This is a genomic window from Exiguobacterium sp. s189 (assembly GCF_018617615.1).
GTDB classification, from domain to species: domain Bacteria; phylum Bacillota; class Bacilli; order Exiguobacteriales; family Exiguobacteriaceae; genus Exiguobacterium; species Exiguobacterium aestuarii_A.
Genome location: NZ_JACSKM010000002.1, coordinates 171,837 through 363,283 on the forward strand (window position 1 = coordinate 171,837; position 191,447 = coordinate 363,283).

198 protein-coding genes, 1 riboswitch and 1 other annotated feature (1 of these 200 only partly in view) are annotated in these 191,447 nt (G+C 48.1%); of the genes, 11 read left to right on the forward strand and 187 right to left on the reverse strand.

The genetic code is table 11. From position 1 onward, the window contains the following. The 22 genes from KNO99_RS03675 to prsW form a co-directional block, all read right to left on the reverse strand. Positions 1 to 483: the 5' portion of a QcrA and Rieske domain-containing protein gene (locus tag KNO99_RS03675; protein ID WP_214691882.1), read on the reverse strand. It extends 21 nt beyond the left edge of the window; only the first 483 of its 504 coding nucleotides appear in the window; its start codon is at positions 481 to 483; the stop codon falls past the left edge of the window. A gap of 110 nt (positions 484 to 593) precedes the next feature. Then, positions 594 to 1,034, reverse strand: coding sequence for a DUF2487 family protein (locus KNO99_RS03680; protein ID WP_214745368.1), 441 nt, complete (start codon positions 1,032 to 1,034; stop codon positions 594 to 596). Between the two features lie 160 nt (positions 1,035 to 1,194). Then, the gene (locus tag KNO99_RS03685) at positions 1,195 to 1,728 is read right to left on the reverse strand and encodes a ReoY family proteolytic degradation factor (protein WP_214691878.1); all 534 of its coding nucleotides are present in this window, start codon (positions 1,726 to 1,728) and stop codon (positions 1,195 to 1,197) included. 23 nt (positions 1,729 to 1,751) lie between these two features. Beyond that, the gene (locus KNO99_RS03690; RefSeq protein ID WP_214745370.1) at positions 1,752 to 3,026 is read right to left on the reverse strand and encodes a tetratricopeptide repeat protein; all 1,275 of its coding nucleotides are present in this window, start codon (positions 3,024 to 3,026) and stop codon (positions 1,752 to 1,754) included. Between the two features lie 29 nt (positions 3,027 to 3,055). Next, positions 3,056 to 4,309 carry a 3-phosphoshikimate 1-carboxyvinyltransferase gene (aroA, locus tag KNO99_RS03695; RefSeq protein WP_371743038.1) on the reverse strand — a complete coding sequence of 418 codons (1,254 nt, stop codon included), beginning with the start codon at positions 4,307 to 4,309 and terminating at the stop codon, positions 3,056 to 3,058. Then, complete coding sequence (locus tag KNO99_RS03700) at positions 4,306 to 5,358, reverse strand: 3-dehydroquinate synthase (RefSeq protein ID WP_214745372.1); 1,053 nt, start codon at positions 5,356 to 5,358, stop codon at positions 4,306 to 4,308. Before KNO99_RS03700 ends, aroA begins: the two co-directional genes overlap by 4 nt. Then, on the reverse strand, positions 5,352 to 6,515 hold the full coding sequence (aroC, locus tag KNO99_RS03705; protein ID WP_214745374.1) for a chorismate synthase: 1,164 nt from the start codon (positions 6,513 to 6,515) through the stop codon (positions 5,352 to 5,354). The genes KNO99_RS03700 and aroC overlap by 7 nt, the downstream gene beginning before the upstream one ends. Positions 6,516 to 6,524: 9 nt before the next feature. Continuing rightward, entirely contained in the window at positions 6,525 to 7,304 is a 780-nt protein-coding gene (locus KNO99_RS03710; protein WP_214745376.1) for a CheR family methyltransferase, read from the reverse strand. Positions 7,305 to 7,407: 103 nt separating this feature from the next. Continuing rightward, positions 7,408 to 7,827, reverse strand: a complete 420-nt coding sequence (gene ndk / locus KNO99_RS03715) for a nucleoside-diphosphate kinase (protein ID WP_214691868.1) — start codon at positions 7,825 to 7,827, stop codon at positions 7,408 to 7,410. A gap of 91 nt (positions 7,828 to 7,918) precedes the next feature. Further along, complete coding sequence (locus KNO99_RS03720) at positions 7,919 to 8,881, reverse strand: polyprenyl synthetase family protein (RefSeq protein WP_214745378.1); 963 nt, start codon at positions 8,879 to 8,881, stop codon at positions 7,919 to 7,921. Between the two features lie 3 nt (positions 8,882 to 8,884). Further along, positions 8,885 to 9,586, reverse strand: coding sequence for a demethylmenaquinone methyltransferase (locus tag KNO99_RS03725; RefSeq protein ID WP_214745380.1), 702 nt, complete (start codon positions 9,584 to 9,586; stop codon positions 8,885 to 8,887). 20 nt (positions 9,587 to 9,606) lie between these two features. Continuing rightward, positions 9,607 to 10,179 (reverse strand): heptaprenyl diphosphate synthase component 1, encoded by a 573-nt coding sequence (locus KNO99_RS03730; protein ID WP_214745382.1) that lies wholly within the window; start codon positions 10,177 to 10,179, stop codon positions 9,607 to 9,609. A 125-nt stretch (positions 10,180 to 10,304) separates the two neighbouring features. Continuing rightward, positions 10,305 to 10,577 carry an HU family DNA-binding protein gene (locus tag KNO99_RS03735; RefSeq protein ID WP_074034634.1) on the reverse strand — a complete coding sequence of 91 codons (273 nt, stop codon included), beginning with the start codon at positions 10,575 to 10,577 and terminating at the stop codon, positions 10,305 to 10,307. A gap of 109 nt (positions 10,578 to 10,686) precedes the next feature. Next, positions 10,687 to 11,397 carry a hypothetical protein gene (locus KNO99_RS03740; RefSeq protein ID WP_214745384.1) on the reverse strand — a complete coding sequence of 237 codons (711 nt, stop codon included), beginning with the start codon at positions 11,395 to 11,397 and terminating at the stop codon, positions 10,687 to 10,689. 3 nt (positions 11,398 to 11,400) lie between these two features. After that, entirely contained in the window at positions 11,401 to 11,601 is a 201-nt protein-coding gene (locus KNO99_RS03745) for a DUF2768 family protein (RefSeq protein WP_074034636.1), read from the reverse strand. Positions 11,602 to 11,695: 94 nt separating this feature from the next. Further along, complete coding sequence (locus KNO99_RS03750; RefSeq protein WP_214745386.1) at positions 11,696 to 12,721, reverse strand: NAD(P)H-dependent glycerol-3-phosphate dehydrogenase; 1,026 nt, start codon at positions 12,719 to 12,721, stop codon at positions 11,696 to 11,698. Between the two features lie 17 nt (positions 12,722 to 12,738). Next, positions 12,739 to 14,049, reverse strand: a complete 1,311-nt coding sequence (gene der, locus KNO99_RS03755) for a ribosome biogenesis GTPase Der (protein ID WP_214691863.1) — start codon at positions 14,047 to 14,049, stop codon at positions 12,739 to 12,741. 138 nt (positions 14,050 to 14,187) lie between these two features. Then, the gene (rpsA, locus tag KNO99_RS03760) at positions 14,188 to 15,336 is read right to left on the reverse strand and encodes a 30S ribosomal protein S1 (protein WP_214691862.1); all 1,149 of its coding nucleotides are present in this window, start codon (positions 15,334 to 15,336) and stop codon (positions 14,188 to 14,190) included. A gap of 155 nt (positions 15,337 to 15,491) precedes the next feature. After that, positions 15,492 to 16,115, reverse strand: a complete 624-nt coding sequence (locus KNO99_RS03765; protein WP_251130938.1) for a lysophospholipid acyltransferase family protein — start codon at positions 16,113 to 16,115, stop codon at positions 15,492 to 15,494. Then, positions 16,112 to 16,786, reverse strand: coding sequence for a (d)CMP kinase (gene cmk, locus KNO99_RS03770; protein WP_214691861.1), 675 nt, complete (start codon positions 16,784 to 16,786; stop codon positions 16,112 to 16,114). Before cmk ends, KNO99_RS03765 begins: the two co-directional genes overlap by 4 nt. A 74-nt stretch (positions 16,787 to 16,860) precedes the next feature. Next, the gene (locus tag KNO99_RS03775) at positions 16,861 to 17,526 is read right to left on the reverse strand and encodes a flagellar brake protein (protein ID WP_214745388.1); all 666 of its coding nucleotides are present in this window, start codon (positions 17,524 to 17,526) and stop codon (positions 16,861 to 16,863) included. A gap of 14 nt (positions 17,527 to 17,540) precedes the next feature. Continuing rightward, entirely contained in the window at positions 17,541 to 18,197 is a 657-nt protein-coding gene (gene prsW, locus KNO99_RS03780) for a glutamic-type intramembrane protease PrsW (RefSeq protein WP_074034642.1), read from the reverse strand. Positions 18,198 to 18,304: 107 nt separating this feature from the next. Between prsW and KNO99_RS03785 the strand changes: the two genes are divergently transcribed. Continuing rightward, on the forward strand, positions 18,305 to 19,276 hold the full coding sequence (locus KNO99_RS03785) for an asparaginase (RefSeq protein ID WP_214745390.1): 972 nt from the start codon (positions 18,305 to 18,307) through the stop codon (positions 19,274 to 19,276). A gap of 51 nt (positions 19,277 to 19,327) precedes the next feature. Beyond that, complete coding sequence (locus KNO99_RS03790; protein ID WP_214745391.1) at positions 19,328 to 20,308, forward strand: YpdA family putative bacillithiol disulfide reductase; 981 nt, start codon at positions 19,328 to 19,330, stop codon at positions 20,306 to 20,308. Between the two features lie 38 nt (positions 20,309 to 20,346). Here the strand turns inward: KNO99_RS03790 and KNO99_RS03795 are convergent, their stop codons facing one another. The 6 genes from KNO99_RS03795 to KNO99_RS03820 all read right to left on the reverse strand — a co-directional run bounded on the left by KNO99_RS03795 (position 20,347) and on the right by KNO99_RS03820 (position 27,090). Further along, a complete protein-coding gene (locus KNO99_RS03795; protein ID WP_015881453.1) occupies positions 20,347 to 21,615 on the reverse strand; it encodes a Glu/Leu/Phe/Val family dehydrogenase in 1,269 nt (422 codons plus the stop codon). Positions 21,616 to 21,761: 146 nt separating this feature from the next. Continuing rightward, positions 21,762 to 22,688, reverse strand: coding sequence for a D-alanine--D-alanine ligase (locus KNO99_RS03800; RefSeq protein ID WP_214745394.1), 927 nt, complete (start codon positions 22,686 to 22,688; stop codon positions 21,762 to 21,764). A gap of 96 nt (positions 22,689 to 22,784) precedes the next feature. Further along, positions 22,785 to 23,363 (reverse strand): adaptor protein MecA, encoded by a 579-nt coding sequence (locus tag KNO99_RS03805; RefSeq protein WP_074034646.1) that lies wholly within the window; start codon positions 23,361 to 23,363, stop codon positions 22,785 to 22,787. Positions 23,364 to 23,423: 60 nt separating this feature from the next. Then, positions 23,424 to 24,287, reverse strand: coding sequence for a MerR family transcriptional regulator (locus KNO99_RS03810; protein WP_214745396.1), 864 nt, complete (start codon positions 24,285 to 24,287; stop codon positions 23,424 to 23,426). Positions 24,288 to 24,656: 369 nt separating this feature from the next. Continuing rightward, positions 24,657 to 26,084 carry a RecQ family ATP-dependent DNA helicase gene (locus KNO99_RS03815; RefSeq protein ID WP_339962320.1) on the reverse strand — a complete coding sequence of 476 codons (1,428 nt, stop codon included), beginning with the start codon at positions 26,082 to 26,084 and terminating at the stop codon, positions 24,657 to 24,659. Beyond that, positions 26,068 to 27,090, reverse strand: coding sequence for a YpbB family protein (locus tag KNO99_RS03820; protein WP_214745398.1), 1,023 nt, complete (start codon positions 27,088 to 27,090; stop codon positions 26,068 to 26,070). Before KNO99_RS03820 ends, KNO99_RS03815 begins: the two co-directional genes overlap by 17 nt. 142 nt (positions 27,091 to 27,232) lie before the next feature. Between KNO99_RS03820 and KNO99_RS03825 the strand changes: the two genes are divergently transcribed. Beyond that, positions 27,233 to 27,481, forward strand: a complete 249-nt coding sequence (locus tag KNO99_RS03825; protein WP_074034651.1) for a ferredoxin — start codon at positions 27,233 to 27,235, stop codon at positions 27,479 to 27,481. Between the two features lie 160 nt (positions 27,482 to 27,641). Here KNO99_RS03825 and KNO99_RS03830 read toward each other — a convergent pair whose 3' ends face one another. The 84 genes from KNO99_RS03830 to smc all read right to left on the reverse strand — a co-directional run bounded on the left by KNO99_RS03830 (position 27,642) and on the right by smc (position 112,006). After that, entirely contained in the window at positions 27,642 to 28,601 is a 960-nt protein-coding gene (locus KNO99_RS03830) for an ABC transporter permease (protein WP_214745401.1), read from the reverse strand. Beyond that, entirely contained in the window at positions 28,598 to 29,662 is a 1,065-nt protein-coding gene (locus KNO99_RS03835; RefSeq protein ID WP_214745404.1) for an ABC transporter permease, read from the reverse strand. The genes KNO99_RS03830 and KNO99_RS03835 overlap by 4 nt, the downstream gene beginning before the upstream one ends. Beyond that, complete coding sequence (locus tag KNO99_RS03840; protein WP_214745406.1) at positions 29,659 to 31,185, reverse strand: ABC transporter ATP-binding protein; 1,527 nt, start codon at positions 31,183 to 31,185, stop codon at positions 29,659 to 29,661. Before KNO99_RS03840 ends, KNO99_RS03835 begins: the two co-directional genes overlap by 4 nt. A 63-nt stretch (positions 31,186 to 31,248) precedes the next feature. Next, positions 31,249 to 32,337 carry a BMP family lipoprotein gene (locus KNO99_RS03845; protein ID WP_214745675.1) on the reverse strand — a complete coding sequence of 363 codons (1,089 nt, stop codon included), beginning with the start codon at positions 32,335 to 32,337 and terminating at the stop codon, positions 31,249 to 31,251. 130 nt (positions 32,338 to 32,467) lie between these two features. Next, positions 32,468 to 33,187: a GntR family transcriptional regulator gene (locus tag KNO99_RS03850; RefSeq protein WP_074034655.1), complete on the reverse strand. Its 720-nt coding sequence runs from the start codon at positions 33,185 to 33,187 to the stop codon at positions 32,468 to 32,470. 400 nt (positions 33,188 to 33,587) lie between these two features. Further along, on the reverse strand, positions 33,588 to 35,792 hold the full coding sequence (locus tag KNO99_RS03855) for an FtsK/SpoIIIE family DNA translocase (RefSeq protein WP_214745408.1): 2,205 nt from the start codon (positions 35,790 to 35,792) through the stop codon (positions 33,588 to 33,590). A gap of 62 nt (positions 35,793 to 35,854) precedes the next feature. Beyond that, positions 35,855 to 37,522 carry a ribonuclease J gene (locus tag KNO99_RS03860; protein WP_214745410.1) on the reverse strand — a complete coding sequence of 556 codons (1,668 nt, stop codon included), beginning with the start codon at positions 37,520 to 37,522 and terminating at the stop codon, positions 35,855 to 35,857. Between the two features lie 94 nt (positions 37,523 to 37,616). Further along, positions 37,617 to 38,255 (reverse strand): M15 family metallopeptidase, encoded by a 639-nt coding sequence (locus tag KNO99_RS03865; protein ID WP_371743039.1) that lies wholly within the window; start codon positions 38,253 to 38,255, stop codon positions 37,617 to 37,619. Between the two features lie 11 nt (positions 38,256 to 38,266). Continuing rightward, positions 38,267 to 39,520 carry a lipid II:glycine glycyltransferase FemX gene (locus tag KNO99_RS03870; RefSeq protein WP_214745413.1) on the reverse strand — a complete coding sequence of 418 codons (1,254 nt, stop codon included), beginning with the start codon at positions 39,518 to 39,520 and terminating at the stop codon, positions 38,267 to 38,269. A gap of 3 nt (positions 39,521 to 39,523) precedes the next feature. Beyond that, positions 39,524 to 40,984, reverse strand: coding sequence for a UDP-N-acetylmuramoyl-L-alanyl-D-glutamate--2,6-diaminopimelate ligase (locus KNO99_RS03875; RefSeq protein WP_251130939.1), 1,461 nt, complete (start codon positions 40,982 to 40,984; stop codon positions 39,524 to 39,526). Between the two features lie 84 nt (positions 40,985 to 41,068). Beyond that, positions 41,069 to 42,286: a M16 family metallopeptidase gene (locus KNO99_RS03880; protein ID WP_214745415.1), complete on the reverse strand. Its 1,218-nt coding sequence runs from the start codon at positions 42,284 to 42,286 to the stop codon at positions 41,069 to 41,071. 51 nt (positions 42,287 to 42,337) lie between these two features. Further along, on the reverse strand, positions 42,338 to 44,554 hold the full coding sequence (pnp, locus tag KNO99_RS03885; RefSeq protein WP_214691847.1) for a polyribonucleotide nucleotidyltransferase: 2,217 nt from the start codon (positions 44,552 to 44,554) through the stop codon (positions 42,338 to 42,340). Between the two features lie 130 nt (positions 44,555 to 44,684). Next, positions 44,685 to 44,954, reverse strand: a complete 270-nt coding sequence (gene rpsO, locus KNO99_RS03890) for a 30S ribosomal protein S15 (protein ID WP_074034662.1) — start codon at positions 44,952 to 44,954, stop codon at positions 44,685 to 44,687. 124 nt (positions 44,955 to 45,078) lie between these two features. Next, positions 45,079 to 46,005, reverse strand: a complete 927-nt coding sequence (locus KNO99_RS03895; RefSeq protein ID WP_214745417.1) for a bifunctional riboflavin kinase/FAD synthetase — start codon at positions 46,003 to 46,005, stop codon at positions 45,079 to 45,081. Positions 46,006 to 46,021: 16 nt separating this feature from the next. After that, positions 46,022 to 46,936 (reverse strand): tRNA pseudouridine(55) synthase TruB, encoded by a 915-nt coding sequence (gene truB, locus KNO99_RS03900; protein ID WP_251130940.1) that lies wholly within the window; start codon positions 46,934 to 46,936, stop codon positions 46,022 to 46,024. 42 nt (positions 46,937 to 46,978) lie between these two features. Continuing rightward, positions 46,979 to 47,326, reverse strand: a complete 348-nt coding sequence (gene rbfA, locus KNO99_RS03905) for a 30S ribosome-binding factor RbfA (RefSeq protein WP_015881430.1) — start codon at positions 47,324 to 47,326, stop codon at positions 46,979 to 46,981. A gap of 18 nt (positions 47,327 to 47,344) precedes the next feature. After that, entirely contained in the window at positions 47,345 to 49,546 is a 2,202-nt protein-coding gene (gene infB / locus KNO99_RS03910) for a translation initiation factor IF-2 (RefSeq protein ID WP_214745421.1), read from the reverse strand. 21 nt (positions 49,547 to 49,567) lie between these two features. Continuing rightward, positions 49,568 to 49,864, reverse strand: a complete 297-nt coding sequence (locus KNO99_RS03915; protein WP_015881428.1) for a YlxQ family RNA-binding protein — start codon at positions 49,862 to 49,864, stop codon at positions 49,568 to 49,570. Further along, the gene (gene rnpM, locus KNO99_RS03920) at positions 49,861 to 50,136 is read right to left on the reverse strand and encodes an RNase P modulator RnpM (protein ID WP_198930016.1); all 276 of its coding nucleotides are present in this window, start codon (positions 50,134 to 50,136) and stop codon (positions 49,861 to 49,863) included. The genes KNO99_RS03915 and rnpM overlap by 4 nt, the downstream gene beginning before the upstream one ends. Continuing rightward, positions 50,133 to 51,296, reverse strand: a complete 1,164-nt coding sequence (nusA, locus tag KNO99_RS03925; RefSeq protein WP_214745422.1) for a transcription termination factor NusA — start codon at positions 51,294 to 51,296, stop codon at positions 50,133 to 50,135. Before nusA ends, rnpM begins: the two co-directional genes overlap by 4 nt. Positions 51,297 to 51,310: 14 nt before the next feature. Continuing rightward, positions 51,311 to 51,781, reverse strand: coding sequence for a ribosome maturation factor RimP (rimP, locus tag KNO99_RS03930; RefSeq protein WP_015881425.1), 471 nt, complete (start codon positions 51,779 to 51,781; stop codon positions 51,311 to 51,313). Positions 51,782 to 51,900: 119 nt separating this feature from the next. Further along, on the reverse strand, positions 51,901 to 56,193 hold the full coding sequence (locus KNO99_RS03935) for a PolC-type DNA polymerase III (RefSeq protein WP_214745424.1): 4,293 nt from the start codon (positions 56,191 to 56,193) through the stop codon (positions 51,901 to 51,903). Between the two features lie 74 nt (positions 56,194 to 56,267). After that, positions 56,268 to 57,968: a proline--tRNA ligase gene (locus KNO99_RS03940; RefSeq protein ID WP_214745427.1), complete on the reverse strand. Its 1,701-nt coding sequence runs from the start codon at positions 57,966 to 57,968 to the stop codon at positions 56,268 to 56,270. 32 nt (positions 57,969 to 58,000) lie between these two features. Then, positions 58,001 to 59,251: an RIP metalloprotease RseP gene (gene rseP, locus KNO99_RS03945; RefSeq protein ID WP_214745429.1), complete on the reverse strand. Its 1,251-nt coding sequence runs from the start codon at positions 59,249 to 59,251 to the stop codon at positions 58,001 to 58,003. A 3-nt stretch (positions 59,252 to 59,254) separates the two neighbouring features. Continuing rightward, on the reverse strand, positions 59,255 to 60,412 hold the full coding sequence (dxr, locus tag KNO99_RS03950) for a 1-deoxy-D-xylulose-5-phosphate reductoisomerase (protein ID WP_214745431.1): 1,158 nt from the start codon (positions 60,410 to 60,412) through the stop codon (positions 59,255 to 59,257). Between the two features lie 14 nt (positions 60,413 to 60,426). Continuing rightward, a complete protein-coding gene (locus tag KNO99_RS03955; RefSeq protein WP_214745433.1) occupies positions 60,427 to 61,224 on the reverse strand; it encodes a phosphatidate cytidylyltransferase in 798 nt (265 codons plus the stop codon). 1 nt (position 61,225) lies between these two features. Then, positions 61,226 to 61,963, reverse strand: coding sequence for an undecaprenyl pyrophosphate synthase (locus KNO99_RS03960; protein WP_214745435.1), 738 nt, complete (start codon positions 61,961 to 61,963; stop codon positions 61,226 to 61,228). 84 nt (positions 61,964 to 62,047) lie between these two features. Beyond that, the gene (gene frr / locus KNO99_RS03965; RefSeq protein WP_074034674.1) at positions 62,048 to 62,608 is read right to left on the reverse strand and encodes a ribosome recycling factor; all 561 of its coding nucleotides are present in this window, start codon (positions 62,606 to 62,608) and stop codon (positions 62,048 to 62,050) included. After that, positions 62,605 to 63,330, reverse strand: coding sequence for a UMP kinase (pyrH, locus tag KNO99_RS03970; RefSeq protein WP_074034675.1), 726 nt, complete (start codon positions 63,328 to 63,330; stop codon positions 62,605 to 62,607). Before pyrH ends, frr begins: the two co-directional genes overlap by 4 nt. A 110-nt stretch (positions 63,331 to 63,440) precedes the next feature. Next, on the reverse strand, positions 63,441 to 64,322 hold the full coding sequence (tsf, locus tag KNO99_RS03975) for a translation elongation factor Ts (RefSeq protein WP_074034676.1): 882 nt from the start codon (positions 64,320 to 64,322) through the stop codon (positions 63,441 to 63,443). 117 nt (positions 64,323 to 64,439) lie between these two features. Then, entirely contained in the window at positions 64,440 to 65,180 is a 741-nt protein-coding gene (gene rpsB / locus KNO99_RS03980; RefSeq protein WP_015881415.1) for a 30S ribosomal protein S2, read from the reverse strand. A gap of 152 nt (positions 65,181 to 65,332) precedes the next feature. After that, complete coding sequence (locus KNO99_RS03985; RefSeq protein ID WP_214745437.1) at positions 65,333 to 65,719, reverse strand: hypothetical protein; 387 nt, start codon at positions 65,717 to 65,719, stop codon at positions 65,333 to 65,335. A gap of 12 nt (positions 65,720 to 65,731) precedes the next feature. After that, on the reverse strand, positions 65,732 to 66,502 hold the full coding sequence (locus KNO99_RS03990; protein WP_214745439.1) for a FliA/WhiG family RNA polymerase sigma factor: 771 nt from the start codon (positions 66,500 to 66,502) through the stop codon (positions 65,732 to 65,734). A gap of 12 nt (positions 66,503 to 66,514) precedes the next feature. Beyond that, a complete protein-coding gene (locus KNO99_RS03995; protein WP_074034679.1) occupies positions 66,515 to 67,000 on the reverse strand; it encodes a chemotaxis protein CheD in 486 nt (161 codons plus the stop codon). Beyond that, entirely contained in the window at positions 66,993 to 67,592 is a 600-nt protein-coding gene (locus KNO99_RS04000) for a chemotaxis protein CheC (RefSeq protein WP_214691834.1), read from the reverse strand. The genes KNO99_RS03995 and KNO99_RS04000 overlap by 8 nt, the downstream gene beginning before the upstream one ends. Then, positions 67,582 to 68,013, reverse strand: coding sequence for a chemotaxis protein CheW (locus KNO99_RS04005; protein WP_074034681.1), 432 nt, complete (start codon positions 68,011 to 68,013; stop codon positions 67,582 to 67,584). The genes KNO99_RS04000 and KNO99_RS04005 overlap by 11 nt, the downstream gene beginning before the upstream one ends. Before the next feature lie 12 nt (positions 68,014 to 68,025). Next, the gene (locus KNO99_RS04010; protein WP_214745441.1) at positions 68,026 to 70,023 is read right to left on the reverse strand and encodes a chemotaxis protein CheA; all 1,998 of its coding nucleotides are present in this window, start codon (positions 70,021 to 70,023) and stop codon (positions 68,026 to 68,028) included. Positions 70,024 to 70,042: 19 nt separating this feature from the next. Next, a complete protein-coding gene (locus KNO99_RS04015; protein ID WP_214745442.1) occupies positions 70,043 to 70,882 on the reverse strand; it encodes a MinD/ParA family protein in 840 nt (279 codons plus the stop codon). Continuing rightward, complete coding sequence (locus KNO99_RS04020; protein ID WP_214745443.1) at positions 70,861 to 71,934, reverse strand: flagellar biosynthesis protein FlhF; 1,074 nt, start codon at positions 71,932 to 71,934, stop codon at positions 70,861 to 70,863. The genes KNO99_RS04015 and KNO99_RS04020 overlap by 22 nt, the downstream gene beginning before the upstream one ends. Beyond that, positions 71,935 to 73,956 (reverse strand): flagellar biosynthesis protein FlhA, encoded by a 2,022-nt coding sequence (gene flhA, locus KNO99_RS04025; RefSeq protein WP_256441161.1) that lies wholly within the window; start codon positions 73,954 to 73,956, stop codon positions 71,935 to 71,937. 13 nt (positions 73,957 to 73,969) lie between these two features. Next, positions 73,970 to 75,064, reverse strand: coding sequence for a flagellar biosynthesis protein FlhB (gene flhB / locus KNO99_RS04030; protein WP_214745445.1), 1,095 nt, complete (start codon positions 75,062 to 75,064; stop codon positions 73,970 to 73,972). Further along, positions 75,061 to 75,831 (reverse strand): flagellar biosynthetic protein FliR, encoded by a 771-nt coding sequence (fliR, locus tag KNO99_RS04035; protein ID WP_214745446.1) that lies wholly within the window; start codon positions 75,829 to 75,831, stop codon positions 75,061 to 75,063. The genes flhB and fliR overlap by 4 nt, the downstream gene beginning before the upstream one ends. After that, on the reverse strand, positions 75,828 to 76,100 hold the full coding sequence (gene fliQ, locus KNO99_RS04040) for a flagellar biosynthesis protein FliQ (RefSeq protein WP_015881403.1): 273 nt from the start codon (positions 76,098 to 76,100) through the stop codon (positions 75,828 to 75,830). The genes fliR and fliQ overlap by 4 nt, the downstream gene beginning before the upstream one ends. Positions 76,101 to 76,111: 11 nt before the next feature. Beyond that, a complete protein-coding gene (gene fliP, locus KNO99_RS04045) occupies positions 76,112 to 76,777 on the reverse strand; it encodes a flagellar type III secretion system pore protein FliP (protein WP_074034688.1) in 666 nt (221 codons plus the stop codon). Further along, on the reverse strand, positions 76,774 to 77,268 hold the full coding sequence (locus KNO99_RS04050) for a flagellar biosynthetic protein FliO (protein WP_074034689.1): 495 nt from the start codon (positions 77,266 to 77,268) through the stop codon (positions 76,774 to 76,776). The genes fliP and KNO99_RS04050 overlap by 4 nt, the downstream gene beginning before the upstream one ends. After that, positions 77,265 to 77,630 carry a response regulator gene (locus tag KNO99_RS04055; RefSeq protein WP_074034690.1) on the reverse strand — a complete coding sequence of 122 codons (366 nt, stop codon included), beginning with the start codon at positions 77,628 to 77,630 and terminating at the stop codon, positions 77,265 to 77,267. Before KNO99_RS04055 ends, KNO99_RS04050 begins: the two co-directional genes overlap by 4 nt. A 13-nt stretch (positions 77,631 to 77,643) precedes the next feature. Then, the gene (fliY, locus tag KNO99_RS04060; RefSeq protein WP_214745447.1) at positions 77,644 to 78,780 is read right to left on the reverse strand and encodes a flagellar motor switch phosphatase FliY; all 1,137 of its coding nucleotides are present in this window, start codon (positions 78,778 to 78,780) and stop codon (positions 77,644 to 77,646) included. After that, positions 78,777 to 79,766: a flagellar motor switch protein FliM gene (gene fliM, locus KNO99_RS04065; RefSeq protein WP_074034699.1), complete on the reverse strand. Its 990-nt coding sequence runs from the start codon at positions 79,764 to 79,766 to the stop codon at positions 78,777 to 78,779. Before fliM ends, fliY begins: the two co-directional genes overlap by 4 nt. 9 nt (positions 79,767 to 79,775) lie before the next feature. Continuing rightward, the gene (locus KNO99_RS04070; RefSeq protein WP_074034701.1) at positions 79,776 to 80,228 is read right to left on the reverse strand and encodes a flagellar basal body-associated FliL family protein; all 453 of its coding nucleotides are present in this window, start codon (positions 80,226 to 80,228) and stop codon (positions 79,776 to 79,778) included. Beyond that, positions 80,221 to 80,439, reverse strand: coding sequence for a flagellar FlbD family protein (locus KNO99_RS04075; RefSeq protein ID WP_031421671.1), 219 nt, complete (start codon positions 80,437 to 80,439; stop codon positions 80,221 to 80,223). Before KNO99_RS04075 ends, KNO99_RS04070 begins: the two co-directional genes overlap by 8 nt. After that, positions 80,439 to 81,308, reverse strand: a complete 870-nt coding sequence (gene flgG, locus KNO99_RS04080) for a flagellar basal body rod protein FlgG (protein ID WP_214745448.1) — start codon at positions 81,306 to 81,308, stop codon at positions 80,439 to 80,441. The genes KNO99_RS04075 and flgG overlap by 1 nt, the downstream gene beginning before the upstream one ends. An 18-nt stretch (positions 81,309 to 81,326) precedes the next feature. Continuing rightward, complete coding sequence (locus KNO99_RS04085) at positions 81,327 to 81,755, reverse strand: flagellar hook capping FlgD N-terminal domain-containing protein (RefSeq protein ID WP_214745449.1); 429 nt, start codon at positions 81,753 to 81,755, stop codon at positions 81,327 to 81,329. Then, on the reverse strand, positions 81,727 to 82,791 hold the full coding sequence (locus tag KNO99_RS04090; RefSeq protein WP_214745451.1) for a flagellar hook-length control protein FliK: 1,065 nt from the start codon (positions 82,789 to 82,791) through the stop codon (positions 81,727 to 81,729). Before KNO99_RS04090 ends, KNO99_RS04085 begins: the two co-directional genes overlap by 29 nt. A 22-nt stretch (positions 82,792 to 82,813) precedes the next feature. Beyond that, a complete protein-coding gene (locus KNO99_RS04095) occupies positions 82,814 to 83,383 on the reverse strand; it encodes a MotE family protein (protein WP_214745452.1) in 570 nt (189 codons plus the stop codon). 1 nt (position 83,384) lies between these two features. Beyond that, on the reverse strand, positions 83,385 to 83,819 hold the full coding sequence (locus KNO99_RS04100; RefSeq protein ID WP_214745454.1) for a flagellar FliJ family protein: 435 nt from the start codon (positions 83,817 to 83,819) through the stop codon (positions 83,385 to 83,387). Continuing rightward, positions 83,816 to 85,135 carry a flagellar protein export ATPase FliI gene (fliI, locus tag KNO99_RS04105; RefSeq protein ID WP_214691818.1) on the reverse strand — a complete coding sequence of 440 codons (1,320 nt, stop codon included), beginning with the start codon at positions 85,133 to 85,135 and terminating at the stop codon, positions 83,816 to 83,818. The genes KNO99_RS04100 and fliI overlap by 4 nt, the downstream gene beginning before the upstream one ends. After that, positions 85,122 to 85,847 (reverse strand): FliH/SctL family protein, encoded by a 726-nt coding sequence (locus KNO99_RS04110; RefSeq protein ID WP_214745455.1) that lies wholly within the window; start codon positions 85,845 to 85,847, stop codon positions 85,122 to 85,124. Before KNO99_RS04110 ends, fliI begins: the two co-directional genes overlap by 14 nt. Continuing rightward, the gene (gene fliG, locus KNO99_RS04115; RefSeq protein ID WP_031421657.1) at positions 85,831 to 86,838 is read right to left on the reverse strand and encodes a flagellar motor switch protein FliG; all 1,008 of its coding nucleotides are present in this window, start codon (positions 86,836 to 86,838) and stop codon (positions 85,831 to 85,833) included. Before fliG ends, KNO99_RS04110 begins: the two co-directional genes overlap by 17 nt. 5 nt (positions 86,839 to 86,843) lie before the next feature. Beyond that, complete coding sequence (gene fliF / locus KNO99_RS04120; protein WP_214745457.1) at positions 86,844 to 88,415, reverse strand: flagellar basal-body MS-ring/collar protein FliF; 1,572 nt, start codon at positions 88,413 to 88,415, stop codon at positions 86,844 to 86,846. Between the two features lie 22 nt (positions 88,416 to 88,437). After that, on the reverse strand, positions 88,438 to 88,719 hold the full coding sequence (fliE, locus tag KNO99_RS04125; protein ID WP_074034728.1) for a flagellar hook-basal body complex protein FliE: 282 nt from the start codon (positions 88,717 to 88,719) through the stop codon (positions 88,438 to 88,440). Positions 88,720 to 88,732: 13 nt separating this feature from the next. Further along, on the reverse strand, positions 88,733 to 89,161 hold the full coding sequence (gene flgC, locus KNO99_RS04130) for a flagellar basal body rod protein FlgC (RefSeq protein WP_074034731.1): 429 nt from the start codon (positions 89,159 to 89,161) through the stop codon (positions 88,733 to 88,735). 3 nt (positions 89,162 to 89,164) lie between these two features. Beyond that, entirely contained in the window at positions 89,165 to 89,533 is a 369-nt protein-coding gene (flgB, locus tag KNO99_RS04135) for a flagellar basal body rod protein FlgB (protein ID WP_214745459.1), read from the reverse strand. A gap of 273 nt (positions 89,534 to 89,806) precedes the next feature. Continuing rightward, the gene (gene codY, locus KNO99_RS04140) at positions 89,807 to 90,586 is read right to left on the reverse strand and encodes a GTP-sensing pleiotropic transcriptional regulator CodY (protein ID WP_214745461.1); all 780 of its coding nucleotides are present in this window, start codon (positions 90,584 to 90,586) and stop codon (positions 89,807 to 89,809) included. A 36-nt stretch (positions 90,587 to 90,622) separates the two neighbouring features. Beyond that, a complete protein-coding gene (hslU, locus tag KNO99_RS04145) occupies positions 90,623 to 91,993 on the reverse strand; it encodes an ATP-dependent protease ATPase subunit HslU (protein ID WP_214745463.1) in 1,371 nt (456 codons plus the stop codon). Continuing rightward, positions 91,990 to 92,538 (reverse strand): ATP-dependent protease subunit HslV, encoded by a 549-nt coding sequence (gene hslV / locus KNO99_RS04150; protein ID WP_074034743.1) that lies wholly within the window; start codon positions 92,536 to 92,538, stop codon positions 91,990 to 91,992. Before hslV ends, hslU begins: the two co-directional genes overlap by 4 nt. Before the next feature lie 11 nt (positions 92,539 to 92,549). Next, positions 92,550 to 93,431: a tyrosine-type recombinase/integrase gene (locus tag KNO99_RS04155; protein ID WP_214745465.1), complete on the reverse strand. Its 882-nt coding sequence runs from the start codon at positions 93,429 to 93,431 to the stop codon at positions 92,550 to 92,552. 184 nt (positions 93,432 to 93,615) lie between these two features. Beyond that, positions 93,616 to 94,926, reverse strand: coding sequence for an FADH(2)-oxidizing methylenetetrahydrofolate--tRNA-(uracil(54)-C(5))-methyltransferase TrmFO (gene trmFO, locus KNO99_RS04160; RefSeq protein WP_214745681.1), 1,311 nt, complete (start codon positions 94,924 to 94,926; stop codon positions 93,616 to 93,618). Beyond that, positions 94,926 to 97,022, reverse strand: coding sequence for a type I DNA topoisomerase (gene topA / locus KNO99_RS04165; RefSeq protein ID WP_214745468.1), 2,097 nt, complete (start codon positions 97,020 to 97,022; stop codon positions 94,926 to 94,928). The genes trmFO and topA overlap by 1 nt, the downstream gene beginning before the upstream one ends. A gap of 65 nt (positions 97,023 to 97,087) precedes the next feature. Further along, complete coding sequence (gene dprA / locus KNO99_RS04170) at positions 97,088 to 97,882, reverse strand: DNA-processing protein DprA (RefSeq protein ID WP_214745471.1); 795 nt, start codon at positions 97,880 to 97,882, stop codon at positions 97,088 to 97,090. Between the two features lie 50 nt (positions 97,883 to 97,932). Then, complete coding sequence (sucD, locus tag KNO99_RS04175) at positions 97,933 to 98,850, reverse strand: succinate--CoA ligase subunit alpha (RefSeq protein WP_026826262.1); 918 nt, start codon at positions 98,848 to 98,850, stop codon at positions 97,933 to 97,935. Positions 98,851 to 98,862: 12 nt separating this feature from the next. Next, positions 98,863 to 100,023 carry an ADP-forming succinate--CoA ligase subunit beta gene (gene sucC, locus KNO99_RS04180; protein ID WP_214745474.1) on the reverse strand — a complete coding sequence of 387 codons (1,161 nt, stop codon included), beginning with the start codon at positions 100,021 to 100,023 and terminating at the stop codon, positions 98,863 to 98,865. A 120-nt stretch (positions 100,024 to 100,143) separates the two neighbouring features. Further along, complete coding sequence (locus KNO99_RS04185) at positions 100,144 to 100,404, reverse strand: EscU/YscU/HrcU family type III secretion system export apparatus switch protein (RefSeq protein WP_074034763.1); 261 nt, start codon at positions 100,402 to 100,404, stop codon at positions 100,144 to 100,146. Beyond that, positions 100,401 to 101,246 (reverse strand): hypothetical protein, encoded by an 846-nt coding sequence (locus KNO99_RS04190; RefSeq protein WP_214745477.1) that lies wholly within the window; start codon positions 101,244 to 101,246, stop codon positions 100,401 to 100,403. Before KNO99_RS04190 ends, KNO99_RS04185 begins: the two co-directional genes overlap by 4 nt. Positions 101,247 to 101,260: 14 nt before the next feature. Further along, the gene (locus KNO99_RS04195) at positions 101,261 to 102,013 is read right to left on the reverse strand and encodes a ribonuclease HII (RefSeq protein WP_214745480.1); all 753 of its coding nucleotides are present in this window, start codon (positions 102,011 to 102,013) and stop codon (positions 101,261 to 101,263) included. Positions 102,014 to 102,054: 41 nt separating this feature from the next. Further along, positions 102,055 to 102,915 carry a ribosome biogenesis GTPase YlqF gene (gene ylqF, locus KNO99_RS04200; RefSeq protein ID WP_214745483.1) on the reverse strand — a complete coding sequence of 287 codons (861 nt, stop codon included), beginning with the start codon at positions 102,913 to 102,915 and terminating at the stop codon, positions 102,055 to 102,057. Positions 102,916 to 102,927: 12 nt separating this feature from the next. Next, positions 102,928 to 103,470 (reverse strand): signal peptidase I, encoded by a 543-nt coding sequence (gene lepB, locus KNO99_RS04205; protein ID WP_074034770.1) that lies wholly within the window; start codon positions 103,468 to 103,470, stop codon positions 102,928 to 102,930. 82 nt (positions 103,471 to 103,552) lie between these two features. After that, positions 103,553 to 103,906, reverse strand: coding sequence for a 50S ribosomal protein L19 (gene rplS, locus KNO99_RS04210; protein ID WP_015881369.1), 354 nt, complete (start codon positions 103,904 to 103,906; stop codon positions 103,553 to 103,555). A gap of 114 nt (positions 103,907 to 104,020) precedes the next feature. Next, positions 104,021 to 104,737 (reverse strand): tRNA (guanosine(37)-N1)-methyltransferase TrmD, encoded by a 717-nt coding sequence (gene trmD, locus KNO99_RS04215; protein ID WP_214745486.1) that lies wholly within the window; start codon positions 104,735 to 104,737, stop codon positions 104,021 to 104,023. Further along, a complete protein-coding gene (rimM, locus tag KNO99_RS04220; protein WP_214745489.1) occupies positions 104,727 to 105,242 on the reverse strand; it encodes a ribosome maturation factor RimM in 516 nt (171 codons plus the stop codon). Before rimM ends, trmD begins: the two co-directional genes overlap by 11 nt. 54 nt (positions 105,243 to 105,296) lie before the next feature. Then, positions 105,297 to 105,572, reverse strand: coding sequence for a 30S ribosomal protein S16 (rpsP, locus tag KNO99_RS04225; RefSeq protein ID WP_015881366.1), 276 nt, complete (start codon positions 105,570 to 105,572; stop codon positions 105,297 to 105,299). Positions 105,573 to 105,654: 82 nt separating this feature from the next. After that, positions 105,655 to 106,995: a signal recognition particle protein gene (gene ffh / locus KNO99_RS04230; RefSeq protein ID WP_214745492.1), complete on the reverse strand. Its 1,341-nt coding sequence runs from the start codon at positions 106,993 to 106,995 to the stop codon at positions 105,655 to 105,657. A gap of 11 nt (positions 106,996 to 107,006) precedes the next feature. Next, positions 107,007 to 107,330: a putative DNA-binding protein gene (locus KNO99_RS04235; RefSeq protein ID WP_074034780.1), complete on the reverse strand. Its 324-nt coding sequence runs from the start codon at positions 107,328 to 107,330 to the stop codon at positions 107,007 to 107,009. 96 nt (positions 107,331 to 107,426) lie between these two features. Beyond that, positions 107,427 to 108,452 (reverse strand): signal recognition particle-docking protein FtsY, encoded by a 1,026-nt coding sequence (gene ftsY, locus KNO99_RS04240; protein WP_074034782.1) that lies wholly within the window; start codon positions 108,450 to 108,452, stop codon positions 107,427 to 107,429. After that, on the reverse strand, positions 108,449 to 112,006 hold the full coding sequence (gene smc, locus KNO99_RS04245; RefSeq protein WP_214745495.1) for a chromosome segregation protein SMC: 3,558 nt from the start codon (positions 112,004 to 112,006) through the stop codon (positions 108,449 to 108,451). Before smc ends, ftsY begins: the two co-directional genes overlap by 4 nt. 114 nt (positions 112,007 to 112,120) lie before the next feature. On the opposite strand from smc, the gene KNO99_RS04250 reads away from it, so the two are divergent. After that, positions 112,121 to 112,315: a DUF1128 family protein gene (locus tag KNO99_RS04250; RefSeq protein ID WP_015881361.1), complete on the forward strand. Its 195-nt coding sequence runs from the start codon at positions 112,121 to 112,123 to the stop codon at positions 112,313 to 112,315. A 41-nt stretch (positions 112,316 to 112,356) separates the two neighbouring features. On the opposite strand, the gene rnc is transcribed toward KNO99_RS04250, so the two are convergent. The 11 genes from rnc to KNO99_RS04305 all read right to left on the reverse strand — a co-directional run bounded on the left by rnc (position 112,357) and on the right by KNO99_RS04305 (position 122,515). Continuing rightward, positions 112,357 to 113,073, reverse strand: a complete 717-nt coding sequence (gene rnc, locus KNO99_RS04255; RefSeq protein ID WP_214693956.1) for a ribonuclease III — start codon at positions 113,071 to 113,073, stop codon at positions 112,357 to 112,359. A 123-nt stretch (positions 113,074 to 113,196) separates the two neighbouring features. Beyond that, positions 113,197 to 113,436 (reverse strand): acyl carrier protein, encoded by a 240-nt coding sequence (gene acpP / locus KNO99_RS04260; RefSeq protein ID WP_074034794.1) that lies wholly within the window; start codon positions 113,434 to 113,436, stop codon positions 113,197 to 113,199. A 58-nt stretch (positions 113,437 to 113,494) separates the two neighbouring features. Then, a complete protein-coding gene (gene fabG, locus KNO99_RS04265; protein WP_214745498.1) occupies positions 113,495 to 114,235 on the reverse strand; it encodes a 3-oxoacyl-[acyl-carrier-protein] reductase in 741 nt (246 codons plus the stop codon). Further along, positions 114,228 to 115,148, reverse strand: coding sequence for an ACP S-malonyltransferase (gene fabD, locus KNO99_RS04270; protein WP_214745501.1), 921 nt, complete (start codon positions 115,146 to 115,148; stop codon positions 114,228 to 114,230). Before fabD ends, fabG begins: the two co-directional genes overlap by 8 nt. An 18-nt stretch (positions 115,149 to 115,166) precedes the next feature. After that, positions 115,167 to 116,156, reverse strand: coding sequence for a phosphate acyltransferase PlsX (plsX, locus tag KNO99_RS04275; RefSeq protein WP_214745504.1), 990 nt, complete (start codon positions 116,154 to 116,156; stop codon positions 115,167 to 115,169). Beyond that, entirely contained in the window at positions 116,153 to 116,722 is a 570-nt protein-coding gene (fapR, locus tag KNO99_RS04280) for a transcription factor FapR (protein WP_074034802.1), read from the reverse strand. The genes plsX and fapR overlap by 4 nt, the downstream gene beginning before the upstream one ends. Before the next feature lie 85 nt (positions 116,723 to 116,807). Beyond that, on the reverse strand, positions 116,808 to 118,838 hold the full coding sequence (gene recG, locus KNO99_RS04285; protein ID WP_214745507.1) for an ATP-dependent DNA helicase RecG: 2,031 nt from the start codon (positions 118,836 to 118,838) through the stop codon (positions 116,808 to 116,810). Beyond that, on the reverse strand, positions 118,825 to 119,712 hold the full coding sequence (gene sdaAA / locus KNO99_RS04290; protein WP_214745510.1) for an L-serine ammonia-lyase, iron-sulfur-dependent, subunit alpha: 888 nt from the start codon (positions 119,710 to 119,712) through the stop codon (positions 118,825 to 118,827). Before sdaAA ends, recG begins: the two co-directional genes overlap by 14 nt. 12 nt (positions 119,713 to 119,724) lie before the next feature. Then, on the reverse strand, positions 119,725 to 120,387 hold the full coding sequence (gene sdaAB / locus KNO99_RS04295) for an L-serine ammonia-lyase, iron-sulfur-dependent subunit beta (RefSeq protein ID WP_074034808.1): 663 nt from the start codon (positions 120,385 to 120,387) through the stop codon (positions 119,725 to 119,727). A gap of 63 nt (positions 120,388 to 120,450) precedes the next feature. After that, the gene (locus KNO99_RS04300) at positions 120,451 to 122,130 is read right to left on the reverse strand and encodes a DAK2 domain-containing protein (protein WP_214745513.1); all 1,680 of its coding nucleotides are present in this window, start codon (positions 122,128 to 122,130) and stop codon (positions 120,451 to 120,453) included. Between the two features lie 22 nt (positions 122,131 to 122,152). Then, positions 122,153 to 122,515: an Asp23/Gls24 family envelope stress response protein gene (locus tag KNO99_RS04305; RefSeq protein WP_015881350.1), complete on the reverse strand. Its 363-nt coding sequence runs from the start codon at positions 122,513 to 122,515 to the stop codon at positions 122,153 to 122,155. A gap of 252 nt (positions 122,516 to 122,767) precedes the next feature. Here KNO99_RS04305 and rpmB point away from each other — a divergent pair, with 252 nt between their 5' ends. Beyond that, on the forward strand, positions 122,768 to 122,956 hold the full coding sequence (gene rpmB / locus KNO99_RS04310; RefSeq protein WP_015881349.1) for a 50S ribosomal protein L28: 189 nt from the start codon (positions 122,768 to 122,770) through the stop codon (positions 122,954 to 122,956). 56 nt (positions 122,957 to 123,012) lie between these two features. Here rpmB and KNO99_RS04315 read toward each other — a convergent pair whose 3' ends face one another. The 13 genes from KNO99_RS04315 to gmk all read right to left on the reverse strand — a co-directional run bounded on the left by KNO99_RS04315 (position 123,013) and on the right by gmk (position 136,901). After that, positions 123,013 to 123,600, reverse strand: a complete 588-nt coding sequence (locus tag KNO99_RS04315; RefSeq protein ID WP_214745516.1) for a thiamine diphosphokinase — start codon at positions 123,598 to 123,600, stop codon at positions 123,013 to 123,015. Continuing rightward, positions 123,597 to 124,172: an energy-coupled thiamine transporter ThiT gene (gene thiT / locus KNO99_RS04320; RefSeq protein ID WP_074034820.1), complete on the reverse strand. Its 576-nt coding sequence runs from the start codon at positions 124,170 to 124,172 to the stop codon at positions 123,597 to 123,599. The genes KNO99_RS04315 and thiT overlap by 4 nt, the downstream gene beginning before the upstream one ends. 73 nt (positions 124,173 to 124,245) lie before the next feature. After that, positions 124,246 to 124,346: riboswitch (TPP riboswitch) on the reverse strand. Positions 124,347 to 124,366: 20 nt separating this feature from the next. Continuing rightward, positions 124,367 to 125,023 carry a ribulose-phosphate 3-epimerase gene (rpe, locus tag KNO99_RS04325; protein WP_214745519.1) on the reverse strand — a complete coding sequence of 219 codons (657 nt, stop codon included), beginning with the start codon at positions 125,021 to 125,023 and terminating at the stop codon, positions 124,367 to 124,369. 3 nt (positions 125,024 to 125,026) lie between these two features. After that, positions 125,027 to 125,914 carry a ribosome small subunit-dependent GTPase A gene (rsgA, locus tag KNO99_RS04330; RefSeq protein WP_214693954.1) on the reverse strand — a complete coding sequence of 296 codons (888 nt, stop codon included), beginning with the start codon at positions 125,912 to 125,914 and terminating at the stop codon, positions 125,027 to 125,029. 42 nt (positions 125,915 to 125,956) lie between these two features. Next, positions 125,957 to 127,906 (reverse strand): Stk1 family PASTA domain-containing Ser/Thr kinase, encoded by a 1,950-nt coding sequence (gene pknB, locus KNO99_RS04335; protein ID WP_214745522.1) that lies wholly within the window; start codon positions 127,904 to 127,906, stop codon positions 125,957 to 125,959. A gap of 5 nt (positions 127,907 to 127,911) precedes the next feature. Then, the gene (locus tag KNO99_RS04340) at positions 127,912 to 128,646 is read right to left on the reverse strand and encodes a Stp1/IreP family PP2C-type Ser/Thr phosphatase (RefSeq protein WP_214745525.1); all 735 of its coding nucleotides are present in this window, start codon (positions 128,644 to 128,646) and stop codon (positions 127,912 to 127,914) included. 8 nt (positions 128,647 to 128,654) lie between these two features. Continuing rightward, entirely contained in the window at positions 128,655 to 129,740 is a 1,086-nt protein-coding gene (gene rlmN, locus KNO99_RS04345) for a dual-specificity RNA methyltransferase RlmN (RefSeq protein ID WP_214691788.1), read from the reverse strand. 4 nt (positions 129,741 to 129,744) lie between these two features. Next, a complete protein-coding gene (rsmB, locus tag KNO99_RS04350) occupies positions 129,745 to 131,076 on the reverse strand; it encodes a 16S rRNA (cytosine(967)-C(5))-methyltransferase RsmB (protein WP_214691787.1) in 1,332 nt (443 codons plus the stop codon). Beyond that, entirely contained in the window at positions 131,063 to 132,463 is a 1,401-nt protein-coding gene (gene fmt / locus KNO99_RS04355) for a methionyl-tRNA formyltransferase (protein ID WP_214745528.1), read from the reverse strand. Before fmt ends, rsmB begins: the two co-directional genes overlap by 14 nt. A gap of 11 nt (positions 132,464 to 132,474) precedes the next feature. Then, positions 132,475 to 134,799: a primosomal protein N' gene (gene priA, locus KNO99_RS04360; RefSeq protein WP_214745531.1), complete on the reverse strand. Its 2,325-nt coding sequence runs from the start codon at positions 134,797 to 134,799 to the stop codon at positions 132,475 to 132,477. Then, on the reverse strand, positions 134,796 to 135,986 hold the full coding sequence (coaBC, locus tag KNO99_RS04365) for a bifunctional phosphopantothenoylcysteine decarboxylase/phosphopantothenate--cysteine ligase CoaBC (RefSeq protein WP_214745534.1): 1,191 nt from the start codon (positions 135,984 to 135,986) through the stop codon (positions 134,796 to 134,798). The genes priA and coaBC overlap by 4 nt, the downstream gene beginning before the upstream one ends. A 58-nt stretch (positions 135,987 to 136,044) precedes the next feature. After that, positions 136,045 to 136,254 (reverse strand): DNA-directed RNA polymerase subunit omega, encoded by a 210-nt coding sequence (gene rpoZ, locus KNO99_RS04370; protein WP_015881337.1) that lies wholly within the window; start codon positions 136,252 to 136,254, stop codon positions 136,045 to 136,047. After that, positions 136,254 to 136,901, reverse strand: coding sequence for a guanylate kinase (gene gmk / locus KNO99_RS04375; protein WP_031421596.1), 648 nt, complete (start codon positions 136,899 to 136,901; stop codon positions 136,254 to 136,256). Before gmk ends, rpoZ begins: the two co-directional genes overlap by 1 nt. Before the next feature lie 131 nt (positions 136,902 to 137,032). On the opposite strand from gmk, the gene KNO99_RS04380 reads away from it, so the two are divergent. Continuing rightward, positions 137,033 to 138,724 carry an Rqc2 family fibronectin-binding protein gene (locus KNO99_RS04380; RefSeq protein WP_214745537.1) on the forward strand — a complete coding sequence of 564 codons (1,692 nt, stop codon included), beginning with the start codon at positions 137,033 to 137,035 and terminating at the stop codon, positions 138,722 to 138,724. 629 nt (positions 138,725 to 139,353) lie between these two features. Here KNO99_RS04380 and KNO99_RS04385 read toward each other — a convergent pair. From KNO99_RS04385 to KNO99_RS04560, 36 genes are all read right to left on the reverse strand, one after another. Continuing rightward, positions 139,354 to 140,292 carry an FUSC family protein gene (locus KNO99_RS04385; RefSeq protein WP_214745540.1) on the reverse strand — a complete coding sequence of 313 codons (939 nt, stop codon included), beginning with the start codon at positions 140,290 to 140,292 and terminating at the stop codon, positions 139,354 to 139,356. After that, the gene (locus KNO99_RS04390) at positions 140,289 to 141,119 is read right to left on the reverse strand and encodes a hypothetical protein (RefSeq protein ID WP_214745542.1); all 831 of its coding nucleotides are present in this window, start codon (positions 141,117 to 141,119) and stop codon (positions 140,289 to 140,291) included. Before KNO99_RS04390 ends, KNO99_RS04385 begins: the two co-directional genes overlap by 4 nt. An 89-nt stretch (positions 141,120 to 141,208) precedes the next feature. Continuing rightward, entirely contained in the window at positions 141,209 to 141,835 is a 627-nt protein-coding gene (pyrE, locus tag KNO99_RS04395) for an orotate phosphoribosyltransferase (protein WP_214745545.1), read from the reverse strand. Further along, positions 141,819 to 142,523 (reverse strand): orotidine-5'-phosphate decarboxylase, encoded by a 705-nt coding sequence (pyrF, locus tag KNO99_RS04400; protein ID WP_214745547.1) that lies wholly within the window; start codon positions 142,521 to 142,523, stop codon positions 141,819 to 141,821. The genes pyrE and pyrF overlap by 17 nt, the downstream gene beginning before the upstream one ends. Further along, positions 142,498 to 143,424 carry a dihydroorotate dehydrogenase gene (locus KNO99_RS04405; RefSeq protein WP_074034850.1) on the reverse strand — a complete coding sequence of 309 codons (927 nt, stop codon included), beginning with the start codon at positions 143,422 to 143,424 and terminating at the stop codon, positions 142,498 to 142,500. The genes pyrF and KNO99_RS04405 overlap by 26 nt, the downstream gene beginning before the upstream one ends. Beyond that, positions 143,421 to 144,140, reverse strand: coding sequence for a dihydroorotate dehydrogenase electron transfer subunit (locus KNO99_RS04410; protein ID WP_214745550.1), 720 nt, complete (start codon positions 144,138 to 144,140; stop codon positions 143,421 to 143,423). The genes KNO99_RS04405 and KNO99_RS04410 overlap by 4 nt, the downstream gene beginning before the upstream one ends. Then, positions 144,137 to 147,340 carry a carbamoyl-phosphate synthase large subunit gene (gene carB / locus KNO99_RS04415; RefSeq protein ID WP_214745553.1) on the reverse strand — a complete coding sequence of 1,068 codons (3,204 nt, stop codon included), beginning with the start codon at positions 147,338 to 147,340 and terminating at the stop codon, positions 144,137 to 144,139. Before carB ends, KNO99_RS04410 begins: the two co-directional genes overlap by 4 nt. 1 nt (position 147,341) lies before the next feature. Next, positions 147,342 to 148,424, reverse strand: coding sequence for a carbamoyl phosphate synthase small subunit (locus KNO99_RS04420; protein ID WP_214745556.1), 1,083 nt, complete (start codon positions 148,422 to 148,424; stop codon positions 147,342 to 147,344). Continuing rightward, a complete protein-coding gene (locus tag KNO99_RS04425) occupies positions 148,402 to 149,682 on the reverse strand; it encodes a dihydroorotase (protein ID WP_214745559.1) in 1,281 nt (426 codons plus the stop codon). Before KNO99_RS04425 ends, KNO99_RS04420 begins: the two co-directional genes overlap by 23 nt. After that, a complete protein-coding gene (locus KNO99_RS04430; protein ID WP_214745562.1) occupies positions 149,679 to 150,593 on the reverse strand; it encodes an aspartate carbamoyltransferase catalytic subunit in 915 nt (304 codons plus the stop codon). Before KNO99_RS04430 ends, KNO99_RS04425 begins: the two co-directional genes overlap by 4 nt. Positions 150,594 to 150,722: 129 nt before the next feature. Continuing rightward, the gene (locus tag KNO99_RS04435) at positions 150,723 to 152,027 is read right to left on the reverse strand and encodes a uracil-xanthine permease family protein (RefSeq protein ID WP_214745565.1); all 1,305 of its coding nucleotides are present in this window, start codon (positions 152,025 to 152,027) and stop codon (positions 150,723 to 150,725) included. Positions 152,028 to 152,077: 50 nt separating this feature from the next. Continuing rightward, positions 152,078 to 152,611 carry a bifunctional pyr operon transcriptional regulator/uracil phosphoribosyltransferase PyrR gene (pyrR, locus tag KNO99_RS04440; RefSeq protein ID WP_214745568.1) on the reverse strand — a complete coding sequence of 178 codons (534 nt, stop codon included), beginning with the start codon at positions 152,609 to 152,611 and terminating at the stop codon, positions 152,078 to 152,080. 201 nt (positions 152,612 to 152,812) lie between these two features. Continuing rightward, a complete protein-coding gene (locus KNO99_RS04445; protein WP_214745571.1) occupies positions 152,813 to 153,724 on the reverse strand; it encodes an RluA family pseudouridine synthase in 912 nt (303 codons plus the stop codon). Then, positions 153,724 to 154,197 carry a signal peptidase II gene (gene lspA, locus KNO99_RS04450; RefSeq protein ID WP_214745574.1) on the reverse strand — a complete coding sequence of 158 codons (474 nt, stop codon included), beginning with the start codon at positions 154,195 to 154,197 and terminating at the stop codon, positions 153,724 to 153,726. The genes KNO99_RS04445 and lspA overlap by 1 nt, the downstream gene beginning before the upstream one ends. 57 nt (positions 154,198 to 154,254) lie before the next feature. Further along, complete coding sequence (gene ileS, locus KNO99_RS04455) at positions 154,255 to 156,981, reverse strand: isoleucine--tRNA ligase (protein WP_214745577.1); 2,727 nt, start codon at positions 156,979 to 156,981, stop codon at positions 154,255 to 154,257. A gap of 53 nt (positions 156,982 to 157,034) precedes the next feature. Further along, positions 157,035 to 157,254: a binding site (T-box leader), on the reverse strand. Between the two features lie 3 nt (positions 157,255 to 157,257). Continuing rightward, positions 157,258 to 157,806 carry a DivIVA domain-containing protein gene (locus KNO99_RS04460; protein ID WP_074034869.1) on the reverse strand — a complete coding sequence of 183 codons (549 nt, stop codon included), beginning with the start codon at positions 157,804 to 157,806 and terminating at the stop codon, positions 157,258 to 157,260. A 19-nt stretch (positions 157,807 to 157,825) separates the two neighbouring features. After that, on the reverse strand, positions 157,826 to 158,596 hold the full coding sequence (locus tag KNO99_RS04465; RefSeq protein WP_214745580.1) for a YlmH family RNA-binding protein: 771 nt from the start codon (positions 158,594 to 158,596) through the stop codon (positions 157,826 to 157,828). A 3-nt stretch (positions 158,597 to 158,599) separates the two neighbouring features. After that, complete coding sequence (locus tag KNO99_RS04470; protein ID WP_214745583.1) at positions 158,600 to 158,869, reverse strand: YggT family protein; 270 nt, start codon at positions 158,867 to 158,869, stop codon at positions 158,600 to 158,602. A 4-nt stretch (positions 158,870 to 158,873) separates the two neighbouring features. Next, a complete protein-coding gene (locus KNO99_RS04475; protein WP_214691768.1) occupies positions 158,874 to 159,344 on the reverse strand; it encodes a cell division protein SepF in 471 nt (156 codons plus the stop codon). Positions 159,345 to 159,367: 23 nt separating this feature from the next. Then, positions 159,368 to 160,021 (reverse strand): YggS family pyridoxal phosphate-dependent enzyme, encoded by a 654-nt coding sequence (locus tag KNO99_RS04480; RefSeq protein ID WP_214745586.1) that lies wholly within the window; start codon positions 160,019 to 160,021, stop codon positions 159,368 to 159,370. Then, positions 160,018 to 160,779, reverse strand: coding sequence for a peptidoglycan editing factor PgeF (pgeF, locus tag KNO99_RS04485; protein ID WP_214745589.1), 762 nt, complete (start codon positions 160,777 to 160,779; stop codon positions 160,018 to 160,020). The genes KNO99_RS04480 and pgeF overlap by 4 nt, the downstream gene beginning before the upstream one ends. A 53-nt stretch (positions 160,780 to 160,832) precedes the next feature. Next, positions 160,833 to 161,975, reverse strand: coding sequence for a cell division protein FtsZ (gene ftsZ, locus KNO99_RS04490; protein ID WP_214691765.1), 1,143 nt, complete (start codon positions 161,973 to 161,975; stop codon positions 160,833 to 160,835). Positions 161,976 to 162,021: 46 nt separating this feature from the next. Continuing rightward, on the reverse strand, positions 162,022 to 163,308 hold the full coding sequence (gene ftsA / locus KNO99_RS04495; protein WP_214691764.1) for a cell division protein FtsA: 1,287 nt from the start codon (positions 163,306 to 163,308) through the stop codon (positions 162,022 to 162,024). 228 nt (positions 163,309 to 163,536) lie between these two features. After that, entirely contained in the window at positions 163,537 to 164,307 is a 771-nt protein-coding gene (locus tag KNO99_RS04500) for a cell division protein FtsQ/DivIB (RefSeq protein WP_214745592.1), read from the reverse strand. Positions 164,308 to 164,321: 14 nt separating this feature from the next. Beyond that, positions 164,322 to 165,398, reverse strand: coding sequence for an undecaprenyldiphospho-muramoylpentapeptide beta-N-acetylglucosaminyltransferase (murG, locus tag KNO99_RS04505; RefSeq protein WP_214745595.1), 1,077 nt, complete (start codon positions 165,396 to 165,398; stop codon positions 164,322 to 164,324). Continuing rightward, a complete protein-coding gene (gene murD, locus KNO99_RS04510; RefSeq protein WP_214745598.1) occupies positions 165,395 to 166,732 on the reverse strand; it encodes a UDP-N-acetylmuramoyl-L-alanine--D-glutamate ligase in 1,338 nt (445 codons plus the stop codon). Before murD ends, murG begins: the two co-directional genes overlap by 4 nt. Positions 166,733 to 166,745: 13 nt before the next feature. After that, entirely contained in the window at positions 166,746 to 167,705 is a 960-nt protein-coding gene (gene mraY, locus KNO99_RS04515; protein WP_214745601.1) for a phospho-N-acetylmuramoyl-pentapeptide-transferase, read from the reverse strand. A gap of 21 nt (positions 167,706 to 167,726) precedes the next feature. Next, positions 167,727 to 169,031: a UDP-N-acetylmuramoyl-tripeptide--D-alanyl-D-alanine ligase gene (locus tag KNO99_RS04520; protein WP_214745604.1), complete on the reverse strand. Its 1,305-nt coding sequence runs from the start codon at positions 169,029 to 169,031 to the stop codon at positions 167,727 to 167,729. Between the two features lie 57 nt (positions 169,032 to 169,088). Continuing rightward, on the reverse strand, positions 169,089 to 171,236 hold the full coding sequence (locus KNO99_RS04525; protein ID WP_214745607.1) for a penicillin-binding protein: 2,148 nt from the start codon (positions 171,234 to 171,236) through the stop codon (positions 169,089 to 169,091). Beyond that, a complete protein-coding gene (gene ftsL / locus KNO99_RS04530) occupies positions 171,236 to 171,598 on the reverse strand; it encodes a cell division protein FtsL (protein ID WP_214691757.1) in 363 nt (120 codons plus the stop codon). The genes KNO99_RS04525 and ftsL overlap by 1 nt, the downstream gene beginning before the upstream one ends. A 23-nt stretch (positions 171,599 to 171,621) precedes the next feature. After that, entirely contained in the window at positions 171,622 to 172,554 is a 933-nt protein-coding gene (gene rsmH, locus KNO99_RS04535) for a 16S rRNA (cytosine(1402)-N(4))-methyltransferase RsmH (RefSeq protein WP_214745610.1), read from the reverse strand. 159 nt (positions 172,555 to 172,713) lie between these two features. Further along, complete coding sequence (bshC, locus tag KNO99_RS04540; RefSeq protein ID WP_371743041.1) at positions 172,714 to 174,270, reverse strand: bacillithiol biosynthesis cysteine-adding enzyme BshC; 1,557 nt, start codon at positions 174,268 to 174,270, stop codon at positions 172,714 to 172,716. 24 nt (positions 174,271 to 174,294) lie between these two features. After that, a complete protein-coding gene (locus KNO99_RS04545; protein WP_214691755.1) occupies positions 174,295 to 174,654 on the reverse strand; it encodes a DUF3397 domain-containing protein in 360 nt (119 codons plus the stop codon). Beyond that, positions 174,648 to 175,487: a 2-dehydropantoate 2-reductase gene (locus KNO99_RS04550; RefSeq protein WP_214745613.1), complete on the reverse strand. Its 840-nt coding sequence runs from the start codon at positions 175,485 to 175,487 to the stop codon at positions 174,648 to 174,650. Before KNO99_RS04550 ends, KNO99_RS04545 begins: the two co-directional genes overlap by 7 nt. 121 nt (positions 175,488 to 175,608) lie before the next feature. Further along, complete coding sequence (rpmF, locus tag KNO99_RS04555) at positions 175,609 to 175,782, reverse strand: 50S ribosomal protein L32 (RefSeq protein ID WP_015881300.1); 174 nt, start codon at positions 175,780 to 175,782, stop codon at positions 175,609 to 175,611. Between the two features lie 22 nt (positions 175,783 to 175,804). After that, on the reverse strand, positions 175,805 to 176,332 hold the full coding sequence (locus KNO99_RS04560) for a YceD family protein (protein WP_074034907.1): 528 nt from the start codon (positions 176,330 to 176,332) through the stop codon (positions 175,805 to 175,807). 156 nt (positions 176,333 to 176,488) lie between these two features. Here KNO99_RS04560 and KNO99_RS04565 point away from each other — a divergent pair, with 156 nt between their 5' ends. Further along, a complete protein-coding gene (locus KNO99_RS04565) occupies positions 176,489 to 177,619 on the forward strand; it encodes a tRNA(Met) cytidine acetate ligase (protein WP_214745616.1) in 1,131 nt (376 codons plus the stop codon). Here the strand turns inward: KNO99_RS04565 and KNO99_RS04570 are convergent. Genes KNO99_RS04570 through KNO99_RS04590 form a run of 5 tightly spaced genes read right to left on the reverse strand, consistent with a single transcriptional unit; the run spans position 177,598 to position 180,393 of the window. Continuing rightward, entirely contained in the window at positions 177,598 to 178,590 is a 993-nt protein-coding gene (locus KNO99_RS04570; RefSeq protein ID WP_214745619.1) for a SepM family pheromone-processing serine protease, read from the reverse strand. The two genes, KNO99_RS04565 and KNO99_RS04570, sit on opposite strands and share 22 nt — an antisense overlap. Then, a complete protein-coding gene (gene coaD, locus KNO99_RS04575; protein ID WP_214745622.1) occupies positions 178,587 to 179,081 on the reverse strand; it encodes a pantetheine-phosphate adenylyltransferase in 495 nt (164 codons plus the stop codon). Before coaD ends, KNO99_RS04570 begins: the two co-directional genes overlap by 4 nt. Positions 179,082 to 179,086: 5 nt before the next feature. Continuing rightward, positions 179,087 to 179,653 carry a 16S rRNA (guanine(966)-N(2))-methyltransferase RsmD gene (gene rsmD, locus KNO99_RS04580; protein ID WP_214745625.1) on the reverse strand — a complete coding sequence of 189 codons (567 nt, stop codon included), beginning with the start codon at positions 179,651 to 179,653 and terminating at the stop codon, positions 179,087 to 179,089. Between the two features lie 52 nt (positions 179,654 to 179,705). Next, positions 179,706 to 179,990, reverse strand: a complete 285-nt coding sequence (locus KNO99_RS04585) for a YlbG family protein (protein ID WP_243834772.1) — start codon at positions 179,988 to 179,990, stop codon at positions 179,706 to 179,708. Beyond that, positions 179,944 to 180,393, reverse strand: coding sequence for a YlbF/YmcA family competence regulator (locus KNO99_RS04590; RefSeq protein WP_015881293.1), 450 nt, complete (start codon positions 180,391 to 180,393; stop codon positions 179,944 to 179,946). The genes KNO99_RS04585 and KNO99_RS04590 overlap by 47 nt, the downstream gene beginning before the upstream one ends. A 153-nt stretch (positions 180,394 to 180,546) precedes the next feature. Between KNO99_RS04590 and KNO99_RS04595 the strand changes: the two genes are divergently transcribed. The 3 genes from KNO99_RS04595 (at position 180,547) to KNO99_RS04605 (ending at position 182,142) form a co-directional block, all read left to right on the forward strand. Then, positions 180,547 to 181,281: an ATP-grasp domain-containing protein gene (locus KNO99_RS04595; protein ID WP_251130942.1), complete on the forward strand. Its 735-nt coding sequence runs from the start codon at positions 180,547 to 180,549 to the stop codon at positions 181,279 to 181,281. A 104-nt stretch (positions 181,282 to 181,385) separates the two neighbouring features. Next, the gene (locus KNO99_RS04600) at positions 181,386 to 181,748 is read left to right on the forward strand and encodes a YugN family protein (RefSeq protein ID WP_015881291.1); all 363 of its coding nucleotides are present in this window, start codon (positions 181,386 to 181,388) and stop codon (positions 181,746 to 181,748) included. 40 nt (positions 181,749 to 181,788) lie between these two features. Further along, complete coding sequence (locus tag KNO99_RS04605; RefSeq protein ID WP_214745631.1) at positions 181,789 to 182,142, forward strand: hypothetical protein; 354 nt, start codon at positions 181,789 to 181,791, stop codon at positions 182,140 to 182,142. Positions 182,143 to 182,198: 56 nt separating this feature from the next. Here KNO99_RS04605 and KNO99_RS04610 read toward each other — a convergent pair whose 3' ends face one another. The 9 genes from KNO99_RS04610 to cyoE all read right to left on the reverse strand — a co-directional run bounded on the left by KNO99_RS04610 (position 182,199) and on the right by cyoE (position 189,522). Then, positions 182,199 to 182,474 carry a hypothetical protein gene (locus KNO99_RS04610; protein WP_214745634.1) on the reverse strand — a complete coding sequence of 92 codons (276 nt, stop codon included), beginning with the start codon at positions 182,472 to 182,474 and terminating at the stop codon, positions 182,199 to 182,201. A gap of 5 nt (positions 182,475 to 182,479) precedes the next feature. Beyond that, positions 182,480 to 183,094: an SCO family protein gene (locus KNO99_RS04615; RefSeq protein ID WP_214745637.1), complete on the reverse strand. Its 615-nt coding sequence runs from the start codon at positions 183,092 to 183,094 to the stop codon at positions 182,480 to 182,482. Positions 183,095 to 183,115: 21 nt separating this feature from the next. Beyond that, the gene (locus KNO99_RS04620) at positions 183,116 to 183,577 is read right to left on the reverse strand and encodes a DUF420 domain-containing protein (protein ID WP_214691745.1); all 462 of its coding nucleotides are present in this window, start codon (positions 183,575 to 183,577) and stop codon (positions 183,116 to 183,118) included. A 23-nt stretch (positions 183,578 to 183,600) separates the two neighbouring features. Beyond that, complete coding sequence (locus KNO99_RS04625) at positions 183,601 to 184,524, reverse strand: cytochrome c oxidase assembly protein (RefSeq protein WP_214691744.1); 924 nt, start codon at positions 184,522 to 184,524, stop codon at positions 183,601 to 183,603. A gap of 134 nt (positions 184,525 to 184,658) precedes the next feature. Beyond that, positions 184,659 to 184,988, reverse strand: coding sequence for a cytochrome C oxidase subunit IV family protein (locus KNO99_RS04630; RefSeq protein ID WP_214745640.1), 330 nt, complete (start codon positions 184,986 to 184,988; stop codon positions 184,659 to 184,661). A gap of 1 nt (position 184,989) precedes the next feature. Then, positions 184,990 to 185,616, reverse strand: coding sequence for a cytochrome (ubi)quinol oxidase subunit III (locus tag KNO99_RS04635; protein ID WP_015881284.1), 627 nt, complete (start codon positions 185,614 to 185,616; stop codon positions 184,990 to 184,992). Next, a complete protein-coding gene (gene ctaD / locus KNO99_RS04640; protein WP_214745686.1) occupies positions 185,617 to 187,485 on the reverse strand; it encodes a cytochrome c oxidase subunit I in 1,869 nt (622 codons plus the stop codon). Between the two features lie 38 nt (positions 187,486 to 187,523). Beyond that, positions 187,524 to 188,501 carry a cytochrome c oxidase subunit II gene (coxB, locus tag KNO99_RS04645; RefSeq protein WP_214745689.1) on the reverse strand — a complete coding sequence of 326 codons (978 nt, stop codon included), beginning with the start codon at positions 188,499 to 188,501 and terminating at the stop codon, positions 187,524 to 187,526. A gap of 97 nt (positions 188,502 to 188,598) precedes the next feature. Then, positions 188,599 to 189,522 carry a heme o synthase gene (gene cyoE / locus KNO99_RS04650; protein WP_214745644.1) on the reverse strand — a complete coding sequence of 308 codons (924 nt, stop codon included), beginning with the start codon at positions 189,520 to 189,522 and terminating at the stop codon, positions 188,599 to 188,601. Positions 189,523 to 189,855: 333 nt separating this feature from the next. Here cyoE and KNO99_RS04655 point away from each other — a divergent pair, with 333 nt between their 5' ends. Then, on the forward strand, positions 189,856 to 190,761 hold the full coding sequence (locus KNO99_RS04655; protein WP_214745646.1) for a COX15/CtaA family protein: 906 nt from the start codon (positions 189,856 to 189,858) through the stop codon (positions 190,759 to 190,761). Positions 190,762 to 190,921: 160 nt separating this feature from the next. On the opposite strand, the gene KNO99_RS04660 is transcribed toward KNO99_RS04655, so the two are convergent. Continuing rightward, positions 190,922 to 191,447: RNA-guided endonuclease TnpB family protein (locus tag KNO99_RS04660; protein WP_214745649.1), on the reverse strand; the 526-nt coding region annotated here is incomplete at its 5' end.

A 191,447-nucleotide genomic window follows, 5' to 3' on the forward strand; every position in this document is an offset into this window, starting at 1 on the left:
ACCTAGGTATAGGAAGCCATCTTTTTCTTCTTTTTCATAACGTGCAAGTGGTGCTGTTGGTGGTGTACCCGGGATGTTCGTTCCATCTTTTTCGTAACGTCCTAAGTGACACGGACAGAAAAATTCTTGTGGACGAGTCGGATCACCCGCAAAAGCTACCTGACAGCCGAGGTGTGTACAAATCGGAGAGAGTGCGATGATTTCGCCACTTTCTGTTTTGTATACCCATGCTGAGAGCGTTTCTTCAAATTCGTACCAAGCATCTTGTGTTTGTTTCTTAAAGTCGACACGTTGCGGCTCAGTCGTGATGTCATCAAGACTCATTACTTTTACTTTGTCGCCTGCTCCAGATTTTTTCAAAACCGGATCAATCGCAAAGTTGACCATCGGACTGATCAATGTTGCCGCCATAAAGCCACCTACTCCAGTCAGTGTGTACGTTAAGAACTGACGGCGCGTGACTTTTGACCCATTTTGAGCCATTTCGTTCCCCCCTCATTCGTGTGCATAACCCCATAATTCTTTATGCATTCTTCACAAAAATTTCTCACTCAACAAAATAGTATATCAATAAAACCTCTACGTCAACCGCTTCATGTCGCCATCCAACGGCTCGAAAGTTCCGTGATAACTTGTGTCGCAAAATTTTGAACCATCGTGTGCGCCTGATCGCTCGACATCGCTCCTAGCGCAAGCGGTGGTACGAACAAAATCGGCAAATCATATGGCTTGAAACGGACGTCTGACGCAATAAACAAAACGTGAGAAAAACCGGATGATTCCGCTTTTGCCACCACATCTTTCGCTAGTTCCACACCAGCTTCCACATCGGTGTAACTGAGCGTTGGGCTGAGCATCGTCCGACCAGATAATTGACGTTCTGTCTCAACCGTGACGGCATGAATCACTTCATAGCTTTCGGCTTTACGAACCATATCCTCACCAAACGCCAATTCTGCGAGCGGAACGATGAGCGTATCGACGTATTGTCGTTCGGCAATCGAGCGCAGTGCCCCTTGACTATCGAACCTCATCTTTTCCCTCCTCTCCAACTTATCTCATCATGTCTATTGTATCGTACATGACTTCGTTCACGTTTCAAACTTATGAACGAACTGTGAAATAATTGTGTATTCCTACGTTATTAATATACCAAAAAACAAGCGCCAACCGGAACGGAAGCGCTTGTTTTTTTCAAAATAATTTAGATTCACGTACTTGGTGGAGTTGACTCGTCAAATTGCGGAATAAGTTCTCGTCCCGACGGTCGAGTGCTTTATCGATTTCAATCAATAAACGCTCTTCTTCGAATTGGGCAACGGAAGCTTGAATGACCGTCTGAGCAGAAGACGATACTTCATCTTTCACTTCCGCCACCGGTTCAAACGGATTTTGCTCCACGATGTCGATCCAATTCTCATCAATCATCATGCCTTGAAAATTCAATTCCACATAAATTGGCCCATCGTGCAGACGGATGTCATGATAAGCCTTTTCAGGATTCATGGTCACAAGGTCTCCCCGTCGATATCGAAACGGTTCACCGTCAAATCCGTACGCCGTCATCACAAGACTTCGTGGCGAGACCGAGGCGTTTGTTACGAAATGAACGTTGCCAAGCTTATCCGGATGTCTCAACCAGTAGTCAAGAATCCATTTCGCTTCACGTTTCCGAAGTGTATGATGAGCGACAAATCGCTTCAAAAAATTCCGTTTCCGCTCGACCATCTGACCTCATTCCCTTCCCTTTATCATTCTACGTCATCAGACAATTGTTCGAGCTGGTCTTCGAGCACTTGGCGATCTTCAAGATCGACCACTAGTGCAAGCGATTGCTCGACCACACGTCTCGCGTCTTGTCTACGACCTTCCTCTATCAACAGTGTAGCCCATTCTGTCACAAATGACACGTCCTCTTTCATCATCGGCTCAATCGAGGCATATAAACTGACAGCTTCGTCATATTCCTCGAGCTCATATTTCGCCTTCGCCTTGTACCAAGTCATCAGCGGGGACGTCGTATGATCTTCGAGTGCATCTATTGTTTCGAGGACGTCATCGATTTCTCCTGCTTCGAATAAAATCGATAAGATCAATTCTGTCGCTTGTAGTGATTCCGGATTCAAGACGAGTGCTTCTCGAAGCTCTTTAACGGCCCCATCGCGATTACCGAGTTTGAGGAGCAATTTCGCTTTGACGTGACGAAGTTCGTCATTATAGTCGTCGCGCGTGATTCCTTGATCGACGATTTCAAGCGCTTCTTCCGTCTGTCCATTCGCGTCCAATGCTTCGGTGTAAGGAAGGTAGAGCGAGGTAAAGTCCGGGTCCATCGCCTGAAGCTCTTTAAACTGCTTGATGGCAACTTCCTCCCGACCGATTCGATGTGCTGTCATCGCATGTCCGAAGACGGTATTTAAATTACGATGTGTTGCTTTTTCATACTCGTCGAGCGCTTCTTCGAACGACCCAACCATTGTGAGTGCTTCCGCATAGTCCGCTTGATAATCGATCTCGGACGGCAAATTCATTTTAGGTAAACGTGCATAGAGCGGGATGGCCTGCTCGAACGACCCGGTCGATGCGTACAATTCCGCCAACCCATAGATGAGTAATGGTTCGTCTGGATTCTTTTCAAGAGCTTCCATCAATTTTTTCACGGCCACCTCATCGAGCCCCTGAGATTGATACAAATCAGCTAATAAGACGAGACTTCTCACTTGCGTCTCCGCGTCATCTGACTTGACCTTCTCTAAAACAGCAATCGCCTCTTCTTCACGGTCACTGTCTAAATATGCCTCTGCAAGTGAAAGGGCGACGTTTGGGTCACCTTCGTAATCCACGTACAATTTTGAAAGGACTTCTGTCGCTCGGTCGGCAAGACCAAGCTCTAAATACAAATCAGCAATCGCTAAGCGATCATCATCCGACCCGTCTTTCTCAAGTTCTTCTATATGCGCAAGAGCATGTTCAGTCTCTCCTGATTCAAGCATCTCGATAATATGTGTTAATGCTGCTTCATCTAGCATGTTTCGTCCTCCTGGCCTTCGGTTTGTCGTTATTCTATCTCACGTTGAATCTGTTGTAAATCTTGACGGAAGCCGGGATAGCTGACATCGGACGCATCAATGCCTTCAATCTGGATCGTTTCATCCGTGACGAGTGTAGCGACTTGTAACATCATCGACAGACGATGGTCACCATGAGCCGAGACGTTTCCGCCATGAAGACGACTCGGTTTTACGATAAATCCATCCTCTTTTCCAACGATGTCCACCCCCAATTTTCGCAACTCCGAGACGACCACATCAATCCGGTCCGTCTCCTTCACTCTCAGTTCTGCTGCGTCTTTCACGATTGACGGAGAATTTGCCTGTGAAGCGACGAGTGCGAATAACGGCAACTCATCGATTTGTGACGGAATCATATCTCCTTCTACGACCGTGCCAGACAGTTCACTTGTCGTCACCGTGACGTCACCGACCAATTCCTCCCCGATGGTTCGTTCATTGGAGATGATGACGTGTGCCCCCATCCGTTCGAGCGTCCGCAAAAATCCGATTCGCGTCTCATTCAAACAGACGTCCGTCGTCGTGACGGAGCTATTCGGCACGATGGCCGCCCCTGCCCAGAAGAAGGCAGCCGACGAAGGGTCTGCCGGTACATCGACCGTCGCGCCACTTAGTCGAGAAGGTTCGACACGAATGATTCGTTCCCCTTTTTCCGCATCAACAGTGAGCTGCGCCCCAAAGAGCGGCAACATTCGCTCGGTATGGTCTCTAGACAATATCGGCTCACGAACAATCGTCGTCCCTTCCGCACGTAACCCGGCAAGGAGGACAGCCGATTTCACTTGGGCGCTCGCTACCGGTAACGTATAGTCGATGGATTGTAGCGTTTTTCCTTCAATCACGATCGGCGCCAGATCACCTTTCACGTCCGCTCCCATTTCACGGAGTGGTGCGTTGACACGTCGCATCGGACGTTTTGACAATGACTCATCTCCCACGAGTTCAAATGACCCATCATACCCCGATAAGAGTCCAATCAACAAGCGCATCGTCGTCCCTGAGTTCCCGCAGTCTAATCGTGCCGAACGCGGTGACTCGATCCCCGTGATGAGGAGTTCGTCTTGTTTTTCAATCACTTCTGCTCCGAGTGATCGAATGATGTCAAGCGTAGAGCGACAATCGGCCCCGAGAAGTGGATGCACGACGCGCGTCGTCCCAGTCGCCATCATGCCGAATAAAAGCGCACGATGAGTGATCGACTTATCACTCGGCACACGGATTGAACCGTTTAAACTCATCATTCCCACCATCCTTTCATCTGTTCAAATGTATGTTCAAGGTGCTCGAGCGGCACAGATTCAACGACAATCGTGTCACGGAGCAAGACGAACCGAATTTCGCCATGACGATTCTTTTTATCCCGAACCATTTTTTCGACATATTGCTCGAACGGTTTCCAGTCAATCGGTGTGACATCGTTCAGACGAATCCAATCAAACAATCGTTTCGCCCGTGTCTCGTCTCCCGATAGTAAAAAGGCAAACACCATCCCGTGTAACACCGCTTCTCCGTGAGGGATACGGTACGCTTCGACGGACTCAAGCGCATGACCGAACGTATGCCCGAAGTTCAGCCAAGCGCGAATACCTTGCTCTTGCTCATCTTTCTCGACAACTGCTCGTTTCACTTCAATGCCACGAGCTAGCCATGTGATCCAATTCAATTCGTCATGTTCAGAAAGAGCGGAAAACAAGTCGTCCTCGAAAGAGGATTCGAGGACGTAACGTGATAAATACGCATGTTTCAATAGTTCACCGAGACCGCTCCGAACTTCCTGAACCGGTAAGGTATGAAGACGAGAAACATTATAATAGACACCGATTGGTTGATAGAATGAACCGATCGCGTTTTTCGCAAACGGATGATTGACGGCCACTTTACCACCGACAGCCGAATCATGTGCCAAAATCGTTGTCGGGACTTGTATGTAAGGAACACCACGCATGTAGACACTCGCTAAAAAACCAGCCAAATCACCGATCATCCCGCCACCGAAAGCGACAATCAGAGTATGACGGTCGCATCCGTGTCTCAATCCTTCTGTGACGAGCTGTTCGAGTTGCGATAACGACTTCGACGCATCACCCGCCTTGACGACAGATGAGACGACGCATGGGTGAACTTGCTCCAACTTTGCAAGGAACGATTCCCCGTAAAGTGCGTCGACCCGTTCATCCGTGACGACCCAGAGCATCGGGTAACGTGACCAATCATTTGTTTCCATCCAGCGGTCTTGATTGTCGACGACAACCTGATACGGGGTCGATGCCGCGATTGGAATGGTCACCATACTCGTAACTCCTCTCGATACTCATCGATTCGGTGTTTTATTCGGTCCATCGTATCGTGACCGAACGTCTCACATACTTCCTTCGCCATTTCAAACGCAATGACCGCCTCGACGACGAGTGATGCTGCAGGAACAGCACACGAATCGCTCCGTTCGATTTGAGCGAGGAATGCCTCTTTCGTATCAATATCGACTGATTGAAGAGGCTTATAAAGTGTCGGGATTGGTTTCATGACGGCTGAACAGATAATCGGCATACCCGTTGTCATCCCACCTTCAAAGCCACCGAGATGATTACTGAGTCGGGTATATCCTTCGTCTCCATATGCAATCGGGTCCATCACTTCAGAACCGGGACGGTATGCCATTTCAAAACCATCTCCAAACTCCACGCCTTTAAATGCGTTGACACTCAACACCGCCTGCGCAATTTTCGCATCCAATTTTCGGTCGTACTGCACATATGAACCTAGACCAGGTACGACACCGTGCACTTCCGTACAGACGATGCCGCCAATCGAGTCTCCATTCGCCTTGGCTTCATCGATGCGACGCATCATCCGCTCAGCAGCTGCTTCGTCAAGCGTCCGAACGGGTGAGGCGTCAATCACTTCTTTTGCTTCTTGGAGCGATTCAAATGTACGTATCTCTGCCCGTTCTCCACCAATCACTTTGACGTAACTGAAGAGCGACACCCCGACTTGTTGAAGCAATTGTTTACAAAAGGCACCGACCGCGACGCGTGCCGCCGTCTCCCTTGCGCTCGAGCGTTCCAAAACATCCCGCAAATCGCGATGGTCATACTTCATCCCACCGACCAAGTCGGCATGCCCTGGTCTCGGTCGCGAGACTCGGCGCTTGATTTCGACATCATCTTCGATTGGCTCGGCTTGCATGACGTGCTTCCAATGGGTATGGTCTTTGTTCTCAATCCAGAATGTGATTGGTGCGCCTGTCGTTTTACCGTGACGTATACCAGAACGAACATCTACTTGGTCTGACTCGATTTGCATGCGACGTCCTCGGCCATATCCCGACTGACGTTTTTTCAACTCTAGGTTTATTTGATCTAAATCTATAGCGAGACCGGCAGGGGCACCTTCAATGATGACCGTCAGTCCCGGACCGTGTGATTCACCAGCTGTCAAATAGCGCATCTGTTCACCTCATCCATCTATTTTTTCGTAAAAGAAGCTTTGTTTCATCGCATAGCCGTAACGCTTCGGCTGGAAGATTTGTTCGGTTCCACCGACAAACAAGATTCCTCCTGGACGAAGGGCACGTTGAAACGACGTATATACTTTTTCTTTCGCTTCTTCCGTAAAGTAAATCAATACGTTTCGACAGACAATCAAATCAAAGTTCCGTTCATACACGTCCGCTAGTAGATTGTGTTTTTTAAACGTCACGAGTTGTTTGATTTCATCCGAAATGAAATAGTCGTCTCCACGACGCGTAAAGTATCGGTTTTTAAACTCATCTGGCAAGTCGATCAGTGCACGTTCGTGATACTTCCCTTGTTTCGCCTTTTCAATGACGAGATCATCTAAATCAGTGGCCATAATGGAAAATTGAGAAGGTGCCAGATGTTTAGACAACAGCATGGCGAGTGAATAAGGTTCTTCTCCTGTCGAGCACGCTGCACTCCACACGCGGAGCTTCCCTTGACTCGAACGAATCAAGTGAGGCAGGATATCTTCTTCAAGCTGTTGCCAACGTATCGGATTGCGATAAAACTCACTCACGTTAATCGTCATTCTGTCAAGGAACTCTTCATAGAGCTGGCGATCTGTATCCATCGCCTTTAAGTATTCAAGGAACGACGCGTATCCCTTCTTTTCGCGTAAGGCGACCATCCGACGCTTCATCTGCGCCTCTTTATATAAATTCAAGTCAATTCCAGACTTGATATAAAACTTTTTTACGAAGATGGCATAATCATTCATCACCAATTTCAACCTCAATTCTTTCTCATTTCCTCTTTCTTCTGACCACATGCTTTTAAAAGGGAATCAAAAAAAGGACAGGTTTCCCCGTCCCTTCGAAAAGTCATGAAACGTGTGAGGCAACTCCTGCGAACCAAAGTGCCAATTCGCGCTCCGCGCTGTCCACACTATCAGAACCATGAATTACGTTTTGTGACATCGTCGATGCAAAATCACCACGAATCGTTCCAGGTTGTGCATCAAGCGGCTTTGTCTTCCCGATCATGAGACGAGAGACGGCTACGATGTCTTCCCCTTCCCATTCCATCGCGACGACCGGACCAGAAGTCAAAAACTCAACCAATTCACCAAAGAACGGCTTTTCTTTATGCTCTGCATAGTGTGCCTCTGCGACCTCAACTGACGGTGTCACCATTTCGAGACGGTTCAATGTATATCCTTTGTTTTCAAAGCGTGAGATGATTTCCCCAATCAATCCACGTTTTACCCCATCCGGTTTAACCATTAAAAATGTCTTTTCCATTCCCCAAATCCCCCTAAGTCAATAAATGTGTACGTTGTACGTATTTAGTGTACACGCTCCTGCACATTTTTGAAAGGGGTTACATGGGCATTTACCATTTACGCTTCCCGATATATTGAGCGATTTCAATCAAAGATCGTTTGTCAGGCACATCTGGCAACCCATCGAGTCGTCGGATGGCGCGTTCAACGTATCGGTCAATCGTGCGTTGGCTTCGTTCTAACGTTCCATTTCGTTGCACTTCACGAACAAGTGATTTCGTCTTCTCCATGTCTGTCGATGCACTCACTTGACGGAGACGCTCGTAAAAGGTCGGGTCCTCCGATGAATAGAGCAGCGGCAATGTCTTATGCCCATGCCTTAAATCTTCTCCGACCGGTTTCCCGAGTTGGAAACTCTTTGCCGTGAAATCGAGTAAGTCATCGGTCATTTGGAATGCCATCCCAATGTCGTATCCGAATAGGCTTAGCTGTTTGACGACTTGAGGTGACGCCCCTGAAATAACAGCACCTGCCGCACAACTCGTCTCAATCAAAAGGGCTGTCTTTCGTGCAATTCGATCTAAATATCGCTTAGGTGATTGACCCCAGTCATATTGATCTTGGATTTGATTGATTTCGCCGACACAAATTCGTTCCATCGTGTCCGCCATGATTCGCATCACTTCCGGGGAATCGATTTCGGATACGAGACGAATCGCCTCTCCAAATAACGTATTTCCGGTATACATCGCAACGGTCTCATCATAACGCTCCATGACGGTCGGTTTCCCCCGACGCAGCATCGCATCATCGATGACATCGTCATGAACGAGCGATGCCATATGAATCAACTCAAGACTTGAGGCAACTTTCGTCAAACGGATATCTTTCGTCTCACCGAATCCCGCGCTCAATAAAACGAAAGCTGGTCGGATGCGTTTACCACCAGCATCGAGTAGTTGGCGAGATGCCGATTCAATAACAGGGTGGTCCGTCCTGACTCGAGTTGATAAAAATTGATCGATTTGATCAATCTCTCGGTTCATGTGACGGTAAAGTCGCTTCAAAGACATGTTTCACCACTTCTTTCCTAGATGCATGGCACATGCACCTCCGGAGAATGTCTTCACTTCGACTTGTTCGAACCCGGCATCTTCAAACATGCGTTTAAGCGCCAGACGGTCAGGAAACTGATCGGTCGATTCTTGTAACCATTTGTATTGGTCGTATGATCCGGCGAATACTTTTCCGAACAGAGGCATGACGGTCCCAAAGTAGAATCGATACAATTCTTTAAAGACGGGTGCCGTCGGTTGACTCGTTTCAAGACAGACGACCGTCCCACCCGGTTTTAAGACGCGATGCATTTCACGCAAAACCGTCATATAATCCGGAACGTTCCGCAGTCCAAATCCGATTGTGACGTAATCGAACGAATGATCCCCAAACGGTAGCGCCATCGCATTTCCGTGTAGTAATTCAATCGTCGGCATTGATTTTACTTTTTCCTCTCCCACTTTCAACATATTCTCTGAAAAGTCGAGACCTTTGACGACCCCCGTATTCCCTGCAGCTTCAGCCAATTGAATCGTCCAGTCGGCTGTGCCACAACAAACATCTAAACATTTAGCCCCCGGAAAGACGTTCATTTTCTTCATCGTTGTCCGACGCCACCATTTGTGAAGTCGGAAGCTGATAATCGAGTTCATCGTATCGTAGCTCGGAGAAATGGACTGAAATACTTCGTATACTTTTTGCTCTTTTTCTATCGGTTGCAACGCGTAACATCCTTTCCGTTCTAAGCGACCGCGTGCGCGAGCAACGTGTGAAGCTGCTCCTTTTGGTCCTGTCTGAGCGCTGTCGCTTTCTTATCAATCATTCGTTTCCCACTTGTTGTCAAATAAGGTTGTTCAATCAGTTCGGAAAGTGTTTGAATCAATCCGACGTTCGCTTCGATCCAAATGTTCATCGAGACGTTTTTATCGAGCAGTAATGTACATTTTGCAGCATTGACACGTTGTACAGACTGTCCGAATCGATCGCTATACGACGCTGGGAAAGCCGTCAAGATTTTATAAAACTGAGCCGAGGCAAAATCGCCCGCGAGCACTTTTAATTGGCGCTCTAGCGACCCTTTCGGACTACTGTTCACTTGATCATGTAATTCGAGCGCCTGATGAGCGAAATAAGTTGCCATCACGAGTTGTCGATGCTCAATCGATTCCAAATCAATCATCTCGACCATCCAACGAAGCAACAGCATGTCGACCGCTGGTACAACCTCGTGTTTCGTCAAATAGGGATGATTCATACGTTGTTGGATTTGACGAGCAAGGTCTGTGACAACGAATTCATTTGTCAACTGTTCCATGCTATCCCCCCTCGTCCACTTCATTGTCATTCTGACATAGTATAGCACATTTTTGTCACATTCACGTCATTCGAACTCGCAAACGAAACAAAAAAGCCGCCTTTCGGCGACTTATGTATTGCAGATTACTTGACCGCATCTTTGAGCGCTTTACCTGCTTTAAATGCAGGAACTTTGCTCGCTGGGATTTCGATATCTTCTTTTGTACGTGGGTTACGACCTTTACGGGCAGCACGTTCACGAACTTCAAAAGTACCAAAACCGATCAATTGAATTTTTTCACCGTTTTGGAGTGCTTCAGTGATAGATTCGAAAGTAGCTTCTACAACTACTGTAGCTTCTTTTTTCGAAACATTTGCTTTCTCCGCTACTGCTTGGATCAATTCAGTTTTGTTCATCACGATTCACCTCCTCTCACTAGGAGTTTACGGGATTAATCATATCGTACAAACGTTGATATGACAACATTTTTTGCGTGAATTCACGACATTCACCATCAAAACAAGCTCAGTTGTTTAAAAAAACAACTTCTCCTTGTTCATCTATTGTATAGCCTTGTGAATAAGCAGGGGCGAATGGAGCGTCTTCATACAGCAAATAACGAATGTCTTCGCCGATTTCTGGCGACTCATCCGTATTTCGAAGCGCTTCTTTCACGTCTTCTCGATAGTCCACAAATAGTTGTCCGGTACCGTCTACGTAGATTGGAAGTTCACGATCCGAGAACGGACTTGGGATGACCGGCTCTTCTGTGACAAATATTTTGTCGTAATCGAGCGTGAACTGGTTTTTTCCGAGCGAGCCATCGAACGGAAACTTCCCTTCTTTTGCCCGAAACGCATTAATGTTTGTCTGAAGCTGTTGAAGACGCTCCGATACACGCAAATCAATCAATTTGACGGTCGGTTCCGTTTCGACATCGACGAGAATATACTGGAACAACCCACCGCCCTCAAAGCTATTCCCTGGAGGGTCTGCTAAATATCCCGGTACGAGACGGGCAAACTCGATTGGATAACGCTCCATGAGCGGCGTTTCCGCTGGTTTTGTTTTAATGGGCAAGACGCCAGATTGTTCACGATATGCATCGACCGCACTTTGTACGGTATTCAATTGGTCTTCATACGGAATATTGTTAGCTCGTTCCGAGTCCGGAAACATGCATCCTGCCAACAAAGTCGTTAACAGTACGCTAACAGCGATAATGCTCTTTTTCATGGTCTATCCTCCCGTCGGTCCTGAGACGACGACAAAAATCATAATAACTGTCCCAAATAAGAAAATGATGAACGCAATCAGGCGCACAAGTGTCGCAAACCATCCGGTCAGTTTCGTGTGACTGATGGCGACCATCAGTGCAGCGATGGCAAAAGCACCAATCCCCGCAAATGAAATCCACATTTTGATGAGTGACGGTGTCACGTCTATCCCCCTACTTTCTCTATGTTCTCCAGACTTCAAGTGTAGCAAAAAAAAGCGAGGAACTGAACGAAAACGTCAGCTCCTCTCCAAAGTATTATTCTTCAAAATGAAATACTTGTTCCATCTCATGCTTTTGTGGGCGTCTCATAAGTTTTTTCACTTCATCATGAGGACTCTTTTCTTCAAATAGCACGTTATAGAGCGCTTCCGTGATCGGCATTTCGACGCCCGCTTCTTTCGCGAGCGAGTGTGCTGCCTCACAGGCACGGACACCCTCGACGACCATTCCCATGTTTCCAAGAACGTCTTCAAGCTTTTCGCCGCGTCCGATCGCATTGCCGGCCCGCCAGTTTCGGCTATGTTGCGACGTCGCTGTCACAATCAAATCCCCGATTCCTGTCAATCCAGAGAAAGAGGCCGGATTTGCTCCGAGCTTCACTCCAAGTCGAGCAATTTCCACAATCCCACGTGTCATGAGGGCAGCTTTTGCATTGTCCCCATAACCAAGTCCGTCGGTCATACCTGCAGCAAGAGCGATAATATTTTTAAGCGCCCCGCCATACTCGGCACCGACGACATCCGAGTTCAAGTAGACACGGAATTGATCGTTTGTAAGCAGCTCCTGCACTTCGTCAGCGACATCGAGGTCCTCACAAGCAATCGTGATTGTCGTCGGTTTCCGCACTGCAACTTCTTCAGCGTGAGTCGGCCCAGTCAAGACACCGATAGCCCGACGTTTCGACGGGTCGATTTCTTCCGCAATGATCTCCGAAAGGCGTTTGTGCGTTTTCGGTTCAATCCCTTTTGCGGCATGAACGATGGTGACCGGTTCCTTCAACATGGTGTTCAACTGTTTCGAGACAGGACGAATCGCCGAGCTTGGGACGACAAGGAAGACGATGTTGCGTCCGTCGAGCGCTTCCTTCAAATCTGTCGTGGCCCGAATCGATTCCGGTAACGGTGCGTCTTTCAAATAAAACGAGTTTGTATGAGACGAATTGATCTCGTCCACATGCTCTTGTTCACGTCCGTAGAGCAGGACGTCATGACCATTATCCGCTAATACGAGCGAGATGGCCGTTCCCCAACTTCCCGCTCCAATGACAGCTACATTTGCCATAAGTGGCACCCCCGTTATTAGTTTTTCTGACGAGCCACGATATGAATCGGCGTCCCGGTGAAGTCAAATGCTTTACGGATTTGATTATCTAGATAACGTTTATACGAGAAATGCAACAATTCAGGATCGTTGACGAACAAGACGAACGTCGGCGGCTCGATGGCAACTTGAGTCGCGTAGTTGATCTTCAAACGTTGTCCTTTATCTGTCGGTGTCGGGTTCATCGCGACCGCATCGACGATGACATCGTTCAATACGCTCGTCGAGATCCGACGACGATGTGTTTCTGCCACTTGCTTGATGACAGGCAACAATGTTTGCAACCGTTTCGACGTAAGTGCCGACAAGAAGACAATCGGTGCATAATCAAGGAACAAGAATTCTTTGCGAATTTCCTCTTCCATCTTCTTCATCGTCTTATCATCTTTTTCGACTGCATCCCACTTGTTGACGACGATGACAATCGCTTTCCCGGCTTCATGGGCGAGACCAGCAACACGTTTGTCTTGTTCGATGATTCCTTCTTCACCATCGAGGACGACGAGGACGACGTTCGAGCGTTCAATCGCCTTTTGCGCGCGCATGACGCTGTAACGTTCTGTCGATTCGTATACTTTTCCGCGTTTGCGCATACCAGCCGTATCGATGATGACGTACTCTTGTCCGTCACGTGTGAACGGTGTATCGATCGCATCGCGAGTCGTTCCAGCGATGTTTGACACGATGACACGATCTTCACCAAGGATCGAGTTCGTCAAACTAGACTTCCCGACGTTTGGACGACCAATCAACGAGAACTGAATGACGTCTTCGTTGTATTCAAATTCATCCTTTTCAGGAGCAAGTTCGAACACTTGGTCCAACAAGTCACCAAGTCCTAACCCGTGTGTACCCGAAATCGGGAACGGATCGCCGAATCCTAGTGAATAGAACTCATACATGAGATCTCTCATTTCAAAGTTATCCACTTTGTTGACGGCAAGGACAATCGGTTTATTCGAACGGAACAACAAGTTCGCTACTTCTTCATCGGCTGCTGTGATACCTTCGCGACCGTTCACCATGAAGATAATGACATCCGCCTCATCGATGGCAAGTTCAGCCTGATGACGCATTTGTACGAGCAATGGCTCGTCTCCTACTTCGATCCCACCTGTATCAATCAAATGGAACTTACGGTTGAGCCACTCTCCTGTACCATAAATACGATCACGTGTGACACCTGGTTTATCATCGACGATTGAGACACGATCTCCGATGATGCGGTTAAAAATTGTGGATTTCCCGATATTCGGGCGGCCAACGATGGCCACTGCTGGAATTCCCATAACAACACCTCACTAATCTTTCTATCAAAATTTCATCATTTCAACATTTCGAAACGCAACTTACCTATCATATCACAGGCAAAATTAAGTGACCATACAAAAAGAAGCGGGAGCCTGACTCCCGCTTGAACGATCATCTTATTTAGAGTCGTCCGAAGATTCATCACCTGTCAGTTCAGAGACAGAGAATCCTCCTTGGTCGCTGTATTCGTCGAGTAATGCTTGATCATCATCTTGACGAGTCGGTTCAGATGATTCGAGTGCACGCATCGACAATGAGATTTTCTTATCATCGAGATGAACATCTAATACTTTGACTTTCACTTCTTGGCCTTCTGATAACACTTCAGATGGCGTTGCGATGTGACGGTTCGCGATTTGCGAGATATGAAGGAGTCCTTCCACTTGTGGTGCGACCTCAACAAAAGCACCGAACGTCACAAGACGTTTGACAGTTCCTTCGATCACATCACCCGGTTGAATTTTCCCTTCAATCGTTTCCCACGGACCTGGTTGTGTCTCTTTAATCGAGAGTTTCACTTTTTCATTATCCAAGTCGAGACCAAGGACTTTCACTTTGACGCGGTCGCCTTCTGTTACGACATCGCTCGGCTTCTCAACACGGCTGTGCGCCATTTCTGAGATATGGACGAGACCGTCCACACCGCCGATATCAACGAACGCACCGAAGTCCGTCAAACGTTGAACCGTTCCTTCGATCACTTGACCGACTTCGAGCGATTCAAGCGTCTCTGATTTCTTGGCACTCATTTCTGCTTCGACAACTGCTTTATGTGACAAGATGACGCGATTTTTTTCGCGATCAATCTCGACGACTTTTACGGTAATTGGTTTGTTTAAATAAGACGAGAAGTCTTCGACAAAGTGACTTTCGACAAGAGATGCCGGGATAAATCCACGGATTCCGATATCGACGACTAGGCCACCTTTGACCTTATCTTTCACCATCACTTCAAACACTTCGCCCGATTCGAATTTCTCGACAATTCGATCCCATGCTGCTTCAGCATCGACGTCTTTTTTCGAAACGACCACTTCTTCGTCCGTGACTTTTTTAACTTTGACACGAATCTCGTCGTTCACTTGGAGTGATTCGTTTAAATCGTCTAGATGCATGCTTGATACTTCGCTAATTGGCAAAATCGCTTCGGTTTTATAACCGATATCGATCAGCGCTTGCTTGTCCTCGATTTTGACAACTGTTCCTGTCACAATTTGACCACGATTAATTTCAAAATCAGGCATATCTTTCATTTCTTCGACCATTCCAACACTACCCCCTCACGATGAGTACAAAAAGGAGCGCCCTGAGGCGCTTACACCTAGTATAAATCTCTTATAATTCCGAGAATTTGTCAAGGCGTTATGAAGATTGTACCTCTATTGAAAGAAGTTTAAACCTCAATTCCTCAAACCTATAATTACTTCGTGAATGAATGTTTCAAATAGAGGTCGGCAATTGTATCCATGATTAAGTCAGCCGCCTCTTGTGCGTTTGCCTTACGTTCCTTCAAAGGAGTCAAATCAATCGGCTTTCCAATGACAACACGCAATTTCGCACGAAACTTATATCTACCGATGATGGCAATCGGTAAAATGTGCGCGTCTGAACGCATCGCAAAGAAACCAACCCCGGCTTGCGCCTTTCCTAACGTCCCATCTTTTGAACGTGTACCCTCAGGGAAAATCGAGATGACCTCATCTTCTTTTAGCTTTTGAAGAACAACTCGTAGCGCCTGACGGTCACCTTCCCCACGCGATACAGGAATTTGTCCCGCACGATTCAAAATATGCTTCAATACAGGAACGCTGAAAAGTTCTTTTTTCGCAAAGAATCGTAATGGACGTTCTTTCGGAATCGCACATGCGAGAAGGACCGGGTCCCAGTTTGACTGGTGGTTCGAACAGACGAGGATCGACCCATCTTTTGGGACATGTTCGCGTCCGATGAATTCGACGCGAAACGATGCGCGTTGAATGATGTTCACGACGGCCCTAGCCATCCGATACATTCCAAACGGACCATTGTTCAACGGTTTACTCATGCTTTCACCTCTTCAATTAATCGTTCAATCGCCGAGACGACCCCATCAATCGACAACGTCGTCGTATCGAGATAATGAGCATCTTCAGCTTGACGGAGAGGCGCGACCTCGCGCTCTGAATCACGTTTGTCACGAAGAGCGATTTCTTCCTTCAACCGCTCGTAATCACTCGGGATTCCTTTTGACACATTTTCCTCATGACGACGGCGTGCTCGTTCTTCGACTGACGCGGTCATGAACACTTTCAAGTCTGCGTTTGGCAACACGTGCGTGCCGATATCGCGCCCATCCATGACGACACCGCCATGCTTCGCCAAATCACGCTGTAAATCCATCAAAGCATCCCGTACTTCCGATTGACGGGCGACAAAACTCACATTATTCGTCACTTCACTAGAGCGAATGACATCTGTCACTTCTTGTTCGCCATCGAATACACGTTGCCCTTCTTCAGATGGCACGAGACGAATCGACATGTTCTCGATCATCTTTGCAAGTGCGGGACCATCTTCAAGATTAATCTCTTCGTTTAAAGCACGATATGTGACTGCTCGATAAATCGCACCTGTGTCTATATAGACATAGCCCAATTGTTTCGCCAACGACTTGGCGATTGTACTTTTCCCGGCACCAGCCGGTCCATCTAAAGCAATTTGTAACGATTTTTTCATACAAAACGGGTATCGAGTGTGCCCGATACCCTCCTCCTCTCGGTCTATAATCCCGAGAACATCATAACAGTTTTTTATCTTGAAGAAAATACAGACCCTGTCCGCTTACGCGCTTCTAGTTGAACGCGGAAACAGTATCGTAAAATCGTCTCCTGATCGCGAGGCGTCAAATCTTCGAATGCCATAGAAAGCTCTTGTTTCACTTCTTGTTTATGTATACGTACTAAACGACTCTTCACACGAAAGAGTTGCGGCGTACCCTGCTCATCTTCAATTCGGAACACGACGATGAGTGATTCATTTATATCAACAGGCGCACGGTTCGCAATAATTTTCATGCCGCCAGCCGATACATCAAGCGACGTCGTTTCAAACGACTCGAAGTCTGCCCCATCCGCCGCAACAACTGTCACGTCAATCATTTCAGGGACGCGCAAATATTCACGTCGTTGAATTCGTTTGATTTTCTTTTCATCCGGCATCTTGAAAGCATAGCGAATTGTCATCTGCGCATCACTGATTCGCTTCGCAACTTTCGTATCAAATGCGAACAATTGGTTATCCCCTTTGAAAAAGTAAACACGCATCTCTTCTTCTTCATGTAAGAAGAAGGTTTTGAGCGTCGTCATGTCACTTGGTGATTCAATCCATACGATTTGATCCACAATGGCCGCAATCTTTGTTTTCCCCTCATTCCGTCCTTCTAATTCGATTCGTAATTCTTGTCCTTCTTTCAGCATACGCATGTTCCCCTTTATTTAAATTGACGACGATTGGACAGATTGGCTGCTCTTACAAGCAGAAGTGCAACCATCCATAAAATGACGATATAGAGCACGGCCGGCAACTTATGATTCGGTTCTAAAATCAAGATCAAATCAAACGTCCCGTGGATAACCGTTGCAGAAAAGACTGCCATAAACAGCCACACCCGCTCACGTGCCGAATGTTTGGCACGCCCCAAGCAATAGCCCATGACAACCGCAAACAATGCATGGCCGCTCACAGGTAAAATGGCGCGCCAAATCGCGATTTCTAATGAATCATACACCCATAAGTATAAAAAATTCTCTAACGTCGCAAAGCCTAATGAGCAGGCGACCGCATAGAGAATCCCGTCGTAGTAATCATCAAAGACTTTATGTATATATATTGTATAATAAATCATAAACCACTTAAAAAACTCTTCGAGTAAGGCAGTGGTGACATATGCCTGCCAAAACGGACCAGTCAGCACCCCTTCTTCAACGAACGCATATTGGATAAACATGATCGGGAAAACGAGAACGGCCCCGGCCACGAAAGAACGAATCACATATCCGAGCGGTTCTGCTTCCAATTCATGCCGAAGATAGAAGTAGGAAAGAAGGGCAAGCCCTGGTGCAACCGCAGACAAGGCGATTGCGATCATGACGCATCTCTCCTTTCTCTCATTAGCATACACTGAATTGTCTGAAAGAAAAAGTGTGTAACGCCTAGAAAATGGAAATATCCATAAAAATAATGAGGAGGTCATTTATGAATCATTTATTACTTATTCACACAGGCGGTACAATCGCCATGTCTCAATCCGGTACAGGACACGTCGAACCGAGCGATGTGAACCCAATCGACGCTACACTTCCGAAGGCGACGGACATCGCCCACATTACGACGAAGCATTTCTCAAATATCCCATCTCCACATATGACACCCGACAAAATGCTTGAACTAGCCCAATTCATTCAACATGAGTTGACACAGGACACGTATGACGGAGTCGTGATCACACATGGAACAGATACGCTTGAAGAAACGGCTTACTTCTTGCAGATTACGCTCGGTGCGCCTGTACCAATCGTCTTGACAGGAGCGATGCGTTCCTCGAATGAAGTCGGTTCAGACGGTGAATTCAATTTAATTACCGCTCTTCGGGTCGCAAAGAGTGAATCGGCTCGCGGAAAAGGCGTACTCGTCGTATTTAACGGAGAGATACACTCGGCCTTCAACGTCACAAAAACACATACGTCATCCGTCGATACGTTTAAGTCGGTTCATTTCGGAAACGTGGGTATGGTCACAAAGGATCACGTACTCATCTATAGTCAACCGGCAACGAGACAGCCTAAAATGATTCCGTCCATCTCAAAACGGGTAGCTGTGTTAAAAGTCGTTGCGGGAATGGAACCTGATTTGCTCGAATCGGTGATGGAACTTGGATACGACGGACTCGTCCTCGAAGTGTTAGGGCAAGGAAACGTCCCACCGACACTATTGCCGGCACTTGAACGTTTGGTCGAGGAAATTCCCGTCGTGATTGTCAGCCGTTGCTTTAACGGAATCGTCCAAGACGTATACGGGTATGCAGGTGGTGGGAAACAATTGAAAGAGATGGGGATCATTTTCTCGAACGGGCTAAATTCGCAAAAAGCTCGCCTGCGTTTACTCGTGGAACTCGAATCCGGCTCTTCTCAATCCGTGATGGAGCATAGCTTTAGTTTCCAGCAATAACCTTGCGCTTCCGCAGTCCCTTCCCTACAATGAGCAAAGAGGTGATTTTCAGTGAATAAACAAGCGATTATTGTGGGTGCTGGACCATGTGGTCTATCAGCGGCCATCGAGTTAGAGAAGATTGGGGTTTCTTGTACGGTAATTGAACGAGGAAATATCGTTGATGCAATCTATCGATATCCGACCCATCAAACGTTCTTTTCATCTGCAAACCTGTTAGAGATCGGGGACATCCCGTTTATCTGCAAAGATTTGAAGCCACGGCGACAAGATGCACTCGTCTACTATCGGGAAGTCGTCACCCGTACGGGATTGAACGTCCATCCGTTCGAGACCGTCGAATCAGTCGAGAAAATCGACAAACGATTTGTCGTGACGTCAAGACATGAGCGTCGTGGGGAGATCGTTCGTGAGGCAGATTATGTGATTTTAGCCACAGGATATTATGGACGTCCTCGTATGCTCGACGTACCTGGTGAAGAGTTACAACATGTCCATCATTATTTCCACGAGGCCCATCCGTACTATCGACAACACGTCACTATCATCGGTGGAAAGAACTCTGCAGTCGATGCGGCAATCGAACTCGAAAAGGCTGGAGCATATGTAACAGTGCTTTATCGCGGTGACTCCTATAGTCCTTCCGTGAAGCCATGGGTTCTGCCTAACTTCGATTCACTCGTTCGACATGAGAAAGTTCGAATGGAATTTGAAGCGACAATCGATCACATTACCGAAGACGGCGTCTATTATCATCAACACGGGGAAGAGAAGCACGTGTATGCCGATCACGTCCTCGCGATGACGGGGTATCAACCAGATCATCATCTTTTTGAAAATGCGGGAATCACAATCGATGAGGAGAGCGGTGTTCCGACGTTTGATGAGGAATCGTTCGAAACGAATGTCGAGCATTTGTTCATCGCTGGTGTTGTCGCTGCCGGCAACGATGCGAATAAGATTTTTATCGAAAACGGTCGCTTTCATGGGAAAGCCATCGCAGACACGATCGCGAATCGTATTCAAGTATAAAAAAGTTCGGTCAACGCATGTTGACCGAACTTTTTTATTTAAACCCAACCACGGAAACGTGACGCTTCCGCCATCTTACGTACGCCGACCATATAGGCAGCGAGACGCATATCGACTTTGCGGGCTGAAGATGTGTTGTAAACAGTGTTGAACGAATGAACGAGTACTTTTTCAAGTTTTTCCTCGACTTCTTCTTCCGTCCAGTAATAACCTTGGTTGTTTTGTACCCATTCGAAGTAAGAGACCGTGACCCCGCCACTTGATGCCAATACGTCCGGAACGAGGAGAATCCCGCGCTCTGTCAAGATTTTCGTCGCTTCGTTCGTCGTCGGTCCGTTCGCCGCTTCCACTACGATGGAAGCTTTAATGGCATCGGCATTATCTTCCGTGATTTGATTCTCGATAGCAGCTGGCACGAGAATGTCACAGTCGAGTTCTAACATCTCTTTATTCGAAATCGTGTTTTTGAAGAGCGTCGAAATCGTACCGAATGAATCACGACGGTCTAACAAGTAAGGGATATCTAAGCCATTCTCGTCATGGATCGCGCCATACGCGTCACTGACCGCAATCACTTTTGCTCCGGCATCGTACATGAATTTCGAAAGGAAGCTACCCGCGTTCCCGAATCCTTGAACAACGACACGGGCACCCTTCAGTTCGATGCCACGGCGGAGTGCCGCCTCTCGAATCATGATGGCTACACCTTTCGCAGTCGCAGTTTCACGACCGTGCGAACCGCCAAGTACAAGCGGTTTACCTGTAATAAAACCTGGTGAGTTGAATTCATCGATTCGGCTATACTCATCCATCATCCATGCCATGATTTGCGAGTTCGTGAACACGTCCGGAGCAGGGATATCTTTTGTCGGTCCTACGATTTGGCTGATGGCACGCACATAACCGCGGCTCAATCGTTCGATTTCACGGAAACTCATTTCACGTGGGTCACAGACGATTCCGCCTTTCCCCCCACCATATGGCAAGTCAACAATCCCCGCCTTTAAACTCATCCATACAGATAATGCTTTGACTTCTACTTCAGTTACGCTCGGGTGGAACCGAATTCCTCCTTTTGTCGGTCCGACCGCATCGTTATGTTGAGCGCGATAACCCGTAAAGATTTTTGTCGAGCCATCATCCATGCGAACTGGGATCCGAACGGTCAGCATGCGAAGCGGTTCTTTTAACAACTCGTACATCTCATCTGGATAGCCGAGTTTATCTAAAGCTTCGTGAATTACCTCTTGTGTCGATTCCAAGATGTTTTTTCGTTTTTGATGACCTTTTTCTTGATCCGTAATCATGAAGGTTTCCTCCCCTAAATTGTCAATTCTCCCCCAAGAATTAACCTCGTATTCGTTTAAAAGTATAGCTGATACACGCTCAATTTGAAAGGGTTTTACAAAAATAATGAAAGCGTTTTCTTGAAGTGTGGAATGATCCAGATAACTTACTTCGACTCGCGTTCGAGTGCTAGCTCCATAAAGCGTTCTAAAAGCTCGCCATACGAAATTCCGACTGTTTTCGCACTGTCCGGGAAAAGACTCAACGGCGTCATTCCAGGCAGCGTGTTCGTTTCTAAAATATACGCTTCTCCCGTTTCCGATACGAGGAAATCAGAACGTGAGTACCCTGAGCAACCGAGGGCACGGTGAGCCATGATAGCCGCTTGTTGCACTTCCATCGTCAACTCATCCGAAATTTCGGCTGGACAAACATGAATCGAACCACCCTCTGTATACTTCGACTCATAGTCGTAAAACTCATTTTTTGGAATGATTTCAATGACAGGAAGTGCTTCTTCTTTCCCGAAGTTCCCGATGACCGGTACCGTCAGTTCTTTTCCTTTAATGTACTGCTCGACTAATACCGCTGAATCACATGCAAATGCTCGATCAATTCCCGCACGTAACATCGACTCGTCCATCGCAATCGTCAAACCGTTCGAAGAACCTTCTTGTGCAGGCTTGACGACACACGGAAACTCATTTCCCCACTCAGCTACTTTCGCATCAATCGAATCCACAGATTCAATTAACACGTCGCGCGCCACTCGGATGCCTGATGCTGCGAAGATGATTTTCGCTCGTGCCTTATCCATCGCAAGAGCAGATGCCAAGACACCTGACCCTGTGTACGGGATTCCCGCCATTTCTAACAATGATTGGACGCGACCATCTTCGCCATACTTCCCGTGTAATGCGCTGACGACGACATCGACATCTAACGTCAATAACTCGTTCGCGCGTTCTGGATGAAAATCGATTGCCGTGACCTCATGGCCACGCTCCGTCAATGCCTCAATCATCCCTTGTCCACTTGTGAGGGATACCTCACGTTCTCCTGACACTCCACCATACAATACAGCGACCTTCATTCCAATCTCTCCTTCAACTAACTACTGAAAATTCATGTCTAATCATAACACGGACATGTCAAAAACAATAGAAACAGAAAAGTAAAAAAGCCGTACTTATGCGAATGCATCGTACAGCTCTTTCACAGCCTGTTCAGTTTGAATCGTTTTTCCATATTCCATCATGACGTACGGACTGACCGTGGTCGTCTTTCCATATTCGGATAAAATGGCAGCGAGACGCTCTTCCACTTTCTCAGGTAGCACTTCCACGAAGTGAAGATAGTACCGTCCCTCATAGTGATAAAGTGCTCCGCCCTGCTCAGTCTCATGTATATGTGGAAACAGTTGAATCGACGCGTTAATCACATCTTCAATATCATCAAACTGATAAATCAAATGATGGATGACATCAATTGTGAGTCGAATCTCAACTTGCTCGACATCAAGCTCTGCTATGGCCTCACCTTTTTGAACATCGATGACGAGACCATCACGAGGAAACATCGTCACATTCAAATCGACCGCTCCTTGTGGAGAGAATCCGTATTCACTCTCTGCTGTTTCAAGTAATTCTTTCCACAGCTGTTGACCGTTTTCCCCCACGATCGTATCGATAGCGATCCCACGTAACGAAAGCTCATTCGCAGTCACATATACACGAAGATGTTCTTTTGTTTGTTTTTCAAATCTCAATCGAAAACCTCCAGTGAATATTCAATCCTACTAATAAGCTACTCCCGTTTTAATCCCGTGTCAAATAGTTGATAACCATTTCGTCCACTCTTCTGGCGTATCACCAAGAAATGCATCATCGAACCGACTCCGTTCGAGGCTGACCGCATATCCTCCCGCCCCAATCTTTAATGTAGGGTGCTCTTCTTGAATATAATGCATCGCCTCTAACAAGTTCGGGATATGGTCCGTTAACGTGCATGCGAAAATAAGGCAAGATGTGTCGATGTCGTGCAGCGCCTTGCTTAAATCTTCTTTCGGGAAGCCCGCTCCTAAAAAGATGACGTCGTACCCATGTTGGCGCAAATAAAGTGTGACAAACAACAATCCGATTTCATGCATCTCACCCGGTGCACAGACACAAGTGACTCGTGGAAGAAATGGGTTCATCGGCATTTGAAGTGACAACGTAGAGAGACGTGCCCGTAAAAACGCCGTGGCGAAGTGCTCATGGGCAATCGTAATCGTTCCTTGCTCCCACTTTGAACCTATATCCATCAGTAACGGTCCAATGATATCTTTTGTGACCTTTTCAAAACTGAACGTATTGAACGCACGATTGATTAGATCATGCGCGGTCCGCTCATCAAAAGAAAGCAATGCCTGAAGCAGAGCATCCTTTAACTCTTCATCGTAAAGCTTCGCAGACGTCGGTTCTGGTTCAGGAGCTTGGTGGAGTTGTTGGATTGCTTGTGAGACCGTCAACCCTTCTTTTTGCTTGTCTACCACCCATTTAATTTTCTCGACATCTTGATCTGAATACAGGCGGTGACCTGATTCGGTCCGGCTCGGTACGATAAATTGATATCGCCGTTCCCAAGCTCGAATGGTCGTTGGATTGACACCGGTCAACGTCGCCACAGTTTTAATGGAGTATTTCGGCATCTCCGCCCTCCTCTCCTATTCGTTCTATGATATAAGTATATCCTCAATTAAAGAGGTTTACCCCTTTTATTGTGCAATCGAGTATTTTCCCAAAATAAAAAAGGCACGGACCATGTCCGCACCCTTCTTAAAAAATGGCATCTCGCCCGATATATATGAAAATGAGAATAATCGCTAACATGGCGAAGGTTAGAGTCATCGCCAACGGGCGCTTCATTAAGTTATCATTCAACTTCCTCTTCCGTTCATGCTCTTGCCTCTCCGATCGAGACGGCAGCGTGTCCGCCAACTGCTCGCGTAAAGAATCTGCCTGATTCCGATGTCGCAACGTATGCCCTCCTTTACCTTTTTTATCATTTTACTATGATATTATTCAAAGGAAAAGATTTGCGTCAACCGTATTTTCCATTCTGTCACATTTTTTCGAACAATTTGCGGTGTCTCAGGAAACTCAATTGTCCCACACACATCACAACATTCCTCTTGGTCGATTGTCGGCTCCGAAAAATAACGGAGTAAATAATCACGTCGGCACGTTCGGATAAGTGCATAATCCATCATCTGTCCGAGCTGACGATAGCGATCACGTTTTCTTTCTTTTACCCAATCGAGCGCCTCTTGAAGCGAACGTTCAGACAGCATCTGCTTTAAAAGAAGGAATTTCGGGTCTTCTTCGTTCATCCTCAATAAGCGGGGTAATTGCGAAAGTGTCGTGCCATTTTCACACTCAAAGTATGCTAAGCGAATCTCTTCGTCTTTTGGATATTGACCATCAATCAAAAATTGTTGAATGCGTTCATCTCCATCCGCATAGAGGAGGACAGCAAACGCCGGCTCTCCATCACGACCCGCTCGTCCAATCTCCTGCATATACGCTTCCACCGTTGCAGGGATTTGATAGTGAATGACAGAACGAACGTTGTCTTTGTTCACGCCCATCCCGAATGCACTCGTACACACCATGACCGACACTTCATTACGTAAAAATTGAGATTGGACGAGTCGTCGGTCTTCCGTTGACATGCCGCCGTGATAAAATAACGCGTCGTCTAGTTCAAATGCCAACGCTTCCGCTTCTCGACGCGTCGCCGTATAGACGACTGCCGGTTTTGGAACGTCTCTCACCAATTCTTTTAGCCGTTCAAGTTTCTTTTCTTTTTCAAGTCGTTCGACCATCAAGCGAATTTCTGGTCGATTCGCGGAATGCACGAACTGCTCCGGTGAAAAGAGTGCCAACTTCTCAATGATATCTTGCTTCACGCTCTCAGGAGCCGTCGCTGTGACGGCCATGCATTGAGGACTCCCGATTTGTTTGCGTAGTTCGCCTAAGCGCGCATATTCTGGTCTAAACTCATGACCCCATTGTGAGATACAGTGCGCCTCGTCAATGACGAGCATTTGAATCTTCACATTTGAGAGTGCGCGTGTAACGTACGGAACGGCCAACTGTTCGGGGGAGAGATATAAAAATCGATAACGTTTCAAATGATTGATAATTTCTTGTTTTTCTTCAGAAGACTCCATCGACGTCAAACGTGCGACACCACGTTCTCCCCGCTCTCGGATATGGAGCATTTGGTCTTCTATTAAAGAGAGGAGAGGTGAGACGATGACCGTCAATCCCCCATTTTTGATGTACGAAGGGAGTTGAAACGTCAAGGATTTCCCTGCCCCTGTCGGCATGACGGCTAATACATCTTGCCCTTCGACAACGGAATGGATGATTTCATGTTGCCCAGGACGAAACGAATCATATCCGAACACGCGTTTCAATGTCGATTCATACAAATGTCTCACCTCGTTTCAACCTTGCGAACACAAGGCGTATTTGAAAGTAACTCACGTTGCCCATCTTTTCGAAGATAGGTTTCAAAGCCCAGCTCTCCGGGTCTCGCAATTTCTCGATTGTGACGATATCGTCGCTCGGCACAAATTGATCAAGGGGAAAGGTGTTTAAATACATTGCCATCTCCACCACATGATCCTCGATCGTACTCGTTCGTAGTCGTCGGCGAGACTGAACTTGTTGAAACGAATAGCCTTTGAGAAAGAGATCATACGATTCACGCGCCGAAAAGGTCATTCGCTCAGTCGACAACCCATACGTGAAACCACGAAGCTTCGCCTCTTTCGGCAACACAGTTAACAGTTCATTCCATCCTGCTAAAAAATAAAGGCGAGCCGCCTCCGAATCGACATCAAGGAGACTGGCGATTTGTTCATAGGTCAGACCGGTCTCAAAGGCTCCCGTAAATCGATAGACGACCGCTGTCGCATATGGATCTCCAATGATGTCAAGCGCGGCCTCGATCTCATGATGGAATGTTTGCATAAGCACCTTCCAATCTCGATCGATCTGTAACAACTGTTTGACCCACTGTTCCGCGGGTCGATCGGCTTGAACGGGATAAAACGTCCTCTCATGTTCTCTAGACATGAATGTCTGGACAAAGAGACTCAAACGTTTCCACGTCGTCACATTATAATCACGGCGCTCTCCCCCTAAACGATTGAATAAATCTTTAACCGTTTCAGGTGAAGACAATAGGTTTCCCGCTTCTGTCAGTTTAAATTGTTTGCGGTCCAACCATCCCCGCTTTTCAAATCCTTTTAATAAAGACTCATATGAGTACGTCGTTTGAGGAAATTGCCCAAAAACAGGCTCTAGCTCATAAAAGAACGCGTCTTGTAACGTCGTGGCCGAGCGCTTTCCGTTCAAGACATGGAACAGGCTACGTTCACTCCGTTCCCCGTTTAATCGCTTAATGGCCAGCAGTAAAACTCCATCTGCTAAATGAACCAAGTCGTCACATCCTTAAAAAAATCATTATCCTACCAAAAAGACACTCGTTTCCTCATTGAAATAATTGGGTATGTAGACTACAATTACTCGTAGACAGTAGATTGATTTCTAAGAGAAACGAACCGTTTGGAGGGTTATTATCATGGCAAAATTTACTATCGTCGATAAAGATACATGTATCGCATGCGGAGCTTGTGGCGCAGCAGCACCAGATATTTACGATTACGATGATGAAGGTCTCGCATTCAACTTGATGGATGACAACACAGGTACTGTGGAAATCCCTGACGAGTTGTACGAAGACATGATGGATGCATTCGAAGGGTGCCCGACCGATTCAATCAAAGTGGCAGACGAATCGTTCGATGGCGATGCATTGAAGTACGAATAAACTTGGAAAGACATATTGGTCAGATGACCGATATGTCTTTTTTTGATCCGCTTCTCCGTTCCATTCTAATCATGACAGCTCTAGCCAAGTATAACAAAAAAGGTTGTTCGGCTTAAGCACCAAACAACCTTTTCATAATGGACATATGTCCTATTCCGAATTAACGTTTTCCTTTAATATATGGAATACCGACCGACTTCGGTGCATCCGCACGACCGACGAGTCCAGCGAGCGCTAGAATCGTGAGGGCATAAGGTGCAATCAAAAGTAATAGTTGCGGCACGTTATTGATGACAGGCAAGTTGCTTCCGATAATCGATAGCGCTTGGGCGAACCCAAAGAATAATCCAGCGCCGAGCGCTCCGAGTGGATTCCACTTCCCGAAGATCATTGCGGCAATCGCCAAGAATCCTTGACCAACGATTGTCGTTCCACTGAAGTTCGTCGTAACCGTGACGGCGTATACCGCTCCGGCAAGACCACCAAACGCACCAGAAAGCATGACGCCCATGAAGCGCATTTTTGTGACGTTGATTCCCATCGTGTCAGCGGCCATCGGGTGTTCTCCGACTGAGCGAAGACGTAGTCCGAACGGCGTCTTGAAGATAACGAACCAGACGACAAACGCTAAAGCGATGGCAACGAATGACGTGTATTGCACGTTAATGAAGAACATTTTTAATACAGGAATATCTGATAAAAATGGTACGTTCTCCTTCGCAATACGGTACTCAATAAAGTCAGTTTGACCTTTGTTGTAAAGCACACGCACAACGAAGATGGCGAGACCGATCGCAAGCATGTTGATCGCTACTCCAAGAACCGTTTGGTCTGCACGCCATAGGATGGCCGGAACAGCCAAGAAGAGCGAGAAGAGCGCACCGACTACCATCGCAACGAGCAAGGAGATCCATGGGCTAAATGCACCGGCTCCTAAGTCTGTTAACGTAAGCGTCGTGATGATCCCTGTTGCGGCACCGATAATCATAATACCTTCAAGGGCAATGTTAACGACACCAGAGCGCTCACTGAAGATTCCACCGAGTGCTGCAATAATGAGTGGAGTCGCATAGGCAAGTGCAACCGGTACGACGATATAGAGGACTTCTAAGAAGCTCATTTTTTCTCCACTCCTTTCTTACGATTTCCTTTAAGTTTCTCAACGACATAATTAATGGCGTAACCAGATGCCACAAAGATGACGATTGCTGCGATGATGACTTTGACAAGTTCAGACGGTACGTTCGCACCGAGCTGCATCGCCAATCCACCGATGTTTAATCCAGCAAATAGAATCGCTGCGAGAATGACACCGATCGCTGTGTTGGCACCAAGAAGAGCTACTGCGATCCCGTCAAACCCGACACCTGTGAACGATGCGGAAAGTGTCATACTACCGAACGTCCCGAGACCTTCCATCGCACCTGCGAGACCTGCGAACATCCCTGAGATGACAAACGAAAGGACGATGTTACGGTCAACGCTCATCCCCGCATATTGAGAGGCATGTTTGTTGAAACCGACTGCACGCAACTCATAACCGAGTGTCGTACGCTGAAGGATATAGTAGTACACAATCGCTGCGAGCACCGCAACGAGGACACCCCAGTGAAGACGTGAGTACGTCGTCAACTCTTGCAACCACGGTGACGCAAGCGATGCCGATTCGTTGATTGAATCTGTACGTTCGTTCGTCACACCGATGACGTTACGCAAAATCGCGTTTGTCGTATAAAGCGCGATATAGTTCATCATGATAGATGTGATGACTTCATGGACGTAAAACTTCGCTTTCAAGAATCCAGGAACGAAAGCCCAAAGTGCTGCTGCGACCATCGCTGCGAGAAGTGCAAGCGGTAAATGGATGAACATCGGCAAATCGAAGTTGATCCCTACATATACAGCTGCTACCCATCCGATCAATACTTGACCTTCTACCCCGATGTTGAATAGCCCGGTCCGGAATGCGAAGGCAACCGCGAGACCTGAGAAGATAAGTGGTGCTGCTGCTCGTAACGTTTCTCCGACGGCATATGGGCTTCCAAACATCCCTTCAAACAAGGAGATAAAGCCTTGAATCGGGTCGTATCCACCAATCAACATGACGATGGCTCCGACGAGAAGTCCTAAAATGATGGATAGGAATGGAATGAGAAGTTGATTTAAACTTAATTTTTTCATTCTTTGTCGTCCCCTCTCTGACCGCCGGCCATCAAGAAGCCAAGCTCTTGTTCCGTCGTCTCTTTCGGATCACGAATTCCTACGATTTTTCCTTCATAAAGAACGGCAATCCGGTCGGATACGTGTAAAATCTCATCAAGTTCGAACGAAATAAGCAAGACGGCACGGCCTTTTTCACGTTCTTTAACGAGTTGTTCGTGAATGAATTCAATCGCACCGACATCAAGACCACGCGTCGGCTGTGCTGCGATGAGTAAATCAGGTGAACGATCGACCTCACGGGCAATGATTGCTTTCTGTTGGTTACCACCAGAAAGGGCACGCGCCGGAACGTCGATGGATGGAGTTCGGACGTCAAACTTCTCAATCAACGCCTTCGCTTTCTCTGCCACTGCTTTATAATTCATGAGTCCTCGTTTCGAGAACGGTTCTTTGTAGTACGTTTGAAGCACCATGTTGTCACGAATCGAGTAGTCAAGGACGAGACCATGTTTATGACGGTCCTGTGGAATGTGTCCGATGCCAGCTTCCGTCATTTTACGTGGCGTGTGCCCCGTCACATCTTTTCCGTTGAGCAAAACTTTACCCGATTCCGGTTTTTTGAGCCCAGAAATCGCTTCAATCAGTTCTGTCTGACCGTTGCCGTCGATTCCGGCAATCCCGAGTACTTCTCCAGCACGAATCTGAAGGTCTAATCCTTCGACGACTTTCAAACCACGACTGTCTTTAACGACAAGTCCTTGAACGTCGAGAACGACTTGTTGCGGGTCGGCTTTCGAATACTCTGCATCAAAATTGACTTCTCGTCCGACCATCATTTCAGCAAGACTATCTTCGTTAACCGTCTCATCCACTTCAACGGTACCGATGTAACGTCCACGGCGAATGACCGTGCAACGATCTGCGACTTGCATAATTTCCTTCAGCTTGTGCGTGATCAAGATGATCGACTTACCTTCAGCAATCAGACGTTTCATAATTTGGATAAGTTCTTGAATCTCTTGTGGTGTCAACACTGCCGTCGGTTCATCGAAGATCAAAATATCCGCCCCACGATAGAGCGTCTTCAAGATTTCTACACGTTGTTGCATGCCGACTGAAATATCTTCAATCTTGGCATCTGGATCAATCTTAAGTCCATACTGTTCTGAAATATCCATGACCTTTTTACGGGCTGTCGCACGGTCAATCGTCACACCGCTCTTTGGCTCAAGTCCAAGGATGATGTTCTCAGTGACTGTGAATTTTTCAACTAGCATAAAGTGTTGGTGGACCATCCCGATCCCAAGTTCGTTGGCGATGTTCGGGTTTTCAATATCCACTTTCTTTCCGTGCACACGAATCTCTCCGCCTTCAGGCTGATAGAGACCGAATAACACGTTCATGAGCGTCGACTTCCCCGCCCCGTTCTCTCCGAGAAGCGCATGGATTTCTCCTTTGCGCAATTGGAGTGTGATATTGTCGTTCGCAACGAACGTACCGAACTCTTTGCGAATATTTAGCATTTCAATTACATATTCCAAGGAAGTTCACCCCTAACTTTAAGTAAAGGGAGACCACATGGGTCCCCCCTTCACTCAAATGAATTATTTTACGTTTTTCATGAACTCTTCGAACTCAGCGTCAGTTGCTGGTGCAGTGAGTTCTCCGTCAACCAATTGTTGGCGGTACTCTTCAACTTTATCGAGAATCTCTTGTGAAACGTGCTTGTCAGAAGTTTCTGCGATTCCGACACCGTCATCTTTCAAACCGAACTCGATGATTTCGCCGCCTGGGAATTCTCCGTCCATCGTCTGTTTCGATACATCATAAGTAGCTGTATCTACACGTTTAACCATTGAAGTCAACGTAACGTCTTCTGGAAGACCTTCTTCGTACTGGTCACGGTCAACCCCGATTACCCAAACTTCTTCGCCGTTCTTCTTACGGTTTTTCGCTTCTGTGAATACCCCTACACCTGTACCACCAGCTGCGTGATAGATGATGTCCGATCCAGAACCGTACATACCTGAAGCGATTGCTGTTCCTTTTTCAGCCGAGTTGAAGTCTTCTGCATACTTCACGTCGATTGTTGCTTCTGGGTTAACAGCCATGACACCCGCTTTAAATCCATTTTCAAACTTCTTGATCAAGTCTGATTCTACTCCACCGATGAAACCGACTTTATCAGTTGTCGTTGTGAGACCGGCAATGACACCAACGAGGAATGAACCTTCTTGCTCTTTGAACGTGATTGAAGCAACGTTTGGCTTATCAACAACCATATCAACGATTGCGAAGTTGTTGTCTGGGAACTGCTCAGCAACTTTTTGTACGTCTTCAGCCATCAAGAAGCCGATACCGTAGATCAAGTTGAAGTTGTCACGAGCCAATTGTTGCAAGTTTGGCTGGTAGTCCGCTTGTTTAGCTGATTGAAGGTATTTGTATCCTTCGTTTTCAGTCAAGTTGTTGTCTTCACCGAATTTCGTGAGACCTTCCCAAGCAGATTGGTTGAATGATTTGTCATCAACACCGCCAGTATCTGTAACCATTGCTACTTTGAAGTCGCCGCCCTCGCCGCCTTCGCCGTTTGAAGATGAGCCGCCTTCGTTGTCATCTCCACCGCATGCTGCGAGTACTGTAGAGAGTGTGAGTCCTGCTGCTAAAGCTGAGAGAATCGTTTTCTTTTTGTTCATCATCGTCGTGTTTCCCCTTTCGGTTCATAACAAATTTTGTTGTCATGTTATCAGTAGTCTTTACACCGGTATAAGAAAGCGCTTTCACGCTGTTCCCCAAAAATAACTCTTCCGTCAAAAAACTGTTCGGTTACACTCGTTTACGTACGACGTGGAAGTCGAATCGATCAGCTCGGAAAAAGTTGGCCGAATCGAGCAATGGTAAATCACTCTCATCGTAATGCAATTGTTTTAAAGCGAGTAACGGTTGGTCCGTCTGAAGTTGTGACGAAATTTCAGAGCTGACACTCGGTTCGATGTGCGTGATCGCGTATGCGACTCGACGTCCTACCTCTTTTTCGAGAGAGTCAAACAAAGACTTTCCTTCAGTCAATGCCTCAGGATTTGAGACGAGATGGGCCGGCACTTTGTCGACACAATAAACGACCGGTGTGTCATCCGCATATCGAATTCGAACAATCCGATAAATCGGTGAGTTCGGCTCAATCTTGAGACGCTCGGCTTCTCTCTCTGTTGCCAACACTTTCTCGGCCACCAATACTTTCGTTCCTGGTGTCATTTTTGCGCGTGTGATCATATCAGTGACACTGAACAACTCTTCAATCCCTGACGTGAATGGCGGTTTAGAACTAATAAATGTCCCTACTCCATGTTTTCGCACGACAAATTTCTCATCTTCGAGAATTCTTAACGCTTCACGAAGTGTCGCTCGACTTACTCCGAGTTGCTTCGAAAGCTCGAACTCTGAAGGTAACTTCTCACCTTCACGATAGACACCAGCGTCGATATCTTGCTTAATTTTCTCAATCACTCGAAGATAGAGCAATCGATGATCGAGCTTAATCGACATTGGCCTCACCACCTTTAATTTACTTACCAGTGCTCAGACATCTGACGTATGAATGTCCTTGCCAATATTAAGTATAGGGATTCGAGAATTAGAACGCAATAGTTTTTGTTCGGAATCAAGGAAATATTTTAAAAAACCATCTCGAACCGTACCTCTGAGTCCATTTTACCCATTTAGATTCAGTTTGAAAAACTTTTGTAAAATGTAAACGTTATTAAAAAATGTAAGCGTTTCAGTCATTTTTAAAAGTATGTACTAATAAACGTTATAGGACATATGTGCTATATTACATTTATATTATAGCGAACCTCTCTGATTTGCGCGAATATTTCCATATCGTATAAAAAGGAACAAAAAACGAACGATTGTATATCAATATATACAATCGTTCGTTTTAAAATCATTCATCTTGTTCATGAATTAATACTTTTCGTGGTTTCGAACCTTCTGACGGACCTACATATCCCGCCTCTTCAAGCGAGTCAATCAAACGCGCTGCCCGATTATAACCAATTCTAAATCTTCGTTGAATCATTGAGGTCGAAGCCGTTTCCTGGGTAACGATGAATTGAATGACTTCTCCGAACAATGAATCGTCCGAGTCAATCGTCGTCACCTCTTCTTCTTTCGGCATCATCGCTTCTACGTACTGCGCACGTTGCTGTGCGATGACGTGATTGACGACCGTTTCGACCTCTTGATCGGAGACGAACGCTCCTTGGACACGTACTGGCTTGTTCATCCCATTAGCAAGCATGAGCATGTCGCCACGCCCAAGTAGTTTTTCTGCTCCTCCTCCGTCCAAGATTGTACGGGAATCGGTTTGTGATGAGACCGCAAATGCGATGCGAGACGGGATGTTTGCTTTAATGACCCCTGTAATGACGTCAACCGACGGACGTTGTGTCGCCAGTACCATATGAATCCCTGCGGCCCGCGCCATTTGCGCGAGTCGCATGATGGCGTCCTCAACGTCATTTGAAGCAACCATCATCAAATCTGCCAACTCATCGACAATGACGACGATGAAAGGTAGACGTTTTGCATCCTCATCATCGGACTTGTCTACTAGTTCATTGTATCCTTCAATATTGCGGACACCATATCGACTGAACAGCTCATATCGTCTTTCCATCTCGGCAACAACTTGTTTCAGTGCCTGGGCCGCTTTTTTCGGATCTGTGACAACCGGCGTCAACAGATGCGGCACACCATTATAAACATTGAGTTCGACCATTTTTGGATCAATCATCATGAGACGGACCTCATCTGGTCGAGAACGCATCAAGATGGATACAATCATCCCGTTGATACAGACTGATTTACCGGAACCTGTCGATCCTGCTACGAGTAAATGCGGCATTTTATTTAGTGAGATGCCGACAGTCTCCCCACTAATGCTTCGTCCGAGTGCAACGAGCAGTTTCGAATCGTCTTGTTTCACTGGGTCTGCTTCAAGCACTTCTCGTAAACAGACTGGAGCGACTTCCTGGTTCGGTACCTCGATACCAATCGCCGCCTTGCCTGGAATCGGTGCTTCGATTCGAATATCTTTCGCGGCAAGCGCAAGTGCGAGATCATCGCTAAGCGAAGTGATGCGACTGACCTTCACACCAATGTCCGGCTGTAACTCATACTTTGTGACCGTCGGACCAAGGTGAATTTTCAATACTTTCACCCCTACACCAAACGACTTTAGCGTCTTCACTAACTTAGCTGCATTCTCTTTCAGACGCGCATTTTCCCCAGATAAATCGGTGATCACCGGTTCCTTCAGATTGGTGAACGGCGGGAGCTCATACGTATCTGAGACGTCTTGCGCCGCGGTCATCATCATCTCCTCGGTCGAGATCGATTCATCCGTTTCCGTAGACGACTCCTTTTTAGGCTCCTCTTTTTTCTCCGCGACAACTTTCTCACTGAATCCGACGATTGGGATGTCATTCATCGTGACCACATCTGATTCTGACTCCACCTCTAAATCGGCTTCTGCCAGCATCGGCTCAGGCGATGGTTTTCGCGACCGCTTCGGTTCTTGATTTTGCTTATTGTCTTGTTTTTTTTCTGTTTTCGGTCTCGATTGCCATTCTTTTTTCACGGCCATTACGGATTCCTCTAGGCGATGATAGATGGTTCCCCAAATCGTTGGGACATAGAGGGAAACACCGAGGATAAAACAGACGATGCCTAAAAAGATGAGACCAAAATCAGAAAATAAGTATTGGTTTAACCCATAAAGTGCACCGTTGACCCCACCGCGCTCATCTCCCCAAAGTAAATCTCCAAATAGTAGAAATGAGGCGGTCATACTGAGCAGTCCTGCTCGCTCCATCGGTTTCATCGGTTTTAATGCAATCCATAACAGGATGGCAATCATCAAATAGGTGAGCGCACCCCAGCCACCAAACAGGTATTCGGACAAATCAGATAGTTGCCGACCAATCCATCCAAAATCGAATAAGGCAAATACGAATGCGACGATGGAAAGAACGAAAATTCCCCATCCATATGTACGTGGCGCAATCGGCTGTTTTTTCCGTTTTCTCGTGTTGCGCGTTGCTGGTCGCTTCCGCTTCACGGGTGTTTTTCTTGTTTTTTGAGCCACTTTTAGTTCCTCCTAAAAAAAGAAGGCAAAAGTCAGATGACTTTTGCCTCACTCTCATTCCATTAAATCTCCATGATGATCGGCAAGATCATCGGACGACGTTTCGTCTGCTCGAATAAGAAGACGCTAAGTCGCTCGCGGATATTTGATTTCAATTCGGTCCAATCACTGCCAGCTTGCAGACTCTTTTCAATCTGTTTCGTGACAATACGGTTTGCCTCTGAAATCATTTCTTCCGACTCGCGCATATACACAAATCCACGTGAGATGAGTTCAGGTCCTGAAATCAATTTCTTCTGTTTCCGATTCAATGTGACCACGCAAAGCACGACCCCATCTTGTGATAACAAACGACGGTCTCGTAAGACGATGTTCCCGACGTCACCGACGCCAATCCCATCAATCAAAACGTTACCCGCAGGAACTTTTCGGCTCATCCGGGCTTTTCGACCTGTGAACTCGACGACATCTCCTTTTTCGACGATGAAGATGTTGTTCGGTTTGACACCTACTTGTTCAGCGAGTTTCGAGTGCGCCATTTGCATCCGGTATTCCCCGTGAATCGGTAAGAAGTATTTCGGTTTGACGAGGTTGAGCATCAACTTCAACTCTTCTGCCGAACCGTGTCCGGATACGTGAACTTTACGTTGGTTGTAAATGACGTTTGCCCCAGAACGGAACAATAAGTCAATCGTTTTCGAAACCGACTTTTCATTCCCTGGAATCGGTGTCGCCGCAATGACGACTGTGTCGTTCAAACGAATGTTCACTTGCTTATGCGCGTTACGTGCCATACGCGTCAACGCAGCCATCGGCTCTCCTTGAGATCCCGTCGTCAAGATGACGACTTTGTTATCAGGAAGACGATTTACTTGCGACAACTCGACAAGTGTCTTCGCTTTGAAACGTAAGTAGTTTAATTTTTGTGCGACTTCGACGATGTTGACCATACTGCGGCCAACAACCGCTACTTTACGATCATTCGCTTCTGCAGCTGCGAAAACTTGTTGTAAACGATGGACGTTCGACGCGAATGACGCTACGATGACACGACCTTCGGCTTGATAAATCACATCGTTCAATTCAGCACCGACAATCGATTCTGAACCAGTTTGACCCGGACGCTCTGCGTTTGTCGAATCAGAAAGTAACGCAAGTACACCGCGCTGTCCAATCGCTGCTAATTTATTGAAATCGGATTGTTTCCCATCGACTGGCGTATAATCAAACTTGAAATCTCCGGTATGGACGATTGCACCTTGAGATGTTTGAATACAAACACCGACACAGTCGGGAATCGAGTGATTGACGCGGAAGAACGTGACGAGATGATCAGCGATAGTCAATTTCGTTTTGGCATCAATCATGCGAAGGTCGACTTCTTTCAACAAACCGGCCTCTTTTAATTTCAGTTCAATTAACCCGAGAGTCAATTTTGTCCCATATACCGGAACGTGTTTTAAATCGCGTAAGACGTAGCTGAGTCCACCAATGTGGTCTTCGTGACCGTGTGTGATGAAAATCGCTCGGACGCAATCCTTGTTTTCTTTTAAATAAGTGATGTCTGGGATGACGATATCAATCCCGAGCATCTCATCGCCTGGAAACATGAGACCGGCATCGATGACGAAGATGTCGTCGTCTAGCTCCACGACGTACATGTTCTTTCCGATTTCGCCTACGCCTCCAAGCGCAAAGACGCTAATATTCTCTGTCTTCTTTTTTGACACTAACAAAAACCTCCTAAATGTTTCATATTCTGTTTCGTCCCTTATCGCTACTGAATATTGTATCGGAAAACGGCTTCATTGCCAACATTTCCGTTCAATCTAGTAGAGGTTTTAGAGTATCGGCAAGCGGTGCGACCGCTTCTTTGTCCGGGCGTTTCCCTGCGTCAAGTTGTCGGATGGACAAGTCAAAGTCCATTTGGAGATGTGGATAGTCAGGGAATGAGTTCCAGTCGCCTCCCCATTCAAAACCAAGCGCCTTTCCTAATTCTCCGAGCTCTTGCCAGTCTGGTATATCGTTACGATTGCGGTCCGTACTTAAGTCATAATCCGTTTTATTGTCATGGATGATGACAAAGTCGACTGCAAGTCCATAATTATGATAGCTCTGACCTGCTTTTGCGTTCGTCACGACTTGTCCAGGTTCAGACCGACCTTGCGCATATAATGCGTTCTGTTCTTTTGCTGAACGATACCCTGACGTCAATCGAACTTCGAGATCGAGACAAGAATGTGCCAAGCGCACAAAGATTGCTCCCCGTTCCGCAACTTGCGGATGAAGTCGGTCGAAATCAATATTGGTTCTTGCCAAAATTGTATTTTCTGCCTCTATGTCCCGCACACACATGTTCGCTTCAAACGTCGGCTCATCCACCCAAGGTACAGGTTGGGGCTGCATATAAAAATAAGCCAGCACAATCCCAATCAAGAAGGCGACCATCGCAAGTGATAACACGCCGGTCCACCTCATCTTCTTAACCGTTTACGCAGTCCTTTAAGGATTGGTAATCCTTTTTCGAGTGCCAGATATAGAGGACGGTTTAAAACGAGGTCGAACTCTCCGACTTTCTCAATCATGTCACTTCCCCATCCGGACTTGAAGGCATAGAGACCCGCATATTCATCATCTGGGTCTGTGCTGCCTGAGACGCCGCCGAAGTCATATCGTTCAGCTCCGCTCTCTTTCGCCGCTTGCATCATCGTCCACTGCATCAAATGGTTCGGCATGAACTCACGGAACTCATTCGATGAGGCACCATATAAGTAATACGAACGTCGTCCTGCAAGTGTCAATAGCCCACCTGACAACACGAGTCCATCCGGATAAGTCTTGTTCAGTTCGATGAGCTCAGGTAACGCCTGCTCAGCTTTTTGAATTTGAGCCCCTGTCTGTTCTTTACGGTTAAGAAGGCTTGTCCGTTTCTTTTCGACCGTCTCCTTCTCTAAACCACGTTCAATCTTTTCCAACTCTTTTTTTGCTTTTTCAAGCGTCGCTTGTTGCTGATCGAGCGCAATTTTCGGTTCGAGCTTTGTCAAAAAGAGTCGTGCATCGTTCGGTTGGAGACAATCATATAGATTCTCAAAATAATCGAGACCTCGAATGGCAAATCCATCACGTTCTCCCGTCACTTTCATGAGGTCGGCAAACGTTTTTAACCCGTCTCGCCCGACTTCTTTACAGACGATGCCTTTCTTCTCCGCTAACCGGACGTTATAACGGAATTTATGATGGAATTTCGCAAAGATTTCTTTTTCACTCGGTCGTAAATCTGTCTCCATCGTGAAACGAGGTTGCGCATAGTCAAAGCCACCCCCGTACCCTTTATGATGAAATCCGACGGCTTCCATTTCCGTTAAGAGGCCCGGGATCTCATCACGGTCGATGTTTGGATCGATTTTGACGACAATCGCCTTGTGATTTGCAGCGACTCGCTTCGTCTCTTTTACAAGTGCCTGGAGAGACGCCACGTCATCATAATCCACTACAAATCCGCGTGGGGCATAACATAACGTATACGGTAATTTCGGCACGCGCTTAAATAACAGTAACGCCGCACCGGTCGTTAAGCCGTCACGGGCAACCGCAACGCGCTCCGACGTCCATCCGTTCTGTCGTTTTACATCTCCCCAACTTGATAGTTGTAATAAATCACCACGATCATGTGCTTTGACGAAGTCGTCATGTTCTTTTTCTGTCAACGTAATTGGTTGTACTGCCATAAATCATGCTTCCTCCGTATTCAAAATGGTCGCTCGGGCAATCGCCTCTTCGTCGAGTGGCAATTTCTCGTTTCCGATAATTTGATATTTTTCATGCCCTTTTCCTGCTAACACGATGATATTATCTGGTTTGGCTAAACTTGCCGCGTAACGGACTGCTTCTTCCCGGTCGCCGATTTCCACATAGTTGTCATGTGTCATTCCGGCCGCAATTCCTTTTGTAATGGATTCATATGCTTCGAAACGCGGGTCGTCCGTTGTAATAATGACTGTCCCAGCGTAAGTCGATGCCATCTCACCCATTGCCGGACGTTTTGTCACGTCACGGTTTCCGCCTGTACCGATTAAAAAGACAATCTTCTCTTTTGGTACACCGACGAGCGATTTCAAACATTGTTCGATGCCGTCGGGTGTATGGGCATAGTCTGCGTATACGTTATACCCAGGCACGTCTAGGCGCTGCATGCGTCCTTTGGCTGGATGAATCATTTCAAGCGCTCTAGCGATTTGTTCTAATGAGTATCCTGCTGCGAGGAGGCAACCTGTCGCAAGCAACAAATTATACACGTTGAAACGACCGATAAACTGTACGGTCACCGGTAGGCGTTTGCCTTGATAGTTCAACACAAAGCTCGTTTGAGACAACGTCTGTTCAATCTCTGACGCCATTAAATCGGCCGTTGTGTCGATTCCGTATGTCAACACTTTAGCACCTGTCATCGTCTCATAGAGAGCGCTCTGTGCATCATCCGCATTCAAGACGGCAACCTTCCCACGTGATGCCATTTGACCAAGTTGAGCGAACAACAATCCCTTTGCACGGGCGTAATTTTCAAACGTTCCATGAAAATCGAGATGATCGTGCGTCAAATTCGTAAATCCGACGATATCAAAATCCGTACCGATGACACGACCGAGTTCAAGACCGTGTGAAGAGACTTCCATCATGACGTCCGTCACACCTTCATCACGCATTTGTGCCAGTAGTTGTTGCAGTTCTGAGCTTTGCGGTGTCGTATTCTTGCTCGGTACGACCTTGTCATTGATTCGTACCTCGACAGTGCCGATCAGGCCAGTCGAGTGTCCGAGAACGTCTAGGACATCTCGTAAAATCGTGGTCGTCGTCGTTTTACCATTCGTTCCAGTGATTCCAAACAGTCGCATCTGTTCAGAAGGATACGCATAAAACGCCGAAGCCAAAAGTCCGACCGAGCGAGAACTGTCACGCACAATCAAGTTTGGAACCGATAGTTCGAGCGGTCGTTCACTAACAACTGCCACTGCCCCTCGTTCCACTGCTTGAGTCGCATATTCATGTCCATCGACCGTATAGCCTTTGATGGCGACAAACAACGTTCCTGGGACTACTTCCCGAGAATCGGTTGTCACGTGAGTCACCACGATGCCTTCAAGATTTGGTTGGTTAATGAGTTGTATCGTCTTCACTAAGTCCGTTAAGTTCAAGTCTTTCCCTTCTTTCACCTGTATCCTATCCAAACTAAAGAATACCTCTTAATCAGTGTAGAGAACTTACAATTCGGTTTCAAGTCACGCTTCGTTTGGGAGGACGTATGACTTCGCTGGCTGATGTGTCAACACTTCACGAATCAACGCATTGACCTCATCACGCTTGATTTTCTCCACTTTTTGAATCACTTGTTCAATCGGCTCCACTTCATCAAGTAGTAACAAGTTCCGACCATTCCGATTCATCCGAGCGCTCGAGCTTTCATTCCCGAGAACGAGCGAACCTTTCAATTGGCGTTTCCCTTTATCGACTTCTTCATCCGTCAATCCTTCTTCGAACAAACGCTTCAATTCTCTTTCTAAAATGACTTCGACTTGATTCAACGTGTCTGAAGATGTTCCGACATAGATTGTAAACGTCCCATGATCGGCGAACGTCGTATAGTACGAATAAATCGAATAGGCCAGACCTTCTTCTTCACGAATCGATTGAAATAACCGTGAGGACATCGTTGCACCGATGGCGTTGTTCATCAGTGCCAAGTGCGGTAAACGATCATCCGTTGCCGAGATGGCCTCATAGTTCCAACAGAGATGTGCTTGCTCTGTCTCCTTACGTTTCGTCAACGTATCATGGAACAGTTCTGGTTGATTGAGTTCTTTCGACGATTCCCTAGAAGGGATGTTGGCAAACCTACGCTTCACTGCCTCCATCAACTCTTCAGAAACATGTCCTGCGATGGAGACGACGATTTCTTCTGCCACATACCGTTCTTGTAAATAATCGACGAGTTGGTCGCGTGTCAATCGATTGACGCTCTCCTCCGTTCCAAGGATTGGTTGTGCGAGAATATCGTCACGGTATGCTGCAACTGCCAATAGCTCATGTACGAGATCTTCAGGCGTATCCTCATACATTTTGATTTCTTCCACGACGACACGTTTCTCTTTTTCGAGTTCTGTCTCATCGAGTACCGAATCAAATAACATGTCCGTCAAGACGTCGAGCGCCATGACCGCATGCTCGTCGAGCGTCTTCACGTAAAAACAAGTATGGTCTTTTGAGGTGAAGGCATTGACGCTTCCACCAAGTTCATCGAAAAAGGAAGCGATTTCTTTCGCGTTTTTCGTCGATGTTCCTTTAAATAACATATGTTCAATCAAATGACTGATTCCGATGTTTTCAAATGACTCTGTTCGTGTCCCAGCTTTAATAAAGACACCTGTTGACGTACTGCGAGAACCTTCAATCGGTTCGATGATGACGCGGATACCATTTTGTAGTGTCATCCATTCCATATTCTCACTCCTATGAAAAAGGCCATCGCACCAAGACGATGGCCAGAATAATTAATTTGTCGAGCGCGGTGGACGACGGTCCCCGTCACGACGTGGCGGACGGCCTTCACGAGGTGGACGGCTTTCACGTGCAGCCTTCCGTTTCGCTTCATACGCTTCACGCTCTTCAGGAGATAAGCCTTCTAAGATGAGCGCTTTATGCGACGCGTTGACACGACCTTTATCATCGATTTCCGTGACTTTGACTTGAATCGTATCACCGAGCTTCACAACGTCTTCAACGTTTGCGACACGCTCGAGACTGAATTCTGAAACGTGTACGAGTGCATCTTTTCCTTTGAAGAGTTCGACGAACGCGCCGAACTTCTCGATGCGGCGTACCGTTGCATCAAATACTTCACCGACGACGACTTCGCGAACGATGTCCCCAATCATCTTCATGGCAAGATCAATGCCTTCTTGGTCTGTCGAGGCGATGAACACCGTACCATCTTGTTCGATGTCAATCTTGACACCTGTTTGGTCGATGATGCTGTTGATCATCTTACCACCTGGTCCAATCACATCACGGATCTTATCCGGATTGATTGTCATCGTCACGATTTTCGGTGCATATTTCGACAATTGTGTACGTGGTGTGTCTAATGTTTCAAGCATATGGTCAAGGATGTGTAGACGACCGACACGTGCCTGCTCAAGCGCTTCTTCTAAGATTTCACGCGTGATTCCAGCAATCTTGATATCCATTTGAAGGGCTGTAATCCCATCTTTCGTTCCGGCAACTTTGAAGTCCATGTCACCGAGGTGGTCTTCGAGACCTTGAATATCTGTCAAGACCGTGTAGTGCTCCCCTTCCATGATGAGGCCCATGGCAATCCCAGCGACCGGCGCTTTGATTGGTACACCTGCATCCATCAAGGCAAGCGTCGAGCCACAGATTGAAGCTTGTGAACTTGAACCGTTTGATTCAAGTACTTCCGAGACGAGACGAATCGTATACGGGAAGTCTGCTTCTTTTGGAATGATTGGCAAGAGTGCGCGCTCACCGAGTGCCCCGTGACCAATCTCACGACGACCTGGTGCACGGACCGGACGTGCTTCACCGACCGAGAACGGTGGGAAGTTATAGTGGTGCATGAAGCGCTTGTTCTCTTCTAAGCCGATTCCGTCGATGATTTGCGCATCACCGATGACACCGAGTGTTGCAACCGACATGACTTGTGTTTGACCACGTGTGAAGAGACCGACACCGTGTGCGCGTGGAAGCAATCCGACTTCTGATGCGAGCGGACGGATGACATCCGGGCGACGACCGTCTGGACGGACTTTGTCGACCGTGATCAAGCGACGGACTTCATCTTTGACGAATTTGTTCAAGATGCCCGAAACTTCACCAAGTTTCGACGGTTCATCAGCAAGGCGCTCTTCATACATCGCCACGTATTTCGCAATCACTTCGTTGATCGCTTCATCGCGGGCATGTTTCTCTTCCACTTGAACCGCTTCAACGATTTCAGGACGAGCTGCTTCAAGCTCTGCTGTGAGTGCCTCATCGTATTTCGAGACCGTATATTCAAACTTCGGTTTGCCGACTGCATCAACAATCTCTTGTTGGAACGCAATCAAACGTTTGATTTCTTCATGCCCAAACAAGATCGACTCAAGCATGACATCTTCTGGCACTTCATTCGCGCCAGCTTCAACCATGTTGATGGCAGTCGATGTACCTGCAACTTGAAGTTCAAGATCCGTTTTCTCCATTTGAGCTGTCGTTGGGTTGACGACGAATTCACCGTCAACACGTCCGACCGTCACACCTGCGATTGGACCATCGAATGGTACATCTGAAATCGAGAGTGCGATTGACGTTCCGAGCATTCCCGCCATCTCCGCCGAGCAGTCTGGATCGTTCGACATGACATAAATCATGACTTGAATGTCATGACGGAATCCATCTGGGAAGAGTGGACGAATCGGACGGTCGATGAGACGTGATGTCAAAATCGCATTTTCCCCTGGACGTCCTTCACGGCGAAGGAATCCTCCTGGAATTTTACCTACCGAGTATAGTTTTTCCTCATAGTTGACCGTCAATGGGAAAAAGTCTAAATCTTTTGGTGCTTTCGAAGCCGTTACTGTCGCAAGGACGACCGTGTCACCATAGCGAACGAGCGCCGATCCATTTGCTTGCTTCGCAAGTTGACCGACCTCTACAGACAATGGGCGTCCGCCCCACTCTGTAGAGAATACTTGTTTCGTACCTAACATGTACATTCTCCTCTCAAACCTTATCTAGTTTATTATGTAACTCTATCTTACGAATGTCTAATCATTTTCCTCTTAACAAACAAGAAACGGACTAGGACGTTGTCCCAGCCCGTTAAACAGTCTCGATCGATTAACGACGGAGACCGAGGCGTTGAATCAATTCACGGTAGCGCGTAACGTCCTTGTTACGAAGGTACGTAAGCAAGTTACGACGACGTCCAACCATTTTCAAGAGACCGCGACGTGAGTGGTGGTCTTTCTTGTGTGTACGAAGGTGAGCGTTCAATGTGTTGATTTGTTCAGTCAACACTGCCACTTGTACTTCCGGTGAACCAGTGTCACCTTGTTTAGTCGCGTATTCCGCGATAATTTCGTTTTTACGTTCTTTTGAGAGTGCCATTGCCTCTCCACCTCCATTTAATTAAAAATTGCCGCGTTGCCGAGCCGGCGTTGGTGAATCGACCAGCCAAGCGAAACGGTGTACTTTGCGTACTTGACAAGGATAGCGTAACCGCAACCGAAAGTCAAGATAGGATTGAGCGTGCCGATACCTCATCCTGTTTCAGTTGAGCGACCAATGCATCTAATCCATCGAACGCTCGCTCGTTACGAATATACTGAACCCACTCGATCTCGATCACTTGCCCGTACAAATCCTCCGAGAAGTCAAAGAGATGACTTTCGACAGAGACCGCTCCCGTCTCATAAAACGTCGGGCGACGCCCGACATTCGTCATTGCCTCGAACGTCCGACCATCAGGGAGCGTGACACGTGTCGCATATACGCCGAGCCGTGGCATGACATATGAGGCGTCCATCAACACGTTTGCTGTCGGGAACCCGATTGTACGACCTCTCGCGTCTCCGTGAATGACTTCACCGCAGATGACATATGGGGCACCAAGTAACTCTTGAGCTGCATCAACGTGGCCTTCAGCCAATAGCTTACGAATTCGCGTCGATGATACCTTCTCTCCATCTATCGTCTGTTCTGTAACAATGGACGTCGTGAACTGATCGCGAGAATGGTATGGGAGAGTCTCCATCGTCCCTTCACCGAACTTGCCGTACGAGTAATCAAATCCTGCCGTCACGTGTACGGCTCCAGCAGCAATCAAATAATCGTCGACAAACTGTTGAGGAGATAATCCAGCCAACTCTTTCGTAAACGTCAAGACGAGACATCGCTCGACCCCGAGCGCTTCGATTCGTTTTAATTTTCGGGATAGCGGTGTGATATAACGGACCGCGTCTGGTTTGTTTGAGAGTACTTGTTTCGGGTGTGGGTCGAACGTGACGACCGTCACCGGAAGGTTATGCTCCGCCGCGACACGCTTCGCATGATTGATCACGGCTTGATGCCCTTTATGAACACCGTCAAAAAAACCGAGTACCATGACCGATGGATACAGGTCAGGCGTTTCTGGATAGGTGAGATGTCTTGTTTCCATACTGTCAATTTCCCCCTTAGTCGATGGCCAGCATGACCTCGACTGTAGCGTCTGTCGTTCCATCTTGTCTTCGATATAAAGCAAGAGGGATTCCTTCTTCATTATAGACAGTAAATAACTCAAATTCGAGCGAAACGCCGTTCAGCTTGCCACCATTCCGAATATACCGCTCTCGATTCTTTGGAATCGTGATGGCTGGCCAACGTTTGATGACCTCTTCGAGTGGGATGACATGCGCCAATCGTTCTTCGACCGTCTCGAGTGCCTGTAGCGTTTCAAGCGATACGGCATGTGCCTCCTCGAATGACCCAGAACTCGTCCGTCTGAGTTCGCTCATATGAGCAGGGTAACCGAGTTTCTCCCCGATTTGTACGGCGAGGGTACGAATGTACGTTCCTTTTCCGCAATCGATTTCCATTTGGAAACGACATACTCCTTCTTCAAACGTTAACTCGCTCGTCCGCTTCAGACGGTGAATCTCGACCATCCGACGGGGGCGTTCCACGGTTTGGCCTTTGCGGGCGTACTCATACAGTTTCTTCCCATTGACCTTGACCGCTGAATAATAAGGTGGAATCTGTTCAATCTTTCCGACCAATTGCCGCATCGCTTCATCAATCTGTGACTCGTCCAACTTATTCGGTGTGACCGTCTTCTGTTCTACGACCTCGCCATGAGCGTCCTCGGTCATAGTGGCCGTCCCGATTGTCACCTCGGCCACGTAACGCTTGCCCTCATCCGTGATAAAACGAGATAACTTCGTGGCACGTCCTAAACAGATTGGTAATACGCCTGTCACTTCCGGGTCAAGCGTGCCCGTATGACCCACTTTTTTCGTTTGAAACAACTTTCGTAACTTGAACACGCAGTCATGACTCGTCATGCCTCGGTCCTTATCGAGTACAAGCACTCCGTTCGGTTCCAACTTCATCCCTCCATACAAAAAAGGGAGAACGATGTCTCCCCTTTCAAATTATTGGTCTTTGTTCAAATCACGAATCAATGAATCGATATGGCTACCATATGCGACCGAAGAATCGTATTCAAACGAGATTTCTGGTGTTTTACGAAGACGGATGCGGTTCCCGATTTCGCGACGGATAAATCCTTTCGCTTTGTCGAGACCTGCTTGCGTTTCTGCTTTCACATCTTCCTCATCACCGAGCACCGTATAGTAGACCGTTGCTTGTTGTAAGTCCCCTGTCACATCAACGCTCGTGATTGTAGCGTTCTTTGTACGTGGGTCACTCACTTCCCGTAACAAGACATCTGTAATCTCTTTACGCATTTGCTCGGCAACACGTTGGGCACGAATTTTCATACGTGATCCCTCCTCACATTATTTACGTTCGACTTCTTTCATGACGAACGCTTCAATAACATCTTCTACTTTGATGTCATCAAATTTCTCTACTTTAATCCCACATTCATAACCAGTCGCAACTTCTTTTACGTCATCTTTGAAGCGGCGAAGCGTATCGAGCTTGCCTTCATATACGACGATTCCGTTACGAATGACACGGACACCCGCGTCACGTGTGATTTTACCTTCAGTCACATAACAACCTGCAATCGTACCGACTTTCGATACTTTGAAGACGTCACGGACTTCGACTTGACCAGTGATTTCTTCGACGAACTCAGGGTCAAGCATCCCTTTCATCGCGCTCTCAATTTCTTCGATCGCGTTGTAGATGATGCGGTGGAGACGCATTTCAACATTTTCTTGTTCAGCCATTGAACGGGCGTTACCGTCAGGACGAACGTTGAAACCGATGATGACAGCGTTCGCCGCTGAAGCGAGGATGACGTCACCTTCTGTGATGGCACCGACACCTTGGTGAACGATGTTAACTTTGACGCCTTCGACATCAATCTTGCGGAGTGAACCAGCCAATGCTTCAGCTGAACCTTGTACGTCTGCTTTAATGATGACGTTCAAGTCTTTCACTTCACCTTCTTGAATACGGCTGAACAAGTCGTCAAGGCTGACTTTCGCTGATTCACGACGTTGTGACTCGAGGTAACGTTGGTAACGTTTTTCCCCGATTGCACGTGCTTTCTTCTCATCTTCAAACACGATGAACTGATCACCGGCTTGTGGAACATCGTTCAAACCTGTGATTTCAATCGGTGTAGATGGACCGACTTGTTTCACACGACGACCGATGTCGTTGACCATTGCACGGACGCGACCGAACGTGCTACCGACAACGATTGGGTCACCGATACGAAGCGTACCGTGTTGAACGAGAAGCGTTGCAACAGGTCCACGACCTTTGTCGAGTTTTGCTTCGATGACTGATCCACGAGCTGGCATGTCTGGCGTCGATTTGTATTCTTCGACTTCAGATACGAGAAGAATCATCTCGAGCAACTCATCGATTCCTTCACCTTTAATCGCAGAGATCGGAACGAAAATCGTTTCGCCGCCCCACTCTTCCGGAATGAGACCGAACTCTGTCAATTCTTGTTTAACACGGTCAGGGTTTGCCCCTTCTTTGTCCATTTTGTTGACCGCAACGATGATTGGAACGTTCGCTGCTTTCGCATGCGAGATCGCTTCCTCTGTTTGTGGCATGACGCCATCGTCAGCCGCAACGACGATAATGGCGATATCTGTCACTTCCGCACCACGTGCACGCATCGTTGTGAACGCCGCGTGACCTGGCGTATCGAGGAATGTGATTTTCTTGTCGTTTACAGACACTTGGTACGCACCGATATGCTGCGTGATCCCACCAGCTTCTCCTGCAACGACTTTCGTGTTACGAATCGAGTCAAGGAGTGTCGTTTTACCGTGGTCAACGTGACCCATGATTGTAACGACCGCTGGGCGCTCTTCAAGGTCATATTGTGAGAAATCAATCTCAACTGTTTCGAAGTCTGTCTCATCGACGACGACTTCTTTTTCTACTTCAAAACCAAACTCTGAAGCGAGCAATTCGATTGTTTCGTCATCGAGTGTCTGGTTGATTGTCGCCATCACACCAAGACCCATCAACTTCATGATGATTTCGTTTGGCTTTTTGTTCATTTTCTCTGCGAGGGCAGAGACGCTGAGTACATCCTCATACTTGATGACGTTCCCCATCTCTGCTTCTTGAGCGAGACGAGCCGCTTTACGCTGACTTGTCTTCGAATTTGGATCGGCTTCTTGTGGCACGGCCGCTTTTACCGGCTTGCCTTTACCTTTCCCTTTTCCGCGCTTTTTATTGCGCGGATCGTTGTTGCGGTTGTCGTTACGATTTTGACCACCGCGATTGTTTTGACCGCCACGGTTTTGTTGCGCCGCTTGCGGACGTGACTGTTCTTTTTTCTCTTGTTTCGGCTCGTTTGAAGTTGAAGTCGCTTTCGCTTCAGCTTGCTTCTCAGCGCGATATTTTTCTGGATTGAACACACGGTCCAACTGTTTGACTGTCTCATCATCGAGGACGGCCATGTGGTTTTTCACCGGTTTGTTCAATTTTTCTAGTTGAGTAATGACTTGCTTACTCGTTACATTCTGTTCTTTTGCAAATTCATAGACGCGTTTTCCCAAAGCATCCACCTCCGTTAATAGTTAAGAGAGAAGTTGCTTAAGCTTGTTCGCAAATCCGGATTCTGTCACCGATACGACGACACGCATATCTTTCCCAAGTGCAGCACCGATCGTATAGCGATCGCTCACTTCAATCAGCGGCACTTGATAAGATGCACACTTGTCGGTGACTCGTTTTTTCGTCGAGGCACCTGCATCTCCGGCTAGAATGACGAGCTTGGCACGACCCGCTCGCACATCCTTTAATACAAACTCTTCTCCCATCGTTACTTTCCTTGCTCGAGCGGCAAGGCCTAACAATGATTCCCACTGACTCATGATTCGTCACCTGCGACAGCTTTCAACTGCTCATACAAGTCATCGCTCGTTTTCACTTTCAAATGATGATCGAGCGTCCGTTTTTTCTCTGCTTGACGAACAACATCGATATCTTTTGATAAGTAGGCACCGCGACCGTTCACTTTACCCGTCTGATCGATGACCACGTCACCTTCAGGCGTTCGAACGACACGAATCAATTCTTTCTTCGGGAGCATTTCTTGTGTGACCACACACTTACGCAAAGGAAGTTTCTTTTGCTTCATGGTCATTCCTCTTCTTTCACCACAGCTGTTTCAACTGAAGCATCTGATAAGTCTTGTTCAACTTCATTTTGAACAATTTCTGGTTCTGATTCAACTTTTTCAGCGAACGTATCGAACAAATCGAGTGCTTCCGCATCTGTCTCGCTCTTAATGTCGATTTTCCAACCAGTCAATTTCGCTGCGAGACGAGCGTTTTGACCACGTTTTCCAATCGCGAGTGATAATTGGTAGTCCGGTACGACGACTGTCGTCGACTTCGCAGGCTCATTGACATAGACGGCAACGACTTGTGCCGGGCTGAGTGCGTTTCGAACGAACTCTTTCGGGTCTTCAGACCAACGAACGATATCGATTTTCTCACCGTTCAACTCATCGACGATCGTTTGGACACGTTGCCCTTTCGGTCCGACACATGCGCCGACCGGGTCAACGATATCCGAGTGCACAGCAATTTTCGAACGGTCACCTGCTTCACGCGATACAGACATGACATCGACTGTTCCGTTTGAAATCTCAGGTACTTCAAGTTCGAACAAACGGCGTAAAAGTCCCGGATGCGTACGCGACACTTGAATCGCAGCACCTGAACCTTTCGTCGTCGAATCAACTTTTGTCACGTATACCTTGATACGGTCATGAATTTGATACGACTCGTTCGGCATTTGTTCGTTCGGAGTGAGGACCGCTTCAATGTTGTTCTCAAGACCGATATACAAGTTGCGCGGGTCAAAGCGCTCCACAATCCCTGTCATGATCTCGTCTTCTTTGTCTGCGAAGTGATTGTAGATGCGTTCACGCTCCGCTTCACGCATTTTCTGCGTCACGACTTGTTTCGCCGTCATCGCTGCGACACGTCCGAAATCACTTGGTGTGACTTCTTCTTTATGGAAGTCACCAAGTTCATAGTTCGGGTCGATTTCATGTGCTTCCTCAAGCGAGAGCTGTTGGTCTGGTTGTGTGAGACGTTCGACGACTTCTAAAAGTGCGTAGACACGAATGTCTCCTGTCACCTGGTCGAATTCGACTTTCACATGCTCGTTCGGGTTCGCGACGTTTCGGCGATATGCAGAAATGAGCGCTTGTTCGAGAGCGTCGATAATAATATTTTTGTCAATTCCTTTTTCTTTGGCAATCTGTTCGATTGTAGTGAGTAATTGTGGACCCATCTTCTTCCCTCTCCTTAACTAAACGTGACCGCTAAGCGGGCTTGTGCAATTTTGTCTACCGGTAGCGATACCGCTTTTTTTCTCGTCTTGATGCGTGTCTCGATCACGACCGTTTCCCCATCATATGCCGTCAAAATTCCTTCAAACTCTTTGGCACCATCGATCGGAGCGAACGTTTTCATGTAGACGTTTTTGCCTACAGCACGTTCGAAATCACTCGGCTTTTTAAGCGGACGCTCCGCACCAGGACTCGAGACATCAAGATAATAAGCCTGTTCAATCGGATCGGTTTCGTTCAGTTTTTCCGAGAGTTGTTCATTGATATTGACGCAATCGTCTAAATCGACGCCCCCTGGTTTATCGATATAAACGCGCAAGAACCAGTCTGGACCTTCTTTTACGAATTCCACATCGACCAATTCCATGTTTTCTCGTTCGACGATTGGCAACGCAATCGATTCAACGACTTCTGTTATTTTGGACACTCTCATCCCTCCTTCTGGCTTTTACATACAAGAAAGGAGTAGGGTTCCCTACTCCTTTCCGTCGTAGTATCCAACTTTGTTCGATACCAATATATCATATTTTCCCGACAAATCGCAACTTACACCCCAAAATCAAAGAATGAGAGTTGGTTCTCATCAGGCAAGCCTTCAAGACATTTCATCGTATCAAGTGTCTCGATGACGGTTTTCGACAACTTCGCTCGTTTGCGTAAATCTTCTTTCGAAAGGAATTGCCCTTCCTCCCTCGCTTCGACAATCGCTTTTGCCGCATTCGTTCCGAGCCCATCGACCGCATTGAATGGAGGAATCAACGTATTATCCTCAATCAAGAACTCTGTCGCGCTTGAACGATACAAGTCGATGTTTTGGAACTTCATGCCCCGCTCAAGCATTTCGAGGGCAAGTTCGAGGACCGTATGCAATCCTTTATCTTTCGCTGTCGCGTCGAAGCCTTTTTCACGGATATCCGACATCGCTTTACGGACGGCTTGAGGACCTTTGATCATCGCAGATAAGTCAAAGTCCCCGGCGCGCACGGTGAAGTAGGTCGCATAGTACAGGATAGGATGATGCACTTTGAAATACGCGATTCGAACGGCCATCAAGACGTATGCCGTCGCGTGCGCTTTCGGGAACATGTATTTGATCTTCTTACAAGAAGAAATATACCATTCCGGCACGTCGTTCTCCCGCATCTCTGACTCCATCTCGTCTGTGAGACCTTTTCCTTTACGGACGGACTCCATGATTTTGAAGGCGAACGATGGTTCGAGCCCTGCGTAAATCAAATAGACCATGATGTCATCACGACAACCGATAACGTCTTTTAGTTCACACGTTCCGTTATAAATCAGTTCGTTCGCGTTCCCAAGCCACACATCCGTTCCGTGAGACAGACCTGAAATCTGAACGAGCTCCGAGAACGTGGACGGTTTCGTCTCTTCAAGCATCTGACGGACGAACTTCGTCCCAAACTCAGGAATCCCGAGTGTGCCGGTCTTCGACTCAATCTGTTCCGGTGTCACTCCGAGTACTTCTGGCGAGGAGAAAATTTTCATGACGGTCGGATCATCTGTCGGAATCGTTTTCGGATCGATCCCGGATAAGTCTTGGAGCATCCGAATGACGGTCGGGTCATCGTGCCCGAGAATGTCGAGCTTCAATAAGTTGTCATGGATGGAATGGAAGTCGAAGTGTGTCGTCTTCCATTCAGACGAATTGTCATCCGCCGGATATTGAATCGGTGAGATGTCCGCGATGTCCATATAGTCAGGGACAACGATGATTCCACCCGGGTGCTGCCCCGTCGTCCGTTTCACGCCGGTGACCCCGGAGACGAGACGATCGACCTCCGCGTTTCGATAAATCTTGTCGTTCTCGGTCGCATATCCTTTCACGTACCCATATGCCGTCTTATCGGCAATCGTTCCGATCGTACCGGCACGATATACATATTCTTCTCCGAACAACACTTTTGTATAGGCGTGGGCATGTGGTTGATATTCACCCGAGAAGTTCAAATCGATATCTGGTACTTTGTCCCCTTTGAATCCAAGGAACGTTTCGAACGGAATATCATGTCCATCTTTTGTATACCATGTGCCACATTCCGGACACTCTTTGTCCGGTAAGTCATATCCTGAACCGACAGACCCGTCATTGAAGAAGTGCGAATGCTGACAGTTTGGACATACATAGTGCGGCGGTAGCGGGTTGACCTCGGTGATCTCTGTCATCGTAGCGACGAGACTCGATCCGACCGATCCACGCGACCCGACCAAATACCCGTCGTCTAGAGATTTCTTAACAAGTTTATGTGAGATCAAGTAAATGACCGCGAATCCATGACCGATGATCGATTTCAATTCTTTTTCTAGACGTGCCTCCACAATCTCAGGAAGCTCGTCCCCATAAATCGAACGGGCCATATCGTAGCTCATATTCCGAACCTCGTCATCCGCGCCTTCAATTTTCGGCGTATATAAGTCATCCGGGATGATTTGGATTGATTCGATTTGATCGGCGATCGCATTCGGGTTCGTGATGACGATTTCACGTGCTAAGTCGTCACCTAGAAACTTGAATTCTTCCATCATTTCCTTCGTCGTCCGGAAGTGGGCATGTGGCAACTCTTTACGTGTATTGATGAAGTTCGCCCCACCTTGGGTACGAATCAAGATCTCACGATACGAACGGTCGGACCGGTCCAGATAGTGCACATTTCCTGTCGCACATACCGGCAACTCGGCTTTCTCCGCGACACGGATGATTCGTTTGATGATCTCACGGAGCTCCATCTCATTCGCGACAATCTCTTTATCAATCAAATGATGATAGAGCGCTGGTGGGTGAATCTCGATAAAGTCATAAAACGACATCATCTTCTCGAGCTCATCATCCGACTTGTTCAAAGCAGCGTCAAAAATCTCACCATTGTCACAAGCCGAACCAATCAATAGTCCTTCACGACGCTTCACGAGCTCTGACCGCGGCATCCGTGCCATCCGATACAAATAATCGATATGAGAGAGTGAAATGAGTTCATATAGGTGGCGAAGTCCCGGCTTTTTATTTTTCGCATAAATCGTCGCATGGAACGGACGAATCTTCGACACGTCACTCCCGACTTTGGCGTTCAACGAGCGATGCGTCGTCATCTCAAACATCTGTTTGGCGAGGTCGAGAAGTTTCATCAATAAATACGCTGTCGCTTCCGCGTCATAAATCGCACGGTGATGCTGAGTCAATTCGATATCGAATCGCTTCGCAAGGGTGTTCAGTCGGTGATTCTTCAAGGTCGGCATCAACGTACGAGCCAGCTCGAGTGTATCGATGACCGGGTAATCATCCGGTTCATGACCTCCGCTCCGAAGTGTCGCCTCGAGGAAGCCCATGTCGAACGATGCGTTATGGGCGACGAGGATACTGTCACCACACCATTCGACGAACTGTTTCGTGATGACTTCTGGGTCAGGTTGTCCTTGCACCATGTCATCCGTGATTCCCGTCAACTCGATTGTCGTCGCCGACAACGCATGTTTCGGGTCAGCGAACGCCTCAAAGCGGTCGATAATCTCTCCGTCCTTGATTTTGACACCTGCGAGCTCGATGATTTTATTGTAGACGGCAGAAAGTCCCGTCGTCTCGACGTCAAAGACGACGTATGTTGCATCATCTAATGACACATCACTTGGATGATATGCGACCGGGACGCCATCATTGACGACGTTCGCCTCGACTCCGTACAACACTTTGATGTCATTTTTCTTCCCGGCATAATACGCTTCTGGGAACGCTTGGACACCAGCATGGTCGGTAATCGCAATCGCACGATGTCCCCACTTCGCGGCACGCGCGACGAGAGCGGACACGTTCGTGACTGCGTCCATTTGACTCATCTGTGTATGTGCGTGGAGTTCGACCCGCTTCTCACCTTCCCACTCATCTCGGGGTGGCTCGACTTTCACTTCTTGGAGTTGCGACGCCATCATGCATAGTTCACGCATGAATGAATCATCCTCGACTCGTCCTGCCGTTTGAATCCACATGCCCTTCTTGACGGCACTGAGCATCCGGTCGTCATCGTCATCGCGCGCAAACACTTTCACGATGAGCGAATCGGTGTAGTCGGTCATTTTGAAAGTGAATAGCTTTTTCCCACTCTTCAGCTCTTTTCGCTCCGCAGAGAAGACGAGACCACGGATGGCGACACGGCGCTCTTCTTCGATGATTGTCTTGATTGGGACAATCTCATCTTTGATGAGCGCACCCATCCGAATCTCTGTGATTGGCTCATCATTCGTTTCCGTCGCTTTAGCGAACTGTGCCGCAAGCGCCATTTTCGCTTGCTCGATATCTTCTTGTACCACTTGTTCACGTAAAGCCTGACTGGCTTCGGCGTCTTCAGAAAAGTGTGCCTGACACGGTTTTTTCGTGAACCCATAAGCGCTATAGAGCGCTTGGACTTCTTGACAGAGCTCTTTGTCCACATAGCTCGCCTCAGGTCCAGAGCGTACCGGGATCAACAATTTATTCTGTTCAAATCGCGGTGAGACCGATCCGAAATAGCTTCGCATCGCTCCGGACACTTGACTCAATTCACTGACGATTCGTGGCCAGTAGTCGATATAGTCCTGCTCGCTCCCACCTTTTGCTGTCGAGAACCGCGCGTACACTTCGTCAGCGAACGTCGCGTACCGATTTTCTAACCGACTCATGAACAATTGATGGACGTCGTACGGTAAGACTGTCGGAAATGTAAAATAAAACGTCCACGTGCGTCGTTTTTTATTGACGACGAGTCGTGAGAGTTCCGCTTCATCGAACAGGTCTGTCTCAGTCGTGATCCCAAGATCACTTAATAATAGTTGCATCTTTTGATTTGCTTCCACGGGTCCGTCTTTCCCCCTTTATGCCAATTCGACAAATGAAGGTGACCGCTTACGCTGTCACCTTCATCCATTAATTAATGAACTTCGCTAAATTTTGAAGTGATGACTTGTTTCAATTCGTCGATTGAAGTTTCAATCACTTCGCCTGTGGCACGTACTTTTACTTCAACGATTCCTTCACCGGCTTTTTTCCCGACGTTGACGCGAATCGGAAGACCAATCAAGTCTGCATCGGCAAATTTGACGCCCGCTCGTTCTTTTCGATCATCGAACAAGACATCGTACGTTTGGCCGAGCTCTTCATAAAGACGATTTGCAAGTTCAACTTGCGCCTCATCTTTCGTGTTGATTGCGATCAAATGAAGATCGAACGGCGCCACGTTTCGTGGCCAGATGATTCCACGATCATCATGATGCTGTTCGACGATGGCAGAAAGTGTCCGTGACACACCGATTCCATAGCAACCCATGATGAGTGGTTCAGCACGACCTTCTTCGTTTAAGAATGTCGCTCCCATCGCCTCTGAATAACGTGTCCCAAGTTTGAAGACTTGTCCGACTTCGATTCCGCGAGCGAAACGAACAGGACCCGACTCGTCAGGTGCTAAGTCGCCTTCGACGACGAAACGTAAATCATGATAAGTCAATTCTCCTAAGTCACGCTCGGCATTTACGCCTGTGTAGTGCGTGTTCGCTTCGTTCGCTCCACAAACAGCGTCTACGAGATACTTGACCGCATAATCGGCAACGACTTTAACTGGCGCATGGATTGGCCCGAGCGTACCTGGTGCACACTTGAACAACTCAACGATTTTAGCCTCATCTTCGAGTTGAATATCGAGTCCACCGAGTGCATTCTTCACTTTGACCTCGTTCGCTTCATGGTCGCCACGAACGATTGCCATCACCGTCTCTCCATCCACATTGAATAGGACAGATTTGATGGTCGTCTTCGGATCGACGTTCAAGAATTTCGCTACGTCTTCAATCGTGCGATTTTCTTCCGTGTCCACTTTCTCGAGAGGGCGTACGTCAGCTTGTTGCATCTCATAACGGTCGAGTGTTTCTGCCATTTCAATGTTCGCCGCATAGTTCGATGAATCGGTATAAACGATCGTGTCTTCACCGATATCAGCGAGCGCTTGGAATTCGTGCGTATCTTTCCCGCCGATTGCTCCAGAGTCTGCGACGACCGGACGATACTTAAGACCTGTACGGTCGAAGATGCGTGAGTACGCGTTATACATGTTTGTATATTCTTCATCTAAGCCTTCTTGTGTCGCGTGGAATGAGTATGCATCTTTCATCAAGAACTCACGTCCGCGAAGCAATCCAAAGCGCGGACGACGCTCATCGCGATACTTCGTTTGAATCTGATACAAGTTCATCGGAAGTTTTTTATACGAGTTGAGCTCGTCTCGGACGATTGACGTGATCAATTCTTCGTGTGTCGCACCGAGTGCGAAACGACGGTCATGACGGTCAGTCAAGCGCATCAACTCAGGACCATAAATGCCCCATCGTCCTGTCTCTTCCCAAAGTTCTGCCGGTTGGATGGCCGGCATCAATAACTCTTGTGCACCCGCACGATTCATCTCTTCACGGATGATTGTTTGGATGTTGTGTAACACTTTATGTCCGAGTGGAAGATAAGAATAGATTCCTGCCGCATTTTGACGGATGAATCCTCCACGGACGAGAAGTTGGTGGCTGACCGCTTCCGCGTCAGCCGGTACTTCTCTCAATGTAGGCATGAGCAATCTAGATTGTTTCATACAGTTCAACGTTTCCCTTCTCTACAAACAGCTTATTTAAAGAATGATTGAATGTCGTTCCAAGTGACAATCAACATTAAGATCATCAATAAGGCAAATCCGATAAAGTGGACGAATCCTTCCTTTTTCGGATCAATCGGACGCCCTCGCACCGCTTCGAATAAGAGGAAGATCAAACGTCCTCCATCCAAAGCCGGAAGTGGGAGCAAGTTGAAGATAGCGAGGTTGACGGAAAGGAGCGCTGTCCAGTTCAACAACATGATCAAACCGCTCGCTGCCACTTCATCTGTCATCCGAACGATTCCAACAGGTCCTGCCAATTGATCGACACCAACTTGTCCCGTCACTAAATCACCGACGGCTGAGAAGATGAGGGTGGACATCGTCCAAGTCGTCTCAGCACCTGTCGTCACGGCTTTGACCGGTGAACGCTCTAATGCGTTCGTGACACCTAGAATCCCGACCGTTTCGCCATTTTGTTCAACCGCTTGTGGTGTGACGGTGACGGTCTCCTCCTCACCATCACGGACGTACGTGACATCCGTTGGCGTATCGGCGCGGTCAGCTAGAGCCGTGCGCAAGTCGAGCCAATCCGTGACTGGTTCGCCTTCAATCGAAACAATTTCATCTCCACTCATCAACCCTGCCTCATCAGCGGCTGAATCAGGTTGAACGGTACCGATTCGACCATCGTTCGTCGGCGTTCCTTGAACGAGACCAACGATAATGAGCAAGATGAACGCTAACACGAAATTCATCGCTGGACCGGCTGCAATCGCCAAGACCCGTTTCCATACCGATTGGGCACCGAACGTGCGATCATACGGTGCGATTTGAATTTCCATCCCTTGGTCGACAAGAAGTGTATCCCGTTCTAACGAATAGACACGTACTTCCTCATCGATGAGGAGCTGTACTTTTAATTCATGCGTCGCATCAAATTTATCGACGGTACCGACGACTTGAACATCCGTAGCGGTGTCCGGCTGAAAATAGACCCGATCCACTGTGCCTTGTTCGGTTAAACGAAGTCCAACGTGCTGCCCTGCACGTACTTCAATCGGTTCGAAATCTTCCCCAGCCATTTTGACATAGCCACCGATTGGTAAGAGACGGATGGTATAGAGCGTTTCATTTTTACGGAATGAAACAATTTTCGGACCGAATCCGATTGCAAACTCGTGACAGAGAATGCCTGCCCGTTTCGCCATGACGAGGTGTCCCCACTCGTGTACAGAAATGAGAACCCCGAACATCAGGACGATGGCGATAAAAGTCGTCATGATTTATTCCCCACCTTCAATTCCTTGCTGAATCTGTTGACGTACTGCTTGGTCCACTTCTAGAATTTGTGCGAGCGTCGGTTCGGCAATCACTTCATGTTGAGCCATCGCCTCTTCAACGAGTCGTTCAATTTCTAAGAACGTGATCTGACCGTTTAGGAACAGGTCCACTGCCATTTCATTGGCCGCATTCAGGACTGTCGGCATCGAGCCGCCAATTCTTCCTGCTTCAAACGCTAACCGAAGTGCCGGATAACGGTTGAAATCAGCCTCTTGAAAATGTAGCTTACCGATTTCTTTCAAGTTTAACCGCTTATTCCCCTCAATTTCAAGCCGCTTCGGTTCCGAAAGCGCATAGAGAATCGGTCCCCGCATATCCGGGTTTCCGAGTTGTGCCATCACAGCCGCATCTTTAAATTCGACCATCGAGTGAATAATCGATTCCCGATGCAAGATGACTTCAATATCATTATAGTCGATATCGAACAGCCAGTGTGCCTCGATCACCTCGAGCCCTTTATTAAACATCGTCGCAGAGTCGATTGTGATCTTCGCCCCCATCGACCAGTTCGGATGATTCAATGCATCTTCAACCGTCACGTCGGCTAGTTCTTCCCGTGAACGGTCACGAAAACTTCCGCCAGACGCAGTTAAAATAATTTTTGAAACATCTTCTCTTCGTTCCCCGTTCAAACATTGGTAGATGGCAGAATGCTCGCTATCGACCGGTAAAAGTTTAACCCCATGTTCTTTCACGGCCGCCTTGACGAGATGCCCTGCCGTAACGAGTGTTTCTTTGTTGGCGAGTGCAATATCTTTTCCTGCTTGAATCGCAGCAAGCGTCGGCTCGAGACCGACCGCTCCCACGACTGCTGTCACGACGATATCCGCGCGTTCTGCCGTCGCACACTCTTTGAGACCTTCAGGACCGATGAAATATAGAGGTTCATATGTAAGGCGCGGCTTCAATTGTTCGAGTACTTCGATACTTGTCGCCGACACATATTTTGGTCTAAGTCGATTGATCCATTCCGTGGCAACATCGACGTTCGTGCCGAACGCATACGCCTCTAATTCAAACAGGTCGGGGTGCTGTTCGATGACGTCACATGTCTGCACGCCAATCGAACCTGTCGCCCCAATTAAGCTAATTCGCTTCATCTCGACACTCCTTCTTATAGCAGATTAAACACCCAAATGACGGTAAAAACCGCAATCATACTGTCGAACCGGTCAAGGATTCCTCCGTGGCCAGGTAAGAGATGACCCGAATCTTTTACTCCGAACTGACGTTTATAAGCGGATTGTACCAAATCACCGAGCTGTCCGACGACAGCAACGACAATGGCTAAAATAATCACTTCTAATACGGGTAAGATCGGATCGATCCAGACGAAGATGATGCCGAGTACAATGGCCGATACAATTCCGCCGATTGCCCCTTCAATCGTCTTATTCGGGCTGATCGATGGCCATAATTTTGCCTTCCCGAACGCTTTCCCAGTGAAATAGGCTCCAGAATCCGTCGCCCAAATCATGAACAAAATAAGCAACACTTTCGACAACCCATCGTCAGATAGGCGTACGAGCGCGAAACTTGAGAAACCGACGACCAAGTAGACAGCGGATACGAAATAGAATCCTGCATCTTCATATGTGAATCGATTTTTTGTGACAACCGTCCAAAACAGTAATAACACAAGCCCTAATACGAGCCACTGTTCAATCGTGAACGGCATCTCGTCCGTGACGATTCGCGTTTCCAGTAACAACAAGACAAACGGGAAAGCAACGAGGAGCGATGTCACTAAAAATGGGAATGCCAACAGTTTATGTTTACGCATCAACGTAAACTCGCTCAATCCAATGAGGGCGAGAATCCCCATTAAAGAAACAAAGGCGTTACCACCAAGTGCAATGACGGTAATAAAGATTGCGCCCGCCCAAAGTCCTGTAATAATTCGTGTCTTCATGTTACACCCCACCAAAACGTCGCGTGCGCGCGTTGTAAGATTCAATCGCTTCTACAAAATGCTCACGCTTAAATTCTGGCCACAATACTTCTGTAAAGTGGAGTTCAGCATATGCGCTTTGCCAAAGTAAAAAGTTTGAGAGTCGTTGTTCACCGCTTGTACGTATGATGAGGTCCACATCTTGAACGTGAGTCATGAGACGTTCACCGATTAACTGATCATCCACGGCGTCTGACATTAGCATACCAGACTGTACATCCTCGGCAATGCTACGCATCGCTTGGACGAGCTCATCCCGACCACCATAGTTGAGTGCGAAAACGAGTTTCAAGCCTGTATTTGTGGCAGTCCGTTCTCTCGCCTGATCGACAGCCTCCCGCGTCTCGCGTGGAAGCTTCGTCGTGTCCCCAGCGACAAGCACCTGGACGTTCTGTTCATGAAGTTCCTTCAAATCGGTCTCTAAAAACTGTTTCGGCAACTTCATCAAGAATGAGACTTCCTCTTCCGGACGAGTCCAGTTCTCCGTAGAGAACGCGTAAAGCGTCAGTGATTGAATCCCGAGTTCTTGCGCTGTCCGAACCGCTTCACGGATTGACTTCATCCCTTCTCGGTGACCCATGATGCGAGGGAGACCACGTTTTTTGGCCCAACGTCCATTTCCATCCATGATGATGGCTACGTGCTCAGGAACACTTAATTCTGCCTCGATTTTTGTTTTAGGATTCACCCATTTAAACATTCTGTTATCCTCCTGATTGTATGAAAGAAGGACCCTCTCAGAAAAAGGGTCCCCACACAGCTTTTTGGTATACCACTTCCGTGATTACACTTCCATGATTTCTTTTTCTTTCGTTGCTGCAGATTCATCAATCTTCTTGATATACGAATCCGTCAACGTTTGAACGTCATCTGCATATCCGCGGAGATCGTCTTCTGTTAACTCGCCATCTTTTTCGAGTTTTTTCAAGTTTTCGTTAGCATCACGGCGAACGTTACGGACAGCGACTTTCGCCTCTTCCGCATATTTCTTCGTGATTTTAACCAATTCTTTACGACGTTCTTCCGTCAAGGCAGGAATCGCCAAACGGATGACTGTTCCGTCAGAAGATGGAGACAAGCCGAGGTCTGCCTTTTGAATCGCTTTTTCTACTTCAGAAACCATTGATTTATCCCATGGTTGAATCAAGAGCAAGCGCGCTTCTGGTGTATTGATGTTTGCTACTTGATTGAGTGGTGTTGGAACACCATAGTAATCAACTTGAACAGGATCCAAAATCGATGCGCTGGCACGGCCAGTGCGAAGCGTACCAAAATCACGTTTCAGTGACGTGTGCGCTTTTTCCATTTTTTCTTCAGCTGTTTGCAATACTTCTTTGACACTCATGAATTGACTCCTCCTACTACCGTCCCGATATGTTCCCCGAGTACGACACGTTTAATGTTACCTTCTTCAAGCAATGAGAATACAATCAATGGAATGTGATTGTCCATACAGAGTGATGTTGCCGTTGAGTCCATGACTTGAAGCCCGTCTTTTAAGACATCAAGGTATGACAACGATTCATATTTCACTGCAGTGGCATCCAATTTCGGATCGGCAGAGTAGACGCCGTCCACATTGTTTTTACCCATTAAAATGACATCGGCTTCGATTTCAGCAGCGCGAAGTGCAGCTGTCGTATCCGTTGAGAAATATGGGTTTCCTGTACCCGCTGCAAAGATGACGACGCGACCTTTTTCAAGGTGACGCATTGCCCGGCGACGAATGTATGGCTCAGCAACTTGTCGCATTTCAATTGATGTTTGGACACGCGTTTGGACACCGTACGTTTCAAGGCTGTCTTGAAGGGCAAGTGAGTTTAAGACAGTGGCGAGCATTCCCATGTAGTCTGCGTTTGCCCGGTCCATCCCAAGTTCACTACCCGTCTTTCCACGCCAAATGTTTCCGGCACCAACAACCACGGCCACTTCTACACCCATCTCGATCAATTCTTTAATTTGATTTGAGATTGAGTTTACAATGTTAGGGTCAATCCCATAACCTTGATCTCCAGCGAGCGCTTCTCCACTCAATTTTAACACAATTCGTTTATATTTCGGTTCCATAACTTTGCCTCCTCTTGCTTGAAAAAAGGGAACACGCTCCCTTAACGAACTAACTCAAGGTTATAAAGACGTGTTCCCAATTTTGAATGCATCATATACGATGACGCAGATTATTTTTTAAGTTGGTTCATAACTTCTTCAGCAAAGTTCTCTTCACGTTTCTCCATACCTTCTCCTACTTCGAAGCGTACGAATGAGTTGACTTTCCCGCCTTTAGATTCTACATACTTACCAACTTTGAAGTCGCCGTCTTTTACGAACGTTTGGTCTACGAGGCAGATTTCCTCGAAGTACTTGTTCATGCGACCAGCAATCATCTTCTCAACGATGTTAGCAGGTTTGCCTTCGTTAAGAGCTTGCTCAGTCAAGACTTTCTTCTCACGGTCGATTTCTTCAGCTGATACTTCATCGCGTGTCGCGTAAAGTGGACGTGCTGCTGCAACGTGCATTGCAACGTCTTTTGCAACTGTTTCGTCAGACGTGCCGTCGATTACGACTACAGAACCGATGCGACCACCCATGTGGAGGTACGTACCGAATACAGCGTCGTCAGCTTTTTCAAGAACAGCCACACGGCGGAGTGAGATTTTCTCTCCGATTGTAGAAGCTTCTTCTTGGATGTACGTTTCAAGCGTTTTGCCTGCTTCGTAATCAGCTGCGAGTGCTGCTTCTGCAGTTGTTGCGCCTGAAGCGAGTACTGCTTTTGCTACGTTGTTGACGAGTGTTTGGAACTTCTCGTTCTTCGCAACGAAGTCTGTTTCTGAGTTGATTTCGACGAGCACAGCTTTGTTGCCTTCAACTGCTACTGCTGTCAAACCTTCAGCGGCGATACGATCACCTTTTGCTGCTGCTTTAGCGATTCCTTTTTCGCGAAGGAAGTCGATTGCTGCTTGCATGTCACCGTCTGTTTCAACGAGTGCTTTTTTGCAATCGAGCATTCCTGCTCCTGTTTTTTCACGAAGTTCTTTTACCATTGCTGCTGTAACTGCCATCGGAAATTCCTCCTTGTAAAACTTACGAATTTTAAGAAAAAGCACGAGGCTTTTTGAATACTTGTCCTAAAAAAAGGTGATAAAAGGCTTTCCCTTTATCACCTATTGTCTCACTGATTACTCAGCTTCTGTAGCTTCAGCTTCTGTCGCTACAGCTTCTTCAGCAACTTCTTCTTCACCTTGCTTCGCTTCGATGATCGCATCTGCCATTTTCGAAGTGAGCAACTTAACTGCACGAATTGCATCGTCGTTCGCTGGGATAACGTAGTCGATTTCATCTGGGTCACAGTTTGTGTCGACAATCGCAACGATTGGGATGTTCAATTTGTGAGCTTCCGCGATTGCGATACGCTCTTTACGTGGGTCAACGATGAAGAGTGCGTCAGGCACACCAGGCATATCCTTGATTCCGCCGAGGAACTTCTCAAGACGAGTCATTTCTTTTTTCAAGATGATGACTTCTTTCTTAGGAAGCACTTCGAACGTGCCGTCTTCTTCCATTTTTTCGAGTTGCTTCAAGCGGTTAATACGCTTTTTGATTGTTGAGAAGTTAGTGAGTGTTCCACCCAACCAACGCTCGTTAATGAAGAACATACCAGAACGGATTGCTTCTTCTTTGATTGTATCTTGAGCTTGTTTTTTCGTACCAACGAAGAGGACGTTTCCGCCTTCTGCCGCGAGTTCACGAACAAAGTTGTAAGCTTCGTCTACTTTTTTGACCGTTTTTTGAAGGTCGATGATGTAGATCCCGTTACGCTCTGTGAAGATGTATTTCGCCATTTTTGGGTTCCAACGGCGTGTTTGGTGACCGAAGTGTACACCAGCTTCAAGCAATTGCTTCATTGAAATTACTGCCATGATAAATTTCCTCCTTGTGGTTTAAAAAAGTCCTCCGCCTCGTTCATTGTTGTATTCCGACCTTTCGGCACCGAGGAATATCATCCCGAGACGTGTGTGATGTGTTTAACACCGAGAACTACTATAGCATATGTCACGAAATCCGGCAACTCTCACTTTTTGCGAAGTTTCGCATATAGCGCGAGTTCACCTTCCCCTTTTCCGAGGATGCGGGCCGCGTCTCGAACCGAGTGGCGCAGTAACACATCGTCTACGTCAACCGACGTTGTTGAGTTCTCTTCATTCAACTCATCGGACACGGACTCAATGTTTGCTTCAACAAGTATCGAGTCTTCCTGATGAACGTCCGCTTTACGCTCTACCGGTTCCTTCGTGACAAGGTCGTTCATCGACTCCATGAACGAGAGAAGCAATGTCTCCGTTTCCTGCTTCTCCCGTTCGAGTCGTTCGATCCGTTCTTGTAACGTCTGGACTTGACGGTATCCGAATAAAAAACCGTAAGCAACCAAACAAGCCGTTACTACATACACAATATACACTTGTTCATCTCCTCACGATGTCTTTTCTTCTAAATAGGACCGTCCAAGCGCTTGTTTCAACGTCTTCAAGGCCTTTGAATGAATTTGAGAAATGCGGGAAGTCGATAGTTCGAGCACTTCCCCAATCTCAGTCAATGTCAATTCATCAAAATAAAATAACGATACGACGAGCCGTTCTTTTTCCGATAGATGGTCCACTTCTGTCGCGAGCACGTCAATCAATTCTCGTTGAAGGAGTGTGTCTTCTGGTTTTTCGGAGTCTGGATCGAAGTACGTGACAGACATCACTTTGCCTTCTTCTTGTAACGTCACAGCCTCATCAATCGATAACATATTGGCAAAATATCCTTCTGCCATCGTCCGTTCAATCTCAGAAACAGGAAGGTCACAGGCGACTGCCAACTCATTCTTCGTCGGAGCGCGATGAAGTGATTGTTCAAGTTGTTCTGCTACCTGATCGATTTTTTTTACTTTCTCACGAACCGAACGAGGTAACCAGTCTACTTTGCGCAATCCATCGATAATAGCTCCTCGAATTCGAAACGCAGCGTACGTATCAAATTTATTGTTATGCTCTGGATCATATTTCATAAGGGCATCGTACAATCCCATGTAACCCAAACTTTTCAATTCGTCGCGTTCGACGCTCTTTGGAAGCGTCACGATCATCCGTTGTACGTGGTAGTGGATGAGAAACTCGTAATGTGCTAGTAGTTCGTTTGCTGTATCCATATCACGGTCCGTATTCCAGCGATCCCACAACTGTGTAAGATGAGTCGTCATGTCGATCCCCCCTTATAGTTCTTTCGTACCTACGCTCACCGTCCGAATCGATAAGACCGATGTCGCAACATCGAACTCAATCGTCCGTCCGTTATGACCGCCACAATCTTCGGCCACGAGCGGAATCCGATGAACCTTTAATGCTTGACGAATCGCCTCGGCGTTTCGTTCACCGATTCGCATCGCTTCATTCTCATATTTAAATTGAAACATTTGTGCCCCACCAGCCATTTTCGCTTGTAGCCGCGTCGCTCCCTCTCGTTTGAGAGAACGGACGAGCGTATCGATGGCTGTGTCCGCATATTTTCCTACTTCAATCGCTTGATTCTTCCGCGCAATGGTCGAGTCAGGTAACATGACATGCGCCATTGCCGCCAATTGGAGACGAGTGTCATATAAGATGACGCCTACACACGAACCAAGTCCGGCTGTCCGTAACCGATTCGGTGCCGTCGTTTGCTTCCACTCGGCGATGCCAATTTTTAAAACGTCAGCCATGACCAATCAACCGTTCTTGAATGCGTTTGAGTGAACCATGTGTTGGTAGGAACAACACATGTCCTGCACTTACTTTTTGATCAATCATAAAGGTCGTATCGATATACAATGCGGCGTCTTCCTCCGGTTGAACCGATGTGACGACAAACTCGACGATCGATCCCGCCATATCGATGGCGGTTGCCGGTACTTGGATCATGATTGGAGTCTGCAACCAATCCCCTAGTGCACGTGCGTACGCACCACTCATAATATTCCCGACCTCTTCCCAGGCCGACTGTCCGAGTTCATCACCAGATTGGAATGAGAACGGCATGCCGATCAGTGTCGACACCATCTGCTCGGCGTCCTCAACGGCAAATAAAATAAGAATCATGCCGCGAATCTCACCATCTAACTCGAGTAGCACCGAAGCGACGTGTCGCTCCGGACCACCCACTCGATCAGGTAAATACGAGATCGGCTCCATTTCAGCCGAGGAGACCGTGATATTCACCGGTTTGGCTAACATGGCGGATAACGCAGTAGCCGCATGACCAGACCCTATATTTCCCAGTTCCTTTAACAAGTCTTGCTCAAACTCACTCAGCATATTGTTCCTCAAACAACGCATTCGCATCGAGAAGCGAGAAGAGTTTGTCTTCCCCTTTAGCGATTGCTGTCAAGTGTGCTGAAATCATGTCGCGACTCGATTCAGGAATCGGTTCAATCCGCACTTCATCACTCTCGACAACTTCATTTGCCCGGTCAACGATAAAGCCCGCGTCCCCTTGATTCAATGATGCGATTAAAATACGTGTCTCATCCGTCGGTTCGATTTCTTCATAACCGAGGCGTAAACGAAGATCGATGACCGGTGTGACGACACCTCGAAGATTAATGACCCCTTTCACGTGTGACGGGGCATTCGGAACGCGTGTGATTGGCTGAAGTCGCTCGATTGAGCGGACCGATTGCACATCGATCCCGTACGTATTTTCTTCAAGTGAAAAGACTACCCATTTCTGTTCCATCTATATTCCTCCTTAAAAGAGATCGTTACTATCTACGATAAGGGCGACGCGACCGTCACCGAGAATGGTCGCACCTGAGATAGCAGGAATCCCTTCAAGATACGTACCGAGCGGTTTCATGACAATTTCTTGTTGGCCAATCAACTCGTTGACGACGACACCAACGAGTTTGTTACCTTTTCGAACGACGACGACCGGGAATTGGGACTTCGTTTCTGATTCGATTCCGAACATTTCTTTTAAGTAGACGAGTGGAACCAATTGCCCACGGAAATCAAAGACGCGCTCACGATGCGCCGTCAAAATGTCCGCTTCATCAAGTAAGGTTGTCTCAAGAATCGATGACAACGGAATCGCATACGATTCCTCACCGACTTGTACGAGCATGGCCGAGATGATGGAGAGGGTGAGTGGCAAGCTGACCTGGAATTTTGTTCCTTGTCCTGCGACCGTCTCTAATGAAACGACACCACCAAGCGACTCGATTTTATTTTTGACGACATCGAGTCCGACACCACGACCTGAAAGGTCCGTTACCACATCTGCTGTCGAGAAGCCTGGGGCGAAGATCAGCATCGCCAGCTCGTTCTCAGACATCATGGTCGCCTCTTCATCCGAAATGACGCCACGTTCTAATGCTTTCGAGCGAACTTTGTCGACGTTGATGCCGGCACCATCATCCTCAATCTCAATGAAGACGCGGTTACCGCCATGATAAGCGCGGAGGGCTAGCATGCCTTGTTCCGGCTTGCCTGCTTTCACGCGAACTTCAGGGCGTTCGATTCCATGGTCGATTGCATTCCGAATCAAGTGAACGAGCGGGTCGCCAATTTCATCGATGACCGTCCGATCAAGTTCTGTCTCCGCACCCGAAATATCCAATTGAACTTTCTTATGAATTTCTTTCGCGACCGAGCGAACCATGCGTGGGAAGCGATTGAACACTTGCTCAATCGGCATCATGCGAAGTGTCAAGACGAGAGATTGCAGTTCGTTCGTACCCCGCTTGATTTTTTCAACCGTTTCATTCAATTCTGGTTGCCCCACCTCGTCAGCGAGTCGTTCCAAACGCCCACGATCGATGATGAATTCTTCGAACAAGTTCATGAGACGATCAATTCGTTCCAAGTTGACACGAATCGTCTTCGCTTGTGCCTGGGCCGCAACTTGTTCTTTCGTATCTTTCGTTTCTTTTTCTTCCTGGTCTGGAGCTGTCTGCACCACTGGTTCTGGGACTACCACTTCGGCTGTGACTGCGACTTCTGGTTCGCTTTCTGACGCCCCTGTGAACACATTGACTTCGACACGCTCCACTTCCGACACCTGGGCGATGGCGTGTTCGATGACTTCCGCTGTCTCTTGTGAGAGGAACAAGACGTCAAACGACAAGTCGAATTGCTCTTGTTCAATTTCTTCTGTTTCCGGATGTGTCCGTACCACTTCACCGAGTTCTTGAAGGCGATCAAACACCATGTAAGCCCGAGCCGCTTTTAAGACGACAGCGTCTGATAGTTTTACAGTGATTTGATACGCTTCAAACCCAGTTTGTTTCGCCTGGTCGATTACTGAATTCGTATAAAGGTCGACTTCGAATGTATTTGACTCTTTTACCTCAGTAACCACAACCTCTTTTCCACCGATAAACGATTGGAAGGCAGCGACCGTTTCAGAAACGTCCACGTTCGCACCTCGTCCGCCGTTCTCAATGTCAGCAATCATGTCCTCCATCTGTTCCATAGCGATGAACATCGTGTCCAACAAAAGTTGGTTGCTTTCTTTTTTACCGCCACGCACAAGGTCGAGTGCACTTTCCATCTCATGCGTCAAATTGGCCACGTGTTCGTACCCCATCGTCGAGGACATCCCTTTTAACGTATGTGCAGACCGGAAAATCTCTTGAACGACATCCGCCCCACCCGACTGTTCTAACTTAAGTAACTGTGTGTTGATCGATTGGATATGTTCTTGGGATTCATCTAAAAACAACCCTAAGTATTCGTTCACGTCCATCTTTATTGCCTCCCTGTCGTTATACTCGGTTCCATTGTTTCCGTAAGTTCCCCATCAAACGGTCCATCAAGTGACGTGGTTTTGGAGGCGTTCCCGTAAGCGTTGTCAAAATTCGTTCGAGCCGCCAGCTAATATCACTTTTTCGATTGTATTGATAAAACGGGACTTGTGCGATGACTGCCTTTCTTACTGAAGGGTCATCCGGTAAAAATCCGAGGAATCGAATCGTCTTGTTTAAAAACTGCTTGCATGCGACTTCCATCCGTTCGAAACATTGCAGTGCTTCCTCTCCAGACTGAGCTCGGTTCACAATGACGCCGAGTGGTAAGTCGGGATATTGATGATGCACTAGTTTTGTATATGCGTACCCGTCCATGAGCGAAGTCGGTTCCGGTGTTAAAATTAAAAACATTTCGTCACACCCCGCAATAAATTGCAGGGAGGTGTCCGTCGCCCCGGCGCCCATATCGAAAAGGACGTAATCATATGCGGTCAGTACTTCGAGTTCTCGCATGAGAAATTGCATGTCATCATCTGAGAGATGGACGAGTTGGTCTTGTCCACTCCCTCCATGTAATATATCGACACCATGCACATTTTTCTGAACAGCTGAAGCCAATGGAATACGAGCTTTTACAGACTCAATCATCGTTCTCGACTTCATTGCGTTCATCAAGATATGGACGTTGGCCATGCCGATATCAAAGTCGACGATCAACACCCGTTTCCCGAGTTCCGAAAGGGCGATGGCCGTGTTGACGCAAACGTTCGTCTTTCCAACGCCGCCTTTTCCGCTTGCAAAAGCGATGGTCGTCGGATGGACATCATTGATTGCTCTTAAACGCCTTGCTTGGTCCATCTGGCCCACCCTTCTTTCTCGAACAGTCGTTTCGTCAATGCTTCCGCATCTCCTCGAATCAAATCATCTGGCACCTCTTGACCGTCTGTCATCCATGCGACAGGCAAGCTGCTCTTTTTCACCATTCGATACATCGCGTGAATGTCACTCGTCTCATCCGCTTTGGTGAAGATGAGCGAACTGAGGGGGAGGGATTCGAACTGGGAATAAATCATATCCATATCTTTCATTTTGGAAGTCAAACTCAATACAAGCGATAGACTCGTTTCGGTGAAGTCATGATGTTCGTGAAATTGTTCCACGTAGGCTGGGTCTCGGAAGTTTCGACCTGCCGTATCGATCAATACAATATCTTTTCGCGCAAATAATTGCTTGGCCCGTTTGAAGTCGTGAAAATCATATGCGACCTCTACCGGGATACTCATGATTTCGGCGTACGTCTTCAACTGTTCGATAGCCGCGATTCGATACGTATCTGTCGTAATCAGCCCGACCGTTTTTCCTTCTGTCAATTTGAAATGTGCAGCTAGCTTGGCAAGCGTCGTCGTTTTCCCGACACCCGTCGGTCCAACGAGCATGACATATCGTTTCGCTTCAGGCGGGTCGATAAAGGATGACTTGACTTGCTCATACACGAATCGTTCGGCTACTTCCACAGATTTCGTCGTATAGTAAAGCTCATTTAACGTCTCTTCCCATGACTCTTCTGCGAACGACTCCGTCGAAAGTAACGCATCGATGTGCTGTAGTGACGAGTGGAGCCTTGGTGCTGTCCCTCCTACCATACGAGGTGTTGACGGTACTTGAGGTGATGGTGTTGGTGCAGGTGCTGTTGTCGGCTCTTGTCGAACCGATTCTGTTCGCCTTGGCTTCGTGACCGCCTTCTCTTTTTCGAGTGCGGCGATGACTTCCACTTGTTTCGAAGCGAATAAACCAAACCATCCGGTTTTCACTTGCCGCGAATTGAGGATGACCGCTTCATCACCTAGCTCTTGCTTCACTTTCGTCATCGCCTCAGCCATCGTTTTCGCTGTAAATTTTTTAATTTGCATTTAAATCACCCCAATACTTTTCACTTCGACGGAACTGAGTAACTCGTTATAGGCCAAAACAGGCACATCTGGATAGTATCGTTCAAGCAATTGTCGGACGAACAATCGAATCGTTGGTGAACATAAAATCACCGCTGACGCACCGTAGCGTTCAAACATTGACAATTGTTCTCCTGTACGCTCGATGATCTCACGTGCTTGCTCCGGATCGAGCGCCAAATAGTTCCCAAACTCGGTCTTCTGTACGGCATCTTGAACGGTCTGTTCCGTCTGACCACCTAACGTAACCACATACAATGGACCTTCTGGTGGCTTGACTTGATCGGTCAGCTGACGTGACAATCCTTGGCGACAATATTCCCCGAGGATTTCTGCATCTTTCGTTACCTTTCCGTAGTCTGCCATTGTCTCGAACAAGAGAGGCAAGTTTCGAATCGATACGTTCTCTTGTAATAAGTGACGTAGCACTTTTTGAATCTCACCGATTGAAAGGACTGAAGGCGTGACATCTTCTACAAGAACCGGATGAGTTTCCTTCAAGTGCTCGACAAGTTGTTTCGTTTCTTCACGACCGAGTAAATCAGCGGCATGTTTTTTCAGCGTTTCGGTCAAATGTGTCGCGACAACGGATGGTGGGTCTACGACAGTGTACCCACTCATTTCAGCTCGCGTCCGTGTCTCCTCATCAATCCAAAGGGCAGGGAGCCCGAATGCCGGTTCCGTCGTTTCAATCCCATATACTTCTGGGTCTTCAATCCCTGGGCTCATCGCCAAATAGTGGTCGAGTAACAACTCTCCTTCTGCGACGACGTTTCCTTTCACTTTGATGCGATACGCGTTCGGCGAGAGTTGTAGGTGGTCGCGAATGCGAACCGTCGGCAAGATGAAGCCGAGTTCGAGTGCAAGCTGACGACGAATCATGACGACACGATCTAACAAGTCACCGCCTTGTGACTCATCCGCAAGGGGGATCAAGCCGTATCCGAACTCGAATTCAATCGAATCGATTTGTAAGAGCGAGACGACAGATTCTGTCGGAGCCGTCGAAGGTTCTTCTTCCATGATCGGTTCCTCCGTCGCCTGCCGGATGTTTCGTCGCATCGTATACGCTCCGAAGAACGCCGTACCTGCGATGATCATCGTCACCGGAATAAGTGGAGGTGACACGAAACCGAGCAAAAAGACGACGCCTCCTGCGATATAGAGAAGCGATGGGTTTTGACCGAGCTGGTCGATGACATCCTCCCCTAAATTGCCGTCTGAGACGGCACGGGTCACGATGATCCCGGTCGCCGTCGAAATCAAGAGTGCCGGGATTTGACTGACGAGTCCGTCCCCGATCGTCATGAGCGAGAATGTTTTAAACGCCTCCCCGACCGGTAATCCCATTTGAACGACACCGATAATGATTCCGAAGATCAAGTTAATCGTCACAATGATGATTCCGGCGATGGCGTCCCCTTTGACGAACTTGGATGCCCCATCCATCGAACCGTAGAAGTCGGCCTCGCTTTGAATTTTACGGCGACGCATCTGCGCTTCCTTGTCATCAATTAATCCGGAGTTCAAGTCAGCATCGATGGCCATCTGTTTCCCTGGCATCGCATCGAGTGTGAAGCGGGCAGATACCTCAGATACACGCTCGGCACCTTTCGTGATGACGACGAACTGAATGATGACGAGGATTAGGAAGACAACGAATCCGACAAGGACATTTCCTCCGATGACGAAGTCACCAAACGTTGCAATGACTTCCCCTCCATACCCGTTCGAGAGGATTGAACGGGTCGTCGATACGTTCAAACCAAGACGAAACAACGTCACAATCAATAAGAGAGAAGGGAATACGGAGAAGTCAAGCGCTTCTCTGGCGTTCATCGCCACAAGTAAGATCATGAGGGCGATTAAAATATTTACGATGATTAAAAAGTCTAATAAAAAGCCCGGTAACGGGATGATCAGCATGATGACAATCATCAAGACACCAATCAAAACTGCAAAGTCTTTCGCTTTTACTGCCAACACATACTCCTCCTCAAGACGGTTGCTTCATTTGATAGACGAACGCGAGCACTTCCGCGATTGCTTGATAGAATGATTCGTCCACCACTTCTCCAATATCGATTTGTGCGTAAAGCGCACGTGCGAGCGGCTTGTTCTCGACAATCGCCACATCGTGCTCTTTTGCGACATCTCGAATATGAAAGGCGACTCGGTCGACCCCTTTTGCGACAACGAGCGGCGCAAAATCTTTCGTGTCATCGTAGCGGATGACGACCGCGTAATGGGTCGGGTTTGTGATGACGACGTCGGCATTCGGAATTTCTTGCATCATCCGTCGCATCGCCATTTCTCGTTGTTGCTGCTTAATCTTGGATTTGATGAGTGGGTCACCTTCCGAGTTTTTATACTCGTCTTTAATGTCTTGCTTTGACATTCGAATCGATTTTTCGAAATCAAATCGTTGATAAAAAAAGTCAAGCAATGCGAGTGCGAGCAAGGCGACACTTACCCAGAGCCCAAGCTCAATCGTGATACCCGCAAGCGCGACGATGGATTCTCGAATCTGCTCGACGGCCATACGGGACAATTCTTTTTGGTTTTGCCAAAGGACAGCGACAGCGGTTGTCAGGATAATCAAAAATTTGAATAAGGACTTTAAAAATTCGACGACCGCTTTCATGCTGACAATCCGTTTCACCCCTTTAATCGGGTCGATCCGTTCGAGCTTTGGCTGGATTGCTTCCAAAGAAAAGAGCGTTCCAACTTGTAAATAGTTGATGAGAATCCCGAACACGACAGCGACGATGAAGAATGGAGCCAAAATCAATCCGACTCGAAGCATCAAGTCGATGACCATACCCGACATGCCCTCAGATACATTGAAGAGTAGATATTGCGGGCTAAGTAAATCTCCGATGAGTGATAGCAGCTGTTGCCCAATCATCGGTCCGAAGAAAGATAGCATGAGAAACATGGCAAAGAGTGCAAATGCCCCCGTCAAATCCGCTGATTTGGCGACTTGCCCTTTCTTTCGTGAATCCTCTCGTTTACGCGGTGTCGCTTTTTCTGTTTTTTCACCTGCAAAAAACTGCAAGTTGACCGATAAAGGATATAGAGGCTTCTTCATGAGGCATCTCCTAGTATGAGCATAAAGTCGTGCATCACATCTTGTAATAGCGGAATGAACTGACTAATACCCGTCAATGTCAATCCCATTAACAACACCATGACGGCAAATCCGGCAATGAGTTTAAACGAAAAGCCGATGGCAAAGATATTGAACTGCGGCGCCGATTTTGCTAAAAAACCAAGTGCCAAATCGACCAGCAGTAATGATGCCATCATCGGCAAAGCCAATTGTAAGGCGACCATCATCGTCATCGTAACGACTTTCACTGCCATCATGAGTGAAGCTTCCGTGAAGTTAATCATCGGTTGACCAGGTGGATAGATTTGAAAACTGTAATATATACCGTCAATCAGGAGTAAATGTAAATTACTCGTCAATAAAATGAACAGCGTAAAAATATAATAAAATCGTCCAATTAGTGGCGACTGTCCGCCAAACATCGGATCATATGCGGAAGCCATCGCCAAACCGAGTTGAAGATCGATGACTCCACCGGCAATCTGCGGAGCAAAAAAGAGAATATTAATCAATAGACCGAGTAACAGTCCAATCATGACTTCATAGACAACTTGCAGGACGAACGCATTCGTCATCACGATTGGCTCAGTCAATGTGAACATTGCGTAATACGCTAAAAACGCGCTGAATCCGACGCGATGCATAACCGGCAACTGCCTCGTCGAGAACAGAGGGACACTGACAAAAAAGCCAGAAAGTCGCGCAAACGTAAGACCGTACATACTGATGAAGTCGACCGCATTCATTTCGACGCAACCTCGACCATCAGCTCAAAAATCAGTCGCGTAAATCCTTCAATTTGTTGAAGCATCCATGGTCCGAAGATGACGAGACCGATGAAGACCGAAATGATTTTTGGAACGAACGAAAGCGTCTGTTCTTGAATTTGAGTCGTGGCCTGTAAAATCGAGATCACGAGACCGACAATCAGTGAAATGAGTAGCAATGGCATTGAAATTTTTAATAATGTCCACACACTCTCTGTTGCCAAGTAAATGACCATTTCTTGTGTCATGTCCGTTCCCCCTACATACTTCTAAGCAATGATTCCACAATTAAGTGCCAGCCATCGACCAATACAAATAACAATAATTTAAACGGCAATGCGATCATGACCGGTGGTAACATCATCATCCCCATCGACATGAGGACACTCGCGACGACCATATCGATAATTAAAAATGGCAAGAAAATCATGAATCCGATTTGAAAGGCTGTCTTCAATTCACTAATCGCATAAGCCGGGACAAGCGCGAGAAGTGGTACATCATCAAGTGATTCAGGTTGCTCATAGTTCCCATACTTCAAAAAGAGTTGCAAATCTTCCTGTCTTGTATATTTCGACATGAATTCTTTCATCGTCCCGCTCGCTTCATCAAACGCCTCATCTTGTGAGATTTTGTCATCGAGATAAGGTTTCAACGCGTTCTCATTCAAATCAGAAAGAACGGGAGACATGACGAACAATGTAATGAACAAGGCCAATCCGACAATCAACTGGTTTGGCGGTGTTTGCTGTGTACCGAGCGCCGGTCGAATGAAAGATAGGACGACGACGACACGTGTGAAGCACGTCATCAAAATTAAAAAAGATGGTGCAAGTGTCAATAACGTCAGTAAAATCAAGAGTTTGATCGAGGTAGATGTACTGTCTGGTGTCTCTAAATTGATTAATTGCTCAAACGTTGTCATGACTTCTTCCTCACTTCTTCTAGTTGAGCAAGTTGTTTCTTAAAGGTATCCAAAAATGCATTCGAATTCGCCGTTCGGAGTGACAAAGGTTCCGACTGCTCCTCGTCCATCGTTTCCGCATCGAGTCGATCAATCAATTGAATCGATTCTCCGACGCCGAGGACATAGACTTGATCTCCAAGTTTCACGAGTTGGACGGAACGGTCTTTTCCGAGTGGGACGCCTCCGAGATGTTTCATATGCTGAGTCGCTTTCACACCTTGTGTTTTGGAACCGAGCCAACGCATCAAGACGATGAAACCGCCGACCACGACTACGAGACTCAACACGACTTTCACGCCATTCCCAATCGTTGACGCTGTCGTTGGAACGTTACTTTCCAATTCTTCTGTCTGTTTTTGCTCGAATTGTTGGTCTACGGTGGCGGCCTCAACCGTGGTCGGAATATAAAGACCGACCACGAGAAGAATAATCAACCACCATTTCTTCATTGTGCGACCGTTTTAGAAACCGCTTCGATGACGCGCTCTGCGTTGAACGGTTTGACGATGAAGTCTTTCGCACCTGCTTGAATCGCATCGATGACCATCGCTTGTTGTCCCATCGCTGAACACATGATAACTTTTGCGTTCGAGTCGAAACTACGAATCTCTTTCAATGCTGCAAGTCCGTCCATCTCTGGCATCGTGATATCAAGTGTGACGAGGTCCGGTGTGAGCTCACGATATTTTACGACCGCGTCAGCTCCGTTTTCCGCCTCACCTACTACGTCATATCCGTTCTTTGTCAAAATATCCTTGATCATCATACGCATGAAAGCTGCGTCGTCTACTACTAATACTTTTGCACTCATTCTAATTTCCTCCTTAAACGATTCCGATCCGCTCATGCGGTTGAATAATTTCTGTTACACGTACCCCAAAGTTTTCTTCAATGACGACTACTTCTCCTCTAGCAATCCGTTGTTGGTTGACGTAAATATCAACCGGTTCGCCTGCTAGCTTGTCGAGTTCGATGATGGAGCCCTGTGATAACTCAAGTACTTCCCGAACGGATTTTTTCGTTCTTCCTAACTCTACTGTCACGTTTAACGGGACATCGTATAACAACCCAAGATTCGCCGGGACCGCTTCTTGCGATGCCGGTGATTGGAGCGGCATGAATTCTGCTTGGCTTACTGCGACCTCTGGCATCGATTTTTGCTTTTCCGGTTGTGGTTGCGGTTGTGCCTGTGGTTGTGCCTGTGGTTGCGCCTGTGGTTGAGGTTTCGGTGCCTCGGCTTTCGGTTGTTCTTTTACAGGCTCTACTGCCGTTTGTGCCTCACCGGTCGCTTTCATCAATTCGTCGACCAACTGTTTTCCAAATTGAATTGGTGCAATTTGAACAATTGTCGAGTCAATCAATGTACCGACTTTGAGATTGAACTCAATGAGCACCATCGTCTCCCAAAGTTCGAGGCGGTCGATAATGGTTTGATTTTTCGTCGCATCAAACACCTCGACAAGTGGTGGAGAAATGTCAATCTTCTTCGAGAACACCGTCGATAAAGATGTCGCGGCAGCACCCATCATCTGGTTCATCGCTTCTTGAACGGCCGATAAGCGAATCTCATCAAGGCTTTCAGGATCGACGTTCTCTCCCGTTCCACCTAACATGAGATCAGAGATGATGGCCGCATCTTCGCGAGTCAAGACGAGGACGTTTTCCCCCTTTATCCCTTCCGTGTACCCGACACGTAATGCCACATGAGGCGTCGGATAACGTTCACGCAACTCTTCGATTCTCACTTCACTGACAACCGGTGTCGTAATTTCTACTTTTTGTTGTAGCAACGTCGACAATGCCGTTGCTGAATTCCCAAACGAAATGTTTCCGATTTCCCCAAGAGCATCGCTTTCCATCGAATCTAAGTGCTCTTCTTTTTCCGCCTTTGGCGTCGGCGTACTGTCGCTTGTCCCACGCAGTAACGCGTCAATTTCATCTTGTGACAGCATTTCACTCATTGCTCTTCCTCCTTCACACGGTGAAGCACCTGAACCGCCATCCGCTTCCCGCTCACACCGACTTGCCCTTTAAATACTTTATTCTCCCCTACCATGATGGATAGAGGTTCTTTTGCTACTTGATCGAGTGCCAAACAGTCCCCAACTTCAAGGTGCAACAGATCACCAAACGTGATTGTCGTTTCTCCTAGTAACGAGACGACCTCGACCGTCGAGTTCATCAACTGGGCTTTGAGTGGTTCTTTGCTCGACTCACTCGCATTACGACGATTCGCCTCCTGCATCCAGTAATGACTCGACAACTTCGACAAGACCGGTTCGATTGTCACGAATGGAAGACAAACGTTGATCGTTCCGCTCACTTCGCCGATCGTCACCCCGATCGAGATAAGGACGACCGTCTCGTTTGGTGAAACGAGTTGGAGAAACTGCGGATTCACTTCCACTGCAGACATTTCCGCCTTAATTTCCGCAATCGATTCCCACGCGTCCCCATACGTTGAGAAGGCACGCTTATACAATTGCGTCAAAATGCGCATCTCGATTTCGGTGAACGATTCAATTTTGTCCATCTCGACACCTGGTCCGCCGAGTAGGCGATCGAGCATCGCATAAGAAATGTTCGGATTGACCTCGATGATGAATCGTCCGTTTAACGGTGGCGCTTCAATCAAGTTGATCATCGTCATACTCGGAATAGAATGAATAAATTCATCGTACGGTAATTGTTCGACCGAGTTGACGGAAAACTGAACATATGTGCGAAGTTGGGCCGAGAAGAACGTCGTTAACATGCGAGTGAAGTGCTCGTGAATTCGAGTCAAACTGCGAATCTGATCTTTTGAAAATCGGACGGCTCGCTTGAAGTCGTATTGCCGAACTTTCTTTTCTTCCTCTTGTGCAAGAAAGGAATCCGCTTCGACATCCCCACTGCTTAGTGCAGATAGTAAGGCATCAATTTCTTGTTGAGACAGTACTTCTCCCATGATGCCACCTCACTGAATAATTTTCTTCGTCATATAGACGCGTTGGACTTCACCTTCTTCAAGCAGTCCATTAAGTTGTTCTCGTAGTGTCTGTTCAAACTTTTGCATATCTTCTTTTGTTGCCAACTGTGTTTTTGTCATTCCAGCCAAATCCCCGAGAATGACGTTGTGTACTTGGAATTTACGTAACTCTAGATTCTCCTTTGTTTCCAAAGAATCTGTGACAATCGTGAATTGAACGTTGATGAAACGCTCATCTTGAATGTTCGTCGTCATGTCATCGGTCGTAAAGCTTCGTTCCGCCAATTCTTCGGCAGTGACCGGCTTCGTTTTAGCGGTGACGTTATCTCCGAACACGTATTTATATGTCATGAAACCGGCTCCACCCATGACGAGTAGGACAACTAGTAAGATGATGACAACCTTCAGTCCGCCACCCTTTTTCTTCTCTTCTTCACTCATCTTCTTCACCTCTTGTGAACATCGTTCCGACTAAACCGATTGAGCGGTAAAAGGCTTCAGTTCGTTCAATGATTTGATCTTTCGTTTCTTTCACGAGATACGTTTTACCATTAAATAATTGGATAATCGTGTCCGGCTCTGCTTTCACCGTTTCGATGAGCAAAGCGTTGAGCACGAATTCCTCACCCCGAAATGCTGTGACGCGAATCATCAGCGTTTCAAGTTGACGAGTTCTTGAAGAATCTCGTCTGACGTTGTAATAATTCGTGTGTTCGCCTGGAAACCACGTTGTGCCACAATCATTTCCGTAAACTCTTCAGAAAGGTCGACGTTCGACATTTCAAGAGCACCTGAAACGAGGTTACCTCGTCCTAAATCACCGGCTGCCCCGATGAGTGGGTCGCCTGAGTTTTGAGATTGTAAGAAGTTGTTGGCACCGACTTTCGATAAACCAGCATTGTTGCTGAAGTTTGCCGTCACAATATAGCCTGCTGTCTGAAGTGCACCGGCTGCGTCGACATAACTGACTTGGCCATCTTTTCCAATCGACAGTGAACGCGCGTCTGTCGGAATTGAGATTTTACCGTAAGCAGGGGAGTTCTCCACTACGTTCGGAATGTCTCCAGTCAAGTTCGGGGCTGGAAGGTTATCTGTAGGTTTTTCACCTGTTCCTAATAAGTACGTTCCTTCACCTGTTACCAAGTCACCGTTATTGTCCGTATAAAAGTTACCAGCACGCGTGTACTGCGCTTGTCCGTTGACGATTGTGACGAAGAAGCCTTCACCCGATATACCGACGTCTAACGCACGTCCCGTATTTTGCATCGCTCCTTGGTTGTAAACGTTATCGACCGTTGCCATCGTGCCACCAAGACCGACCTCTTTCGGGTTAATCCCTCCGGCCGTCGCTCCGTTCCCGCCTGAAGCACTACCGACTTGTTGACTGACGAGGTCTTTAAACGTGACACGACCCTTTTTGTAACCGAACGTGTTGACGTTTGCGATGTTGTTCCCGACGACGTCTAGCTTAGATTGAAAGTTCTTCAGACCACTGATCCCTGAGTACATTGCTCTTAACATAATAAATTCCCCCTATGCTTATTTGATGGAAGTGATATCGTACACGCTGACCGATGTGCCGTCTTCAAGGTCGGCCATATATCCAGTTAAATCAGATCGTGAAATCGAGACGACACGGCCTGAGCCTTTTGTCGTTTCTTCACCCGATTCCGAACTGTAGTCAATCGTTTTACCGATCATGCTACTGAATTCAGAAATCGAGGCCATATGACGGTCAACCAATACCGAATCGAGTTGTTTCGAAATCGTTTGCATTTGTTCTAGTGAAGAAAATTGCGCCATCTGAGCGATGAACTCACGGTCTTCCATCGGTGACATCGGGTCCTGGTTCGCGATTTGAGCAAGCAGCAACTTCATAAACATGTCCTTGTCATATTGATTCGTCGCTTTCGGAAGCGACTGGTCTGGCAAAGTAAAATCATTCGTCTTCGGCTGGATGCTCGTCATCCTCAGATCCTCCTTTTGGTTGTTCCTGCGGTTGCTCCTGTTCCGGTTGCTCGGAACCGTCTGGCATCGTCGACTTTGCATCGAGTGCTTGTTGTGTCAAGTTGACCTCGACGCGAACGTTTTGGGAATGAGGCGTTAACGTTTGTTGCAACTGCTGAACTTGTGACTGAAGCAATTGTTTCGCTTCTTGATTACTTGCGAACAATTTGACTACAAGTTCCCCGTTATGTCGTTCAAGCTTGACGACGAGCTCCCCTAGCTGTTCTGGATATAGACGTACCGTAAACACTTTCGAACCGTCCGCTCCGCTCGAAAACGGTGCTTTTTGAAGTGCGGACTCAATTCTTGCCTGTAAGTTTTCAGGCAATGATCCTTTTGAGGCGTACATGACGGTTTCTACATCAATTTGTGGTCGTGACCAGTTCATGCCTTTCGGTAACCAATCTACGCTACTTGATTGAGGGAGCGTTTTCGCCACTTTCACGGTTTCAACTTGTGGTAGAACGGGAACTTCCTTCATATTGCCGGCGGGTCCATTAAACTGTGTGATCACCCGTTGAATCGTTTGGATCTGCTTTCCAAGTTCTTGATTCGGGACAGCCTGTGTCAACCCTGTTTTTGAAGACAAATCCGTCTTTTGGACGATGTCACTACTTGTTGCAACCGCCTGAGCAACGATTGGGAGAGCTGAATCAATATTTCCAGATGACGTAGACAGTTGTCCGAGTACACCTACATATGCATCCATAAACGTCCGATATGCATCTTGCGGAAGTGATTTGAGCCATTTCAAAGTTTCAGGTTTTTGAAACCATGTCTCAAGTTCCTGCGCCACTTTTTCGAGGTCGACGAGTTCTTCAGATAATGCGCCTTCTTCAAGTTGAGGAAGCCCTGTTTGTTCCCCGGAGCCTTGCATTGGGGCAAGCATGGCGGATAAGAGGCTTAAAAAACCGCCTGCCCCCTGTGATTCGCCTTCCGTTACTCCCGTACGAGTCGTTGAACCTTGAATGGCTTGAGTTAGTAACGCAATATTCAATGTGGGTCCTCCCTTCTCATGTTCATTGGAGAAGCTGCGTCACAACCGCAGCTTGTTGCGCATTCATCCGACCTAAAATATCAGCTTGTTGCTTCGGTGATAGTTCTTTCAACAGTTCGGCCACTTGCGGACTCTCTAGTTCTCCCATGATGGCCGCCGCCTGTTTGGCAGACATCTCTTCATACACACTGGAAATGTCAGATGAATTTTCCTCTTCCGTTGTGGCCGCTGCAAGTTCGGAGACGAGACGGTCACGTTCTCGAATTAAATCGGTGATCTCTTCTTGTCTCGCTTTCACTTCATTCGTCAGTTCCACATTTTCATTTCGCAGTTTTTCAATCTCACTATTTGCGGCTTTCAACCGGTTCGTGGCGTCACTGTCGATGCCCGTCACGTTCACTTTCGCCTCAGACGACTCAGGCGTTTCTGATGAGCTTTCTTCCTCGCTAACTGGTAGGAACGGTACAGATAGAAGTGGACGATCCATCGCATAGTTCATGACGACCATTCCGCCGACTAAAATGAAGATTGCCGGGATGAGGACTAACGCCACAATCATTTGTTTGCCTCGTTTATTGTTCTCTTTTGCCATGCTACTTCCCTTTCCCATGATGAATCACAGCGAGTTCGTCCATCATTAATTGCTCTGTGAGTTTTGCCGCTGTCATCTCTTGTAAACTAACCTTTTCATGTAGCGTCACATATTTCTTTTCTTCCACTACTTTCCCAAGCAGTCTTTCTTGCGAGGCGTGATAACGATTGCGGGCTTGTTGAACGACGAGCTGTTGCGTTTCGATTTGACGCTTCACTTGCTCACGCGTTTTTTCTCGGTACTGAGACATGAGTAAATCAATATGTCCTTGCTGTTCATCTTGATGCTTAATCAATGACTCGTACATGAGGAGAAGGTCATATAACGCTTCCATTTCCGTTTCGAGTTTCGCCTTGAAGCCTCTAACTTCTGAAGCTGCATCTTCCTTCTCATGTTCAGCAATTGGCATGATTCGTTCTAGAATAAGTCTGTTCATGATTCACCTCGCGCGATATGTGACAAATGAGTCATCGTTTGTTGGAATGCGGCGTCTTCTTCAATCGATTGCTTTAAAAATGTCAATAGGTATGGATACTTCTCGATTGCGGTGTCAATCGCTGGATTCGATCCTTTTTTATATGCGCCGATGTTAATCAAATCCTCGGCATCAATATACGTTGCCAGCCAACTTCGAAACGTTTGTGCCGCTTCACGATGTGATGGCGAGGCAATCTGGTTCATGACCCGACTGATTGACTTCAACACATGAATGGCAGGAAACTGTCCACGGTTTGCAAGCGCGCGGTCCATGACAAAGTGTCCATCTAATATTCCACGCACCGCATCGGCAATCGGCTCGTTCATATCATCACCATCGACGAGGACCGTATAAAATGCTGTGATCGACCCAGTCGCTGCCGTCCCGCTTCGCTCTAACAATTGCGGGAGCATCGCAAAAACAGACGGTGTATATCCTTTCGATGTCGGTGGTTCTCCCGTCGCGAGACCGATCTCTCGTTGGGCCATTGCAAAACGCGTCACCGAGTCCATCATAAGCACGACTTCTTTGCCTTGGTCACGAAAGTATTCGGCGATTGCGGTTGCGGTATAGGCTCCTTTCAATCGGACGAGCGGGGGTTGGTCGCTCGTCGCCACAATGACGACAGATCGGGCCATTCCTTCTGGACCGAGCTCTTTTTCAATGAACTCCTTTACTTCCCGACCACGTTCCCCAATCAAAGCAATTACATTAATATCTGCTGAAGAGCGTTTGGCAATCATGCCGAGTAACGTGGATTTCCCCACCCCAGAACCGGCAAACAAACCGACACGTTGCCCTTTTCCTACAGTCAGGAGACCATCGATCATACGAACACCCGTCGACAACGTATCTAAAATCCGAGGACGATTCAACGGGTTTGGCGGTTTGCGTTGGACATCATACCGCTTACCTGTTGCAAGTCTCTCACCTGACAAAGGCCGTCCTAGACCGTCGAGCACTTGTCCAATCAGTTCCTCACCGACCGGGACTTGGAGCATCTTCCCGGTCCCTTTCACTAAACAACCCGGTGCAATCTGTGTCGTTTCACCGTATGGCATGAGAAGGACGCGCTCTTCATTAAAGCCCACCACTTCCGCTTCGACCGACTCATTTGAAGGGAGCATGATGAAACATCGCTCCCCAACAAACGCACTCGGTCCATTTGACTCGATCATCAACCCTACGACCCGACAAACTCGCCCGATTTTGCGAGTGAACTCGCCATCTGTAGACTGTTTGATCGTATCGATGACCTGCTCAATAAGCGCCATCCGCTAAAACCTCCTCGATTTTGACTTGAATTCGTTCAAAACTGTAGGATAAATCTATTTCACTTCCTCGATGTGGGGACTCAATGCGTACGGACGTTTCATCTAAAGAGCTGTCTCCCCGATACTTCAAAGGAGGTGTCTCTTCATCACGCCACAACGATTCAAATCGCTGAATCGAAGCAAGACGTGTGGGATGAACGAAGATCGTTAACGCTTCCACATCAATGAGTTGCGCCATCTGTTCTTGAATCATCGCCGCGAACAGCGCCTCATCTTTTCGAACAAGGTCCGTCGTCACTTGCGCACTTATTGCAATCGCAAGGTCAATGAGTTGTATTTCCGCCTGTTTCCATTTTTCTTGGAACAGTTGTTCGAGTTCAGTGGAGACCGAGTTCAGGCGTGTCGTGACGTCTTCAAACTCGGCATATCCATCTTGTCTTCCTTGGAGTAGACCCGCTTCATAACCTTCTAATCGAGCCTGTTCATACGCTTCTTGTTTGAATCGTTCGAGTTGCTCGATTTCTGTCTGTTGAAACTGTTGGAACGCTTCTTCATCCTGTCTTAATTTCTCATAACGCGACTCGATGACTTGATGATGGTCGATGCCATCAGTCGGGTCAGGAATGGATGTTTCCAATCGTTTTGATTCGATTCGCTGAGGAATATGCGATGTCGCGCGTTGACGTTTGATCACATTAGACAACGATGTCATCTCCTCCACCTCGACTGATCACGATCTCACCGACGTCTTCTAGGCGACGAATGATTCCGACGATTCGGCTCTGTGCTTCTTCGACGTCACGCAATCGAACAGGTCCCATAAATTCCATATCTTCTTTGAACGTTTCGACCATCCGTTGAGACATATTCTTGAATATGATTTGTTTCACTTCTTCTGACGACACTTTGAGTGCTAGCAACAAGTCGTCGTTCGCCACTTCGCGAATGATTCGTTGAATCGCACGTGAATCGAGTGTGACGATGTCCTCGAAGACAAACATACGCTTCTTGATTTCTTCTGCGAGTTCAGGATCTTCAATCTCGAGAGCGTCAAGAATGGTACGTTCTGTCGTACGATCGACCCCATTCAACACTTCGACGACCGCCTCGATTCCACCCGACTGGGCATAATCTTGCATATCCGTCTGCGAGAGGTTCTTTTCAAGGATTTGTTCGACTTCATGAATGACATCCGGATTGAGTCGGTCCATCGTCGCAATCCGTTTCGCAACTTCTGATTGAATCTCAGGAGGAAGTTCCGATAAGATTTGACCAGATTTGACCGGCTCCAAGTGAGCTAAAATTAGAGCAATCGTCTGTGGATGTTCGTTTTGAATAAAGTTCAGCAACTGTTTCGGGTCAGCTTTTCGAGCAAACTCGAACGGCCGAACTTGTAAAGTCGACGTCAACCGATGAATCAATGCCATCGCCTTATCTTCACCGACCGCTTTTTCAAGAACTGTTTTGGCAAAACCAATCCCACCCTGGGTAATGTAGCTCTGAGCCATCGCAAGTTCGTGGAACTCACCGAGAATGCTCTCTTTTTCTTCTGGAGACACCTTTTTAAGTGCTGAGATTTGAAGCGTCAACTGCTCCATCTCTTCTTCCGAAAGATGTTTATAAACATTCGCTGCCACTTCTGGACCTAATGAGATCATGAGCATTGCTGCTTTTTCTCGATTCGATTGTTTGGCATAGTTCACGTTACTCACTCCTCAGACATCCAAGTACGAAGTAGTTTAGCAAACTCTTCTGGATTACTTTCAGCTAATTTTTCTAACTGTTTCTTCTTCACAGCCCCTTCGCCTCGTTCCTCGAGGTCTAGGTCAGGTACTTCATCTTCGTATGGAACTTCCCACTCGTTCGTCTCTTCCACCACTTCTTGTTTGCGTCTACGCATTGCGAAGAAAATTAAAGCAAGTAGGACGACTGCTCCAGCTGCTGAAGCGTACATCCACCATGGTGTAGGCTGTTCTATCGTTGCCACCTCTTCTGCTTCAGCGAACGGTCTCGATACAACGACTACTTTTTGTTCAAGCTCCGCATCTGTAATGGCTTCATCCGTTTTCGCTAGTGATGTTCGAATGATGGAGTACATCATCGTCTCCAGGTCACCTTCAAGCTGTGGGTCAATACTCGTCGCACCATCTGGTGGTTCCACAATCAATTGCACCCCAAGGTCGCGGATGGTATACGGTGCGTTTTGAATCTGTTTCGTAATGCGATTCACTTCATAGTTGATGATTTCGTGATTTTTTTCACTTTCTTCTGTGCTGTCACCTGTAGCAGCAGGGAAGTTGATCGTGTCATTCTCACCGGTCCCAGTCGCTTCTGTCGCCGTTCCCGTACCGCCCGTATACGCCTCTGCAATTCGTTCAGCCGACGTCACGATACCTTCCATGTTTTCTTCATTGACTGGCTTAACAAGGTTTTGTTCTTCGGCCGTCTGAGTCGTATCAATATCTGCTGTGACAGAGACAAGAACGCTTCGTTCACCAAGAAGAACAGACAACATCTGCTGAATTTGTTGACGGACGTCTTTTTCAACTTGACGTTTCAGTGCCAACGGATCAGCGGAAGATCCACCAGCCACAACGGTTTGATCAAGGTCATAATACGTAAAGTATTGGTCCATGATTGAGATGTTCTCAGGTTTTAAGTTTGGGACACTTTTACTGATCAAATGGTAAAGACCTTTGACCGTGTTTGGTTCTAGATTCGTTCCTGCTCCGATATTTAACACGATCGAGGCTGTCGGCTCACCTTGGTCTTCCGCTAAAAAGACTGACTTCTCAGGAAGCGAGATGATGACTTTCGCTTGATTGATTCCTTCGATTTGAGTAATGAGCCGCTCGAGTTCCGTCTGCATCGCACTTCGTTCAATGACCGCCATTTCTCGGTCTGTTGTTCCGAAACCAGCATTTTCACTGAAGAAACTATAGTCAATCGACCCGGATTTTGGAATCCCGGCCGCGGCAAGGCTCACTTTCAATTGGTCGACCATTTCATTTGGCACATATACACTGACCCCGTTCGAAGTCGCTTTAATTTCCGACTTCACACCGTCTGCTGTTAGTTTCTCTGTCACTTCTCCCGCTTCTTGTGCGGATAAGTTCGTGTACAAAGGAGCCATATTCGGTCGTGCAAGGAAGAACGTGAGTAAGAGGGCCGCGATTAAAATGACCGCGATGGAAATCCCCCATACAAGTTTCCGCTTCGCTGGCATTGATTTCAGCCCATCGGTCATCGATTTGAATCGTTCTTTTAATTGTTCATTCATCGCAACTTGTCATCCTCTACAATTAAACTTGCATTCGCATCATTTCTTGATAGGCTTCAACAGCCTTGTTCCTCACCTCGATGGCAAGTTGCATCGCAATCGACGACTCTTCACTTTGAATCATGACTTGATGAAGGTCCGCTTTACCGACAGCTAAATCTTGACGGGCTTGACTCGTCGCTTGTTGCGTCTCGTTCAAGGCATTCATCGCTTCATTCAAATATGACCCGAATTGAGATGGGTTCGTTTTGTTCATTGATGGCGTAAACTCTGGGCTCATCATTTGAATCGGATTAATTTGCATCCCTAGTCACTCCTTATCCTTTTCCAATCTCCATCGCTTTGACGAGCATCGCTTTTGATGCGTTCATCGCGGCAATGTTTGCTTCGTAAGAGCGAGTCGCACCCATAAGGTCGACCATTTCTTTGAGTAGATCAACATTCGGCATTTGGACATATCCCCGCTCGTCCGCATCGGGATGACTCGGATTATAAGCAAGCTTATACGGTGCATCGTCTTCGATAATTTGAGCTACCTGAACCCCACCATTGACCGCATTTAACTGTTTACGGAACGGAGCTTCCTGTAACACCGTCATCTTCCTTGTATACGGTTGCCACTCCCCATCGACAAGTTTTCCTCGAGTCGTCTGGGCGTTGGCGATGTTCGCCGATACGGTATCCATCCGCAAACGTTGAGACGTTAAGGCAGTAGCTGAAATATGAAAACTATCAAACATTCCCATCGATTAACGACCTCCTCGGATAACAGTTTTCAATCCACCTAGCCTACGATTTAATTGCTCCATCATCGCCTCATACTGGAGTTGATTACGTGCCAGTTCACTCATCTCATAATCTAAGTCGACGTTGTTGCCGTCACTTCGCATCGCCCCACCTGCCCGATCGACGACAGTAGATTGCATCGAATCACTTGGACGCCCACCTTGGAGCTTCAGTCGCATTTCACTTTGGAGCGTCTGTTCAAATACGGCTTGCTTTGCTTTGAAGTTTGGCGTATCGATATTCGAAAGATTATGACTAATCACTTTTTGATTGAGGACTGCATGATTGACTGCTTGCTTGAGTAATTGATAGTCACTACCAATCCAATTCACGGCGTTCACTCGCTTTCATATACTCATTACTGATATATACCTGATTTGGAAATTCTACTATTTCATTGAAACAAATCTGTAACAGTTCTGAAAGATATTTTTTAAAACATAGGTAAATGGCTTCGCATCTTTTTGTCGAATTAACGACAAATTCTGAAAATGATTACTTTTGCACTAAAAAAAACCGCTTCTTCAATGAAGAAAGCGGTTTTTTAGGAACAAAGTCCCTTTTTATAGTGTTTTCAATGGAAAATACACCTCTAAAGTTGTGTTTCAGTTTGATTTCAGTTTTTGCAATTCAAACAAGAAGTTGTCATTTAGTATCTTGATATACGTTCCCTTCATTCCTAAAGAACGTGATTCAATAACACCCGCACTTTCGAGTTTCCGAAGCGCGTTCACGATGACAGAGCGTGTGATTCCCACACGGTCGGCAATTTTGGAAGCGACTAACAGCCCTTCGTTTCCGCCGAGCTCTTCGAAAATGTGTTCAATCGCTTCTAGCTCTGAATAAGATAAAGAATTGATTGCCATTTGAACGACAGCCTTTTTACGGGCTGACGTTTCTGCTTCTGCCGCTTTCTCACGAAGGATCTCCATGCCAACGACCGTCGCACTATATTCTGCGAGGACGAGGTCATCTTCTGTGAACTCGTTTGTCAATCGACCTAACACGAGCGTCCCTAGACGCTCACCACCACCGATGATTGGGACAATCGTCGTCTTCGAGTTGAGGAACAAATCGTGGTTCTCTACAGGGAACGCCGTATATTCGCTATCAATATCGATGTTCGCTGTCGTTTCTTTCACATTGAACAAGTTTGAAGCATATGGTTCTGGAAACTGTCGGTCAACGAGAAATGCCTTCATGCGATCATTCTCAATCTGTTGTTTAATCGCAAAGCCAAGTAGGCGACCACGACGGCTCACGATAAACGTATTAGATTCAAGCACTTCACGCATTTTATCCGCCATTTCTTTAAAGTCAACGTGCGCACTCGCTTCTTGTTGAAGCATCGTGTTTAATTGGCGAGTTTTGTCTAGTAAATTCATAATGTCTATTTCCTCCCTGTATGTGCATACAGAATCTTATAAAATATATTGGCTGAGGTCTCGGTCATCCGCGATCGACCCAACTTTAGCTTGTACATAAGCGGGAGTGATTTCCACGCTCGTTTGCGGCATATCTGCCGCCTCAAATGAAAGATCTTCTAACACGCGTTCCATAATAGTATAAAGGCGACGTGCACCGATGTCATCGGTCTCGCGATTGACATGTGTCGCAATTTTTGCGATTTCTTCAATCGCTTCATGCGTGAATCGGACCGTGATCTCTTCCGATTCCAATAATGCGGTATATTGTTTGATTAACGCCTGAGATGGTTCTGTCAAGATTTTGACGAAGTCCTCTTCCGTCAAGCTGTTCAATTCCACACGAATTGGGAAGCGACCTTGCAACTCCGGAATCAAATCAGACGGTTTGGCCATATGGAACGCTCCAGCTGCGATGAAGAGAACGTGATCGGTTTTGACCGGTCCGTACTTCGTGACGACCGTTGACCCTTCGACAATCGGAAGGATATCGCGCTGCACGCCTTCACGAGAGACACCAGCATGGTCTTGCGACTTTGTTGCAATCTTATCGATTTCATCGACGAAGATGATGCCCATCTGTTCACTACGCTGCACCGCTTCATCATGTACTTCGTTCAAATCCAGAAGATTTTCAGCTTCTTCCGCTATGAGAAGCGGTCTCGCTTCACGGACGGTCAACTTCCGTTGCTTCCGTTTCTTCGGAACGATTTGTCCGAGCATATCTTGAAGATTCGATAACCCTTCCATTCCTTGCCCTTGGAACAAATCCATCGTTTGCTTTTCTTCTAGTTCAACTTCGATGACTCGGTCTTCTAGTTCTCCAAGCTCGAGAAGACGGCGAAGCTGTGCCCGATCGTTCTTTGACGTATCCGTTGTTGATTCAGGCTGTTGTGTCTGCCCACCGAACAATGCCTCAAACGGGTTTGACGCACTCGGTGTCGCTTTCGCTTTACCTTGTAAGGCATCTAGCAATCGTTCTGTCGCCGCTCGCTCTGCCGGCTCCTTCACGTCTTCTTTCTTCTCTTCTTTTACGAGACGAACGGATGCTTCGACGAGGTCTCGTACCATCGACTCGACGTCACGACCGACGTAACCGACTTCCGTAAATTTCGTCGCTTCCACTTTGACGAACGGTGCCCCGACTAACTTCGCTAAACGACGTGCGATTTCGGTTTTTCCGACCCCGGTCGGTCCGATCATCAAAATGTTTTTCGGTGTGACTTCATCACGAAGGTCCGCACTTAATTTCTGACGGCGATAACGGTTACGCAATGCAATCGATACAGCTCGTTTGGCGTCCTTCTGACCGATTACGAACTTGTCCAGTTCCGATACGATTTGTCTTGGTGTCAACTCTCGATTCATTCAGCATCGCCTCCGATCGTTTCTACAATGACTTGATCATTCGTATACACGCAAAGCTCACCGGCAATCTCGAGAGCGGCTCGTGCGATTTCTTCCGCTGACTTCTCAGCGGAATGGCGGACGAGTGCACGCCCTGCTGCGAGTGCATAATTACCACCCGAACCGATTGCAAGGATCCCGTCATCCGGCTCAATCACTTCTCCATTCCCAGAGACGAGCAGTAAATGGTCAGCATCCATCACAATCAATAGCGCCTCGAGTTGCCGCAAGATTTTATCGCCGCGCCACTCTTTGGCAAGCTCGACCGCGGCACGCGGTAAGTTACCGTTATACATTTCAAGTTTCGATTCAAACTTCTCAAACAATGTGAAAGCATCGGCTACACTGCCTGCAAAACCGGCAACGACTTTCCCGCCGTATAAGCGTCTGACTTTCTTCGCTTTGTTTTTCATGATGACGGCATTCCCGAATGTGACTTGGCCATCTCCACTCATCGCGCATTGGCCATTGTGTCGAACTGCAAAAATCGTTGTTGCATGAAACATATCGTAACCTCCTACTTTCTTGGATGTGTCGCTTGATAAATCGAACGTAATCGTTCAGTCGATACGTGGGTATAGCGTCCGGTCGTCGACAAGGACTCGTGACCGAGCAACTCTTGGACAGCGCGCAAATCCGCTCCCCGCTCCAATAGGTCCGTTGCAAAGCTATGTCGCAACGAGTGCGGGGTCAACGGCTTATGTACCCCACTGTCTTTTCTCAAGCGCTTCATGACATACCGAATTTGGTCTGTTGTCATCCGATTCCCTTTTTGACTCAAAAATAATGCGCTTTCCGTCGGGAGTCCGACGTCTTTCCGTATTTCTACATAGCGCTTCAATGCTTGTACGGCATATTGACCGATTGGAACGTACCGTTCTTTCTTTCCTTTCCCCATCACATGGACGAAAGATAAGACATCGTCAAAGGAAGACAGGTTCATCCCACAAAGCTCTGCGACGCGAATGCCCGTTCCGTACAACACCTCAACGATGGCGACGTCTCTCGCCTGTAAAAAAGGGTCGTCTTGCATGGAAGCCGCCTCTAACAACCGTTCGACTTCGGACGGGACGGCGAACGTCGGCAAGGATTGTCGCTTTTTCGGTGAAGTCAGGTCGTGGAACAAGGGCTCTCCCCCATGTTCTCTCGCCATATATTTCCCGAACTGTTTAAGGCAAGATACTTTTTGGGACACTGTAGACGCGGCCAATTGCTTCTCATAAAGGGCATATAAATAACGCCGCGCCGTCTGTGCATCGTAGGGATCTTGATGCGTCGATTGGCAATATGCGGCGTACTGGTCGAGCGTTTGCTCGTAGGAGCGTTTCGTATGAGGAGACAGTCGACGTTCAATTTGGCAGTAGCGTAAAAATGATTGTCGATCCTCTAAGAATCCCATTTTATCGCCTCCTCGATGACACGTAAAAACGCATGTTCTCGTCAAATCGAAATTAGCATAGCATACAGAATGTATGGTGACAATAGATAGTCGTTCAATAATCTGAAAATTTTCAAAGTATGAAACAAAATACACAATTGAAACTTTATTTCAAAACAAAAGAGCCAAAAACTGGCTCTCCTGTTCAAAGGTCCTTAAATTGTTGAATCGTTTCTAAAGCACGGTTGGCGTAACGCTCGTACCGTTCTTGTTTTTTCATTTTCTTCGGAGCGTCCTCTAAAGATGGGACCAATCCAAAGTTCGCATTCATCGGCTGGAAGTGCTTCCCGTCTGCCGTCGTGATGTAGTGCGCCATCGAACCGAGCATCGTTTCACGTGGTAAGACGACGAGCTCTTCTCCTGCGATCATCTTCGCTGCATTGATTCCCGCCAACAATCCTGACGCTGCTGACTCCACGTATCCTTCTACACCCGTCATCTGACCGGCAAAGAATAATGTGTCACGCGTGCGCGCCTGATACGTCGGTTTCAACAAGCTCGGTGAATTGATGAACGTGTTACGGTGCATGACACCGTAACGAACGATATCTGCATTTTCGAGTCCAGGGATGAGACGGATGATACGCTTCTGTTCGCCCCACTTCAAATGCGTCTGGAAGCCGACCAAGTTATAAAGCGTTCCTGCTGAGTTGTCCTGACGAAGTTGAACGACCGCATACGGACGTTTACCCGTTTTCGGATCTTCTAGACCGACCGGCTTCATCGGTCCGAAGAGAAGCGTCTTCTTCCCACGCTCAGCCATGACTTCAAACGGCATACAACCTTCGAAGTAAATCTCTTTTTCGAACTCTTTTAACGGAACGACTTCCGCATTGATCAATTCCTCGTAAAAGACGTCAAACTCTTCTTCTGTCATCGGGCAGTTCAAGTAAGCGGCTTCACCTTTATCATAGCGCGACTTCAAGTATACTTTATCGCGATCGATCGTATCGCCATCTAGAATCGGAGCGGCCGCATCGTAGAAGTAAAGATAATCTTCCCCTGTGAACGCTTTGAGCGATGCCGATAAATCCGGAGACGTCAATGGCCCTGTCGCGACGATGACAATCCCTTCAGGAATTTCTTTTAATTCCTCGGTATGCACCGTGACGTTTTCATGGTTCTTCAACTTCTCAGTGATGAATCCAGCAAACTCATGACGGTCAACAGCAAGGGCGCCACCAGCTGGGACGCTTGCCGTGTCTGCCGCTTTCAAGATGAGTGAGTCAAGTGTACGCATCTCTTCTTTCAAGACGCCGACCGCGTTTTGAAGGCCGTTCGCCCGAAGCGAGTTCGAACAAACGAGTTCCGCGAATTGATCCGTGTGGTGCGCCGGTGTTTGACGGACCGGTCTCATTTCATACAAATCTACTTGAATGCCGCGCTTGGCGAGTTGCCAAGCCGCTTCGGAACCGGCCAAGCCGGCTCCGATTACAGTTACACGTTGTTGCAATATTAATCCTCCTCTTGCTGATGTACCTCGGTATGGGTACATTTCGTACATTGGTATTTCACGCCGTCTTTAATTTTCTTCTCGACCATCAAACTGTCGCATACTGGGCACGGTTTCGCAACCGGTTTATCCCATGAGACAAACTCACATTCTGGATAGTTCGAGCAGCCATAGAAGAGGCGACCTTTTTTACTACGACGTTCCACGATTTGTCCGTCCTTACAGTCTGGGCAAGGGACACCAATTTCAACTTGAACTGGTTTCGTGTTCGTACAGTTCGGGAAGTTCGAGCAAGCCATAAACTTACCGTATCGACCCATCTTGATGACCATCGGTGAACCACAAACTTCACAATCGATTCCCGCAGGCTCATCTTTCACTTCAATCTTTTCGATTTCTTCTTCGGCACGCTTCAAACGTTTCTCGAACGAACGATAGATCGGGGCGACGACTTCCGTCCACTCCACTTCTTTATGCTCAATCGAGTCAAGAAGCGTTTCCATGTCGGCCGTGAACTGAACGGTGATGAAGTCATTGAAATATTCATCTATCATTTCAATGACGAGTTCACCAAGCTCAGTCGGAAGGAACTTCTTCTCTTCTAAGACGACATAGCCACGACGTTGAATCGTGTCAAGTGTAGGCGCATATGTCGACGGGCGACCGATACCGAGCTCTTCCATCGCACGGACAAGTCGTGCTTCCGTGTAACGCGGCGGTGGTTGCGTGAAGTGCTGCTTCGGCTCAATCGCTTCAAAGCTGACCGTATCTTCGACTTCAAGAGGTGGTAGTAAGCCTTCTTTCTCTTGATTCGTATCCTCGATATCATCATCTTTCGATTCGATATATACTTTCATGAAACCTGGGAATTTGACGGTCGAGCCATTCGCACGAAAGATCATTCCGTTCGATTCTACATCGATCTTGACGGTATCGAGTACGGCAGGTGCCATTTGGCTCGCGATCAAACGTTCCCAAATCAATTTATAAAGGCGCAACTGGTCACGAGACAAATAAGGTTTTAAAGAAGCAGGGTCGCGGAGTGCCGATGTCGGACGAATCGCTTCGTGCGCATCTTGTGCGTTTGCCGCTTTCTTTTCCTTTTGCTTCTGTGAGGCGACGTATTCTTCACCGAATGTCGATTCGATGTATTCTTTCGCCTCTCCCTTCGCCAAGTCCGAGATTCGCGTCGAGTCTGTACGCATATACGTAATCAAACCGACCGTACCCTCTTTCTTCCCGAGGTCGATTCCTTCATATAATTGTTGAGCGAGCATCATCGTCTTCTTCGCACGGAAATTCAATTTACGTGCCGCATCCTGTTGTAACGAACTTGTCGTGAACGGTAACGAAGCGTTTCGTTTTCGTTCCTTCTTCGTCACATCGATGACTTTAAATTCGTCGTTAATGGCATCAAGGACGGCTTGAGCGTCTTCTTCCGACTTCAATTCCATCTTTTTACCATCTTTTCCGTAAAATGAAGTTTCGAACGTTTCCCCATCATGATTCAAGTCGAGCTTGATCGTCCAATACTCTTCTGGGTCGAACGCATTGATTTCGCGTTCGCGGTCGATAATCATCTTCACGGCAACCGACTGAACTCGTCCGGCAGATAGTCCTTTTTTGACTTTCTTCCATAATAGAGGACTCATTCCGTATCCGACGAGGCGGTCTAAAATCCGTCGAGCTTGTTGCGCATCGACAAGGTCGTGATTGATTTTACGTGGATGTTTAAATGATTCTTTAATTGCATCTTTTGTGATCTCGTTAAAAACGACACGACATTCAGTCGTTTCATCTACGCCGAGAGCGCGAGCCAAATGCCAGGCAATCGCTTCCCCTTCTCTATCGGGGTCGGCTGCGAGAAAGATTTTTGTGGCTTTTTTCGCCGCTGTCTTCAATTCTTTCAATACGGGTCCTTTACCACGGATGGTAATATACTTCGGTTCAAAGTCGTGTTCGACGTCTACACCGAGTTGACTCTTCGGTAAATCGATGACGTGTCCCATCGAAGCTTTGACCATATAATTCGGACCTAAATAACGTTTAATTGTTTTTGCTTTCGCAGGTGACTCAACGATCACCAAATATTTTGCCATACATCTGCTCCCCTTTTAGAGGTCATTTAAATCCCTACCATAATATTCATGTTCTCACCGGTTTGTCAACGTACAATCCTGAGATCTCGAATAATTTGATCGGAATTCGTCAATGGAATCGCACCTTCTTCAATCAATCGATTCGGTCCTTCCGCCAGTGGATCAAGCGGTGAACCGGGTACGGCGAACACCGTCTTTCCCTGTTCTAGTGCGTGTCCGACTGTATTCATCGTTCCGCTCTTTCGTCTCGCCTGTAACACAACGAGCGTGTCACCGAGACCGCTCACCAATCGATTTCTTTCCAAAAATTGAAATTTTTGAACAGGTGTGTTCGGGGCATACTCACTTAAGAGAATCCCTTGCTTCGGAATCCGTAAAAGCAACTGTCGATTCGCTGCTGGATAGAGGTTGTTCAGTCCGGCTCCGAGCACCGCCACGGTCGGACGATGTTTATTTAACGCGTGCGCGTGGACAAGACCATCAATGCCAAGCGCTCCACCAGAAACGGAAACAGTTTCTTCTATTAAAGAGTGATAGTGTTGCACTAGCGATTGACTAATTCGATTCAACTCACGACTTCCGACCATCGCGGTCGTTCTTTCTTGTAGTACCTCTAAATCTCCATCGTAAAACAAACAGTACGGCGGGTTGGGAATCTCGAGCAATCGTTTCGGGAACGTTTCATCTTCCCAGGTGACGAAGCGGGAATACGATTCGGACGAGCGTAGCGCAGAATGAGCTCGCTTCCAGACATGTGAAGAAAATTGAGTGCGATGCGCTTCTAGCGTCCCGTTCAAATAATGATGCACAAATTCAACCGGAATTCGTGCAGCAGCAAACCGAGCTATTGTTTGATTCATCACAATCTCTCCTTTAAAAAAATGAGGGATGCAAGCATCCCTCATGATTCTTATGTCGTCGGTTGGCCCGTGACACACGCTTCGTATAGACCTTCATTTTTCAAGACACGAATCAACGTTTCACCGATGACAGCTGGTGTTTCAGCTACTTCGATTCCATTCGCGTTCAACGTCTTAATCTTTTCAGCAGCCGTCCCTTTACCACCTGAGATGATGGCGCCGGCATGTCCCATACGTTTGCCTTCAGGAGCCGTCTGTCCGCCGATGAAGCCGATGACTGGTTTCGTCATGTTCGCTTTCACCCATTCAGCCGCCTCTTCTTCAGCTGTTCCACCGATTTCCCCGATCATGATGACAGCTTTCGTGTCCTCATCTTCGTTGAACGCCTTGAGCGTATCGATGAAGTTTGTTCCGTTGACTGGGTCTCCCCCGATTCCGACAGCTGTCGATTGACCGATTCCTGCCGTCGTCAACTGATGGACCGCCTCATACGTGAGCGTTCCAGAACGTGACACGATTCCGACATGCCCTTTCGTATGAATATAGCCAGGCATGATTCCAAGTTTTGCTTCTCCTGGCGTGATGATTCCAGGACAGTTCGGTCCGATTAAACGAGCCGGCTTGTCTTCGAGATAGCGTTTCACTTGGATCATGTCCACTACAGGAATGCCTTCAGTGATACAGATGATGAGTTCGATGCCACTGTCCGCTGCTTCCATGATTGAGTCAGCTGCGAACGCTGGTGGTACGTAGATGATTGATGCGTTTGCACCAGTCGCCTCGACCGCCTCAGAGACTGTGTTGAAGACTGGAACGTTGTCGAGAACCGTCGTGCCACCTTTACCTGGTGTTACCCCGCCGACTAATTTCGTGTTATAAGCAAGCATCTGTTCACCGTGGAACAAACCTTGCTTCCCTGTAATCCCTTGAATGATGACTTTCGTATCTTTATTCGCCCAAATACTCATGTCGTTTCCCCCTTATCGAACAAGTGCTGCGATTTTTTCCGCACCGTCAGCCATCGAGCTAGCTGTCGTGATCGCAAGTCCAGATTCATCGAGAATGCGCTTCCCGGCATCAACGTTCGTTCCTTCTAAGCGAACGACGAGTGGCAAGTCGAGTCCGATTTCTTTCGTAGCTGCGACAATCCCCTCTGCGATGATGTCACACTTCATGATTCCACCGAAAATGTTAACGAAGATTCCTTTGACTTGGTCATCAGACAAAATCAATTTGAACGCTTCTGTAACTTTTTCTTTCGTCGCACCGCCACCTACATCGAGGAAGTTAGCGGGTTCAGCGCCGTAATGTTTGATGATATCCATCGTTGCCATCGCAAGGCCTGCACCGTTGACAAGGCAACCGATATTTCCATCAAGTGCGATATAGCTGAGGTCATGTTTTGATGCCTCGACTTCACGTGGATCTTCTTCTGTCGTATCACGAAGCGAAAGGATATCTGAGTGACGATAGAGTGCGTTGCTATCGAAGTTCAACTTCGCATCAAGCGCGATGACGTTTCCGTCTTTCGTCGTGACGAGCGGGTTGATTTCCGCGATTGTGCAATCTGTCTCGACATATACTTTGTACAACTTCATGACCATGTCACTGAACTTGTTCACAAGTTTCGTCGGGACTTCCATTTTGAATGCGAGACGGCGTGCTTGGAATGGACGCAAGCCCACAACCGGATCGACGATCTCTTTATGAATCTTCTCAGGTGTATGTTCAGCGACTTCCTCGATGTCCATACCACCTTCTGATGAACCCATGATGACAATTCGGCCGATCGAACGGTCAAGCACGAGTCCTAAGTAAAATTCTTGGTCAATCGCAGAACCTTCTTCGATATAGAGACGCTGGACAACTTTTCCTTCCGGACCTGTTTGGTGTGTCACGAGCGTTTTCCCTAGAATCTCTGTCGCGTATTGCTTCACTTCTTCATCTGTCTTCGCAAGTTTGACGCCACCTGCTTTACCGCGGCCACCTGCGTGGATTTGAGCTTTAACAACCTTAACTTCACCGTCAAGCTTAGCAGCAGCTGCTACAGCTTCTTCAACAGTAAAGGCTGGATAACCCGTCGGAACGGCTACCCCAAACTCTCTTAGCAATTCTTTCGCCTGATACTCATGGATATTCATATGTTTTCCCCCTTAGTCCCCTTTAATATCGGCACGTCTATTGTAACGAAAAACTGAAAGCGCTGTCTATCGTTCTTGCTTTAAGTTTTCATCTTTTTTTCACATATAACCCTAGACAAATCAAATTTTATCTTGTTCCATCTGATAAAGAAAGACAAAAAGTTCGGCAATGACTTGATAAACGTCCTCCGGAATCTGCTCTTCGATGTTTAATGCTGAGAGTAAGGATAGGAGTGCCGGGTCCTCATGAACAGGAATTCCGTTCGCTTGAGCAATCTCAAGCATCCGCTCAGCGACAATCCCCGTCCCTTTTGCCACGACGTGCGGGGCATCCATTGATTGCTCATATGACAGAGCGATTGCTTTCTTTGGATCGTTCATATTTGGAGATCCACCTTTCCGAGAGGCGCAAATGTTTCTGGCACACGCTCACGCTTTGCTTCGTATGAAAAAGAAGACAAATCGAAATCGACGCGTTTCAACCCTTCTTTTAGAAGCGGTTCGTATGTACGGACGTATGGACTCAAATCATGTTGCTCATTAAATACCCGAACGGATACATACCTTTTTTGAATCAACACATCGATTCCCGTTTCGCCGAATCGTGGCGTTTCAAGAAACAAGACGATTCGGGCATGATCAGAATCAATCGCCTCTCGTTTTGGTGCTTCTAAACGAAGTTGAACGTGTTCAAACGGACCTAATTGCGGTATGTGAAATGCTTGAGCGACGAATGGGGGGCTTTGGGTCGCATTGAACGCTTCCTGTGCTCGCACGAACTGCTCGAACTTCGACTCGCCTTTCGCTTTGAACAACTCGCCGACGAGCGCCTTTACATCAGACCCCGCTCCGCTCTCTAGCATCGTTTTCCCGGCTGTCTTGACCGATTCTGGTGTCGGAATCGGTTCGCGAATGAAACGGGCAAGTTGTTCCCCTAACGTCTGAAGAGGTGATTTGGAAGCCATGAGCGCTTCTGTCGCTTGTGGGACGACTTTCAAGACGAGCTTCGGCTCGACGTCCGTGACGACCATCTTATACGTCACGTTCTCTTTCACGTTCGCATTGACACCGACCCGAAAGATTCCTTGCGGCAACTGCATGACTGCCTCATTGCCGGGCAGAAGTTGTAACACCTTCCCGACAATTGTATTCCCGAGCAAAAGCGGTCGCGACGTCTGTTCGGTCACTTTGAATGGTAAAACTCCTTGATGATCGATGCGCAACGCCATCACTCCTTTCACATATGCTTGATCGGGGCGAATGTACGACGATGGATCGGTGTTACCCCGTAACGTCTCAATCCTTCTAAATGAGCCTCTGTCCCATACCCGGCGTTATTGGCAAACCCGTAACCGGGATACGTCCGGTCGTATTCTTCCATCATCCGGTCCCGGACGACCTTAGCGACGACACTCGCCGCAGCGATTGAGACGCTGAGCGTGTCCCCTTTAATCAAGGACTGCTGAGGAATGTCGAGGTCCAGTTTCATGGCGTCAATCAATAAAGCATCGACCTCCCCGACTTGACGAATCGCCTCCATCATCGCGAGCTTCGTCGCCTCATATATGTTAATGTCATCGATTACGGCCGGCTCGACGATTCCGACACCGACTTCCGCGACTTCCATGATGTGTTCGTATGCCGTGTCTCTCGCCGTTTTCGACATTTTCTTCGAATCGTCCAACCCCGCCATATAAAACCCTTCCGGTAGTAAGACGGCAGCCGCCACGACCGGTCCTGCAAGCGGTCCACGCCCGACCTCATCGACTCCGACAATTCGAGTGAACCCTTGCGTCTTCCATTCACGTTCATATGACATTCGACGCTCGAAATCCTCTTGTAATGCTTGTTCTCGCTCGAATTGACGCTCTTTTTGCCGAAGCAACGTTTGCACGCCTGCTCGGGGGTCTTGTGACAAGGTCGGGAAGATTTGTACCCATTCTTCATATCGGATGTCCGCTAGTTGTTGTTTAATCTGTTGAATCGTCACGTTCTTCCTCCTATTCAAAAAAGCCCTGTTTACACAGGACTTTACGCCATTTCATGGTCAGCCGGTGTCTCAAGCGAGATCCGTCCGATTTTTTCATGCCGTAGTTCATTCAAAAGTAGTTCGCTCGCCTTCTCAAAATCGACGTAACCGCCACTGATGAGACCACGTTTTTTCCCAATCATCTCAAGGAGTTCCACGCCGTCTTCCGGTAACGTTTCGAGTTTGAAGCGTTCCTTTAATTGTTCCGGATAACGAGCATGCAACTCACGAACCGTATACAAGGCGATATCATCTAAATTGAGAATCTCGTCTTTGATGGCACCTGTCGCGGCGAGACGATATCCGACGAGTTGGTCCTCAAACTTCGGCCAGAGAATACCTGGCGTATCTAAGAGCTCCATCTCGCCACCCTTCATCTTGATCCACTGTTGACGCTTCGTCACACCCGGTCGATCGCCTGTGATGGCAATGTTACGACCTGCGAGACGGTTGATGAGCGTCGACTTCCCGACGTTCGGGATTCCGATGATGAGCGCACGAATCGGGCCAGGGTTACGTCCCTTTTCACGCATGCGATCATGTTTTTCTTGCATCAACTTTTGAGCGCCTGTGATGAGCTGTTTCAAGCCTTTGCTATGCTTCGCATCAACTGCGACGACTTCGACCTCTTCTCGCTTCAGGGCACGTAACCACGCGTCCGTCACGACCGGGTCGGCCATATCCGCTTTGTTGAGGACGATGAGTCGCGGCTTGCCTGCCGTGATCTCATCGACCATCGGGTTACGGCTCGATTGTGGCACGCGTGCATCCACGAGCTCGATGACGACATCGATCAATTTTAATTTTTCAGTTACTTGTCTTCTTGCTTTGGCCATGTGGCCAGGAAACCATTGAATTGCCAAAAAAGCACCACCTTAATCTTCTACCGTGCCAACATCGTCGAGCGGCCAGAAGATGAAGTTCGTCTTACCGACAATCTCCTCTTTCGACACAAATCCGATTTCACGACTGTCCTTCGAGTTTTGACGGTTGTCTCCCATGACGAAGTATGAGTCTTCAGGGACGACTGACTCGCCTGTCACTTGTTCAAGCGTGAAATTCTCCGTCAGCGGGAACCCGTTCATCTGTGCGCGGAACTCGTCTAAATACGGTTCTTCTACCGCTTCACCGTTAATATAGAGCACGTCATCTCGATATTCGAGCGTGTCGCCTGGAATGGCGATGACACGTTTAATATAATCTTTTGATTCTGTCGCATGGAATACGACGATATCACCTCGGTCTAGCTCACCAACATAGTTCGAAATTTTACTGACGATCATTCGATCCGCATTGTGGAGTGTCGGCATCATCGACTCCCCTTCAACGATGACAGGAACGAAGATGAACGTCCGGATGACGAACGCGATGACAAGAGCGACAACGATGGCTTTGAGCCAACTAAACACTTCTTTCAACTTCACTCACTCCTCTATCCATTTGAACTTATTGTACTAGAAAAAAAGAAGCTTGTCGCAAGCGACAAGCTTAATTCCCATCTTAACGACGGATTTCTTTAATACGTGCTGCTTTACCGCGAAGGTTACGGAGGTAGTAAAGTTTCGCACGGCGAACTTTACCGTAGCGTACGACTTCGATTTGTGCAACGCGTGGTGAGTGAAGCGGGAATGCACGCTCAACACCTACGCCGTAAGAAATCTTACGGACTGTGAATGTTTCGCTGATGCCGCCACCTTTACGCTTGATTACAACACCTTCGAAGATCTGGATACGCTCACGCGTTCCCTCTACAACTTTAACGTGGACACGTACTGTGTCACCAGGACGGAAAGCAGGTACGTCCGATTTGAATTGTTCTTCTGTGATTTCACGGAACAGTTTTTGTGTGTTCATGAATCATATCTCCTTTTTCTTCAATGTTCATATCTTCATATGCCCAAGCATCCAATAGCGGAACATCGGTAATCGATGGGTTTAACCCACATGCTCAAACATAGCATATATTTCTCAATCGCGCAACGATTGGAGAAACTTTTTATCGTCTTCTGTCAGCTCGAGTTGTTCGAGTAGATCCGGTCGACGCCTGTACGTTCGCTCGAGTGATTGTTCGCGTCGCCACGTCTCGATCCGGGCGTGATTGCCAGAGAGGAGGACGTCCGGTACCTTCAATCCACGAAAATCGGCAGGGCGTGTATAGTGTGGATATTCGAGTAGACCGGTCGAGAACGAATCGTCCTCATGGCTCGCCTGATCGCCGAGGACGTCCGGGAGCAGTCTCACTGTCGCATCGATCATTACCATTGTCGCAAGTTCTCCACCCGTCAGAACGAAGTCGCCGATCGACACTTCGTCTGTCGCCAGTTCATCGTGGATGCGCTGGTCGAACCCTTCATAATGTCCGCACAAAAAGATCAGATGTTCTTCCCGGGCCCACTCTTCCGCCATCTGCTGATTAAACGGTTTCCCGGTCGGCGTCGTCAGGATGACGCGTGGTGACTTCGCCTTGATTGAGTCAAACGCATCGAAGATCGGTTGTGGGGTGAGCAACATGCCCGCTCCTCCCCCGTACGGATAATCGTCGACTTTATGATGCTTGTTCGTTGAAAAATCCCGGAAATTGATGAACGACATCTCCACTTGTCCGAGCGCCTTCGCGCGGCCGACGATGGAGTGGTCGAGCGTCTTGAACATATCCGGGAATAACGTCAACACATCAATCTTCATCGTCAATCATTCCAGGAATCGGTGTGATGACGACACGTTTCTCTTCGACGTCGATCTCTTTGACGACCGATTCGATATAAGGGATGAGGGCGTCCGATTTACCTGGGCGTTTGATGACCCATACGTCGTTCGCACCCGTCTCAAAGATATCATCGATTACACCGATCGACTCGCCATCGACGATTGCCTCACAACCGATAATCTCATGATAGTAATATTCGTTCTCCGAGAGATCATGCACGTGTTCGGCATGGACATACAACTTCAACCCTTTATATTTTTCGATGAGGTTGATATTCTCAAACCCTTTGAACGTGACGAGATGGAACTGCTTGTGCGGACGATACGTCGTGATCGTCATCTCTTGTTTCGTTCCGTCCACATCAAGGAACAACGTGTTCCCTTTTTTAAAGCGTTCTTCCGGAAAATCTGTCGCCGCCAAAATTTTCACTTCCCCTTTAAGGCCGTGCGTGTTGGCGATTTTCCCAACGTATAACCAATCCATTCGCGTTCCCTCCTCAACAAAATAGGCCGACCTCAGAAAAGGTCGGCCACATCATTACTTCGCGTTTTTCGCGTTGTGGAATTTCTCCATGATCCCTGCTTTAGAGAACAAGTTACGTACTGTGTCAGATGGCTTCGCACCGTCTGCCAACCATTTGAGAGCGAGTTCTTCGTTGATGCGAACTTCAGCTTCTGGTTTTGCAACCGGGTTGTAGTGACCAACTTGCTCGATGAAGCGACCGTCACGTGGTGAACGTGAGTCTGCTACAACGATACGGTAGAAAGGTGATTTTTTTGCGCCCATGCGCTTAAGACGAATTTTAACTGCCATGGTAATATACCTCCATCATGTGTTTAAGAATTGACAACTTTTATAGTATACAGCTTTTTTGTCCGACTGACAAAAGTTTTTGTTAGAAGAACGGAAGACCTAAGCCCTTTTTCTTCCCTTTCATTTGTCCTGACATTTGCTTCATGAGCTTCTTCATGTCATCGAACTGTTTAATGAGACGGTTCACTTCTTGAATCGAGCGACCGCTCCCTTTTGCGATCCGCTTCCGACGACTCGCATTGAGCACTTCCGGGTTGGCGCGCTCATGTTTTGTCATCGAGCGAATGATCGCTTCGACGTGATCGAGTTGTTTCTCGTCGATTTGGACGTTCTTCAACCCTTTCATCTTACCTGCACCAGGTAACATCGAAAGTAATTCATCAATCGGGCCCATGTTTTTCACTTGACCCAACTGTTCAATGAAATCATCGAACGTGAATGACGCGTCACGAATTTTGCTTTCTAGCTCTCTCGCTGCGTCTTGGTCCATCTGTGTCTCGGCTTTTTCAATGAGCGAGAGCACGTCCCCCATTCCAAGGATCCGTGACGCCATGCGTTCTGGATGGAATGGTTCGAGGGCATCCAACTTTTCTCCGAGACCGACGAATTTAATCGGCGCTCCCGTGACTGCCTTGATCGAAAGGGCTGCCCCGCCTCGTGTATCTCCGTCGAGCTTTGTGAGCACGACCCCGGTGATTCCGAGTTTCTCATTGAAACTGTCGGCCACATTGACCGCATCTTGACCTGTCATCGAGTCGACGACAAGGAAGATTTCATTTGGTTTGGCAATCGTCTTCACATTTTCGAGCTCACCCATGAGCGTCTCGTCGATATGAAGGCGACCCGCCGTATCGATCAACACGAAATCGTGATGATTTGTTTTTGCGTACTCGAGCGCTTTCGTCACAATCTCTTCCGGCTTCACTTGATCGCCAAGTGAGAAGACCGGTAAATCGAGTTGTTTCCCGAGTGTCTCGAGCTGCTTGATTGCCGCCGGACGATAAATATCCGCCGCGACGAGAAGTGGACTGCGGTTATGCTTTTTGCGAATCAAGTTCGCTAGCTTCCCGGTCGTTGTCGTCTTACCTGCCCCTTGCAGACCGACCATCATGACGACTGTCGGTGGTTTCTGACTGAATGAGATCGGGACGACATCGCTTCCCATCAAATTCGTCAACTCTTCGTGAACGATTTTGACGACTTGTTGACCTGGCGTCAATGATTTCATGACATCCTGACCAACCGCACGTTCTTTCACGTCATTGACGAATTGCTTGACCACTTTAAAATTGACGTCGGCTTCTAGTAAGGCGAGGCGAACCTCACGCATCATCTCTTTGACATCAGCCTCAGAGATTTTCCCTTTACCGCGCATCTTTGAAAGCGTCGCTTGCAACCGTTCTGATAATCCTTCAAATGCCATGCTCCAGCCCCCTACTCTAAATTCTCAAGCGCAGAAATCGTAGCCTGCACGTCATCCGTGAGCTCGACTTGACGTTTGAGGGTCTGAAGAAGTTGCTGACGCTGTTCGAATTTTTCGAATAGAGCGAGCTTTTCCTCGTACTGTTCAAGCATCGTTTCTGTACGCTTTATGTTATCGTAGACCGCTTGACGGCTGACTTCAAACTCTTCCGCTATCTCTCCGAGCGAGTAGTCATCTAGGTAATAAAGAGACATATAGTTGCGCTGTTTCGGTGTGAGGAGCGCTTGATAGAAATCGATGAGGTAGTTCATGCGATTCGTTTTTTCGAGCGTCAAACCTTTCACCTCCACATGTTAAGTGAAATCCCTTTACAACTACCAATAGTACAGCCGTGCCTAGTACTTGTCAAGTTTTTTTCTTAACAGTAAAACTTAGGCGAGGTCTTTGTTTGTGTCCTCATTTTCAGTCGAGTCCTCTTCTGATTTGTCCTCGAAAACGTCTCCGAACAACCCAAGGACGAACTGCTCTGGGTCAAACTCTTGCAAATCGTCCATCTTCTCCCCGAGACCGACATATTTGACCGGAATATCGAGTTCATTTCGAATCGCGAGAACAATCCCACCTTTTGCTGTACCGTCGAGTTTCGTCAAGACGATCCCGCTCACGTTCGTCGCTTCTTTGAACGCTTTCGCTTGAATCATAGCGTTTTGTCCGGTCGTTGCATCTAATGCGAGTAAGACCTCATGTGGTCCGTTCGGGACTTCTCGTTCGATGACCCGTTTCACTTTTTCAAGTTCTTTCATTAAGTTCACTTTATTTTGAAGGCGTCCGGCCGTGTCACAGATGAGCACGTCCATGTTACGTGACTTCGCAGATTGAACTGCATCGTATACGACGGCAGCCGGGTCAGACCCTTCCGTTTGACGAATGACCGGTACTCCGACGCGTTCACCCCATACTTGAAGTTGCTCGATCGCTCCTGCACGGAACGTATCTCCTGCCGCGAGCATGACGTTACGACCTTCCGACTTCAATTGATGCGCCAATTTTCCGATTGTCGTCGTCTTTCCGACCCCGTTCACACCGACAAACAAGATGACCGTGAGTCCGTCTTGCATGTTCAGTTCACGGTCAGATTCGTCTTCCTGAAGGCGTTTCGCCACCACTTCAACGAGAGCATCCCGAACAGCGACCGGGTCCTTCAAGTTGCGTCGTTTCACTTCTTCTTTCAAGTCTTCGACAAGGTCCATCGTCGTCGTGACGCCGACATCCGCTTGGATGAGCAAATCTTCGAGTTCATCGAAGAAGTCCTCATCCACCTCGCGAAAACGGTAAACGAGGTCGTTGACGGCACTCGCAAATCCGTCACGCGTCTTCGTCAATCCGTCCGTAAACTTTTGTGACACCTCTTGGGTAGATGTCGTTAATTTCTCTTTTAATTTCTTGAAAAAACTCAACGTGATTCCTCCATCTCTTCATCCATTTCTACGACACGTTTTGCTTCAGACAGTTCGACCGATAACACTTCGGACACTCCGTTCTGTTGCATCGTGACGCCATAAAGCGTATCTGCCGCTTCCATTGTACCTTTTCGGTGCGTGATGATGACAAATTGCGTGTCGATTGAGAGCGTGCGAATGTATTCCCCGAACCGATGTACGTTCGCCTCATCAAGCGCCGCTTCGACTTCATCGAGGACACAGAATGGTACCGGACGCGTTTTCAAAATCGCAAACAGTAAGGCGATTGCCGTGAGCGCACGCTCTCCTCCAGACAACAGACTGAGCGTCTGTAACTTTTTGCCAGGCGGTTTGGCGACGATCTCAATCCCTGTATTCAACAAGTCAGACTCATCGACTAATTTCAAATCTGCTTCGCCCCCACCGAACAACTCGGTAAACGTCTGTTTGAAGTGTGCCCGAACGTTCGTATACGTCTCTTTGAAAAGACGCGTCACTTCACGGTCCATCTCGGCGATAATCTCATACAAATCTTCTTTCGCACTGACCAAGTCATCCCGCTGTTCAGACAAGAACGTAAAGCGCTCATGAACGCTATCGAACTCCTCGATCGCATTCAAGTTAACCGGTCCGATTTCCTCAATTTGACGAACGAGTAATTTAAACTCTTCTTTCGCCTCATCAAGAGGAATCTCAAGCGCCGGTAAGAGTTCTGCAACGAGCCCGTGTTCCTCTAACGCATCGAGCTTCCACTGTCGTTTTAATTCGAACTCTTGTTTCGCCGTTTCTAGTTTTCGAACGACTGCTTCAGCTTGACGCCGCGCTTCCGTCGCTTGATCGACACGTTGACGCATGATGCGGTACGCCTCTTCATTTGACTTGAGCGTTGCCGTCATGTCTTGAAGTCGCTCTTGAATGTTGGTGAATTCAAGCTTGGCCGTAGCAAGCGTCTCTTCTAACTCGGCAGATGAGACGACTTCCCCACTGTCAAGTCGCGTAAGTTCACGATTCATCTGATCGGTCCGGTCCTGTAGACGTTTCCGTTCAGTCGTCAAGCGCTCCACTTCATAGCGAACCCGTTCTTCTTCGAGCGTATGGCGTTGTAGGTCGAGCTCGTTTTGACGAAGCATCGCTTCAAGTTGCCCCGTACTTTCAGCACTTTTTGCCTGTTCGGCACGAAGCGACTCTAGACGAACACGAATGTCCGCTTGCTCTTTATCCGTATCTGCCAACGTCTTCGTCAAACGTTCGAGTTCGGCTGTCGACGTCTCAATCGTTTTCTCGTAACGCAGCATCTCATGATCGAACAGTTCAAGTTGTGACTTGGCATCAAGCGAGGCGCGTTCGGCGGTACGGTAAGTAGCCTCGACCTCTCGAAGCGATCCTTCGACGGTACGTTTCTCGTCTCGTAGCGTTGATAATGCTTCAGTGATTGTCTTCAACGCTTCCGTGTATTCTTGAAGACGTTGTTTTTGCTCATGAAGCATCGCGAGCCCTTGTGTCAATCCTTGTTTCAAATCGTCTAACTCACGCGATTGAGTGAACAAGGCCACCCCTTGCTTACGACTTCCGCCGGTCATCGAACCACCGACGTTCACGATGTCTCCTTCGAGCGTGACGACGCGGAAACGGTATCCGGTCATTTGCGCAATCCGGTTCGCGACTTCTAACGTCTCGGCGACGAGCACCGAACCGAGAAGTGATTTTTTCAACGTTTCGAACGACTCGTCCGTCTCGACTAAATCAGATGCCACCCCGACAAATCCAGTCATCGATTCGAGGCGATGTAACACCTCAGTCGGTACAAATCTTGGTTTGATCGTCGTCATCGGTAAGAACGTCGCGCGACCTGCGTTCGCTTTGCGCAATCGATCGATTTCATGACGTCCGACTGTCTCGTCTTTGACGACGACATGTTGTTGCGTCTGTCCGAGAGCCGTCTCGATGGCGGCTTCATACGAAGGACGAACACGAATCAGTTCAGCGACGGCACCAAGCACACCTGATGAACGGTCTTTCAATACAAACTTAACCGCATGGAAATATCCTTCATACGATTGCTTCATCCGTTCGAGCATCTCAATCCGATCTTCCGTCTTTTGACGACGACGTTCGAGGTCATAGTAAGACGTTTCTGCCCGTGTCAACTTTTCACGGATCGCCGTCTCTTGGTCGCGAAGTTCCGCTTCTTTTTTACTTAGTAATTCGAAACGACCTTGCACTTCTTCATATCGTTCCCGTGTCTCTTCGAGTGTTGCTTCTTGTGAAGACCGATCATCAAGACGATGTTTGTTCTCACGAAGGAGACGTTCTTTCGACTCGATGGCGACATCGATATCCCGTTGCTCCCGCTTTTGTTGGTTACTGATTGTCGCTCGCGTTGTCGCGAGTTCGAACGCCTCACTTTGTAATGCTTCGATCTCGGCATTGAAATCACGAGAGGCAGCAGTCAACTGTTGTTGAAGCGCGTCTCTCGCCTCGGTCGTTTGTCGCAACGTATCTACTTTTTTAGACAACTCGTCACGAACGACCGTCAGTCGAGTCTCTAGCTCTGCCATCTCGGCGCTCACTTCTTCACGTTGACGGACGAGACGCTCTTTCATCTCGGCTCCATGCTCTTCTTGTGCTTTCGCGAGCTTGATGTCACCCGTCAAGCGTTCGACATACGTCGACTGTTCGCGCTCTTTTTGGTTCATCTCGGATAACTCGTCACGAAGGGTCGATAGCGTAGCCTCAAGTTGAGTACGTTCCTCCGTGAGGTGTTGTACCGAACGATCACAATCCGATAATTGCTTGATCGATTCTGTATGACGTACCGTCACTTGTTCAATCTCTTGTTGGAGCAACTGAATTTCGGCACCCATGATCCCCGTCTCGAGCTCGTCATGACGGGCTTTTGCCACTGTATATTCCCGAGCGAGCGCCGCCTGCTCACGAAGTGGTTCCACCCGGTCAGCCAATTCAAACAAAATGTCGTCGACACGTGACAAGTTCAATTCAGTGTCTTGCAATTTACGCTCAGCCTGTTTTTTACGCTGGCGATACTTGAGGACACCCGCCGCCTCTTCGATGACGGCACGGCGGTCTTCCGGCTTCCCGGAAATGACTTGTTCGACTCGACCTTGCCCGATGATCGCGAATGCATCACGGGAAAGACCTGTGTCTAAAAAGAGGTCAATGACGTCTTTTAGACGACATGGTTTTTTATTCATAAAATAGTCGCTGTCCCCACTTCGGGTCACGCGACGGGTCACACTCACTTCTTCATAAGGGAGACGTAACTGTTCGTCGCGATTATCGAGGACGAGCGTGACCTCCGCGACGTTTCGGTGATTCTCACCTTCACTTCCGGCAAAGATGACGTCTTCCATCTTGGCACCGCGAAGTGATTTGGCCGACTGTTCTCCAAGTACCCAGCGAACAGCGTCCGATATATTGGATTTTCCGCTTCCGTTCGGCCCTACTACAGCCGTGACGCCGGGACGGAAATCTAATTCAATTCGCTTGGCAAATGATTTAAAGCCAGCGAGTTCGATTCGTTTTAAGTGCATCGTGACCATCCTATCCGCAGTAAGCATTCATCTGTATATTTTACCACAGTTAACAGTTCGTCAAAATGACTGAATCATGCTATTCTTAAAAGAACTGTAGAAAGGGGAATACAGATGACGAATGAACAGATGATTGAAGCGATTTTGGACAAAATGAACATTATTAACCGCGGTGCGATCAAGGCGGAAGAATATAATGCGGCTGACCCATCAGCGGTGAAAGAGATTTACGAGTACGTAATGACACGTTCTTCCCTCTCTTTATCGGAAGTCGACGGGATTGTCGAAGAACTCGGTCAATTGACATGAAAAAGGAGTGGAACCATTGTGAATGGTCCACTCCTTTTTGTTTATAGATCAGCATAACGTCGATTGAACGCGATGAGCGCTTCTTTAGCAGCCAACTGCTCGGCTTCTTTTTTAGAGCGCCCGACTCCCTCCCCGACGATGTCGTCGCTGAGCCGTGCATGGGCAACGAATTCACGGCTGTGCGCCGGTCCTCGCTCCTCGATGATTTCATACGTGACCGGACCTAAGCCTTCCCGTTGCACACTTTCCTGCAACTGGCTCTTGAAATCGGTCTGTTCTTCAAATACACCCGCTAAGACTTTCGGAAAAACCGCTTCGGCGAGGAATCGTTCGACTGCCTCAATCCCTTGGTCTAAATAAAGAGCACCGATATAGGATTCGAAGACATCGGCAAGTAGTGCCGGACGTTTTCGTCCACCGGTCAACTCTTCACCTTTTCCAAGCAAGATGAAGTCAGAGAAAGCATAGGCCTCCGCAAAATTCACGAGTGACGGTTCGCAAACGATCGCCGCCCGTAATTTCGTTAATTCCCCCTCGGAGCGCTCCGGATAAGTCTCATATAGAAAGCGGGATACGGTCAATTCTAACACGGCATCCCCTAAAAATTCTAAGCGTTCATTGTCTTTTCGTAATCCACGTTGTTCATTCACGTATGAAGAGTGTGTGAACGCCTGCATGAGCAAGTCGTGATTCGAAAATTGAACGTCTAAACGCTCTTCTAATGACTTGAATAATTCTAAGATGCGTGCCCGTTCCATTTCCTGACGCCGGCGCCGTTGCGCCGACCCTTGACGGTCAAACCGTCGTTTGTCTTTTGTCATAGTTCCCTCCATGAATAAGCACAAGCCCACCGCTCGGAACCGAGCGGTGGGATGGCTTGATTACACTTTTGTTTCGATATACGCTACTACGTCGCCAACAGTCGCGAGCTTCTCAGCGTCTTCGTCTTCAATCGTGATGTCGAATTTGTCTTCGAGGTCCATCACCATTTCCATTACTTCAAGCGAGTCAGCGCCAAGGTCGTCCTTGAACGATTTCTCTGCAGTGATCTCAGAAATGTCTTTCCCGAGCTTCTCTGCTACTGCTTCTTGTACGTCTACTAAAATTTGTTCTTTTGTCATGATAAAATCCCTCCAAAGGTAAGTATATTAAATGTCTGTCTATTGGTAAAGTTCTCTTTTACGCCATCGTCATGCCGCCATCGACGGCAATCGTCTGACCCGTCACGTAAGCGGCTTGTTCAGATGCTAAGAATGAGACGAGGTTCGCCACATCTTCGACTTGTCCGAAACGATTGAACGGAATTTGCTCGAGTGTAGCGTTCCGCTGTTCATCTGTCAAGGCATCAGTCATATCGGTTTGGATGAAACCTGGGCAAACGGCATTGACCGTCACATGACGACTTGCGAGTTCGCGTGCCACTGATTTCGTCAACCCGATCAATCCTGCTTTCGCAGCCGCATAGTTGGCTTGTCCGGCATTCCCAGTGATCCCGACGACTGAGGCGATATTGATGATTCGCCCCGATTTTGATTTGAGCAACGATCGTGTGACCGCTTGCGATGTGAGGAACGCGCCTTTCAAGTTCGTCGATAAGACGTCATTGAAGTCCGCTTCTTTCATCCGCATGAGTAACCCGTCACGTGTGATGCCTGCGTTGTTCACAAGACAATCGACGCGTCCGTACGTATCGACCGTCGTCTTGACGAGCGCTTTAACGTCGTCAGCGTTTGAGACGTCTGCCTTCACGGCCGTAGCCTCGCCACCTGCTTCAATGATGGCCGCCACGACAGCGTTTGCTTTTTCTTCACTACCCGAGTAATTCACGACGACTCGGAAGCCGTCTTCCCCTAAACGTTTCGCGATGGCCGCACCGATTCCACGGGACGCGCCAGTCACGATCGCTACTTGATCATGCACGAACTTCTCCTCCTAACGAGGCGACTTCTTCCAACGTGGTCGCCTTTTGAATCGATACATTCGAATCGATTCGTTTAATCAACCCCGAAAGTGGTGACGATGGACCGAATTCGATGAACGTGTCCACCCCGTCTGCAATCGCTTTTCGAACACATTCTTCGAAGCGAACCGAAGAATACAGTTGTTTCGTCAACAACGCTTTCAGATGTTCGGGATCACGATGTACAGCCGCATCCACGTTCGAGATGAAATCGACAGACGCTTCTTGGAACGGTGATGAGGCGAGGACATCTTGGAAACGTGTCGCCACCGGCATCATATATGAACTGTGGAACGCACCGGAGACGTTTAACGGCAATACCCGTTTCGCGCCGGCTGCCTTCAATTCTACACTCGCCTGTTCGACCGCATCAATCTGCCCGGAAATGACAAACTGACCAGGGCAATTCAAGTTAGCGATTTGAACCAAGTCCCCACTCGCACTAATTTTTTCAGTGATATGAAGCGCTTCTTGTAAATCGGTCATTCCGACGACCGCCGCCATCGTCCCGTCTTTTACAGAAGACATCAAATTACCACGTTCTCGAACGAGTACGGTCGCCTCTTCTAAATCGATGACCCCCGCTGAGACGAGCGCCGCATACTCTCCTACGCTATGTCCGATGACGACATCCGGTGTCGCACCGTTTGCCGCATAGGCTTGTGCAAGCAACGAGGCATGTGCCACGATTGCCGGTTGTGCGACTTCTGTTTCTTGTAGGTCTTCTTTCGACCCGGCAGACATGACTTCAAGAAGGTCAAATCCGAGTCGACGCCCGATTGCCTGAAGGGCTTCAGGTTGGTCTAAAAAGGTCTGTCCCATTCCAACGGCTTGAGAGCCTTGTCCCGGGAAAACCCATGCTACTTTCCCCATGTCCTCACCTGCTTTCGCTTAGTCTATCGCTTTGGCACGCTTGATTTTATCGACGACGTCGTGGTCTACCATGATCTTCGCCTGTTTCAACGCACTCGCAATCGCAAGTGCGTCGCTCGATCCGTGTGCCTTGATGACAGGCGCATTGATCCCGAATAATCCGGCTCCCCCATGTTCACGATAATCAAGCGTTTCTTTCAATCGTCTTAATTTCGGCTTTAAGATGAGAGCGGCAAGTTTTGATACAAGGTTACTCGTGAATTGTTCTTTCATCATCTTCATGAGCATCGCTGAGGATCCTTCTACACCTTTTAACAAGATGTTTCCGGCAAATCCTTCCGTCACGATGACGTCCACGTCCCCGGACATCGCTTCACGCGCTTCGACATTCCCAACAAAGTGGACAGGGGCCTGTTCAAGGAGGGGGAACGCTTCTTTCGTGAGCGCATTTCCTTTTCCGGCTTCCGTCCCGATATTGAGAAGGGCGACACGCGGTGAATTGATGCCACGGACATGTTCTGCATACAGTGAACCCATGATCGCATAATCCACAAGATGTTCGGCTTTCGCATCCGGATTCGCTCCGACATCCAGCACGACGACACCACTACCTGTATATGTAGGGAACGTCGGAGATAGTGCCGGACGCTCGATTCCTGGGATTCGTCCGATGACGAAGAGAGAAGCTGCCATCAAGGCACCGGTGTTCCCGGCAGACACGAGAGCATCCGCTTTTCCTTCTTTGACAAGGTTTGCCGCTACGACGAGCGAGCTGTCCTTTTTGCGGCGGACCGCACGAACAGGCTCATCCTCACCTGTAATGATTTCACTTGCTGGAACGACCGTCACACGAGGATCGTCAAGTCCGTAAGAGGCAATTTTCACCTCGTCACCGACTAGAAAGAGTTCCATCGGTTCATTCGGATATTGTTCGACGAACCGTTTCACACCTTCGACGATTGCTTTCGGTGCGTGATCGCCACCCATTGCATCAATTGCTAATTTCATGCTTGTTCCTCCTCACCACGTCGGTAAATCGTGAAGTCGCCTTCAAAAACGCGCTCCTCACCGACATAACTTTCGACCGTGACGTCTGTTCTCCCGTCCCCTCTTAGCTTCATCACACGAGCCTTGGCAACGACTCGCTCTCCAAGATGAACCTGGCGACTAAACCGGATTTCCGCTTTAGTGGTCAACGCCAATTCATCATTGATGAGCGCCACCGCTAACGAGTTGGCTTGCGCGAACAGGACGTGCCCACGTGCAATCTCATTGCGGCTAAAGACGTGTTCTTTTTCTATATCGAGGACAGAAATCGCAGAGTCATCGAGTTTCAAGTCAATCATATCACCGATGACCTCGCTCATTGAAAGCGATTTGACTTCATCGAGGTGCTCGGAAGCCACATGTTTGATTCGTTCCCTCACTTCTGGAATTTTTAACTCCATCCGGTCGAGTCGAATCGTCTGGATGCTGACGGAAAACTGTTTTGATAGTTCTTCGTCTTTGATGAACGGGTTGCGCTCAATCGTTTCTTGTAACAAGCGTTGCCGCTCTTTCTTAGGTACCCGCATTCAGTTCCCTCCTAAACTAATCGCTAAAGAACTTAATACCTGGTACTAATAGCAGTATATATTCTTTAGTCGTCATTTTCAAGTATTATTCTAACCTTTCCCCAACGAGAAGGTCGAGTTGTTTCAAATAGCCACGTAATCCTTCATATTGGGCGTCATGCCAAAAGGCGTCGCTCCCGAGAAGTTTCACGGCATCTTGCATGGCCACTTCCATCACTTTCAAATCGAGAACGGGATCTGCGACCCGGAAGCTCGGAAGACCGCTTTGCGCGGTACCAAAGAAATCACCGGCACCACGTAACTCTAAATCTTTCTCTGCCAATACGAATCCATCGTTCGTCTCTGTCATCGTTTTCAGTCGTACTTTCCCGACATCTGACTTCGGGTCCCCGACGAGGATACAGAACGATTGATGGGCACCACGGCCGACGCGGCCACGAAGCTGGTGCAATTGCGCGAGACCGAAACGCTCGGCATCATGGATGATGATGAGTGAAGCGTTCGGAACGTTCACCCCGACTTCGACGACCGTCGTCGAGACGAGAATTTGCGTCGCATTGTCAGCAAACGACTTCATCACGTCGTCTTTTTCTGCGCTCGACAGTTTTCCGTGCATCAGCCCCACAGAATAGTTTGGAAACCGTTCTTTCAACAATTCATACAAAGCCGTCGCACTTTCGACCTCAAGCGTATCAGACTCCTCGATAAGTGGTGCGATCACATACGCTTGACGGCCGAGTGACAGTTCACGGTCGACCATCGAATGGACACGGTCGATTTGGTCTTGCTTTGCCCAGTATGTTTCGATTGGTTTTCGGCCTTTCGGCATCTCATCGATTGTCGAGACGTCCATCTCTCCGAAGGCGCTGATGGCAAGTGTCCTCGGAATCGGAGTCGCGGTCATATATAAGACATCCGCAAATTCCGCTTTATCGCGAAGTTTCTTCCGTTGTTCGACACCGAATCGATGCTGTTCGTCTGTGATTGCCAAATGTAAGTTCGAAAACTCGACAGGTCCTTGAATGAGCGCATGTGTCCCCACGATGATGTCGACGTCTCCTGATTGGATCGCTGTTAGAAGCGCTTCTCGCGCCTTTCCTTTCACCGAGCTCGTCAAGAGGGCGATTGTGATGCCAAACGGTTCAAACAATTCCTGTAAAGACGTCGCATGTTGTTCTGCTAAAATCTCGGTCGGCACCATCAACGCCCCTTGATACCCAGCCATGACGGTCGCATACAAGGCAATCGCGGCAACGACGGTCTTCCCGCTCCCGACATCCCCCTGTAGCAATCGATTCATCCGTTCTGGCTTCTCCAAATCGGATACGATTTCACGGATGACCCGTGTTTGGGCTCCCGTCAACGGGAATGCGAGTCGTTTGACGAACTCATTCAGTTGATGTTTATCAAGTTGAAGGGCTCGACCGTTTCCTGACCGCTCCATTTTCCGAAACGCCTGCAATTTCAATTGATACATGAGACATTCTTCATAAACATAACTCCGTCTCGCCTGCTTATATGTTTCCACGGTATCTGGAAAGTGCATGCCGCGTAGCATATCCATCCGGTCCTCAAGTCGATACCTGGCCCGTATGGACGGTGGCACCCGCTCCGGAAGCTCGCCCACTTGTTCGAATGCTAATTTGACGATCCGACTAAAGTTCTTTTGCGTAAGACCCGCTCGTAATGAATAGATTGGTTGAAGTCCGCCTGACGGAACACCGAACTCGAGGTCGGTCGCGCTGATCGTCATTCGATTCATGTCCCATTTTCCTTTGACCGTGACGGTCTCGCCGATTGCTAACTTTTCTTTATAAAATGCACGGTTAAACATCGTCACTTGGACCGCATAACGTTCTTCTAACAACAATCTGAACTGAAGTCGATTCTTTCCTTTATTATAGTAGCGAACGAGCGGTTCTGCCTGGACCGTCCCACTCCACTTGACCAAGTCACCGTGAACGGCTGTCGTTACGGTCCCACTATTATAATTCTCATAACGAAACGGGACGTGCTCTAGCACGTCCTCGATTCGAACAAGTCCCATCACTTCTAGTTTTTTGGCCATCTCTGGCCCGACACCTTTCAGAGTCGTCAGTCGTTCATTGTTTTGCATCTTCTTTCGCTCCAAATATATTTCGTTCGAGGCGACGAGCCGTCGGCGTATTCGCCAGTCCGCCTTTCGCCGTCTCTTTTAATGCGGTCGGCATCATTTGACCGACTTCATGCATCGCTGAAATGACTTCGTCACAAGGAATGCGTGATGTGATTCCCGCGAGGGCCATGTCAGCCGCCACAATGGCGTTGGCACCACCCATGGCGTTTCGTTTCACACATGGGACTTCAACGAGCCCTGCCACCGGGTCACAGACGAGACCGAGCATGTTCTTAAGGGCGATCGCGAACGCCGTCGCCGACTGGTCCGGTGACCCGCCGGCTGCCTCGACGATGGCGGCTGCAGCCATTCCGGTCGCTGAACCGACCTCTGCCTGACAACCACCTGCCGCTCCCGAGATCGAGGCGTTGTTCGCCACCACGAAACCGAAAGCGCCTGACGTGAACAAATAGCGAATCATCGCATCGCGGTCCATCTCGAGACGATCTTTCACAGCGAATAACGTTCCAGGTACGACGCCTGCACTCCCCGCAGTCGGTGTCGCACAAATTCGTCCCATCGCCGCATTTACTTCATTCGTCCCGATTGCTTTTGACACGGCATCTAAAATGAGGTCTCCAGCAAGTGATTTACCTGATCGGATATACTCTTGCATGAGCACGGCATCGTTCCCCGTCAATCCCGTCACCGATGTGACACCTTGAAGTGCGCGTTCAACCGCTTCTTCCATGACCTCGAGGTTTCGGTCCATCATCCCGATGATGTCCTCTCGGCTTGAGCGTCTGACGTGCATCTCTTGTTCGATCATGACTTCAGAAATCGGGATGCCTCGTTCTGTGGCAATCGTCACTAACTCTTCTACTGATTTAAACATCTCACATTCTCCTTATTCCCCAAAAATAGCTATCCGTTCGATTTGCGGTAACCGTTCCAGTTCTGCGATCACTTCAGCAGGAATCGTTTCATCAATCTCAATCGCCATCAAAGCTTGCATTCCTTTTTCGTGGCGACTCACTTCCATATGCCCGATGTTTAATTGATGGTTTGCCAAGACGCCGGTCACTGCAGCGATGGCGCCGAATCGGTCGTGATGTAAGACAACGAGCGCAGGTCCCCCACCTGTCAACTTCAACGGGAATCCATTCAGTTCCGTAATCTCAATCGTTCCCCCACCGATTGAAATCCCGACGATTTCAAATGTACCGAATTCGTCTTCGAGCAAGACCCGCGCTGTATTCGGATGATCCGTCAACAGATCACTCGTCTCAAAGATGACCTCGATTCCTTTTTCACGGGCGATGTCTAACGCCTGTGGGATTCGCAGGTCGAACGTATCAAATCCCATAATTCCACCGACAATTGCGACATCCGTACCGTGACCCCGATACGTGTCCGCAAACGACCCGTAAAACGTGATGCGCGCGGTGCGGGGTGTTCTCCCGAATAATTTTCCCGCCATCAGACCGATGCGTGCGGCACCGGCTGTATGCGAACTCGACGGTCCGACCATGACAGGACCAATAATGTCAAACACACTACGATATTTCACTTTATTTTCCCCCTTTCAAAAATCCCTACCTTCATTATACAGAAGGTAGGGACTTGAAACAGCTTATTCCACACTAAAAATATAAGAGTAAAGCGGTTGTTTGCCGTCGTGTACTTCAATCTCAATCTCATCATTTACAGATTCGATATATGACGTCAACGCTTCCACGTCTGATTCAGATGAACCTTCACCTGTTAAGATCGTGATGATTTCGTCATCTGCTTCGACAAGTGCATCGACCAACTTCTTAGCCGCTTCGAGGCTTGATTTCGATGAAGAAACAATTTTCTTCTCTGCAATCGCCATATGCTCGTCTTTCTTGATTTCCACACCATCGATGCTCGTATCACGAACAGCGTAAGTGACCTGACCAGACTTCACAGTCGCGGCAGCCGCTTTCATCGCTTGTTCGTTCATCTCGACATCCGCCTCTGGGTTGAAGGCGATTGCCGCCGCAAGACCTTGTGGGACCGTCTTCGTCGGGATGACAGAGACGCCGCATGGTGCGACTGACGCTGCTTGCTCAGCAGCCATGATGATGTTTGAGTTGTTCGGGAAGATAAAGACATGTTCCGCATGTGCAGATTCAACCGCCTTGACGATATCTTCTGTCGATGGGTTCATCGTCTGACCGCCTTCGATGACATGTGCTGCCCCAAGCGATCGGAACAATTCACTGACGCCTTCACCCATTGCCACCGTTACGATTGCAAATGGTGCTTTTGGCTTCTCGGCCTGTTGAACACCGTGCTGATTTGCGCCGTGTTCCTCTTCAAGGATTGTCGAATGTTGTTGGCGCATGTTCTCGATTTTGACTGCAACGAGTTCACCGAAACGCTGACCTTTCGTGATGACCTCACCTGGAGTCTCGACGTGCACGTGAACTTTTAAGAGTTCTTCGTCCGCGACGACAAGGAGAGAATCCCCTAGTTCTGACAATTCGTTACGGAATGCATCTTCATTGAACGGCGCATCCTTTAACTTCTCGTCTTGGAAACGAACCATGATCTCCGTGCAGTAGCCGAATTCGATGTCTTCTGTTGACATGAATCCTTGTGCCGCATGTGCATGATGTTCTGCCTCGATCAACGCATCCATGACGGGTGCATGTGGTTTCTCGAGTTCTTTTCCTTCAAGGCTTGCAAGGAATCCTTCGTAGATGACCAGAAGACCTTGACCGCCTGAGTCGACGACGCCGACTTCTTTTAATACCGGCAACAAGTCCGGTGTACGGTCTAACGATGCTTTCGCTTCTACGATGACACGTTTCATAAATTCAGTGAAATCACTTGTCGACTCTGACGCAAGAAGCGCTTCGTCGGCCGCTTCACGAGCAACCGTCAAAATCGTTCCTTCAACCGGTTTCATAACCGCCTTGTATGCCGTGTCGACACCGCGCTTGAGCGCCTCTGCAAAATCAACAGTTGTCAGTTCCGCTTTGCCTTCAACCGCTTTACCGAATCCACGGAACAACTGACTTAAAATAACGCCTGAGTTTCCACGTGCTCCCATAAGTAGTCCACGAGCAAACTTCGATGACACCTCTGCGATATCTGATGAGTTCATCGCTGCTACTTCTTTCGCACCCGACGTCATCGTCAAGTTCATGTTCGTTCCCGTATCTCCGTCTGGAACCGGGAAGACGTTAAGCGAATCCACATAATCTGCGTTTTGGCTCAAGTTGGCCGCTCCGTTCGCGATCATGTTTGAGAGCGCCAATCCATCTAAACGTTTTAAACCCACACCAAATCCTCCTCCGTTTTCGTCAGTCATTCGTCAGACGAACGCCTTGAACGAATATATTTACCGACGAAACGTTTAATCCTAAAGTTTCTCCAAGCGTATACTTCACTCGGCTCTGCACGTTGTATGCAACTTCAGATACCTTCGTTCCGTAGCTTACAATGATGTGCATGTCGATATGTACGTCTTCGTCTTCTTGACGTACGACGACACCACGCGCGTAATTTTCACGTTTTAACAATTCAGCAATGCCGTCTTTCAATTGTGCTTGTGAAGCCATGCCGACCACACCGAAGCATTCCATCGCCGCACCACCTGCGAGTGTCGCGATGACGTCACTTGTGATGTCAATATTGCCATATGTTGTCTTCATTTCAATTGCCATATGGAGTAGCCTCCTTTATTCGGAATGATTCCTAATGTACATTCTACAATAAGTACCTAGTTATTAAAAGAACCTGCTCCAGAAACTCGGTCAATTAACGCGATAACCTCATTCATTATTCAAATCCTTGAGAGTAATGTCAAGTTTTTTTCTTGTCATGGTACGATTTTCTAGTTGCATCGGGAAAAAAGCCGTGCTAATATAAACGAGTGTCTATTAGGACGAACCCACATAAAAAAGGAGGGGAAACGCATGGCACGTAAATGCTACGTAACAGGTAAATCACCTAAATCAGGTAACAACCGTTCGCACGCACTCAACAAGACAAAACGCACTTGGGGTGTAAACGTACAAAAAGTTCGTATTCTCGTTGACGGTAAACCGAAACGCGTTTGGGTTTCAGCTCGCGCACTTAAATCAGGTCTCGTTGAACGCGTATAATACTTATACACGAACGAATAAATCCCAGCGGCATTCGCCGATGGGATTTTTTTTGCTTATTTTTTAATGATCATGACGAGAACCATTCCTTGATGGACCGTCAATCGGGCAGACGCTTCGGTCCATTCATTCGAAATCGTCAACGCCTCCCCACTCTTGACCTCATGATGGTCGAGTGGATACTTGACACCTTCAATCGAGATCGTGGCCGTCTTCCAAGGCATGAAGGAAAGATAGTGCCCGTCTCGCTTCATAATGACCTCGCTACCTGTTCTCACGAGATAAACCGTTTGACCATCTCCGTGAAGAACCATCTCCGGATACGCTTCAAGTAAGCCGACGTTCGCAAACGTCATATCGATGCGTCCGCCTAAGCCACCGTATACATCCATCCGTGTCGCCCCGCGTTCTCTCGCGAACGCTAATGCAATCTCTAAGTCCGTCACGTCTTTCTCCGAAGGATAGCGTAGCGCCTCCTCAGGCGGTAGTCCTTTAAACGAATCAAAGTCCCCGACCACGACGTCTGGCATGATCCCTTCATCTAATAATCTTTGATATCCACCATCGACACCGATGACAAAATCGGCATCACGCGGTAAGTCCGGAATGGGTTCCGGACTCGCCGCGACGATCAATATATTCATTGACGGAGATCCCGTGTCGCCACACGCGTGAAACGTGGTGCTGTCGTGAAGAGGAGCACCAACACGATGGCTGAGATGACAAAGGATGGTGCCATATACGTAGCATTATAGCCTAGTGAATAGGCAACGACCGGACCTTCTGCATATTCAGCAAAGAAGACAATTCCCGAGATGACGTGCGCCGCGTATCGTAACATCGAACCAAGGAGCGCCCCGAGTACTAAATAAGTGGCAAGCGTCTTCGTCGCCCCGTTGCTCGCAGCTTGCTTCACACGCCCCGCGAACACTCCAGCCATTCCGACGAGACCATAAGCGACCGTATAGTCGAGCAGGAATTGTACAGGCGTGAAAATATAGGCACCGAACAAGAGTTGAAGTGTCCCAACGAGGGCACCTGTCGCGAGACCACCTTTTAATCCGTGGCGGAATGCCATCACAAAGATCGGGAGCATCGCTAAACTGATGGATCCCCCTTGTGGCAAACGGTATGGAATGAGCAAATCAAAAATGAGCCCGAGCGCTGCAAACAATGAAATTTCAATGAGCGCTTGTAATTTGAAACGTGATTTCATCTTTCTTCCTCCTTTATTTGGTTGAACGACAAAAAGCAGCATGACGTAAACGCCATGCTGCTTGGATTCGCAACGTGCATTTTCGCCACATCCCTACGTCCGTGTGAACGGAACAGGTTCAAAGGGTTAGCGTATGCCTCTCAGCCACATCATGTGACACCCCTTGCGACTCTATCTTGTTGTTCTATCGTCGATTATACACGAGATGCGCCACGAATGCTATCGATGGCTGCTTTATAATCTGGTTGATTATAGATGGCTGATCCCGCAACAAGGACATCAGCCCCTGCGTCGATGCAATATTTTGCCGTTTCCGCGTTGACACCACCATCGATTTCAATCTCGAAATCAAGCTGACGGTCTTGGCGGAGCTGACTGAGTGCTGAAATTTTCGGTACGACCGATTCGATGAAGGCTTGTCCCCCGAACCCTGGGTTGACGGTCATGAGCAATACCATGTCGACGTCCGCAAGCACGTGCTCAATCGTCGAGAGCGGTGTATGCGGGTTCAAGACGACTCCGCATTTTGCGCCAGCCGCTTTGATTTGTTGCAAGACGCGATGCAAATGGTTCGTCGCTTCCACGTGAACGGTCACGATGTCCGCACCCGCTTTCACGAAGTCTTCGACATAACGTTCCGGTTGGTCAATCATCAAATGCACATCGAGGACCATGTCTGATTTTTTACGCAAGCTTGCGAGGACCGGCAGACCAATCGAGATGTTCGGCACGAACTGTCCGTCCATGACGTCAAAATGGATATAGTCCGCTCCCGCTTCTTGGACAGCTTTCACTTCCGCCTCCAAATTGGCAAAGTCGGCCGCTAAAATAGATGGTGCAATTTTAATCATCTGTCAATACCTCCGTTTTCGATCGTTTAACTCCTCCATAAAGGTAACATAATTCTCGTACCTTGTTGAAGCGATTTCACCATTTTCAACGGCTTGTTTGATGGCACATCCCGGTTCATTCAGGTGAGCACATCCGCGGAACTTACAATCGTCATGGCGTTCCACGAAATCAGGGAAGCACCATCTGAGTTCATCTGCCTCAAGTTCTTGAGGAAACTCCAAGCTTGAAAATCCAGGTGTGTCGGCAACAAGACCGTCCGCTAATTGAATTAACGTCACGTGACGCGTCGTATGCTTTCCTCGACCGAGTGATTTAGAGATTTCCCCTGTCGCCAACTCGAGCTCTGGCGCGACAGCGTTAAGTAACGAACTTTTTCCGACACCGGTCTGACCGGCGAAGACACTCGTCTTCTCTTTGAAAAGACCGCGCACTTCATCCACTCCGTGAGCATGCTCCGTCGATGTCTCAATCACGTCATATCCGATGGCCCGGTAACGTGCAATCGCTTCTTGTATCGGCTCGACTTCATGTTCATCGAGCAAGTCCATCTTCGTCAAGACGATGATCGGATGAATTTGCTTTGACTCGATGAGGACGAGGAAACGATCGAGTAAATGATACGAAAACGCCGGTTCTTTTACTGAAAAGAGGAGGAACGCCTGATCGATATTGGCAATCGGCGGGCGAACGAGGTGGTTTTGACGCTCTTCCACCTCTAAAATATAGCCGGTCCCATCTTCTTGATCTTGAATCACCACATCATCGCCGACGACCGGTGAGATGTTGCGCTTTCGAAAGTTTCCTCTGGCCCGACAACGAATCTCTTGATTCGTCTCGGTCATCACATCGTAAAACCCGCCTTGAAGGCGAATGATTGTTCCTTTCATTATGACTACCTCCTTTAAAAAAGAGGTGACGACACCGTCACCTCTTTATTGTGCCTCTTCAGCTTGTGCATATGTGACTGAATCTGTTCGGACAATCTCACCATCGACTTCAATCGTCGCCGTCCCGACTTCGTCAGGGGCAATGACGAGCGTATACGAATACGTTGTCGTCTCTGTGATTTGATCACGAAGCACCTCAATCTCACCACGTGCGTCAACCGTACGAATCACGACTTCGACCGTCTTCGGCTTCTTGTCTTTGTCCGGTTGTTCGACTTCTACGGTCACTTCACGTTCAATCGAAACATCAGTCGGTTCAACACCTTCCGATACGATGACCGTGAGCTCCGTTCCCGGGTCGACTGCTGTCCCAGCTGTCGGAAGTTGACGGATGATTTGACCTTTTGGAACACTTGTCGAAAATTCATCCCGCTTCACGATTTTCAGTTTGTTCTGTTCAGCATAAATGGATGCTTCGTCGAATGTATATCCTGCAAGGTTCGATAGTTCTACTTTGTTGCTTCCTGTCGACACGACGAGTGTGACCGTCACCTCTGAAGGAACGACCTCTTCACCTGGGTCGACCGATTGGGAAATCACGTCTCCGCTATTCACCGTTTCAGAAGCTTCTGTTTTAATTTCAAGGTCGCTGAATGCTAAGTCTTTCAACATACGTTCCGCAGCAGTTTGCGAAAGACCTTCTACGTTCGGCATTTCGACCGTCTCTTTTCCGGCCGATACGACAATCGTCACGGTCGTTCCGCGTTTTGGCTTACGTCCTTCTTGCGGGTTTTGCGAAATGACCTCACCCTCCGCAATATCATCGCTCGCCCGTTCTGTCACTTCGACGACAAACCCGGAAGCTTCAAGCTCTGTCGTCGCATCCCCGATACTCATGCCGACGACATCCGGCACGACGGAACGAGACATCTCATCGGCGACCACGTAAGCGGCAATGCTTCCACCAATCAATAGAACGATGAGTAAGATCCAAATCCACCATTTTCGTTTCTTCTTTTTCACAGGCACCTCTTCCGGTTCCTGTTCTTTTGGTGGCGTGACCGGTGTTGGTGTCACGGGCACATCTTGTTTTTCTTCCGGCATGACCGGTGCCATGACGAGTGTCTGGTCGAACTCGTCTTGATTTGCCGAGAGTCGTCTCGGCTCATTGGCACGTTCACGGCTCAACGCGGTCATACAATCTTTTTTAAAGGCTGCGACCGATGCATGTCGGGCACCCGGTGATTTTGATAAGGCTTGCATGACACAGTTCTCAAGCGCTTGTGGAATATTCGGATTTAAGTCCATCGGTCGAATCGGGTCATCTTGCAAATGTTGAAGGGCGACCGCGACCGGCGTCTCGCCGATGAACGGTACACGACCCGTCAACAATTCATAAAGAACCGCACCGAGCGAGTAAATGTCCGATTTTTCATCTGCAAATTTCCCACGAGCTTGCTCGGGTGAGAAGTAATGGACAGAACCAAGGACGGACATCGTATGCGTCAACGTCGCATTCGACATCGCGACAGCAATCCCAAAATCGGTCACCTTCACGTTTCCATGCTGATCGATCATCATATTCTGCGGCTTGATATCCCGGTGAATGATTCGGTTCGCATGGGCGTGGTCAATCGCATCACAAATCTGCCCCATGATGCGCAACGCCTCATCGACAGATATGTATTCTTCCTGCAAATATTGTTTTAACGTCACGCCATCGACGTGCTCCATGACGATATAGTATAAATCATCTTCATCGCCGACGTCGTAGATCGCGACGATATTCGGATGGTTCAGACTCGTAGCCGCGTGGGCTTCTCGCTCGAACCGACGTATAAATTGTTCGTTATGTGAGAATTCAGATCGCAACACCTTGATGGCGACGGTTCGGTTTAAAATCTCGTCATGAGCCCGGTAGACATTTGCCATGCCTCCGCTGCCGATTTGTTGTTCGATCCGATAACGATCGTTGATTCGTTCTCCGCTTCGCATCGGATTCATCCTCTCTTTCTATCTGTGAATTGAACGAGGGCGACCGTGATGTTGTCGCTCCCTCCCAATTGGTTGGCTTCCGCAATCAGTTGATCTGCCTTTTGATCAGCTGATACAGCTTGTTGTAAAACGTGTTGAATCGCCCCATCGGTCAAATGTGTCGTCAATCCATCCGTACAAATTAAAATCACATCAAACTCAGGGTCAGCGAGCACTTGTACGTCAGGCTCGACTTGTTCGCTTGAACCGATCGCTCGGGTGATGACATTTCGTTTCGGATGAACGCGCATCTCTTCTTCCGTCAATTCACCGAGCTGTTTGAGCACGTTGACGTAAGAATGGTCTTCTGTAAGACGTCTTAATTCGTTCGCTTGCAGGGCATAGACACGGCTATCGCCGATATGAACGATGACAACTGTCTCTCCGTTCCAACAAACGGCCGCCACAGTCGTTCCCATCATGACGAGGTTCGACTGTTTCGCAAACTGCAACACTTGTTCATTCGCCAAGTGAATGTGATGGCGGAACCATTGTTCGATGTCGACAGGGGTCGACGGGAGAGACGGGAAAGCCCGCCGAAACTCTTCAATCACGATTTGACTCGCGACCTCTCCCGCTGCATGTCCACCCATTCCGTCGGCAACGAGCGCAATTCCTGAGAAGGCATCGCCTAAGATTAAAACTGCATCTTCATTTTGTGTGCGTACTTGTCCACGATCTGTTCGAAATGCTAATTCCATCTTTCTGATTACCTCGTTTCTTGTTCGCGCTCCTTCGCTCGAAGTTGCCCACAAGCAGCATCGATATCCGAACCTTGTTCGCGACGAATCGTCACGTTCACGTTGCGGTCTTTGAGCACTTTTTCGAAGGCAAAGATTTGAGCTCTCGGTGTGCGTACGTAGTCGCGTTCCAATACGTGGTTGACTGGGATCAAGTTGACGTGACATTTGATGCCTTTCAACAAGTCAGCCAATTCGTGGGCATGGTCTTCCGTATCGTTGACGCCACCAAACAATCCGTATTCGAACGTGATGCGACGACCGCTCTTCTCCGTATAGTAACGGACGGCATCCATCAATTTGTTCAAGTCAAACGCACGGTTGATTGGCATGAGACGTGTACGTAGTTCTGTCGAAGCCGCATGAAGAGAGATGGCGAAGTTGATGCGCATACCTTCATCAGCAAACTTATAAATTTTTGGAACGATTCCGCTCGTTGATACCGTGATGTGACGGGCACCAATGTTAAGGCCGTTATCATGGTTGACCGTGCGTAAGAAACGCATCAACTCATCATAGTTATCAAACGGTTCACCGATTCCCATGACGACGATCGAGTCAACACGTTCGCCTGTCGCATCTAGGGCGCGCTGTACATCAAGAACTTGTGCCGTGATTTCACCAGCTTCTAAGTTACGTTTCAACCCACCGAGTGTTGAGGCACAGAACGTACAGCCGATCCGGCAACCGACTTGTGTCGTGACACAAATGGAGTTCCCATACTCGTGACGCATGAGAACCGTCTCGATTGAATAGCCATCTTGAAGTTCGAACAAGAATTTGATTGTACCGTCTTGCGATTCTTGTTTGACCAATTCTTTCAACGTTGTCAGTTGGAACGACTCTTGTAATTGGTCACGAAGTGCTTTTGGAACGTTCGTCATATCGTCGAATGACGTGACACGTTTGACGTACATCCAATCATATAATTGTTTCGCACGGAATGATTTTTCTCCTGCTTCCACGACCCACGCCTCAAGTTCAGGGAACGTCAACGAATAAAGTGACGGTTTTGCGCCTAAAAGTGGATTCTTTTCTACTGCTTTTGGATTCATTGTTTTATACCTCTTTCTTAAATGCGGCGATATAGAAGCCGTCGGTCCCGAATGTCGTCGGTAATAGTTTTAATTCAGCACGGTCCGATGTCATGATCGGACGAACAGATTGCGGGAGACGTTCTTTTAACGTCTCGTCCCACACCAATCCTTTTGACAATACATAGTCAGCCTGCGTCTCGTTCTCGGACGGATCAATCGTACATGTCGAGTAAACAAGCGTACCACCTGGTTTGAGCAGTGGCAATACGGCATCAATGATTTGTCGTTGAATCTTCGGTAAGTTTTCTAACTGGGCTTTGTCTTTCGTCCATTTGATATCTGGCTTTCGACGAATGACACCAAGACCCGAACAAGGAACATCTAGAAGAATACGGTCAAAGCTCTCTTTTTCAAACCGTTCACCTGCCAGACGAGCATCAAGGGCAAGTGCGGTCACTCCATTGATGTGAAGACGTTTGGCTTGCTGGTCGATCAATTTCGCTTTGTGTGGATGTAAATCGAGCGCTGTGAGCGACCCGTTCTCCATCCGTTCTGCCGTGTGCATTGCTTTCCCACCAGGGGCGGCACATGCGTCTAAAATCTGATCATCTTTCGATACACCGAGGGCATCTGCGACAAGCATCGAGCTCTCATCTTGAATCGATAAGAGACCTTCCTCGATGAACGGGGTCGAATGGACGTTGCCCGATTCGACGACGAGTCCGTCGCTTGATAGTTCAGAGCGTGACGTCAAGACTCCTAAGTCGGCCAACCGGTTCATCATGTCGTCGACAGACGCGCGTTTACGGTTGACGCGAACCGTGACAGGAGCTGGCTCATTGTTCAATTGACAGATGGCTTCTGCCGTTTCCACCCCATATAGGTCAATCCAATCAGAAACGAGCCATTTCGGATGACTATGCTCGATTGAGATTCTCTCCGCATCTGTCAACTCGCTAAAGTCAGGGAACCCTTCACGGAGAACGTTACGTAACACCCCGTTCACGAATTTACTCGTTCCGAGATGGTGTCCTCGTTTTTTCGCGATTTCGACCGCTTCGTGTAAGACGGCGCGATCTGGCACCTTATCGAGGTAAAAAAGTTGATATACACTCATCCGAAGAAGCGGAAGGACGAACTTATCAAGCTTCTTCGGCGAACGGATTCGATCGTTTAAGATGTAATCCAACGTTCCTTTTCGACTGAGTGTCCCATAAACGAGTTCGGTATACAGACCGACATCTTTTGGGGCGACTTTCTTTTGTTTTAATGCATCGTTGACGGCAATCGTTGAATATGCGCCGCCTTGTTCAATTTTTATCAGCGTATCAAGCGCTGCTTCACGTACGTTCATGAGTTCCTCCTAATCGGTCACCAACACGCAACTTTTGTCCAGCTCCACGCATGAAGGTCGCACCATCCATCCGTTTTTTTCCTGCTGGTTGTAAGTCCGTCACTTTGATGGCAACGCTGTTCCCAGTCGCCACGACGAATCCATCTTCTTCAAGTCGAACGACTTCTCCAGGTTGACCTGTACCGGTCGTCTTCTCTCCCATGAACAGTTTCACACGTTCGCCGTCAAGCGTCGAATAGGCAGTCGGGAATGGATTCATCCCGCGAATGTGATTATAGATGGCTTCCCCACCCATACTCCAGTCGATTTGTTCGCGCTCACGACTGATGTTCGGTGCAAACGTCACATCCCGCTCATCTTGAGGGACCGCTTCAATCCATCCTTCTAAGAAAGCTGGAAGTGTACGGATGAGAAGATCGCTTCCTGCTACAGCCAGTTTATCAAATAACGTTCCGACCGTATCCATTTCTTCAATCGGAACAATCGTATTGGCAATCATGTCACCTGCGTCCAATTTGTCGACCATATACATGATTGTCACACCTGTTTCCGACTCACCATCGATGATGGCTTGATGGATCGGGGCACCTCCACGATATTTCGGAAGTAGCGAGGCATGGACATTGATTGCTCCGTGAGGCGGTGCCTCGAGTAATGCGGTCGGCACAATTTGACCATACGCTGCCGTGACGATGAGGTCCGGACGTAACGCTAAAATTTCTTCATAATCCGTGCGAACTTTCTCAGGTTGCAAGACAGGAATGCCATGACGGAGTGCACACTCTTTCACAGGCGTTGGTTTCAGTTCACGTTTTCGTCCGACCGGTTTGTCCGGTTGCGAGACGACACCTACGACATTGTATCCTTCTTCGAGCAGTCGCTCAAGTACAGATACCGCAAATGTCGGAGTTCCCATGAAGACGATTCGTTTGTCTTTTCCAGGGTTTGGAACCGCGAGCTTGTCTGTGAATAAGACGCCATCTAAATGATCCATCTCATGCTGAATCGCCCGAGCGAAGAAGCCGCTCGCTTGAATCGTATGCGTGCGCCCTTTCAAGTCCTGATTTTTGACGACGATCGACTCGTGACGTTCCACGAATCCAAATTCGCCTGGGATGCTCAAACATCCTTCGAGTCCGACCTCACGTCCTGACGTCTCGATGATTTCAGGATTGATCAAGACGAGAGGACCCGTCTCATCATCGGTATGGACGACTGCGAGTCGTTGATTCAAGTTGACCTGTGGTGCCGCAACACCGACTCCGTCATACTCATACATCGTATCAAACAATCGGTCGACCGTTTGACGCAATTTTTTATCGAACTTCGTTACCGGTTCGCATGTTACGCGTAATATATCGTTCGGTACTTCTACTACTTTATACATGTCTCTCCACCTCACATGAATACGTATGGGTTCACATCGATACTCATTTGATATTCTTTCTTACTGATCGCTTTCGCTCTTGCTTGTTGAAGGCGAGCTAACTCCGCGTAGAGCGTTTCAGGTTGTTTCGTTTTAATGAACACCTGATAACGATACGCATTCTTTAATTTTGATAACGGGGCAGGCATCGGACCGTTCAAGCGGCTGTTCTCCACTTGCGCCTGTAAAAAGTCTGATGCGAACAGTTCCGCCTCTGCCTTGGCGACGAGCGGATTTTCTGCTGAGAATGTGACGAGCGTCAAAAACCAATACGGCGGATGGTTCCCGACTTGACGAAGACCCATCTCTTTGGCGAAGAACGTCTCATAGTCGTGTTCACTCGCTGTCTCGATGACATAATGGTCCGGATTGTACGTTTGGACGAACGCCTCACCTGGAAGTTTTCCACGACCGGCTCTCCCTGCCACTTGGGTGACAAGTTGGAACGTCCGCTCAGTCGCACGGAAATCAGGCATCCCGAGCGTCGCGTCTGCCGCAAGTACTCCGACGAGCGTGACGTTAGGGAAGTCGAGTCCTTTGGCAATCATTTGAGTGCCGAGTAAAATGTCGGCCTCTCCTTCTTCGAAGCGTCGTAACAATTGTTCGTGCGACCCTTTCCGCGACGTCGTATCTTGGTCCATTCGGATGATGCGCGCCTCCGGAATGCGGTTCAACAACTCTGTCTCGATCTTCTGAGTGCCTGATCCGAACTGCTTGATTTTCTTACTGTTACACGATGGACACGTCGACGGCATGCCGACTTCATAGCCACAATAATGACACTTCAATCGATCACCATATTGATGATACGTCAAATTGACGGCACAATGCGGACAGGTCATTCCTTCCCCACAGTCCCGACACATGACAAATGTCGTAAATCCACGGCGATTCAACAGAATGACACATTGCTCCTTTTTCTCGATCCGGTCGAGGATTCCATTAAACAATTCCTCAGAGAACATCGTCGTATTGCCTTTTGCCAGTTCACGGCGCATATCGATAATGTGGACCGGTGGCATTTCTCCACCGTACCGTTCTTTCAAGTGTAAGTAGCGATACACACCCTTTTGCGCCCGGGCGTATGACTCGAGCGAAGGTGTCGCACTCCCTAACACGACGGGACACCCATGATAGCGGGCCCGCCAGATAGCGACATCGCGCGCATGATAGCGCGGGTTCTCTTCTTGTTTATACGTCGTCTCATGTTCTTCATCTAAGATGATGAGACCGAGACGGTCGAGCGGCGCAAAGATGGCCGAACGAGCACCGACGACGACGTCGACTTCCTTCCGCTTGATTTTACGCCACTCATCATACTTCTCCCCTTTGGAAAGGGCACTGTGTAAGACTGCGACGCGTTCACCGAAGCGACGTTTAAAACGTTTTACCATCATCGGCGTCAAACTGATTTCCGGCACGAGCAAGATGGCCTGCTTGCCTTCATCAATGACTTGTCCAATCGATTCTAAATACACTTCGGTCTTTCCGCTACCGGTCACACCGTGTACAAGTAACGTCTCGCCTGCATCCGCCTCATGAATCGCTCGGACCGCGTTCGCCTGACTATCGTTTAACTGCACCGATTCCTGTACTTGTTCAATCGTCGCGTACGGGTCACGATTCAATTCCACTTCGGTCAACCGCACCGCACCGAGATCTTCGAGCTTTTGAAGTTGCGGACGAGTCAATCCGATTTGGCGTAATGCCGACCAATACATACGTGGCGTCTCTTCTAACGCTTGAATCGCTTCTAGTTGCTTTTTCGCACGTTTCGAGACGACTGTCGGATCGAGCAGTTCAACGACGATGTCTGTTTTGACTGTTTTCTTTTCTTTCAGGACGGGAGCGAGGGTAAGCTCCCCTTTTTTAGCAAGTCCGAGAATGACCGATTGAATGTCTTTCGGATATTCCGATAAATGTGTCCCGAGACGAACACCTTCAGGCACATGCCCCTCTTTAATTTCTTTGTCGTAACTAACCTTTAACGCTGCTGGTAGCATCGCAAGGAGTGCAGAAGAACGGAAGCATAGCGTCGTTTCCTTCACATGGATGGACAAGTCGAGCAGCTCATCCGTGAGTGAGGATTCTTCATCTAATAAGGCTTCGAGCGGCTTCAATCCATCTCTCGTCCCGTCCGATGTGCCGACGACGATTCCTAACAGACGGCGTGAACCGAATGGAACGGAGACACGCATCCCCGGCTCAATCAAGGATTCGAACTGTTCGGGTACTTCATAATCAAACGGACGATCAATCGTAATCACCGGTGCATCAACATGGACGTGGGCAATCATTGGACCGCTTCCTTAAAGTGTGTGAGCAACTCGAACGCCAACTGTTTCTTCGACTGTTTCGGAAGCTGGAGCTTTGTCCCGTCGGCGTGGAACAGGACTGCCTCATTATCATCTGCACCGAATCCGACGTCACTACCGGATACATCGTTTGCGACGAGGAAATCGACGTTCTTTTTCTTCAGTTTCGCTGCCGCATGTTCTTCGAGTCGTTCCGTCTCCGCAGCAAAGCCGACTAACACTTGATGGGTCTTTCGTTCACCGAGTGTCTTGAGAATGTCTGTCGTTTCTTCGAGTTCGATTGTGAGTGGACCATGCACTTTTTTATGTTTCTCTGCATGGACCGTTTTAGGACGATAATCCGCGACTGCCGCCGACTTCACGACGAGGTCGAGTGATTCGAAACGACTTGTCACTTCCTGCAACATCTCTTCGCTCGATTTGACGGGAATGGCCGTCACACCGTCTGGTACAGGGACTTGAAGCGGACCATGGACGAGGGTGACACGGGCACCCATATCACGTGCCACTTCCGCGAGCGCCACACCCATTTTTCCTGACGAGTCGTTCGATAAGTAACGGACGGGGTCGATGCGTTCTATCGTCGGACCAGCCGTAATCAATACTTCTTTTCCGAGGTATAGTTTCGGGACGAACTGGCTTTCGATGATGCGCACCAAATCTTCTGGTTCCGGCAGACGTCCACCGCCAATCCAGCCACATGCCAAGTTACCGACACCTGGTTCGATCAACTGATAGCCGTATGATTTCAACGTCTCGATATTCCGCTGTGTGGCAGGATGTTCGAGCATGTTCACATTCATCGCCGGTGAGACGATCACCGGACATTTCGCCGCAAGAATCGATGTCGTGATGAAGTCATCTGCAATCCCGTTCGCTAATTTCGCGATTGTGTTGGCCGTCGCAGGAGCGACGACGATCAAGTCACTCGAGTCGACGACATCGATATGTGCAATCTTTGTTGGATCATGCTCTTCAAACACATCGGTATAGACCGGATTTCGACTGAGCGCCTGGAAGGTCGCCTGACCCACGAATTGTTCTGCCGACTTCGTCATCGCGACGCGAACATTCGCTCCGGCTTGAACCAATTTCGATGTGAGCGCACACGCCTTGTAGGCGGCGATGCCACCACTCACACATAACAAAATAGTACGATCCTTCACCATTCCCAAACTCCCCCTTATAGACAATGAGACCCAAGTCGCAAACGACTTGGGTCACACTTCATCCGTTGTTTTTTTCGTTCACGATGATTGTCGTATCACCCGAAAATAGTTCTTCTAACGCTTGACCGACCGGCTTATATGATTTTGGCTCGGCGACTTTCGGTGCTTTTCCATCTTGAATCTGACGCGCCCGTTTCGCAGCGACCGTAACGATCGTATATTTTGACGGGATAGTACGTTGTAAGGCATCAATCGAAGGGTATAACATTAAATGACCTCCATCATGGCTTTTTTATAGAGTGACGCAACACGTTCACGTTTACAATGCTCAGCTGTCACGATCGCTTTAATCCGATCGATGGCTTTGTCGACCTCGTCGTTCGTGACGACGTAATCATAGGCGTCCATCAACTCGATTTCTTCACGCGCGACGAGCAGGCGTTGCTTGATGACTTCTTCAGACTCCGTGCCTCGTCCGATTAGACGATTGCGAAGTTCTTGAAGACTTGGTGGTGCCAAGAATAAAAAGACGGCTTCCGGGAGAAGTTCCTTCACTTGGAACGCCCCTTGCACCTCAATTTCAAGAATGACATCTTGGCCGCTTTCGAGCGTTTCACGCACCCACTCTACAGGCGTCCCGTAATAGTTGCCGACGAACTCGGCGTGTTCGAGCAATTCTTTTTGTTCGATCATGCGTTCGAACTCTTCTCTCGATTTGAAGAAGTAATGGACTCCTTCGACTTCCCCTTCACGTGGCTTTCGAGTCGTCGCCGACACCGAATATTGAAGGTTATTGTCCTCTTCCTCGCGAAGAGCACGACAAACGGTCCCTTTTCCGACACCGCTCGGTCCAGACAAAACGATTAATAATCCTCGTTCTTTAAAATTCACTGCAAGCCCTCCATCTTCTAACATCACATTTAATTATAATAGCAGTCAATCAATTGTCCCGGCAAGAAGAAGTTCGGATTTCCTACTCCATCGTACCATATTTTCTGTTTTTCTGATAACGTAGAGACAGAAAATGAACAAAGGTGATGAGATCATTGGCTTATGATGGATTAATGACATATCGTGTCGTACAAGAATTACAATCGCTCGTCGGAGGGCGAATCAACAAAGTACATCAACCGTATTCTCTCGATTTGATGCTCCAAATTCGTTCGAACCGACAGAACGCGCAACTACTCATATCAGCAAACGCGATGTATGCCCGTCTTCAATTGACGGATACACCGATTAAAAATCCGCAAGAACCGCCGATGTTCTGCATGATGCTACGAAAACATGTAGAAGGCGGATTTATCACGGCAGTCGAACAAATCGGCCGTGACCGTGTCATCGTCATCTCGGTCCGCTCTCGAAACGAGCTCGGTGATGAAGAATCGAAAAAAGTCTACATCGAGTTGATGGGACGTCACTCGAACGTCGTCTTAACGACAGAAGACGGGAAAATTTTAGATGCGATCAAACACCTCCCGCCTTCGCAAAACACGTATCGAACGATCATGCCGGGTAGTGAATACCTCCTCCCGCCAGAACAACATAAGTTCGACCCGTTGTCTGATTTGACGGAAGGATTGAAGCGCATCGACTGGAATGCCGGCAAATTGGACAAACAGATCGTCGCCACGTTCGCTGGGGTCAGCCCTCAAATCGCTCAAGAAGTCGTGCACCTCGCGAAGATGCCGAATCGTGAATCGATTCAGCAAGCGTTCGAGAACGTATTGCATCAGCTTGAAGGACCTTATGTGTTCCAACAACTCGCTTCTGGAAAGGAACGTTTCGCCCCGATCGTATTGACGGCAGGAGAAATTGTATCCGAGGAAACATATGCATCGAGTAAAGAAGTGCTCGACCGTTTCTTCTATGAGAAAGCGAACCGTGACCGCGTCAGACAACAAGCCCACGATGTGGAGCGTCTTTTGAAATCCGAACTCGAGAAGAACTTGTTGAAGCGCCGCCGTCTCTTAGAGGACTTAAAGGCGACAGAACGAGCGGACGAGTTACAAAAGTTTGGCGAGTTGTTGACGACGTACTTGTTCCAGCTTGAAAAAGGGATGCGTGTCGCTGAAGTCGTCGATTACTACGATGAAGAGGGTGCGACTATCTCGATTCCGCTCGACCCGCTCAAAACGCCGAACGAGAATGCGCAACAATATTATAAGAAGTACAACAAATTAAAAGTCGCCAAAGTCGAAGTGAAAAAGCAACTCGAATTAAACGAAGCGGAAATCGACTATTTGGAGACGCTCACCGCCCAGCTCGATGTCGCCTCTCCATCCGACCTACTTGAGATTCGGGAAGAGCTCGCCGAAGAAGGATACATCCGTCAAAAACGTCAAAAGAAAAAAGCGAATCCAAAGATTTCGCTTGAAGCGTACACGTCTTCGACGGGGACGGAATTTTTTGTCGGGAAGAACAATACCCAAAACGACCATCTGACGTTCAAGTTCGCACGCCGTGACGAGATTTGGCTACACGTCAAAGACATTCCGGGTTCTCACGTCATCATTCGTTCCACAGAACCCGATGAGACGACGCTTCTTGAAGCCGCATCGGTCGCTGCCTACTTCTCGAAAGCACGCGCATCGAGCGGGGTGCCTGTCGATTATACACGCGCCCGCTACGTGAAAAAACCAAGCGGTGCCAAACCCGGGTTTGTCATCTATACGGATCAACAGACCGTCTACGTGACGCCAGATGAACAATTGATGAAGTCGCTGAAACAGTCGTAATCGCAACCCCACCATGTTCTGAGGTGGCACTGAAAAACTTAAAATGATTTTGAACAGAGGAGTGTCGTCCCGACTAAAGATGACGCTCCTCTGTTTTTCATTGCCTTTGATTATGTCACCCTTTTTGGCACGCCGCTTTCCTGGGGGCGGTCAGGGAGCCGCATCGCTTACAGCTGCTGGATCTCCCTTTGCCCGCTAATCCCCTAGTAGTCGGCGTGCCTTTAAGGGCGACGCTGCGTGTCCGAGCCAATCCGTTTTGTACTGACAGAAACCAAACATCTTGGAGGTAATCCCAATTATCCCCGAGCTGATGGTACGCGAACACATCGTAGGCGACGCGACCTATCCAAATTGATACAACTTGATCTATACCGCTTTGCACCGTGCAAACTCGGCGCGATTATCCTGGAGCGAATCATCACCCTCCAATGGATATGGGCTCGAATCGAGCAAAGGGTTTCTAAGACGCTCTGTTCTGATGAGGGGTTTTTATCTGATTATTGGGAGAGATGAAAATCGAATTCTACCTGCTGACGCCCACACATCCCGAAGGCAAGACAGACAACATTATTCCGCAAAAAAAAGTCAGGTTCGCCATTTCTTGATGGCGGACCTGGCTTTTAGCTTGTTCACGCTTTCGGGTCATGCTTAAATGCCTCGAGCTGTTCATGATAATCGAGCAAATGCCCGTGTAAAATTTCTGAAACGGATAAATCTTCATGCGGCAACCTAAAGAGCGAATACGGTTTATCGCACGTATAGAGAATATCGTGATGATGCGCGAGTAAGTACAAGAACTCCGATTCGAACGCCTGACGTTCTTCCTCGCTCATGAGTAAAAAGGCTTCCCGATGCTCGGCTAGACTTTCTAGCAACAAGACGAGCTTGTCTTCGAGATGAATGAGCAAGCGATACTGCTTGATTGTCATATACTTCAATTTCACGTTCGTCACTTTCATATCCTCTTGAAGCATCATATGCAGCTCCTGATGACCGAGGATGCGGGCACGCGCCTCTAACAGTTCCGCCGGGGAACCGACGAGTTCACGCCAATGGTGGAACAAATAAGATGAAGTCTTTCTGACCTCGCTCAACAAACGATCTTCATACCGCGGCGGCAAGAACGCATAGTTCACACCGAGTGAGACGAATACACCGACTACCGTCAACAATGAGCGTGTCCATGCATAATGGAAGAAATCCGAAGTCGGGTTTTCTAACATCATGACGATGGCGAACGCCGCGTACGTCGACATGTGTGTCTTATCGAATGTCGTATTGAGCGTGAGCGACACGATGACCGCTAGACCAATGGAGATGGGATTGACGCCGAACAAATAGACGATGAACAGCCCACACATGAGACCGACGACCGTTCCGAATATTCGACTGAACACAATTTTAGACGAGCGCTTGACGGTCGGTTGCATCGCCACGACGGCTGCGATTGCACCCATTCCAGAATAAATCCCGAATACATACCACGAGATTGCGACGGTGATTGATACGGCAATCCCGGTCTTTAACGTACGAAGCCCGATTTTCGGGATGTAGCGTTTTCCATTCATTTCAGCTCGACCTTCCCTGTCTCAGAAATCAAATCAACGACAGGTCGATTCGATGTCGACAACTGATAGACACCTGGTTCGACTTCTTTGTAACGGTCGCTACTTGAAATTTTTCCAGTCGTCGTCACGTTCACTTGTCCTGTCGCATGTTTTGGCGCATAACTAAGCGTTCCTGCCTCCGTTTGAACCGTCATCGCCTGGTTCACGACGACGTCTGTGATGGTCGCATGACGATAAGAACGGATATCTCCCGTTACGAGACGTGCGGATTCGATTGTCGTATCACTCTTCGTCTCAATTCGCAGACGATCACTATCAATTTGCTTCAAATTGACGGCGTTCGCATTCATCACAATCGTTTTCACGTTTAACCCTTGCCCGGTCACTTGTTCAGCACCGAGATGGACCGAGGTCATCGAACTCGGTAAGGCAACGCGAAGCTTATAGCGGGACGGTTCATCACTGGCACGACTGCCGAAATAGCTGAACCACCCATACCGCTCGACGACATAGATGGTATCGCCGACCGATTTGACTTTGATACGTCGTTCTTTCGAATTGGTCTGCACCACTTCGATCTGTACTTTTTCATTTGGACTACGCACGAACTCGACATTCCCATGATACGTCTCGAGTCGTAACTTCTTCATTTGGTATCGATCTTCATACTGGTCCCCTAACGCCAACAAATGGCTGAATACGAATAAATTCACGAGAAAGAGCGTTGGGATGACCGTCAAGACGAGACCGAAGGCGATTTTACGATGTTTCGGGATTGCCCGAAATCGTGCGCTCCATGTTTTTTCTTTGCTTCTTGAATACGCCATATGCCTCTCCTTCTTTGTTCACTTTCATCAGTTTACCATGAAGTATGACATATGCCGAATTGAAAAAGAATCCGCCCGAAGGTGGATTCTTAAGATGTGACGAGGTCGCTCCAGGCGCGAGGGTCTTGTTGCCACTCGCGAAGAGAGTGAATCTCTGATTGGGTTAAGTTCCCTGTTGATTCCGCAACCTCGACCAATTCAGGGAATGTCGTCAATGAAGTGGCACTGATATTTGCATCCGCTAAATTCTTCTCTAAAATTGGCAATCCGTAAGAGAAGATGGCTTGAATGCCAATGACCTCACCACCCGCTTCACGAATCGCATGGGCTGCATCGATACTCGACATACCTGTCGACAACAAATCTTCGATGACAAGCACGCGTGCCCCGTTATCGAATTTCCCCTCGATTTGATTCCCTTTCCCATGTCCTTTCGCACTCGAGCGTACGTAAATGAATGGTAGACCGAGACGGTCGGCAAGTAAAGCGCCGTGTGGGATACCGGCTGTGGCTGTTCCCGCGATGACATCGACTTCTGTTGTCCCGACTGCGTTCACCAATCCATCGATGATCATGTTACGAATGTCGGGATAACTGAGCGTTAACCGGTTGTCACAATAGATTGGGCTTCTCAACCCGCTCGACCATGTATATGGCTCTGTCGGTGATAATGTGACGGCTTTGATTTGTAATAAGGCTTCAGCGATTTGTTTCATATGATTGTCCCCATTCCATCATAAATTGTTCATACATGGCTAACGGATCATTTGCGCGTGTAATCGGGCGACCGACGACGATTGCATGAACACCGGCCAGTCTCGCTTCACGCGGCGTCGCGACACGTACTTGGTCGTCATCGGTTTGACCGAGTCGGATCCCAGGTGTGACCGTCATAAACGCGTCACCGAGTTCCTGATGAATCATCTTCGCTTCCTGAACAGATGCGACGACACCATCAAGTCCCGCCTGCTTAGCGAGCGATGCCTGACGGATGACAGCTTGGTCGAGGCGACCCGTTATCCCGAGCTCCGTCTGCATCATCCGTTCATCCGTGGATGTCAATTGGGTGACACCGATCAAACGGGTCGTGTCATTTTCTTGGCGAAGCCCATCCAACGCATAGCGCATCATCTTTTCACCGCCTAGCGTATGCACGTTCGTCATCGCGACTCCAAGCTTTCCGATTTGACGCATCGTGCGACGTGCCGTCTCTGGAATATCATGTACTTTCACATCGAGAAAGACGGGATATCCGAGGTCGACCAACTCTTCTACAAAGCGTCCACCTTCCCGATAAAACAGTTCCATCCCTACTTTGACAGCAGGACGGTCCTGGAACGGTTTTAATAAATGAAGCGCCTCATCGCGTGTCTCTACGTCAAGGGCGAGATACAAGTTGTGCATATGCTTTCCCCCTCACGTCCAGTATATGATCGATTCCAAGTGAATCGAGCCGTGCCGGTAACGCCTCGATGATTTCTTGACATACGTATGGATTTTCAAAGTTTGCGGTACCGACTGCAACCGCGGACGCTCCCGCATAAATGAATTCGAGAACATCGTCGACCGTCCGAACGCCGCCCATCGCGATGATCGGAATATCGACCGCTTGCGCGACTTCATATACCATCCGGACCGCCACCGGTTTAATGGCTGGACCTGATAATCCCCCGATTCGATTCGCCAAGATCGGTTGCCCGGTCTGGATATCGATTCGCATCCCAACGAGCGTATTGATCATCGTCAAGCCGTCCGCCCCAGCCGCTTCGACTGCACGCGCCATGTCAGTGATCGACGTGACGTTCGGGGACAGCTTCACATAGACCGGCTTACTTGAAGCCGCTTTGACGAGTCTCGTCAATTCCGCAGCCATCACGGGATCCGTGCCGAACTGCATCCCCCCACACTTCACGTTCGGGCATGAGATGTTCAGCTCGATGGCTTTGATGGTCGGGTCTGCACTGATTCGACGTGCGACTTCCACGTATTCGTCTGGTGTCGACCCGGCAACGTTGGCGATAATCTCTGTATCGAAAGTGGAGAGGAACGGCAATTTCTCCTCGATGATGGCATCGACCCCTGGATTTTGAAGGCCGATCGCATTGAGCATCCCTTGCGCCGTCTCTGCGACACGTGGCGTCGCATTTCCGAATCGTGACTCTTCTGTCGCTGCCTTGATCATGATGCCGCCTAAGATGGAGAGGTCATACAGTTTGGCAAACTCTTCCCCGAATCCGAAACATCCAGAAGCCGGGATGATCGGATTTTTCAACTGGAGTCCTGGTAACTCGACATGTAATCTCATAACAGCACCTCTTCCGCATTGAATACCGGTCCATCGCTACATACTTTCACATAGCCTTCCGGCGCTTTGCAGACGCAAGCAAAGCAAGCGCCAATGCCACAACCCATTCGATTTTCAATCGAGATGTACCGCTCCGGAATCGGTGAAGCGGCGACCGCCTTCAACATCGCTTCCGGACCACAGCTAAACAATACGTCCGCATCGATGCGTGCGAGTGGTCCTGTCACAAATCCGCGTTCCCCGTGGCTCCCGTCAACGGTCGTGATAATCGTTTCCCCGAGCTCTTGAAATGCTTCTTCATAAAAGACGCTCTCTTTTGAATCAAACCCAAGTATCGCAATCGTCTCAATCCCCATCTCATGTAGACGACGTCTGACGTAGTAAAGCGGAGGTACCCCGATTCCACCACCGACAAGGACAATCCGTTTCCCATGTTGTGCGAGCGGAAACCCGTTGCCGAGCGGTCCAAGGACGTCAAGTGTTTCCCCGACACGCTTGTTTGCCAACTCGGAAGTCCCTTCTCCGATTACCTTATATAAAAATGTGACTTCTTCTCCTTCAACGTTCGCCACCGACAACGGTCGACGTAACAGACCGGACGTCTTGATGTGAAAGAACGTCCCTGGGGCGATTTCGACCCCAGGACAACGTACTTTCACCTCCATCGTCGCTTTTGCGATTTGGCGATTGCTGATGATGGTTACGTCACGTCTCATACCATCACCCCGAACTTCGTGAATGCCGGAATGCTGACCGTTTGGAACGACAGGCTTTCAATGACTTGTAGTAGCGCTTCGACCGTGTCGAGCGACGTGAGGCACACTGTGCCTTGCTCGGCGGCCGTACGACGAATCAAGAAGCCGTCTTTCGTCACGAGTGCGTCGCGACTCGTCGTATTGATGATCAAGTCGACTTCCCCGCGCTCGATTACGCTGAGCATCGTCTCACCTGATTCTTGAATCTTCCCGACCCGACGGACGCGCATCTGCTCCGCTTCTAGTCCATCTGCCGTACCGGTCGTTGCCATGAGACGGAAGCCGAGACGGTCAAATCGTTTGGCTAAGGCAATCGCCTCATCCTTGTCGTGATCTGCGATTGTCATGAGGACGTTTCCTTTTAAGGCGATGTTCATTCCAGCTGCGACAAGACCTTTATAGAGTGCCTTTTCAAGTGTTCGGTCTGTTGCCATGACTTCCCCTGTCGATTTCATCTCAGGTCCAAGCGACGGATCGACTTCTTTCAATTTCGCGAAAGAGAAGACCGGCACTTTGACAGAGATACTGTCTGACTCGGGATGGATGCCTGTTCCAAGACCGAGTTCTTTCAAGCTCGTTCCGAGAATTGTTTGCGTCGCAATTCGTGCGACCGGTAAACCTGTCACTTTTGAAATGAACGGAACCGTTCGGCTCGCACGCGGGTTTACTTCGATGACATACAAATCATCTGCATAGACGAACTGGATGTTCAAAAGCCCTTTGATACGGAACGCTTTGGCCAACTTGATCGTGTAGTCGACGACTTTTTGCTTCAACTCGTCACTGAGGCGTTGTGGTGGATATACTGCGATCGAGTCACCAGAGTGTACACCGGCACGTTCGATATGCTCCATGATGCCTGGGATATAGACGTCCGTCCCGTCACAGATTGCGTCGACTTCAATCTCAATCCCCGTTAAATAGCGGTCGATAAGAACCGGACGATCTTTCGAGGCGATGACGGCGTTTCGCATGTAACGCTCGAGCTCTGACTGTTCATATACAATCTCCATCGCCCGTCCCCCGAGGACGTAAGATGGTCGGACGAGTACCGGGTAACCGAGTTCATTCGCACATGCAACCGCCTCTTCGACGTTCGTCGCTGTCTTCCCTGGTGGTTGGGCCAATCGTTCAGCTGACAAAGTAGCTTCGAACGCCTTCCGGTCCTCGGCGCGATCGATGTCTTCTAATGACGTCCCAAGAATTTTCACGCCGTTCGCTTCGAGCGATGCCGCTAAGTTGATGGCGGTCTGTCCACCGAATTGAACGATGACGCCGAGCGGATTCTCGTTATCGATGACTTCTAACACATCTTCCGTCGTCAACGGCTCGAAGTACAGGCGGTCGGAGATGGAGAAGTCTGTCGAGACCGTCTCTGGGTTGTTGTTGATGATGATGGCTTCATATCCGGCGTCACGAATCGTCTGAATCGAATGAACGGTCGCATAGTCGAACTCGACACCTTGACCGATTCGAATCGGGCCTGATCCGAGGACGAGGATTGATGAGCGGTCTGTCTTCACCGCTTCGTTCTCCACTTCATAGGTTCCGTAGAAATATGGCGTCTCCGATGCGAATTCCGCCGCACACGTATCGACCATCTTATACACAGGGCGGATGTTCCATCCGTGACGCTGCGCACGAATCGTCTCAACGTCTGTCTCAAGAATTCGGGCGATGGCAACATCACTGAAGCCAAGTCGCTTCACGTCGAGCAAACGCTCTGACGTCAATGGCTCCGATGCAAGTTGTTGCTCGGTCTGCCAAATATGGTTCAGTTTGTGTAAGTAGAAACGATCGATTTTCGTCAATTGATGAAGCGCTTCTACCGTGTATCCGCGGCGAAGAGCCTCATATACCATGAACAAGCGCTCGTCTGTCGGGTGAACGAGACCGTGCTCGAGCTGTTCTGTGCTCAAGTCCTGAAGTTGAGGGAGATATAATTCTTCCATCCCAAGTTCGAGCGAGCGCACGGCTTTTAACAGCGCCTCTTCTAAGTTTCGACCGATGGCCATGACTTCACCCGTCGCTTTCATTTGTGTGCCTAAGCGGCGATCCGCGGACTCAAACTTATCGAAAGCGAAACGAGGGATTTTGGCGACCACGTAATCAAGTGCTGGCTCGAATGATGCGTAGCTCGTCTCGGTGACCGGGTTTTTTAGTTCTGACAACTTATAGCCGACAGCGACTTTTGCAGCGAGTTTGGCGATCGGATAGCCTGTCGCTTTTGATGCGAGCGCCGAGCTTCGTGAAACACGTGGGTTCACTTCGATGACGTAGTATGTGAAGCTATCTGGGTCGAGAGCGAACTGGATGTTACATCCTCCTTCAATCCCGAGTGCCCGGATGATGTCGAGCGAGACGCTACGAAGCATCTGATAATCGCGGTCCGATAACGTCTGAGTCGGTGCGAATACGATTGAGTCTCCTGTATGGACACCTACCGGGTCAAAGTTTTCCATCGCACAGACGATGATGGCCTGGTCGCTCGAGTCACGCATCACCTCAAATTCGACTTCTTTCATCCCGGCAATCGACTTCTCTAACAACACTTGCGTCACTGGACTCGCCTTTAAACCAGATTCGACGATTTGCTCGAACGATTCACGGTCATGGGCAATCCCTCCACCGGTTCCGCCGAGCGTGTAAGCAGGTCGAATGATGATCGGATATCCGATACGCTCTGCAAATCCCCAAGCAGAATCGAGCGTATGAACGATTTCACTCTCAGGAACGCCATGCCCGAGCTCGAACATGAGGTTACGGAACTGCTCACGGTCTTCAGCTTGTACGATGGCGGCTAGATTCGTTCCGAGTAATTCTACCCCACAATCGCGTAATACTCCCCGCTTATCGAGTTCAAACGCCAAGTTCAATCCTGTTTGGCCACCGAGTGTCGCGAGTAGCGCATCGGGGCGTTCTTGGCGGATGATCCGCTCGACGAATTCGGGTTCGAGCGGTTCGATATACACGCGATCCGCTGTCGTCGGGTCCGTCATGATTGTCGCCGGGTTCGAGTTGACGAGAATGACCTCGTAACCTTCTTCTTTCAAGGCAAGACATGCCTGTGTACCAGCATAATCAAATTCTGCTGCTTGTCCGATCACAATCGGTCCTGATCCGATCACAAGGATTTTCTGAATATCTGGTCGTTTTGGCATGTCAAATTCCCACTTTCTGTTTGTTTTCTTGAACGAGTTGCATGAAACGGTCAAATAAATCGTTGGCGTCATATGGTCCTGGTGCTGCTTCCGGGTGATACTGTACCGAGAATGTCGGATGATGCAGATGTTTCACTCCTTCAATCGTTCCGTCGTTGACCGCACGATGTGTCACGATGAGCGGTGTATCGAGTAGTGATGCCTCCTCTACTGCGTATCCATGGTTTTGAGATGTAATCGTCACGGCGCCTGTCTCTAATTCAAGGACAGGATGGTTCGCCCCACGGTGTCCGAACGGAAGTTTGAATGTGTTCGCCCCGTTCGCGAGCGCGATCAGTTGATGACCGAGACAAATCCCGAACATCGGTGTCGTCGGCATGAGTTGTTGAATGAGTGGAATCGCTGTCGGGACGTCTTTTGGATCCCCCGGTCCGTTCGACAACATGATGCCATCTGGCTCGTACCGCAACACGTCTTCTGCCGTAGTGTCATGTGGGAAGACGATGACTTCACAGTCCCGCTTCATCAACTCGCGCATGATGCCAAGTTTGGCCCCAAAGTCGATCAACGCGATCCGTGGCCCCGTACCCGTACTTACATACGTCCGTTTCGTCGAGACGCGTGCGACTTGGTCGTTCGGAGACAGTTCGTTAAAGCGAGACTGTACTTCGTCCCATGTCAACTCACCATCAACGAGGACACCTCGCATGACACCTTGTGCCCGTAAGTGACGTGTCAACATGCGCGTATCGATATCGGATAACCCTGGGATGCCGAAGCGAGTAAGCGTCGCATCTAGCGTCGCTGTGGAACGGAAGTTTGACGGTGTGTCGCAAGCCTCTTTTACAATCAATGCTTTTGCCATCGGAACTGTTGTTTCGAAGTCTTCACGATTGACCCCGTAGTTTCCGATCAACGGGTTCGTCAGCACGATCATTTGGTCGCAATACGACGGATCCGACAAAATTTCCTGATAACCGGTCATGCCTGTTTGGAAGACAACTTCCCCCATCGTATCCGCTGGTGCCCCGAATCCTTTACCGACAAATTTCATTCCATCCTCAAGCCATAATGTTCGTTTCATCAAATCGCCCCTTATATACAATTTCGCCACCGACCATCGTCATGACCGGCCATCCGACAAGTTGTTTCCCCGTAAACGGTGTGTTCTTTCCTTTTGAATAGAACGTCGACGGATCCACCACTCGCGTCGTTTCTGTATCGATCAGTACCAAATCGGCATCCGCCCCAACTTTCAGTTCACCTCTTGATAATCCAAATACGTCGCTCGGACGCTTCGTCATCCAGTCGATTAACTGGTATTCTTCCATGATGCCCGTCTTCACGAACGTCGTGTACAGAAGCGGGAACGCTGTCTCAAATCCGGTAATCCCGAATGGTGCACGCTCGATGCCTTGCGCTTTCTCCTCTGCCGTATGTGGGGCATGGTCTGTCGCAATCATGTCGATCGTTCCATCGAATAATCCTTCAAGAAGCGCCTGTCGATCATCTTCGCTTCGGAGCGGAGGATTCATCTTGAAGTTGGCATCGAGCCCTGGGATATCGTCTTCGCTCAAGACGAGGTGGTGAGGAGTCACTTCGGCGGTCACTTGAATACCTGCCCGCTTCGCATCTCGGATGACACGGACCGATTGCCGCGATGAAACGTGACACACGTGATAATGACAGCCCGTTTCTTCGGCGATCAGCACATCTCGGGCGATATGGATACTCTCTGCAAGACTTGGAATCCCTTGAATCCCGTGCGCCTCACTGAACTTCCCTTCGTGGACCGACCCTGCTTTTAGCGTATTGTCTTCACAGTGTGCGACGACGGCCTTGTTCAAGCGTTTCGCTTCACGCATCGCTTGTCGCATCATCGCCGCTGATTGAACACCGACCCCGTCATCGGTGAAGGCGAATGCATCTGATAGAGATTCCATATCGACCTGTTCTTCACCGAGCTGCCGCTTCGTGATGGCAGCGTATGGAAGGACACGTACGATTGCATCTTGCTCAATCTTTTGGAGGAGCGCGTCCATTGTGACGCGATTGTCTGGTACCGGTCGCGTGTTCGGCATCGAACAGATTGTCGTGAATCCGCCCGCCGCTGCCGCCATCGTTCCCGTTTTGATCGTTTCTTTCGCTTCGCCTCCCGGCTCACGCAAGTGGACGTGGACATCGACAAGTCCTGGTGCGAGCAAGTAACTCGTCGCATCGATGACTTCTTCCCCGGCTGTCGACCCGTTATAATCGAGGGATTCGATTTTCCCGTCTTTCACGAGGATGTTTGTCGTGCGTTTTGTCCCGTTGTCATACCATGTCGCGTGTTGAAGTATCATTGTTGTCCTCCTAATGCTCGATTTAAGATGCTCATGCGTGCATAGACGCCGTTCTTCATTTGCGGGAAGATGCGCGACCGTTCATGTTCGATCAGACTACCTGCAATCTCGACATCCCGATTGACCGGTGCCGGATGCATAATGATGGCCCCTTCTTTCATCCGCTCGACTCGTTCGATCGTAAGTCCATATCGTGTGTGATATTCCTCTTTCGAGAAAATGTCTCCCATGATATGACGCTCGTGCTGAACCCGTAACAGCATGATGACGTCACTTTCTGCTAACACATCATCAAGTTCTTTACGCTCAAGCCCCATGGAATCATCCCACCATGAGGCTGGGCTGCATCCGACAACGTTTGCCCCGAGGCGCTTCAACACACTCGCATTCGATCGAGCGACGCGACTGTGGACGAGATCTCCACAGATGGCGACGTTTAATCCTTGGAACGTTCTGAACTCTTCAAAGATCGTAACGAGATCGAGTAGAGATTGGGAAGGATGTTCGCCACTCCCGTCGCCCCCATTGAGTACTGGGATATTCAACTTCTCAACGAGTTCATGGTAGTATCCCGCTTCCGGATGTCGGATGACGAGTGCGTCAACTCCAATCGCTTCGAGCGTCTTGCAGGTGTCGTACAGTGTCTCTCCCTTCGTGACCGATGACGTCGTCACATCGAACGGAATCTCTTGCATGTTCAAGTGTCGCTCGGCCATTTGAAACGAGTTTTTCGTACGCGTCGAGTTTTCAAAGAACAGGTTTGCGACCGTCTTCCCATCAAATAGTGGGGGTAGGTCCCCTTGCTTATAGCGCAATGACTCTTCAATCATGCCCATGATCTCATCGAGTGAGAGTGTGTCTAAGCTGACGAAGTGTTTGACTGGTTTGACATTCGTTTGCATCGTATTCATGTTCGTCTCCTCCTTTTGTTAGAGGCAAAGAGAAAAGGCGTCTCTTCACCGATGTGAAGGGACGCCTTCATTTGGGCAAGGTACACCCAAATAAACGAGCCTTCACTTTGCCGACCTCACGGGATCGAATTAAAAGTTACTTGCTTGTTTCGTTTCTTCAGTTGTGCTGACTTCCACGACCGTCTCGACTTCTTCTTTCGGTAAGATGGCGTTTAAGAGAATCCCGACGACTGTCGCGAGTGCCATCCCTTGTACAGGGAAGCTACCAAGTTGAATCATCGCACCACCTAGCCCGATGACGAGGATGACCGATGAGATGATCAAATTGCGTTTTTCTGCCAAATCGACGTTGCTCTCCACCATCGTCCGTAGTCCGTTCGACGCGATGACCCCGAACAAGAGAATCGAGATGCCGCCTTTGACCGGATTCGGAATCGTTGAGATGAATGCCTCGATATGACCGAGGAATCCGAAGCTGATGGCCATGAGCGCCGCTCCAGCGATGACGTAGACACTGTATACGCGTGTGATAGCCATGACGCCGTTATTTTCACCGTATGTCGTACATGGTGGACCACCGAGTGCGGAAGCGACAGCTTTCCCTACCCCGTCACCGAGTAGCGTGCGATGGAGGCCAGGATCTTTCATCGTTTCTCGTCCGATGATTTTAGATGTGACCATTTGATCGCCGATATGCTCGGTCATTGTGACGAGTGCGACCGGTACGATCGCGAGGAGTGCACCGACTTGCCACATCGGCATGTAGTCGACGAACACCATCGTAAAGTCAGGGAGTTGGAACAAGCTTGCTTGTTGGATTGGTGAGTAATCGATGATTCCGAATGCTGCAGCAATCCCGTAGCCTCCGACGATTCCGAAAAGGATTGGAACCGCTCCCCAAACCCCTTTCAGTTTTGTCATGGCGAGCATCGTGATTCCAAGTGTCAGGAGTGCGATTGTCATGAACGTTCCATTATAGGCTCCGTCTTGATTCATGGACATGTCTATGGCGACCGGCGCGAGCGACAAGCCGATGACCATGATGACCGGTCCGACGACGACCGGTGGGAGCAACCGGAGCAACCAGTTGACGCCTGTCTTATAAATGATCAAAGAGACGACACCGTATACCGATCCGGCAATGATTCCGCCGAACAGTGCCGCTTCGACACCCCATTGCTGACTGACCGCAATGATTGGAGCGATGTAGGCAAAACTTGAACCGAGGTATGTTGGGACTTTGAAGCGCGTAATCGCTAAGAATGAGAGCGTGGCCACTCCGGAAGCGACGAGGGCGACCGATGTATTCAATCCTGTTAAAATCGGGACTAAAATCGTCGCTCCGAACATGGCGAAGACGTGTTGAAGACTGAATAACAGCCATTGTGGAAAGTGAGCTGGACGCTCGTGGATGTGTAGAACGGGTTGTTTCATATTGAATTTCTCCTTCCTGGCCTCTCTGGACCACCTTAAAGGTTTTAAGATTATTGCTGATTGATTGTCACTTCATCTGCTGTGTCGACTTCACTGAGTCGGACGACGACTTGCTCGGACTTCGATGTCGGAACGTTCTTTCCGATAAAATCAGGTCGAATCGGAAGTTCCCGATGTCCCCGGTCAATCAAGACCGCGAGTTGAATGTAGTCTGGGCGACCATGGTCGACGAGTGCGTCCATTGCGGCACGAACTGTTCGACCGGTATATAGGACGTCGTCGACGAGGACGACGGTCTTCCCATTAATGTCATGCGGCAACTCTGTTGCCTTCACTTCTGGGTCTAACGACTTCTTCGATAAGTCATCCCGGTAAAGCGTGATGTCGAGATTCCCGAGTGCGACCGGCTTGCCTTCAATCTCTTCGATCCGGCGCGCAAGTCGGTCAGCGAGCGTCTCGCCTCTCGTCTTGATCCCGACGAGGACGACATCGTCGATTCCTTTGTTCCGCTCGATGATTTCATGAGCGATTCGTGTCAACGCTCGACGGATGGCTGATTCATCTAAAATGACGGACTGTTTCACGTCACTCCTCCTTTCATGCTTCATTCAAAAAAAAGAAGACTCCCTCGTCCGGCTGGAAAGGGAGTCTTCATCAAAAACGGCAGTCTGGTGCCGGGTTGAATTGACGTTAGTGTGACCGCGGTCACAATCCTTTCACAGCCTCTCTGGACTGGGTTTAAAGGTGTTATGCTTCCTAGACTATAAATCGGAACGTGACAGAAGTCAACGAGTTTTCTCGATTTTATCTAACTTTGCAAGTTCTGCCTTAAAGTCTTCAGGAAGTGGTGCCTCAAATTCCATCCATTCTTTTGTACGTGGATGGTGGAAACCGAGCGTCGCCGCATGGAGGGCTTGACCGCCCAAATCAATCGTGCGACGCGGTCCATATTTCGGGTCGCCTGCGAGCGGATGCCCGATATAGCGCATGTGCACACGGATTTGGTGTGTACGACCTGTCTCGAGTTTACACTCGACGAGCGTGAAGTCTTTGTAGCGCTCGAGCAAGCGGAAATGCGTCACCGCTTCTTTCGCGTTCTTGTCCGTCACGGTCATACGCTGACGATCATTCGTATCGCGACCAATCGGTGCTTCAATCGTCCCGAGTTCGTGAACGAGTTCGCCGTGAACGAGCGCGATATATTCACGCTTGATCGTCTTGTCTTTCAATTGACTCGCAAGTGATTCATGAGCCAAGTCATTTTTAGCGACCATAAGGAGACCTGTCGTGTCTTTGTCGATTCGATGCACGATTCCAGGGCGCTTGACGCCATTGATTCCTGAAAGGTCATCACAATGTCCGAGAAGTGCATTGACGAGCGTTCCAGACGTGTGACCGGCAGCAGGGTGAACGACCATCCCACGTGCTTTATTGACGACAATCATATCTTCATCTTCGAATACGATTTCAAGCGGAATGTGTTCAGGTAACACTTCGAGTTCCACCGCTTCCGGAACGTTCACTTCGATTTCATCGCCCACTTGGAGCTTATAGTTTGGTTTGACGGCACTGCCATTGACGAGAAGTGCCCCTGTCTTAATCCATTCTTGTACTTGTGAGCGTGACCATTCTCCACGGTCGCTCACCCACTTGTCGATCCTTGCCTTTTCATCGGCGACAAAAGTATAGGATTCCATTACGATTGTCCCCTTTCTTTGTGTAATTTTTCTTCAAATAAAATCCCGATGACCATCAAGATGACACCAAACGTGAGTGCCATATCGGCCACGTTAAAAATCGGGAAGTTGTAGCCAAACGGATACGTATCAACAAAATCGACGACTTCACCGCGGAACAAACGGTCGATAAAGTTACCAATCGCACCGGCCAGGAGCAGTCCAACACTGTATCCGAGAAGCTGATAGCCGTTCACCTCTTTATGCAGGAAGTAAACAAGACCCGCAACGACGAGAATCGTGATGACGAAGAAGAACACCATCTGTCCTTCTAACATCCCCCAAGCCGCTCCTTTATTGCGATAAGAGGTCCAGTATAACAAGTTCGGGATGACTTCAATCGATTGACCGATTGTCATCGTCTGAACGACCACCCATTTGGTGAGTTGATCGAGCAGAATCAAGATGACGGCCAATCCGTAATATCGTTTCATATGCGTCTCCTTTCAAGCCGTTAAGAAACCGGAGTGGGGACGCCACTCCGGTTCGTCTTAACCGATTACTGATGCACAGCGTGGGCAAAGCTCAGGATGCTCTTCGTTTTGTCCAAGCTCTGTCGAGTATGTCCAACAACGTGCACAAGCGGCACCATCTGCTTTCTTGACTGTGATTTTCGTCGTCGCATAATCGACGTCTGCCGTCTCAGCCCATTCTACTTGTGATACTTGAAGCAACTGACTGACGTTATCGATTGTTTCTAATAAAGCGGCAGTCTCTGCTTTCGGTGCGAGAACCAATTTCGCCTCGAGCGGTTTCCCGATCAATTTCTCGCCACGTGCGATTTCAATCGCTTTGAGGACATCGTCACGGAAGACGAGGAATTTCGACCATTTCTCAAGCAACGCTTGTTCGTCAGCAGTCAATGCATCCACTTCTTCTAGATCCGTCAAGAAGATGCTTGCTTCCGACTTCCCAGGGACCTCTTTCCACGCCTCATCGGCAGTGTGTGGAAGGACCGGAGCCAAGAGCTTCGTCAAAAGGACGACCGCATCGTACATGACCGTCTGAACGGCACGACGGCGGAGATCGTCTTCACGCTCGATATAAAGGATATCTTTTGTGAAGTCGAGATAGAACGATGACAACTCGTTAACGCAGAAGTTATGAACGAGATGATATACCGCCATGAAGTCAAACGTGTCATACGCTTTGACCACTTTTGCTTGGAGTTGTTTCAGTTTCGTTGCCATGAAGCGATCTGCCTCTGGCATGTCGTTGAATGCGACACGCATCGACGGATTAAATCCGTTCAAGTTTCCAAGAAGGAAACGAATCGTGTTACGCATCTTACGGTATACTTCTGACACTTGTTTAAAGTTGTCGTGTGAAGCGCGAACATCAGACTGATAGTCGACCGACGCGACCCAAAGACGAACGATTTCAGCACCATATTGCTTCACGAGGTCGTTTGGCGCAATCGTGTTACCGAGTGATTTCGACATCTTACGTCCATCCCCGTCAAGAACGAAACCGTGGCTCAAGACGTTTCGGTATGGCGCTTTGCCCGTCGTCGCAACAGCTGTTGAGAGTGACGAGTTGAACCAACCGCGGTATTGGTCAGATCCTTCAAGATAAAGGTCAGCCGGGCGACGTAGGTTTTCACGTTCCTCTAATACACCAGCGTGTGAAGAACCTGAATCGAACCAGACGTCCATGATGTCGAGTTCTTTACGGAATTCGCCGTTCGGGCTGTTCGGATGCGTGAATCCTTTAGGAAGAAGGTCTTTTGCTTCACGCTCATACCAGACGTTCGAGCCGTGCTCACGGAATAAGTTTGCGACGTGGTCGATCGTCTCGTTCGTGATGATTTCCGTTCCATCCTCTGCATAGAAGATTGGGATCGGCACGCCCCATGCACGTTGACGACTGATGACCCAGTCCCCACGGTCACGGACCATGTTGTAAAGACGTGTCATTCCCCATTCCGGAACCCAGTTCACTTCTTCGATTTCACGGAGCATGTCTTCACGGAAATCTTTGATGGAAGCGAACCATTGCGGTGTCGCACGGAAGATGACCGGTTTTTTCGTACGCCAGTCATGCGGGTACGAGTGTTTGATGAACTTCAAGTTGAGCAAGTAGCCATTCTCTTCAAGTTTCATCCCGATTTGTTTGTTCGCATCTTCATAGAACAACCCTTCGAAACCAGGCGCTTCTGCCGTCATGTAACCACGGTCATCGACCGGGCAAAGGACATCCAAGCCGTAAGCCTGTCCGACACGATAGTCATCTTCCCCGTGCCCTGGTGCTGTATGGACGAGTCCAGTCGCATCCGCTGTGACGTGGTCGCCGAGCATGACGAGTGACGTGCGGTCATACAACGGATGTTGAGCCGTCATATATTCAAAGTCGCGACCGTTCCATGAACCGCTCACAGTGTAATCAGTCCAGCCGAGCGCAGTCGTCACTTCTTCAACGAGCGTCTCTGCGACGATATAGCCTTTTCCTTCGTGTTCGATACGCGTGTACGTCAATTCATCACTCACTGCGATCCCGAGGTTCGCCGGGATTGTCCAAGGCGTCGTCGTCCAGATGACGAAATGATCGTCAGACGTCAATGTGTCTTTTCCGTCTACGACGCGGAATGCCACGTAGATGGCTGGTGATTTTTTATCGTAATATTCGATTTCAGCTTCTGCGAGTGCAGACTCCGAAGACGGCGACCAGTAGACTGGTTTCTTCCCTTTGTAGATGTATCCTTTTTCAGCCATCGTCCCGAACAAGCGGATTTGTGCCGCCTCATATTCCGGAAGGAGCGTGATATATGGATTTTCAAAGTCTGCAAGAAGACCGAGACGTTTGAACTGTTCACGTTGTGAGTTCACTTGTTCCATCGCATATTCTGCACACTTTTCGCGGAATTCAGCGACCGTCATTTCTTTACGGTTGACGCCAGCTTTTTGAAGGGCGTTCTCGATTGGAAGACCGTGCGTATCCCAACCTGGAATCATTGGAGACTGGTATCCGTTCATCCCTTTGAAACGGACGATGATGTCTTTTAGTACTTTGTTCATCGCATGTCCCATGTGGATGTCGCCGTTCGCATATGGAGGACCATCATGTAAGATATATTGTGGTTTCCCTGCATTTTTTTCTTGCACCTTGTTGTAAAGGTCCATGTCTTCCCATTCTGTTTGCATCGCCGGTTCGCGTTTTGGTAAATTCCCACGCATTGCGAATTCTGTGTTTGGCATTAATAGCGTGTCTTTGTAGTTCATCGAAACTCCTCCATCAACATTTTTTAGAAAACAAAAAAAACCAACCCATCCCTGATAGGGACGAGTTGGTTGACTCGCGGTACCACCCTACTAGTCTCACTCTCATGAGACCGCTCTCGGTAACCGATAACGAGGTCAGGCGGTCACGCTTACTCTGGTTCAGCGTGACAACTCATAGGGGATACCGATTCGAGTCTTTCTCTTAGGCTCTCACCGTCCCTAAGTCGCTTCGTAGGTATGACTCGATCGACGCGTCCTACTCAACGTGTTGATCATTTATCCATGTTGTTCTTCATTCTGTGTGACTTCGTGGTCATTATACGCAAGTTCTGATCTATCGTCAAGAACCGTCTGCACAGGCGGCTCCCCGACAATCGTCTCCCACTCTGTGCTGTTTAAGAGCTCCATTTGGGCGTCAACGAGGACACGGAAACGTGTTCGATACAACTCGACTTTTTTGAGCATTTGAACGACTTCACGTTCTGCAAGTTGCTCTTTACGGGCCGCTTCTTCTTCACGAGCGTACGCTTCACGTTCCGCTTGTTTCAAGATGAGGCTCGCTTCTTTTTGCGCGTTGTTCTTCACTTCTTCCGCTGCTTCCTGCGCGACGATGATCGACTTGTTCAATGTATCTTCCATCGAGGAGAAGTAGTCAATGCGAGCTTGCATATCGTTGACAAGTTCTTCATACCGTCGATTCTCACGAATCAATAGTTCAAACTCTTTAATGATTTGATCTAAAAATTCATTGACCTCATCGATGTCGTACCCACGAAAACGGGAAGAGAATTCTTTATTATGAATATCAATCGGTGTCAACGCCATTCGACTTTCCTCCTAAAATTTAACGTATGGTCCCATACTGGATTTTAATCTTTTCACGTTTAGTCGAACCAAGGATCTCCATCATCTTAATACGACCGTATCCACGGACGGATAAAAGATCATCTGGTTCAAGCATGAAGCTCGGATCTTCAATGACTTTATGATTCACTTTGCAGTCACCGTGTTTCACAAGCGCCTGAGCTTTCTGACGAGATATGTTGAGTACCTCGCTCACAATCGTATCAAATCGTAACGAGGACACGATGCCGAACCCTTCGACCCACTCTGTTTTCGGAACGACGAGTATGTCATCCTTCGCAACAGAGGAGATGCGAACCTTCGCTTTTCCGACACGCTCCAAGTTCATTTCGATGAACCCGACGGCTTCGCGGGTCGTAGCAAACTGGACGATTTCCTCTTCCAGGACGACGTCCCCAAACTTTTGACGCTTTAATCCAGCGTTCAGTAAAGTTCCAGTCACTTGTCGATGTGTCAGGTCAACAAATTTTGTCGGATATTCGATACGGCGAATCTCAATTTCAAAATCATCTGTATTCAGCTCATAATACTCTGGCGCCAAAATCAGCCGACGTCGTTCAGCTCCTTCAAACCCGCCATCGTCGTGAATGACGAGCTGCTTACCGACAAGCTGTTTGACGATTTGTTGTTCACGAGGATCTAAAAAGTCCGTCAACTTCAATACATAGCTGTTCTCGACTTGTTGTACCCAGTCCAACACTTGTTCGACGAACGCCCGTTCACTTGGTCTGTAGTGGTCATAAACGCTCATACATCACCCGAAAATGGCAGTGATACCGGCTTGTGCCATCCGAAGCACGAACAATGCGACGATTGGAGAGATATCGAGCATGCCACCAATTGGTGGAATAATCCGTCGAAACGGTGCTAAAAACGGTTCACATAAAAACGATAAAATTTGTCCGAACTTCGATTCGCGCGCGTTCGGGAACCATGATAATAAGATATAGCCGATGAGAATCCAACTATAAATACCAAGTAAGTCTCTCAACGTATTGCCTAAGGCAGGGATTACGTTTTCCATTCAGTTACCACCCTTTACTGTGAAGTTCATCCTCCGAAATCAAGTTTGAGATTGAACCAGTCAATTCGACATTGTTCGGAGTACACAGAATCGTGTTATGTCCAATCGAAGTCATCGATCCTTCTAGCGCATACACGACACCGGAAAGGAAGTTGACGACTTGACGTGATTGCTCTTTTGACATGCGTTGAAGATTGACGATGACAGCACGGTTTTCTTTCAATTGATCGCTAATATCTTGCGCTTCAGCAAATACACGTGGTTCAGCCAATACGACTTTCGAGCGTTCTTTCTTCTTCGTATTCAATGCCACGAGATTATTTGCTGATTTTGGGCGATCTTCTTGTCTCACGACCGCAGTTTCAGTTGAAGAAGTTGCTGATGTGTTTGCGACGGCAAACTCTTCTTCTTCGTATGTGCTGTTCGGATCTTCCTCGAGTCCAAAGAAATCTTTCATTTTGTTTTTGATTGACATAACGGATTCCTCCTTAAGATATATTATTGCACAAGTACGGTACCAATACGAACAAACGATGCGCCTTCTTCAATCGCGATTGGATAATCGTTTGACATCCCCATCGACAGCTCCGTGCAAGGGGCGTGTTCAAACCCTTTTGCGGTCACTTCATCACGTAATCGACGTAAACGGCCGAACGTCTCACGAAGGACTGACTCTTCTTCCGTGAACGGTGCCATCGTCATCAACCCGATGATTCGAATATGAGGATACTGTTTACAGTTCTCGATGAAAGGCATAACTTCCTCTATTTCAAGACCATGTTTTGAATCTTCTCCTGACGTATTCACTTGAACGAAACAATCAATCGTCTCGCTCGCTCGTTTATCGATTTCTGCAGCGAGTGATAAACGGTCCAATGAGTGAATAGCTGCCACGTGATCGATGATTTGTCTCACCTTACGTGTCTGTAACGTGCCGATGAAGTGAAACTTTGCGTCTTCTGGCATGCCGTTTACTTTCTCAAGTAAGGAATCTGGACGATTTTCACCGAAGTCACGAATTCCTTCTGCGTAGAGAGTATTGGCCACATCTACGCCTACCGACTTCGTGACGGCAATCAAAGTAGGCTCCACATTTTGAACGTGAGCTGCCATGATGGATTGAACTTGTTTTACGTTATCTGAAATACTCACAATTTACGCTCCTTGACGATGACTGCCGCAAACCGACGTTTCGTTTCTCCGTCTCGATACGAGAAAAACGGAGTATTTGCGCCAGTCGATAAATTCGATTGCATGACGGACGTGTCATGTTCGTTTGCCAACACTTCATTGACGGCTTGGAGTGACAACAAGGCGTGGTCGCCCGACTCCTGTCGAACGGCTTCTTGATAGGCAGTCGGCGAAACGGATTGAACCGCATCTAGCACTCGACGATCGACCTCATATTCATTCCCAGCAATCGCTGGACCGACGAGCATCTCCACTTCTGTCGCATCGATGCCTTGATCTTCAAACGCTTGGATCATGGACGTGACGATATTGCCGACGGTCCCTTTCCAACCCGCATGAGCGACACCGATGACTCCATGGTCTTTCGCACAGAAAAAGAGAGGTACGCAATCTGCAAAAACGAGAGCGAGCGGCAAAGCTTCTTCTTTTGTGATCAGTCCGTCTGTTTGCGAAATCGCCTCGTCATATCGAAATGCACCTTTGCCCTTGTCCGCTGAATCCACGCTTTGGACCGTTATCCCGTGCACTTGGTCGGCCCAAACGGAGTCTCCTAGCGAAAGATTCGCCTGTTGAAAGAACCATTGACGATTTTGAATGACTCCCTCAATATCATCGCCGACATGAAGACCGACGTTTCCGGCATTGTGTCCGTTCGTCCGTGTCGTCACGTAAGCATGATAGCGATTCGTTTCGGTTTCCCATGTATGTAACAGTTGCATCGGTTTCTCCTTTTTTAGAAAAAGGGATGCCGAGTCACGGCACCCCTTGTTGTTTAGTTACGGCGTTGTCTCACGAACGCAGGGATGTTGATCGTCTCGTCTGGGACGTCTCCTCCATACACTGGGCGATGGAAGTTCCCTTCGTCTTGTTGAGCCGCTTCATTTGCTTTTGGTTGGGGTTCCTTGTTCTCAACCTCTGGCTGTTTTTTCGGCTGCTGAAGGAATGGGTTTGCCCCTTGCGTTTCCTCAGCAAATTCAGTTGCAATCACGGTGACGATGATTTCATCGTTCAAGTTTTCGTTGATGACCGAACCGAAGATCAAGTTCACTTCTTCATCTGCGGCACTTTGAACGATTTGAGCTGCTTCTGTCACTTCATACAAGCTAAGGCTGAGCCCACCTGTAATGTTCATCAAGACACCTTTCGCTCCTTCGATTGAAGATTCGAGAAGTGGTGAAGAGATTGCTTTCTTCGCTGCTTCAACGGCACGGTTTTCACCTGTAGCAACACCTACACCCATAAGTGCAGATCCTTTTTCCGTCATGATTGTCTTCACGTCAGCGAAGTCAAGGTTGATGAGACCAGGGATGGCAATCAAGTCTGTAATCCCTTGTACACCTTGACGAAGGACGTTATCCGCTTCACGGAACGCTTCGATCATCGGTGTATTGCGTTCCACGATTTCAAGAAGCTTATCGTTTGGAATGACGATGAGTGTATCTACTTTTTCTTTAAACGCTTGAATCCCATGTTGCGCGTGTTGCATGCGCTTCCGGCCTTCAAACATGAATGGTTTTGTGACGACACCGACTGTGAGCGCGCCGATTTCTTTTGAAATCTCAGCGATGACCGGTGCAGCACCAGTTCCTGTTCCGCCGCCCATACCAGCTGTGACGAAGACCATATCCGCTCCGTCGAGTGCTTCAATCAATTGTTCGCGGCTTTCTTCTGCCGCTTTTTTACCGATATCAGGATTCGCACCAGCACCGAGACCACGTGTCAATTTGGCACCAAGTTGAAGCTTCACATCGGCTTTCGACATATTCAAGGCTTGAGCATCCGTGTTGACAGCGATGAACTCAACTCCTTGTACCCCATGTTCAATCATACGGTTAACGGCGTTTGAACCGCCGCCTCCGACTCCAATTACTTTAATTTTTGCTACGGCGTCAATCGCCTCATCAAAGTACATCATTCAGGTATCCCCCTACTTATTTTCCAAGTTGTATTACAACGTCAGCTTAAACGCCAAATAATTTTTCCATCAAACGACTAAAACCTTTTTTCGACTCTTGATCGGTCTCGTATTCGTTCTCTCCAACATGAGTATCGGTCGGTTCCTGCTTATTGTGAAGCGTTTCGTAGCGAACTTCCGGTTTTTCGAGTTGAGATTTTGAAACGTGATGATCACTCATTAAGACATATTTCAAAACACCGACTGCTGTCGCGTATTTTGGATGTCTGACGCCAATCGACGACGGTTGATACAATCTCGTCTTTTGACCCATGACACGAGTCGCTAACTCTTGAATACCTGGAAGAGCAGCAGCCCCACCACAAAGTAAATATCCGCCATTCAGCATCGGAACACCTACTTTTTGAACCTTATTCAACATAAGGGTAAACATTTCCTCTATTCTCGCTTCTAAAACATAGCTAATTTCTGACTGTGGTTCGAACGCCACTTCCCCATTGATGTTCGTGTAGGAGAAACCTTCTGTTCCATCGGCCATTTCTTCGAGTGCGAGACCGTATTCTTCTTTCGCCACTTTGGCGTCTTGATATTTGCAATTTAGCTTATAGACCAAGTCTCTTGTCATATGATCTCCACCGACTGGAAGGATATACGAGTAAACGAGATCTCCACGATAAAATACCGAGACCGTCGTCTTTTCGTGTCCGACATCGACGAGACCAATGCCGAGGTCGATTTCATCTACAGAAGCTGCACTCATGCCGAGCGCGAGGTTCCCTAAAATAAATCCTTCGAGGTGTAATCCGGCACGTTCAATCGAACGACGAATACTATGTAAAATTGTCTTCGATCCAGTAACCATTTTCCCATGCATTTCAAGTCGATAACCAAGCATTCCACGAGGATCGACGACACCCGTTTGTTGATCCACCGTGAATGATGATGGGATTACGTCGATGACACTCATCTCATCCGGTAATCGCATCACTTGTGCTGAATTGATGACTTCCATCACGTCTGCATCTGTAATTTCCTGATCTTCCCGCTTCACGGATGCGATTCCATGACATGGGGCAATTTGGATATGTTCCCCTTCGATGGCAACGTATACAGATCGAATTTGATCACCTAACGATGTCTCCGCGTGTTCAACGGCCTGTTTGATCGCTTGGACTGTTTTATCGATGTCTACGACAGCACCACGTTTCACTCCTGCAGACGGTGCACACCCTTCTGCCAAAATATTAAGCGTTCCGCCGAGCAATTCACCGACGACGAGCTTAATCTCTGACGTTCCAATATCTAATGCGGCCACATAACCATTCGCTTCCAAAAGGGAAACACCTCCGCTCTATAATTTTCCTGTACAAATTACATGACAAATATGACAGATATCCAAAAAAAATGTTGGTTTCGACAAGATATCTCACGTCTAAGTTTACAACAAATAAGATAGTGAGAAAAGGTAGAATCCTACAATTTAAGCGGTTTCGCGTTATCAATTCGTTTACAAACGACAAAAAAACAGCCCTTATGTGTCTAAGGACTGTAATATAACTGATTATTCATTCGTTTTCTTGTATGGAACAAAGTAAAAACCACCATCCATGACGACTGTTCCTTGCTGACCTTTCGGAATGTTTTCATAGATTTCTCCATATTTCGAAACGGTCTCACTTAACTTCAGCGTCGGGGTAAGAAGCGTATTTCCGTCATTCATAAAAATCTCGTAACGTGTCGGCTCTCCCTCTTGTTTAGACAAGATGACTTCCGACATACGGGCTCGCGTCGCGTCATCGACTTGTTCCAACTCACTGGCAATCTTTTCGAGTTCTTTTTCCGAATTGAACTCTCTTAGCAATGGACCATCTTTTAACTTCTGAGGGTCGGTGATGGTGCCGGTCGGATGAAGTGATCCGTCTGCTAAAACGACGACATCTCCCGTCTCCGCACGAGCATAAGCAATCATCTTCTCTTCTGTCACGTTTACGTGAATGACGTTATACCAAGATCGGTCCACATCTACCCGTTTGACACCCGGCAACTTTTCCATTTGGGCACTCATCTTGCTCGGTGATAGACTGACAAATTTTGTCGATGTGTCGAGTTCCATGTCTTGAAACACGTAGGATTCATCAAGCCAGTATAGCCCAGATACGTTCACTTCTTTCACGTTCGACATCGAAGTTTGCATATAGACCACGAGTAGGATGAGAATCCCAAACAAGGAAAGCACGGAGAACATCCGACGGTTCGCTTTTTTCCGTCGCTGCTTTTTCATGTACGGAATACGGTCTTCTAGACTGCGTACCGTTTGTTGGCTTGGTTCCATCGGATTCTACTCCTTTATCGAATGACTTCTTCTACTAAGTCGGCTAATGCATCCGACGCGTCCGGGAATCCGAGGGCACGGGATGCGTTCGCCATCTCTTCTTGTTTGTCGAGCACTTGGCGAATCGCTTCGACGAGCGTCTCCCCTGTCAACGACTCCTCTTTCACGAGTAACGCCGCACCGTTTTCAACAAGGGCAGAGGCGTTCTTCGTCTGATGGTCTGCTGTCACGTATGGGCTCGGAATCAATACGCTCGGTAAGCCGAGGGCGGTCAATTCAGAAATGGTCGAAGCTCCCGCACGCGAGACGACGATTGACGTACAAGCGAGTAAGGCCGGCATGTCATAGACGTAAGAATGAACATGTACGTTTTCAGACGTTGGCGCTTCTTTCGATACAGATTCGTAATGAACTTTCCCGGTGACGTAGAGGACGTTGATTGGTAAGTCTGAAAGCGCCGGGATGGCCTCAATGACGGCACGGTTGATTGCTTCGGCGCCACGGCTCCCTCCGTAAATCAGTACGATTGGTCGTTCATCCAGATTGTACTGTTCTCGTACAGCTGCATCGTCCACTTTCGTCTGTAGCACTTCACTTCCACGCGGGTTTCCAATCAAGCGCACATTTGCCCCAGGGAAGTGAACATCGGACCCTTTAAAGGAAAGGGCGACCCGATCCGCTTTTTTCGATAAAAACTTATTCGTTAACCCTGGGATGCTGTTTTGTTCATGCAAAATGGTCGGGATGCCGAGTTGTTGCGCCGTATAGACGACCGGTCCTGACACGAATCCGCCCGTTCCGATGACGACGTCCGGTTTGAATGCTGCCATATCTTTTTTAAGAGAGCGGACAGCTTTCAAGAACCAGTACGCCGTTTTTAAGTTCTCGAGGGAGAGGGACCGTTTCAATCCAGCGATTTGAATCGATTTGAACGGGACACCTGCTCGAGGAACGAGATCGGCTTCTAACCCATTCTCCGTTCCGACGTATTGTACCTGTAAATTCGGGTGACGTTTTTGTAACGTCTCAATCAATGCGAGGGCCGGATAAATATGACCACCAGTACCTCCACCAGAAATCATGACTTTCATCGGTTCGCCTCCTCATATGCGCGAACGAGATGGACGAATTGTTCGCCTCGTTCTTCAAACGTCTTGAATTGGTCCCAACTCGCACAAGCAGGAGATAAGAGAATGACATCTCCCGTCTCAGATTGTTCAAACGCGAGTGGAACAGCGTCTGCTAACGTCTCGACCGTGAAAGACGGAATCTGTTGGGATTCCCCAAGCTCTTTAAAACGCTCTTTTGTCTCACCATACGCGACGACAGCTTTTACGTTTGAGAGAGCTGTCGCGAGCGAAGATAAGTCCGCTCCACGTTCGAGTCCTCCACATAGCCACACAATCGGAGCATCAAATCCTCGTAGTGCCGCTTCCGCCGCGACGTTGTTCGTCGCTTTCGAATCATTGTAGACGGCACGTCCGAGAACGTCACCTAAACTTTCAGTCCGATGCGCGACACCGCCAAAGTTTCGTAATACTCGCTCGACGTGTGCTTTTGGAAGTGCAAACGGTTCGACCAACAGAAGAGCCGATAGTACGTTCTCGACGTTATGGGCACCACCTAATGCCAATTCATTCACACGAATGATTCGCTCTCCGCGTACTGTGACCCAACCGTCCACGACGGAAGCATCTCCTCGCTCAAAGCTGAACGTATTCGGTTCAAGATGAGCCGGGACACGTTTCATTACTTCAGCGTCTGTCACTTTGACGACGATTTGGTCGTCACGTGTCATCTGACGGAACAAGTTTCCTTTTGCATCTGCATACGAGTCGAAGTCGCCGTGATAATCGAGATGGGCTTCTGATAGATTGAGCAACGCTGCCGAACGCGGATGGAAGGACTCAACCCCCATCAACTGAAAGCTCGACAGTTCAATGACAATCAATTCGCCCGCTTTCGCGTTTGTCGCGACCTCTATGGCCGGGAATCCGATGTTTCCCGCGAGATGAACCGGGCGCTCTCCGCCTTTGAGTAACTCATAGACGAGTGTCGTTGTCGTCGTCTTTCCGTTCGAGCCTGTGATTGCGACGAATTCTGCCTCGGTTGCCATGTAGGCGAGCTCCACTTCCGTGTAGATTGGAATCTCACGGGACATCGCTTCTTGAAGCAACGGGATGTGATACGGGATCCCTGGATTTTTGACAATCAACTCTGTCTCATTCAACAAAGCGAGAGGATGTTCATTAAACACCGATCGAATCCCAAGTGACTGAATTTTTTCCTGCTCGTCTTCGGGAGGGATATTCCCCGTATTGATCGTCACATCCGCTCCCGCATGGTGCAGATACGTCGCCGCTGCGATTCCGCTCTTAGCGGCGCCGAGGACGAGAACTTTTTTACCGTGCCATTGCTTTTCCATCTGTCTCACCCTTTTACATGAGTAGTAATGATAAACCTGCTGTAATTAAACTGATTCCACCGAACGTAAGGACGATTCGCCATTCCGACCAACCGACCATTTCGAAGTGGTGATGAATCGGGCTCATTTTAAAGATGCGCTTCCCTGTCGTTTTGAATGAAAGAACTTGCAAGATCACGCTCAATGTTTCGATGACAAAGATGATTCCGACGAATACGAGGAGCAACTCAAGTTTTAACATGAGTGCTAGTCCAGCGACGGCCCCACCTAACGCGAGCGAGCCTGTGTCGCCCATGAATATTTTCGCCGGGTATTTATTGAAAACGAGGAACCCGATTAATGCGCCGACGACGGCGAATGCGAACCAGGCAATCCCAAGCTCATCTTGTGCGAGCGCATAAATCCCAAAGAATGTGAACGTTGGAATCGCCGAGAACGAGACGAGACCGTCAAGGCCGTCCGTCAAGTTGACGGCATTTGAGAAGCCGACGAGCCAGAAGATGACGATGGCGATATAGAACCAACCCGTCTCAAATGAAATCGATGTGAATGGAATCGAAATCGATGTATCAAGCTCTCCACCAAGTGATAGGAACCAGGCGAACAGAACGGATACGACAATTTGACCAATCAACTTCTGAAGTGACGTCAACCCGAGGTTTCGTTTATTGACGACTTTAATATAGTCATCTAAAAATCCGATTACCCCGAACGCCATCGTTACGAATAGAAGTGTCCCGAATCCGGCGACCGCTTCCCCGAAGATGACAGATACGATGAAGCCGACTAAGATGGCGAGCAAGATGACGATTCCGCCCATCGTCGGTGTTCCCGATTTCTTCTGGTGCCAGCCTGGACCTTCATCACGAATCTCTTGTCCAAATTTTAACTGACGCAATGCCGGAATAGCTCGCGGCATGACGATTAATACACTTAATAATGCACTGATTAAGACAATTAAACTAATTAACATGTTGCTACCTCACTACTCTATTTATTGAACGAGACGCTCAAGCGCCAGTCCTCGAGATGCCTTTAACAATACCACAGTATCCGGTCGTTGATAACGATGAAGGAGCGCCTTCGCTTCCTCCACGGTCGGGACAGATGTGACGTTCACACGCGTGTCTTCAATCCCATCCGCAATCCATTTCGCCTTTTCACCAACGAGAATACAATCCGTCACAGGAGATGTCACGACGCCGCCCACTTGTGTGTGCTGGGCTTGTTCATCCGCTCCGAGCTCATACATATCGCCAAGGACGAGCACGCGCTTCGAGAAGCCTTCGAGCGACTTGACCGTTTCAATCGCCGCAATCATCGATGTCGGGCTCGCATTATATGCATCGTTGATGAGATGCGCTTCACCGAACATCTGCTTCTCCATTCGCATCGTCGTCAGTTTGATGCGGTCAAGACCGCGTTGAATCATCGTATGATCAAGCCCGAACTCGAGACCGCATGCAATCGCATAAGCTGCGTTTCGGATTTGATGGGCACCGAGCACCTTCAGCTCGTACAAGTCACCATTGTATTTAAAGATGGATGCGTCAAACGTCGTCTCGACCACTTCGATTTTCCCGTCCGCCGTCTCATCGTATCCGACTCGATAACCTTGACCGGCAAGAAGCGGCTCGTCCGCATCGACGATCAATCGTCCGTCCGGTTTCAGACCAGCTTTGATTTCAAGCTTCGCTTTCGCGATCCCTGAGCGTCCGCCGACTTGTTCACCATGTGACTCCCCAATGTTCGTGACAAATGCCACGTCCGGTTTGGCAAGTTTCGACAATTGCTCGATTTGACCGAATCCGTTCATGCCCATCTCTAACACGGCCACTTCCGTGTCGCGGGGCATGCGAAGGACGGTAAGCGGTAAACCAACGTCCGAGTTGAAGTTTCCAGCTGTCTTGTGCGTCTTGAATTTTTCTTCAAGTACGACGGCAATCATATCTTTCGTAGACGTTTTTCCGTTTGAACCGGTAATGGCGACCACGAGTGGATTGATTTCCTCTAAATAGCGTGCAGCTGCCGTTTGCAAGGCGTCAATCGTCGATTTGACGGGGATGACGAACACATTGTCCGGTTGAGGGCGACCTTCTTCCCAAAACGTGACGATGGCCCCTTTCTCAATCGCTGCTTCGATGTAGTCATGACCATCAACACGTGCACCGACGATCGGGACAAATAGCCCTGCCCCATTCTCATCTCTCGAATCTGTGGCGACGCGTTCGACGAGACGATTGTCTTCCACGTCGATCCCAAACCAAGACGCTAATTTTTGAACTGTCAATTGTTCCATACAAACTTCCTCCTCATACATAGGAAAAGAGAGCCGCAGCCCTCTTCATCTCGTGCGTTAATTCGATGGTGTCTCCAATTTCACTTTCAAGGAGGCACCCGTCTTGACAGGTTTCCCTTTGCCAATCGATTGCGATGTGACAAATCCGGTACCATCGATTTCTAAATTTAATTGATAGAGCGTCGCTAAACGTTTTACATCTCGTAACGACCACCCTTTTAATGTTGGCATCGTAAACGAATTACTCGTTTTTAGCAACAGTCGCTCACCGACGACATAAGATTGTCCCTTTACAGGACTTTGAGCCGTCACTTCATCCCCGTCACCTAAAACGATCGGATTGAACGAACTGTCAGTCGCCTCTTTTACGACATCTTCACGATTTTTACCGATATACGATGTCACCGTCTTTGTCGAGGCCTCAACCGCTTTTTCTTGCTTTTCAGGCTCGACACTCCGGTAACGTAACGCGACATCCATCACATCTTTGAAAAGTGGTGCCATGATGCGTGGACCCGTTGTTGACGAGTCACTGTTCGGACGATCGACCGCGATATACATGACGAGTTCCGGATCGTCTTCCGGTGCCATCCCGACGAATGAGTGAATGTACTGTCCGCTCAAATACTTTCCGTTCTCAGCGATTTGGGCAGTACCCGTCTTCCCGACCACTTGATAGTTATCTAACGCATACAATTGGCCTGTTCCCACATCGCTATTGACGACACCGTCAAGTGCTTCACGCGTCTTTTTCGCAGTCTCTGCAGTGATCGGTTGACCGACCTCTTTCGGGTTTGTCGTCCGAATCGTTTCGCCCGTCTCGCTGTTGACAATCTTCTTAATGACGTGCGGTTGTTTCATCGTGCCGTCCGTTGCAATCGCAGATGTCGCCTGCAAGATTTGCATCGGTGTCACCGCGGTCGATTGTCCCCAAGCTGTGATCAAGACGTTCATCGGACTCTCGAAGTCGAATTGACTGTTTACCTCACCAGGTAAATCAATTCCGGTCCGTTGATCGAACTTGAACGCTTTAAAGTAATCTTCATAGCGACTGAGACCGAGTCGTTCGTTCGCTAAGATTGAGAACGCGACGTTCGACGAGTGCCAGACGCCTTCTACCATAGGAATGGTACCCCATCCGGTAATGTTGTAATCATTGAATACCGTCTTGCCGTACTTGTATGAACCAGACTTGTACAATTCATTTGGGTTATACACACCCTCGTTGATTGCAGCCGCCAACGTGAAAATTTTCATCGTTGACCCTGGCTCAAAGCGAGACGAGACCGAGAAGTTACTGTATGAGGAAATCTCACGCGTATTCGGGTCGAAAGATGGACGGTCCGATAAGGCGATGATTTCCCCTGTTTTCGGATCCATGATGATGGCCGTCGCATTTTTCGGTTCATACTCCTCATATAATTCATTCATCTTCGTCTCGAGCAGCTGTTGAATCCGATGATCAATCGTCAGTTGCACATCAGCCCCGTCTTCTGGCTCGATTTTTAATTGTTCATCGCTCGAGACGAGTTCACGCCCCGCCAAATCTTTCTCAAATCGGTACAAGCCGTACGACTCACTTAAAATGTCGTTGAGCGATTTTTCGATTCCAAGTTCACCGACGAGCTCGATCCGACCGTTTTGGTCAATCTTTTGCGCATAGCCGATGACCGAAGATGCGAATACTTTATTCGGGTAGTAACGTTTCGGTTCTTCGACGAACGTGATACCCGGAAGTTCGAGCGCTTCGATCTCTTCTTTTTGTTCAACGGTCAAATCACGCCCCGGAACCCCGAACTCGATTTGGCCGCGGTCGACATTTTGCTCAAGTCGCTTTAAGATGTCGGCCTCTGTCATCGGGAGCACGGTCGCGAGTTGTTTCGCGGCTTCTTCGAACTCGTTTGGCATGAGCGTCTTCCCTTCGACCCGCTCGCCACCAAGTTTTAACACGGCGACAAGTCGATACGATGGAATGTTGATGGCAATCGGTTGACCAAAACGGTCGTACACTTCGCCTCGTTCGGCTTCTAACGTACTGACTGCCTTCCACCGCTGCTCTTCAGCGAACGCCAACATATTCTCGCCTTTATATGTATGGGTGACAGACAAGTAAAGAAACCATCCGACAAAAAATAAAAAGAGTGGGGTGAAGCAGACAATCGCTACCCACGCCACTCTTTTTTTACTCTGTTGTAGAGAATTCATCAATCAATCACCTTGACGTTCTTCTCATTGAATTTCATTCCGAGTTTCTCGGCAATCGCGTAAATTCGTTCTGGCGAGCTTAGTTGGGCGATTTCATACTTTAGTTCTTCGTTTTCTTTTGCAACCCCATTTACCTGCTGGTTGACGGCTGCCGTATCACGCATAATGTTATACGCTTCGTTGTGTTTTGACACCGTGATGCCACCGAACATGACCACTGAACCAATCATCACTGGATACAGGATCGATTCAAACAAGGTCAACGTGCGTCGTTTTGGAGCAGGTATTGGTCGTTCTTGCGGAATCGGATTTCGATTCGGTGTAACTTGAGGCTGCAACGCCTTACGGGCAGCTTCTGGCATCAGGTATCCCTCCTACAAAGTGATTATTTTTGTTTTTCGGCCACTCTCAGTTTTGCCGAGCGTGAACGACGGTTATCTTCGAGTTCTCCTTCACTCGCCACGATTGGTTTGCGTGTGATCAATTTGAGTTCAGGTTCGAACTCTTTCGGAATGACCGGCAATCCTGGTGGTAACGGCGGGTGTTGGCTCCGTTCTTTAAACACTTGTTTACAAATTCGATCTTCTAATGAATGGAACGTAATGACACAGATGCGTCCGTTCACTGCGAGTAAATCAATCGCATCTTGAACGGCACGGTCGAATACGTTCAACTCGTCATTGACGGCGATTCGAATCGCTTGGAACGTTCGTTTCGCTGGATGACCGCCTTTGCGTCTTGCTGGTGCAGGAATCGCTTCTTTAATTAAGTCGACAAGCTCAAACGTCGTCTCAATCGGTTTATCGGCACGGGCTTGCTCAATCTTTCGTGCGATTTGTTTTGAAAACTTTTCCTCCCCGTATGTAAAGAAAATACGAGCAAGTTCTCCAAACGACCATTCATTCACAACATGATAAGCTGAAAACTCTCGCGAGCGATCCATTCTCATATCGAGCGGCGCGTCGTAATTGTAACTGAATCCACGTTCTGCCTCATCAAGCTGTGGCGATGAAACGCCTAGGTCGAATAGTACGCCGTCCACTTTTGTCACGCCATGTTGGGCGAGTTCTTCTTTCAAGTGAACGAAGTTGCTCTTTATAAACGTCACACGGCCTTCATAAGGAGCCAATCGCTCTTTCGCATGCGCGAGCGCGACGTCATCTTGGTCGAACGCATATAGTTGTCCCGTCGTTAGACGCTTGGCGATTTCTTCACTATGACCCGCTCCACCTAACGTACAGTCCACATATATACCATCTGGTTTGATGTTCAATCCTTCAATGGACTCCATTTTTAAAACCGTTTCATGCTCAAACATTCAAAAAACCCTCTCAACCTACATATTTCAACTGTTTTATTACACTTACTTTATCATAAAAATGTCAAGGTCCGTACAGGTTTTTAGCGAAAAGAGGAAACAAAAAGGTAACAACAAAAAAAAGCTCCTGACAAATGTCAAGAGCTGTTCAAAAAAAGGTTATACCTTGAACAAACATCGCTCCGCTTCCGATTGCTCGTAAGCGTGCTTCATCCGCTCAAAAATATCCAAACCATGTCGATTCAACATTGGGACCATCGATAAAATACGCTCCTGAGGCGCATTCATTGGGAACAGTCGAGTCGAAAGATGAATGCGCCGTGCGTTCAATCGATATTGATCACGTTTTGCCTCGGCACGCATCTCATCTGCCAACCGTTCAAGAACGTGTCTCGACTTCGACTCAAATCGTCTGCCGTGACTGCGGGCTTCCTGGCTGACCGCCTCCGTGAGTGTCCGATACGCATATAGTTTCGCTTCGAACGCCTCATCATCAAACGGATGATCAGGTAGTGGTTGCTTCATATATTCCTCAAGTGTGACGCCTTCTTGTCGTAATTTCTTTTCATCGTTACTCGAGACGATTAAACCACCGAGGCGTGGTAAAAGTAGCGGCATTTTCCATCCAATCTCGTGGAATAACGGACGGAGTTGCAGCCAGTAGGCGATTTCTCCAGGACCAGCGACGTAACCAAGCGTCGGAAACAAATAGTCTTGCATAAGCGGTCGAGAGACGACGTTGTTTGAAAAGCGTTCTGGGTGTGCTTCAATTTCATTGAGCAATTCGGTCTCCGTGAATCGATGTCCACGTTTTGTCGTGTATACCGAGTCGATTTTTGTGAGCAGCTCACGCGTCCCGTCATGGTAAAAAAGATGCGCCGCCTCTTTATTTAACTCGACGGATGGCATGCCGTCTTCAAAGGCATGTTCGAGCGCTTGTTGCAATGCGTCATGTTGCTCAATCAGTCGACGGAACATTGGACGTTCAAGTGCGCGTACGTCTCTCGCGTGCGGGTCAAACAACAAAAAGTCGTTCCCTACGAAACGGCGCATCATTCCTCCAAAGAACTGCGCAAACGAATGACTTCCTTGAATGAGTTCAATCAACTCCTGATACAAACGTAATGTATGAGGTGTCTCCGTCTCGTTCAACAACACCCGTTGCGCCATTTGTACCAATTCAAGTTTCACTCGGTCGAATTCAAGCTCTCCTACAGATGCTTTCCCTGCTAGCGGAAGCGTGGATAGTGCATCTTTTTTTAACGTTCTCGAAAACGTCTGGGTCGTGAAGACATGATTGATTTCCGCGAAGTCATGATCTTCCGTCGCCATCCAGAAAATCGGAAGGACCGGTTTGCCGAGCTTCGCTTCCGCCTCTTTCGCTCGTTTGATGACCGCTAGCAATTTATATACAGCGAACAGAGGGCCTCCGTACACGCCGACTTGTTGACCGGTCACCATAGCATATGCTTCACGCTGTTCGAGCAAATCAAGATTCGCTGATAGACGTTCCGATAGTTCCCCGAACTGCCGTTGCTGCTGTTTTAAAATGTGGACGAGTTCATGGAGATGGTCGTATGAGCGTCCTGCAATCTCCGTTGCGCGCTTCTCGACTTCATCCATGCCTCGATAATCGAGCCAGCGCCCGTACCCTTCTTCAATCTGTATCATCGGGGATGTGGGTGCATATAGGGCATCAAATGCTTCTACCTTCACGTATAACAACTTCCTTTCAATCAATCAACGAATCATTTCTTGGGCCACGCCGATCGCAAACAAAATCGCATGCGTCGGGACTAGGAGTAAAAAGAGCAAGCGCCAGCCGTGGACGAACATCTTCGTGAACAACACTTCCTCATAACGAATCCGCTGCCAGATCGCATTGATCGGAAAGATGGCGCAACATGCCGCAAGCAATAGAAGAAACACTTCCGTCCCGAAGATGGCCTCAAGTAAAACGCCGCATGCATAGAACCAGAGTACGACCCCGGCATCGCAGGCGAGTTTGAATGAGTTGATTGATTTCGGCATAATTTTTCTAAGTATCATATACACCATAAACCATAAGATGAGTGGAAATGAAACGATATACACTAGCACGATGCGCTCGCTCCTATAATCAGTTTATGTAGCAGGGGGATAACTGTAAGTGAAATCTTCATTTGTTCGGCTTTCTCAATCACTGGTTTTAGAATCGCATCCACTTCTGTCGGTCGTCCCTCTTCAAGATCACGTAACATGGAAGAACGATTCTCGGCAGTGCGTTCGATGATCGACTCGATATAAGCATACGAGACACGCTTTGAAAATAGCGGCGTTAGTTCCTCGTAGATGGAATGCGCAATCTCACGATATGGCGCGTTTGCGAGCGCACCATTCGTAACACGGCATAGTGCTGTGATGGGGTTGATGATCGCATTCGCAAATAGTTTTTCAATCACGACTTGTTCTATGTCTTCTTCCCAGATGACCTGAAGGGGACTATCTTGAAGTGTGATTGGAAGGAGACCTGTCATGCTCCCGATTCGAATACGCCCGAGTCCACGATGCTCGATGGTGTTTCCTTGTTTCGTCACCCCGTGTTCGACGACACCTAAATGAAATCCACGTTGTTTCGCATAATCTAGATGGGCAATTCCGTTCGAGCAAATGAAGACAGGAACCGCTCCAGAGAGTCGTGCCGTAGCCTGTTCGACTTGATGGGCTTTCGTCGTGACAAAAAAGAGATCTTGGTCAGTTTCTTCTAATGTGGCACTAGATTGTAGCGATACATATGCTGACCCATTCGTCATACCCGTTCGTGTGATTAAAATCTTTTCAGGTGATCCGCTTCGTCCATATACCGTCACCTCATAATCATCAGCGAGCAAGGATGCCATCAATAGTCCGACCGCCCCGTTCCCGATGATGCCAATCCGTTTGATGGAGTTCATACATGCTTCCCTCCTGAATAGAACTATTTTCGCACAAAAAGTTTACCACATCTTTTCGCCATGACCCAAAAATGACAAACAAAAAAAGAAGTGACCTGATATCAGATCACTTCTTCTCGCATTATTTGCTTGTTACTTCTTTACCGTTGTAATGTCCGCAAGATTTGCAAACACGGTGTGAAAGTTTCATTTCGCCACAGTTCGGGCACTCGTTCATACCAGGTACGTTGAGTTTGAAGTGAGTACGACGAAGACGTTTGCGAGTTTTCGACGTTCTACGGAATGGTACTGCCATCGTTGTCCACCTCCTTGAAAAGTTAACCTTCCTCGTTCTCTTTTTTCGAGAACAGGTCGGCCAGTCCCGCGAATCGCGGGTCAATTTTTGGTTGGGCATCAGGCTGTTCGTCAGTGAGCGTCCAGCCTTCTCCTTCAACCTGAGTTTTGTCTGTTTCGTTCCCATAAACTTGCATCGGGACGTCTAACATGATGAGCTCTTTTACAATCGGTACAAGACTGATTGTATTTCCTTCTGGCAAATTCACGTCATCGAATTGCTCCGTATAACGCCCATTCTCCAAAAAGAAAGGCTCGAGCGATTCAATATCAAATTCATAAGTGACGTCTTCTAACGTTCGCGCATCTGGCAACGTCAGATCACCTTGAATCTTCAGATTGAATGTAACTTGATTAGATGTGAACGATGCATCCCCGTGCACATGCACCGGGCGAATCGAACGGATATCCGGATGGAGCTGAGTCAGCTCTGGTAGTTCTACCATCTCATCGATCGTAAAACCGTCACCCTGGTTTCGGAGCTTAAGTAGCTGTGCAATAGACCATTTCATCCGAATCACCTCAATTGCAACAATATGAATTATAGATAGGCCAACTTGTTTTGTCAATGTTTTTTCTTTACACTAAAATCAGTTGACGACGGCGCTTTGCCAAAGCGTACTTACTCATCTTACACCAATCCATACGACAATGCAAAGGAGTAAATCATGCAAAAGACGGCCATTATCGCAGAGTACAATCCGTTTCACAACGGACACTATTATCAAGCGCAAACCGCACGTCAAGAAACCGGGGCTGATGCCATGATTGCCATCATGAGTGCCCAGTTCACTCAACGAGGAGAACCAGCCTCATTCGATAAGTGGAAACGGGCAAGAGCGGCCGTCGAGAGCGGGGCAATCGATCTCGTTGTCGAACTACCGACCAAGTATGGGGTACAACGGGCGGATCGCTTCGCCATGTCTGCCGTCTCAATCGCCGAACAACTCCGATGCCAAACGCTATCATTCGGAAGCGAAAGCGGAGATGTCGACGCCATTCTTCATGCAGCACAGTCAAATGTCGAAGAGACACCTCTGTATAAAGAGGCACTCCACCAAGCACTACAAGAGGGTCATTCGTCGGCGCAAGCTTCAAGTCGGGCTTTCCGCACCGTCTATCCGTCGTTTGATTTGACACGCCCTAACAATATTTTGGCGTATCATTACGCCAAAGCAGCAAAGACGATTCAGTTACATACGGTGAAGCGTCTCGGGGCAGATTATCACGACACCTCACTCACAGACGTCATGTCGGCCACCGGCATCCGGGTCCATTACCTAGAAACGGGTGAAGTTCGTGCCGTTCCGGCATCGACAGAAGCGATGTTCCAGTCGCAATCGATGACGCATTGGGAACTGTTTTGGCCCGTCTTACAATACAAACTCCGCACGTTGCCGCTCCATACGTTGAGCGAGCTCGTCGGCATCGACACGTCCCTCGCACCTCGCCTTAAACGAGCCGGATTCGAAACATCGTTTGAACATGCCCTCACATCCGTTTCGACACGTCGCTATACACGCACATCGATTCAACGAGCGTTCGTGTCCATTCTTCTGCACTGGTTAAAAGAAGAAGCACCGACACGTTTTGATGATGTCCCCTACGTGAGACCGCTCGCGTTTAATGACATCGGTCGTGTGGCATTACGGGATGTGAAACAAGAATTGCCGCTCATCGGTAAGTACGATGAACGGCTCGATTTTGAAGCGCGTGTCACTGAGGCGTATCGACTGCCGCTTCATAACGACACATTAATCGAACACCGCCAGCGACCTCAGTTCATCTCTTCTAAATAACGGATTGCATCTTCGACCGTCTTGACAGGGACGACTTCTATGTCACTGTCGAGACGGTCACGCGATTCAAGCGCTTCCTCATAATTCGAACCGGCTGGGACGAAGAAGACTTCGGCCCCTTCCTCGTCCGCTGCGACAATCTTTTGCCACGCGCCTCCGATTGGTCCGACATTTCCTTCCTCATCGACGGTTCCTGTGCCGGCAATCCGCTTTCCATTCGCCAAATCGCCCGGCGTCAACTGGTCATAAATTTCTAACGTGAACATCAATCCTGCGGACGGTCCCCCGACATTTGTCAAAGCGACATCGACTTTAGGGTCTGCTGTGATCTCCTGGACAGGAAGTGGCTCATAAATACCAATCCCGACGCGGTCACCACTTTGGTCAATCGGTTGAATGAGCGTCTGCACGACACGTTCCTCCCCATCTCGCTCAATCGTCAACTCGACTTCATCACCAGCATCCGATTCCATCACCCGATTTAAAAAGTCCATACGTGTCGCAAATGACATGCCGTTGATTGCCGTAATGACATCGCCCGGCTTTAAGAGATTGGCGGCGAGAGAGCCCGGAATCGGCGCAGAGACATAAATCCCTTCGAAATCGACCGTCACTTCTTCGCCAGCGAGTTCAAATGCATATTGGATTGCCGCTTGTTGAGAGGAGTCCATCAAAAGTTGTTGACGTCTGTCGTAGTCCGCCTCACTTTCTCCATCGTATAAATAACGACTAGATAAATTGGCTTCTGTGAACGGTGTGACCCAACTCTCCACTAACCAAAACGGTGTCGCTCTCCGTTGTGAAATGGTCACCATCATCAGTTCCCCTTCATCCTTTTCGCCACCTTCGACGGTCAGGAACTCTTCAATCGACGTTGCCGCACCTGGTGAAGAGATGTAATAAGGGAGCGGAACGAAGAGAAATAGAAGAACAGTGACGAGCAGACCAAGCCCGATTTTTAGTGATTTCATTGTCCCGAACTCACTTGATACTTTTTACGTAACGCGACTTCGACTTGCTCTGGGACGAGTTCATTAACTGATGCACCATATTTCGCTACTTCTTTCACGATAGATGAGCTAAGGAATGAGTATTGACTGTTCGTCATCATAAACAATGTTTCCACGTTCTCATTCAATTTCTTATTGATTGATGCGATTTGAAGTTCGTATTCAAAATCAGATACGGCCCGCAGTCCACGTACAATCGTTGCCGCTTCTCGCTCCGCGGCATATTCGACGAGAAGTCCACCGAACGCGTCAGCCGACACGTTCGGAAGATGTGTCGTCACCTCTCGGATGAGTGCTAATCGTTCTTCCACATCAAATAGTGGGGCCTTGCTGGAATTTTCAAGGACGGCGACAATGACTTCGTCAAAAATCGCAGCTGCTCGTTCGATAATGTCTAAATGTCCATTTGTGATCGGGTCAAAGCTCCCCGGGCAAATCGCAATCCGCTTCATTTGTTTCACTCCTCAATCGATGCATACTCATAAAAACTGATGGTGATCACTTCTGAGTATCGCTGTTCTTTAATTCGTTCAAGTCGTCCGATACGTTCCGGCAATGTCACGTCACTCCCGTGTTCGCAGACGATGACGCCAACATCGATCAACATGTCAGCTTCATCAATCAATCGTAAGAAATTCTCGTGCTCTTCCGCATGATACGGGGGATCCATAAAGATCAGCTTAAACTGTTCTTTCTGTGCGCGAAGCTGTTCGAGCACCGCCTTGGCGTCTTGACGATACACGTTCGCCTTCTTTTCATAATGGGTCGCCCGCAAGTTTTCTTGAATCGTTTGCACGGCTTTCGGTTGACGGTCGACAAACACCGCTTCGTCACACCCTCTCGACAACGCCTCGATGCCAAGTCCACCACTGCCCGCATAGAGGTCTAACGCTTTCCCACCAGAAAAATAGGGTCCAATGATGTTGAATAACGATTCCTTTACTTTATCTGTTGTCGGCCGCGTAGCCGTTCCTGGGACCGCCTTTAAACGGGTCCCTTTTCGTTCTCCAGATATGACACGCATGTCTTTCCCTCCAGCAGAAAAGATGAAGGTGATGCCACCTTCATCTTTTTGTTTATTTCGATTTTGTCTCGTACGTTTCGGAAATGAATGGACGCTCGCTCCGAACGACCGCTTCCACGAACGGCAATGCCTTTACTTGTTCGAGTACAGCTTCATGACCTTCGAGGTCTGTATAAAGAAACGCATACTTCTCTCGTTTTGAGACAAAGTACAGATTCGCATAACGTCTTAACGCTTTCACTTGTTTCAAGGAATTCACGTATACGACGAAGCCAATCCGTTCATTCAACTTAGACGGCGCATCCACAACTTCCGCCTCCTCCGCAACTGCCACCACCGGAACATCCACCTTCGTCAAAGAATGGATTACCAGTCGGGACCTTGATTTTAGGAGAGACTGAATGAGCCAACAGTTCACTCACTTCCCCTAACAACTTATCCAAGCTTCGTTCCGCTTTTTTGAACGCAGCGATTTCCGGCTGAACGTCAAGACGACGTTTGATGAGATGCATCTCTTTTTTGATGCGGTCGTGGTCCGGATGGTGCTTCCCGAACCGCTGGACGTACTCATAGTCCTCTTTCATCTTTAGGAACTCGCGCTCGATTTCCTTCGCTTCTTGTGATGCGAGACGTGCCGCTTTCGTTTGAATATATGTTTGAAACGATTCGCTTGCTTCAATCAAATCGGTCAATTCTTCAGTTTGATCGAGCAGGGCAATCGTCTGTTCAGTGATTATCATACCCCTCACCCTTTCTGCCATGATTTTACCACAATTGTTTCCCTATGTAAGCAATCCACACTATAATTGAAGTTGACCGCAAGGCGTTCAATGTAGAAAGGAAGTGAATAGACGTACCCAGTGCGTCTGTATATGAAAAAAGTTTCTTTTAATATGATTCGATCAGCCGGAATCAAGACGGATTATGCGAAGCCTGAATATTATTATGATCAACTCGATAAAGTACGCGAAGCTGACCTCGTTTTGTTCCCCGAGTACTGGATGGTCAACTCCATCATTTACGGAATGAACAAAGCCATTTTCCCGTCTCCTGCGACATATCATCTCGGGCACGACAAAATCGAGATGACACGTGCCTTTAAAGCGACGTATCCTCACCGTATTCCGAAGACGCTCATTTACGGAAAAAATCCATACACGATTGAACGCGTGTTGGAAGAGTTCCACTATCCGTTCGTTGCCAAAAAGGCCAAATCCTCGATGGGACAAGGGGTATGGTTGATTAAGAACGACCAAGACTGGTTAGAGTATGTCGAGAACCATGATACGTTCTATGTCCAAGAGTTCATCCCAAATGATCGCGACTTACGAGTCATCATCATTGGTGAAGAAGTCGTCGGTGCGTATTGGCGCGTCAGTGAAGCGTTTTTGAATAACGTCGCCCAAGGAGCTAACTTCTCGTACGAAGACATTCCTGAAGACGTCGTCAAAGAAGTTCAAACGATTGCGAATACGTTGCACATCAATCACGCGGCGTTTGACGTTATCGTGACGGAAGAAGGATTCTATATCTTGGAATTCAACGTCTTTTTCGGTTCGGAAGGACTGCTCCCACTCGGGGTAAAACTCCCTCAAAAAATCGAAGAATATTTATCTACATTAAGCTGATCAATCGTTCATCTTTTTTTCACAATTTGAACACACGTTATTCCAAGAACGTTTTTGAATATGGTATGATGACATATGAGGTTTATTCGAAAAGGGGGATTATGATGAAATTTGAGCAGTTCCACATCGAGGGAAAAGAAATCCGTTTTGGTTTGCTCGAGACGATCATGGATCATCATCATTTCATCCGTGAAGGTGCTTGGGATTATGAGCGTGCCACGTATGATATGAAATATGAGAAACAATCGACTGGCGAAACATTCTATCTTCGCTTACCTGTATACGCTATTGAAGGTCAAATCGAAGATCGTCACGCTGTTGTTAAAATGCTTACACCGATTTTAGGGAAGCATTATTATCCACACGGTGTTGAATACGATGAAGTCTTCCCAGAAGAAATCGTCCGCGACTGCGAACGTCGCCTAAAAGCGCTCGCAGAGACACTAGAAGTCAAACCCCTTGCATAAGCAAAGGGGTTTTTTTGGCTATATCGGAGGTTCACAGCCCTTGAAGAATTCAATCTATCTTGAAAAAGAGAGTAACCGGTTATGCAACGGAGCATCACGCATCCAGTTAAAAATGATTCATCTTCCTGATTCAATTCATGAATTGGAACAAATGATTTTTTTTGAATCAATCCAAACTCTTTATATCTCAACTTATCAAATGAAAGATAGAGATCTATTAGAGCCTCAAGCAATGAGTGATATCCGAACTCAATGGAACGAGTCATTCAGGACACACATCGTACTTTCCAATGAAGCAGATTTAGATGACTTTGAAAATGGATATTGCTTCTTCGCAGAACTTTTTCATGACCCACAAAAAAATAGGATATTAATCCTTTATCAAGCTCACTAAAAAATACGATTATAAAACAAAGCCCACAGAAGCAAATTCGCTTCTGTGGGCTTATATTAATCGGTCGCAATGATGGTCAACGTCACATCGACCTGACCGAGCAATAAATCAAATTGGTCACGAACGTAGCGATACAATCGCTCCGCCTCGACGAGTGGTAAAGATGCAATGATTCGATAATCATAATGGTCTTTCGATTGAGATACGACTTTCACTTCTTTTAAGCCGAACTCAATGGCGCTACATGCGATTAAATCTTCAATCGCCCGTTCTGCAATCGTCACGTCTCCGTATGAATAGTCATTCCCAATCACAGCCATCGTATCGTTCATGGTGATCACTCCTTTTCATTCGCGAGTACTTTAACGTCCTCCATGATAGATTCGATATCAACGGGTTCATCCCCTGCTGTCGCCATCTGAGCGACGGCACGAACATCATGATGACGGTCGATGACGTACATCGTCGTCGCATGCGTCACAAGCCCGCTGTTCGCCTTCGAATAATAAAATTGCAGCTGTCGAGTGATTCGGTCGATATCGACTTGATCTCCCGTTAACATCTTCCATCCTTCAGGCTCCGCCTGGAACGCTTCCCCGTAGTTTTTGAGTACGGGGACCGTGTCCACTTTCGGGTCGACCGTGATGGCGACGAGCTCTACGTCTGAACCGTATAGATTCTCTGCCTTCAACTCTTTCTCCAGCTTCATAAAATCACGTAGCGTGAGCGGACAAATATCAGGGCAGTTCGTATAAAAGAATGTGACAATTTTTACTTTTCCATTATCGGAATTGTATGTTTCTTCATTCAATGCGTTCGTCAATGTGAACGGGGTTGGCTCTTGGATGACCGGCAAGTCGTCTTGGTTGAAGAATACAAAATACACGGCTACTCCGATGACAACGAGCGTCAGGACAGTCAAACCGACCGTCATATAGCTATTCCGTTTCATACAACTCTCCCTCTCTATGGATCATCCTCCGATTATCGCGCGGAATACGTTCGTCGTTTCACCCGGGTCATATGCCACATAGAGAAGAATATAAACCGTCACACCTGTGATCGCTGTGAAGAACCAAATCACTGATGCTTTCGGTCCGATTTTACGGTGTTTCTCAATCTTGTTTTTATAACCGAGATACAAGGTGATCAAACCGAGGACGCCACCTGTAGTCGCGAGTAGGATATGGAAGATCATAAAGCCGAGATAGAACGGTTTGACAGAATCCGGTCCCCCAAATGCCGTGTTCCCGACAAAGATGGTACGTGAGACGTAAAGGATGAAGAACGTCGTCGCTGCAATCGCGGCCGCCGTCATCACTTTCTTATGTTTTTCGATGTTGCTACGGTCTTTTGCGATGATCACCCATCCGATGGCGACAAGAATCGCACTGATGACAATGAATGACACACTAATTAAGGCAAGATAGTTCATCAATGTTTCCCCTTTTGTTCTGTTTAATTTTTCTCGTTCGTTTCCTGCGGAGTGAATGACATGCCTTCATCCAGCGCAAGAGATTTTGTACGACGTACCCAACCGAAGAACGTCCAGCCGAAGAAGAAGCCGTAGACAATTTCTTGACCGAGTTTCATCAAGACGCCACCGAATCGCTGATCTTCGAGCGCACTGTTCGTCGCTCCCATGAGCGCCTCTAAGTTAATTCCCGACACGTCCCCATTCGGTAGACAGTATCCAAGTACCCTAGCGAACGTCTCCGGGTCCGTATACGCGTTATATAGCGTCGTTTGACTGAAGATGATGAGCGCACACGCTGGTGTTAACAACACTCCGTTGGCGATGATATACACCATTCGTTTTAAGTCAGACATGCCTTCCTCTTCGTCCGTCACTAGCGGAACGATGACCGGGTACCACATCGTCAAACTAAAGACGACTAATGCACCATGGAAAATGCGGTGTACGCCATAGTTCGTCAAGACATAGTCAAATACGACCGGCATGTGATAAATCGAGAACAATGCGTTGAATAAAATGAGCGCGATGAGTGGCTTTGTTAAAAATTTAAACGTTGGCCCAATGAATTTGAAGCTAAGTACTTTTTCAAACACCCAGTACGGTAGACCGTAAACGACGAGTGCCGGCGCCAAAATATAGACGAGCACCATTTGGAACATATGCACCGATAAAATGATATGTGCCAACACATCGATCGGACTTCCGAAACCGATATAATACAAGACAATCGCAAACAACATACTAAACTTTTGTAATAACGTGGTCGAGGCATATCCTCGCTTCGCCATTCTCTCTGTCACGACGGCGTATAACACATAAATCCCGACCATGAGCAATCCGAACAGCGGACTCCATAACGTGAGCCAATCAAATTGATTGAGCAGCTCCGACGTATTCCAGAGCATCCGTTCACCCCTTTTCTTTCTCTCCCTAACCTTTGAAACCGTTCACTTCAAGATTACTATTCATTCATTTTTGAAGTAAAGGAAAAAGGACCGAATCATCCGTGTTTCCACAGATGTTCAATCCTTTGTCACAATTACCAAATGAGTATGCGTAGTGCCGCAACCGTGATGATGGCGACGAAGATGCCTAACCACATCATGCCGACGATCCATGTGTTCCCACGGTTATTCATATGCATGAAGATATATAACTGTAGGAAGACTTGGATGACCGCCAAAATGATTAAGAAACCACCAGCTGCCCAGACTGGCATCAGTTCCGCATAAACGGCACCGAATGCCACGAACGTGAGTAAAATCATCATGGCAAAGCTGATCAACTGAAGTTGATACTCGCGCTTCGATTCTGCTTTTACTTCAAGTTCTAATTGTTTGTGTGATTCGTTCATTGCTCGTTTTTCCATATTAGTTCACCATCCCTAAGAGGTAGACGATTGAGAAGATGAAGACCCAAACAACATCGATGAAGTGCCAGTAAAGACTTGATACATAAAACTTCGGTGCGTTGTACACATCGATTGGACGGTTCCAGTTACGAATCAAGAGTGTCGTGATCCAAAGGAGACCGAACGTAACGTGCGCGCCGTGGAAGCCGACCAACGTGTAGAAGGCTGAACCGAATGCGCTCGACGTGAACGTGTGACCGATGTGGTAGTAGTGAATGAACTCGTAAATCTCAGCACCAAGGAATCCTGCACCAAGAAGGAGCGTCACAATCAACCAAAGCTTCATACGCCCTGGATTGTTTGCTTTCATGTTCATCATCGCAAGGACACTTGTCAGTGAACTTGTGAGGAGGAGCATCGTCATGATGAAGACGAGCTCCATTTCGAAAATGTTATACGAGCGTAACTCCTCTGGCGCACCAGAGTTCAAGAGACCAACGTATGTTCCAAAGAGCGAGGCGAAGAGGACTGTCTCTCCACCAAGGAAGAACCAGAAGGCCACATATTTATTTTTCCCTTCCAGCGTTGCTTTCTCTGGATTGGCCGGGATACCGGTCACTGGGTGTTTTTCAACTGCATGTGCCATTTATTGTTCTCCTTTCTCACGAATCGCTTTCAAGTCAGCTTCGACTTGTGACTTCGGAATGTAGTAGCCGTGATCGTCAATCCAAGAACGTAGGAACATCGAGACGAACGTCATCGCTAATCCAAATCCAATCAATGACCAACCGATGACTGCGTTATCCAAGTGGAAGATTGCTCCAAGTCCTGCGATAAAGAGGCCGAGTGACATGAAGAACGGAATGAGCGAGTTGTTCGGCATGTGGATGTCCGAAACTTCTTCAGCGACTGACACGCGTTTGTTTCCTGCCATTTTCTCGAGCCAGAACGTATCAAGTCCTTTAACGAGTGGCGTTTGTGCAAAGTTGTACTCTGGAGTCGGAACAGGAAGTGTCCACTCAAGCGTACGTCCGTCTCCCCAGTGATCTGGTTTGACGCGTTCTTTTGACAAGAAGGCTTTCACGACAGCGACAAGCAAGACGATCGTTGATACACCCATGAAGAATGCTCCGGCTGTCGAGAGCAAGTTAAGTGTATCCCAACCTTGACCACCGAGGTACGTGAAGACTCGACGTGGCATACCGAACAATCCGAGGAAGTGTTGCGGGAAGAACGTCAAGTGGAAACCGATAAAGAACAACCAGAACTGCCAGTATCCAAGCTTTTCAGAAAGGGCTTTTCCGAACATGAGTGGGAACCAGTAGTAAAGACCTGCGAAGAGACCGTATACAACCCCACCTACGATAACGTAGTGGAAGTGAGCGACAACGAAGTAGCTGTCGTGGTACTGGTAGTCAGCCGGTGCGACTGAAAGCATAACCCCTGTCATCCCACCAACGAGGAATGAAGGAATGAACGCGACTGAGTAAAGCATCGCCACGTTGAATTTAATTTGACCGCCCCACAGAGTGAAGAGCCAGTTAAAGATTTTAACACCGGTCGGTACGGCGATCGCCATCGTCGCAACAGCGAAGATCGAGTTCGCAACTGGACCAAGACCGACTGTGAACATGTGGTGAACCCAAACCATGAATCCAAGGAAACCGATGAGCATTGTCGCGAAGACCATCGTCGTGTAACCGAAGAGGCGTTTACGCGCAAATGTTGGAATGATTTCCGAGAAAATACCGAATGCCGGTAAGATCAAAATGTATACTTCCGGGTGACCGAAGATCCAGAAAAGGTGTTCCCAGATGACAACGTTCCCACCAAGTGCTGGGTCGAAGTATGCGGCTCCAAAGAGTCGCTCGAACATCAACATGAACAATCCGACCGTAAGTGGCGGGAATGCGAAGACGATCAATGCCGATGCAACGAAAGTCGTCCATGTGAAGAGCGGCATGCGCATGAGCTTCATACCTGGCGCACGCATGTTCAAGATGGTGACGAGGAAGTTAATCCCGGCCATCAATGAACCGAAACCTGAAATCTGAAGACCAAGGGTGTAGAAGTCTACCCCTGTTGCTTCCGGTTGTGTCGAAAGTGGGGCGTAAGCTGTCCACCCTGCGTTCGGTGCTGCTCCGAAGAACCAGCTCAAGTTAAGCATGACTCCACCGAAGAAGAACAACCAAAACCCTAATGAGTTAATGAATGGGAACGCGACGTCGCGTGCCCCGATTTGAAGTGGTACGACGGCGTTCATGAAACCGAATAGCATCGGCATCGCCGCTAGGAAGATCATCGTCGTCCCGTGCATCGTAATTAATTGGTTAAACGTTTCACCGCTGACGAAATCGTTCATTGGTTTAACAAGTTGCCAACGAATCAGTAATGCTTCAATTCCACCGAGAAGGAGGAAGAAGATTCCTGAGAACAAATACAAAATACCGATTTTTTTGTGGTCAACCGTCGTAATCCAATCCATGATGCCATTGTATTTACGCGATTGCTGCATTGCAGTGGTCTGTGCCACGTGAAATCCCCCTTTTCCCGTTAGTCAATCTTCTGCTCATACAAGAAGTCAACGAGTGCGTCTAATTCTTCGTTGCTGATTTGACCTTCATTGAAACCTGGCATGAGAGCCCCTTGTTTCTTCTTTTGCGGGTTACGAATCCACTCTTTCAAGTTGTCCTCGTTGTTTTCGAGGTAACCTGCGAGCCATTCGCGATCGCCGAAGTTCGTTAAACTTGGTGCAACTTTACCGCCGCCGTGACAGCTCAAGCAGCTTTGAACATACACTTCTTCACCTGTCGTCAAGTTCGTGTTGTCTGCGACGAGTTTCTCACCGTTCTCGTCTTGCTTGGCTTTCATGTCAGCGAGCCATTGATCATATTCTTCTTGCTCGAGCGCGATGACTTTAAAGTCCATAAGGGCATGTGACGGACCGCAAAGCTCTGCACATTTCCCGTAGTAAGTACCTGGTTCATTTGCATGTAACCACATTTCGTTATCAAGTCCTGGGTTCGTATCTGTTTTACCAGATAAAGCTGGTACCCAGAATGAGTGAATGACATCTTTTGATGTCAAGTTGATGCCGACTCGTTTTCCAACTGGGATGACGAGTTCTTGACCTGTCACAACACCTGCTTCTGGATATTCAAATTCCCACCAGTACAAGTTTGCTGTAACGTTGATTTCTTCTTCTTTTTTCGCTTCTTTCGCTTTCGCGAGTTCGACAGTCGTTGTGATTGTCGGAACAGCGAGAATGATGAGAAGGATAATCGGAACGACTGTCCAAATCATCTCAAGTGTACTGCTACCTTCAACTTGCTTCGGAATCGATTCATCTTTCCGACGGAACTTCATGAGCACGTACACGTAAATGACCGATACGATGATGAGTACGAAGAGCATGATCGCCAAACTGATGAGAATGATGCGGAGCTGAAGCTCAGCGCCTTCTCCCATCGGCTTCAATGCAGACAATCCCTCTTGACCGCAACCTGACAACAGGACTGCGAACATCATCATCGGGACGATGCCAAACAGAAGCTTCTTAAATGATTTCACAACAATCCCCACTTTCTCCCAAAATGATGTGTAATGGTTTTCTATATAGTGAGTGCGATCACCAGAGTGCTGTCAAAATCAGCGCGATAATCCACACGACTAAATAAATTAATGAATAGAAGAACATTTTGTTTGCCCACTTAATTTCGTCCTCGGCATTGAATCCTTTCAATCCGAGATACAACCAGTAGCCCCCTAAACCGGCTGCGACTGTCAAGTAAACAAGACCATAGTGCATAAATAAGAGCGATGCCGGAATCAGCGTCGCAATCCACCAGATGATTTGCCGTTTTGTGATGGCAAATCCGTTCACGACCGGAAGCATCGGAATGCCTGCCGCTCGATATTCTTCCGTGCGTCGCATAGCGAGCGCTAGGAAGTGAGGTGGTTGCCATAAGAACATGACAAGAAACATGAGCCATGCATCGATATGAAGTGCCGGGTCGAGCGCTGCCCAACCGATGAGCGGAGGAACGGCTCCTGAAATACTACCGACGACCGTATTGAGCGTACTCGTACGCTTCAGCCACATCGTATAAATCACGACATAAAAAAATGCCCCGATTAAACCGAATACAGCGGCGACGTACGATACAAGGAGCAATAACAGAGTTCCTAACGCAAGTTGTGTCAATCCGAGGAGTAAAATCTTCTCCCCTGAAATCTTGCCGGTTACACTCGGTCGATTGTCCGTACGATCCATTAAGTAATCGATATCTCGGTCCACAAAGTTGTTTAGGTAACAACTCCCCGAAATCACGAGTGCGCTTCCTAACATCGTTAATAAGAGCTGTGGCCAAACTTCAAACAAATAAAGGACTGGCGTATCGCTCTGATACGTCGCTGCCACGAAGAAACCTGCAAACACCAACATCAAGTTAGCGCGAACGATTCCCATTTTCGCTAAGGCGACGTAATCTCGGAATGACGTTGACTCTGTATATTCTACATCTACAGTCATTCCTGGGTTGACTTTTGTCATACTGACCCCCCCACATAATCACGAAATCCTCGCATTCTCTTCACAGAAAAAACACAATATGAACAAAATACACTTAACTCTCTACAAAGATACCACATTTTTTTATAAAATACGCCCTTTATGCTTGTAAAATAGCGAGTTTTTTGTGTCAATAGTGTGATATTTGTCACACCTTATGTGCCTTACTAATATTAGAATAACGTTTTTGATAACGATTGCAAGCTTTTCCATTTCGTTTTTTGAACGGAAAGCCGTATAATAAGTATGGCGAAAAAAATATAAATAAACAAGGTACATTTTTAACGGATTTTGATTAGAAGCAGGTGGTATTGCATGCATAAAAAACTCGCGTTTTTCTCAGGGTTTGTCACCCTCGGAATGATGCTTGTCCTCATCATGGGTGGAACCGTGACGAAGACAGACTCAGGGGATGGTTGTGGAACAGACTGGCCACTCTGTCACGGTAAGTTGATTCCGACCAATCCAAGTGTTGAGACGATGATCGAGTACAGTCACCGCGTCGTCTCGGGAATCGAAGGTCTCTTGATCATCGCGCTCGCCATTTGGACGTTCATCGCGGTCAAACATCGTGTCGATGTAAAAATCTTTGCGTTTCTTGCATTTATCTTTATGCTCATCCAATCGATCATCGGAGCAGGGGCGGTTATTTGGCAACAATCAGATGCCATCTTGGCCCTTCACTTCGGGATTTCTCTCGTCTCGTTTGCATCGCTACTCATTTTGACGATTCTATTATTCGAAGGTGACCGGGAGCATAAAGTCGTATCCAAACGGTTGAGATCTCATCTTTACGGTCTTTCGATTTACACGATGATCGTCGTGTACACAGGAGCCTATGTCCGTCACCTCGGTGCTACATACGCTTGTGTCGGTTGGCCGATTTGTGAACAAGAAGTATGGACGTTTGAGTCTTATGTTCAAATGGGTCACCGTGTGATGGCTGGACTACTTGTCTTGTACACATTGTATGTCCTCTATCTTGCTCGAAAAGAGATGAATCGATTAATCGAACGCGGCATGATGGCGTCCCTTTTCTTCATTCTTCTTCAAGTCGGGACTGGCGCATGGATCGTACTCGGCGGGCATGCCACATATGTGCCGCTCCTCCATGCATTCTTGATCACTTGTTACTTCGGCATCCTGTCCTATCTCGCTTACCACGCGTACCGTTCGACGGACCGACAAAGTGATTCACAATTGAAAGACATGAATGGGTAAGTAAAAAAAGCGCCGCGGCGCTTTTTTGTTTACAATTCTGTGAACTACTCGCCACTTATTTGCTTCGCAAATTGAAGTGGGAGCTTCTTGGGAAGACCGTGCTCTTATTAGCCACGATTGTTTACCAAGCTCGTCGGGCAGTCCCTGCCCTGAAGGATTGTCAGTCGACCAACATCAATAGGTTGATGCTCGCGTTGATGTCACGGTCATGATGCGCGCCACAGGCACACGTCCATTCACGGACATCCATCGCCTTCTTCTCGCCTTTTACGCCGCAAGTGGAACAGATCTGCGTCGATGCGAACCATTGATCCGCCTTGATGAGCGTCCGTCCGTAGAAGTTTGATTTGTACTCGAGTTGCCGGACGAACTCGTACCAACTGACATCTGCAATCGATTTGGCTACCTTATGGTTCCGCATCATGTCCTTCGACTTCAATGTCTCCACGACGATGACTTGGTTCTCGTCAACGATCCGTCTCGACAGCTTGTGAAGGAAGTCCTTGCGTTGGTTGGCAATCTTTTCGTGTTTCTTAGCCAAAAGTAATTTGGCCTTTTCACGGTTCTTGCTTCCGATCTTCTTTCGCGACAGCGCCTGTTGCGCCTTCTTGACCTTCGCCTCGGACTTACGAAGGAAACGTGGGTTTTCGATTTTCTCCGATACCATCGCGTCGTTCGTCATGACG

Bases quoted from the DNA above. Each gene is read 5' to 3' on its own strand.
- fliF (WP_214745457.1), bottom strand. From the start codon at position 88,415: ATGAATGAACAATTAAAAGAACGATTCAAATCGATGACCGATGGGCTG.
- KNO99_RS03750 (WP_214745386.1), bottom strand. From the start codon at position 12,721: ATGGCAAATGTAGCTGTCATTGGAGCGGGAAGTTGGGGAACGGCCATC.
- KNO99_RS04620 (WP_214691745.1), bottom strand. From the start codon at position 183,577: ATGAACTATCTTGCCTTAATTAGTGTGTCATTCATTGTCATCAGTGCG.
- KNO99_RS03685 (WP_214691878.1), bottom strand. From the start codon at position 1,728: ATGGTCGAGCGGAAACGGAATTTTTTGAAGCGATTTGTCGCTCATCAT.
- rpmF (WP_015881300.1), bottom strand. From the start codon at position 175,782: ATGGCAGTACCATTCCGTAGAACGTCGAAAACTCGCAAACGTCTTCGT.
- KNO99_RS04525 (WP_214745607.1), bottom strand. From the start codon at position 171,236: ATGAATTCTCTACAACAGAGTAAAAAAAGAGTGGCGTGGGTAGCGATT.
- fmt (WP_214745528.1), bottom strand. From the start codon at position 132,463: ATGTATAAAGTAGTAGAAGTACCGAACGATATATTACGCGTAACATGC.
- KNO99_RS03915 (WP_015881428.1), bottom strand. From the start codon at position 49,864: ATGAGTCAGTGGGAATCATTGTTAGGCCTTGCCGCTCGAGCAAGGAAA.
- KNO99_RS04590 (WP_015881293.1), bottom strand. From the start codon at position 180,393: ATGATAATCACTGAACAGACGATTGCCCTGCTCGATCAAACTGAAGAA.
- KNO99_RS03990 (WP_214745439.1), bottom strand. From the start codon at position 66,502: ATGACGACTCATCTTACACAGTTGTGGGATCGCTGGAATACGGACCGT.
- KNO99_RS03940 (WP_214745427.1), bottom strand. From the start codon at position 57,968: ATGAAACAATCTAGATTGCTCATGCCTACATTGAGAGAAGTACCGGCT.
- KNO99_RS03895 (WP_214745417.1), bottom strand. From the start codon at position 46,005: ATGGAAACAAGACATCTCACCTATCCAGAAACGCCTGACCTGTATCCA.
- KNO99_RS04655 (WP_214745646.1), top strand. From the start codon at position 189,856: ATGCATAAAAAACTCGCGTTTTTCTCAGGGTTTGTCACCCTCGGAATG.
- KNO99_RS03680 (WP_214745368.1), bottom strand. From the start codon at position 1,034: ATGAGGTTCGATAGTCAAGGGGCACTGCGCTCGATTGCCGAACGACAA.
- fliY (WP_214745447.1), bottom strand. From the start codon at position 78,780: ATGAGTGAAATGCTGTCACAAGATGAAATTGACGCGTTACTGCGTGGG.
- KNO99_RS03785 (WP_214745390.1), top strand. From the start codon at position 18,305: ATGAATCATTTATTACTTATTCACACAGGCGGTACAATCGCCATGTCT.
- ftsL (WP_214691757.1), bottom strand. From the start codon at position 171,598: ATGCCAGAAGCTGCCCGTAAGGCGTTGCAGCCTCAAGTTACACCGAAT.
- gmk (WP_031421596.1), bottom strand. From the start codon at position 136,901: ATGTTAGAAGATGGAGGGCTTGCAGTGAATTTTAAAGAACGAGGATTA.
- frr (WP_074034674.1), bottom strand. From the start codon at position 62,608: ATGAGTGTCAAAGAAGTATTGCAAACAGCTGAAGAAAAAATGGAAAAA.
- KNO99_RS04315 (WP_214745516.1), bottom strand. From the start codon at position 123,600: ATGAATATATTGATCGTCGCGGCGAGTCCGGAACCCATTCCGGACTTA.
- KNO99_RS04445 (WP_214745571.1), bottom strand. From the start codon at position 153,724: ATGGAATCCTATACTTTTGTCGCCGATGAAAAGGCAAGGATCGACAAG.
- KNO99_RS04155 (WP_214745465.1), bottom strand. From the start codon at position 93,431: ATGGGATTCTTAGAGGATCGACAATCATTTTTACGCTACTGCCAAATT.
- ileS (WP_214745577.1), bottom strand. From the start codon at position 156,981: ATGAACTACAAAGACACGCTATTAATGCCAAACACAGAATTCGCAATG.
- pyrH (WP_074034675.1), bottom strand. From the start codon at position 63,330: ATGGAACCGAAATATAAACGAATTGTGTTAAAATTGAGTGGAGAAGCG.
- topA (WP_214745468.1), bottom strand. From the start codon at position 97,022: ATGGCAAAATATTTGGTGATCGTTGAGTCACCTGCGAAAGCAAAAACA.
- KNO99_RS04500 (WP_214745592.1), bottom strand. From the start codon at position 164,307: ATGGAACCAAGCCAACAAACGGTACGCAGTCTAGAAGACCGTATTCCG.
- KNO99_RS04465 (WP_214745580.1), bottom strand. From the start codon at position 158,596: ATGAGCGTTTATGACCACTACAGACCAAGTGAACGGGCGTTCGTCGAA.
- KNO99_RS03735 (WP_074034634.1), bottom strand. From the start codon at position 10,577: ATGAACAAAACTGAATTGATCCAAGCAGTAGCGGAGAAAGCAAATGTT.
- nusA (WP_214745422.1), bottom strand. From the start codon at position 51,296: ATGGGTCCACAATTACTCACTACAATCGAACAGATTGCCAAAGAAAAA.
- KNO99_RS04385 (WP_214745540.1), bottom strand. From the start codon at position 140,292: ATGAATGGAAAACGCTACATCCCGAAAATCGGGCTTCGTACGTTAAAG.
- sucC (WP_214745474.1), bottom strand. From the start codon at position 100,023: ATGAATATCCATGAGTATCAGGCGAAAGAATTGCTAAGAGAGTTTGGG.
- KNO99_RS04185 (WP_074034763.1), bottom strand. From the start codon at position 100,404: ATGAACGATCCAAAGAAAGCAATCGCTCTGTCATATGAGCAATCAATG.
- coaBC (WP_214745534.1), bottom strand. From the start codon at position 135,986: ATGGTGAAGGATCGTACTATTTTGTTATGTGTGAGTGGTGGCATCGCC.
- KNO99_RS03955 (WP_214745433.1), bottom strand. From the start codon at position 61,224: ATGAAGACACGAATTATTACAGGACTTTGGGCGGGCGCAATCTTTATT.
- KNO99_RS04410 (WP_214745550.1), bottom strand. From the start codon at position 144,140: ATGAGACGTGACGTAACCATCATCAGCAATCGCCAAATCGCAAAAGCG.
- rpe (WP_214745519.1), bottom strand. From the start codon at position 125,023: ATGATTAAAATTGCACCATCTATTTTAGCGGCCGACTTTGCCAATTTG.
- KNO99_RS04475 (WP_214691768.1), bottom strand. From the start codon at position 159,344: ATGTCAATCAAAAACAAAATGAAAGATTTCTTTGGACTCGAGGAAGAT.
- rpsO (WP_074034662.1), bottom strand. From the start codon at position 44,954: ATGGCACTCTCAAAAGAACGTAAAAACGAAATTATCGCGGAATACGCG.
- sucD (WP_026826262.1), bottom strand. From the start codon at position 98,850: ATGAGTATTTGGGCGAATAAAGATACGAAAGTCATCATTCAAGGGATT.
- KNO99_RS04305 (WP_015881350.1), bottom strand. From the start codon at position 122,515: ATGGCAATTGAAATGAAGACAACATATGGCAATATTGACATCACAAGT.
- KNO99_RS03830 (WP_214745401.1), bottom strand. From the start codon at position 28,601: ATGAGCTTCTTAGAAGTCCTCTATATCGTCGTACCGGTTGCACTTGCC.
- KNO99_RS04055 (WP_074034690.1), bottom strand. From the start codon at position 77,630: ATGAGTGCAAAAGTATTAGTAGTAGACGACGCAGCTTTCATGCGTATG.
- KNO99_RS04100 (WP_214745454.1), bottom strand. From the start codon at position 83,819: ATGAACAGACTTATTCTAGAACGAATCATGCCAATTGCTGAACATGAG.
- rpmB (WP_015881349.1), top strand. From the start codon at position 122,768: ATGGCACGTAAATGCTACGTAACAGGTAAATCACCTAAATCAGGTAAC.
- flhB (WP_214745445.1), bottom strand. From the start codon at position 75,064: ATGAAGAAGCCTCTATATCCTTTATCGGTCAACTTGCAGTTTTTTGCA.
- pyrE (WP_214745545.1), bottom strand. From the start codon at position 141,835: ATGAAACAAATCGCTGAAGCCTTATTACAAATCAAAGCCGTCACATTA.
- KNO99_RS04565 (WP_214745616.1), top strand. From the start codon at position 176,489: ATGCAAAAGACGGCCATTATCGCAGAGTACAATCCGTTTCACAACGGA.
- thiT (WP_074034820.1), bottom strand. From the start codon at position 124,172: ATGAAATCACGTTTCAAATTACAAGCGCTCATTGAAATTTCATTGTTT.
- KNO99_RS03850 (WP_074034655.1), bottom strand. From the start codon at position 33,187: ATGTCGATTAAGCTCGATCATCGATTGCTCTATCTTCGAGTGATTGAG.
- fliP (WP_074034688.1), bottom strand. From the start codon at position 76,777: ATGACAACGTTTGAGCAATTAATCAATTTAGAGACACCAGACAGTACA.
- truB (WP_251130940.1), bottom strand. From the start codon at position 46,936: ATGAAGTTGGAACCGAACGGAGTGCTTGTACTCGATAAGGACCGAGGC.
- KNO99_RS03795 (WP_015881453.1), bottom strand. From the start codon at position 21,615: ATGATTACGGATCAAGAAAAAGGTCATCAAAAACGAAAAAACATCTTG.
- ndk (WP_214691868.1), bottom strand. From the start codon at position 7,827: ATGGAAAAGACATTTTTAATGGTTAAACCGGATGGGGTAAAACGTGGA.
- KNO99_RS03775 (WP_214745388.1), bottom strand. From the start codon at position 17,526: ATGCTGAAAGAAGGACAAGAATTACGAATCGAATTAGAAGGACGGAAT.
- fabD (WP_214745501.1), bottom strand. From the start codon at position 115,148: ATGGGGAAAGTAGCATGGGTTTTCCCGGGACAAGGCTCTCAAGCCGTT.
- fapR (WP_074034802.1), bottom strand. From the start codon at position 116,722: ATGCGGGTACCTAAGAAAGAGCGGCAACGCTTGTTACAAGAAACGATT.
- KNO99_RS03810 (WP_214745396.1), bottom strand. From the start codon at position 24,287: ATGCCGAAATACTCCATTAAAACTGTGGCGACGTTGACCGGTGTCAAT.
- KNO99_RS03690 (WP_214745370.1), bottom strand. From the start codon at position 3,026: ATGCTAGATGAAGCAGCATTAACACATATTATCGAGATGCTTGAATCA.
- recG (WP_214745507.1), bottom strand. From the start codon at position 118,838: ATGCAAAACAATGAACGACTGACGACTCTGAAAGGTGTCGGGCCAGAG.
- rbfA (WP_015881430.1), bottom strand. From the start codon at position 47,326: ATGAAAATTCGTGCCCAACGTGTTGCCGAGCAAATGCGTAAAGAGATT.
- rpsA (WP_214691862.1), bottom strand. From the start codon at position 15,336: ATGGTCGAAGAAATGAAAGATATGCCTGATTTTGAAATTAATCGTGGT.
- KNO99_RS03845 (WP_214745675.1), bottom strand. From the start codon at position 32,337: ATGAACAAAAAGAAAACGATTCTCTCAGCTTTAGCAGCAGGACTCACA.
- KNO99_RS03765 (WP_251130938.1), bottom strand. From the start codon at position 16,115: ATGAGTAAACCGTTGAACAATGGTCCGTTTGGAATGTATCGGATGGCT.
- KNO99_RS04085 (WP_214745449.1), bottom strand. From the start codon at position 81,755: ATGACGAGCATCCAGCCGAAGACGAATGATTTTACTTTGCCAGACCAG.
- der (WP_214691863.1), bottom strand. From the start codon at position 14,049: ATGGGAATTCCAGCAGTGGCCATCGTTGGCCGCCCGAATATCGGGAAA.
- ffh (WP_214745492.1), bottom strand. From the start codon at position 106,995: ATGGCATTTGAAGGATTATCAGAACGGTTGCAAGCGACGCTTTCAAAG.
- KNO99_RS03825 (WP_074034651.1), top strand. From the start codon at position 27,233: ATGGCAAAATTTACTATCGTCGATAAAGATACATGTATCGCATGCGGA.
- fliM (WP_074034699.1), bottom strand. From the start codon at position 79,766: ATGGGAGAAGTACTGTCTCAACAAGAAATTGATGCCTTACTATCTGCA.
- KNO99_RS03720 (WP_214745378.1), bottom strand. From the start codon at position 8,881: ATGTCTTTGAAGCGACTTTACCGTCACATGAACCGAGAGATTGATCAA.
- KNO99_RS04615 (WP_214745637.1), bottom strand. From the start codon at position 183,094: ATGAAACGGAATAGCTATATGACGGTCGGTTTGACTGTCCTGACGCTC.
- KNO99_RS04005 (WP_074034681.1), bottom strand. From the start codon at position 68,013: ATGGAACAGAAATGGGTAGTCTTTTCACTTGAAGAAAATACGTACGGG.
- prsW (WP_074034642.1), bottom strand. From the start codon at position 18,197: ATGATCGCAATCGCCTTGTCTGCGGTTGCACCAGGGCTTGCCCTTCTT.
- fliQ (WP_015881403.1), bottom strand. From the start codon at position 76,100: ATGACACAAGAAATGGTCATTTACTTGGCAACAGAGAGTGTGTGGACA.
- rplS (WP_015881369.1), bottom strand. From the start codon at position 103,906: ATGAACACACAAAAACTGTTCCGTGAAATCACAGAAGAACAATTCAAA.
- ctaD (WP_214745686.1), bottom strand. From the start codon at position 187,485: ATGCAGCAATCGCGTAAATACAATGGCATCATGGATTGGATTACGACG.
- smc (WP_214745495.1), bottom strand. From the start codon at position 112,006: ATGCACTTAAAACGAATCGAACTCGCTGGCTTTAAATCATTTGCCAAG.
- coxB (WP_214745689.1), bottom strand. From the start codon at position 188,501: ATGATGATGTTCGCAGTCCTGTTGTCAGGTTGCGGTCAAGAGGGATTG.
- flgG (WP_214745448.1), bottom strand. From the start codon at position 81,308: ATGTTAAGAGCAATGTACTCAGGGATCAGTGGTCTGAAGAACTTTCAA.
- KNO99_RS03870 (WP_214745413.1), bottom strand. From the start codon at position 39,520: ATGGCAGTACAACCAATTACGTTGACAGAAAAAGAACATGACGACTTC.
- KNO99_RS04520 (WP_214745604.1), bottom strand. From the start codon at position 169,031: ATGGAACAATTGACAGTTCAAAAATTAGCGTCTTGGTTTGGGATCGAC.
- KNO99_RS04110 (WP_214745455.1), bottom strand. From the start codon at position 85,847: ATGACATCGTTGTCTAATGTGATCAAACGTCAACGCGCGACATCGCAT.
- KNO99_RS04600 (WP_015881291.1), top strand. From the start codon at position 181,386: ATGAAATTTGAGCAGTTCCACATCGAGGGAAAAGAAATCCGTTTTGGT.
- KNO99_RS03800 (WP_214745394.1), bottom strand. From the start codon at position 22,688: ATGAAGGTCGCTGTATTGTATGGTGGAGTGTCAGGAGAACGTGAGGTA.
- lspA (WP_214745574.1), bottom strand. From the start codon at position 154,197: ATGAAACGATATTACGGATTGGCCGTCATCTTGATTCTGCTCGATCAA.
- KNO99_RS04075 (WP_031421671.1), bottom strand. From the start codon at position 80,439: ATGATTCGCGTCACAGCATTTCGGGGTGAGGAATTCGTGCTCAACGCT.
- KNO99_RS04470 (WP_214745583.1), bottom strand. From the start codon at position 158,869: ATGGAAAACGTAATCCCTGCCTTAGGCAATACGTTGAGAGACTTACTT.
- KNO99_RS04435 (WP_214745565.1), bottom strand. From the start codon at position 152,027: ATGAAACAACCCGTTCTACACATCCACGAGCGTCCAGCTCACTTTCCA.
- priA (WP_214745531.1), bottom strand. From the start codon at position 134,799: ATGATTGCCCACGTCCATGTTGATGCACCGGTGATTACGATTGATCGT.
- KNO99_RS03995 (WP_074034679.1), bottom strand. From the start codon at position 67,000: ATGGCTGACGTTTTAAAAATTGGCATCGCCGAGTGGAAGCAAACGACG.
- rimM (WP_214745489.1), bottom strand. From the start codon at position 105,242: ATGGATTGGTTATACGTTGGGAAAATCGCCAACACGCACGGCCTTAAA.
- aroC (WP_214745374.1), bottom strand. From the start codon at position 6,515: ATGCGCTATTTGACAGCTGGTGAATCACACGGTCCGGGACTGACGGTC.
- KNO99_RS04050 (WP_074034689.1), bottom strand. From the start codon at position 77,268: ATGAAGAAATGGTGGTTGATTATTCTTCTCGTGGTCGGTCTTTATATT.
- plsX (WP_214745504.1), bottom strand. From the start codon at position 116,156: ATGAAATTAGCAATTGATGCAATGGGTGGCGATCACGCACCGAAAGCA.
- aroA (WP_371743038.1), bottom strand. From the start codon at position 4,309: ATGATGAGTTTAAACGGTTCAATCCGTGTGCCGAGTGATAAGTCGATC.
- KNO99_RS04250 (WP_015881361.1), top strand. From the start codon at position 112,121: ATGACGAATGAACAGATGATTGAAGCGATTTTGGACAAAATGAACATT.
- pknB (WP_214745522.1), bottom strand. From the start codon at position 127,906: ATGCGAAGCGGAGAACGAATCAACGATCGTTATCGGATCGAACAACAA.
- rpsP (WP_015881366.1), bottom strand. From the start codon at position 105,572: ATGGCAGTTAAAATTCGTCTTAAGCGCATGGGCGCAAAAAAATCACCT.
- KNO99_RS04560 (WP_074034907.1), bottom strand. From the start codon at position 176,332: ATGAAATGGTCTATTGCACAGCTACTTAAGCTCCGAAACCAGGGTGAC.
- fliR (WP_214745446.1), bottom strand. From the start codon at position 75,831: ATGAATGCGGTCGACTTCATCAGTATGTACGGTCTTACGTTTGCGCGA.
- carB (WP_214745553.1), bottom strand. From the start codon at position 147,340: ATGCCAAAACGACCAGATATTCAGAAAATCCTTGTGATCGGATCAGGA.
- tsf (WP_074034676.1), bottom strand. From the start codon at position 64,322: ATGGCAGTTACAGCAGCAATGGTAAAAGAACTTCGTGAAAAAACAGGA.
- KNO99_RS03730 (WP_214745382.1), bottom strand. From the start codon at position 10,179: ATGGAACAGTTGACAAATGAATTCGTTGTCACAGACCTTGCTCGTCAA.
- rnpM (WP_198930016.1), bottom strand. From the start codon at position 50,136: ATGACCATGAAGCAAAAGAAACTTCCTTTGCGTAAGTGTGTGGTCACA.
- KNO99_RS04635 (WP_015881284.1), bottom strand. From the start codon at position 185,616: ATGGCACATGCAGTTGAAAAACACCCAGTGACCGGTATCCCGGCCAAT.
- sdaAA (WP_214745510.1), bottom strand. From the start codon at position 119,712: ATGTTTAAATCAGTAGAAGAGTTAGTGACGATTGCCACAGAACGAGGC.
- KNO99_RS04570 (WP_214745619.1), bottom strand. From the start codon at position 178,590: ATGAAATCACTAAAAATCGGGCTTGGTCTGCTCGTCACTGTTCTTCTA.
- KNO99_RS04610 (WP_214745634.1), bottom strand. From the start codon at position 182,474: ATGAACGATACGATGGCTGTGATTGGGAATGACTATTCATACGGAGAC.
- KNO99_RS04425 (WP_214745559.1), bottom strand. From the start codon at position 149,682: ATGATACTTCAACACGCGACATGGTATGACAACGGGACAAAACGCACG.
- codY (WP_214745461.1), bottom strand. From the start codon at position 90,586: ATGAATTTACTAGACAAAACTCGCCAATTAAACACGATGCTTCAACAA.
- KNO99_RS03710 (WP_214745376.1), bottom strand. From the start codon at position 7,304: ATGAATGATTATGCCATCTTCGTAAAAAAGTTTTATATCAAGTCTGGA.
- rsmB (WP_214691787.1), bottom strand. From the start codon at position 131,076: ATGAACGTACGTGAAGCAGCGCTTGATACGCTGATAAAAATTGAACAA.
- KNO99_RS04630 (WP_214745640.1), bottom strand. From the start codon at position 184,988: ATGGAAAAACGAGCAATGAACGAATCACACAAACAATTAGAACTTGAA.
- hslV (WP_074034743.1), bottom strand. From the start codon at position 92,538: ATGTTTCATGCAACAACGATTTTTGCAGTTCGACACAATGGCCAATGC.
- KNO99_RS04390 (WP_214745542.1), bottom strand. From the start codon at position 141,119: ATGGCGTATTCAAGAAGCAAAGAAAAAACATGGAGCGCACGATTTCGG.
- rpoZ (WP_015881337.1), bottom strand. From the start codon at position 136,254: ATGTTATACCCTTCGATTGATGCCTTACAACGTACTATCCCGTCAAAA.
- ftsZ (WP_214691765.1), bottom strand. From the start codon at position 161,975: ATGATGTACTTTGATGAGGCGATTGACGCCGTAGCAAAAATTAAAGTA.
- rseP (WP_214745429.1), bottom strand. From the start codon at position 59,251: ATGACGACTTTTATCGCCATCGTCCTGATGTTCGGGGTTCTCATTTCT.
- KNO99_RS04000 (WP_214691834.1), bottom strand. From the start codon at position 67,592: ATGCTGAGTGAGTTTGAGCAAGACTTGTTAAAGGAACTGGGAAATATA.
- KNO99_RS04405 (WP_074034850.1), bottom strand. From the start codon at position 143,424: ATGAGATTACATGTCGAGTTACCAGGACTCCAGTTGAAAAATCCGATC.
- KNO99_RS03960 (WP_214745435.1), bottom strand. From the start codon at position 61,963: ATGTTTAAATGGGTGAATCCTAAAACAAAAATCGAGGCAGAATTAAGT.
- murD (WP_214745598.1), bottom strand. From the start codon at position 166,732: ATGGAAAAGCAATGGCACGGTAAAAAAGTTCTCGTCCTCGGCGCCGCT.
- KNO99_RS04460 (WP_074034869.1), bottom strand. From the start codon at position 157,806: ATGGCGTTGACACCGATTGATATTCATAATAAAGAATTCTCTTCCCGT.
- murG (WP_214745595.1), bottom strand. From the start codon at position 165,398: ATGAAAGTCATGATTTCTGGTGGAGGTACTGGTGGTCATATTTATCCG.
- acpP (WP_074034794.1), bottom strand. From the start codon at position 113,436: ATGACAAAAGAACAAATTTTAGTAGACGTACAAGAAGCAGTAGCAGAG.
- rlmN (WP_214691788.1), bottom strand. From the start codon at position 129,740: ATGAATCCAAAAGCAGTAGAAAAGAATCCACTTTTAGGCGCAAAACCG.
- coaD (WP_214745622.1), bottom strand. From the start codon at position 179,081: ATGAAGCGGATTGCGATTTGCCCGGGGAGCTTTGACCCGATCACAAAT.
- KNO99_RS04430 (WP_214745562.1), bottom strand. From the start codon at position 150,593: ATGAATACGATGCAAACGAATGTCAAACCAGTCAAACACTTCGTCAGC.
- flgC (WP_074034731.1), bottom strand. From the start codon at position 89,161: ATGGGAATGTTTGATAGTTTTCATATTTCAGCTACTGCCTTAACGTCT.
- KNO99_RS04595 (WP_251130942.1), top strand. From the start codon at position 180,547: ATGATTCGATCAGCCGGAATCAAGACGGATTATGCGAAGCCTGAATAT.
- hslU (WP_214745463.1), bottom strand. From the start codon at position 91,993: ATGAATCGAGAGTTGACACCAAGACAAATCGTATCGGAACTGGACAAG.
- fliI (WP_214691818.1), bottom strand. From the start codon at position 85,135: ATGGCGCTTATTGAGCAGGTCATCGATACGATCAAACAGTCTACAGAT.
- KNO99_RS03835 (WP_214745404.1), bottom strand. From the start codon at position 29,662: ATGAAAAAATTAAGTTTAAATCAACTTCTCATTCCATTCCTATCCATC.
- rsmD (WP_214745625.1), bottom strand. From the start codon at position 179,653: ATGCGTGTCATATCTGGAGAACGAAAAGGGACCCGTTTAAAGGCGGTC.
- KNO99_RS04095 (WP_214745452.1), bottom strand. From the start codon at position 83,383: ATGGCAAAAGAGAACAATAAACGAGGCAAACAAATGATTGTGGCGTTA.
- KNO99_RS04550 (WP_214745613.1), bottom strand. From the start codon at position 175,487: ATGAACTCCATCAAACGGATTGGCATCATCGGGAACGGGGCGGTCGGA.
- KNO99_RS04420 (WP_214745556.1), bottom strand. From the start codon at position 148,424: ATGAAACGAACATTATGGCTTGAGGATGGAATGAAATTTGTCGGTAAA.
- pnp (WP_214691847.1), bottom strand. From the start codon at position 44,554: ATGTTAGGTACGAAACAAGTATTCTCTACAGAGTGGGGCGGACGCCCA.
- rsmH (WP_214745610.1), bottom strand. From the start codon at position 172,554: ATGTTTGAGCATGAAACGGTTTTAAAAATGGAGTCCATTGAAGGATTG.
- dxr (WP_214745431.1), bottom strand. From the start codon at position 60,412: ATGAAGCGAATTAGCTTAATTGGGGCGACAGGTTCGATTGGCGTGCAG.
- KNO99_RS04070 (WP_074034701.1), bottom strand. From the start codon at position 80,228: ATGAGTGAAGAAGAGAAGAAAAAGGGTGGCGGACTGAAGGTTGTCATC.
- mraY (WP_214745601.1), bottom strand. From the start codon at position 167,705: ATGTTAATTAGTTTAATTGTCTTAATCAGTGCATTATTAAGTGTATTA.
- trmD (WP_214745486.1), bottom strand. From the start codon at position 104,737: ATGAAGATTGATGTGTTGACGTTATTCCCGGATATGTTCAAGACGCTC.
- cmk (WP_214691861.1), bottom strand. From the start codon at position 16,786: ATGAAAAAATCGTTACAAATTGCTTTAGATGGACCGGCTGGTGCCGGG.
- rpsB (WP_015881415.1), bottom strand. From the start codon at position 65,180: ATGGCAGTAATTTCAATGAAGCAATTGCTTGAAGCTGGTGTACACTTC.
- KNO99_RS03880 (WP_214745415.1), bottom strand. From the start codon at position 42,286: ATGGAATGGATGACACTACAAAATGGTATCCGCGTCATCATCGAACCG.
- KNO99_RS04020 (WP_214745443.1), bottom strand. From the start codon at position 71,934: ATGCAAATTAAAAAATTTACAGCGAAAACGATGGCTGAGGCGATGACG.
- KNO99_RS04015 (WP_214745442.1), bottom strand. From the start codon at position 70,882: ATGGACCAAGCAAGGCGTTTAAGAGCAATCAATGATGTCCATCCGACG.
- KNO99_RS03700 (WP_214745372.1), bottom strand. From the start codon at position 5,358: ATGGTGACCATTCCAATCGCGGCATCGACCCCGTATCAGGTTGTCGTC.
- fliE (WP_074034728.1), bottom strand. From the start codon at position 88,719: ATGCAAATTAATCCGATTCAAATGATGAGCCCAGAGTTTACGCCATCA.
- cyoE (WP_214745644.1), bottom strand. From the start codon at position 189,522: ATGACAAAAGTCAACCCAGGAATGACTGTAGATGTAGAATATACAGAG.
- KNO99_RS04625 (WP_214691744.1), bottom strand. From the start codon at position 184,524: ATGCTCTGGAATACGTCGGAGCTGCTCAATCAATTTGATTGGCTCACG.
- KNO99_RS04340 (WP_214745525.1), bottom strand. From the start codon at position 128,646: ATGGAATTAGCATTTCGAACAGATCGTGGACAAGTACGCACACAAAAT.
- KNO99_RS03740 (WP_214745384.1), bottom strand. From the start codon at position 11,397: ATGAAAAAGAGCATTATCGCTGTTAGCGTACTGTTAACGACTTTGTTG.
- dprA (WP_214745471.1), bottom strand. From the start codon at position 97,882: ATGAATCAAACAATAGCTCGGTTTGCTGCTGCACGAATTCCGGTTGAA.
- rnc (WP_214693956.1), bottom strand. From the start codon at position 113,073: ATGGAACGGGCACGCATCTTAGAATTATTCAAGTCATTAGAAGAGCGT.
- pgeF (WP_214745589.1), bottom strand. From the start codon at position 160,779: ATGCAACTGTTACATACATGGGAAACCGAAACGAATCGCTATCATGCT.
- pyrF (WP_214745547.1), bottom strand. From the start codon at position 142,523: ATGCACAACTTGTATCTCGCCCTTGACGTAGAGACACGCGATGAGGCG.
- KNO99_RS04010 (WP_214745441.1), bottom strand. From the start codon at position 70,023: ATGGACGTGAACGAATACTTAGGGTTGTTTTTAGATGAATCCCAAGAA.